Source organism: Mesorhizobium sp. USDA 4413 (assembly GCF_056280365.1).
Genome location: NZ_JBVPRP010000001.1, coordinates 228,436 through 451,954 on the forward strand (window position 1 = coordinate 228,436; position 223,519 = coordinate 451,954).

The 223,519-nt window shown below is 64.4% G+C and carries 215 protein-coding genes, 1 tRNA gene, 1 other RNA gene, 8 pseudogenes and 1 riboswitch (2 of these 226 running past the window's edge); of the genes and pseudogenes, 92 read left to right on the forward strand and 133 right to left on the reverse strand.

Annotated elements, in window-relative coordinates:
• Window positions 1–262 carry the 3' portion of a helix-turn-helix transcriptional regulator gene (locus tag ACVMIM_RS01150; protein WP_192257602.1) on the forward strand. The gene continues 458 nt to the left of window position 1, outside the view, so 262 of the gene's 720 nt are visible here — the last part of the coding sequence; its start codon lies off the left edge, out of view; the stop codon is at window positions 260–262.
• A gap of 72 nt (window positions 263–334) precedes the next feature.
• Here ACVMIM_RS01150 and ACVMIM_RS01155 read toward each other — a convergent pair whose 3' ends face one another.
• From ACVMIM_RS01155 to ACVMIM_RS01165, 3 genes are all read right to left on the reverse strand, one after another.
• Window positions 335–1,033 (reverse strand): DUF1013 domain-containing protein, encoded by a 699-nt coding sequence (locus tag ACVMIM_RS01155; protein WP_040998807.1) that lies wholly within the window; start codon window positions 1,031–1,033, stop codon window positions 335–337.
• A gap of 257 nt (window positions 1,034–1,290) precedes the next feature.
• Window positions 1,291–1,431, reverse strand: coding sequence for a DUF1127 domain-containing protein (locus ACVMIM_RS01160; protein ID WP_071074868.1), 141 nt, complete (start codon window positions 1,429–1,431; stop codon window positions 1,291–1,293).
• Window positions 1,432–1,630: 199 nt separating this feature from the next.
• The gene (locus tag ACVMIM_RS01165) at window positions 1,631–2,638 is read right to left on the reverse strand and encodes an NAD(P)H-quinone oxidoreductase (RefSeq protein ID WP_476109877.1); all 1,008 of its coding nucleotides are present in this window, start codon (window positions 2,636–2,638) and stop codon (window positions 1,631–1,633) included.
• A 112-nt stretch (window positions 2,639–2,750) separates the two neighbouring features.
• Here ACVMIM_RS01165 and ACVMIM_RS01170 point away from each other — a divergent pair, with 112 nt between their 5' ends.
• From ACVMIM_RS01170 to ACVMIM_RS01180, 3 genes are all read left to right on the forward strand, one after another.
• Window positions 2,751–2,945, forward strand: coding sequence for a DUF1192 domain-containing protein (locus ACVMIM_RS01170; protein ID WP_040998812.1), 195 nt, complete (start codon window positions 2,751–2,753; stop codon window positions 2,943–2,945).
• Between the two features lie 94 nt (window positions 2,946–3,039).
• Window positions 3,040–4,287: an MFS transporter gene (locus ACVMIM_RS01175; protein WP_476109879.1), complete on the forward strand. Its 1,248-nt coding sequence runs from the start codon at window positions 3,040–3,042 to the stop codon at window positions 4,285–4,287.
• A gap of 32 nt (window positions 4,288–4,319) precedes the next feature.
• Complete coding sequence (locus ACVMIM_RS01180) at window positions 4,320–4,595, forward strand: ArsR/SmtB family transcription factor (protein WP_040998815.1); 276 nt, start codon at window positions 4,320–4,322, stop codon at window positions 4,593–4,595.
• Between the two features lie 16 nt (window positions 4,596–4,611).
• Here the strand turns inward: ACVMIM_RS01180 and ACVMIM_RS01185 are convergent, their stop codons facing one another.
• From ACVMIM_RS01185 to ACVMIM_RS01200, 4 genes are all read right to left on the reverse strand, one after another.
• The gene (locus ACVMIM_RS01185; protein ID WP_476109881.1) at window positions 4,612–5,073 is read right to left on the reverse strand and encodes an SRPBCC family protein; all 462 of its coding nucleotides are present in this window, start codon (window positions 5,071–5,073) and stop codon (window positions 4,612–4,614) included.
• A gap of 11 nt (window positions 5,074–5,084) precedes the next feature.
• Window positions 5,085–5,420 carry an ArsR/SmtB family transcription factor gene (locus ACVMIM_RS01190; RefSeq protein WP_476109883.1) on the reverse strand — a complete coding sequence of 112 codons (336 nt, stop codon included), beginning with the start codon at window positions 5,418–5,420 and terminating at the stop codon, window positions 5,085–5,087.
• Window positions 5,421–5,426: 6 nt separating this feature from the next.
• Entirely contained in the window at window positions 5,427–6,083 is a 657-nt protein-coding gene (locus ACVMIM_RS01195; RefSeq protein ID WP_476109884.1) for a glutathione S-transferase family protein, read from the reverse strand.
• 77 nt (window positions 6,084–6,160) lie between these two features.
• Window positions 6,161–6,988, reverse strand: a complete 828-nt coding sequence (locus tag ACVMIM_RS01200) for an alpha/beta fold hydrolase (RefSeq protein WP_476109886.1) — start codon at window positions 6,986–6,988, stop codon at window positions 6,161–6,163.
• 88 nt (window positions 6,989–7,076) lie between these two features.
• Here ACVMIM_RS01200 and ACVMIM_RS01205 point away from each other — a divergent pair, with 88 nt between their 5' ends.
• Window positions 7,077–7,595, forward strand: a complete 519-nt coding sequence (locus tag ACVMIM_RS01205; protein ID WP_476109887.1) for a winged helix-turn-helix transcriptional regulator — start codon at window positions 7,077–7,079, stop codon at window positions 7,593–7,595.
• Here the strand turns inward: ACVMIM_RS01205 and ACVMIM_RS01210 are convergent.
• The 3 genes from ACVMIM_RS01210 to ACVMIM_RS01220 form a co-directional block, all read right to left on the reverse strand.
• Complete coding sequence (locus ACVMIM_RS01210; RefSeq protein ID WP_278052358.1) at window positions 7,587–7,988, reverse strand: hypothetical protein; 402 nt, start codon at window positions 7,986–7,988, stop codon at window positions 7,587–7,589. The genes ACVMIM_RS01205 and ACVMIM_RS01210 overlap by 9 nt on opposite strands.
• A 217-nt stretch (window positions 7,989–8,205) precedes the next feature.
• A complete protein-coding gene (gene rpmF, locus ACVMIM_RS01215) occupies window positions 8,206–8,388 on the reverse strand; it encodes a 50S ribosomal protein L32 (RefSeq protein WP_006203806.1) in 183 nt (60 codons plus the stop codon).
• Between the two features lie 154 nt (window positions 8,389–8,542).
• Entirely contained in the window at window positions 8,543–9,250 is a 708-nt protein-coding gene (locus ACVMIM_RS01220) for a biosynthetic peptidoglycan transglycosylase (protein WP_476117057.1), read from the reverse strand.
• Between the two features lie 128 nt (window positions 9,251–9,378).
• Here ACVMIM_RS01220 and ACVMIM_RS01225 point away from each other — a divergent pair, with 128 nt between their 5' ends.
• Both ACVMIM_RS01225 and ACVMIM_RS01230 read left to right on the forward strand, forming a co-directional pair.
• Window positions 9,379–10,296: a polyprenyl synthetase family protein gene (locus tag ACVMIM_RS01225; RefSeq protein WP_476109891.1), complete on the forward strand. Its 918-nt coding sequence runs from the start codon at window positions 9,379–9,381 to the stop codon at window positions 10,294–10,296.
• A gap of 303 nt (window positions 10,297–10,599) precedes the next feature.
• Window positions 10,600–10,818, forward strand: a complete 219-nt coding sequence (locus tag ACVMIM_RS01230; RefSeq protein ID WP_476109892.1) for a tautomerase family protein — start codon at window positions 10,600–10,602, stop codon at window positions 10,816–10,818.
• 76 nt (window positions 10,819–10,894) lie between these two features.
• Here ACVMIM_RS01230 and ACVMIM_RS01235 read toward each other — a convergent pair whose 3' ends face one another.
• Window positions 10,895–11,869, reverse strand: a complete 975-nt coding sequence (locus tag ACVMIM_RS01235) for an alpha/beta fold hydrolase (RefSeq protein ID WP_476109894.1) — start codon at window positions 11,867–11,869, stop codon at window positions 10,895–10,897.
• A 252-nt stretch (window positions 11,870–12,121) separates the two neighbouring features.
• Between ACVMIM_RS01235 and ACVMIM_RS01240 the strand changes: the two genes are divergently transcribed.
• Window positions 12,122–12,694 carry an HXXEE domain-containing protein gene (locus tag ACVMIM_RS01240; RefSeq protein ID WP_476109895.1) on the forward strand — a complete coding sequence of 191 codons (573 nt, stop codon included), beginning with the start codon at window positions 12,122–12,124 and terminating at the stop codon, window positions 12,692–12,694.
• 36 nt (window positions 12,695–12,730) lie between these two features.
• Here the strand turns inward: ACVMIM_RS01240 and ACVMIM_RS01245 are convergent, their stop codons facing one another.
• Window positions 12,731–14,728, reverse strand: a complete 1,998-nt coding sequence (locus ACVMIM_RS01245; protein WP_476109897.1) for a PAS domain S-box protein — start codon at window positions 14,726–14,728, stop codon at window positions 12,731–12,733.
• Between the two features lie 93 nt (window positions 14,729–14,821).
• Here ACVMIM_RS01245 and ACVMIM_RS01250 point away from each other — a divergent pair, with 93 nt between their 5' ends.
• The 3 genes from ACVMIM_RS01250 (at window position 14,822) to ACVMIM_RS01260 (ending at window position 17,914) form a co-directional block, all read left to right on the forward strand.
• Complete coding sequence (locus ACVMIM_RS01250) at window positions 14,822–15,145, forward strand: hypothetical protein (protein WP_476109899.1); 324 nt, start codon at window positions 14,822–14,824, stop codon at window positions 15,143–15,145.
• A gap of 14 nt (window positions 15,146–15,159) precedes the next feature.
• On the forward strand, window positions 15,160–15,378 hold the full coding sequence (locus tag ACVMIM_RS01255; protein WP_278052336.1) for a hypothetical protein: 219 nt from the start codon (window positions 15,160–15,162) through the stop codon (window positions 15,376–15,378).
• A 190-nt stretch (window positions 15,379–15,568) separates the two neighbouring features.
• Entirely contained in the window at window positions 15,569–17,914 is a 2,346-nt protein-coding gene (locus tag ACVMIM_RS01260) for a response regulator (protein ID WP_476109901.1), read from the forward strand.
• An 81-nt stretch (window positions 17,915–17,995) separates the two neighbouring features.
• Here ACVMIM_RS01260 and ACVMIM_RS01265 read toward each other — a convergent pair whose 3' ends face one another.
• The 3 genes from ACVMIM_RS01265 to ACVMIM_RS01275 all read right to left on the reverse strand — a co-directional run bounded on the left by ACVMIM_RS01265 (window position 17,996) and on the right by ACVMIM_RS01275 (window position 20,543).
• Window positions 17,996–18,856: a transglycosylase SLT domain-containing protein gene (locus ACVMIM_RS01265; RefSeq protein ID WP_476109902.1), complete on the reverse strand. Its 861-nt coding sequence runs from the start codon at window positions 18,854–18,856 to the stop codon at window positions 17,996–17,998.
• A gap of 4 nt (window positions 18,857–18,860) precedes the next feature.
• Window positions 18,861–20,111, reverse strand: a complete 1,251-nt coding sequence (gene ispG / locus ACVMIM_RS01270) for a flavodoxin-dependent (E)-4-hydroxy-3-methylbut-2-enyl-diphosphate synthase (RefSeq protein ID WP_476109904.1) — start codon at window positions 20,109–20,111, stop codon at window positions 18,861–18,863.
• A 252-nt stretch (window positions 20,112–20,363) separates the two neighbouring features.
• Window positions 20,364–20,543, reverse strand: coding sequence for a YdcH family protein (locus ACVMIM_RS01275; protein ID WP_040998838.1), 180 nt, complete (start codon window positions 20,541–20,543; stop codon window positions 20,364–20,366).
• A 237-nt stretch (window positions 20,544–20,780) separates the two neighbouring features.
• On the opposite strand from ACVMIM_RS01275, the gene ACVMIM_RS01280 reads away from it, so the two are divergent.
• Window positions 20,781–20,984, forward strand: a complete 204-nt coding sequence (locus ACVMIM_RS01280) for a YdcH family protein (RefSeq protein WP_126080812.1) — start codon at window positions 20,781–20,783, stop codon at window positions 20,982–20,984.
• Between the two features lie 122 nt (window positions 20,985–21,106).
• On the opposite strand, the gene ACVMIM_RS01285 is transcribed toward ACVMIM_RS01280, so the two are convergent.
• Window positions 21,107–21,907, reverse strand: a complete 801-nt coding sequence (locus tag ACVMIM_RS01285) for an IclR family transcriptional regulator (protein WP_476109907.1) — start codon at window positions 21,905–21,907, stop codon at window positions 21,107–21,109.
• Window positions 21,908–22,029: 122 nt separating this feature from the next.
• Here ACVMIM_RS01285 and ACVMIM_RS01290 point away from each other — a divergent pair, with 122 nt between their 5' ends.
• The 8 genes from ACVMIM_RS01290 (at window position 22,030) to ACVMIM_RS01325 (ending at window position 28,523) form a co-directional block, all read left to right on the forward strand.
• A complete protein-coding gene (locus tag ACVMIM_RS01290) occupies window positions 22,030–22,902 on the forward strand; it encodes a transporter substrate-binding domain-containing protein (RefSeq protein WP_040998842.1) in 873 nt (290 codons plus the stop codon).
• Between the two features lie 119 nt (window positions 22,903–23,021).
• Window positions 23,022–23,687 carry an amino acid ABC transporter permease gene (locus ACVMIM_RS01295; RefSeq protein WP_476109909.1) on the forward strand — a complete coding sequence of 222 codons (666 nt, stop codon included), beginning with the start codon at window positions 23,022–23,024 and terminating at the stop codon, window positions 23,685–23,687.
• A 1-nt stretch (window position 23,688) separates the two neighbouring features.
• Entirely contained in the window at window positions 23,689–24,339 is a 651-nt protein-coding gene (locus ACVMIM_RS01300) for an amino acid ABC transporter permease (protein WP_278052322.1), read from the forward strand.
• 4 nt (window positions 24,340–24,343) lie between these two features.
• Window positions 24,344–25,153 carry an amino acid ABC transporter ATP-binding protein gene (locus ACVMIM_RS01305; RefSeq protein WP_476109911.1) on the forward strand — a complete coding sequence of 270 codons (810 nt, stop codon included), beginning with the start codon at window positions 24,344–24,346 and terminating at the stop codon, window positions 25,151–25,153.
• Between the two features lie 36 nt (window positions 25,154–25,189).
• On the forward strand, window positions 25,190–25,651 hold the full coding sequence (locus ACVMIM_RS01310) for a RidA family protein (protein ID WP_476109913.1): 462 nt from the start codon (window positions 25,190–25,192) through the stop codon (window positions 25,649–25,651).
• 19 nt (window positions 25,652–25,670) lie between these two features.
• On the forward strand, window positions 25,671–26,876 hold the full coding sequence (locus ACVMIM_RS01315) for an aminotransferase class V-fold PLP-dependent enzyme (RefSeq protein ID WP_476109915.1): 1,206 nt from the start codon (window positions 25,671–25,673) through the stop codon (window positions 26,874–26,876).
• Window positions 26,877–26,952: 76 nt separating this feature from the next.
• Window positions 26,953–27,450: a 5-(carboxyamino)imidazole ribonucleotide mutase gene (purE, locus tag ACVMIM_RS01320; protein WP_476109917.1), complete on the forward strand. Its 498-nt coding sequence runs from the start codon at window positions 26,953–26,955 to the stop codon at window positions 27,448–27,450.
• Window positions 27,447–28,523 (forward strand): 5-(carboxyamino)imidazole ribonucleotide synthase, encoded by a 1,077-nt coding sequence (locus ACVMIM_RS01325; protein WP_476109918.1) that lies wholly within the window; start codon window positions 27,447–27,449, stop codon window positions 28,521–28,523. Before purE ends, ACVMIM_RS01325 begins: the two co-directional genes overlap by 4 nt.
• Window positions 28,524–28,530: 7 nt before the next feature.
• Here ACVMIM_RS01325 and ACVMIM_RS01330 read toward each other — a convergent pair whose 3' ends face one another.
• On the reverse strand, window positions 28,531–28,953 hold the full coding sequence (locus tag ACVMIM_RS01330) for a lysozyme inhibitor LprI family protein (RefSeq protein ID WP_476109920.1): 423 nt from the start codon (window positions 28,951–28,953) through the stop codon (window positions 28,531–28,533).
• A 244-nt stretch (window positions 28,954–29,197) separates the two neighbouring features.
• Between ACVMIM_RS01330 and ykgO the strand changes: the two genes are divergently transcribed.
• The 3 genes from ykgO (at window position 29,198) to ACVMIM_RS01345 (ending at window position 31,254) form a co-directional block, all read left to right on the forward strand.
• The gene (ykgO, locus tag ACVMIM_RS01335) at window positions 29,198–29,323 is read left to right on the forward strand and encodes a type B 50S ribosomal protein L36 (protein WP_040974291.1); all 126 of its coding nucleotides are present in this window, start codon (window positions 29,198–29,200) and stop codon (window positions 29,321–29,323) included.
• Window positions 29,324–29,468: 145 nt separating this feature from the next.
• Window positions 29,469–30,092: a tetratricopeptide repeat protein gene (locus ACVMIM_RS01340; protein WP_476109926.1), complete on the forward strand. Its 624-nt coding sequence runs from the start codon at window positions 29,469–29,471 to the stop codon at window positions 30,090–30,092.
• Window positions 30,093–30,192: 100 nt separating this feature from the next.
• A complete protein-coding gene (locus ACVMIM_RS01345) occupies window positions 30,193–31,254 on the forward strand; it encodes an alpha/beta fold hydrolase (RefSeq protein WP_476109928.1) in 1,062 nt (353 codons plus the stop codon).
• Window positions 31,255–31,436: 182 nt separating this feature from the next.
• On the opposite strand, the gene pyk is transcribed toward ACVMIM_RS01345, so the two are convergent.
• Both pyk and ACVMIM_RS01355 read right to left on the reverse strand, forming a co-directional pair.
• Entirely contained in the window at window positions 31,437–32,864 is a 1,428-nt protein-coding gene (gene pyk, locus ACVMIM_RS01350; protein ID WP_476109930.1) for a pyruvate kinase, read from the reverse strand.
• Window positions 32,861–33,352, reverse strand: a complete 492-nt coding sequence (locus ACVMIM_RS01355) for a DUF1036 domain-containing protein (RefSeq protein ID WP_476109932.1) — start codon at window positions 33,350–33,352, stop codon at window positions 32,861–32,863. The genes pyk and ACVMIM_RS01355 overlap by 4 nt, the downstream gene beginning before the upstream one ends.
• Before the next feature lie 236 nt (window positions 33,353–33,588).
• Between ACVMIM_RS01355 and ACVMIM_RS01360 the strand changes: the two are divergent.
• The 3 genes and pseudogenes from ACVMIM_RS01360 (at window position 33,589) to ACVMIM_RS01370 (ending at window position 36,305) form a co-directional block, all read left to right on the forward strand.
• A pseudogene (locus tag ACVMIM_RS01360) lies at window positions 33,589–34,387 on the forward strand (N-formylglutamate amidohydrolase).
• Between the two features lie 26 nt (window positions 34,388–34,413).
• Window positions 34,414–34,722, forward strand: a complete 309-nt coding sequence (locus ACVMIM_RS01365; RefSeq protein WP_476109933.1) for a DUF1244 domain-containing protein — start codon at window positions 34,414–34,416, stop codon at window positions 34,720–34,722.
• 401 nt (window positions 34,723–35,123) lie between these two features.
• The gene (locus ACVMIM_RS01370) at window positions 35,124–36,305 is read left to right on the forward strand and encodes an MFS transporter (RefSeq protein WP_476109935.1); all 1,182 of its coding nucleotides are present in this window, start codon (window positions 35,124–35,126) and stop codon (window positions 36,303–36,305) included.
• On the opposite strand, the gene ACVMIM_RS01375 is transcribed toward ACVMIM_RS01370, so the two are convergent.
• Window positions 36,263–37,177 (reverse strand): LysR family transcriptional regulator, encoded by a 915-nt coding sequence (locus tag ACVMIM_RS01375; protein ID WP_476109937.1) that lies wholly within the window; start codon window positions 37,175–37,177, stop codon window positions 36,263–36,265. The two genes, ACVMIM_RS01370 and ACVMIM_RS01375, sit on opposite strands and share 43 nt — an antisense overlap.
• 94 nt (window positions 37,178–37,271) lie before the next feature.
• On the opposite strand from ACVMIM_RS01375, the gene ACVMIM_RS01380 reads away from it, so the two are divergent.
• The gene (locus tag ACVMIM_RS01380; RefSeq protein ID WP_476109939.1) at window positions 37,272–38,228 is read left to right on the forward strand and encodes an SDR family oxidoreductase; all 957 of its coding nucleotides are present in this window, start codon (window positions 37,272–37,274) and stop codon (window positions 38,226–38,228) included.
• A gap of 56 nt (window positions 38,229–38,284) precedes the next feature.
• Here ACVMIM_RS01380 and ACVMIM_RS01385 read toward each other — a convergent pair whose 3' ends face one another.
• From ACVMIM_RS01385 to ACVMIM_RS01410, 6 genes are all read right to left on the reverse strand, one after another.
• A complete protein-coding gene (locus ACVMIM_RS01385; RefSeq protein ID WP_041000854.1) occupies window positions 38,285–38,443 on the reverse strand; it encodes a DUF3309 family protein in 159 nt (52 codons plus the stop codon).
• Between the two features lie 99 nt (window positions 38,444–38,542).
• Window positions 38,543–41,719, reverse strand: a complete 3,177-nt coding sequence (locus ACVMIM_RS01390) for an efflux RND transporter permease subunit (RefSeq protein ID WP_476109941.1) — start codon at window positions 41,717–41,719, stop codon at window positions 38,543–38,545.
• A 74-nt stretch (window positions 41,720–41,793) separates the two neighbouring features.
• Complete coding sequence (locus tag ACVMIM_RS01395; protein ID WP_476109942.1) at window positions 41,794–42,990, reverse strand: efflux RND transporter periplasmic adaptor subunit; 1,197 nt, start codon at window positions 42,988–42,990, stop codon at window positions 41,794–41,796.
• 355 nt (window positions 42,991–43,345) lie between these two features.
• Complete coding sequence (locus tag ACVMIM_RS01400) at window positions 43,346–44,767, reverse strand: coniferyl aldehyde dehydrogenase (protein ID WP_476109943.1); 1,422 nt, start codon at window positions 44,765–44,767, stop codon at window positions 43,346–43,348.
• Window positions 44,768–44,890: 123 nt separating this feature from the next.
• Complete coding sequence (locus ACVMIM_RS01405; RefSeq protein ID WP_476109945.1) at window positions 44,891–46,021, reverse strand: patatin-like phospholipase family protein; 1,131 nt, start codon at window positions 46,019–46,021, stop codon at window positions 44,891–44,893.
• Between the two features lie 505 nt (window positions 46,022–46,526).
• Window positions 46,527–47,627: a citrate synthase/methylcitrate synthase gene (locus tag ACVMIM_RS01410; protein ID WP_476109947.1), complete on the reverse strand. Its 1,101-nt coding sequence runs from the start codon at window positions 47,625–47,627 to the stop codon at window positions 46,527–46,529.
• A gap of 89 nt (window positions 47,628–47,716) precedes the next feature.
• Between ACVMIM_RS01410 and ACVMIM_RS01415 the strand changes: the two genes are divergently transcribed.
• Window positions 47,717–48,862 (forward strand): citrate/2-methylcitrate synthase, encoded by a 1,146-nt coding sequence (locus tag ACVMIM_RS01415; RefSeq protein ID WP_476109949.1) that lies wholly within the window; start codon window positions 47,717–47,719, stop codon window positions 48,860–48,862.
• A 264-nt stretch (window positions 48,863–49,126) separates the two neighbouring features.
• Here the strand turns inward: ACVMIM_RS01415 and phaR are convergent, their stop codons facing one another.
• On the reverse strand, window positions 49,127–49,720 hold the full coding sequence (phaR, locus tag ACVMIM_RS01420; protein WP_041004768.1) for a polyhydroxyalkanoate synthesis repressor PhaR: 594 nt from the start codon (window positions 49,718–49,720) through the stop codon (window positions 49,127–49,129).
• 304 nt (window positions 49,721–50,024) lie between these two features.
• On the opposite strand from phaR, the gene ACVMIM_RS01425 reads away from it, so the two are divergent.
• From ACVMIM_RS01425 to ACVMIM_RS01450, 6 genes are all read left to right on the forward strand, one after another.
• Entirely contained in the window at window positions 50,025–51,209 is a 1,185-nt protein-coding gene (locus ACVMIM_RS01425; RefSeq protein WP_476109950.1) for an acetyl-CoA C-acetyltransferase, read from the forward strand.
• Between the two features lie 119 nt (window positions 51,210–51,328).
• Window positions 51,329–52,054: an acetoacetyl-CoA reductase gene (phbB, locus tag ACVMIM_RS01430; protein WP_476109952.1), complete on the forward strand. Its 726-nt coding sequence runs from the start codon at window positions 51,329–51,331 to the stop codon at window positions 52,052–52,054.
• A gap of 716 nt (window positions 52,055–52,770) precedes the next feature.
• Window positions 52,771–56,175, forward strand: coding sequence for a helicase-related protein (locus ACVMIM_RS01435; protein ID WP_476109953.1), 3,405 nt, complete (start codon window positions 52,771–52,773; stop codon window positions 56,173–56,175).
• Window positions 56,176–56,353: 178 nt separating this feature from the next.
• Window positions 56,354–56,740 (forward strand): RNA-binding S4 domain-containing protein, encoded by a 387-nt coding sequence (locus ACVMIM_RS01440; protein WP_476109954.1) that lies wholly within the window; start codon window positions 56,354–56,356, stop codon window positions 56,738–56,740.
• 201 nt (window positions 56,741–56,941) lie between these two features.
• On the forward strand, window positions 56,942–57,280 hold the full coding sequence (gene fdxA, locus ACVMIM_RS01445; RefSeq protein WP_476109956.1) for a ferredoxin FdxA: 339 nt from the start codon (window positions 56,942–56,944) through the stop codon (window positions 57,278–57,280).
• A 381-nt stretch (window positions 57,281–57,661) separates the two neighbouring features.
• Window positions 57,662–58,234 carry a CarD family transcriptional regulator gene (locus tag ACVMIM_RS01450; protein WP_278051705.1) on the forward strand — a complete coding sequence of 191 codons (573 nt, stop codon included), beginning with the start codon at window positions 57,662–57,664 and terminating at the stop codon, window positions 58,232–58,234.
• A 281-nt stretch (window positions 58,235–58,515) separates the two neighbouring features.
• Here ACVMIM_RS01450 and ACVMIM_RS01455 read toward each other — a convergent pair whose 3' ends face one another.
• From ACVMIM_RS01455 to ACVMIM_RS01465, 3 genes are all read right to left on the reverse strand, one after another.
• Window positions 58,516–59,286: an amino acid ABC transporter ATP-binding protein gene (locus ACVMIM_RS01455; RefSeq protein ID WP_476109958.1), complete on the reverse strand. Its 771-nt coding sequence runs from the start codon at window positions 59,284–59,286 to the stop codon at window positions 58,516–58,518.
• Entirely contained in the window at window positions 59,283–59,963 is a 681-nt protein-coding gene (locus ACVMIM_RS01460) for an ABC transporter permease subunit (RefSeq protein ID WP_041004752.1), read from the reverse strand. Before ACVMIM_RS01460 ends, ACVMIM_RS01455 begins: the two co-directional genes overlap by 4 nt.
• A gap of 158 nt (window positions 59,964–60,121) precedes the next feature.
• Entirely contained in the window at window positions 60,122–60,895 is a 774-nt protein-coding gene (locus tag ACVMIM_RS01465; protein ID WP_224510780.1) for an amino acid ABC transporter substrate-binding protein, read from the reverse strand.
• 307 nt (window positions 60,896–61,202) lie between these two features.
• Between ACVMIM_RS01465 and ACVMIM_RS01470 the strand changes: the two genes are divergently transcribed.
• Both ACVMIM_RS01470 and ACVMIM_RS01475 read left to right on the forward strand, forming a co-directional pair.
• Window positions 61,203–62,066 carry an RNA polymerase factor sigma-32 gene (locus ACVMIM_RS01470; RefSeq protein ID WP_041004748.1) on the forward strand — a complete coding sequence of 288 codons (864 nt, stop codon included), beginning with the start codon at window positions 61,203–61,205 and terminating at the stop codon, window positions 62,064–62,066.
• Window positions 62,067–62,233: 167 nt separating this feature from the next.
• Window positions 62,234–64,252, forward strand: a complete 2,019-nt coding sequence (locus tag ACVMIM_RS01475) for a caspase family protein (RefSeq protein ID WP_476109960.1) — start codon at window positions 62,234–62,236, stop codon at window positions 64,250–64,252.
• Between the two features lie 68 nt (window positions 64,253–64,320).
• Here the strand turns inward: ACVMIM_RS01475 and ACVMIM_RS01480 are convergent, their stop codons facing one another.
• The 4 genes from ACVMIM_RS01480 to thiB form a co-directional block, all read right to left on the reverse strand.
• A complete protein-coding gene (locus tag ACVMIM_RS01480) occupies window positions 64,321–65,790 on the reverse strand; it encodes a M48 family metalloprotease (RefSeq protein ID WP_476109962.1) in 1,470 nt (489 codons plus the stop codon).
• Between the two features lie 149 nt (window positions 65,791–65,939).
• Window positions 65,940–66,728: a thiamine ABC transporter ATP-binding protein gene (gene thiQ, locus ACVMIM_RS01485; protein ID WP_476109964.1), complete on the reverse strand. Its 789-nt coding sequence runs from the start codon at window positions 66,726–66,728 to the stop codon at window positions 65,940–65,942.
• Window positions 66,728–68,341 carry a thiamine/thiamine pyrophosphate ABC transporter permease gene (gene thiP / locus ACVMIM_RS01490; protein ID WP_476109966.1) on the reverse strand — a complete coding sequence of 538 codons (1,614 nt, stop codon included), beginning with the start codon at window positions 68,339–68,341 and terminating at the stop codon, window positions 66,728–66,730. Before thiP ends, thiQ begins: the two co-directional genes overlap by 1 nt.
• A 243-nt stretch (window positions 68,342–68,584) precedes the next feature.
• A complete protein-coding gene (gene thiB, locus ACVMIM_RS01495; protein ID WP_476117059.1) occupies window positions 68,585–69,586 on the reverse strand; it encodes a thiamine ABC transporter substrate binding subunit in 1,002 nt (333 codons plus the stop codon).
• Between the two features lie 52 nt (window positions 69,587–69,638).
• Window positions 69,639–69,744: riboswitch (TPP riboswitch) on the reverse strand.
• Between the two features lie 135 nt (window positions 69,745–69,879).
• On the opposite strand from thiB, the gene ACVMIM_RS01500 reads away from it, so the two are divergent.
• The 5 genes from ACVMIM_RS01500 to ACVMIM_RS01520 all read left to right on the forward strand — a co-directional run bounded on the left by ACVMIM_RS01500 (window position 69,880) and on the right by ACVMIM_RS01520 (window position 73,048).
• A complete protein-coding gene (locus ACVMIM_RS01500; protein WP_476109967.1) occupies window positions 69,880–70,524 on the forward strand; it encodes a thiamine diphosphokinase in 645 nt (214 codons plus the stop codon).
• Between the two features lies 1 nt (window position 70,525).
• Window positions 70,526–72,340 carry an ABC-F family ATP-binding cassette domain-containing protein gene (locus ACVMIM_RS01505; protein WP_476109968.1) on the forward strand — a complete coding sequence of 605 codons (1,815 nt, stop codon included), beginning with the start codon at window positions 70,526–70,528 and terminating at the stop codon, window positions 72,338–72,340.
• A gap of 62 nt (window positions 72,341–72,402) precedes the next feature.
• Complete coding sequence (locus ACVMIM_RS01510) at window positions 72,403–72,645, forward strand: type II toxin-antitoxin system CcdA family antitoxin (RefSeq protein ID WP_476109970.1); 243 nt, start codon at window positions 72,403–72,405, stop codon at window positions 72,643–72,645.
• Entirely contained in the window at window positions 72,645–72,758 is a 114-nt protein-coding gene (locus tag ACVMIM_RS01515; RefSeq protein ID WP_476109972.1) for a CcdB family protein, read from the forward strand. Before ACVMIM_RS01510 ends, ACVMIM_RS01515 begins: the two co-directional genes overlap by 1 nt.
• A 65-nt stretch (window positions 72,759–72,823) precedes the next feature.
• On the forward strand, window positions 72,824–73,048 hold the full coding sequence (locus ACVMIM_RS01520; RefSeq protein ID WP_476117061.1) for a hypothetical protein: 225 nt from the start codon (window positions 72,824–72,826) through the stop codon (window positions 73,046–73,048).
• On the opposite strand, the gene ACVMIM_RS01525 is transcribed toward ACVMIM_RS01520, so the two are convergent.
• Window positions 72,969–74,750, reverse strand: coding sequence for a hypothetical protein (locus ACVMIM_RS01525; RefSeq protein ID WP_476109973.1), 1,782 nt, complete (start codon window positions 74,748–74,750; stop codon window positions 72,969–72,971). The two genes, ACVMIM_RS01520 and ACVMIM_RS01525, sit on opposite strands and share 80 nt — an antisense overlap.
• A 69-nt stretch (window positions 74,751–74,819) precedes the next feature.
• Window positions 74,820–76,118 carry an adenylosuccinate synthase gene (locus ACVMIM_RS01530; protein WP_140752732.1) on the reverse strand — a complete coding sequence of 433 codons (1,299 nt, stop codon included), beginning with the start codon at window positions 76,116–76,118 and terminating at the stop codon, window positions 74,820–74,822.
• A gap of 325 nt (window positions 76,119–76,443) precedes the next feature.
• Here ACVMIM_RS01530 and ACVMIM_RS01535 point away from each other — a divergent pair, with 325 nt between their 5' ends.
• Window positions 76,444–77,343, forward strand: a complete 900-nt coding sequence (locus ACVMIM_RS01535) for a DMT family transporter (RefSeq protein WP_476109975.1) — start codon at window positions 76,444–76,446, stop codon at window positions 77,341–77,343.
• Window positions 77,344–77,448: 105 nt separating this feature from the next.
• On the opposite strand, the gene serA is transcribed toward ACVMIM_RS01535, so the two are convergent.
• The 5 genes from serA to glmM form a co-directional block, all read right to left on the reverse strand.
• Window positions 77,449–79,050, reverse strand: a complete 1,602-nt coding sequence (gene serA / locus ACVMIM_RS01540) for a phosphoglycerate dehydrogenase (protein WP_476109977.1) — start codon at window positions 79,048–79,050, stop codon at window positions 77,449–77,451.
• A gap of 64 nt (window positions 79,051–79,114) precedes the next feature.
• A complete protein-coding gene (locus ACVMIM_RS01545; RefSeq protein WP_476109978.1) occupies window positions 79,115–80,290 on the reverse strand; it encodes a phosphoserine transaminase in 1,176 nt (391 codons plus the stop codon).
• Between the two features lie 194 nt (window positions 80,291–80,484).
• Window positions 80,485–81,258, reverse strand: coding sequence for an outer membrane protein (locus ACVMIM_RS01550; RefSeq protein ID WP_476109980.1), 774 nt, complete (start codon window positions 81,256–81,258; stop codon window positions 80,485–80,487).
• A gap of 202 nt (window positions 81,259–81,460) precedes the next feature.
• Window positions 81,461–82,300, reverse strand: coding sequence for an outer membrane protein (locus tag ACVMIM_RS01555; protein ID WP_476109981.1), 840 nt, complete (start codon window positions 82,298–82,300; stop codon window positions 81,461–81,463).
• Window positions 82,301–82,520: 220 nt separating this feature from the next.
• Window positions 82,521–83,873 carry a phosphoglucosamine mutase gene (gene glmM, locus ACVMIM_RS01560; RefSeq protein ID WP_278051593.1) on the reverse strand — a complete coding sequence of 451 codons (1,353 nt, stop codon included), beginning with the start codon at window positions 83,871–83,873 and terminating at the stop codon, window positions 82,521–82,523.
• Between the two features lie 366 nt (window positions 83,874–84,239).
• Here glmM and ACVMIM_RS01565 point away from each other — a divergent pair, with 366 nt between their 5' ends.
• A complete protein-coding gene (locus ACVMIM_RS01565) occupies window positions 84,240–85,088 on the forward strand; it encodes a hypothetical protein (RefSeq protein ID WP_476109983.1) in 849 nt (282 codons plus the stop codon).
• 238 nt (window positions 85,089–85,326) lie between these two features.
• On the forward strand, window positions 85,327–85,779 hold the full coding sequence (locus ACVMIM_RS01570; RefSeq protein ID WP_041004716.1) for a hypothetical protein: 453 nt from the start codon (window positions 85,327–85,329) through the stop codon (window positions 85,777–85,779).
• Window positions 85,780–86,039: 260 nt separating this feature from the next.
• Here the strand turns inward: ACVMIM_RS01570 and ftsH are convergent, their stop codons facing one another.
• The 9 genes from ftsH to ybgC all read right to left on the reverse strand — a co-directional run bounded on the left by ftsH (window position 86,040) and on the right by ybgC (window position 96,147).
• A complete protein-coding gene (ftsH, locus tag ACVMIM_RS01575; RefSeq protein WP_041004713.1) occupies window positions 86,040–87,974 on the reverse strand; it encodes an ATP-dependent zinc metalloprotease FtsH in 1,935 nt (644 codons plus the stop codon).
• Window positions 87,975–88,078: 104 nt separating this feature from the next.
• Complete coding sequence (gene tilS / locus ACVMIM_RS01580) at window positions 88,079–89,452, reverse strand: tRNA lysidine(34) synthetase TilS (RefSeq protein ID WP_476109984.1); 1,374 nt, start codon at window positions 89,450–89,452, stop codon at window positions 88,079–88,081.
• Complete coding sequence (ybgF, locus tag ACVMIM_RS01585) at window positions 89,446–90,603, reverse strand: tol-pal system protein YbgF (protein ID WP_476109985.1); 1,158 nt, start codon at window positions 90,601–90,603, stop codon at window positions 89,446–89,448. Before ybgF ends, tilS begins: the two co-directional genes overlap by 7 nt.
• 220 nt (window positions 90,604–90,823) lie before the next feature.
• Window positions 90,824–91,330 (reverse strand): peptidoglycan-associated lipoprotein Pal, encoded by a 507-nt coding sequence (gene pal, locus ACVMIM_RS01590; RefSeq protein WP_476109987.1) that lies wholly within the window; start codon window positions 91,328–91,330, stop codon window positions 90,824–90,826.
• Between the two features lie 254 nt (window positions 91,331–91,584).
• Complete coding sequence (tolB, locus tag ACVMIM_RS01595) at window positions 91,585–92,898, reverse strand: Tol-Pal system beta propeller repeat protein TolB (RefSeq protein WP_476109989.1); 1,314 nt, start codon at window positions 92,896–92,898, stop codon at window positions 91,585–91,587.
• A gap of 38 nt (window positions 92,899–92,936) precedes the next feature.
• Entirely contained in the window at window positions 92,937–94,091 is a 1,155-nt protein-coding gene (locus ACVMIM_RS01600; RefSeq protein WP_476109991.1) for an energy transducer TonB family protein, read from the reverse strand.
• Window positions 94,092–94,100: 9 nt separating this feature from the next.
• Window positions 94,101–94,562 (reverse strand): protein TolR, encoded by a 462-nt coding sequence (gene tolR, locus ACVMIM_RS01605; RefSeq protein ID WP_140752704.1) that lies wholly within the window; start codon window positions 94,560–94,562, stop codon window positions 94,101–94,103.
• A 10-nt stretch (window positions 94,563–94,572) separates the two neighbouring features.
• A complete protein-coding gene (gene tolQ, locus ACVMIM_RS01610) occupies window positions 94,573–95,283 on the reverse strand; it encodes a protein TolQ (RefSeq protein ID WP_278051604.1) in 711 nt (236 codons plus the stop codon).
• A 393-nt stretch (window positions 95,284–95,676) separates the two neighbouring features.
• Window positions 95,677–96,147: a tol-pal system-associated acyl-CoA thioesterase gene (gene ybgC, locus ACVMIM_RS01615; protein WP_476109992.1), complete on the reverse strand. Its 471-nt coding sequence runs from the start codon at window positions 96,145–96,147 to the stop codon at window positions 95,677–95,679.
• Window positions 96,148–96,279: 132 nt separating this feature from the next.
• Between ybgC and ACVMIM_RS01620 the strand changes: the two genes are divergently transcribed.
• Window positions 96,280–97,530 carry a glycoside hydrolase family 5 protein gene (locus ACVMIM_RS01620; protein ID WP_476117063.1) on the forward strand — a complete coding sequence of 417 codons (1,251 nt, stop codon included), beginning with the start codon at window positions 96,280–96,282 and terminating at the stop codon, window positions 97,528–97,530.
• Window positions 97,531–97,567: 37 nt separating this feature from the next.
• Here the strand turns inward: ACVMIM_RS01620 and ACVMIM_RS01625 are convergent, their stop codons facing one another.
• The 8 genes from ACVMIM_RS01625 to rcdA all read right to left on the reverse strand — a co-directional run bounded on the left by ACVMIM_RS01625 (window position 97,568) and on the right by rcdA (window position 103,586).
• Complete coding sequence (locus ACVMIM_RS01625) at window positions 97,568–98,470, reverse strand: metallophosphoesterase (protein WP_476109994.1); 903 nt, start codon at window positions 98,468–98,470, stop codon at window positions 97,568–97,570.
• Window positions 98,471–98,604: 134 nt separating this feature from the next.
• On the reverse strand, window positions 98,605–99,642 hold the full coding sequence (gene ruvB, locus ACVMIM_RS01630) for a Holliday junction branch migration DNA helicase RuvB (RefSeq protein ID WP_040991683.1): 1,038 nt from the start codon (window positions 99,640–99,642) through the stop codon (window positions 98,605–98,607).
• A gap of 43 nt (window positions 99,643–99,685) precedes the next feature.
• A complete protein-coding gene (gene ruvA / locus ACVMIM_RS01635) occupies window positions 99,686–100,306 on the reverse strand; it encodes a Holliday junction branch migration protein RuvA (protein WP_476109996.1) in 621 nt (206 codons plus the stop codon).
• A 10-nt stretch (window positions 100,307–100,316) separates the two neighbouring features.
• On the reverse strand, window positions 100,317–100,736 hold the full coding sequence (locus tag ACVMIM_RS01640; protein WP_476109998.1) for a type II toxin-antitoxin system VapC family toxin: 420 nt from the start codon (window positions 100,734–100,736) through the stop codon (window positions 100,317–100,319).
• Window positions 100,714–100,983 carry an AbrB/MazE/SpoVT family DNA-binding domain-containing protein gene (locus ACVMIM_RS01645; protein ID WP_476110000.1) on the reverse strand — a complete coding sequence of 90 codons (270 nt, stop codon included), beginning with the start codon at window positions 100,981–100,983 and terminating at the stop codon, window positions 100,714–100,716. Before ACVMIM_RS01645 ends, ACVMIM_RS01640 begins: the two co-directional genes overlap by 23 nt.
• Before the next feature lie 56 nt (window positions 100,984–101,039).
• Window positions 101,040–101,552 carry a crossover junction endodeoxyribonuclease RuvC gene (gene ruvC / locus ACVMIM_RS01650; protein WP_041004689.1) on the reverse strand — a complete coding sequence of 171 codons (513 nt, stop codon included), beginning with the start codon at window positions 101,550–101,552 and terminating at the stop codon, window positions 101,040–101,042.
• A 130-nt stretch (window positions 101,553–101,682) separates the two neighbouring features.
• The gene (locus tag ACVMIM_RS01655) at window positions 101,683–102,747 is read right to left on the reverse strand and encodes a glycosyltransferase family 2 protein (protein ID WP_476110002.1); all 1,065 of its coding nucleotides are present in this window, start codon (window positions 102,745–102,747) and stop codon (window positions 101,683–101,685) included.
• Between the two features lie 308 nt (window positions 102,748–103,055).
• Window positions 103,056–103,586 (reverse strand): protease adaptor protein RcdA, encoded by a 531-nt coding sequence (gene rcdA / locus ACVMIM_RS01660; protein WP_041004685.1) that lies wholly within the window; start codon window positions 103,584–103,586, stop codon window positions 103,056–103,058.
• 556 nt (window positions 103,587–104,142) lie between these two features.
• On the opposite strand from rcdA, the gene ACVMIM_RS01665 reads away from it, so the two are divergent.
• Window positions 104,143–104,694: a DUF2269 family protein gene (locus tag ACVMIM_RS01665; protein ID WP_476110004.1), complete on the forward strand. Its 552-nt coding sequence runs from the start codon at window positions 104,143–104,145 to the stop codon at window positions 104,692–104,694.
• 31 nt (window positions 104,695–104,725) lie between these two features.
• Here the strand turns inward: ACVMIM_RS01665 and ACVMIM_RS01670 are convergent, their stop codons facing one another.
• Together ACVMIM_RS01670 and ACVMIM_RS01675 are read right to left on the reverse strand one after the other, a co-directional pair.
• A complete protein-coding gene (locus tag ACVMIM_RS01670) occupies window positions 104,726–105,496 on the reverse strand; it encodes a sulfite exporter TauE/SafE family protein (RefSeq protein WP_041004681.1) in 771 nt (256 codons plus the stop codon).
• Window positions 105,497–105,653: 157 nt separating this feature from the next.
• The gene (locus tag ACVMIM_RS01675; protein WP_476110005.1) at window positions 105,654–106,052 is read right to left on the reverse strand and encodes a GFA family protein; all 399 of its coding nucleotides are present in this window, start codon (window positions 106,050–106,052) and stop codon (window positions 105,654–105,656) included.
• A 592-nt stretch (window positions 106,053–106,644) separates the two neighbouring features.
• On the opposite strand from ACVMIM_RS01675, the gene ACVMIM_RS01680 reads away from it, so the two are divergent.
• From ACVMIM_RS01680 to ACVMIM_RS01715, 8 genes are all read left to right on the forward strand, one after another.
• Entirely contained in the window at window positions 106,645–107,292 is a 648-nt protein-coding gene (locus ACVMIM_RS01680; RefSeq protein WP_476110007.1) for a thiamine phosphate synthase, read from the forward strand.
• Window position 107,293: 1 nt separating this feature from the next.
• Window positions 107,294–108,451 carry a tetratricopeptide repeat protein gene (locus ACVMIM_RS01685; protein ID WP_476110008.1) on the forward strand — a complete coding sequence of 386 codons (1,158 nt, stop codon included), beginning with the start codon at window positions 107,294–107,296 and terminating at the stop codon, window positions 108,449–108,451.
• A 129-nt stretch (window positions 108,452–108,580) separates the two neighbouring features.
• Entirely contained in the window at window positions 108,581–109,147 is a 567-nt protein-coding gene (efp, locus tag ACVMIM_RS01690; RefSeq protein WP_112129705.1) for an elongation factor P, read from the forward strand.
• Between the two features lie 111 nt (window positions 109,148–109,258).
• A complete protein-coding gene (locus tag ACVMIM_RS01695; RefSeq protein WP_041004670.1) occupies window positions 109,259–110,059 on the forward strand; it encodes an inositol monophosphatase family protein in 801 nt (266 codons plus the stop codon).
• Between the two features lie 215 nt (window positions 110,060–110,274).
• Window positions 110,275–110,967 carry a PAQR family membrane homeostasis protein TrhA gene (gene trhA, locus ACVMIM_RS01700; protein ID WP_041004667.1) on the forward strand — a complete coding sequence of 231 codons (693 nt, stop codon included), beginning with the start codon at window positions 110,275–110,277 and terminating at the stop codon, window positions 110,965–110,967.
• Window positions 110,968–111,214: 247 nt separating this feature from the next.
• Window positions 111,215–112,234: a MotA/TolQ/ExbB proton channel family protein gene (locus ACVMIM_RS01705; protein WP_476110011.1), complete on the forward strand. Its 1,020-nt coding sequence runs from the start codon at window positions 111,215–111,217 to the stop codon at window positions 112,232–112,234.
• A gap of 1 nt (window position 112,235) precedes the next feature.
• Window positions 112,236–113,264, forward strand: a complete 1,029-nt coding sequence (locus ACVMIM_RS01710) for a peptidoglycan -binding protein (protein ID WP_041004663.1) — start codon at window positions 112,236–112,238, stop codon at window positions 113,262–113,264.
• A gap of 352 nt (window positions 113,265–113,616) precedes the next feature.
• Complete coding sequence (locus tag ACVMIM_RS01715; protein WP_476110013.1) at window positions 113,617–114,045, forward strand: hypothetical protein; 429 nt, start codon at window positions 113,617–113,619, stop codon at window positions 114,043–114,045.
• A gap of 70 nt (window positions 114,046–114,115) precedes the next feature.
• Here the strand turns inward: ACVMIM_RS01715 and ACVMIM_RS01720 are convergent, their stop codons facing one another.
• Window positions 114,116–114,469: a DUF1304 domain-containing protein gene (locus tag ACVMIM_RS01720; RefSeq protein WP_476110014.1), complete on the reverse strand. Its 354-nt coding sequence runs from the start codon at window positions 114,467–114,469 to the stop codon at window positions 114,116–114,118.
• A 163-nt stretch (window positions 114,470–114,632) separates the two neighbouring features.
• Between ACVMIM_RS01720 and ACVMIM_RS01725 the strand changes: the two genes are divergently transcribed.
• Window positions 114,633–116,117 (forward strand): carboxypeptidase M32, encoded by a 1,485-nt coding sequence (locus tag ACVMIM_RS01725; protein WP_476110016.1) that lies wholly within the window; start codon window positions 114,633–114,635, stop codon window positions 116,115–116,117.
• A gap of 36 nt (window positions 116,118–116,153) precedes the next feature.
• Here ACVMIM_RS01725 and ACVMIM_RS01730 read toward each other — a convergent pair whose 3' ends face one another.
• Window positions 116,154–117,956, reverse strand: a complete 1,803-nt coding sequence (locus tag ACVMIM_RS01730) for an ABC transporter transmembrane domain-containing protein (protein WP_476110017.1) — start codon at window positions 117,954–117,956, stop codon at window positions 116,154–116,156.
• Window positions 117,957–118,162: 206 nt separating this feature from the next.
• On the opposite strand from ACVMIM_RS01730, the gene rpmE reads away from it, so the two are divergent.
• Window positions 118,163–118,384, forward strand: a complete 222-nt coding sequence (gene rpmE / locus ACVMIM_RS01735) for a 50S ribosomal protein L31 (RefSeq protein ID WP_040974396.1) — start codon at window positions 118,163–118,165, stop codon at window positions 118,382–118,384.
• 173 nt (window positions 118,385–118,557) lie between these two features.
• On the opposite strand, the gene ACVMIM_RS01740 is transcribed toward rpmE, so the two are convergent.
• Window positions 118,558–119,199 (reverse strand): TetR/AcrR family transcriptional regulator, encoded by a 642-nt coding sequence (locus ACVMIM_RS01740; protein WP_476110021.1) that lies wholly within the window; start codon window positions 119,197–119,199, stop codon window positions 118,558–118,560.
• A gap of 119 nt (window positions 119,200–119,318) precedes the next feature.
• Between ACVMIM_RS01740 and ACVMIM_RS01745 the strand changes: the two genes are divergently transcribed.
• Window positions 119,319–119,795, forward strand: coding sequence for an anthrone oxygenase family protein (locus ACVMIM_RS01745; RefSeq protein WP_476110022.1), 477 nt, complete (start codon window positions 119,319–119,321; stop codon window positions 119,793–119,795).
• A 33-nt stretch (window positions 119,796–119,828) separates the two neighbouring features.
• On the opposite strand, the gene ACVMIM_RS01750 is transcribed toward ACVMIM_RS01745, so the two are convergent.
• The 3 genes from ACVMIM_RS01750 to ACVMIM_RS01760 all read right to left on the reverse strand — a co-directional run bounded on the left by ACVMIM_RS01750 (window position 119,829) and on the right by ACVMIM_RS01760 (window position 121,437).
• Window positions 119,829–120,140 carry an Rdx family protein gene (locus ACVMIM_RS01750; RefSeq protein WP_476110024.1) on the reverse strand — a complete coding sequence of 104 codons (312 nt, stop codon included), beginning with the start codon at window positions 120,138–120,140 and terminating at the stop codon, window positions 119,829–119,831.
• Between the two features lie 18 nt (window positions 120,141–120,158).
• Entirely contained in the window at window positions 120,159–120,908 is a 750-nt protein-coding gene (locus ACVMIM_RS01755) for a YebC/PmpR family DNA-binding transcriptional regulator (RefSeq protein WP_041004649.1), read from the reverse strand.
• Window positions 120,909–121,113: 205 nt separating this feature from the next.
• The gene (locus ACVMIM_RS01760) at window positions 121,114–121,437 is read right to left on the reverse strand and encodes an ArsR/SmtB family transcription factor (RefSeq protein WP_476110026.1); all 324 of its coding nucleotides are present in this window, start codon (window positions 121,435–121,437) and stop codon (window positions 121,114–121,116) included.
• Between the two features lie 51 nt (window positions 121,438–121,488).
• Here ACVMIM_RS01760 and ACVMIM_RS01765 point away from each other — a divergent pair, with 51 nt between their 5' ends.
• The 4 genes from ACVMIM_RS01765 to ACVMIM_RS01780 are packed head-to-tail and all read left to right on the forward strand — an operon-like array spanning window position 121,489 to window position 123,288.
• Entirely contained in the window at window positions 121,489–121,971 is a 483-nt protein-coding gene (locus tag ACVMIM_RS01765; RefSeq protein WP_476110027.1) for an SRPBCC domain-containing protein, read from the forward strand.
• 44 nt (window positions 121,972–122,015) lie between these two features.
• On the forward strand, window positions 122,016–122,408 hold the full coding sequence (locus ACVMIM_RS01770) for a VOC family protein (RefSeq protein WP_476110029.1): 393 nt from the start codon (window positions 122,016–122,018) through the stop codon (window positions 122,406–122,408).
• A 30-nt stretch (window positions 122,409–122,438) separates the two neighbouring features.
• Window positions 122,439–122,801 carry a hypothetical protein gene (locus ACVMIM_RS01775; RefSeq protein WP_476110031.1) on the forward strand — a complete coding sequence of 121 codons (363 nt, stop codon included), beginning with the start codon at window positions 122,439–122,441 and terminating at the stop codon, window positions 122,799–122,801.
• A 25-nt stretch (window positions 122,802–122,826) separates the two neighbouring features.
• Window positions 122,827–123,288 (forward strand): SRPBCC family protein, encoded by a 462-nt coding sequence (locus ACVMIM_RS01780; protein ID WP_476110033.1) that lies wholly within the window; start codon window positions 122,827–122,829, stop codon window positions 123,286–123,288.
• A gap of 71 nt (window positions 123,289–123,359) precedes the next feature.
• On the opposite strand, the gene ACVMIM_RS01785 is transcribed toward ACVMIM_RS01780, so the two are convergent.
• From ACVMIM_RS01785 to ssrS, 4 genes are all read right to left on the reverse strand, one after another.
• Entirely contained in the window at window positions 123,360–124,127 is a 768-nt protein-coding gene (locus ACVMIM_RS01785) for a TerC family protein (RefSeq protein ID WP_041004638.1), read from the reverse strand.
• 70 nt (window positions 124,128–124,197) lie between these two features.
• Window positions 124,198–125,022, reverse strand: a complete 825-nt coding sequence (locus ACVMIM_RS01790; RefSeq protein WP_476110035.1) for a TIGR00282 family metallophosphoesterase — start codon at window positions 125,020–125,022, stop codon at window positions 124,198–124,200.
• Between the two features lie 68 nt (window positions 125,023–125,090).
• Window positions 125,091–125,678, reverse strand: a complete 588-nt coding sequence (locus ACVMIM_RS01795; RefSeq protein ID WP_476110036.1) for a 5-formyltetrahydrofolate cyclo-ligase — start codon at window positions 125,676–125,678, stop codon at window positions 125,091–125,093.
• A gap of 84 nt (window positions 125,679–125,762) precedes the next feature.
• Window positions 125,763–125,918: non-coding RNA, 6S RNA (gene ssrS, locus ACVMIM_RS01800), on the reverse strand.
• Between the two features lie 162 nt (window positions 125,919–126,080).
• Here ssrS and ACVMIM_RS01805 point away from each other — a divergent pair.
• The 6 genes from ACVMIM_RS01805 to msrB all read left to right on the forward strand — a co-directional run bounded on the left by ACVMIM_RS01805 (window position 126,081) and on the right by msrB (window position 129,811).
• Window positions 126,081–126,920 carry an AAA family ATPase gene (locus ACVMIM_RS01805; protein ID WP_041004799.1) on the forward strand — a complete coding sequence of 280 codons (840 nt, stop codon included), beginning with the start codon at window positions 126,081–126,083 and terminating at the stop codon, window positions 126,918–126,920.
• A 76-nt stretch (window positions 126,921–126,996) separates the two neighbouring features.
• A complete protein-coding gene (locus ACVMIM_RS01810; protein WP_127249628.1) occupies window positions 126,997–127,443 on the forward strand; it encodes a GNAT family N-acetyltransferase in 447 nt (148 codons plus the stop codon).
• 61 nt (window positions 127,444–127,504) lie between these two features.
• A complete protein-coding gene (locus ACVMIM_RS01815) occupies window positions 127,505–127,705 on the forward strand; it encodes a type II toxin-antitoxin system HicA family toxin (protein WP_476110037.1) in 201 nt (66 codons plus the stop codon).
• Window positions 127,706–127,709: 4 nt separating this feature from the next.
• Window positions 127,710–128,114, forward strand: coding sequence for a type II toxin-antitoxin system HicB family antitoxin (locus tag ACVMIM_RS01820; protein ID WP_476110038.1), 405 nt, complete (start codon window positions 127,710–127,712; stop codon window positions 128,112–128,114).
• A gap of 9 nt (window positions 128,115–128,123) precedes the next feature.
• A complete protein-coding gene (locus ACVMIM_RS01825; RefSeq protein WP_476110040.1) occupies window positions 128,124–129,314 on the forward strand; it encodes a vWA domain-containing protein in 1,191 nt (396 codons plus the stop codon).
• A 92-nt stretch (window positions 129,315–129,406) separates the two neighbouring features.
• Window positions 129,407–129,811, forward strand: coding sequence for a peptide-methionine (R)-S-oxide reductase MsrB (msrB, locus tag ACVMIM_RS01830; protein ID WP_041004627.1), 405 nt, complete (start codon window positions 129,407–129,409; stop codon window positions 129,809–129,811).
• A 114-nt stretch (window positions 129,812–129,925) separates the two neighbouring features.
• Here msrB and ACVMIM_RS01835 read toward each other — a convergent pair whose 3' ends face one another.
• From ACVMIM_RS01835 to ACVMIM_RS01885, 11 genes and pseudogenes are all read right to left on the reverse strand, one after another.
• Entirely contained in the window at window positions 129,926–130,222 is a 297-nt protein-coding gene (locus ACVMIM_RS01835; protein ID WP_041004625.1) for a hypothetical protein, read from the reverse strand.
• Between the two features lie 10 nt (window positions 130,223–130,232).
• Window positions 130,233–130,673: a hypothetical protein gene (locus tag ACVMIM_RS01840; protein WP_476110042.1), complete on the reverse strand. Its 441-nt coding sequence runs from the start codon at window positions 130,671–130,673 to the stop codon at window positions 130,233–130,235.
• A 22-nt stretch (window positions 130,674–130,695) separates the two neighbouring features.
• On the reverse strand, window positions 130,696–130,956 hold the full coding sequence (locus ACVMIM_RS01845) for a DUF2312 domain-containing protein (protein ID WP_040991643.1): 261 nt from the start codon (window positions 130,954–130,956) through the stop codon (window positions 130,696–130,698).
• Between the two features lie 153 nt (window positions 130,957–131,109).
• Window positions 131,110–134,584, reverse strand: a pseudogene (pyc, locus tag ACVMIM_RS01850) (pyruvate carboxylase).
• Between the two features lie 256 nt (window positions 134,585–134,840).
• Entirely contained in the window at window positions 134,841–135,956 is a 1,116-nt protein-coding gene (locus ACVMIM_RS01855; protein WP_041004619.1) for a branched-chain amino acid ABC transporter substrate-binding protein, read from the reverse strand.
• Window positions 135,957–136,093: 137 nt separating this feature from the next.
• Window positions 136,094–136,441 carry a DUF6867 family protein gene (locus tag ACVMIM_RS01860; RefSeq protein WP_476117065.1) on the reverse strand — a complete coding sequence of 116 codons (348 nt, stop codon included), beginning with the start codon at window positions 136,439–136,441 and terminating at the stop codon, window positions 136,094–136,096.
• Between the two features lie 15 nt (window positions 136,442–136,456).
• On the reverse strand, window positions 136,457–137,185 hold the full coding sequence (locus ACVMIM_RS01865) for an ABC transporter ATP-binding protein (RefSeq protein ID WP_476110045.1): 729 nt from the start codon (window positions 137,183–137,185) through the stop codon (window positions 136,457–136,459).
• 23 nt (window positions 137,186–137,208) lie between these two features.
• Window positions 137,209–138,369: pseudogene (locus tag ACVMIM_RS01870) on the reverse strand (ABC transporter ATP-binding protein); the annotation flags it as partial.
• Window positions 138,369–139,760, reverse strand: a complete 1,392-nt coding sequence (gene livM, locus ACVMIM_RS01875; protein ID WP_476110047.1) for a high-affinity branched-chain amino acid ABC transporter permease LivM — start codon at window positions 139,758–139,760, stop codon at window positions 138,369–138,371. The pseudogene ACVMIM_RS01870 and the gene livM, both read right to left, overlap by 1 nt.
• Before the next feature lie 5 nt (window positions 139,761–139,765).
• A complete protein-coding gene (locus ACVMIM_RS01880; protein WP_041004611.1) occupies window positions 139,766–140,668 on the reverse strand; it encodes a branched-chain amino acid ABC transporter permease in 903 nt (300 codons plus the stop codon).
• 414 nt (window positions 140,669–141,082) lie between these two features.
• A complete protein-coding gene (locus ACVMIM_RS01885; protein ID WP_476117067.1) occupies window positions 141,083–141,469 on the reverse strand; it encodes an ectoine synthase in 387 nt (128 codons plus the stop codon).
• A 178-nt stretch (window positions 141,470–141,647) separates the two neighbouring features.
• Between ACVMIM_RS01885 and ACVMIM_RS01890 the strand changes: the two genes are divergently transcribed.
• The gene (locus tag ACVMIM_RS01890; protein WP_476110048.1) at window positions 141,648–142,529 is read left to right on the forward strand and encodes a LysR substrate-binding domain-containing protein; all 882 of its coding nucleotides are present in this window, start codon (window positions 141,648–141,650) and stop codon (window positions 142,527–142,529) included.
• Window positions 142,530–142,559: 30 nt separating this feature from the next.
• Here ACVMIM_RS01890 and ACVMIM_RS01895 read toward each other — a convergent pair whose 3' ends face one another.
• Genes ACVMIM_RS01895 through ACVMIM_RS01905 form a run of 3 tightly spaced genes read right to left on the reverse strand, consistent with a single transcriptional unit; the run spans window position 142,560 to window position 145,834 of the window.
• Entirely contained in the window at window positions 142,560–143,561 is a 1,002-nt protein-coding gene (locus tag ACVMIM_RS01895; RefSeq protein ID WP_476110051.1) for a 4-hydroxyproline epimerase, read from the reverse strand.
• A gap of 15 nt (window positions 143,562–143,576) precedes the next feature.
• Window positions 143,577–144,884 (reverse strand): NAD(P)/FAD-dependent oxidoreductase, encoded by a 1,308-nt coding sequence (locus ACVMIM_RS01900; RefSeq protein ID WP_476110052.1) that lies wholly within the window; start codon window positions 144,882–144,884, stop codon window positions 143,577–143,579.
• A gap of 14 nt (window positions 144,885–144,898) precedes the next feature.
• Window positions 144,899–145,834 (reverse strand): dihydrodipicolinate synthase family protein, encoded by a 936-nt coding sequence (locus ACVMIM_RS01905; RefSeq protein WP_476110054.1) that lies wholly within the window; start codon window positions 145,832–145,834, stop codon window positions 144,899–144,901.
• A 69-nt stretch (window positions 145,835–145,903) separates the two neighbouring features.
• Here ACVMIM_RS01905 and ACVMIM_RS01910 point away from each other — a divergent pair, with 69 nt between their 5' ends.
• Entirely contained in the window at window positions 145,904–146,608 is a 705-nt protein-coding gene (locus ACVMIM_RS01910) for a GntR family transcriptional regulator (RefSeq protein WP_476110056.1), read from the forward strand.
• A 10-nt stretch (window positions 146,609–146,618) separates the two neighbouring features.
• On the opposite strand, the gene ACVMIM_RS01915 is transcribed toward ACVMIM_RS01910, so the two are convergent.
• The 3 genes from ACVMIM_RS01915 to ACVMIM_RS01925 all read right to left on the reverse strand — a co-directional run bounded on the left by ACVMIM_RS01915 (window position 146,619) and on the right by ACVMIM_RS01925 (window position 149,301).
• The gene (locus ACVMIM_RS01915) at window positions 146,619–146,936 is read right to left on the reverse strand and encodes a hypothetical protein (protein WP_476110058.1); all 318 of its coding nucleotides are present in this window, start codon (window positions 146,934–146,936) and stop codon (window positions 146,619–146,621) included.
• Between the two features lie 265 nt (window positions 146,937–147,201).
• On the reverse strand, window positions 147,202–147,504 hold the full coding sequence (locus tag ACVMIM_RS01920; RefSeq protein ID WP_476110060.1) for a hypothetical protein: 303 nt from the start codon (window positions 147,502–147,504) through the stop codon (window positions 147,202–147,204).
• Between the two features lie 300 nt (window positions 147,505–147,804).
• Window positions 147,805–149,301, reverse strand: coding sequence for a CoA-acylating methylmalonate-semialdehyde dehydrogenase (locus ACVMIM_RS01925; protein WP_041004793.1), 1,497 nt, complete (start codon window positions 149,299–149,301; stop codon window positions 147,805–147,807).
• A gap of 195 nt (window positions 149,302–149,496) precedes the next feature.
• Here ACVMIM_RS01925 and ACVMIM_RS01930 point away from each other — a divergent pair, with 195 nt between their 5' ends.
• Window positions 149,497–150,378, forward strand: coding sequence for a LysR family transcriptional regulator (locus ACVMIM_RS01930; protein WP_476110061.1), 882 nt, complete (start codon window positions 149,497–149,499; stop codon window positions 150,376–150,378).
• Here ACVMIM_RS01930 and ACVMIM_RS01935 read toward each other — a convergent pair.
• Window positions 150,375–150,950 (reverse strand): hypothetical protein, encoded by a 576-nt coding sequence (locus ACVMIM_RS01935; RefSeq protein WP_476110063.1) that lies wholly within the window; start codon window positions 150,948–150,950, stop codon window positions 150,375–150,377. The genes ACVMIM_RS01930 and ACVMIM_RS01935 overlap by 4 nt on opposite strands.
• Before the next feature lie 223 nt (window positions 150,951–151,173).
• Between ACVMIM_RS01935 and ACVMIM_RS01940 the strand changes: the two genes are divergently transcribed.
• Complete coding sequence (locus tag ACVMIM_RS01940; protein WP_476110064.1) at window positions 151,174–151,614, forward strand: hypothetical protein; 441 nt, start codon at window positions 151,174–151,176, stop codon at window positions 151,612–151,614.
• Window positions 151,611–153,773, forward strand: coding sequence for a phospholipase D-like domain-containing protein (locus tag ACVMIM_RS01945; protein WP_476110065.1), 2,163 nt, complete (start codon window positions 151,611–151,613; stop codon window positions 153,771–153,773). Before ACVMIM_RS01940 ends, ACVMIM_RS01945 begins: the two co-directional genes overlap by 4 nt.
• Window positions 153,774–153,814: 41 nt before the next feature.
• Here the strand turns inward: ACVMIM_RS01945 and ACVMIM_RS01950 are convergent, their stop codons facing one another.
• The 10 genes from ACVMIM_RS01950 to rsfS form a co-directional block, all read right to left on the reverse strand.
• Window positions 153,815–155,206: a D-amino acid dehydrogenase gene (locus ACVMIM_RS01950; protein WP_476110067.1), complete on the reverse strand. Its 1,392-nt coding sequence runs from the start codon at window positions 155,204–155,206 to the stop codon at window positions 153,815–153,817.
• Window positions 155,100–155,636: a GreA/GreB family elongation factor gene (locus ACVMIM_RS01955; protein ID WP_476110068.1), complete on the reverse strand. Its 537-nt coding sequence runs from the start codon at window positions 155,634–155,636 to the stop codon at window positions 155,100–155,102. The genes ACVMIM_RS01950 and ACVMIM_RS01955 overlap by 107 nt, the downstream gene beginning before the upstream one ends.
• Window positions 155,633–156,046: a nucleoside diphosphate kinase regulator gene (rnk, locus tag ACVMIM_RS01960; RefSeq protein WP_476110069.1), complete on the reverse strand. Its 414-nt coding sequence runs from the start codon at window positions 156,044–156,046 to the stop codon at window positions 155,633–155,635. Before rnk ends, ACVMIM_RS01955 begins: the two co-directional genes overlap by 4 nt.
• A gap of 273 nt (window positions 156,047–156,319) precedes the next feature.
• On the reverse strand, window positions 156,320–157,471 hold the full coding sequence (gene alr, locus ACVMIM_RS01965) for an alanine racemase (RefSeq protein WP_476110071.1): 1,152 nt from the start codon (window positions 157,469–157,471) through the stop codon (window positions 156,320–156,322).
• Window positions 157,472–157,546: 75 nt separating this feature from the next.
• Window positions 157,547–158,062, reverse strand: coding sequence for an RNA pyrophosphohydrolase (locus ACVMIM_RS01970; protein WP_041004581.1), 516 nt, complete (start codon window positions 158,060–158,062; stop codon window positions 157,547–157,549).
• A 152-nt stretch (window positions 158,063–158,214) separates the two neighbouring features.
• Window positions 158,215–159,402, reverse strand: a complete 1,188-nt coding sequence (locus tag ACVMIM_RS01975) for a divergent polysaccharide deacetylase family protein (RefSeq protein WP_476110073.1) — start codon at window positions 159,400–159,402, stop codon at window positions 158,215–158,217.
• 288 nt (window positions 159,403–159,690) lie between these two features.
• The gene (locus tag ACVMIM_RS01980) at window positions 159,691–161,022 is read right to left on the reverse strand and encodes a S41 family peptidase (protein WP_041004577.1); all 1,332 of its coding nucleotides are present in this window, start codon (window positions 161,020–161,022) and stop codon (window positions 159,691–159,693) included.
• A 1-nt stretch (window position 161,023) separates the two neighbouring features.
• A complete protein-coding gene (locus ACVMIM_RS01985) occupies window positions 161,024–162,358 on the reverse strand; it encodes a murein hydrolase activator EnvC family protein (RefSeq protein ID WP_476110075.1) in 1,335 nt (444 codons plus the stop codon).
• A gap of 143 nt (window positions 162,359–162,501) precedes the next feature.
• The gene (gene rlmH / locus ACVMIM_RS01990) at window positions 162,502–162,984 is read right to left on the reverse strand and encodes a 23S rRNA (pseudouridine(1915)-N(3))-methyltransferase RlmH (protein ID WP_476110076.1); all 483 of its coding nucleotides are present in this window, start codon (window positions 162,982–162,984) and stop codon (window positions 162,502–162,504) included.
• 62 nt (window positions 162,985–163,046) lie between these two features.
• Complete coding sequence (rsfS, locus tag ACVMIM_RS01995; protein ID WP_041004571.1) at window positions 163,047–163,424, reverse strand: ribosome silencing factor; 378 nt, start codon at window positions 163,422–163,424, stop codon at window positions 163,047–163,049.
• Between the two features lie 232 nt (window positions 163,425–163,656).
• On the opposite strand from rsfS, the gene ACVMIM_RS02000 reads away from it, so the two are divergent.
• Window positions 163,657–164,508 carry a mechanosensitive ion channel family protein gene (locus ACVMIM_RS02000; protein ID WP_476110078.1) on the forward strand — a complete coding sequence of 284 codons (852 nt, stop codon included), beginning with the start codon at window positions 163,657–163,659 and terminating at the stop codon, window positions 164,506–164,508.
• Window positions 164,509–164,513: 5 nt separating this feature from the next.
• Here ACVMIM_RS02000 and ACVMIM_RS02005 read toward each other — a convergent pair whose 3' ends face one another.
• The 5 genes from ACVMIM_RS02005 to obgE all read right to left on the reverse strand — a co-directional run bounded on the left by ACVMIM_RS02005 (window position 164,514) and on the right by obgE (window position 170,065).
• Entirely contained in the window at window positions 164,514–165,800 is a 1,287-nt protein-coding gene (locus tag ACVMIM_RS02005) for an MFS transporter (protein ID WP_476110080.1), read from the reverse strand.
• Between the two features lie 136 nt (window positions 165,801–165,936).
• A complete protein-coding gene (locus ACVMIM_RS02010) occupies window positions 165,937–166,524 on the reverse strand; it encodes a nicotinate-nucleotide adenylyltransferase (RefSeq protein ID WP_278051711.1) in 588 nt (195 codons plus the stop codon).
• A gap of 83 nt (window positions 166,525–166,607) precedes the next feature.
• Window positions 166,608–167,894, reverse strand: coding sequence for a glutamate-5-semialdehyde dehydrogenase (locus ACVMIM_RS02015; RefSeq protein ID WP_476110082.1), 1,287 nt, complete (start codon window positions 167,892–167,894; stop codon window positions 166,608–166,610).
• A 3-nt stretch (window positions 167,895–167,897) separates the two neighbouring features.
• Complete coding sequence (proB, locus tag ACVMIM_RS02020) at window positions 167,898–169,031, reverse strand: glutamate 5-kinase (protein WP_476110083.1); 1,134 nt, start codon at window positions 169,029–169,031, stop codon at window positions 167,898–167,900.
• Window positions 169,028–170,065, reverse strand: a complete 1,038-nt coding sequence (obgE, locus tag ACVMIM_RS02025; protein WP_476110084.1) for a GTPase ObgE — start codon at window positions 170,063–170,065, stop codon at window positions 169,028–169,030. Before obgE ends, proB begins: the two co-directional genes overlap by 4 nt.
• A 144-nt stretch (window positions 170,066–170,209) precedes the next feature.
• Between obgE and ACVMIM_RS02030 the strand changes: the two genes are divergently transcribed.
• A complete protein-coding gene (locus tag ACVMIM_RS02030; RefSeq protein WP_476110085.1) occupies window positions 170,210–171,073 on the forward strand; it encodes an endonuclease/exonuclease/phosphatase family protein in 864 nt (287 codons plus the stop codon).
• A 111-nt stretch (window positions 171,074–171,184) separates the two neighbouring features.
• On the opposite strand, the gene ACVMIM_RS02035 is transcribed toward ACVMIM_RS02030, so the two are convergent.
• The 3 genes from ACVMIM_RS02035 to ACVMIM_RS02045 form a co-directional block, all read right to left on the reverse strand.
• Window positions 171,185–171,772, reverse strand: coding sequence for a GNAT family N-acetyltransferase (locus ACVMIM_RS02035; protein WP_041004553.1), 588 nt, complete (start codon window positions 171,770–171,772; stop codon window positions 171,185–171,187).
• A 127-nt stretch (window positions 171,773–171,899) separates the two neighbouring features.
• A complete protein-coding gene (rpmA, locus tag ACVMIM_RS02040) occupies window positions 171,900–172,169 on the reverse strand; it encodes a 50S ribosomal protein L27 (protein ID WP_040991608.1) in 270 nt (89 codons plus the stop codon).
• A 98-nt stretch (window positions 172,170–172,267) separates the two neighbouring features.
• On the reverse strand, window positions 172,268–172,972 hold the full coding sequence (locus ACVMIM_RS02045) for a 50S ribosomal protein L21 (RefSeq protein ID WP_476110088.1): 705 nt from the start codon (window positions 172,970–172,972) through the stop codon (window positions 172,268–172,270).
• A gap of 326 nt (window positions 172,973–173,298) precedes the next feature.
• Here ACVMIM_RS02045 and ACVMIM_RS02050 point away from each other — a divergent pair.
• Both ACVMIM_RS02050 and ACVMIM_RS02055 read left to right on the forward strand, forming a co-directional pair.
• Window positions 173,299–173,388, forward strand: a tRNA-Ser gene (locus ACVMIM_RS02050).
• Window positions 173,389–173,682: 294 nt separating this feature from the next.
• Window positions 173,683–174,084, forward strand: coding sequence for a hypothetical protein (locus ACVMIM_RS02055; protein ID WP_476110089.1), 402 nt, complete (start codon window positions 173,683–173,685; stop codon window positions 174,082–174,084).
• A gap of 198 nt (window positions 174,085–174,282) precedes the next feature.
• Here ACVMIM_RS02055 and ACVMIM_RS02060 read toward each other — a convergent pair whose 3' ends face one another.
• Complete coding sequence (locus ACVMIM_RS02060) at window positions 174,283–175,038, reverse strand: oxygen-binding di-iron domain-containing protein (RefSeq protein ID WP_041004506.1); 756 nt, start codon at window positions 175,036–175,038, stop codon at window positions 174,283–174,285.
• A gap of 145 nt (window positions 175,039–175,183) precedes the next feature.
• On the opposite strand from ACVMIM_RS02060, the gene ACVMIM_RS02065 reads away from it, so the two are divergent.
• A complete protein-coding gene (locus ACVMIM_RS02065; protein ID WP_278052190.1) occupies window positions 175,184–175,756 on the forward strand; it encodes a TetR/AcrR family transcriptional regulator in 573 nt (190 codons plus the stop codon).
• A 40-nt stretch (window positions 175,757–175,796) separates the two neighbouring features.
• Here ACVMIM_RS02065 and recQ read toward each other — a convergent pair.
• Window positions 175,797–177,631, reverse strand: a pseudogene (gene recQ / locus ACVMIM_RS02070) (DNA helicase RecQ).
• Window positions 177,631–179,274, reverse strand: a complete 1,644-nt coding sequence (locus tag ACVMIM_RS02075; protein WP_476110091.1) for a sulfotransferase — start codon at window positions 179,272–179,274, stop codon at window positions 177,631–177,633. Before ACVMIM_RS02075 ends, recQ begins: the two are co-directional and overlap by 1 nt.
• 450 nt (window positions 179,275–179,724) lie before the next feature.
• Between ACVMIM_RS02075 and ACVMIM_RS02080 the strand changes: the two genes are divergently transcribed.
• Window positions 179,725–180,351, forward strand: a complete 627-nt coding sequence (locus ACVMIM_RS02080) for a LysE family translocator (protein ID WP_476110093.1) — start codon at window positions 179,725–179,727, stop codon at window positions 180,349–180,351.
• A gap of 145 nt (window positions 180,352–180,496) precedes the next feature.
• Here ACVMIM_RS02080 and ACVMIM_RS02085 read toward each other — a convergent pair.
• From ACVMIM_RS02085 to uxaC, 3 genes and pseudogenes are all read right to left on the reverse strand, one after another.
• Window positions 180,497–180,828, reverse strand: a pseudogene (locus ACVMIM_RS02085) (cupin domain-containing protein).
• 70 nt (window positions 180,829–180,898) lie between these two features.
• The gene (gene kduD, locus ACVMIM_RS02090) at window positions 180,899–181,666 is read right to left on the reverse strand and encodes a 2-dehydro-3-deoxy-D-gluconate 5-dehydrogenase KduD (protein ID WP_476117069.1); all 768 of its coding nucleotides are present in this window, start codon (window positions 181,664–181,666) and stop codon (window positions 180,899–180,901) included.
• Between the two features lie 61 nt (window positions 181,667–181,727).
• Complete coding sequence (uxaC, locus tag ACVMIM_RS02095) at window positions 181,728–183,134, reverse strand: glucuronate isomerase (protein WP_476110095.1); 1,407 nt, start codon at window positions 183,132–183,134, stop codon at window positions 181,728–181,730.
• Window positions 183,135–183,316: 182 nt separating this feature from the next.
• On the opposite strand from uxaC, the gene ACVMIM_RS02100 reads away from it, so the two are divergent.
• Window positions 183,317–184,801, forward strand: coding sequence for a mannitol dehydrogenase family protein (locus ACVMIM_RS02100; RefSeq protein ID WP_476110096.1), 1,485 nt, complete (start codon window positions 183,317–183,319; stop codon window positions 184,799–184,801).
• Window positions 184,802–184,803: 2 nt separating this feature from the next.
• Here the strand turns inward: ACVMIM_RS02100 and lepB are convergent, their stop codons facing one another.
• Both lepB and ACVMIM_RS02110 read right to left on the reverse strand, forming a co-directional pair.
• Window positions 184,804–185,178 carry a signal peptidase I gene (lepB, locus tag ACVMIM_RS02105; protein WP_476110097.1) on the reverse strand — a complete coding sequence of 125 codons (375 nt, stop codon included), beginning with the start codon at window positions 185,176–185,178 and terminating at the stop codon, window positions 184,804–184,806.
• 115 nt (window positions 185,179–185,293) lie between these two features.
• Window positions 185,294–185,455: pseudogene (locus ACVMIM_RS02110) on the reverse strand (S26 family signal peptidase); the annotation flags it as partial.
• Between ACVMIM_RS02110 and ACVMIM_RS02115 the strand changes: the two are divergent.
• On the forward strand, window positions 185,394–185,633 hold the full coding sequence (locus ACVMIM_RS02115) for a hypothetical protein (RefSeq protein ID WP_476110098.1): 240 nt from the start codon (window positions 185,394–185,396) through the stop codon (window positions 185,631–185,633). The pseudogene ACVMIM_RS02110 and the gene ACVMIM_RS02115 overlap by 62 nt on opposite strands.
• A 276-nt stretch (window positions 185,634–185,909) precedes the next feature.
• Here the strand turns inward: ACVMIM_RS02115 and ACVMIM_RS02120 are convergent, their stop codons facing one another.
• From ACVMIM_RS02120 to ACVMIM_RS02155, 8 genes and pseudogenes are all read right to left on the reverse strand, one after another.
• The gene (locus ACVMIM_RS02120) at window positions 185,910–186,317 is read right to left on the reverse strand and encodes a F0F1 ATP synthase subunit epsilon (RefSeq protein WP_476110100.1); all 408 of its coding nucleotides are present in this window, start codon (window positions 186,315–186,317) and stop codon (window positions 185,910–185,912) included.
• A gap of 90 nt (window positions 186,318–186,407) precedes the next feature.
• Window positions 186,408–187,985 (reverse strand): F0F1 ATP synthase subunit beta, encoded by a 1,578-nt coding sequence (gene atpD / locus ACVMIM_RS02125; protein WP_278052201.1) that lies wholly within the window; start codon window positions 187,983–187,985, stop codon window positions 186,408–186,410.
• A 69-nt stretch (window positions 187,986–188,054) separates the two neighbouring features.
• On the reverse strand, window positions 188,055–188,936 hold the full coding sequence (locus tag ACVMIM_RS02130) for a F0F1 ATP synthase subunit gamma (protein WP_278052202.1): 882 nt from the start codon (window positions 188,934–188,936) through the stop codon (window positions 188,055–188,057).
• A 29-nt stretch (window positions 188,937–188,965) separates the two neighbouring features.
• Entirely contained in the window at window positions 188,966–190,495 is a 1,530-nt protein-coding gene (gene atpA / locus ACVMIM_RS02135; protein WP_476110102.1) for a F0F1 ATP synthase subunit alpha, read from the reverse strand.
• A complete protein-coding gene (locus ACVMIM_RS02140; RefSeq protein ID WP_278052204.1) occupies window positions 190,495–191,055 on the reverse strand; it encodes a F0F1 ATP synthase subunit delta in 561 nt (186 codons plus the stop codon). Before ACVMIM_RS02140 ends, atpA begins: the two co-directional genes overlap by 1 nt.
• Window positions 191,056–191,291: 236 nt before the next feature.
• On the reverse strand, window positions 191,292–191,687 hold the full coding sequence (locus ACVMIM_RS02145; protein ID WP_041004478.1) for an AGROH133_08824 family phage infection protein: 396 nt from the start codon (window positions 191,685–191,687) through the stop codon (window positions 191,292–191,294).
• A 95-nt stretch (window positions 191,688–191,782) separates the two neighbouring features.
• A pseudogene (locus ACVMIM_RS02150) lies at window positions 191,783–191,974 on the reverse strand (aspartate/glutamate racemase family protein); the annotation flags it as partial.
• Window positions 191,975–192,043: 69 nt separating this feature from the next.
• Window positions 192,044–194,227 (reverse strand): primosomal protein N', encoded by a 2,184-nt coding sequence (locus ACVMIM_RS02155; protein ID WP_476110104.1) that lies wholly within the window; start codon window positions 194,225–194,227, stop codon window positions 192,044–192,046.
• A gap of 89 nt (window positions 194,228–194,316) precedes the next feature.
• Here ACVMIM_RS02155 and fsa point away from each other — a divergent pair, with 89 nt between their 5' ends.
• On the forward strand, window positions 194,317–194,973 hold the full coding sequence (gene fsa, locus ACVMIM_RS02160; RefSeq protein ID WP_041004472.1) for a fructose-6-phosphate aldolase: 657 nt from the start codon (window positions 194,317–194,319) through the stop codon (window positions 194,971–194,973).
• A gap of 210 nt (window positions 194,974–195,183) precedes the next feature.
• Here fsa and ACVMIM_RS02165 read toward each other — a convergent pair whose 3' ends face one another.
• Both ACVMIM_RS02165 and leuS read right to left on the reverse strand, forming a co-directional pair.
• Window positions 195,184–195,765, reverse strand: coding sequence for an LPS assembly lipoprotein LptE (locus ACVMIM_RS02165; protein WP_476110105.1), 582 nt, complete (start codon window positions 195,763–195,765; stop codon window positions 195,184–195,186).
• Window positions 195,752–198,379, reverse strand: coding sequence for a leucine--tRNA ligase (gene leuS, locus ACVMIM_RS02170; protein WP_476110107.1), 2,628 nt, complete (start codon window positions 198,377–198,379; stop codon window positions 195,752–195,754). The genes ACVMIM_RS02165 and leuS overlap by 14 nt, the downstream gene beginning before the upstream one ends.
• A gap of 145 nt (window positions 198,380–198,524) precedes the next feature.
• Here leuS and ACVMIM_RS02175 point away from each other — a divergent pair, with 145 nt between their 5' ends.
• Window positions 198,525–199,187, forward strand: coding sequence for a YggS family pyridoxal phosphate-dependent enzyme (locus ACVMIM_RS02175; protein ID WP_476110109.1), 663 nt, complete (start codon window positions 198,525–198,527; stop codon window positions 199,185–199,187).
• Between the two features lie 133 nt (window positions 199,188–199,320).
• The gene (locus tag ACVMIM_RS02180; RefSeq protein WP_476110110.1) at window positions 199,321–200,370 is read left to right on the forward strand and encodes an aldo/keto reductase; all 1,050 of its coding nucleotides are present in this window, start codon (window positions 199,321–199,323) and stop codon (window positions 200,368–200,370) included.
• Between the two features lie 63 nt (window positions 200,371–200,433).
• Here the strand turns inward: ACVMIM_RS02180 and ACVMIM_RS02185 are convergent, their stop codons facing one another.
• Window positions 200,434–201,339 carry a LysR family transcriptional regulator gene (locus tag ACVMIM_RS02185; protein WP_476110112.1) on the reverse strand — a complete coding sequence of 302 codons (906 nt, stop codon included), beginning with the start codon at window positions 201,337–201,339 and terminating at the stop codon, window positions 200,434–200,436.
• A 180-nt stretch (window positions 201,340–201,519) separates the two neighbouring features.
• On the opposite strand from ACVMIM_RS02185, the gene ACVMIM_RS02190 reads away from it, so the two are divergent.
• Both ACVMIM_RS02190 and ACVMIM_RS02195 read left to right on the forward strand, forming a co-directional pair.
• A complete protein-coding gene (locus ACVMIM_RS02190) occupies window positions 201,520–202,707 on the forward strand; it encodes an MFS transporter (RefSeq protein WP_476110114.1) in 1,188 nt (395 codons plus the stop codon).
• A gap of 37 nt (window positions 202,708–202,744) precedes the next feature.
• Window positions 202,745–203,779, forward strand: a complete 1,035-nt coding sequence (locus ACVMIM_RS02195) for an aldo/keto reductase (RefSeq protein ID WP_476110116.1) — start codon at window positions 202,745–202,747, stop codon at window positions 203,777–203,779.
• 25 nt (window positions 203,780–203,804) lie between these two features.
• Here ACVMIM_RS02195 and ACVMIM_RS02200 read toward each other — a convergent pair whose 3' ends face one another.
• Window positions 203,805–204,077 (reverse strand): usg protein, encoded by a 273-nt coding sequence (locus ACVMIM_RS02200; RefSeq protein ID WP_476110117.1) that lies wholly within the window; start codon window positions 204,075–204,077, stop codon window positions 203,805–203,807.
• Between the two features lie 302 nt (window positions 204,078–204,379).
• On the opposite strand from ACVMIM_RS02200, the gene acs reads away from it, so the two are divergent.
• Both acs and ACVMIM_RS02210 read left to right on the forward strand, forming a co-directional pair.
• Window positions 204,380–206,335 carry an acetate--CoA ligase gene (gene acs, locus ACVMIM_RS02205; RefSeq protein WP_476110118.1) on the forward strand — a complete coding sequence of 652 codons (1,956 nt, stop codon included), beginning with the start codon at window positions 204,380–204,382 and terminating at the stop codon, window positions 206,333–206,335.
• A complete protein-coding gene (locus ACVMIM_RS02210; RefSeq protein ID WP_476110120.1) occupies window positions 206,335–207,081 on the forward strand; it encodes an MOSC domain-containing protein in 747 nt (248 codons plus the stop codon). The genes acs and ACVMIM_RS02210 overlap by 1 nt, the downstream gene beginning before the upstream one ends.
• A gap of 12 nt (window positions 207,082–207,093) precedes the next feature.
• Here the strand turns inward: ACVMIM_RS02210 and ACVMIM_RS02215 are convergent, their stop codons facing one another.
• From ACVMIM_RS02215 to ACVMIM_RS02230, 4 genes are all read right to left on the reverse strand, one after another.
• Window positions 207,094–208,362, reverse strand: coding sequence for an SAM-dependent methyltransferase (locus ACVMIM_RS02215; protein WP_278052218.1), 1,269 nt, complete (start codon window positions 208,360–208,362; stop codon window positions 207,094–207,096).
• A 405-nt stretch (window positions 208,363–208,767) separates the two neighbouring features.
• On the reverse strand, window positions 208,768–209,499 hold the full coding sequence (locus ACVMIM_RS02220; protein WP_476110122.1) for a hypothetical protein: 732 nt from the start codon (window positions 209,497–209,499) through the stop codon (window positions 208,768–208,770).
• Window positions 209,500–209,533: 34 nt separating this feature from the next.
• Window positions 209,534–210,160, reverse strand: a complete 627-nt coding sequence (locus ACVMIM_RS02225; protein ID WP_476110124.1) for a hypothetical protein — start codon at window positions 210,158–210,160, stop codon at window positions 209,534–209,536.
• 360 nt (window positions 210,161–210,520) lie between these two features.
• Window positions 210,521–211,390 carry a transglutaminase-like domain-containing protein gene (locus tag ACVMIM_RS02230; protein ID WP_041004448.1) on the reverse strand — a complete coding sequence of 290 codons (870 nt, stop codon included), beginning with the start codon at window positions 211,388–211,390 and terminating at the stop codon, window positions 210,521–210,523.
• A 171-nt stretch (window positions 211,391–211,561) separates the two neighbouring features.
• On the opposite strand from ACVMIM_RS02230, the gene ACVMIM_RS02235 reads away from it, so the two are divergent.
• Window positions 211,562–212,227: an HAD-IA family hydrolase gene (locus tag ACVMIM_RS02235; protein WP_476110127.1), complete on the forward strand. Its 666-nt coding sequence runs from the start codon at window positions 211,562–211,564 to the stop codon at window positions 212,225–212,227.
• Here ACVMIM_RS02235 and ACVMIM_RS02240 read toward each other — a convergent pair.
• Window positions 212,224–212,445, reverse strand: a complete 222-nt coding sequence (locus ACVMIM_RS02240) for a DUF1674 domain-containing protein (protein WP_278052224.1) — start codon at window positions 212,443–212,445, stop codon at window positions 212,224–212,226. The two genes, ACVMIM_RS02235 and ACVMIM_RS02240, sit on opposite strands and share 4 nt — an antisense overlap.
• A gap of 90 nt (window positions 212,446–212,535) precedes the next feature.
• On the opposite strand from ACVMIM_RS02240, the gene htpX reads away from it, so the two are divergent.
• The 4 genes from htpX to purH all read left to right on the forward strand — a co-directional run bounded on the left by htpX (window position 212,536) and on the right by purH (window position 218,530).
• Window positions 212,536–213,561: a zinc metalloprotease HtpX gene (gene htpX / locus ACVMIM_RS02245; protein ID WP_476110128.1), complete on the forward strand. Its 1,026-nt coding sequence runs from the start codon at window positions 212,536–212,538 to the stop codon at window positions 213,559–213,561.
• A complete protein-coding gene (locus ACVMIM_RS02250) occupies window positions 213,558–214,931 on the forward strand; it encodes an RsmB/NOP family class I SAM-dependent RNA methyltransferase (RefSeq protein ID WP_476110130.1) in 1,374 nt (457 codons plus the stop codon). Before htpX ends, ACVMIM_RS02250 begins: the two co-directional genes overlap by 4 nt.
• A gap of 126 nt (window positions 214,932–215,057) precedes the next feature.
• Window positions 215,058–216,803, forward strand: coding sequence for a heparinase II/III family protein (locus ACVMIM_RS02255; protein ID WP_476110131.1), 1,746 nt, complete (start codon window positions 215,058–215,060; stop codon window positions 216,801–216,803).
• Between the two features lie 110 nt (window positions 216,804–216,913).
• The gene (gene purH, locus ACVMIM_RS02260) at window positions 216,914–218,530 is read left to right on the forward strand and encodes a bifunctional phosphoribosylaminoimidazolecarboxamide formyltransferase/IMP cyclohydrolase (protein ID WP_476110133.1); all 1,617 of its coding nucleotides are present in this window, start codon (window positions 216,914–216,916) and stop codon (window positions 218,528–218,530) included.
• 138 nt (window positions 218,531–218,668) lie between these two features.
• On the opposite strand, the gene ACVMIM_RS02265 is transcribed toward purH, so the two are convergent.
• Both ACVMIM_RS02265 and ACVMIM_RS02270 read right to left on the reverse strand, forming a co-directional pair.
• Window positions 218,669–220,093, reverse strand: coding sequence for an MFS transporter (locus tag ACVMIM_RS02265; protein WP_476110135.1), 1,425 nt, complete (start codon window positions 220,091–220,093; stop codon window positions 218,669–218,671).
• A gap of 393 nt (window positions 220,094–220,486) precedes the next feature.
• A pseudogene (locus ACVMIM_RS02270) lies at window positions 220,487–223,519 on the reverse strand (NAD-glutamate dehydrogenase); it runs 1,739 nt beyond the window's last position.

A 223,519-nucleotide genomic window follows, 5' to 3' on the forward strand; every position in this document is an offset into this window, starting at 1 on the left:
CTATTCGGACGAAGCCGGACGCGGCACCGCCCGCGACATCAGGCCGTTGGGGCTGTGGTTCTGGGGCAAGGTCTGGACCCTGGTCGCCTGGTGCGAGATGCGCGACGACTTCCGTGCCTTCCGCATCGACCGCATCGCCTCGGTCGTGATCGCCGGCCGCATCTTCAAGCCGGAGCGCGGCAAGCAGCTCGCCGATTTCTATCGCGCCGTCGAGCGCTCAGAGGACTACGGCATGGCGCCCGACCGCGCCGCGCGGACGTGACTTCCTCCCAAGCCATTGTCCAACAAAAAAGCCCGCTCGAAGCGGGCTTTTTTGTTGAGCGCGTCGGAAGGCCTACTCCTGGTCGTCGTCCTCGCCCTTGTCCTTCGACTTGAGCGCCGAAAGCTTGGCGAAGACGGCGTTGGCGTCGAGCTCCTGGTCCTCGTCCTTCGGCTTCTCGGGCGCCGGCACCAGCCGTTCGGTGAGCGCGGCAGGCAACAGCGTGTCGCCCACGGGCTGCGGCTGCTCGCGGCCGCGCGAGGCGCGGTTGACTTCGAGGTCGAGGTCGATCTGCGAGGTGAGGCCGAGCGTCACCGGATCCATCGGCTGCAGATTGGCCGAGTTCCAGTGCTTGCGTTCGCGGATCTGCTCGATGGTCGACTTGGTGGTGCCCACGAGACGGGCGATCTGCGCGTCCTTGAGTTCGGGATGGTTGCGCACCAGCCACAGGATGGCGTTCGGCCGGTCCTGGCGCTTCGACAGCGGCGTGTAGCGCGGACCCTTGCGCTTCGATTCCGGCACCCGCACCTTCGGCTCCGACAGCTTCAGCCGGTAATTGACGTCTTTCTCGCCGCGCGCGATCTCGTCGCGCGTCAGCTGCCCGGTGATGATCGGGTCCATGCCCTTGATGCCCTGCGCAGACTCGCCGTCGGCGATCGCCTTGACCTCGAGCGGATGCAGACCGCAGAACTGCGCGATCTGCTCGAAAGAGAGTGCGGTGTTGTCGACCAGCCAGACGGCGGTCGCCTTGGGCATCAGCAGCGTATTGGCCATATCAAAAATCCTTCTCGTTCGCCCGCGTTCCCGCGCGGGCGGTGGTTTTAGAGCCACCAAAATGGGAAATTCGCGGCCTGTATAAACGCTCCCTCCGATTTTCGCAATGTTTTTGGGAAGAGCTCGATTCACGACCCTGGAAAGACAAAACCCGCTGGACGGGGTCCAGCGGGTTCGGAACCGGAAACGAAGCAAGCGTCTCGACGGCTCTGGCTTGCAAGTCCCAACCCGGCCTTCGGCGGTCGGGCTTCGTCTGATTACACCGCCTGACGGGCGATGCGCTCGATGTCGGCGCGGTTGATGCCGAGGTCGCTCAGCTGGCGGGCGTTGAGCTTGTTCAGCTCGCGCACGGTCTCGTTGTACATGCGCCACTTACGGAAAGCACGGATCGGGTTCATGATGGTTGCTCCAGTCGTTGGTCAAATCGTTTGATGCCGCGTAAATAGGCACGCCTGCCCACAAATTGAACGGACGCTTTTGCATGGCCGCAATGCGTTTTGTGCATTGCACCAAAAGAAAGGGAGTAGGGGAGTAAGGGAATAGGGCAGTAGGGCGAACGAGGGGCAACCCCCTACCCCCCTTACTCCCCTACTCCCCTCAACCAACGTCGAGGACGATCTTGCCGATATGCTCGCCCTCTTCCATGCGCTCATGCGCCCGCCAGGCTTCGGTCAGCGGAAAGATCATGTCCATGACGGGTGCCACCTTGCGCGTGCCGAGCAGCGGCCACACCTGGGCCTCCAGCGCGGCGGCGATCGTCGCCTTGAACTCGACGGTACGCGGCCTGAGCGTCGAACCCGTGTGGGTCAGGCGCTTGACCATGAGCGTTGCGAAATTGGTGCTTGCGACAGCACCGGCCTGCACGGCGATCTGGACGATGCGCCCCTCGACGGCCGCGGCTTCGTAGTTGCGCGCGACATAGTCGCCGCCGACCATGTCGAGGATGACGTCGACGCCCTTGCCACCGGTCGCATCCTTCACCGCGGCGACGAAATCCTCCTCGCGATAGTTGATCGCCCGGTCGGCGCCGAGCTTGAGGCAGGCGTCGCATTTCTCCTTACTGCCGGCGGTGGTGATCACAGTGGCGCCGAAAGCAAAGGCCAGTTGGATGGCGGTGGTGCCGATGCCGGACGAGCCGCCATGGACAAGCAGGGTCTCGCCCTTCTTCAGGCCGCCGCGCTCGAACACATTGTGCCAGACGGTGAAATAGTTCTCCGGCACGGCGGCGGCCTCCGAATAGGTGAAGCCGGCCGGAATCGGCAGCACGCTGCCGGCATGGACCTTGACATATTCGGCGTAGCCGCCGCCCGGCGTCAGCGCGCAGACCCGGTCGCCGAGGCGCCAGCGCGATATCTCGTCGCCGAGCACCGCGACTTCGCCGGCCACCTCGAGGCCGGGCAAGTCCGAAGCGCCGGGCGGCGGCGGATAGGCGCCCTTGCGCTGCTGGACGTCCGGCCGGTTGACGCCGGCCGCATGCACGCGGATCACCACCTCGCCCGGACCAGGCGCGGGCACGTCGCGCGTCTCCGGCTTGAGCACTCTTGGCCCACCGGGCTGCGAGATCGCGATGGCTGTCATCGTTGCCGGAATCTTCTGACTTGCCATGGCTTGCCGTCTCCTTATGTCGATCTGTTGTCGGCCGTTTGCATCGGCGCCCCTGCCCTATGTATTCTGATTGCCAAATCAGGCAAATGGCCAAGCAAAGGGAGAAGCGACGATGGCGATCTTCGACGACGAACCCAGGAAGAAGCCGCGCCCCCACGAGATCGGCCAGGACCTCTCGCTGCTTTCCGTCGACGAATTGTCCGAGCGCATTGCGATGCTGCGCGACGAGATCGCCCGGCTGGAAGAGGCACGGGCCGCCAAGGGCGCCACCAAATCCGCGGCCGAGGCGCTGTTTCGCAGAGGATAGTTCCGCCGGCGCGCCAGTCCGCCCCGGAAAAGCCTGATTGCGACTGCCAGACGCTGAAATAGACCTGCGCCCGAAATTCCAGCCGGATCAGCCCATGTTTGCAACCTACAGACCGATCCTCTCGCTGCTGCGCGGCACGGCGTTCCTGCTCGCCGCATCCGGCCTGCATGGACTGCTCCTGCCGCTGCGCGGCCAGGTGGAAGGCTTTTCGACCGCTTCGCTCGGCCTGATGGGCACGGCCTGGGCCGGCGGCTTCGTCGCCGGCTGTTTTTTCGCGCCCCGCCTCGTGCGCCGTGCCGGCCATGTCAGGGCCTTCGGCGCCTTCGCCGCCTCCGGCGCGATTATCGCGCTGCTCACCGGCCTCATCATCGACGAATATTTCTGGATCCTTTTGCGCGCCTTCACCGGCTTCACCATGGCCGGCGCCTTCATGGTGATCGAGAGCTGGCTGAACGAGAAGGCCACCAACGAAAACCGCGGCACCGTCTTCGGCCTCTACATGATGGTCACCTATGCCTCGATCATGGGCGGTCAGATGATCGTCGCCGGCGGCGACGTGCGGTCGGCCTCGCTGTTCATGATCACCGGCATCCTGTTTTGCCTGTCGCTCATCCCGACGGCCGTCTCAACGCAGTCGCATCCGAAGCCCCTGCAGGACGTCAAGCTCGACATCAAAGGCCTCTATGCCAATTCGCCGGTGTCGGCGGTAGCCTGCCTCCTGATCGGCATCGCCAACGGCGCCTGGGGCACGCTCGGCGCCGTCTATGGCGCCCGCATCGGTATCTCCACCGCCGAGATCGCACTGATGATGAGCCTTGTGGTCATCGCCGGCGCCGCCATGCAGCTTCCGGCCGGGCGCCTGTCGGACACGACCGACCGCCGCTTCGTGCTGGCGGGCGCTGCCTTCGGCGCCGCGCTGGTCGCGGTGCTGATCTTCCTGTTCGCGCCGCGTTCGGGCGTCTTCGTCATCGTGATGACCGCCGCCTATGGCGCCTTCGCCTACACGCTCTATTCGATCGCCGTCGCGCATGCCAACGACCACGCCCGCGCAGAGGACTTCGTCAAGGTTTCCGGCGGACTGTTGCTGCTCTACGGCTTCGGCACGATGATCGGCCCGCTTTTGGCCGCGGCCTTGATGGGTTCGGTGCGCCCGGAAGGGCTTTTCCTGGCAACCGCGCTCGCCCATCTCGGCCTCGCCGGCTACACGCTGCTGCGTATCCGCGCACGCGCGCCGGTGCCCATCGAAAACCGCGATGCCTTCAAGACGCAGCCCGCGGACCGCGCGGTCACGCCCGAGGCGACGCGGCTCGATCCGCGAAGAAAGGTTGAAACCAATAGTTGAGATTCGCAAGACTTTGCCTCACAAATAGAGGCATGATGTTTTCTGACGCCTTCGTGGCGATAGCCGATCCCAATCGGCGCTATCTCTTGGAAGAACTCCGGCGCGGCCCGAAGACGGTGAACGAATTGGCGGCCGGGCTGCCCGTCTCACGCCCGGCGGTTTCCCAGCATCTGAAAGTTCTGCTCGATGCCGGCTTGGTCAACGCCAAGGCCGAAGGCACCAGGCGTGTCTATACTGTCAGTAGCGCCGGCTTCCTGAGACTTAACATCTGGCTCGACCAGTTCTGGGAAACAGCGCCGGGCGAATAGTCCGCCGGCTGGAGGCTCAACTCGCCGCCAGTGCCGTCCCGAGCGCGTCGAGCAACTCGCCGGTGCCGTGCTCGCGGGTGGCCGGTGAGTCGATGCCGTCGAAGAAGGCGCCCTGCTCCGTCAGGATCAGCCGCGTTCCCTTGCCTTCGGCGATGAGCTCGATCGTCGCGAGCGACACCGAAACCCGGGTCTCACCGAACAAGAGCTCGTAGCTGTAGACGATGCGCCGGTTGGGCACGATGTCCTGATAGACCGCGTTGTAGAAATGCATCTGCCCATCGCTGGGACAGCCGGCATTCACCTCCTTGCCGCCGACACGGAAGTCCATTTCATGCCGGCTGGGCATCGGGTTGTCGGGATCGAAGAACCAGCGTTTCTTCGCCGCCGGATCGCTCAGCGCGAAGTAGACCTTCTCGGGCGCTGCCGGATAGACGCGCTCGATGACGAAGGTGGAATGGACGACGGATCGTTCAGTCATGACGGCTTCCTTCAGCTTTCATCCTTGGCTTCAGCGAGAAAATCGCCGAGCCGGTCGAGCCGGCGCTCCCAGGCGAGCCGCCGCTCATTGATCCAGTGCTCGGCGGCCCGAAGCCCCTGCGGCTCGATTTGGCAGGTCCGCACCCGGCCAAGCTTTTCGGTCCTGACCAAGCCGCTTGCCTCGAGCACGTTGAGATGCTGGACGACGGCCGACAATGACATCGCCAGCGGTTCGGCCAGTTGGCTGACCGATGCCGGCCCGCGCGACAGGCGGTCTACCATCTGGCGCCGCGCCGGATCGGCAAGCGCCTGGAACATGAGGTCGAGCTGGGCCGGATCGTGCAGCATCGCCGGCTAGCCGTTATTATACGGAAAGAACTTGAAGTAAGGTCCCGCTTCCTCGATCACTCGGGCGAAGGACGGGCGCGCGAGCAGCCGGTCGTGATAGGCTTTGATCGCCGGAAACTTGTCCCCGAACGGCTCGACCTTGTTGGCATAGAACAGTGCCGGCGAGGCGGCGCAGTCGGCCATGGTGAAGCCTTCGCCCACGGCCCAGGTCCTGTCCTGCATCTCCTCTTCGACAATGGCGTAGGAATTGCGCAGTAGCGTACGAGCCTCCTCGACCCCGAACGGATCGGTCTGGTCCTTTGGCCGCAGGCGGTCGCCGACGATCTTCTGCATTGGATGCTGCACGTAGAAATCGTAGAAGCGGTCGGCCTGCCGGACTTGCAGGGCAAGATCGATATCGGCCGGAACGAGCGCCACCGGCCCGGGGTAATGCGCGGCGAGATATTCGACGACGATGGTCGATTCCAGCACCGTGCGATCCCGCGCGTCGTCACGCAGCGCCGGCATCTTGCCGGTCGGCGACACCTTCAGGAAAGCCGCGCGGGAAGCTTCGTCGCCGAGATCGACGATGACCGGCTCGAAAGGCGTGTCGTTCTCGTAGAACGCGATCAGCGGCTTCCAACAGAACGAGGCCAGCGGGTGGAAATGCAATGTCAGGGACATTCTCGCTCTCTTTCGATACTTAAGCACTCACTTCACTATTGCTGCGAACGGCTTGAGTCAAGGCAGCTTCCTATCGGTTAGCCGTGTTCGGCGATGGCTTCGATGGTCTGCGGCCAGTCATTGCGGTGCAGTTCGTGGCCACCGCCTTCGATCTTGACCAGCCTTGCGCCGGGAACAGCCTTGGCGAGCGCCTCACCGTGTTCGATCGGGAACAACGGATCGGCGCTGCCGTGGATGACGAGCAGCGGTGCGCGCAGATCCCGCGCCGTGCGCTGCGGGCCGCCGCCCTTGAGCAGGAAATGGTTGGTCGCGCTTGCGAGACCGCCGGACCGGTCGTAATCCTCCTCGATCATCTTGCGCGTCCGCTTCTCGTCGAACGGATGCAGCGTGCTCGCGATCGCGCGGGCGTCCTTGACCATGAAGTCGAGCACCTGCGACCGCTTCGACCAGTCGACATTGGCGCCTTCCGCCGAATGTTCCCTATAGGCCTCGGTCGTTCCCGGCAGGCCGGACGTATCGAAGCCGAGCGGCGAACAGGAGATCACGGTGAGCGCGCTGACGCGTTCGGGATATTTCAGCGCCATGCTCTGCGCGAGCATGCCGCCCATCGACATGCCGGCGACATGCGCCTTGCCGACGCCATGGTCGTCGAGCACGCGGAGGGCGTCGTCCACCATGTCCTCGAATGTGTAGGGCGGCGCGCCCGGCGGATATTTGGTCGACAGGCCGGTGTCGCGATTGTCGTAGCGGATGACGAAGCGGCCGCGCCCGGCAAGCTGCCGGCAGAAGGCTTCCGGCCACCACAGTATCGACGCCATGGCGCCCATGATCAGAAGGATCGGCGGATCTTTCGGACTGCCGAAGCTTTGCGAAACGATGGTGGGGCGCTGTGTTTCGGGGGTCATCCGCTCCTCCAATCCGATTGCATTTTGCAATCAGTTGCACGATAATAAAACCGATATCATAATGCAACTGGTTTTTCTGGAGAGTGCTATGAGCATCGACCGCCGGTCCGGCTGCCCGATCAATCTGTCGCTCGAGGTGTTCGGCGATCGCTGGAGCCTGATCATCCTGCGCGACATGATCTTCGGCGGCAGGCGCCATTTCCGCGAGTTGCTCAACGGCTCGCTGGAAGGCATCGCCTCCAACATCCTGGCCGACCGGTTGAAGCGGCTGATGGAGCTCGGCCTGCTGACCAAGGCCGACGATCCCAGCCACAAGCAGAAAGCGATCTACAGCCTGACCGAGATGGCGATCACGCTCGTCCCGATCATGGCGCAGCTCGGCGCCTGGGGGCGCGTCTGGCTGCCGGTCACGGAAGAATTGTCGATCCGCGCCGAGCTGCTCGAAAAGGGCGGTCCGCCGCTATGGGAGCAATTCATGGACGAGTTGCGCCATGAGCATCTCGGCGCGCCGTCGAAGACGCCGCCGGGTACGCCGACGGTGCGCCAGCAATTGCGCGCTGCCTACGACGAAGTGGTCGCGCGAAAGGCTGAGATGCCGTCAGTTTAAGTTGATGTCGCGACTGGCCGACCGCATCGACACCGAAAAGCCGGCCAGCACGTCGAACAGCGCGATGATCATCAGCGTGAAGAAGACGGAATGCGCAGCGCCCTTCACCAGCAGGAATTCGACCAGGAAGGCGATGAAGACCAGTGTCGAGAGCAGGTGGTCGAGGATCGAGGCATTGGTCGTGCGCACCGATTTCGAGATCTCGATGAACAGGAAGATCAGCCCGATCAGCACCATCAGGTCGCCGAGCGTCATCGAAAAGACGCCGCCCGACATCATGCGGAAGGAGAACATCTCGATCATCCACGGCTCGTCGCCGCCGCCGAACAATCCGAGCAGGCCGAGATTGTAGAGGACGAAGGGCACGATCAGCAGCGGGACGGCACCGAACATCTGGGTGACTCCAATGGGCACCCTTTTGTAAAATCCGCGGCAGGCGCGCCGTCAAGGCTTTTCGCCGGCAACCTCGAACACGCTCTAAGACCTAATGAAATAACGATGTCAGCCGGTTGCCCTGGCTTTTCTGCAGCTCGCGACGCCAACCGGGGCCATACGCAAAAAGACCGGCCCGAGGCCGGTCTTTCGAAAGTCGGAAACCCTTGGAAGCCTCTCAGCTTTCCTTCGGCTCCAGCACCTGGCGGCCGCGATACATGCCGGTCTTCAGGTCGATGTGGTGCGGGCGGCGCATTTCGCCGGAATTCTTGTCCTCGACATAGGTCGGGGCCTTGAGGGCGTCGGCCGAGCGGCGCATGCCGCGCTTCGACGGAGAGGTTTTTCTTTTTGGAACGGCCATGGATATGCTCCACTACATGGTCAAAATGCCCCGGCAACCCTCGCGAAAGGGCCGCATCGAGGCCATAATCTGAGAAAGTCGGGTGCCTATACACGCCTTGCGCCCTTTTGGCCAGCGCTGGCCGCGAATTTTTTTGGGCCGGCGCCGCTTCGTCCTAATCCAGGCAACCGACATACGCGCCTGAGCGACTGGCGCGCCGCTCGATCAGCGAGGCCAGCCGCCGCAATCCCGGCCCGGGCTTCGCCGGATTGCGCGCGATCGGATTGGGCAGGCTGACGGCGAGCAGCGCCGCCTGCCTTCGCGACAATTGCTTGGCCGAGACGCCGAAATGATGCCGGGCGGCGGCCTCGATGCCGTAGATGCCCGGCCCCCATTCGGCGATGTTGAGGTAGATCTCCATGATCCGCCGCTTCGACATCACCGCGTCGAAATAGACGGCTAAAGGCAGCTCGACCACCTTTCGCACGCTGCCCAATGGCCGCGACCACAGAAAAAGGTTCTTCACTGTCTGCATGGTGATGGTGGAGGCGCCACGCGTCGCCTCGCCGGCCAGCGCATCGTCGACCACGCCGCGCAATTCGCCGAGGTCGACGCCGCGATGGAAGCAGAACTGCCCGTCCTCCGACATGATCACCGAATGCGCCAGCACCGGCGCTACGTCGTCGATCGACACCCAGCGCCGGTCGTAGCCGGAAAAGGTCACGAGGTCCTTCAGCATCAGCGTCGAGACCGGATGCACGAAGGACGGCAGGTAAAGGAAGGTGAGCACGACCGGGATGGCCGCCAAAACGATGGCGACGATCAGGCAGCGCCGGCCGAGACGCCTCAGACCGGCGCGGTTCAGGCGCCGCGGCCGCGCCATGTCCAGCCCTTCGCTTCCATGTTCGACGATCGGTTCCGTCACGCCGTCCCACCCGTGCCTCGCCCCCATCGGCATAAAGGCGCGCGCCTGCTTGCGCAATGTCTGAGTGTCGGCTACCGGTCCCGGCCATGAGCAAAGACGACCAGATCGCCTTCGAAACCGCGCTTTTCATGCGCGCCGCCGCCGTCGAGACCGAGCTGCGCCGGATCCTCGACGCGCGTCCGCTCGCCGGCGAGATCGCGCGGCCGGAGCGCCTGATGGCGGCGATGCGCCACGGCGTGCTCAATGGCGGCAAGCGGCTGCGCCCTTTTCTGGTCCTGGAAAGCGCAGCTCTTTTCTCCGCCGATGGCGAGGCGGCGCTCCGTGTCGCCGCCGCGCTCGAATGCGTGCATTGCTACTCGCTGATCCATGATGACCTGCCTTCCATGGACGACGATGATCTGCGCCGCGGCCAGCCGACGGTGCACAAGGCCTTCGACGAGGCGACCGCGATCCTCGCCGGCGATGCGCTTTTGACTTTGGCCTTCGACATCATCGCCGACGAAGCGACCGCGCTGTCGGCCGAACGCCGCGCCACCCTCATTCTCGCACTTGCCCGCGCGGCCGGCGCCGGCGGCATGGTCGGCGGCCAGACGCTCGACCTCGAAGCCGCGCGCAAACGGCCGGACGAGGCCGGCATCATCACCCTGCAGGCGATGAAGACCGGCGCGCTGATCCGCTTCGCCTGCGAGGCCGGCGCGATCCTTGCCGGCGTGGCGCCCGCCGACCGCGAGAGGCTGGCGGAGTTCGGCTCGGCGATCGGCCTTGCCTTCCAGCTCGCCGACGACCTCCTCGACCTCACCGCCGATGCCAAGCAGATGGGCAAGGCGACCAACAAGGACGCCGCCGCCGGCAAGGCGACGCTTGCCGCGCTCAACGGCCCCGGCTGGGCGCGCGAGCAGCTCCACGGCCTGATCGAGCAGGCGCATGCCCTGCTCGATCCCTATGGCGAAGCGGCCGAACTGCTCAAGCAAGCGGCGACCTTCGTGGCGACGCGCAGCAGCTGAACTGCGGCACGGGCGGGCGGCCGATGCCGACCCGGCACTAATCCTCTGCCCTCGGCGAGAATGCGCGATGCCGGCTTCCGGAAAGCGTAGCCACGAAGGAGCTGCCGGCTCTGTGTAGAGGCCGACAAAGGCTCCGATTGTTCGCTCCATCCGAATACTGCTGTCGATAGCCGGGTGATTATCCGGGATCCGCAGCAGTCTATATCCGCTCCAGGACAACGAACGGAGATCGGTCCGGCCGATGACGCCTCGCCGGCCGCCTTCGTCCGGAGCTGTGATATCCAACCCGAAAGGAACCTGGAAATGCCCTTCGCTAACTTCAAGATGCCTGAGGCCGCCCTCACAAAGGCGCAGAAGGAGGACCTCGTCCACAAGACCACGCAGATGTTCGTCGACTATTTCGGCGAAGGCGTGCGTCCCTACACCATGGTGCTGATCGAGGAAGTTCCCGACGGAGGCTACGGCCGCGCCGACGAGGTCTTCATTCTTCCCGACGCCTACCGGGACAAGGATAATGCCTGACTTGAACCGGGCGAGTCGCTTGCCGAGCAGCACGCCCAACTTTCCGTGTCGGGGCCGATACTCGCTTTGCCTTGGATCAGCTCTGGTTCGGCAAGCTCCGGAGGAAATCGATCATCGCGGCGTTGACCTCGCCCGGCCGCTCCTGCTGGGTCCAATGCCCGCATCCCGGCAGCATGAGTGTATCGCGGATTTGCGGGACGAAATTCCTGAGATTGGCCAGCAGTTGATCCATGCCGGGGAAGGCGACCACCAGGTCGCGGTCGCCCGCAATGTAGAGTGCTGGAACCCTGATCCGCGCGCCTGCAAAGGGCGCCATCAATTCCCAGTTCCGGTCGATGTTGCGGTACCAGTTGAGACCCCCGGCAAAGCCGGTGCGCCGAAACTCGCCGGCGTAGAAATCGATGTCGCCTTCATTGAGCCAATGCGGCAGGCTCGCAGGCGCCGCGAGGGCTTGCAGAAGACCTCCGCCGTGCGGGACCATGGCCATTCCTGCGCCGCCGTCTGACGCATCTCCCGACACAGCGTAGAGCATGGTGCGCACCGTGGCCCGCGGGTCTCGTTCCAGCTCTGCCTCGGCAACGCCGGGCTGTTGGAAATAAAGCTGGTAGAATTGGGAATCCGCCGTTCGCGGCATGAGGCTTGTCGGGCGCGCCTTGGCGCGCGGCCGGAACGGCACGCTGAGGCCGATGACGGCGCGGAAGCGGTCCGGTCGCAGCAGCGCCGCATGCCAGGCCACGGCCGCGCCCCAGTCGTGGCCGACGATGACGGAGGTGGAGGCTCCGAGGTCGTCGAGAAGACCCACCATGTCGCCGACCAGATGAAAGAGCGTGTACTGGTCGATCGCTTCCGGCCGATCGCTCTTGCCGTAGCCCCGCATGTCGGGGGCGACGGCGCGAAAACCCGCTGCCGCAAGCGCGCTCAACTGATGGCGCCAGGAATACCAGGATTCGGGAAAGCCATGGCACAAAAGCACGAGAGGACCGTCTCCGAGCTCCGCGATGTTGAGGCGGATGCCGTTGGTCTCGACTATTCGCTGTGCAGGTTCGCTCACGGCCACCTCGCGTGCTGGTTTCCACCTCCGATACATGGCGGCTGGCCAGAGGCCGCAACGGCCGGCTGACCAATGGCGTGCCAAGTTTCGGAGGAGCGCATCTTGTTTGACTGTCTCAGGGACGGTCGCGGCAGTCAACGTCCGGCGTCGTCAGGGAGCGCCAGGGCGTCCATACGCTCGAATGGGTCTGGTGATGCGCATCCATTCGTGCAAGATCGCCGGCTGACAAATGCCGGAGGATGCCGGGAACCAATGCTTAAGCTGCAAGCCTGGCTGGCCGATTATTGGGTCATTGGTGCAGGGTTCATGGCAGCATCGCTTATGGCGGCCGCGCCGGTTGTATCGCTTCCTCTGCCGGTGTTCCTGATCTTCCTGCACAGCCCGGTCTACATGGCCCATCAGGTCGAAGAGCACACCGGCGACCGGTTCCGCAAATTCGCGAACGCGCATGTCTTCGGCGGCCGTGACGCTCTTACCGTCGCCTCGGTTCTCGTCATCAACCTGCCGTTTGTCTGGGGCATCAACCTCTTGGCTCTTTATGCGGCATTCCTATGGGGACCCGCTTGGGGCCTGGTTGCCCCCTATGTCGTGGTCGTGAACGCGCTCGCGCATCTCGTCACATCGGCGCGGCTCGGCAAATACAATCCCGGCCTCGTCACCAGCGTCGTTTTGTTTTTGCCGCTGGGCGTCGCAACGATCTGGATCATCGGCTGGACGGAAGGTCTTGCCCCGCAATTGGTCGGTGCAGCGCTCGCGATCCTGCTTCACCTGGCGATCATTGCGGTGGTGGCCGCCCAATACCGCTCTCTTGTCGCCGCCTCGTAGCATCTCCGGCGACGTCCAGCGCAGCAGCCCGGCCGATCAGCCTTGATCCCCGGCAAAACGTCCCTTTGTCCTCAATGGCACCACATTCGCGCTGGCCGGCTGTATTGGCTCCGCGCCCGGTGCGGCGGCCGCCATATCGACCCGCGGCAAATAGATCGTCACGATCGTGCCCTTGCCAACTTCGCTGTCGATCGTGACCGCGCCGCCGGACTGCTGCGCGAAACCGTAGACCTGTGCGAGGCCGAGGCCTGTGCCCTTCTCGGGCCCTTTGGTCGTGAAGAACGGTTCGAAAACCTGCGGAAGCAGGTCTGGCGCAATTCCGATGCCTGTGTCGGTCACCCGTAATGCGACGAATTCGCCTTGCAGGCCGGCTGCGTTGTCGCCGCCGGATAGCAGCATGTTCTCCGCCGTGATCGTTACCAGGCCACCGTCAGGCATGGCGTCCCGCGCATTGAAGGCAATGTTGACGAGACCAAGCTCCAGTTCGCCAGGGTCGACCTTCACTGGCCAGGTTTCGGGTCCGACAGCGGCAACCAGCTTCACCGACTTGCGCATGGAGCCCGCTATCATTCCACGAACGGCTTCCACCCGCTCTGCCAGTGATACGACCTCGGCGCGGGCAGCATGCTTGCGCGAGAAGGCCAGCAGCTGACGCGTCAATCCGGCGCCGCGCTGGAGCGCAAGCTCCACGGATTCGGTCGCCTGCTTCATTTCGGGATCGACGCCGGCGTTCTTCACCTTGCGGACGTAGCTGTCGACCACCGTGAGCAGGTTGTTGAAATCATGCACGATGCTGCCGGTCAATTGACCGAGCGCATCCATTTTCTGGGCATGAGCGCGTTGCGCTTGCGCCTGCCGGAGTGCGACTTCCGCATCGCGCCGACCAGTGATGTCGCGCGTGATCTTGGCGAAACCGATCAGCTCTCCTCGCTCGTCGCGGATCGGATCGATCACGACATTCGCCCAGAACAGCGTCCCGTCCTTGCGGACGCGATGGCCCTCGGTTTCGAAGCGTCCGTCGCGCGTTGCCGTATAGAGCGCGCGGCCAGGTAAACCGGCGGCGCGATCATGCTCCGTGTAAAAACGGGAGAAGTGCTGACCGATGATTTCTTCGGCCGTATAACCCTTGATGCGCTCCGCACCGGCGTTCCAGCTGGTCACCAGCCCGTTGGGATCCAGCATGAAAAGCGCGTAATCGGTCACGCCGCTCACCAGGAGGCGGAACTGGCGCTCGCTTTGACGCAAAGCTTCGTGCGCCGCACGGCGTTCGGTGATGTCGCGCGTAACCTTGGCGAATCCTTCGAGCTGGCCTGCGTCGTTATGAATCGGGGTAACGACAACCGACGCCCAGAAATGGCTGCCATCCTTGCGTACGCGCCAGCCCTCGCCTTCATACCGCCCGTTCTGCATGGCTGCTTCGAGGACGCGGAGCGGCGTGCCTTTTGCGCGTTCTTCACGGGTATAGAATTTGGAGAAATGCTGCCCCACGATTTCCTCGGCGGTGTAGCCTTTCAGCCGCTCGGCGCCAACGTTCCAATTGGTGATCGTGCCGCTTGGATCAAGCATGTAGATGGCATAGTCGGTCACGCCGTCGACTAGGATGCGGAAGCGCCGCTCGCTCTGCAGCAGCGACTGATGCGCGGCCACCCGCTCGGTGATGTCTCGCGTGATCTTCGCGTAGCCCAGGAGAACGGCGTTCCGGTCCACGACCCGTTGAACAACGCTACTCGACCAGAATCTGGTCCCGTCCTTGCGCACCCGCCAGCCCTCGGCCTCGTACCTTCCCTCCTCCTTTGCCGCGGCAAGCATCTTGTCAGGAACGGCGTTCGCCTGATCTTCGGCCGTGAAGAACCGGGAAAAATGCTGCCCGAGGATCTCCGGGGCCGCATAGCCCTTTATTTTCTCGGCGCCGGCATTCCAGCTGGTGATGAAGCCCTCCGCATCAAGCGTATAGATCGCATAATCGGCAACAGCGTCGATGAAGAATTCGAGGCGATGGCTGTCGGAAAGATGTTGCGCGTCGGTTGTGATCAATGGCATTGTCCAACCCGCGTTCTACGCTCGCATTAAGCAGGGTCGTCCAGCAGCATAGGCGCGCCTATCCGGCATAGCAACAAGCTTGGACCAATGGCGACATATTCATCTGCATTCGCATCCAATCTGAGAAACTCGGGCTATTTGTACAGCTTTGCTCCGGAAAACGAGCCTGGAGACGAAGACGAGAATCCCGTCCCCCATGAACTCGGATCTGCCGAGCATGACGAACTCCCGTATAGGGTCGAGTTGTGGAACGCCGCCAAGAGCGGGGTCGAACAAGTTCTTGCTGTCACGGCCAATGCCAGCATCGGCTACGCCGCTTACTACGCAGCGACGCGTGAGCATCCGGACCGCTACGTCACTTTGCGACACAAGAACAATTTCGTTTCGAGATGGAACGGTCCGACGAATTAGGCAGAGGCCTGTCTATGACACGGAGCGCCAACTCTTCCCGTTCGGCAGAAGCGCTGCCCTATCGTGTCGAACTCTGGCACGCCGAAAGCCATGAGATCATCGAACGGGTTCTTGCACGCGCCGTTACAGCCCAGCTTGCCCGCGCCATTTTTCAAGCTGCGAGAGACGAGCATCCTCAACGGCGGATCACACTGCGCAAAGGAAACCGGATCCTCTCCGATACGCTGGATTGACGATCCGCCGTTCGGCTGCAAAGCACTGCCCGGATTAGCAATGCGCCTGACCTAGCCTGTCGCGAAAGCGATCGTCGCCTTTGTTTCGAGAAGCTGCAAGGGTCCGCCACCCTGCCACACCAACGAAATCTTAATGTAAATCAAGCGTAATCCCGGCCATTAAAATTGTGCGTATGTGTTGGGGTTGCGCATGCCGGAATATTCTTCCTTTCTCCGGTCGATCCGGATCCGCTACATTTCGGGACTGCTTGTCTTCGCGCTGGCCTCGGCCGCCATCATGTTCGCGCTCAACCGTGTGAATTCGTACCGTCACGAGGTCGATGCCCTCAGCGGCAATTTCGTCATCTTCGCCCGCGACCTGCGCAACGCCACCAATTTCGCCGAGACGACCGGCACCGCCTGGCGCAGCGAGACGCGCGATGCGTTGACCGCCGCCGCGCGCGGCCATTCCGAACGCCTGATGACCGAGATCGGCATCCTGAACGCCCAGCTTGCCGCGATCAGGCCGCGCCTGTCGAAGGGCACCCTGAACGCGCTCGATACGTCTTCGGTCAACGGCGACCTGTTCTGGTCGGCGCGCGACATGGTGCGCAACTTCAACCTGATGGCGGTCGCCCAGAAAGTTGACGAGTGGAGCTACCGCGAAATCCGCAACCAGAACGACCTTTTCGCCCAGCCTATGCTGGTGAAGGTACGCACCGCGCTGGACGAGGAGCGTCGCCTCGCCGATGCCTCCAGCGACCGGCTGCTCCTGTGGGCGAGCGGACTTTTGTTCGCCGTGCTCGCCATCGCGGCGGTTCTGATTTTCCGGCCGATGGAGAACGCTATCCGCCGCGCCTTCGCCGAGACCGCCGCGTCCTTGTTCAAGGCCGAGGCCGCCGACCGCGCCAAGTCGGAATTCCTCGCCAATATGAGCCATGAGATCCGCACGCCGATGAACGGCGTGCTCGGCATGGCCGAGCTGCTTGCCAAGACGGATCTGACGCCGCGCCAGAAGACCTTTACCGACGTCATCGTCAAATCCGGCAACGCGCTACTCACCATCATCAACGACATCCTCGATTTCTCGAAGATCAATGCCGGCCAGCTGACGCTCGATCTCGCTCCCTTCCGCCTCGCCGAAGCGGTCGAGGACGTGGCGACGCTGGTATCGGCGCGCGTCGCCGAAAAGAACCTCGAGCTCATCGTGCGCGTCGACCCGCGCCTGCCGGCCTTCGTCGTCGGCGATGCCGGGCGCTTCCGCCAGATCGTCACCAACCTGCTCGGCAATGCCGTGAAATTCACCGAAAAGGGTCATGTCCTGGTCGATGTCGGCGGCGATGTCGTCGATGGCGTGGTCCAGCTCAAGGTCCGCGTCGAGGACACCGGCATCGGCATCCCGGCCGAAAAACTGCAAAGCGTGTTCGAGAAATTCGCCCAGGTCGACGGCTCCTCGACCCGCCGCCACGAAGGCACCGGGCTTGGCCTCGCCATATCCGCCCGTCTCGTCGACCTGATGGGCGGCAAGATCGGCGTCGAAAGCGAGATCGGCCGCGGCTCCGTGTTCTGGTTCGCCGTGCCGCTGCCGGCGCACAGCCAGCAGTCGCGCGACGAACTGGTGCCGGTCGACGTCACCGGCGCCCGGGTGCTGGTCATCGACGACAACCCGGTCAACCGCGAGATCCTGCTGGAGCAGCTCAGAAGCTGGAGCTTCGACTGCGCGGCGGCCGAAAGCGGTGCCGTCGGCCTCGCCTTCCTCGACCGCGCCTGCCAGCTCGGCGCCTCAGTCGACTGCATCATCCTCGACTATCAGATGCCCGGGATGAACGGCGCGGATGTCGCGAAAGCCATCGCCGCCGACAGCCGGCTTTCCTCAATCCCCGTCGTGCTGCTCACCTCGGTCGACCAGGTCGATTTCGGCAGGATGGTCATCGATTTCGGCATCGCCGCGCATCTCACCAAGCCGGCGCGTTCGGCGGTCCTGCTGGGCACCGTGATCTCCGCCATCCAGAAGGCGCGCACCCAGGGCGCCAAAGCGCATTTCGTGCGCGAGCCGGCCGCGGCGCAGGCGCCGCCGGCCTTCACCGTCATCCGCGGCCCGGCGGTGCCCGTGCCGGCGGCGCCGGAATCGACCGCCGCGCCGAGCGGTCCGATCGACATCCTGATCGCCGAGGACAATGAGGTGAACCAGCTGGTCTTCGGCCAGATCCTCAACGGCTTCGGCCTCAGCTACCGCATCGCCGGCAATGGCCGAACGGCGGTCGAGATGTATCGCTCGCTGCGCCCCCGCCTGGTGCTGATGGACGTCTCCATGCCGGAGATGAACGGCTATGAGGCGACCCGCGCCATCCGCGCCATCGAAGAACGGAGCGGCGATCACACGCCGATCATCGGCGTCACCGCGCATGCGCTGAAGGGCGACCGCGAAAAATGCATCGAAGCCGGCATGGACGACTATCTGCCCAAGCCGGTCTCGCCCGACCGCCTCGGCGCCAAGATCGGCACCTGGCTCAGCGAGACGGTGGCGGCGAAGACGGTAATTGCCTCCATCGCATAAGACTTACTGGCAACGATCAAACGCAGAGTTCCTTCGCGCCCCGTTGCACTGCCAGTGCCTCCAATATCCTTGCGACGCGAGTTATCGGTTGCGCATCACCACGCATGCGCCGCCGACACTTTGCAGCCTGTTGCAGATGCCGTTGGCCTCGGCCCGCGAGTCGGCGCCGATCCTGACCGCATAGATGCCACGCCGGCCGATCGGCGTGCGCACCCGGCTCACCACCGGGTCATGGCTGGCGAGCAGCGCCGGGAACCGGCTTTTGACCCTTAGCCATTGGCCGATCGCCGCCGAGCGGCGGAAATTGCCGGCCACCTGCACGCCCCACGGCTTGACGTTGATCGAGGCCATGGCGACGGTCCGCGACATGATCACCGGCAGCCGGCGGCAGGCGACCGCGAAGCTCATTTTGGGGTCGAGCGGCTGGACGGTGCCGGCATAGGATTTATCGGAAAACTTGTCGACGGGCTCGCCCATGATGTCGAAGACATAGCTTTCCGTCTCCATCGGCAGGAAGCCGCCGGAGGCGAGCCAGCGCGATACGCGGTTCTCGCCGGCATTATAGGCCGCCGCCGCGAGGCCGAGATTGCCGTAGCCTGCCTTCATCTCGGCGAGATATTTCGCCGAGGCGGGGATCGCCTGCTCGATATCGAAGGAATTGGCCAGGCCTCGCATCTTGGCGGTGCCGGGCATGAATTGTGCGATGCCTTCGGCGCCGACCGGGCTCACCGCGTTCGGATCGAAGCGGCTTTCCTTCCAGATCAGCCTGGCGAAGAAATCCTTGGGCAGGCCATTCTGTTGGGCCTGGGTTTCGATCAGATCGCAGACGCGGTTGATCAGCCGTTTGGCAGCCGATTTCGACTGCGGCGGGTCGGCGGATGCGGCCGCCACCCAGCCCAAGCTGCAAAGCAAGGCCAGGATCACCGTGAGGAAGCGCTGCATCGGCCTACTCGGCCGCTGCTTTGCCGTGTCCGTAGCGCTGCTCGATATAGTCGGCGACCATCTTCTCGAAATCCTGCGCGATCGAGGGGCCGCGCAGCGTCGCCGCCTTCTTGCCGTCGATGAAGACCGGCGCCGTCGGCGTCTCGCCGGTGCCGGGCAGCGATATGCCGATATCGGCATGCTTGGATTCGCCGGGGCCGTTGACGATGCAGCCCATCACCGCGACTTTGAGGTTCTCGACGCCGGGATATTTCTCGCGCCACACCGGCATGTTCTTGCGGATGTCGGCCTGGATGCTCTGGGCAAGCTCCTGGAAGACGGTGGACGTGGTGCGGCCGCAGCCGGGGCAGGCCGCGACGATCGGCACGAACTGCCGGAAGCCCATGGTCTGCAGCAGTTCCTGCGATACCTGCACCTCGCGCGTGCGGTCGCCATTCGGCTCCGGCGTCAGCGAGATGCGGATCGTGTCGCCGATGCCCTGCTGCAGCAGGATGCCCATCGCCGCCGAAGAGGCGACGATGCCCTTGGTGCCCATGCCGGCTTCGGTGAGACCGAGATGCAGCGCGTGGTCGGAGCGGGTGGCGAGCTCGGTGTAGACGGCGATCAGGTCCTGCACGCCGCTGACCTTGGCCGACAGGATGATCTTGTCGCGGCCAAGCCCGATCTCTTCCGCCATCTCGGCAGACAGGATCGCCGACTGCACGATCGCCTCGCGCGTGACCTCCTGCGCGGTGAGCGGCGAGCCCTTCGCCTGGTTGTCGTCCATCAGCCGGGTCAAAAGCTCCTGGTCGAGCGAGCCCCAATTGACGCCGATGCGGACCGGTTTGTCGTGTTTGATCGCCATTTCGACGATCGCCGCGAACTGGCGGTCCTTCTTTTCCTTGAAGCCGACATTGCCGGGATTGATGCGGTATTTGGCCAGCACCTCGGCGCAGGCCGGATGGTCGGCGAGGAGCTTGTGGCCGATATAGTGGAAGTCGCCGACCAGCGGCACGTCGATGCCGAGCCGCACCAGCCGCTCATGGATGCGCGGAACCGCGGCCGCGCTCTCGTCGCGGTCGACGGTGATGCGCACGATTTCCGAGCCGGCGCGGTGCAGCGCCGCGACCTGGGCGACGGTCTGGTCGACATCGGCCGTGTCGGTGTTGGTCATCGACTGCACGACGACCGGGGCGCCGCCGCCGACGATCACGCCGCCGACCGACACGCCGACCGACATTCGCCGCGGGAAGGGAGAGGAAAAATATCCGGTCATGCCGGCCGCCTTCATCTGAAAGTTCCGGGCATGAGGTGGCGGAGCAAAGATGGCTTGTCAATGGCAAGCGCCGGGCAAGGCCAGCAAATCCGCTGCTCCCGATCGGCCGCCATGCGGCTCGAAGGAGCATCGGGTCACGAGATACGCGCCCAAAACGGTGAGGAGATTCAGTACAAATCACCAAGCCGGTGGCAGTTCTTGCCACCGGCAGGCTGCACCGCGGCGGGAGCGGTTATGGTGCTTAGAGGAGTTTCAGTGTGCGGTCGGTTTCGCCTTCAGCTTTTCAATCTCGTCCTTGATTGCCAACTTGCGCCGCTTGAGAGTGGCGATCTCGAGGTCGTCTACCGAAGGATGGTTCATCGCGTCGATAAGTTCGCGCTCGATATCGCCGTGCTTTCGCTGCAGCTCATCAAGATGGGATGCAAGAGACATGATTGGTTCTCCCTTTCATGGTTTCCTCGATTGCAGCCGTCACAGGCACGTCCACCGCAGGTTGCGACTGTGACGGCACCATGACAGTTTGCCACCAACCGATCTCGATGTCGAATGCCACGTGGTAGCATTCCACGACAAAGTGAAATGTGATAAGGGCTGCGCGCCGGCTACAAACAGACACACCGGCCCCGCCCAGACAGCCCGCTTGGGCGATGCATACGCAGACGGTAGATAATGTCCGAACAGGAACAGGCTGAAATACGCCTCGAATATTCCCGGCTCAAACAGGAACACGCCGATTTCGACGCCGCCATCAACGCGATGATCGCCACAGGCTGTGACCCGCTTCAGATCCAGCGCATGAAGAAAAAGAAGCTGATACTGAAAGACCGGCTGTCGGCGCTGGAAGACCGCATCATTCCCGACATCATCGCCTGAGCGGGCAGCTTCCCCGCGCTCCGCCTAGAGCAATTCCAGGAATAGTGCGAGCGGTTTTCCGTTCGGAATTGCGTAAAACAAGGAGAGAGCGGTTAGCCGTTTCCGTGAAACGGTGAAACGCTCTAAGAGATAGAAAGCCGGGCGGCGCGTTCACGCAGCAGCGCGACCAATTCGCCGGTCCGCGCCTCCGATGTGTCGATCGGCACCACCAGGCACATCGTCGCCTCGACCTTGCCAGGCGCCGAGAACACGGGCGCCGCCAGGCATTTGGTATAGGCGTCGACCAGGCCTGACGTGACGCAATAGCCGGTGACGCGCGCCCGCGCGATGTCATCGATGAAGTCATCGAGCTCGACCTTGCGGCCGTCCGGCAGCACGAGATCGTCTTCCGTGACCATTGCTTCGATCCGGCTGCGATCAAGACCGGCCAGCAGCAACCGGCCGGACGCCGTCCATGGCAGCGGAATCTGCAGGCCGGTGGCCGAGCTGATGCGAAACGGCCTGGTGCCCGGGCTTGAGTGGATGATGGTGTACCGGCCGCTCTGCAGCATGCAGAGCTCGGACGTCTCGCCGGTCTCGCGCGACAGCGCGTCGACCTCCTGACGGCCGCGCCTGAGCAGATCGTTGCCCCGCATATAGGCCATCCCATAGAGATAGAGTTTCTTGCCGAAATAGACGCGATTGCCGTCTCCGGCCATTTCCAAGAGCCCGGCTTCGACGAGCTCGCGCACCAGCGTGTAGGTGGTCGAGCGCGGCGCGTTCAGCCCCTTTGCCAGTTCGCCGATACTGATCGCGCGCTGGTTGGCATGCAGGAACTCCAGCATGTTCAGGACCCTGTTGAGGCCCTTCTCGCGCGAGCCTGCCGGCCGCTCTTCGCCAGCGCCTTCGCTCGGCCACCCGGTCAGCGTCTCACTCTCTTGCATTGTCGGTTCCTCGTGCTAGTATCTGTCTTGTACAGGATACACACGTCTCTTGTAAGAGACAATCGCTGATTGCGATGCGTATTTCTGCTGCATTGGGGAACACACCATCAAAGGAGGTCGCCGTGAACGACACATCCGGCAGACGTGATTTTCTGAAACTGGGAATGGCGGGGCTGGCCACCGCCGGCGCGCTCACCGCCGTCAGCGCCGAGAAAGCCGCCGCGCAAGCCGCGTCCGACAGCGTGCTGCGCACTGCGCTCGATCGCGGCAAGCTGATCGTCGGCACCGGCAGCACCAACGCGCCGTGGCATTTCGAGAACGACGCCGGGGAATTGGTCGGCATGGACATCACCATGGGCCGCATCCTCGCCAAGGGCCTTTTCGACGACCCGACCAAGGTCGAATTCGTCACCCAGGACCCGGCGCAGCGGATCCCGAACGTGACGACCAACAAGGTCGACATCACCATCCAGTTCATGACCATGACCGCGCAGCGCTCGCAGCTGATCCATTTTTCGCGGCCCTACTATGTCGAAGGTGTCGCGTTGCTGACGCTGCCCGGCTCCGAAAACAAGACCTTCGACAAGCTCCTGGCGAATGGCGCCAACACGCGCATCTCGATCCTGCAGAATGTCGACGCCGAAAGCTCGGTGCATTTCGCCCTGCCGCAGGCGCAGGTGATGCAGATCGACACCCAGGCCAACGTCCTGCAGGCGCTGGAATCGAAGCGCGTCGACGCCGCCGCTGTCGATCTGTCGACGGTACGCTGGCTCGCCTCGCGCAATCCGGACAAATATTTCGACGCCGGCAAGAGCTGGTATTCGATGCTTTACGGCGCCGCCGTCAGGCAAGGCGACCTCGACTGGCTGACCTATGTCAACCAGACCTTCACCATCGCCATGTTCGGCCACGAGACGGCGCTCTATGACGCCGCTTTCAAGGAATATTTCGGCCAGGAACCGCCGCCGCGCCATCCGGGCTTCCCGGTCATCTAACCGGGCGGAACGACCAAGCCGGCGGAAGGGCGTTTACCGCGCTTCCGCCTGTTTCTCCTCGACTCGGCCGTGGGGTGACGAAACCTGTGTTCGTCGCCGCGAGCCATTGAGACGGATGCATGGGCTACACGCTCAATTTCAACCTGATCTGGCGGCATTTCGACAAGCTGTGGGGCGGGCTCTTGCTCAGCCTCGAGCTTGCCGTCATCTCGATCGCCATCGGCATCGTCATCGGCCTGGTGCTGGCCATCTGGTATGTCTCGGCCGGGCGCGTTGTGCGCGCCATCATCGCGGCTTACGTCGAATTCATCCGAAACGTACCGCTGATCCTGCTGGTCTACCTCGTTTTCTACGGCGTGCCCACGGTCATAGACTTGGCCTACAGTGCGCCCACCTCTTTTGTCCTGACGCTATCGGTCTATAGCGGCGCCTATCTGGTTGAGGTGTTCCGCTCGGGCCTGGAAGCCGTGCCGCGCGGCCAGCTCGACGCCGGCAAGGCGATCGGCCTTACTCCATGGCAGCGCCTGATCCATGTACGCCTGCCGACGATGCTGCGCATCACCCTGCCGGCACTGTCCAACACCTTCATCTCGCTGTTCAAGGACACCTCGATCGCCTCGGTGATTTCGGTACCCGAGCTCACTTACGGGGCCCAGTGGATCAACTTCAACACCTTCCGCATCGTCGAGGTCTATCTGGTGACGACAGCGATGTATCTGGTGACCGGCTATACCTTGCTGTTTGCGCTCAGGTTGGTCGAGCGCCGGTTCAGGACGGCGCGCTGAGATGCTGAGCCAGATCCTTTATGCCCTGCCGTTCCTTGCCGAAGGCTTCGCCGTGACCCTATGGGTCTCGCTGCTGGTCGTGGTCCTGTCTTTGATCGCCGGGGTCCTGCTGGGCGTCGGCCTGGTCTACGGGCCGGCGCCGCTGCGCTGGGTGGTGCGCATCTTCTCGGACACCATCCGCGGCATCCCGATCCTGGTGCTGATGTTCTTCGTCTATTACGGCCTGCCCGCGGTCGGCGTGCATCTTCAGTCCTTCTGGGCAGCGGTGCTGGCGCTGACCTTGTTCAAGACGGCACAAGTCGTCGAATATGTCCGCGGTGCCGTCGCGTCGATTCCAAAAGGCCAGTCGGAAGCGGCGATGGCGATCGGCCTCACCTTCCGCCAGCGCCTCACCTCGGTGATCTTCCCGCAGGCCTTCCGCCGCTTCCTGCCGCCCTGGATCAATGGCGTTACCGATGCCGTGAAGGGCAGTGCGCTGGTTTCGCTGCTCGGCATTACCGATTTGATGCAGGCGATCAATCAAGTGATCGGACGCACCTATGAGGCAATGCCGCTCTATATCCTCGGCGCCCTGATCTATTTCGCCGTCAATTATGCGCTCTCCTATGCCAGCCGCAGGCTGGAGCGGCGCTTCGCCTTCATCCGGGACTAACGCCATGGCCACCAGCTCCAACAACAGCCCAGCGCTTCTGGACATCGCCGAGGTCTCGAAATCCTTCGGATCTGTCGCCGTGCTGCGTTCGGTCAGCTTGCAAGTGGACAAGGGCGAGGTGGTCACCATCATCGGCCCTTCCGGCAGCGGCAAGACCACGCTGCTGCGCTGCGTCAACTTCTTGGAAAGCTATGACAGCGGCTCCATCCGCATCGACGGCAAGGAGGTCGGCTTCCGCCCCGGTCCTGCTCGCAACTCCGGCACGCGCCAGCGGCGCAGCGAACGCGATTTGGCAGCCATGCGCGCGGAGACGGGCATGGTGTTCCAGAGCTTCAACCTGTTTCCGCATCTTACGGCGGCCGGCAACATCATGCTCGGGCTGACCAAAGTGCGTGGCAAGAGCAGTTCGGAAGCGCGCTCGATCGCCGAGCATTGGCTGGGTCGCGTCGGCCTCGCCCACAAGGCCGACAGCCTGCCTGCCGAATTGTCCGGCGGCCAGCAGCAGCGCGTCGGCATTGCCCGCGCCGTCGCCATGGAACCGAAGATCCTGCTGCTCGACGAGATCACTTCGGCGCTCGATCCGGAGCTCGTCGGCGAGGTGCTGGCCGTGGTGAAGAGCCTCGCCGAGGACGGCATGACCATGGTGATGGTAACGCACGAGATGGCCTTCGCCCGCGATGCCTCCAGCCGCATCGTCTTCATGGCCGATGGCGGCGTCTCGGCGGTTGGGCCGCCGAAGGAGATCCTTGCCGCGGAGATAACCAACGAGCGCCTCCGCACATTTCTGGCGCGTTTCCGCGCCTCGCATTTCTGAAAGCGGATGGCTGGCCATCCAAGGAGTACCCTTTCCATGTCGCCTTACATACGGCTCGCCGAACTCGGCCTGACGCTGCCCGAGCCGCCCACGCCTATCGCCAATTTCGTCACCCATGCCGAGAGCGGCCGACTGATCTTTCTTTCGGGCCAGGGGCCGTTGCGCGCCGACGGCACGCTTTGCACCGGCAAGGTGGGCGATGACGTCACCGTCGAGCAGGCTTATGAGCATGCCCGCCTCACCGGCCTCAACCTGCTTGCGGTCATGCATGCGGCGGCGGGCGATCTCGGCCGCATCGTGCGCGTGGTGAAGCTCCTCGGCTTCGTCAACGCGACGCCGACCTTCAGCGATCACCCCAAAGTGGTCAATGGCTGCTCCGATCTTTTTGCCGACGTCTTCGACAAGATCGGCGGCCATGCCCGCTCGGCGATCGGCGTCGGCTCGCTGCCGCGAAACATCACCGTCGAAATCGAAGCGGTCGTCGAGATCGCCGCCTGACTTAACGGAGTCCACTCACATGAAAACCTATTCCGACGCAGGCTCCAACACCACCATCCGCGAGCGGCTGGGCTTGAGGCCTATCATCAATGTCTCGGGCACGATGACGGCGCTGGGCGCCTCGATCATCGTTCCCGAAGCGATCAGCGCCATGGCCGAGATGGCCTCGCAATGGGTTGAGATGGACGATCTGCAGCGAGCCGCGAACGCGGTGGTCGCGCGCCTCACCGGCGGCGAGGCCGGCTTCATCACCGCCTGCTGCGCCTCAGGCATCACCATGGCGATCGCCGGCGCGATGACCGGTACCAACCTTCTGGCGATCGAGCGGCTGCCCGACGACACGGAAGGGCTGAAGTCGGAAGTCGTCATCCAACTTGGCCACATCGTCAACTATGGAGCGCCGATCGACCAGTCGATTCGCGTCGCCGGTGCCAAGGTCATTCCGGCGGGCACCGTCAGCGTCACCCAGGATTATCATGTGCGCGAGGCGATCAATGAGCGCACGGCGGCCGCCCTCTATGTCGTCGCCCACCACACCGTGCAATACGGCATGCTCTCGCTTGAGGAGTTCTGCGAAATTTGTCACGCCAAAAATATTCCGGTGATCGTCGACGCGGCCTCGGAGTATGACCTGCGCGGGTTCCTCGCGCGCGGCGCCGACATTGTCGTCTATAGCGGCCACAAATTTCTGAGCGGCCCGACCAGCGGCATCGTCACCGGCCGCAAGGACCTGGTCCGCGCCGCCTATCTGCAGAACCGCGGCGTGGCGCGCGCCATGAAGGTCGGCAAGGAAAGCATCGCCGGCACAATGGCGGCGCTCGACGCCTGGGAGAAACGCGACCATGCCGGCATCCGCCGCCGCGAGGAGGCAGCGCTCAATCTGTGGAAGGACGCGCTCGAAGGCATTCCGGGCATCGGTGCTGAGATCATCCCCGACCCGACGAACAATCCTCTCGACCGCCTGCAGGTCTTCGTACGCCCGGAAAGCCGCTTCACGGCCGCCGGGCTTGCTTCCGCCCTCGCCGCCGGTGCGCCGCCTGTCATCGTGCGCAATCACGAGGTCGAGCGCGGCCACTTCTTCCTCGACCCCTGCAACCTCCATCCGGGCGAGGCCGAGATCGTCGCCGAGCGGTTGCGCGCCGTGCTCACTGCGAAGGACCGGCCGGCCGACGCGATGAAAGCGGCCCGCAAGGATTCCTCAGGCGCGCTGCGCTGGCCGGACTAGCACGGACGCATCGACAATCCTTGCGGCTACCGCCGAATTCCGCTAAGGCGCGCCTTTGCCGCCGGGGAGTGGAACCTTGACCGATCAGCGTGCCGACGTCGCCATCATCATGGGCAGCCAGTCCGATTGGGCGACGATGCGCCAGGCCGCGGAAACGCTGGAGGCGCTGGGCGTCCCGCACAAGAGGCTGATCATCTCGGCGCACCGCACGCCCGACCGTCTCTATGAGTTCGCCAAGGGCGCTAAGGCCGCCGGCTACAAGGTGATCATCGCCGGCGCCGGCGGAGCGGCGCATCTGCCCGGCATGACGGCGGCGATGACGCCGCTGCCCGTTTTCGGCGTCCCGGTCGAATCCAAGGCGCTGTCGGGCCAGGATTCGCTGCTCTCCATCGTGCAGATGCCGGCCGGCATTCCGGTCGGCACGCTGGCCATCGGCAAGGCGGGTGCTGCCAATGCAGCGCTTCTCGCTGCCGCGGTGCTGGCGCTCAACGATGACAAGCTCGCTGCCCGGCTCGACGCCTGGCGCGCGGCGCAGACCGCCAAGGTTGCGTCCGAGCCGACGGACGCGCCGTGAGCTTGGCGCCCGGATCGACCATCGGCATCATCGGCGGCGGCCAGCTTGGCCGCATGCTGGCGATGGCCGCCGCCCGCCTCGGTTACCGCATCGTCGTGTTGGAGCCCCAGCCCGACTGCCCGGCCGCGCAGGTCGCGAACCGCCAGATCGTCGCCGCCTATGATGATCCGGCGGCGCTCGCCGACCTGGCCGCCGCCAGCGCCGTCGTCACCTATGAATTCGAGAATGTCCCGGTCGCGGCGGCCGAAACGCTGACGGCAACGGTGCCGGTCTATCCGCCGGCCCGCGCGCTCGAAGTCGCGCAGGATCGCCTCACCGAGAAAAGCTTTCTCAACGGCATCGGCATCCCGACGGCGGAATTCCAGCCGGTCGACAATGACGACCAGCTGACAGAGGCGCTGAAGAAATTCGACGGCAGCGGCGTGCTGAAAACCCGCCGCATGGGCTATGACGGTAAGGGCCAGCGCGTCTTCCGGAATATGCCGACCGGCGGTTTTGCCGGCGCCTGCGAGGCGATGGGCAATGTGCCGCTGATTCTGGAATCGCTCGTCGCTTTCGAGCGCGAGATTTCGGTGATTGCCGCGCGTGGGCTGGACGGCTCGGTCGCGGCTTACGATCCGGCCGAAAACGTTCACCGCGAAGGGATACTGCGGACATCGACCTTGCCGGCCGGCATCGGGCCGCAAACCGCTTCGGCGGCAAAGGATGCGGCCGCGAAAATCCTCTCCGCGCTCGATTATGTCGGCGTCATCGGCGTCGAGTTTTTCGTGCTTGCCGACGGCTCGCTTCTGGTCAACGAGCTGGCGCCGCGCGTGCACAATTCCGGCCACTGGACGGAAGCAGCCTGCGTCGTCTCGCAATTCGAGCAGCATATCCGCGCCGTCGCCGGCCTGCCGCTGGGCTCGCCGGCCCGCCATGCCGATTGTGTGATGGAAAACCTGATCGGCGACGACATGCTGAAGGTACCGGCGCTACTCAACGAGCCCGAGCTGATGCTGCACCTTTACGGCAAGGCCGAGTCGCGCCCCAGCCGCAAGATGGGCCATTTCACGCGCCTCATCAGACCCCGATAAGCGTCGCTTACTGCATATCCTGGTCGTCGGCCGCGTCCGAGCCGGCGCAGCTCGGATCGCTGAGCTTGCAGTTGGCGTCGGAGGTGAGTTGCTTGATGCGCTCGTTGGTGAGCTTCGTCAGGCACTGCGAAACCTCCATCGGATGGATGGAGCCGCCCTCGCTGTCGGCGGTCGAATAGGCGCATTCGGCATCGCGAAAAGCGATCCAGGCGCGCTGCGCCGTCTGCAACAGCTTGTTCGAGGCCTGATCGTTGCTGCCGACGATGTTCTTGTAGGCGGCATTGAGCTTGGCATCGGCCGCCTGATAGTCGGCATCGGCGCAGATGTTCAGCATCGACTGGCTGTCGTCGTTGCGGTCGCAATCCTGCGCCCCAGCGGCCGGGACTGCCGCAAGCAAGACCAGACAGACAGGCAAAAGCAGGCGGCGCATTGCAATCCCCGGTCGTTTCGCACGGATCGCACCATTCCAGCGACCCTTGAGTCGCGCAATGCCGCGCCGCGCGGATGGCAGATATTTTGATATGCTGCGCCACTTGTGGCATTCGGGCATCGTCACGTGGTTGACACGGACAACGCTCCTCGTTTATGAGCCACGCCAAGTTCAAGGGCGCGCTTTTTCCGGGCGCGCCTTTAAAATTCGGCCCGGGACGGGCCCTGACCGAACAGGCAAGACCATGAAGATCAAGAATTCGCTCAAGGCGCTCAAGGCGCGTCACCGCGACAACCGGCTGGTTCGCCGCAAGGGACGCATCTACATCATCAACAAGACCGCTCCGCGCTACAAGGCGCGCCAGGGCTGAGCCTTGCGCGCGGCTTGATGCATGTCGCCTGAAAGGGAAGCGGCATGCGAAGAGACCAGGCCGCGCTGATGTCGAATGCCGGTTCGCCGGCGCTCTCACGCTAAAATCACTTTGACGATCCGCCGTCGGGGACTAGATTCCGGCGATGCGGATTCTTTTTGCATTTTTCACGGCCTTTTTGCTTTGCGGCACGGCTTTGCCCGCAGGGGCTGAAGAGGTGCCGGGCGCGCTCCCTCCGGATGCCGCTCCGCCGCCCGCCGCCACGCCGCCACCGGCCGCCCAGACCAAACAGGGCCGCCTCGACCAGCTCTTCAGCGAGTTGAAGCGCGAGCGCAACGAAAAGGCCGCCGAGCGCATCGCCGGACGCATCTGGAACGAGTGGAACCAGTCGGGCAGCGCCTCGATCGACCTGATGATGCAATGGGCGCAAAAGGCGACGGAAGACCAGAAATTCGACGTCGCCCTCGACTTCCTCGACCAGGTCGTGACCCTGCAGCCCGACTATGCCGAAGGCTGGAACCGCCGTGCCACCGTGCATTTCCTGATGAAGAATTACGGGAAGTCGATGGCTGATATCGACCGCACCTTGCAGCTCGAGCCGCGCCATTTCGGCGCCCTTTCGGGCCTCGCCCAGATCATGGCCGAGACCGGCCACAAGCAGTCGGCGCTGGAAGCCTGGCAAAAAGTGCTGGCCATCTACCCGATGATGCGCAGCGCCCAGAACCAGGTCTCGACGCTTTCCGAAGAGCTGGCGGGTGAAGGGATTTGAAGTAGGGCAATAAGGGAGTAGGGCAGTAAGGCAATAGGGAAATGGCACCCCTATTGCCCTACTGCCCTACTGCCCTACTGCCCTACTGCCCTACTCCCGCATGAACCTCACCTGCGCTGCCCTCCTCGTCCTCGTCGCGTTCCTCTTCGCCCTCGCCGGCGTCACCCGCGCCGGTGTCCGGTCGATCGAGCGCCGCAACCCGCCTGTCGGCGCATTCGCCGAGATCGAGGGCGCGCGCATTCACTACGTCCATGTCCCGGCGCCGGTCGGCGCGGACCTGCCGCCGGTCGTGTTCATCCATGGCGCCAGCGCCAATCTCAAGGACCAGATGCTGCCGCTGAAGCCGCTGCTCGAGGGCCGCGCCGAGATGCTGTTCTTCGACCGCCCGGGCTTCGGCTGGTCGGAGCGCGGCGACAATGAGACACTTGCCGCGCAGGCGGACACGATCGCCGCGCTGATGGACCGCTTGGGCATCGCAAAAGCGGTCGTCGTCGCCCATTCCTTCGGCGGCGCGATCGCGACCGCCTTCGCCCGCCGGCACCCCGAGAAGACGCGCGGCCTCGTCTTTCTTGCGCCCGCAACACATCCCTGGCCGGGCGGCGCAACCGCCTGGTATTACAAGCTGACGGCCATTCCGGTGATCGGCTGGCTGTTCTCCGAAACGCTCGCCTATACGGCCGGCATGCTGCGGATCGGCGATGCCACCGCTTGCGTCTTTTCGCCCAACAAAGTGCCGGAGTTCTATATCGACGACGCCTCGATCCCGCTGGTGCTCAGGCCATCCGCTTTCCGCGCCAACGCCCGCGATGTCGCCCAGCTCTATGACTATGTCCGCGCCGCCGCGCCTGCTTATCGCGAGGTCAAAGCGCCGACCATCGTGATCTCGGGCGATCGCGACAAGGTGGTCTATGCCACGATCCATTCCGTCGGCCTCGAGCGCGACATTCCCGGTGCCGAGCTGGTCTGGGTTGCAAATCTCGGCCACAAGCCCGACTGGATCGCGCCCGACCTCGTCATCGGCGCGATCCAGAAAGTCGCGGGCAAAGATGTCGATCTACAGGCGATGGCCAGGACCGTGGAGGGCCCGATCGCCGACGATGCCTATAACGACGGCAAATGCCCGGACATCAAAGTGCCTGACGCCGAGCTCGCGCCGACCTGAAACTTCGGGAGTCAGCTCCTGAATGCCACAGCAGGTAGGGTTAGGTGTGCCGAGATTCAGGTCAGGCCGAGCCGAAAGTGGTGGCTTCCGAGAACCGGAGCGGAGCGTACTTAAAGTACGTGAGCACCGGAAGCGCCGGAAGCCGCTACTTGCAGGCCGGCCTCACCTGAATATCGGCACACCTAATGCGTGTCCGACCCGACATAGGCAATCCGCAGCATATTGGTCGACCCTGGCGTCCTCAGCGGCACGCCGGCCGTGATAATGACGCGATCGCCCGGCTTGCCGAAACCTTCCTCCAGCGCGATCCGGCAGGCGCGATCGACCATGTCGTCGAGGTCGGTCGCGTCCTCCGAGACGACGCAGTGCGTGCCCCATAAGAGCGACAGCCGGCGCGCAGTGTTGAGGATCGGCGACAGCGCCACGATCGGCACCTGCGGTCGCTCGCGCGCGGCGCGCAAGCCGGTGGTGCCGGACGCGGTGTAGGAGATGATGGCCGACAGTTTCAGCGTCTCGGCGATCTCGCGCGCGGCGAGGGAAATGGCATCGGCCCCGGTGGCTTCGGGCTCCGAGCGCTGAGCGTTGATGATGCCGGCATAGGTTGGGTCGGTTTCGACCTTGGTGGCGATGCGGTTCATCATGCTGACCGCCTCGACCGGATAGGCGCCGGCCGCGGATTCGGCAGAGAGCATGATTGCGTCCGCGCCTTCGAAGACGGCGATCGACACGTCGGAGACCTCGGCGCGGGTCGGCACGGGCGCGGTGATCATCGATTCCAGCATCTGCGTGGCGATCACCACCGGCTTGCCGGCGCGGCGCGCCGCGCGGGTGATCTGCTTCTGGATGCCAGGCACGGCCTCGACCGGCATCTCGACGCCGAGATCGCCGCGAGCGACCATCAGCGCGTCGGAGAGCTCGATGATTTCGGCGAGCCGCGCCACCGCCTGCGGCTTCTCGATCTTGGCCATGATCAGCGCGCGGCCGCGCGCGATCTTGCGCGCCTCGGCCAGATCCTCCGGCCGCTGCACGAAGGACAGCGCCACCCAGTCGACGCCGGCGGCGAGCACCGCGTCGAGATCGGCGCGGTCCTTCTCGGTCAAGGCGCCGACCGGCAGGTCGGTGTCGGGCAAGCTGACGCCCTTCTTGTCGGAAATTCCCGAGCCGGCGACGACCGTGCAGGTGATCGACTTGCCGTCGGCCTTCACCGCCTTCAGCTCCAGCTTGCCGTCGTCGATCAAAAGTCGGTGACCGGCTTCGACCGAGCTCAGGATTTCCGGATGCGGCAGGTACACACGTTTGGACGTGCCGGGTTCGGGATTGTCGTCGAGCGTGAAGCTCTGCCCCGGTGTCAGCGCTTCCTTGACGTTGGCGAATTTGCCGACCCTGAGCTTCGGACCCTGCAGGTCGGCGAGGATGCCGATCGGCCGGCCGACGGCGGCTTCGACCGTGCGGATGCGCCCGACCAGCGTGCGCATAAGCTCGTGGTCGGTATGGCTCATATTGATGCGGAAGACATCGGCGCCGGCTTCGAAAAGCTTCCTCAGCATTTCCTCGGAAGAGGAAGCCGGACCGATGGTGGCGAGGATCTTGACCTTGCGGTTACGTCTCATTGACTGTTTGTTCCCGGAGCGGGGGCCGCTGCTGGCGCGCCTCCCGTTGCGGGCTCGTCGGTCAACTGGACCATCCAGCTGGCCTGCTCGCCCGTGTCATATTCCTGAAATCCGGCGCGCTGGAAGCCCCGGGCGACGCAATCATTCACGCCGGCGATCTTGAACTCTTTTTCGGCGACGCACATGTTGATCGGGCCGTCCCAGCGCCCGCCGCGTTCGGCGTCTTCTGCATAAAGATAATAAAACCTTGATGACAGCGGACCCTCTATCAGCGTCTTGCAGGTCGATCCTTCGATGTGCCACCAGCCCTCGGTGATCCAGCCGGCCTTGGCACGATAGCCGATGCCGACGCCCACCAGATTTTGCGTTGCGTTGCAAACGCGGAAGTCGGCCCGGGCCGGTGAGGTCGCGGCGATCGCGAAAAATCCTGCGCCGACGATCAGCAACGGCACGGCCAGGCGCTTGCGCAACCAGCCGGCAAAACCCATCGCAGATCCCCTTGCGAACCACATTTGCATCTCTCGAAGCCCCTTTTCAGCAAACTCCGGTCGCATGTCAACGCGCCGTTTTGTTCAATTCCAATCGATTTAGAAGGGCCCGTCGCGCAACTTCACGTCCCATCGGGGATTCTTTGCAGAAACCTTGGCCAAACAACGGCATTGCGCCAGCGTCCTCTTCGTGGAATGACGATACCACATCGCAGCCGCCGTCCCCTTTTCAGCCGATGACCCGATCCACAGTTTTCACGCCGTTCGACATCGTCGAGGGCGACCGCAAGAAAGGCGTCGTGCTTCTGGCCGACCATGCCCGCCGCGATCTGCCGGAGGAGTATGGCAGTCTCGGTTTGCCGGCGTCCGAATTCGATCGCCACATTGCTTATGACATCGGCGTCGAGACGGTGACCCGCGAGCTCGCGGCAGCGCTCGACGCGCCCGCCGTGCTGGCCGGTTTCTCGCGGCTGTTGATCGACCCCAATCGGGGCGAGGACGACCCGACCATGATCCGCCAGCTCTATGACGGGACCGTGGTACCGGGAAACTATCCGATGGCGGCCGAGGAGCGGGAGAAGCGGCTCGACCGCTTCTATCGGCCCTATCACGACGCCGTCGGCGCCATGATCGCCTCCGTCGCTCACGCCTCGGGCAAGGCGCCGTTCATCTTTTCGGTGCATTCCTTCACACCGGTCATGCAGGGTTTTAGTCCGACCCTGGCATGTCGGCGTGCTGTGGGACCGCGACGACCGCGTCGCGCGGCCGCTGATCGACATGTTGGCGCAGGACCAATCCCTCGTCGTCGGCGACAATGAGCCCTATGACGGCGCACTGCGCGGCGACACCATGTTCCGCCACGCCATCGTCAACGGCTACGCGCATGCGCTGATCGAGATCCGCCAGGACCTGATCGCCGACCGTGCCGGCGCCCTCGCCTGGGCCGAGCGGCTGGCGCCGATCGTTGACGCCATCGACCGGCGCCCCGATATACATCAGGTGAAGATGTTCGGCTCGCGCACCGGACCGGTATGACGAGACCGACAGCCGGGAGTTCCCCAATGACCGAACTCGACGACGACCAGAAACGCGATTTCGAGGCAGCCGCCTTCCGCCGCCTGGTGGCGCATTTGCGCGAACGCGGCGACGTCCAGAACATCGACCTGATGAACCTCGCCGGCTTCTGCCGCAACTGCCTGTCCAACTGGTACCGCGAAGCCGCCGAGGCCGAAGGTGTCGCCCTGTCGAAGGACGAGTCGCGCGAGATCATCTACGGTATGCCCTATGCCGAATGGCAGGCGCTGAACCAGACCGAGGCTTCCGCAGCCAAGAAGGCCGAGTTCGAGGCGAAGCGGCCGAAGGATCATTAGCGCTGTCGAAAGCCTTCGCGACTTCGTCATTCCAGGGCGGAGCAAGGAGCGAAGCGACGCGCGCAGACCCTGGAATCCATGCCGTTACGGCTGTCGAAGAGCGCAGCGGTCCAGAAAGAGGATCATACCGATGGCGCTGCGGCGCGCCAATGCCTGCACCGCAGCAGCGCTCGGAAGTCACGGAATGAATCCTCGGGTCTGCGCGCGTCGCTTCGCTCCTTGCTCCGCCCGTGGATGACGAAAGGAGGGGCGTCTCGACTAATCTCCAAAAGTGGGGCCGGCCCATTCCTCACAAGTTTGCCCGCGCCTTGGTCCAAGCACTTCTCCAATGCGGTCCTTGACTGGCAATTGAATCGATCTAATTTGCCGCACGAAATCCACCGGCGCACCGGGTTCGAAGAATGACCTTGCAAACCACGATGCAGGCCGCGACGCGCGGCCGCTGGGCCGTCGCCGGCATTTTCCTCGCCAATGGTTTTTTGACCGGGAGCTGGGCGCCGCAGATCCCGGTGTTCCTCACCCGGCTCGACATCACCCGATTCACGCTCGGCCTGCTGATCCTCCTGTTCGGCGTCGGTGCCGTGATCTCCATGACCTGGTGCGGCCATCTCATTTCCAGGCATGGCTCGCGCACCGTGACGCGTTGGTTCGGCGTCTGCGGCAGCTTCGGCCTGCTGATCGTGGCGCTCGCACCCAACGTTCCTCTGGCGGCCATCGCCATGCTCATCTTCGGCGGCTCGATAGGCGGCATGGATGTCGCGATGAACTCGAATGCTGTGGTGGTGGAAAGAAGACTTTCGCGGGCGATCATGTCGTCCTCGCACGGCTTCTGGAGCCTTGGCGGCTTCGCCGGCGGCGCGCTCGGCGGCTACTCGATCCAGAACTACGGCTATCTTCCCCATGCCGTCGCGGTGACGGTGATCGCCTTTGCCGTGATCGCCTTTGCCATTCGCCATCTCGTCGCCGAGGACCGGCCGCAGGCCGTCGAGCACCAGAAATTCACGCTGCCGCGGCACGCGGCCGTCTATCTGGTCGGGCTGATGGCGCTGCTCACCATGATCTCGGAAGGCGCGGTGCTCGACTGGGCGGCGCTCTTCCTGCATCAGGAGCTGGGCGCCGATCTCGCGGTCGCCGGCCTCGCCTATGCCGCCTTCTCCGGCGTCATGGCGCTGATGCGTTTCCTGGGAGACGGCGTGCGCAACCGCTTCGGCGCCGTGGCGACCTTGCGCGGCTCGGCGCTGGTGGCCGCGGCCGGCATGCTGGTCGCCGGCCTTTCGCCGTCGCCCTATCTTGCGATCGCCGCCTTCGCTTTCTGCGGCTTCGGCATCGCCAACATGGTGCCGATCATCTTTTCGGCCGGCGGCAACCAGGAAGGCATGTCGTCGGGCGCCGGCATGAGCGTCGTCACTACCATGGGCTATTCCGGCATATTGGTGGCGCCGTCCGCGATCGGCTTCGTCGCCGAGCATTCGAGCTTCGGGCCGATCTTCGTCGCGCTGTCCGGGCTGCTGGTCATCGTGTTCCTGATGGCCGGGCTTGCTCACCGGGCCGAATTCGCTCCCGAACCTGTGCCGGCCGAATAGCGCTTCAGCTCCTCATGCAGGAAATCCGCCACGCGGCGGATGCGCATGCTGGTGCGCACGTCGCGATGCATGGCGAGCCAGACCGGCAGGTTCGGCAAAGGCACGCCGGGCAACAGCTTTTCCAGGTCCGGATCGCGGTCGGCCAGCGGCTCCTGGCCGATGCCGATGCCGTTGCCGGTCCGCACCGCCTCCCACAGCACGATCTGGTTGTCGGTCCTGAAGCGGAAATGGCTGCGGCCGACCGGAATGCCGAACGATGTGAAGCCGCGAATGATCTCGTCGCTGCGGTCGAAGCCGACCAGAGCGTGGTCGGCAAGATCGGCGGGAGTTTCCGGCCGGCCGCACCGGTCGAGATAGGAGCGGGCGGCGCATAGGCAGAGCGGAATGTCAATGACCTTGCGCGCCACCAGTTCGTTTTGCGCCGGCCTCACCATGCGGATGGCGATGTCGGCGTCGCGGCGCAAAAGGTTCTCGACCTGGTTGGAAGCGACGATCTCGACCTCGACGCCCGGCTCTTCCTCGCCGAGACGAGCCATCATGGCCGGCAGCACAAAGGCGGCGACAACCTCCGAGGCGGCGATGCGCACCGTACCCTCGATCGCCTCGACCGAACCCAGCGCCAGCAGCGAGAACGCATTGGCCTGCTCGCTGACCGCCCGCCCGCGCTCATAGAGCGTGCTGCCGGTTTCCGTCAGCTCATAGCCGCGCCGCCCGCGCCGGAACAGCGTGACGCCGAGCGCTGCCTCCAGCTCGGCGATGTGGCGGCCGAGCGTCGGCTGGCTCGCCGCCAGCCTGCGCGCGGCCCCCGACAGGCTGCCGGTCTCGGCGACAGCGACGAAGCTTTTGATCAGATTCCAGTCGAATTCCGTCATTCATTTTTGAATAACAGATCGCCGATTTCAGTCAATTTCAATTCGTTTGTGGGTGCATCAGATTGGCGGGCAGACGCAAACAACGGAGAGACAGATGACCAAAATCGCAATCCTCGGCGCCAATGGCCGGCTCGGCCGCGTGGTCGGCAAAGCCTTCATCGACGCCGGCTTCGACGTCCGCGCCGTCACCCGGACCGGCAAGGTGCCGGCGGAACTGAAAGGTGCAACTGCGATTACCGGCGACGCGCTCGACCGCGACTCCCTGATCCGCGCCACCCAAGGCGTCGACATCATCTTCAACGGCCTGAACCCTATCTACACCGACTGGGGCAAGTGCATGCCAATGGCCGAAAGCGTCATGGCCGCCTGCCGCGAAAACGGCGCGCTGCACCTCTTCCCGGGCACGGTCTACAATTACGGCTCGCCGATGCCGCAGGTGATCACGGAAGCGACGCCGTTCCACCCGACCACCGAGAAGGGCCGCATCCGCTGCGCCATGGAGGAGCTCTTCCGCGGCGAGGCCGAGGCCGGCCGGGTGCGCACCATCGTGCTCAGGGCGGGCGACTTCTTCGGCGGCACCGGTTCGGGCTCCTGGTTCGATCTCATCGTCGCCGCCAAGATGGAGAAAGGCGTCTACACCGCGCCCGGCCCGGCCGACCTGACGCATGAGTGGGCCTACCTGCCGGACTTCGCCGTCGCCTTCGTCGGCCTGGCGAAGAACCTCGACAAAACGGGCTTCTTCGAAGCCATCAACTTCCCCGGCCACGCCATCACCGACCTCGACATGAAGGCCGCCGCCGAGAAGGCGCTCGGCCGCAAGCTGAAGCTCTCCTTCATGCCCTGGTGGGTGCTGCGCGCCGGCAGCCCGTTCGTGGCCATGTGGCGCGAGATCGTCTCGATGTCCTATTTGCGTTTCGAGGCGCATCGGCTGGTTTCGACGCGGCTGGAAGAGGTCATCGGCGAAATCCCGCACACGCCGCTCGACCAGGCGGTGAAGGAGGCCTTGCAAGATATCGGCGTCGCCGCGGGGCCATCGCGCCTCGCCGCCTGACAAGACCGAGCAGAAATGAACCGGCCGGGCTCAAGCCCGGCCGCAATCGTTTGAGGTCAGATCCGGCCCATCAACAAAAGGATCAGCAGCACGATCAGGATGACGCCGACGATGCCGGACGGCCCGTAGCCCCAGGAGCGCGAATGCGGCCAAGCCGGCACGGCGCCGATCAGGATCAGAATCAGGATAATTACGAGAATTGTGCCGATCGTCATGAAAAACCCTCGCCGTCTGGTTGAACTTCGAGGGAACAATGCAAAAAGCCGCCCGGTTGTTCCCGGGCGGCTTCTGGTCTTTGGGGTTGCGGAACCGCTCTATTCCGCGGCTTTCGGGAAGGTGACCGCTGGTTCGGCGGCGGCTTCCTGGGCCGCCTCGCCCGTCGAGACCTCGCCCTGGCCGCGCCGGAACAGGCGGCTGAGCCAGTTGCGCCGCTGACCGGGCTTCACCTTGGCGCGGGTGAACACCATCAGCATCGATGGCGTCACCACCAGCGTCAGCAGCGTGGCGAAGGACAGGCCGAAGACGATCGCCGAGGACAGCGATATCCACCATTGCGTCGACGGCGCGTTGATCGTCGTCTCGTGATGGAAGATTTCGAGGCCAAGGCCGAAGGCGATCGGCAGCACGCCGAGGATGGCCGACACCGCCGTCAGCACCACCGGGCGGGCGCGCTCGCGGCAGGTCTGCAGCACCGCGTCCATCTTGTCCCAGCCTTCCTCGCGCAGCCGGTCATATGTGTCGATGAGCACGATGTTGTTGTTCACCACCACGCCTGCCAGCGCAATGACGCCGATACCCGACATGACGATGCCGAAAGCCTCGCCTGTCAGAAGCAATCCGAGGAACACGCCGATCGTCGCCATGACCACGCAGGACAAGACAAGCCACACGCTGGTGAATTTGTTGAATTGCGCGAGCAGCACCAGGAAGATCAGGAAGATCGCCGCGCCGAAGGCCTTGCCGAGGAAGGCGCTGGCTTCCGCGCTGTCCTCGTTGGAGCCGGCGAGCTTCCAGCGGATGCCGCTGCCGAGATCCATGTCGGCGACGGCCTTGGTGACCTGTTCCTGCACCGCCGCGACCTGTGCTCCGGCGCTGACATTGGCCTGCACGACCACGGTGCGCGCGCCGTCGATGCGGTTCAGGATGCCGACGGTCGGCTCGGGCTTCCTGACGACGAAGTTGGAGATCGGCACCGACCCTTGCGAGGTCTGCACGCGCAGCTCGTCGAGCGTCGAGAGCGTGCGGCGGTCTTCCGGCAGGCGCAGCCGGATGTCGACCGCGTCGTCGGCGCCGGCCGGCCGGTACTCCGACAGCTTGAGGCCGTTGGTCACCAGCTGCACCACCGTGCCGACCGAAGTCGGGCTGATGCCGTATTGCGCCGCCTTGGCACGGTCGACCTCGATCGCCCAGTCGACGCCGGGCGGCGGCAGGCCGTCCGAAATGTCGATGACGTTGGGAATCTTGGCGATGCGTGCCGCGACCGCGCGCGCCTTGTCGTCGAGCCCGGCCGGATCGGCGGCCGACAGCCGGATCTGGATTGGCTTGCCGGTCGGCGGGCCGGCTTCCGGCACACGCACTTCGACATCGACGCCGGGAATGCCGGCCATAACGCCGCGCAGATCGTCGAGGATCCGATTGGCGGATTTGCGTTCGCGCCAGTCGACGAACTCGTACTGGATCACGCCGACCACGTCTTCGGGAATGTCCTGGCCGCCGCCTTGCGTCTTGCCGACGCGCGTGTAGACCGACTTCACGCCCGGCCAGCCGAGCAGCCGGTTCTCCGCCGTCTTGGTCGCGGCATCCATTTCCGCCAGCGAGAGATTGCCGCGGGCATGCACATAGAGCAGGCCGTAATCCGGCTCGACGCTGGGGAAGAACTCGACGCCGGCGCCATATTTCGAATAGGCGAAGCCGACGCCGACCAGAAGGCCGACGGTGAGCAGGATGACGGTGATCGGGAAGCGCACCGCTTGCTTGACGACCGCCATGTACCAGCCGTCGCGATTGCCCTCGTCATGATGCTCCGGCGCCTTGGCGAAGATCGCGCCCAACGTCGGCGCAAAGACCAGCGCGTAGAGCATCGAGGCCGACAGAGTCACGATCAGCGTGATCGGCATATACTTCATGAAGTCGCCGATGATGCCTGGCCAGAAGAGCAGCGGCGAGAACGCGGCGATGCGCGTCATCGTCGCCGCGATCACCGGGCCGGCCATGCGCTTGGCAGCCAAGGCGAAGGCGTCCGCCTTCGGCATGCCCTCGCTCATGCGCCGTTCCGCGAATTCGGTGACGATGATGGCGTCGTCCACCAGCATGCCGACCGCCAGGATGAGGCTGAACAGCACGATCATGTTGATCGTGTAGCCCATCATGGCGAGCAGCAGGATGCCGATCAGGAAGGACGACGGGATGGCCAAGCCGATAAGCAGCGAGGCGCGGCCCGACAGCGCATAGAGGATGACGATGAACACCAGGATGACGGCGATCATCACATGGTTCTGCAGGTCGCCGAGCAGCTGGTTGACGAAGACCGACTTGTCCTGCGTGTAGGTGACGTGCATGCCTTCGGGCATTGTCTTGATGAAATTGTCCGACACTTCCCTGACATGGGTCAGCGTGTCGATCAGATTGGCGCCGATGCGCTTCTTCACTTCGATGGCGATGGCCGGCTTGCCGTCGAGGCGGGTCACCGTCTCGGCGTCCTTGAAAGTCGAGCGGATCGTGGCGATGTCCTTGGCCTGGACCACGGCGTTCGGCGTGGCGACCACCGGCAGGTTGGCGACATCCTCGGGAGTCTCGATCAGCGACGGCACCTTGACCGCGTATTTGCCTTCCGAGCCTTCGAGATTGCCGGCCGCGACCAGGCTGTTGGAGGAAGCGACGCCCTGGATCACCTGGTCGAGCTGCAGTCCATAGGAAGACAGCTTCACCGGGTCGACGACCACCTCGACCAAATCGTCACGCGCGCCCTGCAGCGAGCCTTCGAGCACGCCGGGCACTTCCTCGATGCGGTCGCGCAGCTCACGCGCGGCCGATGTCAGCACGCGCTCCGGCACATCGCCCGAAAGTGTCACGACCAGAACCGGGAATTCCGAAACGTTGACTTCGTTGACCGTCGGCTCCTCGGCCGCCTGCGGCAGGTCGGCCTTGGCATCCTGCACCTTGCTGCGCGTATCCTGCAGCGCCGTCGCGAGATCGGTCTGCGGCTGGAACTCGACCAGCACATAGCCGCCGCCCTGGAAGGCGGCTGAACGCATCTCCTTGAGCCCCTTGAGACTCTTGAGCTTGCTTTCCATTGGCCTGAGCAGCAGCCGCTCGGAATCCTCCGGCGAGATTCCCTGATAGATCAGGCTGACATACATCATCGGAATCGGAACGTCGGGCTCCGCTTCCTTCGGCGTCGACTGATAGGCGACCCAGCCCGCGACGAGCAGGAACAGCAGCGCCGATATGGTGAGGCGCGCATTGTTGATGGCGAGTCTGACGATATCCATGACTTCGGCCTGTTATGCTTCAAAGGCTGCGGACTGCCATCGCCGGGTTGGTCCGGCGACGGACGCGTCTTGCTTTACTGCGTGCCGGCGGTGGCTTCGCCGATCAGCTTGTTGATGGTCGCCTGGTCGGCCTCGACGGGCTTAACCCGGTCGCCTTCCTTCACCAGTTCCTGGCCGGCGACGATGATGCGCGCATCTTCCGGAATCCCGCCCAGCACAAGGCCGTGCGGCGTGTCGTCGACCAGGTCGATCGGGAAGAACGCCACCTTGTCGTCCTTGCCGACGGCGCGGATGCCGAGGTCGCCCTTGTCGCCCAGCGTCACCACCGAGCGCGGCAGCATGACCGCATTGGTCGGCTCGGCGCTGAGCGTGATCTCGGCCGTCATGCCGGCGGGGATGGAGCCGTCGGCATTGGGGATCGCTACTTCGACGCGGAAGGTACGGGTCTGCGCGGAGGCATCGCGGCTGATGTAGCGGACCGTGCCGGTGACCTTCTGGTCGTTGACCAGGCGCACATCGGCCTCGTCGCCGATCTTGACGTAGCGCAGGTCGCGCTCGCTGATCTCGCCGCGCGCGATCACTGGGTCAAGCTTCAGGATCGTCGCCACCTCGCCGCCCTGCATCACCGAGCTGCCAAGCTCCACCGGGATGCGGTCGATGACGCCGTCGAACGGCGCCTTAACCTCGTTGCGGTCGAGTTCGGCCTGCGCGGTGTCGAGCTGCGACTGCGCGAGCGTCAGGTTGGAACGGGCGGTGTCGAGCTGCAGCTTCGGCAGGTTGCCCGCCTTGGCCAGGCGCTCGGCAGCATCGAGCTCGGCCTTGCGCTGCGTCAGGAGCTGCCTGGCATTGTCGACGTTGGATATCTTCTCTTCGGCCGCGAGCATCAGCACCAGATCGCCGGTCTTGACGCGGTCGCCCTGCTTGACCGGCAGCTTTTCGATGACGCCGGCGACGCGTGTCGCCAGCACGGCGCGCTTGTCGGCCTCGGTCAGGCCGGAGATGCGGATGGCGCGCGCGAAGGTCTTGCGCGGCGGGGTGACCACCGCGACGGTACGCAGTGCTGCTTTCGGCTCGGCCTCGGCCTTGGTCGGCTTGGCGGCGTCAGCCTGTTTGTCAGTGGTAACTGACTTGTCGGTGGTGACCGAGTTGTCGGTGGTAACCGACTTGTCCGCCGCGCTGCCGACGGACGAGAACTCGCCCGTCCCCATCCAGGCCGCGAAACCGATGAGCACGGCAATGGCTGCAAGCTTGTGAAACCTGATTTTCGGCATCGTCATTTTTCCGTTGCAGGACCTGGCGAGGTCGGCGCTTCCGACTCGGGCGCGCGGCCGATATGGGTGTGCGCGGGGCCTAGTTCAATTTGCCGTGATCGGCGGACGCGCGCTTCTACCTGAAAGTTGCGGCGCAATATAGTCGGAAAAGTTGCGGGAACATTGCATCTTGGAAAGCAGTTCCTCGACAAATGCGCGCTTTTCTGCCAGCCGACTGGCGCCTTTCCGGCGCGCCGACGGGTTTCCCCAAGGTCACTGGCAGCAGCCGTCAGCATGATGCGAAAAGCCTTCCATAATCGACGGCAACCGCCCGGTTGGAGCGCGCTCGCGCCCCGCTATGTTCGGGTTGAATCTGTCAAGTGAGGAGCTTGAGCAGCCGGATGATGCGTTCGAATGTCCTGCCATAAGGCGGGCGCAGCAGGCCGCCGGCGCTGAGCTTCGACTGGATGAAGATCGGCTTTTCCTTGCTGAAGGTGCGGAACCCCCATTCGCCGTGATAGGCGCCGGTGCCGCTCTCGCCCACGCCGCCGAAAGGCTGCCGTTCCTGCACCAGATGCAGCATGCAGTCATTGATCGTGACGCCGCCGGCCACCGTCTCGCGCAGCACCCTTTGGCGGTTGGCACTGTCGCTGCCGAACCAGTAGAGCGCCAGCGGCCGCTCGCCCCGGTTCACATGCTCGATGACCTCGTCGACCGTGCCATATTCGACGATCGGCAGCACCGGCCCGAAAATCTCCTCGCGCATCAGCCGCAGATTGTCGCCCGCATTGCGCACCAGCACCGGCGCCATCTTGCGGTCGCTGATGCCGAGGGTCTCGTTCGCCGGATTGACCTCGGTGATGTCGGCGCCGCTGTCGCGCGCCTCGGCGACCATGTCGCCCAGCCGCCGGCGGTGCCGCTCGCTGACGATCGCCGTATAGTCGGGATTACCGCCAAGGCGCGGATAGAGCTTGGCGATTGCCGCGGCGAGCTTTGCCGCGACCGCCGCGCCTTGGCCCTGCGGGACCATGAGATAGTCGGGCGCGATGCAGGTCTGGCCAGCGTTGAGCAGCTTGGCATAGGCGACACTGGCGACGGCCGCGTCGAGATCGCAGGAAGGATCGAAGATCGCCGGCGACTTGCCGCCGAGCTCGAGCGTCACCGGCGTGAGATTGGCGGCGGCGGCCAGCGCCACCTGACGGCCGACGGCGGTCGAGCCTGTGAACAGGAGATGATCGAAAGGCAGCGACACGAACGCCTTGCCGACATCCGCGTCGCCGACGATCACGCTGACCTCGTCGGCGGCGAAATACTTTTCGACCAGGCTGGCGAGCAGGTCCGAAAACTTCGGCGTCAGCTCCGACGGCTTGATCATGACGCGGTTGCCGGCCGCGAGTGCCGCGGTCGCCGGCGCGACGGCGAGCTGGAACGGGTAGTTCCAGGGCGAGACGATGCCGACGACGCCGAGCGGCTGCGGCAAGAGGCGGTTGCGTCCCGGCAGGAACGGCAGGCTGGTGGCGACGCGGCGTTCGCGCATCCAGGCGCCGAGATGCGACAGCGCATGCCTGATGCCGGCGCGCACCACGAACAATTCGGCAAGCCGCGTTTCCTGCGCCGACCGCGCGGAAAAATCGCTGTCGATCGCCGCGCATATCTCTGCCTCGTGCTTTTCGGTGAGCGCCAGCAGGCGCTTCAGCCGGTCCTTGCGCACTGCAAGCGTCGGGAACGGCTCCTTCTCGAAGGCCCTGCATTGCGCTTCAAACCTGACTCCGAGAGCGTTCTGTCTGGTCTGCAGCATCGCGACCTCCCGTTTACGTTCAGGTAAGCTACATCGCCCGGTCCGTCGAATCCAGCATTGCCCGGGTTCCGCCGGGGAAGATGCTGACAGCCGGAACGGACTTGCTGACAGGTATGGAAGACCTCAAGCCTGACGTCGCGCGGATTCCGGTTTGATGCGCGCGGCGAGGAACTCCTTGACGCGACGCCCGGGCGCCGGGCCGCGCAGCGGCTTGAAGCCGTCGTCGAGCTCGCCCGAGAGATCGAGCGTAGCGCGCTGGCCGACGGCGTCGTAATTCTCTTCCAGCCAGTCGCTGGCGGCACTGCGGCCGAGGTCGCGCAGGTAGGCGATGAAAGCCCATTCGGCATTGACCTTCGACGACGCCGAGAGGTCCTTGAAGGCCTCGTCGGCATCGATCCGGTGCATGCGGATGTCGCGATATTCGCCATGCGGCAGGCGTCCGGCCGCGATCAATTCCTTGACGAAGGCGATCGAGCGGAATTCGCGCAGCAGCCCGGCGTTGAAGGTGATCTCGTCGATGCGGTTCTGGATCTCGTTGGCGCTTTTCGGCGTGCCTTCGCGCACGACCGGATTGATCTGCACCAGAAGCACGTCCTCGGTCGCCGCCGTCTTGAAGAACGGATAGAGCGCGGGGTTGCCGCCATAGCCGCCATCCCAATAGGGCACGCCCTTGATCTCGACGGCGCGGAACAATTGCGGCAGGCAGGCCGAGGCCATCACCGTGTCGAGATCGATCTCGCCGTCGGAGAAGACGCGCAGCTGTCCGGTCTCGACATTGGTCGCCGAGATGAACAGCTCCATCGACTTGCAGGCGCGCACATTGTCGAAGTCGATCTCCTTCGCCACCACGTCGCGCAGCGGATTGAGGCCGAGCGGGTTGGCGATATAGGGCGAGAACACCCGCGACATGGTGTCGAAGAAGACGTAGCCGGGCGTGTTCTCGATCGACCAGTTGCCCCAGACCACGTCCCACGGCATGCGCTGCACCGGGCTGAAGCGGCCCTTCGAGGCCACCGCCCGCCAGAAATTGTCGAGCTTCTTGCGCGCGCCTTCCACGCCGCCCCGGACAAAGCCGTCGGCCAGCGCCACCGCGTTCATGGCGCCCGCGCTGGTGCCGGACACCGCCGCGATCTCCAGCCGGCCATCCTCCAGCAAACGGTCGAGCACGCCCCAGGAAAAGGCGCCATGCGAGCCGCCGCCCTGGAGCGCGATGTTGATCTTCTTCTTTTCCTCCCCCTTGCCGTTCTTCGCCATGGCGTTCCTTGTCTCGATGCGCCGCCCTGCCGCCGCGTCATTTGGACGGAGCCGGCGCAGTCAGCCTATGTTGCAGTGCAGCATATAAGGGCGGACCAAGGCAAGAACACGAACACACAAGCGTGATCATGGAATTTTCCTCGCCCCACGAAGTGGGTTAGGTCATGCACACATTTACTGTGACTGGCGTGACTGATCAGGCCGAGGCTTGATTGCCACGTGGTTCCCCCAATCCGTCGCTGCTTCGCAGCGCCACCTTTCCCCCCTCCGGAGGGAAAGGAAGGGAGCGTTGCTGGCCGAGCGTTGATGGCAAAAAAGCTTGGCGCCTTTCCTCTACCCCGTCGATCGGGGGAGAGGTGGCTCGGCGAAGCCGAGACGGAGTGGGGGTCGACCAGCGCTACATAAGAAAATGCATGCGCCAGGCTGTCAGCAACGCTATCGCCAAAGACCAGCCGCTTGGAATGTGTGCATTGCCCCAGCCGAAGGTGGGGCGAGGAATTGCTTCTCAAGCCACCAGATCCGGCACCGGTCCGACATAACGCGACTGCGGCCGAATGAGCCGTCCGGTCGCCTGCTGCTCGCGGGCGTGCGCAATCCAGCCGGCAACGCGGCCGGCGGCAAAGACAGCGGAGAACGCCTCCTTCGGAAAGCCGACCGCTTCCAGAAGAAGCGCGGTGTAGAATTCGACATTGGTCTGGATCGAGCGCTGCGGCTTGGCGATGCGAAGAACCTCGAGCGCCGCCTGCTCCACCGTCTCGGCGAAGGCCAGCCGGCTGCCCATCTCCTTGCTGCTTGCTTCGTTGCGGGAGCCGAGCTGCCGCACAACCGCCTTGAGCGCGTCGGCGCGCGGATCGCGCACGCGGTAAATGCGATGGCCGAAGCCCATGATGCGCTCGCCATGCGCGATCTCGTTGCGGAGCCAGGCGGTGGCGTCGCCGCTGGATTCGATGGCGTCCAGCATCTCGATCACCGGCCCCGGCGCGCCGCCATGCAGCGGGCCCTTCAGCGCGCCAAGCCCAGCCAGGATTGCCGAGGTCAGCCCCGCCTGCGTCGAAGCCACCACGCGTGTTGCGAAGGTCGAGGCGTTGAGCCCATGATCGCACACCGTCACCAGATAGCTGTCGAGCGCCTTGGCAAGCGCCGGCGAGGCGGTACCGGCAAGCATCCTGAGCATATCAGCGGCGTGATCGGCTTCTTCGCCGGGGACGACCGGCGTCTCGCCCCGGCCAAGGCGCAGCAAGGCCGGCGTCAGCACCGAGGGCGCCGCGATCAGCCTGAGCGCGTCGGCGAGCCCGTCGCCGTCCGGCAGGACGGCCATGCCGGCCCGCATGCCGCTGTAGATGTCGAGTGGCGCAAGGTGGGGAAGCAGCGGTTTCACGCGATCAAATACCTCCACCCGCGCCTTGCCGATCGCCTTTTCCAGCTCGGCATCGCCGGGAAGGTCGTCGAAGAAACCGTCGAACAGCAAACGCACCACTTGCGCGTAGCGCCAGCGGCCGGCGAGCTCCGCCAACGAATGTCCCCGGATGGTAAGGTGCCCGCCCGCACCGTCGACATCGGAAAGCACCGTGTCGGCCGCTACAACATCATCGAGCCCATTCGCCATGACCGTCTCCTTGACCTTTTGTGCTTTGCAATTAATGCTCGCCAATCAATGCATCAATCTTGATCAAGATAATCAATGTAAGGCGGCAAATGACGGAATGGCTGACGCGGGAGCAAGCGCTGGAGCGGCTGAAGGTGCGGCCGCAGACGCTTTATGCCTATGTCAGCCGCGGCCGCATCGGCATGAAGCCGGACGACGCCGATCCGCGCCGCAGCCGGTACCGCGCCGACGACATCGCAGCACTCGCCACGCGCCGCGACCGTGGACGGAGCCCGCAGGCGATCGCCGAAAGCGCCATCGCCTGGGGCGAACCGGCGATCGCCACCTCTATCTCGACTGTGCTGCATGGCCGCCTCATCTATCGCGGCGAGGACGCGGTGGAATTTTCGGCGACGGCGACGCTCGAGGAGACCGCCGCACTGCTGTGGGCTTCCGGCCGTCCGGTGTCCTTCGCCTCGCTGACGGCATCGGCCGCCCGGCAAAGCGGCACGCCGACCGCCTTCGCCAGGCTCTCCGCGCTTGCGGCCGAAGGCTGGTCTTCGCTTGGCCGCAGGGCGGCCATGCTGCAGCAGGACGGTGCCGCCGCGACCAGCGCGCTGGCAACCGCGCTCGGCGCGGCGCAAGGCTCCGAACCCGTGCACATCAGGCTGGCGCAGGGCTGGTCGGTGAAAGCCGCCGGCGCCGATCTCATCCGCAAGGCGCTGGTGCTTTTGGCCGATCACGAACTCAACGCCTCGACCTTCGCCGCTCGCGTCGCGGCCTCCACCGGCGCGCCGGTCGCCGCCTGCCTGCTCGCCGGCCTCGCGACGCTCACCGGCCCGCGTCACGGCGGCGCGGGTGCCGCGGCGATCGCGCTGGTCGAGGACGCGGAGCGGCTGGGTCCAGACGAGGCGATCGCCCGCTGGCTCGCCCATGACCGCCCGCTGCCGGGCTTCGGCCATCCGCTCTATCCGGAAGGCGATCCGCGCGCCGAGGGTCTGTTCGCCGATTTCAGAATCGACGACGGGCTGCTGCGGCTGCGCAAGGCGGTCCTTGCCGCGACCGGCCTGCGTCCCAACATCGATTTCGCGCTGGCCGCCATGACGCGCAGCCTGCGCCTGCCGGCCGACGCCCCGTTCCGCCTGTTCGCGCTCGGCCGCAGCGTCGGCTGGACCGCGCACGCCATCGAGCAGGTGACCAGCAACAGGCTGATCAGACCCCGCGCCCGCTATGATGGGCCCGCCGGGGACGGGTAATGGCTGCGGTTAGGGTACCCAACTGCGATTAGCGGAAACGCCTCTGAGGTCGTCATTCTAGGGCGGAGCAAGGAGCGAAGCGACGCGCGCAGACCCTGGAATCCATGCCGTGACGCTAAGGCGTTGCAACGTTTACAGAATTCTATACTGCTGCACTCTACGGCAACGGAATGGATCCTCGGGTCAAGCCCGAGGATGACGAAGGGATAGGCCTCTGCGCCAATCTCCAGCGTTCGCGACCGCCGCCAAACGGCGGCGCACCCGTCAGGACATTGTGTCGAGCTTGCGCTGCATAGCCGCGATCTGCGCCTTCAGTTCCTGCAGGTCGTCGGATTTCTCTTCCTTCTTCGGCGGCTCGGCCGGCGCGGCGGCATTGCCGCCGGCGGACGGGAACGGCGTGAACATGCGCATGGCGTTCTGAAACATCTCGACATTGCGGCGCGTCTGTTCCTCGAGCGCCTTCATCGGCGTCTTCATCATGTCCATCGGCGTCTTGCCGAAGGCGCCTTTGAGCTGCTCGCGGAACCGCTCCTGTTCCTTGGAGAAGGCGATCATCGACTGTTCGAGGAAGCTCGGCACGATCATCTGCATCTGATCGCCGTAAAAGGAGATGAGCTGGCGCAGGAACGGGATCGGCAGCATGTTCTGCCCGTCCTTGTTTTCCAGCTCGAAGATGATCTGCGTCAGCACCGGATGGGTGATGTCGTCGCCCGTCTTTGCGTCCTGGACCGTGAACTCCTCGCCCTTCTTGACCATCTCGGCCAGGTCCTCGAGCGTCACATAGGTGCTCGTGCCGGTGTTGTAGAGCCGGCGATTGGCATACTTCTTGATGACGATCGGGTCGTCTTTTGCGGCCATCCGAATCCTCCCCAGGACACCGGCACCTTTAGGAGTAAGCGGCCGGTAACGATTGCGCCCTTAACGAGGATAAGCGCAAAAGCGTCACAATTCCAAGCGGTTTGTGCACTGCGGCATCATTTAATGCTGCGCAGCCATTGCAAAATCCGCCGCATGGCCGACGTCACGTTACCGCGACCGGCGCGCGCTCGGCTTGCCGCGCGTGACGGCCATGCCCATTTCCGGTTTGACTCAAGGGTTCGAACGGGCAAGAAAGTCCTGAAGCGAGCTCGAAAATACGACACCTCGAAGCCTGGAGAAGAAAATGTCCGCTTCCAATTCAATCGTCGTCGCCAGCGCCGCCCGCACCGCGGTCGGCTCCTTCAACGGCAGTTTCGCCGCCACGCCGGCGCATGAGCTCGGCGCCGTCGTCATAAGGGAACTGCTTGCGCGGGCGAATGTCGAGGCGGCGGAAGTAGACGAGGTCATCCTCGGCCAGGTGTTGACCGCCGCTCAAGGGCAGAACCCCGCCCGCCAGGCCTCGATCAATGCCGGCCTCCCGAGGGAGACCACCGCATGGGGCCTCAACCAGGTCTGCGGCTCGGGCCTGCGCGCGATCGCGCTCGGCATGCAGCAGATCGCCACCGGCGACGCCAGGGTGATCGTCGCCGGCGGCCAGGAATCGATGTCGCTGTCGCCGCACGCCGAGCATCTTCGCGCCGGCGTCAAGATGGGCGACTACAAGATGGTCGACACCATGATCAAGGACGGCCTGTGGGACGCCTTCAACGGCTACCATATGGGCAACACCGCCGAGAACGTCGCCCGCCAGTTCCAGATCACCCGTGAAACCCAGGACGAGTTCGCGCTGGCATCGCAGAACAAGGCGGAGGCGGCGCAGAAGGCCGGCAGGTTCAAGGACGAGATCGTCGCCGTCACCGTTAAAGGCAAGAAGGGCGACACCATCGTCGACCAGGACGAGTATATCCGTCACGGCGCGACGCTTGACGCCATGACCAAGCTGAAGCCCGCCTTCGACAAGGACGGCACGGTCACCGCTGCCAATGCGTCCGGCATCAATGACGGCGCCGCCGGCGCGCTGCTGATGACCGAGGCCGAGGCTGCAAGGCGCGGCATCACCCCGCTGGTGCGCATCGCCTCCTGGGCGACCGCCGGCGTCGACCCGGCGATCATGGGCACAGGCCCTATTCCCGCCTCGAAGCGCGCGCTGGAAAAGGCCGGCTGGTCGGTCAAGGATCTCGATCTCGTCGAGGCCAACGAGGCCTTCGCCGCGCAGGCCTGCGCTGTCAATCAGGGCATGGGCTGGGACCCTTCGATCGTCAACGTCAATGGCGGCGCTATCGCCATCGGCCACCCGATCGGCGCTTCGGGCGCCCGCATCTTCAACACGCTGGTCTACGAGATGCGCCGCCGCGGCGCCAAGAAGGGCCTTGCCACGCTGTGCATCGGCGGCGGCATGGGTGTCGCGATGTGCGTCGAAGCGCTGTGAGTTCAGCGAATAGGGGAATAGCGAATAGAGGAAGAAAAGCGTCGCGCCGCGGGACATCAGATCCCTACTCGCTATTCGCTACTCCCTATTCGCTCAGCCGATTTTAAAGGGAGGACCACATGAGCAAGGTAGCAATCGTCACGGGCGGATCGCGCGGCGTTGGTGCTGCAATATCGGTCGCCTTGAAGAACGCCGGCTATTCGGTCGCGGCCAACTATGCCGGCAATGACGAGGCGGCCCAGAAATTCAAGGCCGAGACCGGCATCCCGGTTTATAAATGGTCCGTCGCCGACTACGAGGCCTGCGCCGCCGGCATCAAGCAGGTCGAAGCCGATCTCGGTCCGGTCGGGGTGCTGGTCAACAATGCCGGTATCACCCGCGACGCCATGTTCCACAAGATGACGCCCGCGCAGTGGAAGGACGTGATCGACACCAATCTCTCCGGCGTCTTCAACATGACGCATCCTTTGTGGAGCGGCATGCGCGACCGCAAGTTCGGCCGCGTCATCACCATCTCCTCGATCAACGGCCAGAAGGGCCAGGCCGGCCAGGCCAACTACTCCGCCGCCAAGGCCGGCGACATCGGCTTCTCCAAGGCCCTCGCCCAGGAAGGCGCCCGCGCCGGCATCACCGTCAACGTCATCTGTCCGGGCTATATCGCCACCGACATGGTCAAGGCGATCGACGAGAAAGTGCTCAGCGAGCGCATCATCCCGCAGATCCCGGTCGGCCGCCTCGGCGAACCGGAAGAGATCGCGCGCTGCGTCGTCTTCTTGGCTTCCGACGAGGCCGGCTTCATCACCGGCTCGACCATCACCGCCAATGGCGGCCAGTATTTCGCCTGACCCCGGTACTTCGCTCGGCATCATTCGTCGCCGGGGCGCCCCCGGCACCGGAGCCGCCTTTTTTGTCCGCCGGCCGGGCCGGCGTGACACCTTGCCTCAATTCGGGACGCAAAAGTTAACGGCCGCTGCACTTCTTGTGCGCAAGTGTCCACACAAGCTGTGAATTATCGGTGGGCGAGCTGTGGATAACACCATATCTAGGGGTGAACAAACCGGGAAACCGTCGGATCGCTGATTCGTCGCCGATTCGTTCCGGCTTTGGCCGAAAAGTTAACGGCGAGCGGCCCGAGCATCGCTGAAATCGTAAAAAGCGATTAAGAAAGTTCAACAATTACATAAGCTTGACCAAGCACCCCAAGCCGGCCGCGACCGGTCACCGGCAAAGGTTAACGACGGCCTGGCTCCAGCGGAGGCGAAGCATGAAATGGGCCAATCTCTCCGATTCAGCATGTGGTGAGACTCATCGTCAAAAAATCCACATATAGCCGTGAACAAAACCTGAATCAGAACGAGTCAGCGATTCGTCGCCGATTCGTTCCAGACTCGTTCCAGCCGTTAACGGCAGCCGATTTTGACCGGGCTGCCGCTTCCAGCCTGCCCCCAGACGAACATTCCGCTTTCGCTCGGCGCGCTAAATCCCTATGTGTCGGCTGTCACACGCGGCGGCGCCGCCGCGCCTCCGACCAGAAGCGGCAGAAAGTCTTATTTCCGAGCCGATGAACATCCAGCCGAAACACTCCCAGCCGCTGATCCTTTCGGGCCGCGACGTGACGGCCGTGCTAGGCCCCACCAACACCGGCAAGACCCATCTCGCCATCGAGCGCATGGTCGCGCACGAAACCGGTATCATCGGCCTGCCGCTGAGGCTGCTTGCCCGCGAGGTCTATGCGCGCGTCTGCGAGAAGGTCGGCGCCCACAAGGTGGCGCTGATCACCGGCGAGGAGAAGATCGTGCCTGCCGGCGCGAAATATTCGGTCTGCACGGTCGAGGCGATGCCGCGCGAAACCGACGCCGCCTTCGTCGCCATCGACGAGGTGCAGCTCGCCGGCGATCTCGAGCGCGGCCATATCTTCACCGACCGCATTCTGCATCTGCGCGGCCGCCAGGAGACGCTGCTTCTGGGCGCGGCCACCATGCACGGCATCCTGCAAAAACTGCTGAAGGGCGTATCCGTGGTCACGCGGCCGCGCCTGTCGCACCTTGCCTATGCCGGCTCGAAGAAGCTCACCCGGCTGCCGCGGCGCACGGCGATCGTCGCCTTCTCGGCCGACGAGGTCTACGCCATCGCCGAACTGATCCGCCGGCAGCAGGGGGGTGCCGCCGTCGTGCTCGGCGCGCTCTCGCCGCGCACCCGCAATGCGCAGGTGGAGATATTCCAGTCCGGTGATGTCGACTATCTCATTGCTACCGACGCCATCGGCATGGGCCTGAACCTCGACCTCGATCACGTCGCTTTTGCCCAGAACCGCAAGTTCGACGGTTATCAATACCGCAACCTGACCGCCGCCGAGCTCGGCCAGATCGCCGGCCGCGCCGGCCGGCACCTGCGCGACGGAACCTTCGGCGTCACCGGCCAGGTCGACCCGTTCGACGAGGATCTGGTGCAGAAGATCGAGGCGCATGATTTCGATCCGGTGAAGGTGCTGCAATGGCGCACCGCCGATTTCGATTTCACCAGCCTCGACGCGCTGAAGCGCTCGATCGAGGCCAGCGCGCCGGTCGAAGGCCTGACCCGCGCGCTGCCGGCGGTGGACGCGCAGGCTCTGGAGCATCTGTCGCGCGATAGCGCCATCCACGCTTTGGCCACCGGCAAGGAGCGGGTGGCGCTGCTTTGGGAAGCCTGCGCGCTGCCCGACTACCGCAAGATCGCGCCCGCGCAGCATGCCGACCTCATCGCCTCCATCTATATGGACCTTGCTCGCCATGGCCATGTCGATGAGAATTACATGGCCGAGCAGGTGCGGCGCGCCGACACGACGGACGGCGACATCGACACGCTGTCGCACCGGATCGCGCAGATCCGCACCTGGACTTTCGTCTCCAACCGGCCGGGCTGGCTGGCCGATCAGCTACACTGGCAGGAAAAGACGCGCGAAATCGAAGACAGATTGTCGGATGCGCTGCATGAGCGGTTGACGAAACGCTTCGTAGACCGCAGGACTTCCGTCCTCATGCGGCGCCTTAGAGAAAATACCATGCCTGAAGCCGAAATCAGCCCTACCGGAACCGTCCTCGTCGAAGGCCATCATGTCGGCGAGTTGCAAGGGTTCCGCTTCACCGCCGACCAGAGCGCCGGCGGCGAGGACGCCAAGGCAGTGCGCACCGCCGCCCAGAAGGCGCTCGCGGCCGAGTTCGACGCGCGCGCCGAACGCTTTGCCGCTTGCGCGAATGGCGACCTGGCGCTGGGCTCGGACGGCGTGCTGCGCTGGATCGGCGCGCCGATCGGCACGCTGGTCGCCGGCGACGAAGCGCTGAAACCGCGCCTGGTCCTGCTTGCCGACGAGCAGCTGACCGGCCCTGCCCGCGACAAGGTCGCCGCGCGCGCCGAGCGTTTCGTCAACTTCCAGATCGAGTCGCTTTTGAAGCCGCTGGTCGACTTGAAGAATGCCGACCAGATCACCGGCATAGCGCGCGGCATCGCCTTCCAGCTGGTCGAGCATTTCGGCCTGATCAACCGCCGCGACATCGCGGAAGAGATGAAGTCGCTCGACCAGGAAGGCCGCGCGGCGCTCCGCCGCCTGGGCGTGCGCTTCGGTGCCTACCACGTCTTCGTGCCGGCGCTGATCAAGCCGGCTCCGGCGGGACTGGTGACGCTGCTTTGGGCGTTGAAGAACGACGGCAAGGACAAGCCGGGCTTCGGCGACGTTGTGCATGCGCTGGCCTCGGGCCGCACCTCGGTGGTCATCGACCCGGCGTTTGACAAGACCTTCTACAAGCTCGCCGGCTACCGCAATCTCGGCCGTCGCGCCGTGCGCGTCGACATCCTCGAGCGGCTTGCCGACCTCATCCGCCCGGCGACCAACTGGAAGCCCGGCCTCGGCCAGCGTCCGGACGGCGCCTATGATGGCCACGCCTTCATGGTGACACCGCCGATGATGTCGATCCTCGGCGCCACGGCCGACGACATGGAGGAAATCCTGAAAGGTCTCGGCTATCGCTCGGAGGCCAAGCCGGCCGCCGAGGTGAAGGCGAAGCTCGACGCGCTCGACGCCGCCGCACGCGAAGCGGCCGCGGCCAAGCTCGCTGCCGAAGACGCGGCGCGCACCGCGCAGTCGACGGAGGCGCAGGCTGCGGCAACGGACGCGGTCGCGGTCGCGGTCGCGGAGGCAGCGGCGGAAAGCTCGGAGCCGGCAACCACCGAAGCTGCGCCTGAGGCCGTCGCGGAAGTTCCGGCCGAAGCCAGCTCGGAAGCGCCGGCGGAACCTGCCGTTGAAGAGCCGGCAGAAGTTGCGGCCGAGGTCGCGGAAGAGGTTCCCACTGTGGAGGCCCCCGCTGCGGCGGCTGCAGTGCTTGAGTCGGCCGAAGGCGCCGACGCCCTTACCTCCTCCTCGATGGGGGAGGTCGCGGCGCGGAGCGACGCGGGTGGGGATGATGGCGCCGGCGACGCAGACGGCACCAATACCGCCGAAGCTCCCCACGAGGGGGAGGGTAAGGCCGGCGAAGCCCCGGCCGAGGCTGAAGAACCGAAGCCTGTCCTTCTGTGGCGCCAGGCGCGTTTCGATCACCAGCGCCCGCGCCATCGCCAGGACAACCGCCGCGACAATCGCCAGCGCGGTGGCCAGCCCGCACGCGAGGCAGGCGCCGGCGGCCAGCCCGGCGACAAGCCGGCGCATGAAGGCCGCCGCGATGGCGCCGGCAAGCCGCGCTTCGACCGCTCGAAGTTCAAGCCGAGGCCGGATGCAGGCGACCGGCGCGAAGGCAGGCCGCAGGGCGAGCGCCCCGAAGGGGGCCGCCGCGAGGGCCGGCCCGACTGGAAGGGCAACAGGCAGGAGGGCAAGGGCAACGCTCCTGGCGGCAAGCCGGCTTTCCAGGGCAAGCCCCGCGAGGAACGCCCGCAGCGCTTCGACCCGGACTCGCCTTTCGCCAAGCTCGCCGCCTTGCGCGACCAGCTGAAGAAATAGGCTAGAGCATGAGCATGATCCCGAACCGAAGGACCGCGTCAGCGAAAAGTGGGAACCGGTTTTCGGGCGAGATCATGCTCCATCAAAGAGCCAGCATGATCCCGAACCGAAGGACCGCGTCAGCGAAAAGTGGGACCCGGTTTTCGGATAAGATCATGCTCCAACAAAGCTAGCCGCGATGGTTGGAGAAGGCCGCCAGCGCATCGACAAATGGCTGTTCTTCTCGCGCGCGGTGAAATCGCGCTCGCTGGCGGCGAAGGTGGTCGTCGCCGGGCGCGTGCGCATCAATCGCGACAAAGCAGCGCAGGCCTCGGATCTGGTCAAGCCCGGCGACGTGCTCACCATCACGCTCGAGGGCCGTATTCTGGTCTGGAAGGTGGTGAATTGCGGCACGCGACGCGGCCCGGCCGACGAAGCGCGGCTGCTCTACGAGGACATGTCGCCGGCGCCGACGCCCAAAGGCGGGGCGGTTCCGGACGCCATTCCGGCGCTGCGCGAGGCCGGCAGCGGCCGCCCGACCAAACGCGAGCGGCGGCAGACGGACAGTCTGCTCGGCGACGATTAAGACAGAACCGGCCCAGGGCGCGCGGCCGGAGAAATTCCAGAAACGCGCAGCGGCCAGACTCAGTGACCTCGATCTGCCCTTCCAGCCGGAATTCCATTCCAGCCCTCCGACTCCGCCGGCAATCCCTGCCCTTGCATGCGGCGGGCAAAGGAGTTACCTCAGCCAAAAAGCCCAACAAAATGGGACGTTCCGGAGCCTGCAATGACCTATGTCGTGACCGATAATTGCATCAAATGCAAATATATGGACTGCATCGAGGTCTGTCCGGTCGACTGTTTCTACGAGGGCGAGAACATGCTCGTCATCCATCCCGACGAGTGCATCGACTGCGGCGTGTGCGAGCCCGAATGCCCCGCCGACGCGATCAAGCCGGACACCGAGGGCGGTCTCGACAAATGGTTGCAGGTCAATGCCGAATATGCCGAGAAATGGCCCAACATCACCGCCAAGAAAGAGCCGCCGGCGGACGCCAAGGCCTTTGACGGCGAGACCGGAAAGTTCGAGAAATATTTTTCGGCGGAGCCCGGCGAAGGCGATTGACATAAGGCTGGCAATGTCGGCATGACGCGGCGTAACGTAGCCGATGCAGTTACTGCCTTGACAGGCAGCGCTGCCGCTTGGCGTTAGCGAATGCAGCAAAACCTTGATTCTTCCGACTTTTTGTGTTACATGAGCGAAACATGCCGGTGACACAACGTCGATTTATGGCGCTAACGCCCCAAATCACTGAAAGGTGAGCTTTTAGATCCGGACCAGAGCGATCTGGGGCAGGCAGTCGCATTCGTGCGGTTTGCCGGTCTCTGCTTTTCCGGTGGGTTCATTCTGTTGCGCGGCTAAACGGTCGGCTATTGCCGATCGTATCGGTTTGGGCCGGCATGATGCCGGCGGCACAACTAAGGAGTTCAGGGCGTAATGGCAACAATCACCCCGCAGAAGAAGTCCACCGCGGCCCGCCAGGGGTTCAAGACCGGCGAGTTCATTGTCTACCCGGCGCATGGCGTCGGCCAGATCGTGGCGATCGAAGAGCAAGAAGTTGCGGGTCACAAGCTGGAACTGTTCGTCATCGACTTCCAGAAGGACAAGATGCGGCTCAAGGTTCCGGTCGCCAAGGCGACCTCGATCGGCATGCGCAAGCTGTCGGAAGAGGATTATGTCGACCGCGCGCTCAAGGTCGTGCAGGGTCGCGCCCGCATCAAGCGCACCATGTGGTCGCGCCGCGCCCAGGAATATGACGCCAAGATCAATTCCGGCGACCTGATCTCGATCTCGGAAGTCGTGCGCGACCTCTACCGCGCCGATAACCAGCCGGAGCAGTCCTATTCCGAGCGTCAGCTTTATGAAGCCGCGCTCGACCGCATGGCCCGCGAGATCGCCGCGGTGAACCGCATGTCGGAGACCGAGGCGGTGCGCCTCATCGAGGTCAACCTCAACAAGGGTCCGAAGCGCGGTGCCAAGGCCGACAACGAGGAAGCCGAACAGGAAGAAGCCGCCTGAGCTTTTCCGGTTTTGGAGTTACGAAGAACCCGGCCTCGCGCCGGGTTTTTTGTGTTCGGAGCACTATTGAAAGTCGCGCCGCCCTCATCCGCCTGCCGGCACCTTCTCCCCGTACAGTGACGGGAAGAAGGGAGATGCTGCAGCCTCGGCGCTCAATTCTGCACGTCGATAGTTGGCGAAATCGTTCGTGGCGGCATCTTTCTCCCGTCACTATACGGGGAGAAGGTGCCGGCAGGGCAATGAGGGGCAGCGCAAACCTACGAGGAAATCGTACCTACCCCCTAGCCCCCGGCTTCCTTCTGCGCCTCTTCCTGCCTGAGCGAGGCGATGAAGCGCTTGGTCCGCTCGCGCTCCGGATTGTCGAAGACGACCGAAGCCGGTCCCTTCTCGACAATCGAGCCGGCATCGAGGAAGACGACCTCCTGCGCGATCTTGGAGGCGAGCCTCAGATCATGCGTGGCCATCACCATCGTCGTGCCTTCGCGGGCCAACTGCCCGAGCACGTCGACCACTTCCTGCGCCAGTTCCGGATCGAGCGCCGAGGTCGGCTCGTCGCAGAGCAGCACGCGCGGCGACGGCGCCAGCGCCCGGGCAATCGCCACGCGCTGCTGTTGGCCGCCAGACAGCGTCGCCGGCCAGGCGTCGGCCTTATGCGCCATGCCGACCTTTTCGAGCAGCGCCATCGCCCGCTCGCGCGCCCGCGGCTCGGGCCATTTCAGCACCGTCACCAGCCCTTCCATGACATTCTCGATCGCCGTGCGATGCGGGAAGAGCTGGAAATTCTGGAACACCATGCCGGTCTGCAGGCGGATGCGCTGGATGTCCTTGGCCGGCACCTTGACGCCGGGATGGAAGGCAAGCGTCTCGTCGCCGATGCGCAAGGAACCGGAGGTCGGAATCTCCAGCAGGTTGATGCAGCGCAAGAGCGTGCTTTTGCCGCCGCCCGAAGGGCCGACCAGCGCCGTCACGCTGCCCTCGTCCAGGCTGACGGTGACGCCCTTCAGCACCAGATTGTCGCCGAAGCGCTTTTCGATGTCGGTGAGGCCGATCATGCGTTGGCCTCCAGAAAGCCGCCATAGCGGTTGAGCCGCACCTCGAGCCGCGCCTGCAGCGCCGACAGCACCGAGCTCATCACGAGATAGAGCGCCGCCGCCTCGACATAGAGGATCAGCGGCTCATAGGTGGTGGCGACGATGCGCTGCGCGGCCTGGAACATCTCGGGCACCGTTATCGCTGCCGCGAGCGAGGTGTCCTTGACCAGCGAGATGAAGGTGTTCGAAAGCGGCGGCACCGCGACGCGGCCCGCCTGCGGAAGGATGGTGCGCCGCATCGCCTGGCTCCAGGTCATCCCGATCGAATAGGACGCCTCCCACTGGCCTTTCGGCACCGAGCCGATGACGGCGCGGATGATCTCCGACGTGTAGGCGCCGATGTTGAGCGTGAAGCCGATCAGCGCCGCGGGGAAGGCATCGAGCAGGATGCCGACCGAGGGCAGGCCGTAGAAGATCAGGAAGAGCTGCACCAGAAGCGGCGTGCCGCGAAAGATCCAGACATAGAAGCGCACCAGCGCGACGAGCGGCTTCGGGCCGAACAGCCGGATCAGCGCCGTCACCAGCCCGGCGATGAGCCCGAGCGCGAAGGACAAAAGCGTCAGCGGCACGGTGAAGATCAGCGCCGCCCATAAAAGCGTCGGCAACGATTCCAGCATCAATTGCAGCCAGTGTGGCACCGAGCGCTTCTCCCTTCCGATACGGCGGCGCGTTCCCCCGTATGGGCCGACTAACATGCAAGAGCCGTGGGGCCGTCAAAGACGCCCCCGACGAATGTCGTGCAAAAGGCGGGCCGTCTTGGACGGCCCGCCGGTTTTCAAGCAAAAGGACGATTGCCTTACTTCGAAACGTCCTGGCCGAAATACTTGTCGGCGATCTTCTGATAGGTGCCGTCGGCCTTGATATCGGCCAGCGCCTTGTTGATGGCAGCGACAAGCTCCGGATCGCCCTTGCGCACGATGACGCCGGAATAATCGGCATTCTCTTCCTGCGCGGCGATCTTCACATTGGCGTCCGGCTTGTGCTTCTTGAAGTCGAGGAAGGACAGGCTGTCGTTGATGGTGGCGTCGGCGCGGCCGGTGAGCAGAAGCTGGATCGACTGGTCGAAGCCGTCGGTGCCGACGAGCTCGGCGCCGTTCTTCTCGGCGAGCTTGCCGAAATTCGAGGTCAGCGACTGCGCGGCCTTCTTGCCCTTGAGGTCAGCGAAGGTCTTGATGTCGGTGTTGTCGCCGCGCACGATCAGCACCGCCTTCGAGGCGATGTAGGGATCGGAGAAATCATATTTGGCCTTGCGGGCATCGGTGATGCCGACCTCGTTGATGACGGCGTCGTAGCGGTTGGCGTCGAGGCCGGCGATCAGCCCGTCCCACTTGCCTTCGAGGAATTGGACCTTGACGCCGAGCTTGTCGCCGATGGCCTTGGCGATCTCGACGTCGAAGCCGACCAGCGCGTTGGACTCGTCGTGATAGGTGAAGGGCGCATAGGTGCCCTCAGTGCCGACCTTGAGCACGCCGGCCTGCTTGATCTGGTCGAGATTGGCGCCGGCATGGCCGGCGGTGATCGCCAGAACCTGCAGCGTTCCGGCGATAAGAAGCGGTTTGAGCCATTTCATTTTTCTGTGATCCCGTTTTGACCGGTGCCCCGGCGCGATTGTGAGAGCCGGAAACTGACAGATAGAAGGCTGCAAAATAAGGAACCAGATTTCAAATATCCGCTCTGCCAGAAATCTGGTTCTCAAAACCCGCCAAAAATCCACCAAGCGGCTTTTCCCGGCAGTTAACAAAATGCTTCCGCTGGCAACATCTGGGCCCTCAGGCGGCGGAACCATCCATGCGCCTGACACGTTGCATGGCTGTTGTAGGGCGCGGCGGCGTCTTTTCAACCGCCATACGCGCGCAATCGTCGCAAAAGGAGCCGGCATGATCGAGGACGCGGCAGGACGGACGCTGGTCCGGGCGGCAATGAAGGCTCCCTATCTCGAGCGCGACGAAGAGCATGTGCTGGCGCTCCGCTGGAAGGAAGAAAACGACCAGCACGCGCTGAATCGGATCACCGTCGCCCATATGCGCCTGGTCATCTCCATGGCCTCGAAATTCCGCCATTACGGCCTGCCGCTCGGTGATTTGATCCAGGAAGGCCATGTCGGCTTGCTCGAGGCGGCGGCCCGCTTCGAGCCCGCGCGCGAAGTACGCTTCTCGACCTATGCCACCTGGTGGATCCGCGCCTCGATGCAGGATTATATCCTGCGCAACTGGTCGATCGTGCGCGGCGGCACCAGCTCGGCGCAGAAGGCGCTGTTCTTCAACCTCCGGCGCTTGCGCGCACGGCTGGCCAACGGCGCCGAGCCGCTCTCCAACACCTCGCTCTACCGCGAGGTCTCGGCCGCGCTCGGCGTGCCGGAAGCCGACGTGGCGATGATGGATTCACGCCTCTCCTCGCCCGACAGCTCGCTCAACGCGCCTTTGGCCGACGAGAACGGCGCCGCCGAGCGGATGGATTTCCTGGTCTCCGAGGATCCGCTTCCCGACGAAATCGTCGGCGAAAGGATCGATGTCCAGCGCCGGGCCGTCTGGCTGAAGAGCGCGCTCGGCGCGCTCAACGCCCGCGAGCTTCGCATCATCGAGGAGCGCAGGCTGAGCGATGACGGCGCCACGCTGGAATCGCTTGGCGAACAGCTCGGCATCTCCAAGGAGCGCGTCCGCCAGATCGAGGCCCGCGCCATGGAAAAACTGAAGCTGGCCCTGGTGAAACAGAACCCGGGATTTTTGGCGGAAGCAGCCTGACGCCAATCAGCGTTCGAATTCGACGATAAGATATTGACTAAATAAGAAAAATATCGCCACCGGGGCAATTTTCCCTCATCCGGACTTCTGGATTGTGAGGTCCTTAACAGACCATTGCGTCGCAACTGGCATCTTTGAAGCCTCCAGACAGATATGGAGGATTTGCCATGCTGCGATGCTGCGCGCTCCTTGCTGCCTTGATCCTCGTGGGTCTCACGACGTTCGAGGCGCATGCCGATCAAAGGGTGGCCCTCGTGATCGGCAATTCGCAATACCGCGAAATCCCGGCCCTCAAGAACCCGGACAAGGATGCCGAGGACGTGTCGAAGACATTCCGGCTGGCCGGCTTCGAGGTCTTCGCCGCCAAGGACCTCACCAGGCTTCAGTTCGAAGAGAAGTTCCGCAACTATCTCGCGGCGGCCGACGGCGCCGATCTTGCGGTCGTCTACTATTCCGGCCACGGCTTTCAGATCGGCGGCGAGAATTTCCTGATCCCGGTCGACGCGTCGCTGAAAGACGCGGCCGACATGGAAGTCCAGGCCATCAAGGTCGATGACATATTGCGGCAGCTGCGCTCGAGATCGAAGATCCAGATGATCATCCTCGACGCCTGCCGCAACAATCCTTTCCCGCGCAAGGACTATTGGCTGCGCGACCAGTTGATCGGCGCCGGCGACAGCGGACTTGCGCAGGTGACAGGCTCGCAGAACACGCTGATTGCCTTTGCCACCGAGCCAGGGGCGGTCGCCTATGACGGCTCCGGCGATCTCAGTCCGTTTTCATCATCCTTCTCCCGCCGCGCGCTGGCGCCGAACCAGGAGATACGCTCGGTCATGGCGGCGGTACGCCGCGATGTGGTCAAGGCGACCAACGGCAAGCAGGTTCCGTGGGAGAGTTCCTCGTTGACCGATGACGTCGTGGTGATGCGCGGGACGGAGCAACCCGCGCCGCCGCCTGACCTCGGGCAAGACCAGCAGGCGGCGGAGCGCGGGATCGAAATCGCCGCCGCCGAAGCGATAGACAATCGTGACATCCGCGTCCCGCTCGGCGTCGGCCCGGTTCCGTTGAAGCTGGATTTCCCGGCCAATGATGCCGGGGTCAGCCTCAAGCTTGCGAGTTATCCGGCGACCGGAACACTGTCCCTGCCGGATCGCGTGCTGTCGCCGCAATCGAGGCTGAGGGCAGGCGAGGTTGGCAATCTGCGCTACGAGCCGCAGATCGGCTCGACCGCTCCCGTCGACATCGGCTTCCAGATCCGCGTGGGCAACGCCGCGAAACAGGCGACGGTGAAACTGTCGCCGAATGTCGATCCTTGCGACCAGGCCGCCGGCGAGCCGCTCGACCTGCAGGGCGTCGTCCCGGGCAGACTGCCGAACGAGATCGGCGGCGGAGCGGTGGACGCCTGCGAGGCGGCGGCGAAATCCTATCCCGACATTGCGCGCTTCCGTTACGAGTTGGGGCGGGCGCTGCTGGCGGCGGGCAGGATCGACGAAGCCAGGCAGGCGATCCAGGAGGCCGCGGACAAGGGTCATATCCGCGCCCTGTTCGCGCTCGGCTCCATCGCCTCGTCCGGAATGGGGACGGCCGCCGACACACCGAAGGCAGGCGACCTCTATTCGAAGGCGGCCGACAAGGGAGACCCCTACGCCATGGCTGCCTGGGGCCGCGCTTTGTTCAACGGCCTCGGCGTCGAGCGCGACACCGGCAAGGGACTGGACCTGCTGCTCCAGGCAGCGGCGATGGGACACATCGATGCGATGAAGGAGCTTGCGGTGATCTTCAACGAAGGCCGCAACGGCGTGCCCGCCGACCCGGCCCGTGCCCTGGCTTTCCTGAAGGCGGGCATGGAGCGGCAAAACGTGTATTCGATGGGCATCCTGGGCCTTCCCGCGCGAAGCACCCCCGTGGTCATAGCGTGCAAACCCCCGAAGGTCATCACGAAGATAAAGGTGATCCGCGTGCCCGTGTCGAAACCGAAGCCCGTCACACCGACAGTTCCGGAAAAACCTGGGATCAAGCCGGTGCCAACGGAAACCGGGAGGCCACCCTGGAGTGGCAGTGGCGCCGGCGGCAGTACGGGCGGCGGCACTACCGGAGGTGGCCAAAGTGAGGGTGGCGGCACCGGTGGTGGCACTACCGGTGGTAGCCAAAGTGAGGGTGGCAGCACCGGTAGCGACGGCTTGTGACGACAACGGCCCCCGACCGGGCGATTGGTCAAGCCGGCGGCGCCCGGTCGGGCTGAACTCGCGAGTCCCTACTTGTCGGTGACGATCTTGACCTTGTCGCCGGCCGATACGCTGGCGCCCGGCGACATGGCGTTGAGCACGCGGAACAGGTCGAGCTTGCGGTCGACGCCGACCATCTGGGCCGCGAGCGAGCCCATGGTCTGGCCGGGCTGCACGGTGACGACCCGGATATGCAGCGGCTTCAGCGCCGCCTTCTCGGCCGGGCTCAGCACGCGGAAGGAGCCGCTGACCGAGCGCGCGACCGGATCCAGCGACGCGCTGGCAGAGGGCGCCGCTGTCAGCAGCCTGTAGACCTGCCCGCCGGCGCGGATCACCGCGATGTCGAACTGCCAGCCTTGGGCACTGGCATGCGCTATCGCCGCGTCGTTGCCGTTAATCGTCTCCTGGCGCACGCTGGCGTCTTCGAGCCCCGCCACCCAGCCGCTGCGGATGTAATCGGTGAGCGAGACCGACTTGTCGATCGCCACCCCGTCGAAGCGGATGGCGATGTCGCCAGGCCCGGTCGCGGTGACCGCGGCCGCCGAATTGTCGATGACGAAACCGTCCGGCACGGTGAAGGATACGCCGAGATTGGGGTGCATGAAGGTCTGGCCGCGCACATAGCCTTCTTCCGGCGTGTCGCCGTAAAGCAGGCCGTCTATGCCGGCCAGGAATGCGTCGCGATCACGCGTGCCGACGCCGGGCGGGCCGAAATTGCGCGCAAGGCGCTGCGCCAGCTCGATACGCTGCGGCGTGTTGGGGTGCGTCGCCAGGAAGTCGAGGCTGGCGTCGGTGGCGCCGCTGACGGAGCGGAAATCCGTATAGGCCGACATCGACTGCAGGAAGCGGCCGGCGGCGTAAGGATCGTAGCCCGCCTCGCCGATCGACTTGATGCCGATGGCGTCGGCCTGCAGTTCCTGATTGCGCGAGAATTGCGCAAGCCTGAGCTTGCCGCGGATCAGCGCCGCCTTGGCGGTCGGGCTGTCGCCCAGAACGTCGGAAACCACCTTGGTGGCCAGGCCTTCCTCGGCCTCGAGCTGCTGCCGCTGCAGTCCATGATTGGCGGTGACGTGGCCCATCTCATGCGCGATGACGGCGGCAAGCTCGGAGGAGTCGTTGGCCAGCGCCAGCAACCCGCGCGTCACATAGAGATAGCCGCCCGGCAGCGCGAAGGCGTTGACGTTGGGCGAATTGAGGATGGTGATGCGATAGGTCTGGGTCGGGTTGGCCGACACCACCGTCAGGTTACCGACGACCTTGGCCACCATGCGTTCCAGCTTCGGATCGGAATATTCGCCGCCATAGGTGGCGAGAATCCGGGGATGCTGCGCCTTCGCCATTTCGGCGAGCTTGGCGTTGGCGACGACATTGTCGACGGTGATCGGCTTGTCGGAGGGCTGGAAGCCGCTCTCCTGCACGTCCGGCGGCGTGAACATCTGGCAGCTGGCCAGCGCCACGGCAACGCTTGCCAGCGCGAAAAACCGTGCCAGTGGCCTCATCCACACTTTCTCAGTGCCGGTCGACAGATCGGCTTCCTTTCGAAATCTTTCGGCAAATCACCACCCGGACCAGCATGGCCGGACCTAGCCACACTCCCCCGGACAAGGCAAGCAAACGCCAAATCACCCATTGCCGGTTTGGCCGCAAATTATGTCCGCTTCCGGGCAATATGTTGTGTTCCGGCAACGGTGCCGCCTCGATCGCCGATATAGCGCCTGAAGGCATCCGGTCCAGACCGATCGAAGAAATCGTCGGCCGGCCCGGCCGCCGCGATCGTGCCTTCATCGAGAAATGCCACGTCCTCGCCGATGCGGCGCGCATCTTCCGGCTGATGCGTGACGAACAGCACCGTCATTTCGCGCTCGGCATGGATGCCGGCGACAAGGTCGAGCATGTCCTCGCGCAGCGCCGGGCCGAGCGATGCGAAAGGCTCGTCGAGCAGCAGTACCGGCCGGTCGCGCAGCAGCACCCTCGCCAGCGCCACGCGCTGCCGCTCGCCGCCGGAGAGCTCGCGCGGCAGCCGCTTTTCCTTACCCGTCAGGCCGACACGCGCCAGCGCCTCGGCGACGGCAATGCGGTCGGCGTCGCCGAGCCTCAGCGACGGCGAGCGGCCGAGCCCGACATTGGCTTCGACGGAAAGATGCGCGAACAAATTGTTTTCCTGGAACACCATCGACACCGGTCGCGCCGAAGGGCTCAGGTTGCCGACATCGATGCCGCCGATCAGCACCTTGCCTGTATCGGGCGTTTCGAAGCCGGCTATCAGATTGAGCAGCGTCGACTTGCCGGAACCGCTCGGCCCCATGATGGCGGTGATCCTGCCGGCCGCGAATTCGGCATCGAAGCGGAAGGAAGACTCGCCATAGCTGAACGAGACGCCATCCAGCGCGACCGTTAGGCCCTTTTTCGCCGCTGTGCCGTCGATGGTCGTCGTCATCACTTTCCTTCCCGCCCCAGCCGGTCGGCGGCGACCACCAGCATCAGGCAGACCAGGCCGAGCAGCAAGGCAAGTCCCGCGGCGTCGGCGGTCCGATAGCTGCCCATGCGCGCCAAAAGCAGATAGGGCAAGGTCTGCACGGAATCGCTGCCGAACAGCGCGATCACGCCGAGATCGCCGAGCGACAGCGCCATGGCGAATGCAAAGCCGATCGCCAAGGGCCGCCTCAATGACGGCCAGTCGATCAGGCTGAGCCGGGTCCATCCGGATATGCCGAGCGCCAGGCAAAGCCGCTCATGGCGCTCGCTCGCCGCGTCATAGGCCGGGCGGATGGCACGGATGGCGAAGGGCATCGCCATCACCGCGTTGACGGCGACGACCATGACCGGCGCGACGGCGAAGACATCGGTGAGGTTGCGGAGCGTCAGGAACCAGCCGGCGCCAAGCACGATCGGCGGCACGACAAGCACGAAGCCGGCGCCCGTGTCGGCGGCATGTTCGAGCAGCGACATGGTGCTCCCCGAGCGGCGCCGCAGGGCCAGCGCGCGCCGCGCCGCAATCAACGCCAGCGACAGCGTCACGCTGAGCAGCGCCGCAAGCAAGGCAAGGCCCGCGCTGGTGAGCGTCGCGCGACGCACCGCCTCTTCACCCGCCAGCCGGCCGAGGTTGGCCTCCAGGCCTGAAAACACCGTCGCCAGCATCGGTCCGGCGACAAACAGCAGGCCAAGCGTGATGAGGCCGGCATTCAGCACGATCTCCATGCGGCTTGCCGAGATGTAGCGGCGCGGCGCCACCGGCAGATTGGCGTCGCCGACCGTGTTGGCGCCGAGCCGTGTGAGTGCGACGACCACGATGAAGGTGAGCGCGATCTGCAGCAGCGTCAGCACCACGGCGCGCGCGGGATCGAAATCGAAGCGCAGCGCCTGGTAGATGGCGACCTCCAGCGTCGTCGCGGCCGGACCGCCACCCAGCGTCAGCACGATGGTGAAGGAGGTGATGCAGAGCATGAAGACCAGCCCCGCAATTCCCGGCAAGGCGGCGCGCAGCACCGGCCATTCGATCAGCCGGAAGGCTGGCCGGGCGCCCATGCCGAGCTGGCTCGCCAGTCGCCACTGGTCGGCGGGAACGGTGCCCAGCGCCTCGAGGAAGAGGCGCGTCGCCAGTGGCAGGTTGAAGAAGACATGCGCGACCAGGATGCCGGAGAGGCCGTAGATCCCCGGCCATTCGCCGCCGCCAAGCCCGGCGAAGACGCCGGCAAAATATCCGGCCCGACCGTAGAGCGCCAAGATGCCGAGCGCGGCGACAATCGCCGGCAACGCCAGCGGCAAGGTGAACAATTGCAGGATCAGGGCGCGGCCGGGGAAGCTTGGATGCCTCGATAAAGCGCGCGCCACCAACAGCGCCGGCGCGACCGACAGCAGCGTCGAGAGAGCCGCCTGCCACAGCGTGAAGCGGGCGACGCGCAGGAGGTAGCCGTCGAAAGCGGCGGCAGCACCGGAAAGATCATGCGCGCCTTCGACGGCAAGGCCGGCGAAGGCACCGCCGATGAGCAGCGCGATGGCCGCAAGGGCGAAGACGCCGGCGGTGACGCGGGAGTCAGCGCGCGGCCGCACGCAGCACCATTTGGGTTCGACCTAGCGAACGCCGCGTTCCTTCGCGCCCCCCTCTGTTCTGCCGGATATCTCCCCCTCTAGGGGAGAGATTGGCAGCTTTGGCACCCCGCTCAGTCCTGCGGCGTTGGAGAATGGCGAAAGTCGAGATGACAGCTGATCTCCCCCCTTGAGGGGGAGATGTCCGGCAGGACAGAGGGGGGCGCCGTAGAGCAATCATCTTGGAAGGATAATAACCAAGACCAGCTACTTGCTCATCACCGCCAGCCACTCATCCACCCAGGCCTTGCGGTTGGCCGCGACTTCCTGTGGGCTGAACAACAGGGTCTTGGTCGGCTTCACCAGTTTGTCGAAGGCCGGGTTGAGCGGCTTGTCGGTCTTTCCGGCCGGGAACATCCAGTTGGTCTCCGGAATGACGTCCTGGAACTTCGGCCCGGTCATGAAGGCGATAAACTTCTGTGCCAGCGGGTTCTTCGCGCCGGTCGTCGTGATGCCGGCAACCTCGATCTGCAGGTATTCGCCCTCCTCGAAAGAGGCCGCCTGATAGCGCTCGGTGTTCTCAGCCACCATGTGGTAGGCCGGCGAGGTGGTGTAGGAGAGTACCATCGGCGCCTCGCCCTTGGTGAACAGGCCATAGGCCTCGCTCCAGCCGGGTGTCACCGTCAGGACTTTCGACTTGAGCTTGGCCCAGGCTTCCGGCGCCTTGTCGCCATAGACAGACTTCACCCACAGGAGCAGGCCGAGGCCGGGCGTCGAGGTGCGCGGATCCTGGATGACGATCTTGTCGGTTCCGGCACCCTCGACCAGATCCTTCAGGCTCTTCGGCGGCGTCTTCAGCTTCTGCGTGTCATAGACCACGGCGAAATAGCCATAGTCGAAAGGCACGAAAGTGTCGTCGCTCCAGCCGCCCGGCACATTGATGCCCGAGACTTCGCCATGCGGCGCGAACAGGCCGCTCGCCTTGGCATCGGCGGTGAGATTGGTGTCGAGGCCAAGCACGATATCGGCCTTGGTGCCGGCGCCCTCCAGCTTGACGCGGTTGAGGAGCGCCACTCCGTCGGCCACCGAGACGAATTGGAGATCGCAGCCGCATTCGGCCTCGAATTCCTTCTTCACCGCCGGTCCCGGACCCCAATCGGCGGTGAAGCTCTCATAGGTGTAAACGGTGAGCTTGTCCTTTGCCTGGGCAGGCGCGACGCCGGCCAGGAGCGATAAAAGACCGGTTGCAACAATGAGATTGGACAGCATTGCGCGCATCGGCGCCTCCTTCGTTAGAGTGACAAGGAATTGAGGCGCCGGATGGTCCGAAACGTCTAATCCCTCCGCCGGTACAAACCGGATCAGGTTCAGCGGGTTGGCTCGATTGCCTCTCAGCCGGATCACGTCCGGCACCCCGTTAGAGCGCTTCGAGAGATAAGCGCGGCCGAAGCGCCGCGCAAGCGGAAGTTTGCCGGGCAGCTAATGTTCTGAGGCAGGACGCGGGCCGAAGCGCACTGCATCCGACTTCCGTTTCGCCCGGTGGGCTGGTAAGGGCGACGCCCATGGGCACATTCACCATTCTGCTTGGCGGCGAGCTCATTCGCACGCCCCGGCTCGAACGCCAGATCGAGGATTCGCGCGTCATCGCCGCCGATGCCGGCATCGGCCATGCCCGCATGCTTGGCCTAGTGCCGGAACTCTGGGTCGGCGATTTCGACTCGGTGCCGGCGAACCTGCCCGTAGATCTGGCCGCCGTTCCGCGAAAGATCTTCCCGACCGAAAAGGACATGACCGACGGAGAGCTCGCCATAGCGGAAGCGCTTCAGCGCGGCGCGACCAGCCTCCTGTTGGCCGGAGCCTTCGGCGGCAAGCGCGCCGACCACGCCTTCCTGCATCTGGCGCTCGCCATGCGGCTGGCCGAGGCGGGCACCACCGTGCTGCTGACGAGCGGCGCGCAGGAAGGCGTTCCGGTTTTGCCCGGCAGTGCCGGTTTCGACTATGCTGACGGCACCTTGTTTTCGGTGCTCGGCTTCTCCGAGCTCGCCGGGCTGACGGTCACCGGCGCCAAATGGCCGCTCGACCGCGTCGAGGTGGCGTTCGGCTCCTCGCTCACTATATCAAACGAGGTCAAAGGGCAGCTTGGAATCGCGCTGGAGCGCGGCCGGGCGCTGCTGCTGGCCCGCCCCTATCCTCTTCCAGAAAGCTGATATGGCGCCGCCACTCCTCAATCTCGATGGCATTAAATTGACCTTCGGCGGCACGCCGCTGCTCGACGGCGCGGCGCTCAGCGCATCCGCCGGCGAGAAGATCGCGCTGGTCGGCCGCAACGGCTCGGGCAAGTCGACGCTGCTCAAGATCGCCGCCGGGATGATCGAGCCGCAGGACGGCGAGGTCTTCCGTCAGCCCTCGGCCACGGTCCGCTATCTGCCGCAGATGCCGGACATGGACGGCTTCGCCAGCGTGCGCGCCTATGTCGAGGCAGGTCTCGGCCCGGCCGACGATCCGCATCGCGCCAGCTATCTGATGGAACATCTCGGCCTCACCGGTGAGGAACGACCGAACGACCTTTCCGGCGGCGAGGCGCGGCGCGCCGCTCTTGCCCGCGTCATGGCGCCCGAGCCCGACATCCTTTTGCTCGACGAGCCGACCAATCATCTCGATCTTTCGGTGATTGAGTGGCTGGAAGAAGAGCTTGCCCGCACCTCGTCGGCGGTGATCCTGATCTCGCACGACCGCCGCTTTCTCGAGCGCGTCTCGCGCGCCACGGTCTGGCTCGATCGCGGCCAGACGCGGCGGCTGGACAAGGGCTTCGCCCATTTCGAGGAATGGCGCGACCAGGTGCTGGAAGAAGAAGAGCGCGAACAGCACAAGCTCGGCCGCCAGATCGTGCGCGAGGAGCATTGGCTGCGCTATGGCGTGACCGCCAGGCGCAAGCGCAACATGCGCCGCCTCGGCGAATTGCAGGCCATGCGCCAGCGTTTCCGCAGCCATCGCGGTGCCGAGGGCACCGCCACCATGGTGGCAAGCGACGCCGTCGAATCCGGCAAGCTGGTGATCGAGGCCAAGGGTATCGACAAGAGTTTTGGCGATCTCACCGTGGTCAAGGGCTTCTCGACCCGCATCCAGCGCGGCGACCGCGTCGGCCTGGTCGGCCCCAACGGCGCCGGCAAGACGACATTGTTGAAAATGCTGACCGGCGAGTTGGCGCCGGATGCAGGCACCGTGCGGCTCGGTGTCAATCTGGAGATCGCGACGCTCGACCAGAAACGCGAGGCCGTCGACCCGCAGGAGACGCTGGCGCATTACCTGACCGACGGCCGCGGCGAGAACCTGCTCGTCAATGGCGAACAGCGCCACGTCGTCTCCTATATGAAGGACTTCCTGTTCAAGCCGGAGCAGGCGCGCACGCCGGTGCGCGAGCTTTCCGGCGGCGAACGCGCGCGGCTGCTGCTGGCGCGCGTGCTGGCGCGGCCGGCGAATTTGCTGGTGCTCGACGAGCCGACCAACGATCTCGACATGGAGACGCTGGAGCTGCTGCAGGAGCTGGTCGCGGGCTTTGCCGGAACCGTGATCCTGGTCAGCCACGACCGCGACTTTCTCGACCGTACCGTCACCAGCGTGATCGCGCCGGAGGGCAACGGCCGCTGGATCGAATATGCCGGCGGCTATTCCGACATGCTGGCGCAGCGCGGCGGTTCCAGACTGGAAGATCGCAAGGCGAGGCCGAAGGCCGAGGCCGCCGAGGCCGCGCCGAAGGCCGAACAGGCAGCGCCGAAGGCTCCCGCGAAAAAGCTCTCGTTCAAGCAGAAATTCGCGCTGGATTCCCTGCCCAAGAAGATCGAGGCGGTGACAGCCTCGATTTCGCGGCTGGAGAACAACATCGCCGACCCGTCCTTCTACGAGCGAGACCCGGTCTCCTTCCAGAAGACCATCGCCGCGCTCGACAAGGAGCGCACGACGCTCGCCGCGCTCGAGGAAGAGTGGCTGGAACTGGAGATGCTGCGGGAGGAGATGGAGGGGTAGTAACGTCTTCGTTGCAAAGGCGGCACGTGCGCATAAGATATGTGCATAATGAGGACGCCGTCATGCGCAAGATAGCAGCGAACGCGGTCCGCCAACCGGCTAATCTGTCGATCGATTCTCAGCTCATGGCGGAAGCCAAGCGACTCAACGTGAACGTATCGCGCGCGGCGGAGGCGGGGATAGCGGAAGCGGCCGCTGCCGAGAAGACGCGGCTATGGAAGCTTGAAAACCGCGCGACGATGGACGCTTGGAACGACTATATCGACAAGCATGGCATCCCGCTCGCCGAGCATCGGCAATTCTGATGGCGCGCTATGATGTCTTCGCCAGCGGCATCGAAGGCGGCTATTTGCTCGACGTTCAATCCGACCTGCTCGACCAATTCAAGACTAGGGTCGTCGTTCCGCTCTGCCGCTGACCTAGACGCCTTCGCCGATGGGCAAGCTGCATCCGGTCTTCGAGATCAACGGGCGGAAGATAGTGATGGCGACTCACCTGATCGCGACAGTGGCTGCGACCGAACTCGGTGAAAATCGAACCAATCTCATAAGCCACCACGACGAGATCGCGCTGCGCTCGACATGCTGTTTCAGGGCTTCTGAGCGGCGGCGGCTTAAACTGCCTCACCTCACCCCGACGTTTTCGCCGCCCAGGCCTTCAGCGCCTCGTCAAACACCTTCTCGCCCGGGATGCCCTTTTCCATGGTGAGCAGCGCGCGGCGTCCGGTCTTGTAGACCACCGGCACGTCGATCCAGTCCTGGCCCCTGAGCAGGGTCAGATTGGCGTCCTCGTCGGCCTTGGTATCGTTGAGCGCGACGAGGAAGAAGCCGTCGGCGATCTTGGCCGGGATGCCGATCAGCGGGCTGCCGGCGTCCTGCTCCGAACTCTTCATGGCGATGCGCAGGATGTTGTCGACGCCGCCGCCGTCAAACCCTTCCGGCGTCAGGAAGATCATCTCGATGATGTGGCTGGCCGGCAGCGTCTGGTCGGTGTTGCGCCGGATCGTCATGCGCAGCTGGATATTCTTGCCCGGGATCGTCGCTTCGGCGCGGATCGCCGGTTCCGGAGGCAGGTCGCCGCCTGGCGATTCCTGCACCAGCGACCAGACGATGCTGCCGGGCTCGGCAGTGCCCTGCTGGGTGCTGGTGCGCTCCTCATAGAAGATCGCCTTCTGCCCGACCGGCACGGTCGCTTCGGCCGTCGCAGGCGCGGGCGGCGTCGTGCCTGCGGCCGGCGGCGTTGCTCCAGCCGCGGGCGGCGTGGCTCCTGCCGCGGGCGGCGTCTGATTGGCTGCGCCGGCCGCCGGCGCAGCCGGCGTGGTTCCCCCGGCGGGCGCCCCAGGCGTTTGCGTTGCCGCAGCAGGCGGGGTCGTCGCCGGCGCCGTTGCCGGCGCGGCCGGCGGCCGCGACGTCAGCGCCGCGACGGATTCGCCTTCTCCGATCGTGGCCTGTCCGCCGGCGGGACCGGGGTCGGTTTCCTTGCCATCGGGCGTCAGGCGCTGCGTGAACTTGGTCGTCCCGGCAGGCTCGCTGGCGCCGGAGGGGGCCGGCGCCGCGGCCGTCTCGGCGGCCGGCTTGGCCGGAGCCGGCTTCGCAAGCGGCTCGGTCGAGACCGTCTTGCTGCCGCCGCCAAGGCCGAAGAGCGAGCCGAACGCATTCTTGTTCAGCCATATGCCGTAACCGGCGCCCGCCAGCACCAGCAGCGCGATGACGGCGGCGATCAAGCCGCCATAGCCGCGCTTGCGCTCCTGCGGCTGTGGCCGCAGGCGCTGGAAGGTGTCGGCCGCCGGCTGCTCGTCATTGGCAAAGACGTCGCCATCGTCGGCATCGTCCGCCAGGCCCACATCGTCTTCGCGCGGCGACGGCATCGGTGGCGCCGCATTCTGCCAGGCAGGCTCCGCCTTCGGCGCGGCCTGCCAGCTTGGCTCGGTCTTTGCCGTGTTCTGCCAGGCAGGTTCGGCCTTCGCAGAGCCTTGCGGCGCGGGCTCCGCCTTCGGCGCGCTTTGCCAGCTCGGTTCCGTCCTGGCGGGCGGAGCCGCCGGCTTCAATGGTTCGGATTTGAACGGATCCGGCTTGGCAGGCGCAGGCCCGGATGCAGGCGCCGGCGCCGGCTGGCGGGCATGGTTCGGCTGGTTCCTGTTGCGGTCGATGGAGGAGAAGATATGCTCCAGCTCCGCCAGCGGATCCTCGGCCGGAACGCGTTTGACATAGTCGCGCTCGACGCTGGAGATGGCATCTTCCAGGGAACGTTTTTGCTTGCCGACGACATCGGGCGCAAGCGGCGGAGAATACTCCGCCAGCTTCTTCGCCAGCACCGTGCGGGCACCGTCGTATATCTGCTTGCGCACCTCGAACGAAGGATCCACCTTCTTATCGAGCTGCTTTTTCAGAATACTAACGAAATCTGCCATGCGTCAGGTGACCTGCATTCTTTTCCCGCCGGCCGCAAATCAGCCATAGCGCCGGGAAGGGCTGTGAAACTAGTCTTGAAACGGGTCTGTCACAAGTATTGTGTCGTCCCGCTCGGGGCTGGTGGAGAGCAGCGCCACCGGCGCGCCGATCAGTTCCTCGATATGGCGGACATATTTGACGGCTTGCGCCGGCAGATCGTTCCAGCTTCTGGCGCCGGCCGTGGTTCCCTTCCAGCCTTCGAGCGTCTCGTAGATGGGCTCGACCCGCGCTTGCGCGCCCTGGCTGGCCGGCAGGTAGTCGATCGTCTCGCCGTCGAGCCTGTAGCCGGTGCAGACCTTGATCTCGTCCAGCCCGTCGAGCACGTCGAGCTTGGTGAGCGCGATGCCCTTGATGCCGTTGACGGCGACGGCCTGGCGTACCAGCACGGCATCGAACCAGCCGCAGCGGCGCTTGCGTCCAGTGACGACGCCGAACTCGTGGCCGCGTGTGCCGAGGAACTCGCCGATCTCGTTCTTCTGCTCGGTCGGGAACGGTCCCTCGCCGACGCGCGTCGTATAGGCCTTGGTGATGCCGAGCACGTAGCCGATGACGCCGGGGCCGACGCCGGAACCGGCGGCAGCTTGCCCCGCGACCGTATTGGACGAGGTGACGAAGGGATAGGTGCCGTGGTCGATGTCGAGCAGCGTGCCCTGCGCGCCTTCGAACAGGATGCGCTCGCCGGCGCGGCGCTTGTCGTCGAGCACTTTCCAGACGCGGTCCATGTAAGGCAGGATCTCGGCGGCCACGGAAGTCAGCTCCTGCATGATCGCCTCATGCGTCGCCTCCGGATGGCCGAGCCCGCGGCGAAGCGCGTTGTGGTGCGTCAACAGCCTGTCGACCTTCAAGGGAAGCGTTTCCAAATCCGCCAAATCCATCACCCGCACCGCACGCCGGCCCACCTTGTCCTCGTAGGCGGGGCCGATGCCGCGGCGGGTCGTGCCAATCTTGGTTCCGGAATTCGAGGCGGCATCTTCGCGGAATCCGTCCAGCTCACGGTGCAGCGACAGGATAAGCGCGGTGTTTTCGGCTATTTTCAGGCGCTCCGGCGTGACCTCCACGCCCTGCTCCTTGAGCTTCTTGGCTTCGGCGACGAAGGCATGCGGATCGAACACCACGCCATTGCCGATGATCGAAAGCTTGCCCTGCCTGACCACGCCTGAGGGCAGCAGCGACAGCTTGTAGACCTTGCCGTCGACGACCAGCGTATGGCCGGCGTTGTGGCCTCCCTGGAAGCGCACGACCACATCGGCCCGTTCCGACAGCCAGTCGACGATCTTGCCCTTGCCTTCGTCGCCCCACTGCGAGCCGACGACCACCACATTGGCCATGTTCTTTTCCCTTGAAATGCCGCGCGAGCGGCCTGAAACGACAGGCCTCTATAGCGTCAAGCGCCGGCCGGCGCGACCCTTTCTTTGCCGCCGAAACCATCCTTGGAGCATGATCCCCGAACCGAAGGTCGGCGAACGCAAAAGCGGGTGCCGGCTTTCGGAAGCGACCATGCTCCAGCCAGGAGTTGGACCAAAATGACGCCACCGGCGTGACGTCTACCTGGGCCCAGGCACAACAAATTCCGCCTTTCGCATCATTTACTTGCCGCCGCCGGCACTCTAGGTCGGTCTGAACGCCCGAATATCCTGCTGGGCCGGATTCTCCATGCACCGAGCCGCCTATCTGTTCCTTCTGTCGACCATGCTCTTGTGGGGCGGCAATTCAGTGGCGGGCAAGCTTGCCGTCGGCCATGTCTCGCCGATGACGCTGGTGTTCCTGCGCTGGGTCATGGCCGTGCTGATCCTGCTTCCCGTCGGATGGCGCACACTGCGCGAGGATTGGCCCGAAGCGCGCAGACACTGGAAGCTGCTTGCCGGCCTCGGCGCTTGCGGCTTCACCATCTTCAACGTCATCTTCTACACCGCGCTCAACTACACGACCGCCATCAACGTCTCGATCGAGCAGGCAGCCATCCCGATCGTCATCATCCTTGCCAATTTCCTGCTGTTCAGGCTGCGGGTGCGGCCCCTGCAGATCGTCGGCGTCGTGCTCACCATCGTCGGCGTCGCACTGACCGCCAGCCATGGCGACCTCGGCCAGTTGCTGAAGCTCGATCTCAACTTCGGCGACGCCATCATGCTTGTCGCCGTGCTTTGCTATAGCCTCTATTCGGTGGGGCTGCGCCTCAAGCCGGCAATCCGCTGGCAAAGTTTCATGCTGGCGCTGTCGATCGCCGCGCTGCTGACATCCGTGCCCTTCTTCGTCTGGGAGATCATGGCCGGCCGCGCCGTCATGCCGGACGCGTATGGATGGGCGCTGACGCTCTACACGGCGCTCGGCGCTTCGGTGGTCTCCCAGGTTCTCTACATCAAGGGTAACGAATTGATCGGCGCCAACCGCGCCGGCCTGTTCATCAACCTTGTGCCGATCTTCGGCACGCTGCTTTCGGTGCTGATCGTCGGCGAGCGGTTTCAGCCCTATCAGGCCCTCGCGTTGGCGCTTGTCCTCGGCGGCATCGCGCTGGCCGAATACAGCGGCAGCAGAGCAGCGCTGCAGACAGGATGACGTCTCGATCATGCGCCAAGCAGCCATCGGATGGCGGCTATGACAGCACCGCCCCGCCTGCTGCTGCAAGCGGGGCGTTTTCATGTTGGGCGATGGAGGATGGGTTTATTCGCCGCCGACGTCGAAGCGAAGCCGCTTCGCCGAATCGATCGACTTGTGCGCCCGCACCTGCTCCAACACTTTTTCCGGGAACGGCGCATCGAGATAAAGCAGCGCGATCGCATCGCCGCCGGGCCGGTTGCGGCCGAGCTGGAAGTTGGCGATGTTGACGCCGTTCTCGCCGCACACCGTGCCGAGCAGCCCGATGATGCCGGGCGCGTCGGCATTGGTCGTGTAGAGCATGTGCTGGCCGACCTCTGCGTCGAGATTGATGCCCTTGATCTGGATGAAGCGCGGCTTGCCGTCGGAGAAGCAGGTGCCGGCAATCGAGCGCGTCATGTGCTCGGTCTTGACGGTGAGCTTGATATAGCCGTCGAACACGCCTGACTTGTCACGCTTGACCTCTGCGACGATGATGCCGCGCTCCTTCACCATGATGGGCGCCGACACCATGTTGACGTCGGAGACCTGCGGCCGGATGAGGCCGGCAAGGGCAGCGCTCACCAGCGCGCGCGTGTTCATCGTCGCGGTCGAGCCGTCGAACAGGATCTCGACCTCCTTGATCGGATCCTCGGTGACTTGGCCGACAAAGGCGCCGAGCACTTCGGCAAGCTTGACGAAGGGTTTCAGCCGTGGCGCCTCCTCGGCGGTGATCGAGGGCATGTTGATGGCATTGGAGACCGCGCCCTTGATCAGGTAATCGCTCATCTGCTCGGCGACTTGCAGCGCGACATTCTCCTGCGCTTCCGTTGTCGAGGCGCCGAGATGCGGGGTTGCCACGACATTCTCCATTCCGAACAGCGGGTTGTTCTCCGCCGGTTCTACCTCGAAGACGTCGATGCCCGCGCCGGCCACCTTGCCGCTCTTCAGCGCGGCAACCAGGTCGGCCTCGACGACCAATCCGCCGCGGGCGCAATTGATGATGCGCACGCCGTTCTTCATCTTGGCGATCGCAGCCGCGTCGATGATGTTGCGCGTCTTGTCGGTCAGCGGCGTGTGCAAGGTGATGAAGTCGGCGCGGGCGAACAGCTCGTCGAGCTCGACTTTCTCGACGCCGAGTTCCTCGGCGCGGCTGTCCGACAGGAACGGGTCGAAGGCGATCACATGCATCTTCAGGCCAATGCCGCGCGCGGCGACGATCGAGCCGATATTGCCGCAGCCGATCACGCCCAGCGTCTTGCCGGTGATCTCGATGCCCATGAAGCGGTTCTTTTCCCATTTTCCCGCGTGCGTCGAGGCATTGGCCTCTGGGATCTGGCGCGCTAGGGCGAAGATCATGGCGACGGCATGCTCCGCCGTGGTGATCGAATTGCCGAAGGGCGTGTTCATCACGATGATACCCCTGCGGCTGGCGGCGGGGATATCGACATTGTCGACACCGATGCCGGCGCGGCCGACGACCTTCAGCCTGCCGGCGGCATTGATCAGCTTCTCGGTAACCTTGGTCGCCGAGCGGATGGCGAGGCCGTCATACTGGCCGATCACTTCGAGCAGCTTTTCCTTGTCCTTGCCGAGATCGGGCAGATAGTCGACCTCGATGCCGCGATCCTTGAAGATCTGCACGGCGGTGGTTGAAAGTTTATCCGAAACGAGAACGCGGGGCGCCATTGCGGCCTCCTTGACTGGAAATGGACTGTGTCGGGAAATGGCGGCCTGCGGGCCGCCACGGAACTCAGGCCGCTGCTTTGAGCGACGCCTTCTGCATGGCGAAGGCCCAGTCGAGCCAGGGCAGCAGCGCTTCGAGATCGGAGGTCTCGACGGTTGCGCCGCACCAGATGCGCAGGCCGGGCGGGGCATCGCGATAAGAGCCGATGTCGTAAGCGACGCCTTCCTTGTCGAGCAAAGACACGATCCCTTTGGCGAAGGCCGCCTGGCCGGCGGCGTCGAGCGCCGCCACTTGCGTGTCGGTGAAGGAAAGGCACACGGACGTGTTGGACCGCGTCACCGGATCGACGGCGAGATGGCCGAGCCAGGGTGACCTTTCCACGAACCGGTCGAGCACCGCGGCATTGGCGTCGGCCCGGGCTATCAGCGCTTCCAGACCGCCGATCGACTTCGCCCAGTGGAGCGCGTCGAGATAATCCTCCACGCACAGCATAGACGGCGTGTTGATGGTCTCGCCCTTGAAGATGCCCTCGATCAGCTTGCCGCCCGAGGTGAGGCGAAAGATCTTCGGCAGCGGCCAGGCCGGCTTGTAGGTCTCCAGCCGCTCGACGGCGCGGGGCGACAGGATAAGCATGCCATGCGCGCCCTCGCCGCCCAGCACCTTCTGCCAGGAGAAGGTGACGACATCGAGCTTGTCGAAGTCGAGCCTTTGCGCGAATGCCGCCGAGGTGGCGTCGCAGATGGTCAAACCTTTACGGTGCGTGGGAATGAAATCGCCGTTCGGCACGCGCACGCCCGAGGTCGTGCCGTTCCAGGTGAAGACCACGTCACGGTCGAAATCGATCTGCGTCAGGTCGGGCAGCTGGCCATAGCCGGCCTCGAACTGGCGCACATCGGCAAGCTTGAGTTGCTTGACCACATCGGTCACCCAGCCGGAACCGAAGCTTTCCCAGGCGACCATGTCGACGCCGCGCTCGCCGAGCAGCGACCACAGCGCCATCTCGACCGCGCCCGTGTCCGACGCCGGCACGATGCCGATGCGATAATTCGCGGGAACCTTGAGGATTTCGCGCGTCAGCTCGATTGCCTGTTCGAGCTTGGCCTTGCCGATCTTGGCGCGGTGCGAGCGCCCGAGGGCGGCGGCTTTCAGCGCCTCGGCCGACCAGCCGGGACGCTTAGCGCAGGGACCCGAAGAGAAATTGGGATTTGCCGGACGGAGTCCGGGCTTGGTAGGTGTCGTCATCGTGGTCTATCCTTCCAGATAGTAGCCCCTCGTTGGGGAGGGGTGGCCCACGGACGGCGATATGCGCTCGAGGCTTCGGCGTCAAGAGCAAAGTTTTTGTCGCTGACGGGATATTCGGCTCGACTGGTGCTCGATCCGAAAGGAAAACGGCGGGCGGTTCAGGACCCGCCGTCGGAACCTCTTCACGGGCGTGGCTACCAGAGATCGTAGCGCAGCCCGAGCTTGACCTGATGATTGCTGATGCCTTTGTGGACAGGGAAGGAGGTTAGACTTTCGGCGGTAACATATTCCGCATTGGGGGCGGAGAAATATTGGTATCCGAGGTCAATCAGCACGTTCTTGGATACCTGGTAGGCAAGGCCAGCATTCAACGTATAGGCGAGAGAGTACCGAGATTTATTATCCTCGACGGCGAAGCTATTGGCGGAGTCATTGATATCGGTGTAACTGGCCGAAAGCTTGCGCGTGCTGTGAACAACACCGATGCCGGCGCCAACATAAGGCGTGATGCCTACATACGTGCCAAGATCGACATATCCGTTGAGTATGCCCGAGATCGCATAGTTCTTCAGGTTTCCGAACCCCACGGCCGACGGCGTCGCGGTCGCTGTGTCATCATAGCTGAAGCTGGCTTTGTTGCCGGGCAGGTAGCCGAGGTTGAGATCGGCGCGGAGGTAATCGTTGAAATGATATCCGAAGCCGATGCTCGCGAAATACGCGTCCTCGCTCTCGCCAAAGCTTTCGCTGGCAATCGTCGACGGGAAGGTGAAATCCCCATTTTTGAAGCTCTTCTGCGCCAGATAGGAGACATCGCCGCGCAGGTACCAGCCCGAACCGACCTCGACCGGCTGGTAGTCCGGCGCCTGGTCGACATAGATCGGCGGATCGTAGTCCGCCGCCAGCGCCGGCGTCATCGGCAGCAGGATGATTGCGGCAAGCGCTGACGCGATACGCGATCTGGATATCATGGTCCCCGGCTCCTGAAATTGGCGCCAATCACGAACACGGGCGCCGTTTCAAGATCCTATTGTTAACCATAGTGGTTAAGTGCCGGTTAAGGATAACAGCCAGTTACCGAATTGATTTCGATCGATATTTACCGGCGTCGCACAAACGAAAAGCCGCCCGGCTGGCGCCGGGCGGCTTTGAATTCGAGGATCTGGGAAGCGACTACTTGGTGTAGATCGGTTCCGGTCCCGGCACATAAGGCTCCGGCGGCGGAGCGCAGTCCGACTGACCGCCGAACTGGTAGCGGAGACCGCCGCGCACTTCATGCACGTTGATGCCACGGTCGTAGCCGGGGCCGACATTGCTGTCCGAGGCGTATTCGAACATCTTGCCGCCATTGATGTGACTGTAGCGGTAGCCGACGTCCAGCTTGACGCGGTCGGTCAGGCAGTAGGAGGCACCGGCCATGAGAGCATAGGCAAAGCGCCAGCCCTTGCCGCCGCGATGGAAGAAGTCGCCGTCGAGATCGCTGTTATGAAGCGTATCCCACTTGACCCAGGCACCGCCGATGCCGGCGCCAACATAGGGCGTGATACCATGCCAGGTGCCGATATCGACATAGGCGTTGGCCAGAAGCAGCAGCGCCGAATAGGAGGAGGTGTCGACGGAAGTACAGGGCACGCCGCCGCCGCAGAAGCCGACGGTCGAGCCGCGGAAGTTCGACTTGCTCATCCAGTCCGCGGTGAGATCGGTGCGGAAATACTGGTTCACTTGGTAGCCGATGCCAGCGCCCGCTGACAAGGCCCCCTTCAGGGAGCCGGTGGCGAAGCTGCCTTGGGTCTGAGGCGCAGCACCATAGGTAATGTAATCCGCGCCACCGAAGCGCGACCAGTGATAATCGATGTCGCCGCGGATGTACCATCCGCCGACATCGACAGGCTGCGCTTCGACGACCGGCGGCGGAGCCTCTTCGATCGGCTGCGGAAGATCGGCCGCCAGCGCCGGGCCGGCTAGCCCCGCGAACAGCGCGGCAAGCACTGCCATTCTCTTTATATTGAACATGCTGTCACCCCTAGGAAGCCTCGGGACGACGACGCCCGAAGATGGTTGCCTCGGGTGTGGATAATGAATTGCAAAGGTTAAAAGCCGTTTAACCGTACCGATTAACCACGAATCGATACAATTTTAGGGAGAACACCGTTGTCCGAACGGCCCACTCGGCACGAAAAAGCCCGCCTGGCGGCGGGCTTGCGGATTTAGAGGAGCCTGCGCGCGACCGGGTTCAGGCGGCGCTGCGGGTCTCCTGGAGGATGCCGACGATGTCGTTGACAACCGCTTCGACCAGTTGCGGATCGTCGCCCTCGGCCATGACGCGGATGAGCGGCTCGGTGCCGGAAGGCCGGATGACGAGACGCCCGGACGTGCCGAGCCGGTTGCGTCCTTCCTCGATCGCCGCCTTGACCGATGCTTCCTCCAGCGGCTTGCCGCCCGAGATGCGGACATTCTTCAAAAGCTGCGGCACCGGCTCGAACTTCTTCGACAGCTCGCTGACCGGGCGGTTCTGCCGCTTGATGCAGGCCAGCACCTGCAGGGCGGAGACCAGGCCATCGCCGGTCGTCGAGAAATCGGAAAGCACGATGTGGCCGGACTGCTCGCCGCCGACGTTCAGGCCATGCGCACGCATATGTTCGACCACATAGCGGTCGCCGACCTTGGTGCGATGGAGCTGCAGCTTCATGCCGCCGAGGAAACGTTCCAGGCCAAGATTGGACATCACGGTGGAAACGACGCCGCCGCCGGCCAGGCGGCCGCTCTGGTGCCAGGATTCGGCGATCAGCGCCATGATCTGGTCGCCGTCGACGATCGCTCCGTTCTCGTCGACGATGACGACGCGGTCGGCGTCGCCGTCGAGCGCGATGCCGATGTCGGCGCGCACCTCGTGCACCTTCTTCTGCAGGCCGGCCGGATGGGTCGAGCCGCACTCCTTGTTGATGTTGAAGCCGTTCGGCTCGACATTGATCGCCACCACCTCGGCGCCGAGTTCCCACAGCGCCTCGGGCGCCACCTTGTAGGACGCGCCGTTCGCGCAGTCGACGACGATCCTCAGGCCCGAAAGCGACATTGAACGCGGCAGCGTGCGCTTGGCGAATTCGATATAGCGGTCATGCACGCCGTCGACGCGTTTTGCCCGGCCGAGCCCGTCGGAATCGGCGAGCGCCAGCTCGATGTCCTTCTCGAGCATGCCTTCGATGCGCTCCTCGATCTCGTCGGAGAGCTTGTAGCCGTCGGGACCGAACAGCTTGATGCCGTTGTCGTAATAGGGATTGTGCGAGGCTGAGATCATCACCCCGATGTCGGCGCGCAGCGAGCGCACCAGCATGGCGACGGCGGGCGTCGGGATCGGGCCGAGCAGGAACACGTCCATGCCGGCGGCGCACAGGCCCGCGACCATAGCGTTCTCGATCATGTAGCCGGAAAGCCGCGTGTCCTTGCCAAGCACGACCCGGTGACGATGATTGCCGCGCTGGAACGAGAGCCCGGCGGCCATGCCGACGCGCATGGCGACCTCGGCCGTCATCGGAAATTTGTTGGCGCGTCCGCGGATACCGTCCGTGCCGAAATACTGACCTGCCATGTGCCTACAGTCCCCGTCGGTTTTTCAGCCGCCCGTATTGCCACAATTGAGCTGCGTCCGATCATCAAATTTCGTGATTATATATTACCAATCCTTAGAAAAACATTGTCGCTGGCGGTGCAAGTGATTCGGCAGCCTATCACCACCTTCGGCCTGCCGGCTCTAGACCTGCGCGCGCAAGGCTTTTCGGCGCCCTATCCACCGGCAGGCCTGGCTCGCGGCGATCCGGTAAGCAATTCATCATCCCATCGGGAGCAACATACTTTGTGACGGGTCCCGCGCTCGAAGCATCTGGCGCAACCGGACATTGAGAGCTATTGATTTGGCATAGGGACACTTAATGGCGGCAGCAAGGGAGAAAACGCCATGCTTATTCATAGACTTGCAGCTTTGACGGGTCTCGCCGTCGCAACCTTGTTCATGGCGGCGCCGGCCAACGCGCTGACCATGGCCGAGTGCAGCACCAAGTATAACGCGGCCAAGGACGCGGGAACGCTCGGTGGCCAGACCTGGAACCAGTTCCGCAAGGCGCAGTGCGGCAGCGATGCTTCCGCCGCGACCGACACTAAAGCGGCCACCGACACCAAGGCGGCGACCGATACGAAGGCCGCCGACACCAAGAAGGCAAAGACGGCCGCCGCTGCCGACGATGCAGCCAAGGGCCTGAGCTCCAAGGAATGCAGCGCCAAATATCAGGCTGCAAAATCCGCCGGCACGCTCAACGGCATGAAGTGGAACGACTTCCGCAAGGCCGAGTGCGGTCCTGGCGCAACCGCCGCGGCTGCCGCCGCCCCGGCCACCACGACCCAGACCTCGACCGCCGCTGCCGACGGCGGCAAGGGCCTGACCATGGCCGAGTGCAGCACCAAGTATCAGGCCGCGAAGACCGCCAACAAGCTAAACGGCATGAAGTGGAACGACTTCCGCAAGGCCGAGTGCGGCGCCAGCGCCGCCGATGACGAAACCGTGCCTGCTCCGACCGAGGCGACTTTCACGAAGGAACCGGCCAAGCCGACTGTGGCCGCTCCGAAGGGCGTCACCTTCCCGACCGCCATCTCGCCTAAATTCGCCAACGAGACGCCGGCCAAGGGTCGCATGCACACCTGCCTCGAGCAGTACTATGCCAACAAGGACGCCAACACGCTGAACGGCCTGAAGTGGATCCAGAAGGGTGGCGGCTTCTACAGCCTCTGCAATGCCAAGCTGAAGAGCTGATCGCCTAATTATTCGAAGAAAAAAGCCCGCGCATCGCAAGATGTGCGGGCTTTTTGTTGCAGGCGAAGAGCCCGCGGCCTGGCTAGGATCTGCATATCGGGGGAACTGTCGGCGTCATCGATTCGCCCACACCGCCATCGCCAGCCTTATCGGTAGTCCGCAAAGATTCCATTTGAACATACAGGGAACAAACAGTATACAAAAAGCCGTTGAACTTACCATCAATCAGGAGGGTCTTATGTTCAGTTTGAAATTGGCGGCATTGGCTGCGACAGTATTGGTCGCTTGGAACGCCGCGCCTGCGAGCGCACTGACGATGAAGGAATGCGGCGAGACCTATCGGGCAGCCAAGGAAGGCGGCACTCTGGACGGCATGGACTGGGCCGCTTTCCGCAAGGAGAAATGCGCGACGTCCGCCGCAGAGAGTGACAGCGCGGATACTGTCAAAACCGCGGAGCAGCAGAAAAAGGAAACCAGCGCGGCGGTCGTTCCCACTGTAGCGCCGGCGGGCGTGACATTCCCGACTACCCTCGCCGCAGAGTTCAAGACCGAAACGCCCGCGAAGGCCCGGATGAAGACCTGCCTGCAGGGTTACCACGAAAACAAGGAGGCGGGTACGTTGAACGGCCTTCGCTGGATCCAGAAGGGCGGCGGTTACTACAGCCTCTGCAATGCCAAGCTGAAGAGCTGACCTTTTAATCACATCTTCCCGAAAAGGCCCCGCGCATCGCAAGGTGCGCGGGTTTTTGTTTGGGGGTGGCTTCAGGGGACATCCGCGCTGCAAGGAAGCGCGGTCGGCGAAGCTGCCAATCTCCGCCCTCGTGGGGGACATCGGCCCTCACGCCGACTTTCGCCGATCGACACGTTGGTAAGGCGGCAGCCGGCCTGGATACTCCAAACGAAAACGCCGCGGTTTGATCCGCGACGTTTGTTTGCAGCGATTGCCAACCCTCAGCTTTGCGGCTGCGGCTCCATGCCGCCTTCTGGCTCGGGGCCTTTCTTGCGGCGGCCGCCCGTGCCGGCCTTCGGCACGGCCGAGCCGCGGCTGGGCGGGGTGTCGTCGCCGAGATCGCGGGCGGGCTTATGTCCGGCGATCAGCTGCTTGATCTCGTCGCCAGACAGCGTCTCGTATTCGAGCAGCCCTTCGGCCAACGCGATCCAGTCCTTCTTCTTCTTGGTCAGCACCGACTTCGCGGTCGAATAGGCGTCGTCGATAAGCCGCCGCACCTCGGCGTCGATGATCTGCGCCGTCTCTTCCGAAATGTTCTGCTGGCGCGCCACCGAATGGCCGAGGAAGACTTCTTCCTGGTTGTCGCCATAGGCGACATGGCCGAGCTTGTCGGAGAAACCCCAGCGCGTAACCATCGCGCGCGCAAGCTTCGTCGCCTGCTCGATGTCGGAGGAGGCGCCCGAGGTGATGTTTTCCTTGCCGAACTTGAACTCCTCGGCGACGCGGCCACCCATCATGATCGCGAGCCTCGAGATCATGTATTTGTAGCTCATCGAATAGCGGTCGCCTTCGGGCAGCTGCATGACCATGCCGAGCGCGCGGCCGCGCGGGATGATGGTCGCCTTGTGCAGCGGATCGGCTGTCGGCACGTTGAGCGCCAGGATGGCGTGGCCGGCCTCGTGATAGGCGGTCAGCTCCTTCTCGGCCTGCGTCATCGCCGACGAGCGGCGCTCCGCGCCCATCATGATCTTGTCCTTGGCGTCCTCGAACTCGGCCATGGTGACGAGCCGCTTGTTGCGACGCGCCGCCATCAGCGCGGATTCGTTGACGAGGTTCATCAGGTCGGCGCCGGAGAAGCCGGGCGTGCCGCGCGCGATGACCTTGAGGTCGACATTGGGCGCCAGCGGCACGTTGCGCACATGCACCTTGAGGATCTTCTCGCGGCCGACGATGTCGGGGTTTGGCACCACGACCTGGCGGTCGAAACGGCCGGGTCTCAGCAGCGCCGGGTCGAGCACGTCGGGCCGGTTGGTGGCGGCGATCAGGATGATCGACTCGTTGGATTCGAAGCCGTCCATCTCGACCAGCAGCTGGTTCAGCGTCTGCTCGCGCTCGTCATTGCCGCCGCCGAGGCCGGCGCCGCGATGGCGGCCGACCGCGTCGATTTCGTCGATGAAGATGATGCAGGGCGCGTTCTTCTTCGCCTGGTCGAACATGTCGCGCACGCGGGATGCGCCGACGCCGACGAACATCTCGACGAAGTCCGAGCCGGAAATGGTGAAGAACGGCACGTTGGCCTCGCCGGCCACCGAGCGGGCGAGCAGCGTCTTGCCGGTGCCGGGCGGACCGACCAAGAGCACGCCGCGCGGGATCTTGCCGCCGAGGCGCTGGAACTTCTGCGGATCGCGCAGGAACTCGACGATCTCCTCCAGATCCTCCTTGGCCTCGTCGACGCCGGCGACATCCTGGAAGGTGACGCGGCCATGCGCTTCCGTGAGTAGCTTGGCCTTCGACTTGCCGAAACCCATGGCGCGGCCGGAACCGGATTGCATCTGGCGCATGAAGAATATCCACACGCCGAGGATCAGGATCATCGGCAGCCACGAGATCAGGTAGCCGAACAGCGAATTGGAACCGTCGGTTTCGGGCTTGGCAGTGATGGTGACGTTCTTGTCCTGCAGCCTCGAGACCAGCGACGGGTCGCCCGGCGAATAGGTCTGGAAGCCGTTGGCGTTGTCCGTGTAGTTGCCGTAGATGCGGGCGCCGGCGATGGTCACGCTCTTGACCCGTCCGGAGGCGACATCCTGCAGGAACTGCGAATAGGCGATATCCGTCGTGGCACCGCGCGTCTGGGGCGTCTGAAACAGATTGAACAGGGCGATGAGCAGGACGGCTATGATCGCCCAGAGCGCGAGGTTACGATAATTCGGATTCATCTATTGTCCCGTTGGGGTCCGCGCGCGGACCCGCGATGATGGAGGAGCTTGGGCCTAACATAGGGAGAGCGCCTCCCCTTGCCAAGCAGAACAGCATGTATCGGTTAAGCTTTCGCCCACCCTCGGCCGCCATCATGGCCGAGGAATGGCCACGCCGGCGGCGGCGGTGCGCCGACAAGCGCCGCCATGGCGATGGCGGGCGCGAGATCGAAGGACGGCAGGAAGCGCGCGAAAGGAGCCACCACCGGAAGCATCGAGATCGCCGGCGAGCTGGCATCATCGCCTGTAAAATCAAGGTGTTCGGCGCCGCGCCATAATGCGGGCTCCGCGGCCAGCGCCGCGCGCGAGAGGCTTTGCGGCACATCCTCGCTCAAGGATGCTTGCCTGGCGGCGGAGGACCCCAGCGGCGCGATCACCAAATCGCCCGGTCCGTCTTTCAAAGTGATGCGGCGGCGGTTGTCCCAAAGCTGGTTGTCCGGCGGCGCGGCGGCGGGCAGGTTGCGGTTTTCGCGGTGCAGGAAAATGCCGGTGCGGCGCACATCGACCACGGTCCGCGACAATGTAGCGCAAAGCGATCCCAGTTGCAGACGGGAAAACAGCGCGGCACAGCGCGCCTCGTCGGCGAGAAAGGACAGGCCGCCGACAGCAGCCAAAAGGATGCGCAACGCATAGACAGCCGCCTCGCTGTCCTCATGCCCGGCGAAATCGCGCTCGAGACGGATGAGACCCGGACCTGGTCGGTCGGCAAAGGCGCCGATGAGCATGGCGGCGCGGCGACCGATGTCCTGGCGTTCGCGAGCCGCCTGGCGCGACCGCGCCAACGCTTCCGCGATGCGCCGTTCGCCTTCGCCCTGCGCAAGCTTCGCCCGCACGCGCGGCCGCTCGAACCGGGCATCGACATTGGTCGGGTCCTCGATCCAGCCAATATCGCGATGGCGCAGCATGTCGCGCAGCGCCGCCCGCTTTGTGCCGAGCAGCGGCCGGACGATCCATGTCCGCCAGTCGTGCAGCGTGGCGGGCGCCATGCCGGCGAGGCCGCGGCCGTCATCGTCGCGCGCCTGCCGCATCAGCACCGTCTCGGCCTGGTCGTCGGCGGTGTGGCCGGTCAGGATCAGCTTGATATGTTCGGCATCGGCTGCCTGCGCAAGCAGCCTGTAGCGCGCTTCGCGCGCGGCGGCCGGCAGGCCGGTGGCAGGCTTGTCGCCGCGCCAGGCGAGAATGCGATGCGCGATGCCGCGCTCGGCGCAGAATTTGGCGACCTGCCGCGCCTCGACGCCCGAGTCCGGCCTCAAGCCGTGATCGACCGTCACCGCGAGCAGCCTGGCGCCCGATGCGGTCCGGTCGAGGTGATCCTTGAGGAGGAGAAGAAGGGCGGTCGAGTCGCTGCCGCCGGACACGGCTGCAACGGCGCCGCTCGAAAAGTCCAGGTCTGAGAAAAGGCGGTCTGAGAGGTAAGCTTCGGTATCGGGCGTCAGCACGACGCCAGCGCCTTTTCCTGCTTGATGCGCTCCTTGAGCGCGCCGGAAACGTCGGGATAGCGCTTGCCGATCTCGTTGAAGGTGGCGCAGGCGACGTCGTTCTGCTTCAGGCCGACCAGCGAAACGCCGAGCTTGAGCAGCATGTCGGGCGCCTTCTTGGCCTTCGGATAGTCCTTGCTGGCGGCGAGGAAGACTTCGGCCGCATCGCGGTATTTCTGCTGACCGAGCAGAGACTCGCCCAGCCAATAATGCGCGTCCGCCGCCTTGGCGTCCTTGGGGAAGCGCGAAATGTGGTCGCGAAAGCCCTGCTCGGCGGTCGGGTAATCGCCCGAGAGGATGAACTGGTAGGAATTGCGGTAGAGCTCGTCGGGATTGTTGGTCGACGGCAGGGCCGCGACTTCGGTGCCGCCAGCCTTGTTCTTCCTTGCCGGCGTCTCGGCGGAAGGTGCGTTTGCCATCGGAGCCTGCGCTGGCGCGCTGGCCTGCGGGTTGGACTCGGCATTGACCACATTGCCGTTCTTGTCGACGGTGATGGTGCCGAAATTCTTGGGCGGCGCGCCGGTGATCAGCTTGCCGGGGTCGCCGGTCTGCGATTCCACGATGACGTCGCCGACTGTCTTGCCGCCGCTATTTTGCCCGCCTGCGTCGGCCGGCGCCTGCGTCGCCGGGGCCTGGGCGACGCTGTTGTCGGTTGCAGCGTCCCCGGCGCCGGGGTCTCCGGTGCCGGCGTCGCCGATATTGGTGTTGCCACCGTTGCTGTTTCCGTCCTGGGGCGCGGCCTCCGATTTCTTCTGTCCGGCCGGCTTGGCGCCGCCTTGCGCGCCGCCCTCGAGCTGCTGAAAGCGGAATTCGTTGTCTTCCTGCTGCTTGCGGATCTGTTCCTGCATCTGCAGGATCTGGAAATTGAGCTCTTCGACCTTGCCGTTCAACTGGCGCAGCTGGTCTTCCAGGCCGGTCATGCCACCGCTGTTATCTTGCGCGATCTGCGCCTGCTCCGGCTTCTTCTTGTCGCCGAAGATGCCGAGTGTCGGCAGATGGAAGGTGAAGCCGCTGTCGGAAGCCCGCCCGGCGCTGTCCGACGCGGCAAGGCTTGGAAGGCTTGATACGAGCAGCAGCGCAAGCGTGCCGCTCAGGACCGTTCTGAAATGCATTCTGTCTCTCGCGGTGGGTGTGTTGGCCTGATGCGCCTTTCCAAATCAAACAGGGGGAGCAAGCGCCCTCGCGCTCATAGCAGGACGCGAGACTTCGGCCAAATTTTGTTTCCGGATGTTGCAAATGAAAAAGGCGGCCCTGAGGCCGCCTTTGATTTTTGCGATGTTGTATTTTTGTCGCCTGGCGTCGTGCCAAGGCGGCGGCCGCGGGACCCGGCCCTTAGGAGCCGGCGCCGGACAGCGTGGTGACGGCGCGACGGTTCTGCGACCAGCAGGAGATGTCGTCGCAGACCGCGACCGGACGTTCCTTGCCGTAAGAGATGGTCTTCAGGCGGCTGGCAGAGACGCCCTTGGAGATCAGGAAGTCGCGCGTGGCGGCGGCGCGGCGTGCGCCCAGCGCCAGATTGTACTCGCGCGTGCCGCGCTCGTCGGCGTGGCCTTCGATGACGATCGCGTACTGACGATACTGGTTGAGCCACTGCGCCTGACGCGACAGCGTGGTCTGGGCATCGGCGCGGATCGACGAGGAATCGGTGTCGAAGAAGATGCGGTCGCCGATATTGACGGTGAAGTCCTGCGCCGAACCGGGGGTGGCTGCGCCTGCACCGTTGAGGCCGAGCTCGGCCGCGCTGTTCGGGGTCTTCTTCGAGGCGCAACCGGTGATGGCGAGAATCGCCACCAGCGCGATCATCGCCGGATTTCTGGTAAGTGCTGCGATACGGCCCATGCCGCCTCTCTCCTTCGCATATGAGTGATTTCGTTGATCACCCAGTAACCACGTTTGGGTTAACCACCGTTCAAGAAACAGGGTTAATTTTTGGTTTCGAGCCGCCGTCCGCGGCCGTTTTGCCCACGCATTTACCAAGGGCGGGATTGCGTGCGGACCGTAGGCAGAAATGCGGCCAAAACGCGACCAAGGTGGGGAAAGCGGGATTTTGGGCCCCGCCTTCATCAGTTCTTCAATTCCCCTTTTTCGATCCCCTACTCGAGAAGCGGCGACCAAGCCGGGTCGGAAGCGTAATTTGCCGTCGGGATCTGCTGCTCGTTGCGGCCGGTGAGATCGACCGAGACCAGCTTCGGGCCGCCGGCGGAGTCGCGGAAGAACATCAAGACGCGACCGTTCGGCGCCCAGGTCGGGCCTTCCTGCTGGAAGCCGGAGGACAGGATGCGCTCGCCCGAGCCGTCGGTCTTCATGACGCCGATCTGGAATTCGCCGCCGCTCTGCTTGGTGAAGGCGATGAGGTCGCCGCGCGGCGACCAAACCGGCGTCGAATAGACGCCGTCGCCGAAGGAGATGCGGTGCGGGCTGGAGCCGTCCGCGCCCATGACATAGATCTGCGAGCGGCCGCTGCCACCGCCACGGTCGGAGGTGAAGACGATCTGCGAGCCGTCCGGCGAATAGGAGGGCGAGGTGTCGATCGCGGTCGAGTCGGTCAGCCGCGTCGTCGAGCGGCTCCTCAGGTCCATGGCGAAGATGTTGGAATTGCCGTCGTCGCGCAGCAGGCTCATAATCACCTTCTGGCCGTCGGGCGAAAAGCGCGGCGCGAACGTCATGCCCGGGAAATTGCCGACCAGCTCGCGCTGGCCGGTCTCGATCTGCAGCAGGTAGACCTTCGGCTGTCCGCTTTCATAGGACATGTAGGTGATTTCCTGCCGGTTCGGCGAGAAGCGCGGCGTCAGCACGATCGAGCGGCCGTCCGACAGGTAGCGCACATTGGCGCCGTCCTGGTCCATGATGGCGAGGCGCTTCTTGCGCGCGTTCTTGGCGCCGGATTCGTCGACGAAGACGACGCGCGTATCGAAATAGCCTTTTTCGCCGGTGATCTTCTCATAGATCGCATCGGCGATGATGTGCGCGACACGGCGCTGATTGGCGTCGTTGGCGAAAAACTGCTCGCCGGCCAGCTGCTGGTTGCCGAAAATATCCCACAGGCGGTACTGGGCGCGGATGCGGCCGTCCGCCTCCTTGCTCACGCTGCCGGTGACCAGCGCCTGCGCGTTGATCACCTTCCAGTCGTCAAAACGGGGCGTGGCATCCGGATTGGTGATCTTTTCGACAAAGGCGGCCTTGTCGATCGGCGCGAACAGTCCCGACCGTTTCAGATCGGCTGTGACGATCTCCGATATCTGCGGCCCAAGTCCCCCCTGGAAGTCAGGGATGGCGATCGGCATCGGCTCGACATTGCCTTTGTTGACGTTCAGCTCGAGAGTTGCCTGGGCAGGCAAGATCGCGACGGAACTTATGCCCATCGCCATCGCGGCGACCATCAGGAGCGGCTTGAGGATGGATTTCATGTCTTCTCGCTTCTCTTGCTGATTTTTGGACGCTCAGGCTACAGGCCAAGCATCGCTCTCGGATCGAAGTTGACGCGAATGTCAGACCAGATGTCTTGCTTTCCGGCGGGAACCTGCAGCCCGGCGACATCGCATTTCTGCACGGCGCGAACCGCGCTGGCGTCGAACTGGGGGTTGCCGCTGGACTTCTCGACGATCGGGCGGCCCTCCAGCTTGCCGGAGGCATTCAGGTTGAAGCGGACGACCACGGTGAAGTTCTCGGAGCCTTCGAGGCCGACGGGTAGGGTCCAGCACCCACCGAGCTGGTCCTCCAGCGCCCCTTGCTCCGACCTGGAGAGCTTCTGGCCCTGATCCTTTTCGCCGCCGAGCGAAGCCTGCTGGGTCGAGCGCTTGGCGCCGCCGCCGGAGGGCTTCTGCTTGTCGAGCAGAGCCGTTATCTCGTCGGCGTTGAACTGCTTCTCGTCCGATTTCTTCTTGGAAGAGGCTTCCTTCACCGGCTTTTCCGCATCCTTACGATCCGGCGCCTTGGCGCTCTCGGCCTGCGCCGGCTGCGGCTTCGGCCGCGCTTCCGGCGCCGGCGCGGAATCCGGAAGCTTTGCTTCCTCCGTCGGCTGATCCTGCGAGATCGCCTCGGCCACCGCGTCGGGCTTGATTTCTTCTTTCTGGATGGCCGCGGTCTTGTCCGGCTGCGGCGCGGGCTTCGGTTCCTTGGCCGGCGTCGGCTTCGGCTCCGTCTGCTTGACCGGCTCGGGCTTGACCTCTTCCTTCGGCGTCGGTGCCGGCGCGACTTCCGTCGCAGGCGTCGGCTTCGGCTTCTCATGCGGCTTCGGCACGTCCTCGACCGCGGGCTTCTCGGTCGGCGTCGGCGCCGGCGGCGGCGCCGCCGTCTTCTCGACCGGCTTCGGCTTGGCTTCGTCCGTCACCGGCTTGTCGGTATCGACGGTGTTCTCGCCGACTTTCTGAGCGTTGGGAACGACATCCGGGCGCTTCGTCGGAACAGGCGCCGGCTTGTCATGCATGACCGCCTTCTTGTCGCCCTGCAGCGTCTGCGCGATGGCTTCCATCGGCACGATGTCGACTGCCACCGACTCCACGTCGGAGGCCGGCATGGCCGGCGGCGACGACAGCGTGAACAGCCCGAAGGCCAGCGCCACCGCATGCAAGATCACCGAAGAGGTGAGACCGGTCCGCATCTGGCGCGCCTACTGATCCTGTTCCTGCAGCGAGACCAGGCCGATATTCTTGTAGCCCGCCGCCGAAATGCGGGCCATGACCTTCATAGCGGTGCCGTAATCCGTCGACTTGTCGCCGCGGATGAAGATGCGCTCGTCATAGCCGGTCTTGGAAATCGCCTGCAGTTTCGCCACCAGCTCCTCGATCGGGATCTCGGTTTCCTGCAGATAGATCTGGCCGGCGGCGTTGATCGACACGGTGATCGGCTGCGTGTCGACATTCATCGCCTTGGCCTGCGTGTCCGGCAGGTCGATCGGAACCCCGACGGTGAGCAGAGGCGCCGCGACCATGAAGATGATCAAAAGCACCAGCATCACGTCGACCATCGGCGTGACGTTGATTTCGGACATCAAGGCATGGTGACGGCCGCGGCGCCTATGGCCACGCCCGCCTCGCCCCGTGCCACCTGCGCCAGCAGCAGACATCCCCATTGATCGTTCCTCAGGCCTTCTGGGCTACTTTTTCATCGATTTGGCGCGAGAGTATGGCGGAGAACTCGTCCGAGAACCCTTCCATGCGCACCGCGAGCTTGTTCGCATCCGATGACAGCTTGTTATAGGCGATGACCGCCGGAATGGCCGCGAGAAGGCCGATCGCGGTCGCGAGCAGCGCTTCCGCGATACCGGGCGCCACCACCGAGAGACTGGTGTTTTTCGAGGCGGCGATCGCCTGGAACGACGTCATGATGCCGATGACGGTGCCGAACAGGCCGATGAAGGGCGCGGCCGAGCCGGTGGTGGCAAGAAATCCGAGCCGTCCCTCCAGCCGTTCCATCTCGCGCGTCAATGCCAGGTCCATGGCCTTGTCGATGCGCGTCTGCAGCGCCAGCGGCGATTTCGCGCCCTTTTCAAAGCTCTTCTTCCATTCGCGCATGGCGGCGACGAAGATCGCGCCCATGCCGGTCGTCTTGCGGTCGGCCAGCGTGCGGTAGAGTTCCTCAAGCGATTGCCCGGACCAGAAGACCTGTTCGAAGCGGTTCAGTGCCAACTTCATCCGGCTATAGGCGACGAGCTTGTCGATGATGATCGCCCAGGTCCAGATGGAGGCGCAAAGCAGGCCGATCATCACCAGCTTGACCACCCAGCCGGCCTGCATGAACAAGGCCCAGATCGACAGATGCGCTGCCGGATCGGCGAGTGCGATGTTTTCCATGACTTAAGTCCTTAAGATTTTCCGGGCATCGCTGGCGGCTGGCCCATGGCATCCCTTTGGTCCGATCGCGCGAAGCTTGAAGCTTGCGGGATAAGCCCCGAATGCACCGTTTCGCGGCCTTTTCGAGGCAAATATTGGTGAAAGGAAGGCGCAGGAATTGCGCCAATCTTCACCAAATCCTTCATGAACCGTTATGGTTAAGGATGGGTTAGGACGTAAGGCGCGGCGCATTGCCGCGCATCGTGCCGAGGCGCTGGCGTCGAGGGGCGTTGAGATTCAGGTCAGGCCGAGTCGAAAATGGTGGTTTCCGAGAACCGGAGCGGAGCGTACTTGAAGTACGTGAGCACCGGAAGCGCAGGAAGCCGCCATTTGCAGGCCGGCCTCACCTGAATATCAATGCCCCTTGGGCATAAAAGCGGCAATCCACTCTTTCGGGAAACGCTTTGGGCGGCCGCTTTCGCCGACGATCGCCGCTTCGACTTTCGCCTCGACCAGCACATCGCCGCCGCGTTTCAATTGCTGGCCCATGAAGATGCGGGCGCCGGAAATATCGTCGGTGCGCGTATCGATGGTGAGGATGTCGTCCATGCGCGCCGGCGAGCGGAAGTCGATCTCCATGCGCCGGACCACCCACACGATGCGCTCGCCATGCTTGCCGTCCAGCAGCTCGGTATGATGGACGCCGGTCAGCCTCAGATAGTCGGAGCGGCCGCGTTCGAGGAATTCGAGATAGCGCGCATGATAGACGACGCCGGAGAAATCGGTGTCGGCATAGTACACCCTGGCCATCAGCCGGTGCCCGAAATCCGTCAGCGCTCCGGAAAGCCCGGCGCTGAGCGCCGCCGATTCACCACGATCATCCATCGCGCTTTCCTTTTCTGGCCTGAACAGGCACCTAAAGCCTGCGGGCTTTAGGCATTTTTCTGTGCGTGTCGTTGTCCCAAAAACCGCTGCACACTTTTCGGCGACACGCACTGTTTCTCGCGCGGGAACGGGATCGCACTGTTGGGCACTATGATCAAGACCTTGATGGCGGCGCTGCTTGCGCTCGGCGCGTTGGCATTGCCGGCTGGGGCAGCGACGTTCTCGATGAAACGCGGCCTCAATCTCGACCAGTGGGTGACCTGGCCGGCCGAGGACAAATGGGGCGAGCGTCAGGCGATCCTGCCCTATCCCGAGTGGCGCAAATTCCTCAAGGAGAACGATCTCAAGGCGCTCAAGGATGCCGGTCTCGATTTCCTGCGCATGCCGGTCGATCCCTCGCCCTTTCTTTCGGACCGGACCACGGCCCTTCGCGACGACCTCTATGCCAGCGTCCTCGACTCGGCGCGCATGATCAACCGCGCCGGCCTGAAGGTGATCGTCGACCTGCATCTGATCCCGGCCGGCGGCAACCGCAAGATCGGCATGGGGCAGGTGATGGACGACCCGGCCGCCTTCGATGCCTACGCCGAGGTCGTGCGCAGCATGGCGCGGATGCTGGCCAAGGAAGACCCCAATCAGGTCGCGCTGGAACTGATGAACGAGCCGCTGGTCGATTGCGAGGCGAACGGCACCAGCCTTTGGCCCGAGCGCCAGAAAAAGCTGTTCGCGGCCGCGCGGTCTTCCGCCACCAGGCTGACGCTCGTGCTCACCGGCGGCTGCTATTCGAACGCCGCCTCCCTGGCGAAGGTCGACCCGAAAGCGATCCCGGACGACAACATCATCTGGGCCTTCCACTCCTACGATCCGTTCCTTCTGACGCATCAGGGCGCAAGCTGGGCCGGCGACTTCATCCCCTATGTCACCGGCCTGCCCTATCCGCTGACGGCCGTTCCGAAGGCACAGCTGGACATGGCGCTGGACACGATCCGCGACCGGATCAGGGCCGAGGCGCCCTGGGCGCGACGGAGCGGTCTGCTCGCCTATCTCGACGAGCAGGTGGCGACGATGGACAGCCCCGAAAAGCTGCTTGGCGTGATGGATGCGCCGTTCGCGACGGTCGACGCCTGGGCGAAGGCCAACGGCGTCAAGCCGCAGGATATCACGCTCGGCGAATTCGGCATGATCCGCAAGGAATACGGCAACGGCTTCGTCATGCCGGCAGCATACCGCGCCGCCTATGTGCGCGACATGATCGCCCGCGCCGAGGCGCATGGCTTTTCATGGTCGGTGTGGAGCTATGGCGGCGCCTTCGGCATCGTCGATGCGTTCGACGGCGAGAAGGCGGAACCCGACGTGATGGATATGATCAGGTCGCTTCGGTAAGCAGCGAACCAAGGCCTCACCTGAATGTCGGTACGCCTTAGCCGAGATCGATTTGGAGTATCTCCGGCCGCACGCCGAAGCGCACCGGCAGGATGCTGAAACCGAGCCCGCCGGAAACGATCAGGTTGCGGTCGTTCTCCACGACATGGCCATAGGCGAAGCGGTTGCCATAGTCCGAGGGCACCACCGGTGAATAGCCGAACAGCCGTACCTGCCCGCCATGCGTGTGCCCGGACAAGGTCAACGAAACTCGCCACGGCACTTTCGGAAAAATGTCCGGCTCATGCGCGAGCAGGATGATCGGCTCGCTCCCTTGAATCTTGGCCAAGGTGCCTGGGAGATCGTCGAAGCCCTGGAAGCTGTGGCGTCCCTTGGCCTTGTTCGGCAGCAGCGCGAGCTGATCGGCAAGCCCGGCGATCCAGAAACCATGGCCGTCCTTTGCCAGCCGCACGACATCGTTTTCGAGCACCGGGATTCCGACATGCTCGAGCGCCTTGCGCGACTGGGTCGGGCCGGCTTCCGCGCGCTGCGCAAAGAAATCGGTCCACCAGTCGTGATTGCCAAGGATCGACAGCACGCCGAGCGGCGCCTTCAGCCCGGACAAAGCCTCGGCCCATTCCGCCACGCGCACCGAACCTGTCACGATCTTGGTGCCTGCGGTGTAATCGCCAAGCAGAACGATAAGGTCCGGCTGCAGCGCATTGGCCTCTTCGGCAAGTGCTGCGATCCGTTCCGGCGTCATCCAGGGCCGGCAGGCGTGGATGTCGGCAAGCGCCACGACACGCAGCTTGAGTCCTTCCGGCCAATGCGGCGGCGTCAGCGCATAGCGCTTCACATGGGTCAGCAGCATCGGCTCGATGCCGACCGCATAGGCGCCGAGCGACACCAGGGAAAAGGCCGAGCCGCCGACAAGGCGCAGGAAAGCGCGTCTGGTGATCATGGATCGCCCCAAGCCCTCGGGATTGCATCAGGTAAGCTGGCTTAAAGGCTGCAATTGCGCCCTGAGCTAGGCCAAGGCGCGCAGATTCTGCGCAGATGGGCCATTGCGCCGCCGAAACGGCGAACAAATCTGCGTTACTCTTCCTGGAACAGGCTGATCTGCTGCTGGGCGATATCCTTCGGCGGGTCGAGGCCGAGATGGCGCCAGGCATTGGCGGTCAGGACGCGGCCGCGCGGCGTGCGCTGGATGAAGCCCTGCTGGATGAGATAGGGCTCGATGATGTCCTCGATCGCGTCGCGCGGCTCGGAGAGCCCGGCCGCGATCGTCTCGATGCCGACCGGGCCGCCGCCGAAATTGCGCGCGATCATCGACAGATACCGGCGGTCGAGCGCGTCGAGGCCGAGCGCGTCGACCTCCAGCCTGGTCAGCGCCTCGTCGGCGATCTTCCTGTCGACATGCGCGGCACCGGCGACGCTGGCGAAGTCGCGCACCCGGCGCAGCAGCCGGCCGGCGATGCGCGGCGTGCCGCGCGCGCGCCGCGCGATCTCCACCGCGCCGTCGTCGCCGAGCGGCATCGAGAGAATCCGGGCGCCGCGGCGCACGATCTGCTCCAGCTCCTCGACCGTGTAGAAATTGAGCCGCACCGGAATGCCGAAACGGTCGCGCAACGGATTGGTCAGGAGTCCGAGCCTCGTCGTCGCCGCGACCAGCGTGAATCGGGCAAGGTCGATCTTGACCGAGCGCGCCGCCGGCCCTTCGCCGATGATGAGGTCGAGCTGGAAATCCTCCATCGCCGGATAGAGGATTTCCTCGACCGCAGGGTTGAGGCGATGGATCTCGTCGATGAAGAGGACGTCGCGCTCCTCGAGATTGGTGAGCAGCGCGGCGAGATCGCCGGCCTTGGCGATGACCGGGCCGGAGGTGGAGCGGAAGTTGACGCCGAGCTCGCGCGCCATGATCTGCGCCAGCGTCGTCTTGCCGAGCCCGGGCGGGCCGACGAACAGCACATGGTCGAGCGCCTCGCCGCGGCTCTTGGCCGCGTCGACGAAGACCTTGAGATTGGCGCGCACCGCCGCCTGGCCGACGAACTCGTCGAGCGACTGCGGTCGCAGCGTCTGGTCGGCGTCCTCGCCGCGCTTGTCGGGGGCAATGAGGCGGGGCGAAAGGCTCATGCCGCCTTCCTTGCATAGGACCGGTGGCGGGACAAGCGTTGCCTCACCGCGCCAATTCCTTCAGGCCGAAGCGGATCAGCTTGGACGCATCCGCGCCCTCGCCGGCCGATTTCAGCGCCGCCGCAACCGCGTTCGCGGCGATATCGCGTGAATAGCCGAGATTGACGAGCGCCGATACCGCATCGGTGATCGGCGCGGCCGCGACCCCTTCGCCGAGCTCCTGCTTGAGGCCGATCGTGCCGGTGGCCGCGCCCGCATAGGCGGGCGCCTTGCTGCGCAATTCGGTGACGATGCGCTCAGCCACTTTCTTGCCGACGCCGGGCGCGCGGGAAACCATGGCGATGTCGCGCAGCGCGATCGCGTTGGCAAGATCGGCCGGCGCCAGCGTCGACAGCACCGCCAGCGCCACCTTCGCGCCGACGCCCTGCACATTGTTCATCAGAAGGCGGAACCACTCGCGTTCCAGTCCGGTCTGGAAACCATAAAGCCGGATCATGTCCTCGCGGACATAGGTCTCGATGAACAGCACCACCGCCTCGCCCGTCGATGGCAGCGCGGCAAGCGTGCGCGCCGAGCAATGCGCGACATAGCCGACGCCGTGCACATCGATGACGCAGCTATCCTCGTCGATCTCGTCCAGCGTGCCTTTCAGCTTGCCGATCATGGCTTGGCCTTCATGGATGCGTTTCCGGAGAGATGAGTTCGAGATCGGGGAAATAGCCGCGGTAGCGAGATGGGTCGCGCGTCAACAGACGATGCCCGGCAACGGCTGCATGCGCGCCGATGAAGAAGTCGGGCAAAGTCCGCTCTCTAACACCGCCGGCCCGCCTATAGCGGGAATGTGCCACCCCAGCCAGGAATGCAGCTTCCCAAGGCAAAAACTCGCGATCCATTTCGAGTCTTTCGGCTGCTTTCCTCAGAATCGCTTCGGAAGCGACCAGAGGAGCAAGCTCGGACCAGACGATGCTGTTGATGACCAACGCGCCATCGCGTCGGCAGGAGATAATCGCGGACGAAGACCATCCCGTCAGTGGCCCAGCCGGACCCCAGACGTCAATGAGCACATTTGTGTCAATCAAGGTCGAGATTTTCACGCGGTCCCCTCAACCACTCCATATACTCGTCTGTCGTCATGCCGCCCAAATCCAGCGTTCCCTCCATCTTGTCGAGGACCTTCCTGAATTTGCGGGCAGCTTCCTCCTCCGAAATGTTTTCGTTGACGGCGACAAGCCGGGCACCCTCGTCCGTAGCCACGAACTGGACCTCAGAACCCGGCCCTATACCGAGATGGTCCCTTATTTGTTTGGGGATCGTGACTTGCCCTTTGGTGGTTACACGCATGGTAATACCTCGAAAGTATTACTTACGGTGCAAACGAGAACAAGTCAAGAACAACACTACCCGGCCAGTGCCGCCATGCGGTAGGCGGCGCTCGGACGGTGATGCGCATGGCAGATAGCGATGGCCAGAGCGTCGGCGGCGTCGTCGGTATCGAAGATGGCCTTCGGCATCAGCACCTTGACCATCATGTGGATCTGCTTCTTCTCGCCGTGGCCGACACCGATCACGGCCTTCTTGACGGCATTGGGGGCATATTCGGCAACCACCAGGCCGGCGCGCGCCGGCACCAGCATGGCAATGCCGCGCGCCTGGCCGAGCTTCAGCGTCGCGGTCGCATCCTTGTTGACGAAAGTCTGCTCGACCGCTGCTTCATGCGGCATGGCCTGGTGCAGCACCTCGGCCAAGCCGTCATGCAACTGGCAGAGCCTTATCGCCAGCGACTCCTTTTCGTCGGACCGTACCGTGCCGGACGCGACGAAGCGCAGCGAATTGCCGACGCTGTCGATAATGCCCCAGCCGGTGCGCCTCAGGCCCGGATCGATGCCGATGATGCGAATCGCTTCCCCCATGCGCCAAGTTTAGCCTCAGCGGCAAGCGATGCCAGGGAAATGTGAACAAACCGGAAACGGTTGCGATCCTAAGAGCACCCCGAAAATCAATCGAGCCGACGTTGCGCGTCGGCATGCCCGAATCTCGGACCTAATTCGTCACGCGACGGAGGGTTTTCGACAGCCGCGTGAGAAATGCTGGCCTGGACGATGCGACCAGCTTCCACGCCAGGACCGCATTGCCCATGCGCCGCGGCAGGATTCCGATGCTGAGGAACCAGGCCGCCAGGGCAGCCCGCCGCCGCCAGGATGCGTTCATTTCCAGGCTGGCGGTGGCGCCCGCTCTTGCCAGTTCCAGCCGGGAGTCGGTTTCAACCGGATGCCGGGGCTCGTCGACGCAGAGCGAAGCCAGTCGCTCTTCCAGATGCACTGGATCGTGAAGGCCGGCATCCGGCGGCACGGTCAAGCCGATCTCGGCCGCCCGGTCGGACAAGGCTTCGAGGCGCCGGAAGTCATGCTCTACGCGCCAGCGCGCCCGCTCGGCAAGCTTTTCGGCAAAGACCGAATGGTTGGAGCCATGGATGCGGTAGGCACCAAGGCAGGTGTCGATGGATTTCACCTCGCCGTGCAGCGGCGCGAGTGTCGCCAGATAGCCATCGGCGCCTTGCCGGAAATCGCCTTCAGGCATGGGCATTATCGGTTCCAGCGCCTCGCGGTCGAATGCAAGCCCGCTAGTCACCGTCGTCCGGTACCGCCCCTTGCGCAGCAATTCCGGAATGACGTCGCCCGAATCGAACGGCTGTTCTGGTGGCGGAAAGACATCCTTGATATGCTGGTCCTCATCGACGAGATGCAGCCTGAATTGCGCCTGGGCGACATCCGCGTCCCACTCGTCCAGGACCTCGGAGACGGCGTTCGGATAGAGATAATCGTCGGCGTCGAGGAAAAGGATGATCTCCCCCGTGCTCGCCTCGAACCCGGTATTGAAGGCCGCACCATGCCCGCCATTCCTGCGCCTGAGGCATGGACGGATCTTGTCGCCATAGGATTCGATGACGGCCACCGACGCATCCGTCGAGGCGTCGTCGACGACCACGACCTCGACATTTCGGTGGTCCTGCTCCAACGCGCTGTCGATGGCGCGTCCCAGGAACTGTTCGTAATTGTAGTTGGAGATGATGATCGATACCGGAATGCGGTCCAATGGCGAATGCACGGGATCAAGCCTCGCAATCTGCTTTGTTCACAGTGACGGTGATTTCTTGCAGGACCGGCTCGGGTCGACCCGGCTGCGGCGAACGGCCCCAACTAGGGTCCCGTCGCTTCAAGGCAAGGGTGATCTTCCTCGCGAAGGCCCGCTAGGCGTTCAACTACGATGACGGCTGCCGCAATATCGGCGAGCGGCCAAAGTCGCAGGCGTTCGACTTGCGGCAAAACCACGGCTCGTCAAATCGTGGCTCGATCGAGAATATGCCGGTCCCGGTCCTGCGCGCCGCCGTCGCGGCCTTTGTTGCGAACGCGATGTCAGCCGCGCGCGAACGCCGTGTTCAAAAGGCTGATCTGGTCGGAAACCGGGTTGGCCCGCCGGCTGGGGGCATGCGTGTCGCTGACGACGCCGCCGTAGATTTCCTCGTCCATGCGCCGCACCAGCGACTGCAGGCGCAGCGAACGCGTGACGAGGTCCAGAAAATCCTTGGGCAACTCGTTCCAGCCAAGCGCTTCGTCATGCGCGGACGCGGTGTCGAGCCGCACCTTGGATTTCTCCGAGGCCACCTGGTCGCGCGTCATCTCGCCGGAATTCGCCGCCCGCTGCAAAAGCAGCCAGGAGGCAACCTGCATCAGCCTCGTGGTCAGCCGCATCGATTCGGCCGCATAGAGCGTCGCCGCCGTACGCGACAATTTCTTGGCTTCGAGCCTGCCCTTGCCATCGAGATATTCGGCGGCCTGCTCGACCAGCCCCATGCCTTCCTGGTAGAGCGGCTTGAAGGATTGGGAAAAAACCCGGCGCTCCGCCAATTTGATGGTTTTCGCGCTGCCCTTCGAAGGCTCGTTCATCGATACGCCCCTGCACTGCCGCAAGCCGATTCGGCATCCTTGCCGACGTGGCCGCACCCTTAAATGACTGAGGCTTGAAAATGCGCTTCGATGCCCATGAAGGCAAGCGCATGTTTAACAAACGGTTAACGCCGGCTTCGTTCAAGCCATCCGCAAGCGGATGGCGCCAGCCGGCCGCGAGCGGACAAAAAAAGAGCCGCGGATAAGGCGGCTCTCAGGAGTTTAACAGGGAGGCGTCAAACAAAGTGGCTCCAACCACTCGGTAAGAATCCAGCAAAACTGGATGCGCATAGTAAACGCCCGTAAAGCTTAATGAACCCTTAACGCGGCGGCGATTTTTTAAGCGAATGCGCTTTCCTGTGCCGGAACAGGACAGCGGCCTCACCGCCGGGGATCGTCTGAAACCCGGATTTTCGACGCCGATCGTGGCGGCCGTAACATATTGGCTGCTGCCGCGACATCGGCCCGAAACACGCGCCGCGCAAAAGCCCGCTCCTCTGAAGCGGCGCGCAAATCCGCGCCGCTCGAAATCAGGCAGGATATCCGGGAGCAAACCATGGATTGGTATTCGATCGTCAAATTCCTTCACGTCCTTTCGGCTATTTTGTGGGTCGGCGGCGGCTTCGTGCTGTTCCTGCTCGGCGTGCTGGCCGAGCGCGCCGGCAGCATCGACGACAAGCTGCAGGCAATGCGCGCCAGCGGAGAGCTCGGCGGCAGGTTCTTCGCGCCGATGTCGATGCTGACGCTGGTCTTCGGCCTCGTCATGTGCGGCTTCTGGGTGGGCTTCACCGAGCTGTGGATCGTCATCGGCCTCGTCGGCTATGCCACGACCTTCTCGATCGGCATGCTGGTCTTCAAGCCGACCGGCGAGCGCATAGGCGCGATGATCGCCAAGGACGGCGTAACGCCCGCCGTTCTCTCCATCGGCCAGCGCATGATGAGATGGGCGCGCCTCGACTATGCGGTGATGCTGGTGATCATCGCCGACATGGTGCTGAAGCCCACTCTGCACGACATCGGCATTCTTGCCGGCATGGCGATGGTGGTAGCCCTGGGCGCCGCGCTTGCCTTCGGCGGCAGCCGCCAGATGGTGCCGAGCGCCGCCTGAACCTTCGTGGTGAGGTCGGCCCGAGGCCGCCTCACCACAGGCCAGCCACGCCGTCCCACAGCAGCTTGACGGCGACCACCGCGACGGTGGCGTAGGTGAACGGATAGAAGATCTCCGGCCGCATGCGGCGCACCAGCCAGGCGCCGGCGATGGTCGACAGCGGCGCCAGCGGCATCAGCACCGCCGAGGCCGTAAGGTTTGTGGTGTCGAACTGGCCGAGCGCGAAATACGGGACGAGTTTCAGCGCATTGGTGGCGGCAAAGAAGATCGCCGCGGTTCCCGACAGCACCTTCGGGTCGAGCCGGATCGGCAGCGCATAGACCTGGAAGGGCGGGCCGCCGACATGGGCGACGAAGCTGGTGAAGCCGGCGACCATGCCCCAGAAAGCGGCGGCAACGCGGTTTGGCTCCGCCGCATGATCGGCGCCGTGGCGGAACTGCAGGTAGATCCAGCGCAGCACGAAGACGAGCGCGACGGCGCCGACGATCAGCCGCACCATCTCCTCGGTGACCAGAGCCGCGGTCAGCCAGCCGAGCCCGATGCCGATGACGGCGCCCGGCATCATGTCGACCAGCATCTTGCGGTCGTAGACGCCCCACCAGGTCCACACGGAAACGATGTCCATCAGGCACAGGATCGGCAGCAGGATGGCGGCCGCCTGAACCGGCGGGATGGCCAGCGCCATCAACGGCACACCGACGAAGCCGACGGCGCCGCCGAAGCCGCCTTTCGACAGGCCGACAAGGATCACCGCCGGAATGGCGGCGGCATAGAACCACGGATCGCTGAGCAGGCCTGACATCGGCAAAGGAAGGTTGAGAAGGCGGGGAACCCAGCCATAGCGCAGAACAGCGCCGCCGGGATAGTCATTAATGCGCGCATCCGCTATGCCGGCCCGACCTTGGGCATCCTGACGATTTCAGCTCTGATGATGCCCCATCACACTTAGGGACTGCACACTAGCCTTTCGTATAGTCAGGCCCGATACGTGTCGGCAGGCCGTCGGCGAGTTTCAACCAAGGGAGCTTCTCCTCGAAAGCGACATGCAGCGTCGGCGCAAATTTTTCCGGCTCCGCCATCGCCGCTGCATAAAAGTGCATGACACCGGACATGTTCTTGGAGCGGAAGGAAAGCGGCGAGCCGCAGTGATCGCAAAATGTTCTTTCTACACCGGGAGAAGAGTTGAACACCTTCGGTCGCTTGCCCAGCCATCGCCATTGACCGTCCAGGACGCCAATGTAGGCAGTCATCGGCGCAGAACATTGCCGCCGGCAGCTCTCACAATGACAGACCACGCAGGCCTGTGCCGGACCGTCGACTTCAAAGGCAATAGCGCCGCATAGGCAATGACCACGCATGCGAAACCTCCTTGAGGCAGCAAGGACAGCTTAGTTCAGGGGGCCTGCGGGAGTCGCCAGGAAGCGCCGAACTGGCGCCTGATCCCGACATTCGGCGAAGAATTCGGGACGGTCGTAGATGTTTTGCGCCATGTGCCTGGTCCTGCCCTGTGCGTGCACCCGCTGCAGGTCGACGGCAAGGCCGAGGCCTGGTTGAGGCAGCGGATATTATGCGGTCACGAACAGGCGCATCCTGATCCTGCGCCGCGCCCCATCGGCCAATTTCACCTCGATCGATCTCGAACGCGTTCCCGATGTTCAGTTGACCGGCGAGACCGCGACGAGGGGGACTTTGCGCTTCGGAGCCTCCGCGTCGCCATATCCGTTCTCGCGGATGAACGGATGGTTTCCGGCTTTCGATCCGGTGCCGCAATTTCTCGGTATAGAGCAGCCGCGGCGCGTGTTCGACCTCATCATGAAGACCCGGCGTGACGATGATCGAGCGGACCGGTCCCCGTCCGCTGCATAGCCGACTGTTCAAGCCGCTCCCTTTGCTCTATGCCGCAATGCAACCATCTTCGCCCGGCATAGGCGAAACCGGGATCGAAGGCCAATGAACGATTTAAACCCGCCCAATCGCTGCCGCATCGTGCTGATCGCGCCGCCGCTCGTGCCGGCGGAGCAGATCTGCGCGGCATTCGAGGGTGGCGACATCGCCTCGTTGATCCTCCCCGACAATGGCATGGATGACGCGTCCTTCCAGGCCTTTGCCGAGAGAATCGTGCCGATCGCTCAAGGTGCCGGCGTCGCCGTCATCATCGCCGGTGACAGCCGCATCGCCGGGCGCGTACAGGCCGACGGCATCCATGTCGAAGCAAAGCCCAAGGAGCTCGCCGAGACGATCGAGCGCCTGGCCGGCAAGATGATGGTCGGCGCCGGCGGCGCCAAGACCCGCGACGAGGCACTTGAGCTCGGCGAGGAGCGGCCCGACTACATGTTCTTCGGCCGCTTCGGCTATGACAACAAGCCGGAGCCGCACCATCGCAACCTCGCCCTCGGCGAATGGTGGGCGGAGATGATCTCGATCCCCTGCATCGTCATGGGTGGCTCCGAGCTTGCTTCCGTCGAGACGGTCGCCGCGACCGGCGCCGAGTTCGTGGCGCTGTCCAGCGCCGTCTTTGCCGACGGTCGCGACCCGCGCGCGGCGATCGCCGCCGCCAACGCGCTGCTCGATGAAACCGCGCCGCGTTTCGAGGACTGACATGCGCCTGCGTGGCCTTTGCCTGGTGGTCCTGGCCGGCTTGTTTGCGCAGGCCGCGATGGCGGCCGAGACCGCCCCGCTGCCGCGGCCGGAGACGAGTGCGCCGGACAAGAGCGCGCCCGACGCAGCCAAGCCGGATACAGGCACGCCGGGTCCTGGCACGCCGGATGGGGGCAAACCGAACACAGCCGCGCCGGCCACCGGCGCCCCGGATCCGAGCAGGTTCGGCGGCGGCCCGCATATCGACAAGCCGATCCAGAACACCTTGCCGCAGCCGGCCACCTTGACGCCGCCATCGGCCGACACCATCAATCCCGACCGCTTCGGCGCCAAGCAGCCGGATGCCGCCTACGGCGCCTTCCAGCGCGGCCTTTACAAGACCGCCTACAACCTTGCCATTGAGCGCGCCAAGAACGGCGATCCGGCAGCCGAGACGCTGGTGGCCGAAATCCTGTCGCGCGGACTGGGTGTGCCGCTCAATCCGGCCGAGGCCGCGAAATGGTATGCGCTGGCGGCCGAACAGGGCGTGCCGGAAGCGCAGTTCCAATATGCGCTGATGCTACTGGACGGCCGTTATGTGAAGAAGGATGAAAAGGGCGCCTTTGCACTGATGCAGGCTTCGGCCGAGGCCGGCAACCGGCTTGCGCAGTTCAACTTCGCCCAGTTGCTCGTCCGGCAGGATCCCGGCGATGCCGGCCTTGCCAAGGCCGCCGTCTACTATGAGCGCGCGGCGGCCACCGGCCTTGCCGACGCCCAATATGCGATGGCGCAGCTCTACGCCAACGGCGCCGGCGGCAAGCCGCATGACGACGCCCAGGCACGCGCCCTGCTGGCGCAGGCAGCGAGACAGAACTACGACACCGCGCAGATCGACCTCGCCACCTGGATGATCGAGGGACGTGGCGGCGGGCGCGACCTGAAATCGGGCTTCGCCTGGATGAAGCGGGCGGCGCAAGGCGGCAATGTCGCCGCCCAGAACCGCCTCGCCAAGCTCTATATGGGCGGCATCGGCACCGACCCGGACCTGGTCCTCGCCGGCGCCTGGTACATCGTCGCCCGCCGCGCCGGACTGATCGACCCTCAGATGGACGATTTCCTGCAGGGCCTCGACGACGATCAGACCAAGCAGGCGCTGCAGAAGGCAAATCGCCTGCCTTGACGCGTGGCGCCGCGGACGGCATGTCCGGGCCGCCTTGGGTTCCCTCCCTTGCCACTATGCGCGATTTGTGGTCTTGGAGGCGCCAAAGCGCGACCCGCGCGCGAAAAATCTCACTCGGATCAGTTCATCATGGCCAAGATCAGTGGCAGCGAAATCCGTCCCGGCTATGTCATCGAGCACGATGGCGGCCTGTGGGTGGCGGTCAAGACCAACACCGTCAAACCCGGCAAGGGCGGCGCCTACAACCAGGTCGAGCTGAAGAACCTGATCAACGGCACCAAGCTCAACGAGCGCTTCCGCTCGGCCGAGACCGTCGAGCAGATCCGGCTCGACCTGAAGGATTTCTCGTTCCTCTACGAACAGGGCGACGCGCTGGTCTTCATGGACACCGAAAGCTACGAGCAGCTCGAATTGGCAAAGGACTTCGTCGGCGAGCGCGCCGCCTTCCTGCAGGACGGCATGATGGTGACGGTGCAGCTCTATGAAGAGCGGCCGATCGGCATTTCCCTCCCCGACCAGGTGACGCTGACCGTCACCGAGGCCGACCCGGTGGTGCGGGGCCAGACGGCAGCCTCGTCCTACAAGCCGGCGGTGCTGGAGAACGGCATCCGCGTGCTGGTGCCGCCCTTCATCTCGGCCGGCGAGCGCATCGTCGTCGACACCAACGAAATCACCTATATGCGCCGCGCGGACTGAGCATGATCCCGAACCGAAGGTCAGCGCAGCAAAAAGTTGCCGACTTTTCGGAAAAGATCATGCTTCAAGAAAGATAGCCGGCCGGTAGGAAGACAAAGCCAGGAAGAAAAAATGGCGCGTTCCGCTCTCCTCAACGTCATGGTCCAGGCCGCGATGAAGGCCGGCCGCTCGCTGTCGCGCGACTTCGGCGAGGTGCAGAACCTGCAGGTCTCGATGAAGGGACCTGGCGACTATGTCAGCCAGGCCGACCGCAAGGCCGAAGAGATCGTCTTCGCCGAGCTTTCGAAGGCGCGGCCGGGCTACGCCTTCCTGATGGAAGAGCGCGGCGCCGTCGAAGGCGAGGACGCCCAGCACCGCTGGATCGTCGATCCGCTCGACGGCACCACCAACTTCCTGCACGGCATCCCGCTCTTTTCCGTGTCGATCGCGCTCGAGCGCCAGGGCCAGATCGTCGCCGGCGTCGTCTACAATCCGGCGATGGACGAGCTCTACACGGCCGAGCGCGGCGGCGGCGCCTTCATGAACGACCGTCGCCTGCGCGTTGCCGGGCGCTCCAAGCTGACCGACGCGGTGATCGGCTGCGGCGTGCCGCATCTCGGCCGCAGCCTGCATGGCAATTTCCTGATCGAGCTGCGCAACGTCATGGCTGAAGTCTCCGGCGTTCGCCGCCTGGGCTCCGCCGCGCTCGATCTCGCCTATGTCGCGGCCGGGCGCATGGATGGTTTCTGGGAAACCGGCCTGTCGTCCTGGGACATCGCCGCCGGCATCCTTCTGGTGCGCGAGGCCGGCGGATTCGTTTCGGACATGGACGGCGCACAAGGCATGCTGGACAGCGGCGAGGTCGTCGCCGGCAACGAGATCATCCAACGCGCGCTGCTTAAGACCGTGAAGAAGCCGTTGGCCGCTCGCTGACCAATCCATGTCGCCCGGAAGTGTGCAGCGGTTCTGGGACAACGACACACATCAAAACAAAGACTTGAAGCGCGCCGCCTGAATCCGGCTCAGCGCGACGCGCTTTCAGGCGCCCTTTGCGCGTCGAAAGGACGCGCGGCTTTGGTCGCAAAACCGCAACCGAAGCTTGAAATAATGGTCAGCGAGCGCCCAGATTAGGCGTTGCAGGATCATTCATGAACGACGCGCGGCCGGATACCCAGCTTGAGATCCCCTTTGTGGGGCGCTGGCACTATTCGCGCGCCGAAATGATCGCCGACGGCATCGTTCACGCGGTGGGCATCGTGCTGGCGATCGCGGCCGGCTCGGCTTTCCTGGCCTTGGCCGCCTTCCATTCCGGCCCCGGCGAATATGTCGCCGCGGTGTTCTACGTGGTGTCGCTGCTCACCGTGCTCTCGGTGTCGCTGGCCTATAATCTGTGGCCGGTATCCTGGCCGGCGAAATGGATCCTGCGCCGTTTCGACCATGCCGCGATCTATCTGCTGATCGCCGCCACCTACACACCCTTTCTTGCTCAGCTCGACAACTCGCCCCTGGCGTTGTCCATGATCGTCACCGTGTGGAGCGCGGCGGCGGCGGGCATCGCCATCAAGATGTTCCTGCCCGGCCGCTACGACCGGCTGGCCATCGTCTTTTATCTCGCCATCGGCTGGAGCGGCGTGGTGCTCGCCGGACCGCTGGTCCGGACGCTGCCGACGACCTCGGTGGCGCTGCTCGTCGCCGGCGGCATCGTCTATTCCTTGGGCGTCATCTTCTTCGCCTGGAAGGGACTTCGCTTCCACAACGCCGTCTGGCACGGCTTCGTCGTCACCGGCGCCGGCCTGCATCTGGCCGCCATGGTCGATTGCCTGGTCGTCAACCGCTTCTAGAGCGGCTAATGCATGTCTCCCGAAAGTGGGAACCGGTTTCGGGATAAAGACATGCGTAAAATCAAAGACCTAAAGGGCATGGAGCGAATCTGAAAGATCGCGACGCGCTTTAGGTCCGGCGGCCTTCCGTCCGGAAGTGCACCAAAGCAGGGGCGCGGGCAATATTGCCAAGCGCCATTCAATTTGGTCACAATTCCGTTTAGAGTCGCGGCAATTCTGCGGCGGTGGCATCGGAAACGGGGCACGGATGGCTTTTCTCAGATCCTTCGGCAGGCGATCGGACGTCCTGGTCTACGATCCGCACAAGCTGTCCAGTCCACAGGTCTTCCTGCTCACCATGGTGATCTTCCTGATCATCGTCGCCTTCATCGCCGCCATCCTCACCCGCCAGATCTCGACCGCCTTCTCCAGCAATCCGGGCCTCAACGGCCTGATCATCGGCGTGCTCGCGGTGGGCATCCTGCTCGCCTTTGCCCAGGTCGGCCGGCTTTTCCGGGAAGTGCGCTGGGTCAACTCCTTCCGCGCCGGCTCCGAAACCACCGAGCCGGTGCTCTTGGCGCCGATGAAGGCGATGATCGGCCGCTCGTCGACGATAGCCTTCTCGACCTCGTCGATGCGCACGATGCTCGATTCCATCGCCACCCGCCTCGACGAGAGCCGCGACACCTCGCGCTATCTGGTCGGCCTGCTTGTGTTCCTCGGCCTGCTCGGCACCTTTTGGGGACTGCTCAACACCATAGCCTCGATCCGCGAGACGATCGAGGCGCTGGACCCGGGCACCGGCGACGCTGCCGCCGTGCTCGATGCGCTGAAGCAGGGCCTGTCGGCGCCGCTCGCCGGCATGGGCACCGCGTTTTCGTCCTCGCTGTTCGGCCTTTCCGGCTCGCTCGTGCTCGGCTTCCTCGACCTGCAGGCCGGCCGCGCCCAGACCCGCTTCTACACCGAGCTAGAGAACTGGCTGTCCTCGGTCACCGACCTGTCGTCGGACATCGTCGTGTCCGAGACCTCAAAAGCCGCCGAATCCTCCGAGGACATCCGTCTCCTATCGGAGCGGCTGCGCAGCCTGCAGGAGAATGGCGGCTCCAATCCGCGCGTCGCCACCGCCATGGCCAATCTCGCCGACGGCATCTCCGGGCTGGTGAAGAACATGCGCTCCGAGCAGCAGATCATGCGCGACTGGGTGGAGGCCCAGTCCGACGAGCAGAAGGCCATGCGCAACACGCTGGAAAAGATCGCCGACGCGCTGAAGAAGCAAGGAGTCCACTGACGTGGCGCTGGCAAGACGACGCGCCGACCGCCGCATCGACTACTGGCCGGGCTTTGTCGACGCCTTATCGACACTGCTGCTTGCCATCATGTTCCTGCTCACCGTCTTCGTGCTGGCGCAGTTCCTGCTCAGCCGCGAGATCTCCGGCAAGGACGCGGTGCTGAACCGCCTCAACTCGCAGATCAACGAACTGACCCAGCTGCTCGCGCTGGAACGCACGAACAGCCAGGACAAGGAGGATTCGCTCGCCAACCTGCAGGCGTCGCTGTCGGCCGCGCAAGCCGAGAAGAGCCGCCTCGAACAATTGCTGGCGCAGGGCGCCGGCGCGGGCGACGCGGCCAACAAGCGGGCGGACCAGCTTTCCGGCGAGCTCAGCAACCAGCGCCAGATCAGCCAGCAGGCGCTGAGCCAGGTCGAGATCCTCAACCAGCAGATCGCGGCGCTGCGCAAGCAGATCGCGGCGCTCGAGGACGCGCTCAACGTCTCCGAGCAACGTGACCAGGAGTCCAACACCAAGATCGCCGACCTCGGCCGCCGCCTGAATGTCGCGCTGGCGCAGCGCGTCCAGGAGCTCAACCGCTACCGCTCCGACTTCTTCGGCCGGCTGCGCGAGATCCTCGCCGACCGCGAGAACATCCGTATCGTCGGCGACCGTTTCGTCTTCCAGTCGGAAGTGCTGTTCCCGACCGGCTCCGACGTGATCAACGACGCCGGCAAGGTCGAGATGAAGAAGCTCGCCGACGCCATCATCGAATTGCAGAAGGAAATCCCGCCCGAGATCAACTGGGTGCTGCGCGTCGACGGCCACACCGACAACAAACCGCTGTCCGGCACCGGCCGCTATCGCGACAACTGGGAACTGTCGACCGCGCGCGCCACCTCGGTGGTGAAATTCCTGATCGAGAACGGCGTGCCGGCCAACCGGCTGGTGGCCGCCGGCTTCGGCGAGTTCCAGCCGCTCGATCCGGCCGACACCGACGAGGCGCGCAGCAAGAACCGCCGCATTGAACTGAAGCTCACCGAACGGTGATTAAAGCATGTCTCCCGAAAGTGAACCGGTTTCGGGACAAAGACGTGCGTAGAATCAAAGTCCTAAAGCGCAGGGAGCGAATCTGAAAGAGCGCGACGCGCTTTAGGATCACGGCAGGTCACGGGAAGTTGTTCGTCGGCTGAATACTTAGAATGCCAAGTCCCGGCAGCAAGGCCTGAAAACATTATCTTTTTTTAATTACCCATCGCAAATCGAAGCACCTAATTTGCTGCGCAGGGCCGGGAACCGCCGGCGATGCCTCCCATCGCGACGCGACGGAACTGGACGGCCCCTGAACGTCGGAAGGTTAGCGGCGCGACCGCTTCCTTCCTTGGCAGGAGGATGCGCCGCCATGCGCGCTTCAACATCTCTCAAGACTGTAACCCTGGCTGCCGCACTGATTGCGGCCCCCCTCGCCGGCGCCTATGCGGCCGGACATCACAGGGGCGGTGCTCTCGACACGCCCGATCCGACCGACATGACCGGACCGCGTGTGACCGGCCTGATCGATCAGGTGCAGGGCGTGGATCAGGGCATCACCGACGCCCGGCAGGCAAACAACATTTCGGCTGCCGAAGCGCAGCAGCTGCATATGCGCGCCGCGCGCATCAGCCAGGCCGCGGAGCGTGTCGCCGCTTCCGATCACGGCAGGATCCCGTCCGCGCAATACCATGAGCTGCTGCGGCGCCTCGACAATGTCGACCAGAGGCTGATGAACGACACCGGCAGCGGCTTCATGATGGGGGACGGCTCCGACGGCGGCAATTATCCGAACGGCTGACGTCTTCGAAGGAAACGGAAGGGACCAACTGGCGCCCGCGGGACCTGGCCCCGAGGGCGTCCTTTTTGTCTCAAGGGCCAAGCCAAAGCGCGACGATGGCGAGCGCTGCCGGCACCGTCTGGATGAAGAGGATCTTGCGGGCCACGGTCGCGGCGCCGTAGAGGCCGGCTATCGCGACGCAGAGCAGGAAGAACATTTCGATCTGGAATCCGCCGGCGCCGAGATAGAGACCCCAGAGCAGCCCGGCGGCGAGGAAGCCGTTATAGAGCCCCTGATTGGCGGCAAGCACTTTCGAGGCGCTGGCGAATTCCGGCGTCAGGCCGAACGCCTTGCGGCCGCGCGGCGTGTCCCAAAGCACCATCTCCAGATAGACGATATAGCAATGGATCAGCGCCACCAGCCCGACCAGGATATTGCCGATCATCGTCCCCTCCGGCAGTTCGTTTCAGGCATTGATCACGCAGTCGCCTCACAAGGCAAGACGGCCCGATCACTCGACGGCTGATCCATTGTCGGCTGGTCAGGGTTGCCAAGCTCGACGCCTTGGTATCTTTTCGCGCCAGCCAAATTGAAGCTCGGAATCCATCATGTCCTTCCAGAAACTCGACGACCTCGGCCACAAGCTCGAAGCGCTCGAGCACGCTTTGGCCATCCTCGGCGCCGACGAGGCGACGCATATGGCGGTCGGCGGCGGCGAAAAGCGCGCCGAGGCGATGTCCTCGCTTGCCGGCATGCTGCATCGCCAGGCAACCGCGCCGGAGATCGGCGACTGGATCGCCGCCGCCGAAGCCGAGCCGCTCGGCGAGGAGCAGCAGGCCGCGGTCAGGGAATTGCGTCGCCAGTATACCAACCTCACCTGCCTGCCGGCCGAGTTCGTCGAGCGCCAGACGGTGGCCCGCATGCGCTCCGAGCAGCTCTGGCGCGACCTGCGCGCCAAGAACGACTGGGCGGGCTTCCTGCCGGCGCTGGAAGGTGTCGTGGCGCTGGTGCGCGAGGAAGCCGCCATGCGTGCCGATGCGCTCGGCCTCGCTCCCTATGACGCGCTGATGGAGCAGTATGATCCCGGTAACCGCGCCGCCGATATCACGCCGGTGTTTACCGAGCTGAAGGCTTTCCTCAGGGACTTCCTGCCGAATGCGCTGGCCGTGCAGGATGCGCGGCTGGCAAAACACCCGTTGAAGCCGCTGTCGGGCAGCTATGCCGTCGAGAAGCAGCGCGAGCTCGGCCTTGCCATGATGGCGGCCGTCGGCTTCGACCTCACCCATGGCTCGCTGTCGGTGTCGCACCATCCCTTCTGCGGCGGCGTGCCGACCGACGTGCGCATCACCACCCGCTACAAGACCTCCGACTTTTTGTCGGCGCTAATGGGCGTGCTGCACGAGACCGGCCACGCGCTCTACGAGCAGAACCTGCCGAAAGCCTGGTCGCATTGGCCGCTCGGCAAGGCGCGCGGCATGGCCGTGCATGAGAGCCAGAGCCTGTTCGTCGAAAAGCAGATCGGCCGCAACCCCGCCTTCTGGCACTGGGCCCTGCCGGTAATCGAAAAACATCTCGGCGAAGCCTGGTCGCTCGCCGACATCCTGCCGCATGTCCATCATGTGGAGCGCGGCCTGATCCGCGTCGACGCCGACGAGGTCACCTATCCGCTGCATATCATCCTGCGTTACGAGCTCGAGCAGGAGCTCGTCGCCGGCCGGCTGGAGGTCGCCGACCTGCCCGAGGCATGGGACGCCAAGATGCGCGACTATCTCGGGCTCACCACCATCGACAACCCGGCCGACGGGCCGATGCAGGACGTGCACTGGCCGGGCGCCGCCTTCGGCTATTTCCCTTCCTACACGCTGGGCGCAATGATGGCGGCGCAGCAATGGGCGGCACTGACCAGGGAACATCCGTCCGCCGACGACGATCTTGCCAAAGGCGATTTCAGCGCCGTCAACGAGTGGCGCCGCGCAAAGATCTGGTCGCAGGGCTCGCGCTGGTCGACGCCGGACCTGCTTGAGCGCGCCACCGGCGAGAAGCTCAACGCTGTTTACTTCACGGAGCACCTGCGCAAGCGCTACGGCAACTGATGCAAGGCGGTTCGAAACCAGCCGGGTGCGGCGTGGCTACTCTGCGGCGCCCTTGAAGGCGTCGGCACCCGTCTCGAACTGCAGCTTGGCGAGCCGCGCATAGGTGCCGCCTTTCGCGACAAGGCTCTGATGCGTGCCTTCCTCGACGATGCGCCCGCCTTCCATGACGAGGATCCGGTCGGCCTTGAGCACCGTCGCCAGCCGGTGGGCAATCACGATGGTGGTGCGGCCGCGCATCAGCCGCTCGAGCGCCCTTTGCACCAGCGTTTCGCTCTCGGCGTCGAGCGCCGAGGTCGCTTCGTCGAGAAGAAGGATCGGCGCGTCGCGCAGGACGGCGCGGGCGATCGCGATGCGCTGGCGCTGTCCGCCCGACAGCGTCACGCCGCGCTCGCCCACCTGGCTGTCATAGCCCTTGTCGAGCCTTGCGATGAATTCGTCGGCAAGGGCCGCCTTGGCCGCGGCCTCGATCTCGGCGTTGCTGGCGCCCTGCCGGCCGAAGCCGATATTGTCGGCAGCGCTCGCCGCGAAGATGGTGACGTCCTGCGGCACGATCGCGATGCGCTGGCGGATGGCGGCCGGATCGGCCTCGCGCAGATCGACGCCGTCGATGACGACGCGGCCGCTCTCGGGATCGTAGAAGCGCAGGATCAGCGAGAAGACGGTGCTTTTGCCGGCGCCCGAAGGCCCGACGATCGCCACCGTCTCGCCGGGCTTCACCTGAAAGCTCAGGCCATGCACGGCGGCGCGGTCCGGCCGCGCCGGATAGGAAAAGGAGACGTCGTCGAAGCTGATCGTGCCCTTGGCCATGGCCGGCAACGGAACGGGGTTGGCCGGCCGCCGGATCGTCGGTGTCTCGGCCAGGATCTCGGTCAGCCGCTCGGCGGCGCCGGCCGCCTGCGACAGCTCGCTCCAGACCTCCGACAGCGCGCCGAGCGCGCCGGCGGCGAAGACCGAATAGAGCAGGAACTGGCTGAGCGTACCCGGCGACAGCGTGCCGGCAAGCACGTCGCGCGAGCCGAACCACAGCACCGCCACCACCGAGGAGAAGATCATGAAGATGGCGAAGAAGGTGAGGAACGATCGCGCGAACACCGAGGCCCGCGCCGCCTCGAAGGCAGCGTCGACGGCGTCCGCAAAACGTCCGGTGACCAGTTTCTCGTTGGTGAAGGCCTGCAGCGTGCGCACCGCGCCGATCTGCTCGCTGGCATAGGCGGTGGCGTCGGCAAGCGTATCCTGTGCTTGCCGGGACTTCCGCCGTACGGAACGGCCGAAAGCGACCAACGGCAGCACGATTACCGGGATCGCCACGAGCACGAGGCCGGAGAGTTTCGGACTGGTGACGACCATCATCGCCACCGCGCCGAGGCCGAGGATGAGGTTGCGCAGCGCGACCGAGGCGGTTGCGCCGACCGCCGACTTCACCTGCGTGGTGTCGGCGGCAAGCCGCGACACGATCTCACCCGAATGCGCGCGATCGAAAAAGGCGGGCGACAGTGTCGTGACATGCGAAAAGACGTCGCGGCGGATGTCGGCGACGACCCGCTCGCCGAGCGTGATGACGAAATAATAGCGGCTGGCCGAGGCGGCCGCGAGCAGTGCCGCCATTGCCACGAGCGCCGCGAAATATTCGGCGATGAAGGTGGAGCCCGAGGCCTGGAAACCGTGGTCGATCATGCGCCGCACGGCCATCGGCAAGGCAAGCGTCGTCACCGCCGCTACGATCAGCGAAATGATGGCGCCAACCGCCAGTTTCCGGTAGCGGGTGATGTAGGGAAAAAGGCTGCGGAGCGGCCGGACCGAGCGTCTGCGCTCGCCTGCACTGGCACCAATTTCCGCCATGAGCGTTTCCTCTGGCCGTTTGGCTGGACCGCGCTTCAATATGCGCCCGCCGCGGCCTTGTGATTCAATCCCGGCTGATGTATAGGCTCGCCGACCGTTTTAGAAGCCGTGGCCTTTCATTAGCTGCGGCTTCGAGTTTTAAAAAGGGGCGCATCGACGCAGGCCATAGGCCCGTCACCAGCGCCGGCAAGCCAGGAAATAAGACAATGAAGGCCGATATCCATCCCGACTACCACACCATCAAGGTCGTCATGACCGACGGCACCGAGTATCTGACCCGTTCGACCTGGGGCAAGGAAGGCGACACGATGAACCTCGACATCGACCCGACCACGCACCCGGCCTGGACCGGCGGCCAGCAGACCCTGCTCGACCGCGGCGGCCGCCTGTCGAAGTTCAAGAAGCGTTTCGAAGGTTTCGGCCTCTAAGCCGGATACATCGGCAGATTTGAAAAACCCGCCTCGAGGCGGGTTTTTTCTTGGCTGCGCCTGCCCCTACTCCCCCTTGTGGGGAGGTCGGACCGAAGGTCTGGGTGGGGACTGGCGCTGCCCTCCCCGCTGCTGCGCAGCGACCCTCCCCTCGAGGGGAGGGTCCGGCGCCTCTATGCGCCCACCAGCTCCCTCAGCGCCATGCGCTTGTAAGCCGTGACCAGCCTGTCGCCCTCGTCGCGATCGACCGAGATCGCCAGCCGCACGGCCGCCTCGCCCATCTGCCAGACCAGGAATGCCGTCGTCTCCAGCTCGACCGGATCGGCATCCGGCCTGAGCCGCTTCAGCACCGCGACCAAAAATTCGGCATTGGCGCGGCTGTCAGCCAATTCCAGTTCGCGCAGCGCTTTATCCGCCTGCGTGCCCGACCAGATGTCGCGCATCACCGGCTCGGCCAGGAACAGCCGGTAATAGATATCGACCAGCTCCGAAAATGCCCGCTTCAGGCCTTCGGCATCGCTGACATCCTTCAGCGCCGCCGAAATGCAGGCCTGGCTTTCGGCCGTGTAACGCTCGGCCAGCGCCCAGACGATTGCCCGCTTGTCCGGAAAGAACTGGTAGAGCGAGCCGATCGAAACACCTGCCCTTTCCGCCACCTCGCCCATTCGCATCGCATCGCTGCCCTGCTCGGCAATCAAGGCCGAGGCGGCGGCAAGCATGCGCTCGACCCGCTCGCGGCTGCGCTGCTGGCTCGGCGACCGGCGCGGCGAAGCGATGGCCGCCTGATCCGGCTTGGCGGTGGCTTTCCCATCCATGGCGCTCTCCAGGCGATTTCCGAAACCGGGCTTGACTTGCAAAATACGAGGGTTTATCACGTTTTGCAAACGCGAGGATTTATCACATTTAGCGGCAAACCGGCACCTGGAGCACCAAGATGATGAAACTTCTTCCCACTCTCACCTTCCTCGCCGCGATCGGCTCCGGCGTCGTCGGCGGCGTGTTTTTCGCCTTTTCCAACTTCGTCATGGCAGCGCTTGCCCGGCTACCCGTCCCGAGCGGCATCGCGGCGATGAATTCGATCAACATCACGGTGATCACGCCGACCTTCATGACGGCGCTGTTCGGCACCGGCCTCATCTGCCTGGTGTTGATTGCCGCCGTCTTCTTCGGCTGGAGCCAGTCCGGCTCGTACTGGCTGCTCGCCGGCGCCGTGATCTATTTCGTCGGCAATCCGGTCGTGACCACGGTCTTCAACGTGCCGCTCAACGACGCGCTGGCCGCCGTCGATCCGCAGAGCGCCAACGGCGCCGCCGTGTGGGCGAACCATCTCAGCCAATGGGTGATGTGGAACCACGTCCGCACCATCACTGCCATCGTGGCGATGGCCTGCTTCATCATGGCGCTGATTTGAAAAGCCTTTGGCTCAACGCGAAAAGACCCGGCTTCAAGCCGGGTCTTTCGTCGTGTGTCCTTTGCGGTCGGCGTGCCCCAGATCCCGCTCCGGATCGATGACGTCGCGGACCAGCTGCTTCAGCTTTGCCGCGTCCGGAAAGCCGCCGTCGCGCTTGCGCTCCCAGATGAGCTGATCGTTGCAGGTAATGGTGAAGATGCCGCCGGTCCCCGGCACCAGCGTCACCTCGCCGAGATCGGTGCCGAAGGTCGAGAGCAGTTCCTGCGCCATCCAGCCGGCTCTGAGCAGCCACTGGCATTGCGTGCAATAGGTGATGCGGATGACGGGCAGCGGCTTCTCGCTCATAGCGAATCGCGTGACCGGTCAGGCCGCGCTGAGCTTGGCCATGGTCTCGTCGTCGACCTCGAAATTGGCGTAGACGCTCTGCACGTCGTCATCGTCCTCGAGCGTGGCGACCAGCTTCATCAGCGACTGCGCCCGCTCTTCGTCGACCGGGACATTGTTCTGCGGCTGCCAGATCGGCTTGACCGATTCCGCCTCGCCGAGCGCCGCTTCCAGCGACTTCGATACCTCGCCGAGATTTTCGAAGGCGCAATAGATGGTATGGCCTTCCTCGTCCGACTCCACATCGTCGGCGCCGGCTTCGATCGCGGCTTCCATCACCTTGTCGGCGCTGCCCACCGAGGCCGGGTAATAGATTTCGCCGACACGGTTCCACATGAACGACACCGAGCCGGTTTCGCCGAGCGCTCCGCCGGCCTTGGTGAAGGCGGCGCGCACATTGGAGGCCGAGCGGTTGCGGTTGTCGGTCAGCACTTCCACGATCAGCGCCACGCCGCCAGGACCATAGCCTTCGTAGCGCACGGCCTCGTAGTTTTCGGCATCGCCCGCGGACGCCTTGTTGATGGCGCGCTGGATGTTGTCCTTCGGCATCGACACCGCCTTGGCATTCTGGACCGCAAGGCGCAGGCGCGGGTTCATCGCCGGGTCCGGCGTCCCGGTCTTGGCCGCGACAGTGATTTCGCGCGCCAGCTTGGAAAACATTTTCGACCGCACCGCGTCCTGACGGCCCTTGCGGTGCATGATGTTCTTGAACTGCGAATGGCCAGCCATGGCACCCCTGTCGTGTTCGGCTAGAGCATCTCGAAGCGAGGTGTCGTCACCGCGTCTTCGGCAAAATGCTCGAATTCAGTCTTTTTAGAACGCCCCAAGCATGCCTGGGAAGGCACGCGGCGCTCTTTGTCGGAATGGCTGGCTTATAGATAAATCGGCTCAATTCGTCCAGACGCGCCGTCACTCCGGCGTCAAGCTGGGCCTCTCACTCCTCGAGATCGGACTTCAGCCGGTCGAGAATGCTGATCGCATGGCCGGCATACTGGCTGATCCAGCGGTCGTGGATCTGCTTGATTGGCAAGGCATTGAGATGGTTCCAGCGCTCGCGCCCCTCGCGCTTCGCCACCACCAGATCGGCCTCCTCCAGCACTTTCAGGTGCATCATCACCGTGCAGCGATCCATGTCCGGGAAAGCCTCGCAAAGCGCGCCGGTGGTCTGCGGCTGATCCTTCAAGCGGTCCAGCAATTCGCGCCGGCGCGGATGCGCCAAGGCCTTGAAAACATGGTCGTCTGCGGTTTGGCTTGACATGTTATGTTTCTATAACATATCGTTTCGCGCAGCAAGGAAGGAGCTGTGGATATGTCCCTTGGATTCAGGATTTCCGGGCGCATCGGCAAGCCGGTCGGCGAGGTCTTTGACGCCGTCGTCAACCCGACGAAGCTCAGCGGTTATTTCACCACCATCGGCGGCGCCTCGGCTCCGCTTGTCGCGGGTACCACCGTGACCTGGTGGAAGTCCGTACCGGTCGAGGTCGACGAAGTGACGAAGGACAAGCGCATCGTGCTGCGCTGGGACGCGACAGACGCCGACGGCAAGCCCGCCTACAAGACCCGCATCGAGATGAATTTCGAGCCGCTGCAGGATGGCGGCACGTTCGTCACCATCGCCGAGCAAGGCTGGCGCGAAGGCGAGGTCGGCCTGAAGAAATCATACCTCAACTGCGAGGGCTGGTCGCAGATGCTCGCCTGCATGAAGGCCTATCTCGAATACGGCATCAACCTGCGCGACGGCTACTACCGCAGCGAGCTGCGAGGCGAGCCCGCCAACGAGACCAACATCTGAGCCCGACATTCAAGTCTCGATAACCGGCAGGAGGAGGTCGCCCGATGACGAAAGCAACGCCATTCCTGATGTTCGAGGGAAAGGCCGAGGAGGCCATGACCCTCTATTGCGACACCATCCCGGGTAGCCAGGTTCTCGACATCACGCGCTACAGCGCGGGCGAGGATGGGACGGAAGGAACGCTCAAGCTGGCGCGCGCTTTGATCGGCGGCGTCGAGGTCAGGATCTACAACAGCCCCGTGCACCACGCCTTCACCTTCACGCCATCCTTCTCCTTCTTCGTCGACTGTTCTTCGCAAGAGGAGCTTGAGCATATCGAAGGCGTTCTCTCCAAGGATGGTGGCTTCCTGATGCCGACCGGCGACTACGGCTTCAGCCGTCGCTTCGCCTGGCTCAACGACCGCTTCGGCGTCTCCTGGCAGATCAACCTGCCGTAACGACAGCAAACGCAATCCAGGGGATCAGCAATGGACACTGAGATCACCGGCGGCATCAACATCGCCATGAAGGTGCCCTCGCACCAATACGAGGCAACGATCGCCTTCTATCGCGATGTTGTGGGGTTGAAGCCGTTTACAGCCAAGGCGCCGGCGATCGGTTTCGAACTCGGCCCCAATCGCCTCTGGATCGACGAGGCGCCGATGATGAGTCAGGCTGAAATTTGGCTGGAGCTTTTCACGCCGGACTTCAAGACCGCGGCCTCCCATCTTGCCAGGGCCGGTGTCGTGCGCTGCGACACGATAGAGCCTTTGGGTGAAGGTTTTCGTGGCGGCTGGATCACTAACCCGGCCAACATCATTCACCTCGTGCGGGAACCAGATGCTTGGTGAAACCTGCCAGGGAAAGGAGAACCGCATGGAACTCAAGCAATCTCCCACCGCTGAAGCCGCGATGCTGATCCGCCGGCCCGTCGCCGAGGTCTTCGAGGCGATCGTCGATCCGGCGGTCACCACGAAATTCTGGTTCACCCATTCGAGCGGCCGGCTGGACGAAGGCAAGTTGGTTCAGTGGGAGTGGCGCATGTACGGCGTCTCGACCAGGGTCGAGGTGAGCGAGATCGTCCCCAACGAGAAGATCGCCATGCGCTGGAGCGATCCGCCGACCACCGTCGTCTGGACCTTCACCAACATGCCGGATGAGGCGACCTTCCTCGAAGTCCGCAATTTCGGCTTGGCCGGTTCCGGCGACGAGCAGGTCAAACAGGCGGTGGATTCGACCGGCGGCTTCTCGCTGGTGCTCGCCGGCGCCAAGGCCTGGCTGGAACAGGGCCTGACGCTCGGCCTGATCAGCGACCGTCACCCGAAGGGCGTAAAATGAATCCGTCATGCTAGCGCGGAGCAAGGAGCGAAGCGACGCGCAGACCCTAGAATGACGAAGCTATGCCAGCCTCAGTGCCCGCCGCCCGACCGCTGCTTCTTGCGATGCCTTGCCAGCATGTTGAGGCCTTCGACCAGCGCCGAAAAGCCCATGGCGGCGTAGATGTAGCCCTTGGGCACATGGTAGCCCATGCCGTCGGCGATCAGCGTCATGCCGATCATCAAGAGGAAGCCCAGCGCCAGCATGACGATAGAAGGGTTCCTGGCGATGAAGTTGGCGAGCGGCGTCGCCGCCAGCATCATCACGCTTACCGCCACGATCACCGCGATATACATGATGGCGATCTCATCGGTCATACCGACGGCGGTGATGATGGAATCGATCGAGAAGACGAGGTCGAGCAACAAGATCTGAAAGATCGCCCCGGCGAGGCTCATCTGCAGCGTGCCGCCGACGATCGTGTCCTGATGGTCCTGCGGGTCGACCGTGTGGTGGATTTCCTTCGTCGCTTTCCAGACCAGGAACAGGCCGCCGGCGATCAGGATCAGGTCGCGCCAGGAAAAGCCGTGGCCGAAGGCGGTGAACACCGGCGTCGTCAATTGCACGATGATCGAGATGGTGGCGAGCAGGATGAGCCGCATGATCAGCGCCGCCGAGATGCCCAGCCGGCGGGCCCGGGCGCGCTGCGCCTCCGGCAGCTTGTTGGTCAGGATCGAGATGAAGATCAGATTGTCGATGCCGAGCACGACCTCGAGCACCACCAGGGTCAAAAGCGCGACCCACGCGGTCGGATCGGAAACAAAGTGAAAGTGCGGCGCCAGGAATTCGACAAGCTGCATGGAGGTCGTCCCCTCTACGATCTAGAGCAGTGTTGCCGGCAATTAGGTACTTTGCACGCTTATATCAATGTCACGACCAGAAGGACGGCGCCGTTTCTTCCAGTCGCGGCCCGCGACGAAACGGCGCGATTTTTTCGGCGAGGCCGGTGCGGTCTGAAATATCGACGCCGACGCCGCAGAGCGTCGCGGGTCCGGACGCCGCCTCGAAACGGCCCTTCGGCACCTTGGAAAGGAACCGGTTGAGCGGCTCTTCCTTGTCCATGCCGAGCGAGGAATCATAATCGCCGCACATGCCGGCATCGGAAATATAGGCGGTGCCGCCATTGAGTATCTGATGGTCGGCGGTCGGCTGATGCGTGTGCGTGCCGACCACCAGGCTGGCGCGGCCGTCGACGAAATGCGCGAAACACATTTTCTCAGAGGTCGCCTCGGCGTGGAAATCGATCACCGCCGCATCGGCCTGCTCGCCGAGCGGACAGGCGGCAAGCTCCCGCTCGCCGGCCTGGAAGGGATCGTCGAGCTCCGGGTGCATGAAGACTCGCCCCATGATGTTGGCGACCAGCACGCGCGCGCCATTGCGGGCGACGTAGACGCCCGAGCCGCGCCCCGGCGTGCCCTTGGGAAAATTCGAAGGGCGCAGGAAGCGCTCCTCGCGCGGCGCGAAGATCAACGCGTCGCGCTGGTCCCAGACATGGTTGCCGGTGGTGACGACATCCGCGCCCGCCGCGAGCGTCTCGCGGAAGATCTCCTCGGTGATGCCGAAACCGCCGGCCGCGTTCTCGCCGTTGACGATGACGAAATCGAGCTTGAAGTCGGAAATCAGCCCCGGCAGCTGTTCCCAGACTGCCGTGCGTCCTGTTTTGCCAACCATGTCGCCGAGGAAGAGAAGTCTCATGCGATCCCGAGCTGAAGCCTGCCAAAGCTGCATGACTTCCGCAAAAGACCATGAGCCCAAAGGACTATCTACAATTGGGGCGTGAACCGGCGCAACCCGCTCTCGGTCAGTATTTCCGGAATGACGACGTCATGGTTCTCTTCCGGCACCCGCTCGACTTCCTGGCAGTCGAAGGCGATGCCGATCAGCCTGGGGGTGATGCCCTTGTCGGCGAGCCTGGCTATGGCGCGATCATAATAACCGGCGCCGTAGCCTATGCGGTGGCCACGAGCGTCGAAGGCGGCGAGCGGCACCAGCATCAGCGTCGGGTCGAGCTCCTCCGCCTCCTCATGCGGCCCGACCGTGCCGAAGCCCATCTCGACCATCGGCGCGCCGCGCACCAGCTCGCGGAACACAATCGTGGTTTTGTCGAGGATCGCCGGCAGGCAGAGCCTGGCACCCTTTTCGCGCAGCGCGAACATCAGCGGCCGCACATCCACTTCCGAGCGCATCGGCCAGAAGCCGGAGACGACGCGGCCCGGCTCGAAGTCGATCTTTTCCTTCGCGGTCTCAGCCATTTCGAGCGCGATTTCCACGCGCCAGAACTCGTCGAGCGCATCGCGTCGCGCCAGCGCTTCCTTGCGAAGCTGTTTTTTCAGGTCTTTGGAAGGTGACATGCGCGAGACGTTAGAAAAGGTCAGATTTGGATGGAGGTTTAGGAGCGACGTTTTTCTAGCGCATGTCTCCCAGGAACGGGAGAGTGGCGATCCACACAACCGGTGGAGAGGTCGATCCCGGGTGCCTACAAAGTAGGTGGGCGCCGTGTGAGAAAACCCACGGGTCTTCCCAGGGACAGCTCCCTAAGGATCGATAAGGCCCCGGGGATAAGTTTCTCCTGCCGGGAAGCGCAGACCGCCGAGAGCAATATAGGCGGATGGTTAGCCGTGTGCCAGAGAAACGAGCGACCATTTGCGCGTAATTCGTCTTGCAGGCCATCCCGATCAGACGCTCTTCGGCAACCGCCCTTGCGCGGCCCGTCCGGCGTCCTTACGGTCGCCGCAAAACGGCCAGGAGAAAAGATGCGTTTCGAAGGCACAGCGGCCTATGTCGCCGACAAGGATCTGATGGTCGCGGTCAACGCGGCGATCGCGCTGGAGCGGCCCTTGCTGGTCAAGGGCGAGCCCGGCACCGGCAAGACCGAGCTTGCCCGCCAGGTGGCGGCCGCACTTGGGCTCGATTTCATCGAGTGGAACGTCAAGTCGACCACCAAGGCGCAGCAGGGCCTTTACGAATATGATGCCGTCTCGCGGCTCCGGGACAGCCAGCTCGGCGACGAGCGCTTCAACGACATCGCCAACTACATCAAGCGCGGCAAGCTGTGGGACGCCTTCGCGGCACAAAAGAAGGTCGTGCTGTTGATCGACGAGATCGACAAGGCCGACATCGAGTTCCCCAACGACCTCCTGCAGGAGCTCGACCGGATGGAGTTCTTCGTCTACGAGACCGGCGAGACGATCCGCGCCGCGTTCCGGCCGATCGTCATCATCACCTCAAACAATGAGAAGGAGCTGCCGGACGCCTTCCTGCGCCGCTGCTTCTTCCATTATATCCGCTTCCCCGACATCGAGACGCTGCACCGCATCGTCGAGGTGCATTATCCGGGCATCAAGCAGAACCTGGTGCGGGCGGCCCTCACCCAGTTTTATGAAATCCGTGAGGTGCCGGGCCTGAAGAAGAAGCCTTCGACCTCCGAAGCGCTCGACTGGATCCGCCTTTTGGTAGCCGACGACATAGCGCCCGAGGATTTGCGCGCCGACCCGAAGAACATGCTGCCCAAACTGCATGGCGCGCTGCTGAAGAACGAGCAGGACGTGCACCTGTTCGAGCGCCTGGCCTTTATGGCGAGACGGCAGCAATAGCGCTTTCCCCTTCCGTGGACCGTTGCCGGCAAGCTGCCGCTGCCGCAGCTTCAGGCCAAAATATTGGAGGAAAAAAATGTCCGAGATCACCATCCGCCCGCTCGCTCAGTCCGACCACGCCGACTGGCGCCGGCTGTGGACCGCCTATCTGACCTTCTACGAGACGAAGCTGCCGGAAGAGGTCTATGCAATCACCTGGAAGCGGCTCTTCACGGATGGCGAGTTCGAGCCGAAGGGTTTCATCGCCACGCTCGACGGCAAGGCCGTCGGGCTGACCCATTACCTCTACCACCGCTCCGGCTGGTCCGAGAAAAACAACTGCTATCTGCAGGACCTGTTCGCCGACCCCGAGGTGCGCGGCAAAGGCGTGGGCGCCGCGCTGATCAAGGCGGTGCAGGACGAGGCCGGCAAGATCGGCGTGAAGAACGTCTACTGGATGACGCATGAAACCAACGCCACCGCGCGCCGGCTCTACGATCACGTAGCAAGGCGAACAGGCTTTATCGAGTACGACCTGCTATAAGGCGGCATCGGTTGAAACCGCTCCCGTTGCGCAATATATTGCGCATTAAACGACAGTGACCATGCCGCTGATCGAAACCAATACGCGCAAGATCATAGCGAGGCTGTTACGCGACGGCTGGACGAACACCGGTGGCGGCAAGCACGATAAATACGAGCATACTGAAAAGCCGGATGTCACGATTGTCGTGCCGCGGCACCGCGAGCAGTCTCCAGGCGTTGCACGCTCGTCGCCAAGCTCGCCGGATGGATTTGAGGTCTGATCACATGACGCACTATGTCGGAATTCTGGATGGCGTTGACGATGTCTGGGGGGTTCGGATCCCTGACCTCCCGGGCTGCCATGGCGGCGGCGCCAGCCCCGAGGAGGCGATCGCCGATGCAACATCGGCGGTTCGCGAGTGGGCTGAAACCCGGTTGGCAAAGCACCTCTCGCTGCCCGAAGCACGAACGGTGGCGAACCTGCTAAGATCGGGTGAGATCGATAGCGCCGCAGGCGAGTCTGCCGTCATGATCCCGCTGCTGATCGACTCCGGTCGGCCAGTCCGAGCCAATCTGTCGTTGGACTCAGGTCTGCTTGCGGCGATCGATGCCGAAGCCAGCCGCCGAGGCCTGACGCGCTCGGCCTTCATTGCAAGTGCCGCTCGCGAGAAGATCGAGGGGCACCGATAGCGTCCGGCGATGTTCATCCCCTTCTTCCTCGAACTGAAGGCCGCGCGGGTCCCTGTTTCGCTCAGGGAATATCTGTCGCTGCTGGAAGGACTGGAGGCCGGGCTGGTCGACTATGACGTCGAGGCCTTCTATTACCTCGCGCGCTCGTCCCTGGTGAAGGACGAGCGCCATGTCGACCGTTTCGACCAGGTTTTCGCGCATGTCTTCAAGGGCGTCGAGACGCTTGGCGGCCCGGATGCCGTGGAGGTCGCCAACATCCCGGAGGAGTGGCTGCGCAGGCTCGCCGAAAAGCACCTGACCGAGGAGGAAAGGAAGCTGGTCGAGGCTTTGGGCGGCTTCGACAAGCTGATGGAGACCTTGAAGAAGCGGCTGGAGGAACAGAAGGGCCGGCATCAGGGCGGCTCGAAATGGATCGGCACCGGAGGCACCTCGCCCTTCGGCGCCTATGGCTACAACCCCGAAGGGGTTCGCATCGGCCAGCATGAAAGCCGGCATCGCCGCGCGGTGAAGGTCTGGGACAAGCGCGAATTCAGGAATTTCGACGACACGGTCGAGCTCGGCACCCGTAACATCAAGGTCGCCCTTAAGCGGCTGCGCCGCTGGGTGCGCGAGGGTGCCGAGGAGGAGTTCGACCTGCCTGGCACCATCCACGCCACCGCCGAGCACGGCTATCTCGACGTCAAGACCAGGCCAGAGCGGCGCAATGCCGTGAAGCTCCTGATGTTCTTCGATGTCGGCGGCTCGATGGATGACCATATACGCGGGGTCGAGGAGCTGTTTTCCGCCGCGCGCGCCGAGTTCCGCCAGCTCGAATATTTCTACTTTCACAATTGCCTTTACGAGCGCGTCTGGAAGGACAATCGCCGCCGCCTTGCCGAGACCATCCCGACCTTCGACCTGATCCACAAATACGGGCCGGACTACAAGGTGATCGTCGTCGGCGACGCCTCCATGAGCCCTTACGAGATCATGCATCCCGGTGGCTCGGTCGAGCACTGGAATCCGGAGGCTGGCAATGTGTGGCTGGCGCGCCTGTTGCAGCAATGGCCGAACGCGATATGGCTCAATCCCGAAGCCGAGAAGAACTGGCGCTACACGCATTCGATCGCCATGATCGGCGAGATCTTCGGCGGCCGCATGTTCCCGCTGACATTGGCCGGTCTCGAAGCTGCGACAAGGCAGTTGTCACGCAAGCACTGAACGCTTTCGCTGGCAGCACCTGTAACAACCGCCTATGTTTCGGCGAATACCCGTTGCAAGCAACAACGAGCCGCCAAGGCCGAGGAGATTCCATGGACACCCACGCCTATCCCGTCACCCGCACTGATGCCGAGTGGCGCGCCCGGCTGACGCCGGAGCAGTATGCCGTCATGCGCAATCACGGCACCGAGCGCCCCGGCAGCTGTGCCCTGCTCTACGAGAAGCGCGCCGGCACCTTCTATTGCGTCGGCTGCGACCAGCCGCTGTTCGAATCCAAGCTGAAATTCGAGAGCGGCACCGGCTGGCCGAGCTTCAACGATCCGGTCCCGGGCTCGATCGAAACCACCGTCGACCGCAGCTACGGCATGGTCCGCACCGAATGCCATTGCTCGCGCTGCGGCAGCCATCTCGGCCATGTCTTCGAGGACGGCCCGCCGCCGACCGGCTTGCGCTACTGCATCAACGGCGTGGCGCTGCGCTTCGAGCCGGCCGCTTGATGCCTCGGAAATGACTTCGCAAAGGGCGGCTTCGGCCGCCCTTTTTTGCATGGAGCAATTCCAGGAAAAGTGTGACGCGGTTTTCCGTTCGGAATTGCTCAATAGAGAAGATTCTCAAACGACGACCGTCGCGATCAGCCAGAGCGCCGAGCCCAGCATCGTCAGCTGTCCCTTGAGCCCACCGGTTTTCTCAGCCGTTCGCCAGACGGCGATCGTCAGGAATATGTTGTAGGGAACGGGGAGGAAATGCACCGCCAGCACCAGCCAGAGCGGCAGCTTCAACCCGAGCAGGATCAGCGCCAGCGCCGAAGAGGCGACGTTCAAGATCGTGCCCACCAGCAACATGTCGCGCCAGAACAGCCGGTCGAGCGGCGCTTCGCCCCTCCAGCGCTTGGAGAAAAAGCCCGTCATCGCCGGCGACCTATCTTTGCCCCAGAATGTCGGTCACAGCTTCTTCGAAGCGTGAGCATTCCGTCACCAGCCAGTCGGTCATGGCCGGCCAATTGTCTTCGGCGTAGCAGTTCACGTGCCATAGTGAATTGATGCCGAGGTCTTGCACGCTCTGCTCGGGCCTGAGCTTCAGCCTGGATTCGATCGCCGGCTGGAACGGCTTCAGCCTCGACCAGGATTGCGTGGCCCCAAACTTCTCGTTGCGCCCGAAGAAGACGCCGACATGGTTGTGCGCCGGCGCGACATACATCGAAAGCACCAGGGCGAAATCCGGCAATCCGCGCTGCCAGAACCACGGTCCGCGTCGCGCCATCCTTGCCCTTTCCTCCGGGTGCCGCTCGGCGAACAGCGCCCAGAAGCCGCGATGGCGGAACTCCGAGGCCCGGCGGCCGCCGAAGTCGAATTCGTTCATGGCCGTCCTCCGGCCATGAGGCTTACACCATGCCGAGAGCGGCCTTGTAGAGATCCAGAATGGACTCCTCCTCCTGGCGCTCGGCCTGGTCCTTCTTGCGCAGCCGCACGATGGTGCGGATCGCCTTGGTGTCGAAGCCGGTGCCCTTGGCCTCGGCATAGACGTCCTTGATATCGTCGGAGATGGTCTTCTTCTCTTCCTCGAGCCGCTCGATACGCTCGATGATGGTGCGCAGCTGGCCGGCGGCTACAGTCTGGCTGGTCTCGGTGATTTCGTCGGCCATTTTTTTCTCCGCGTCTTCTTGAAGCCGTGGCGATTCCCGCCACGGCGAATTGGAGCGGGTTCCCTGCCCGAGCGGGCGCGGCGGGTCAAGACACTTGTCGAGCGGCTGTGGACGGCTGCTGTCAGCCGCCCGTGAGGCATCGCGCTCCGACCGTCATTTGAAAGCGATCAGCAGATCCTTCGCATCGATCTGGTCGCCGGACTTGACCAGCACCTCGGCGATCTCGCCGTCGCGCTCGGCATGCAGCGCGGTCTCCATCTTCATCGCCTCGATCGACAAGAGCACGTCGCCCGCCTTGACCGCCTGTCCGGCGGCCACGGCAAGCGCCGACACGACGCCGGGCATCGGCGCGCCGACATGCCCCTCATTGCCGGGCTCGGCCTTGCGGCGCGCCTTGGCGGCGGAAGCGCCATGCGCCCTGTCCGGCACCTTGACGCGGCGCGGCTGGCCGTTGAGCTCGAAGAAGACGGTGACCATGCCCTTGTCGTCGACTTCGCCGAACGCCTGGCAGCGAACCACCAGGGTCTTGCCCTTCTCGATGTCGACGAAGATCTCGTCTTCCGGCTTCATGCCGTAGAAATAGGCCGGCGTCGGCAGCACGCTCACCGGCCCGTAGGTCTCCTGCGCCGCGGCGAAGTCGGTGAACACTTTCGGATACATCAGCCAGGAGGCGAACTCGTATTCCGAGAGCTTGCGGTCGAGCTTGCCCTCGATATCCTTGCGGCTGGCCTTGAGATCGGCCGGCTTCAGCAGCGAGCCCGGCCGCACGGTGATCGGCTTCTCGCCCTTCAGCGCTTTCTTCTGCAGCGCCGCCGGCCAGCCGCCGGGCGACTGGCCGAGATCGCCGCGCAGCATCGACACGACGGAGTCCGGGAAGGCGATGTCCTTGGCCGGATTCTCGACGTCGGCGACGGTGAGGTCCTGGCTGATCATCATCAGCGCCATGTCGCCCACTACCTTGGACGACGGCGTCACCTTGACGATGTCGCCGAACATCAGATTGACGTTGTGATAGGCTTGCGCGACCTCATGCCAGCGCGTCTCCAGCCCGAGCGAGCGCGCCTGTTCCTTGAGGTTGGTGAACTGGCCGCCCGGCATTTCGTGCAGATAGACTTCCGAGGCGGGTCCCTTCAGGTCGCTCTCGAAGGCCGCGTACTGGTTGCGCACCGCTTCCCAATAGAAGGAGATGCGGCGGATCCATTGAGGGTCGAGGCCGGGATCGCGTTCGGTGCCCTTCAGCGCCTCGACGATCGAGCCGAGGCATGGCTGCGAGGTGTTGCCCGAAAAGGAATCCATCGCCGCGTCGATGGCATCCACGCCGCTCTCCACCGCCGCCAGCACCGTCGCCGCCGACAGGCCCGACGTGTCATGCGTGTGGAAATGGATCGGCAAGTCGGTCGCCTCGCGCAGCGCCTTGAACAGCGCGCGCGCCGCGGCCGGCTTCAACAGGCCCGCCATGTCCTTGACGGCGATGATGTGCGCGCCGGCGGCCTCCAGCTCCTTGGCCAGCCCGACATAATATTTGAGGTCGTATTTGGCGCGCGCCGGATCGAGGATGTCGCCGGTGTAGCACATCGCCGCTTCGACCAGCTTGCCCTCGGCGCCGACGGCATCCATGGCGACCCGCATGTTCTCGACCCAGTTCAGGCAGTCGAAGACGCGGAACAGGTCGACGCCGCCGCTCGCCGCCTGCTTGACGAAATGCTGGACGACATTGTCGGGATAATTGGTGTAGCCGACGCCGTTGGCGCCGCGCAAAAGCATTTGCAGCAGAAGATTGGGCGCCGCCTCGCGCACCTTGCTCAGCCGCTCCCAAGGGTCCTCGGTGAGAAAGCGCATGGCGACGTCGAAGGTGGCGCCGCCCCAGCATTCCAGTGACAACAGTTGCGGCAGCGCGCGTGCATAGGTGCCGGCGATGCCGACGATGTCATAGGTGCGCATGCGCGTGGCGAGGAGCGACTGGTGGCCGTCGCGCATCGTCGTGTCGGTAACCAGCACCTGGCGTTCTCCACGCATCCAGGCCGCGAATTTCTCGGGACCGAGCGCATCGAGCCTCTGCTTGCTGCCGTCCGGGATATGGCCGTTGAGATAGGGCACCACGGGGGCGGGCCGCCTGCGCCTTCGGCATCGGCCGGCCACGCGTTTCGGGGTGGCCGTTGACGCTGACATCAGCCAGATAGGTGAGCAGCTTGGTGGCGCGGTCCTGCCGCTTCACCTGCTCGAACAGTTCCGGCGTCGTGTCGATGAACTTGGTCGTGTAGGAATTGTCGGCGAAGCGCGGGTGATTGATGATCGCTTCGAGGAAGGTGAGGTTGGTGGCGACGCCACGGATGCGGAACTCGCGCAGCGCCCGGTTCATGCGCGAGATCGCCTCGCCGGGCGTCGGCGCCCAGGCCGTCACCTTTTCCAAGAGCGGATCGTAGAAGCGGGTGATGACCGCGCCTGAATAGGCGGTGCCGCCATCGAGCCGGATGCCGAAGCCGGCCGCCTCGCGATAGGCGGTGATGCGGCCGTAGTCCGGGATGAAATTGTGCTCCGGATCCTCCGTGGTGATGCGGCACTGCAGCGCGTGGCCGTTGAGCCTGATGTCCTTCTGCGCCGGCACGCCCGATTGCTTGGTGCCGATGGCGAAGCCGTCCAGGATATGGATCTGCGCCTTGACGATGTCGATGCCGGTCACCTGCTCGGTGACCGTGTGCTCGACCTGAATGCGCGGATTGACCTCGATGAAGTAGAACTTGCCGGTGTCGGCATCCTGCAGGAACTCGACCGTGCCGGCACCGATATAGCTGGTCTCACGCGCGATCTTGAGCGCATAGCCGCAGAGCTCCTGGCGCAGCTCCTCGCTGAGATAGGGCGCCGGCGCGCGCTCCACGACCTTCTGATTGCGGCGCTGGATCGAGCAGTCGCGTTCGAACAGATGCACCGCATTGCCGTGGGTGTCGCCCAGCACTTGCACCTCGACATGGCGGGCGCGCTCGATCAGCTTTTCGAGATAGACCTCGTCCTTGCCGAAGGCGGCCTTGGCTTCGCGCTTGCCTTCCATCACCTCGCGCGCGAGGTCGGCTTCGGAACGGATGGCCCGCATGCCGCGGCCGCCGCCGCCCCAGGACGCCTTCAGCATCACCGGATAGCCGATTTGCGCGGCGAGCTTCTTCACCTCGTCCATGTCGTCGGGCAGTGGATCGGTCGCAGGCACCACCGGCACGCCGACCTCGATCGCCAAATTGCGCGCGGCGACCTTGTTGCCCAGCCTGCGCATCGTTTCCGGCTTCGGGCCGATGAAGGTGATGCCGGCCGCGGCACACGCCTCGGCGAATTCGGGGCTTTCCGAGAGCAAGCCGTAACCGGGATGGATGGCGTCGGCGCCCGACAGCCTGGCGACCCGGATCACCTCCTCGATCGACAGATAGCTCTCGATCGGGCCCATATCCTTGGTGAGATGCGGTCCGCGGCCGACCTGATAGCTCTCGTCGGCCTTGAAGCGGTGCAGCGAATATTTGTCCTCCTCCGCCCAGATCGCCACGGTTTTGAGACCGAGCTCGTTGGCCGCGCGGAACACGCGGATGGCGATTTCGGACCGGTTGGCGACGAGGATCTTCGTGATGGGCCAAGGACTGGGCTCCAGCAGCGTAAGGGAGATGAACCGGCGCAATGATTAGCGTGAAAATGCTGCAGCGCAAACAAATTTGCGCGACAGCTAAAACGATTTAACTCGCTTGTTTGCGCCAAACCGTCATTGCCGTTCTCTGAACATCGGCGACCGGAGGTGGACGGGTATTCCGCGCGCGGCGCGGAGCTTTCGGCAGTGTCGCAAACCCGCAAACGAAAATGCCCGGCGCGTGCGCCGGGCATCCCCGAAAAGTCGGCTTGAACCTGCCGGCTTATTTCTCGAAGTAGCTGTACTTGCCGTCGTCGCCCTTCTTCCACTCGTAGACGACATAGTCTGGACGGGTGATGTCGCCCTTGGCGTCGTAGCCGATGTCGCCGATGGCCGTCTTCCAGGTGTTGGCCCGGATCGTCTCGGCAACCTTCTGCGCATCGTCGGCCGAGCCGGTCTTGGCGATGGCTTGGGCGATGATCTGCACGGCGGCATAGGAGTAGAGCGTGTAGGCTTCCGGCTCGAAGCCGGCGGCGCGGAACTTCTCGACCACTTCCTTGGCGGCCGGATTCTTGCGCGGATCCGGAGCGAAGGTGTTGAGCGTGCCGGCAACGGCATCACCCGCGATCGAGGCCAGTTCGTTGGAGACGATGCCGTCGCCCGAGAACAGCGGCGCCTTCAGGCCCTGGTCGGCCGACTGACGGATGATCAGGCCGGCTTCGGTGTGCAGGCCGCCCCAGTAGATGAGCGTGACGCCGTTTTCTTTCATCTTGGCGATGAGGGCCGAGAAGTCCTTATCGCCGACATTCACGCCTTCATACAACACTTCCTTGATGCCGTTGGCGTTCAGGTTCTTCTTGGTCTCGTCGGCAAGACCCTGGCCATAAGGCGTCTTGTCGTGGATGATGGCGATCTTGGCGTCCTTGAAGTTCTTGGCGATATAGTCGCCGGCCACCTTGCCCTGCTGGTCGTCACGGCCGCAGGTGCGGAAGGTGTTCCACATGCCGCGCTCGGTGAACTTCGGATTGGTCGCCGCGGGCGTGATCTCGAGGATGCCATTCTCCTGATAGACTTCCGAAGCCGGGATCGAGACGCCCGAATTGAAGTGGCCGTCGACGAACTTGACGCCGTCAGCGACGAATTTGTTGGCGACCGAGATGCCCTGCTTGGGGTCGGAGACGTCGTCGCCGATCTCGAGCTTGAGCTGCTGGCCGAGGATGCCGCCCGCCGCGTTGATGTCGGCGACCGCCTGTTCCGCGCCCTTCTGCAACTGCGCGCCGAAGGCGGCGTTCGGACCGGTGATCGGACCGGCGACGCCGATCAGGATGTCGGCCCACGCGCTGCCGCTGAACGCGACGAACGCGGTCAGCGCCACGGCGGACAAAAGTGATTTTTTCATTGAAACGCTCCCATTTACGGAGTGGGCGTGGATGATACTTTCATGCGATGCCCACCCTTATCGCAGAAAGCATAGAATGCCGATTTTCAGGCACTTGTCACGCCGATTCATGTCCCGAAACGGCGTAATGGTGAACGTCAACCCTTCGGTTTCCAGCTTAATAAGGAAGCTCTTTCATAGAGCCAGTTATACTGCGTGACCATTTGGTTGGTGCGCGTGTATTGATAGCCGAGGAAGCCCAATATCATCAGCACGATGGTGTCGACGATATAGTAATGCAGCGAGAACATCGTGCCGTCGAACAACGCGTGATGGATGAACCTGACGCCGATGCCGAGGCCGAGCATGTAGAAGAAGAGCTGCAAGTGGCTGCTCCAGGTCTGCGCCGCCGCCTTGCCGGTCATCCACGCCGCCCAGCCGCCGAGCAGGCAGGTGACGAACAGGAACTGCCAGATCGAGGCTTCTTCGTAGAGAATACCCATGATTGATCTCCCCCGATCTCAGTGATGTCCGCCTTCAAGATAGGCGGCGCGCACTTCCGGATTGGCGAGCAGCTCCTTGCCGGTGCCGCTCATCGTCACATTGCCGTTGACCATGACATAGCCGCGAGTGGCGAGCTTGAGCGCGCCAAAGGCGTTCTGCTCGACCAGGAACACGGTCAGCCCCTGCGTCTTGTTCAGCTCGCGGATGGCATCGAAGATCTGCTTGACGATCAAGGGCGCCAAGCCCAGCGACGGCTCGTCGAGCAGTAAAAGCTTCGGCCGCGCCATCAGCGCGCGCCCGATAGACAGCATCTGCTGCTCGCCGCCCGACAGCGTGCCGCCGCGCTGGGCGATGCGCTCTTTCAGCCGCGGGAACAGCGTGAACACCTTCTCGACGTCCTCGTCATAATGTTTGAGGTTGTCGAGGCTGGCGCCCATCTGCAGGTTTTCCATCACCGTCATGCGCGGGAAGATGCGGCGTCCTTCCGGCGACTGGGCGATGCGCAGCCGGGCGATCTCATGCGTCGGCAACTGGGTGATGTCGGTGCCGGCGAAGGTGATGGTGCCGGCGCGTGCCCGCGGAGAGCCGAAGATAGTCATCATCAATGTCGACTTGCCGGCGCCGTTGGCACCGATAAGCGCCACGATCTCACCTTGGTTGACCTGCACGTTGACGCCGTTCAGCGCGCGGATGTTGCCGTAGTAGGTCTCGACGCCCTTGATGTCGAGCAGCGTTGTGCCGGCCATTATTTGCGCCCTCCACGCTTGCCCGCTGCGGGTTTGGGCGCAGCTTCCTTGCCCTTCGAAGGGCCGCTCGCTTTCGAGGCTGGAGTCTTGGCGGCAGCCTTTTTCGGCTCCGCCTTCGCTGCGCCGGACTTTGCGGCCGGAGTGGGTTTGCTGGCAACTGACGTGGCGCGCGCGTCGATCTGGGCCGCCTTCGAGGCGCCCTTCGACACGGTGACCCGCTCGCCCTCGTCGGCATGCTCGACGCTGTCGGAAACCGGCCCGGCCATCATCGAAGAGGAATTTCCCGGCCCGTGCGCCGCATCGGGGCCGGTATCGAGCTGCTCGATGACATCCTCGTCGCCGACTTCGGTGAGCACTTCCTGCACTTCCTCGTCGTCGACGCCGAGATAGGCGGCGATGACGCGCGGATCGGTGCGCACCGATTCCGGATTGCCGTCGGAAATCTTGCGGCCGTATTCGAGCACCACGACATGGTCGGAGATCTGCATCACCACCGACATGTCGTGCTCGATGAGCAGGATCGACGTGCCGGTGTTGTTCTTGATGTCCATCAGGAGTTCGTTGAGCGCGGCCGATTCCTTCGGATTGAGGCCGGCGGCCGGCTCGTCCAGGCACAGAAGCTCCGGTCCCGTGCACATGGCGCGCGCGATCTCCAGGCGCCGCTGCGCGCCATAGGGCAGGTCGCCGGCCGGATCGTCGGCGCGATCGACGAGGTTGGCCTTCTCCAGCCAGTGCCTGGCGAGCTCGATCGATTCGGCCGAAGCCTGGCGATAGCTCGGGAAGCCGAACAGGCCGAGAAAGGTGTAGCCCGAAGCCTTCATCAGCTTATTGTGCTGGGCGACCAGAAGGTTCTCGAGCAGCGTCATGCCGGAGAACAGGCGAATGTTCTGGAACGTGCGCGCCACCTTGGCGCGCGCGGGGATCTCGTGATTGGGCAGGCGTTCGAGCAGATAGGTCGAGCCGTCACGCTTGTTGAGCGTGATCATGCCCTCGGTGGGCTTGTAGAAGCCGGTGATGCAGTTGAACACCGTGGTCTTGCCTGCGCCGTTCGGGCCGATCAGCGCGGTGATCTCGCCGCGCCTGGCCTGGAACGTCAGGTCGCCGATGGCGACCAGGCCGCCGAACTTCATCGACAGATGCTCGACCTGCAGGATGAAGTCGTTCGAGGAAGGAGTCGCGTTCATCAGCCGTGGCCCTCCTTGGTGAAGGAGGCTGAGACCGCTCTTCGCTCCTTGAGGAAGGCCGTGGGCTCGCGGCTGCCGACGAAGCCGCGCGGCTTCCACAGCATGACGATGACCATGGCCATGCCGAACAGAAGCATGCGGTAAAGTTCGGGCGTGAAATCCGGCCCGAACACCGCCTTGAGGAAGTCGAGTTCGCGCAGGATTTCCGTGCCGCCGATCATCACCAGCGCCGCCACCGCGATGCCGCCCAGCGATCCCATGCCGCCGAGCACGACGATGGCGAGGATGATGGCCGATTCCAGGAAGACGAAGGATTCGGGGCTGACGAAACCTTGCCGGGCGGCGAAGAACGAGCCGGCGAAGCCGCCGAACATGGCGCCGGTGGCAAAGGCCGTCAGCTTGGTGGTGGTGGTGTTGATGCCGAGCGAGCGGCAGGCGATCTCGTCCTCGCGCAGGGCTTCCCAGGCGCGGCCCACGGGCAGCCGGCGAAGCCTGATGGTGACGAAGGCGGTCAGGAAGCAGAGCGCCAGGATGAGGTAATAGAGGAAGATCTTGTAGTAGGCGCCCGACTGGGTGATGTGCAGCACCTTGGCGATGTAGTTCGGGTCGGAGACATTGAACGACATCAGGCCGAAGAAAGACACTTTCGGGATGCCGGAGATGCCGGCCGAACCGTTGGTCACTTCGCGCCAGTTGATCAGCACAAGGCGGATGATCTCACCGAAGGCGAGCGTAACGATCGCCAGATAGTCGCCGCGCAGCCTCAGCACCGGGAAGCCGAGCATGATGCCCCAAAAAGCGGCCATGGCGCCGGCCGCCGGCAGCAGAATCCAGAAAGACAGCCCGTAATGCGTGCCGAGCAGCGCGTAGGCGTAGGCGCCGACGGCATAAAAGGCGACATAGCCGAGATCGAGCAGGCCGGCCAGCCCGATGACGATGTTCAGGCCCCAGGCCAGCATCACATAGATGAGGATCTGGATGCCAAAATTGTCGACCCATTTCAGCGAGCCCTGGAAGCCGAAGAGCAGTACCATGGCAATCGGGTAGAGGATCAGCAAGGTGGCGCCGATCTTATTGAAGTTCTGCCTGACGAAGCCGGGCTCGGCGACGACGGCGGGCGCCGCGGCCTTCTCGGCCCTCGACCGCTCCATGGCCGGGACGGCGTAAGCCACATAGAGGAAACGGCCGACGGTCACGGCAGCGACCACGATGGCCAGCAGGCCCCAGCGCTGCACCAGGATCAGTTCGTTGCTGATGTTCTGGTCGGTCCTCAGACCGATGAACAGCACGAACAGGCCAAGCGAAATGGCGCCCGCGTAAAGGGCCTCGCGGAAAGCACGTTGGACAGGAGTGGCGACGGCGTCGCGCTCCGAAGACACGGTAGCGGCCATGAGGATCAGACCTTTTCGACTTCAGGCCGGCCGAGAATGCCGGAGGGCAGGAAGATCAGCACGATCGCTAGGATCGAGAAGGCGGCGACGTCCTTGTAGTCGATCGAGAAATAGGCCGACCACATGCTCTCGATGAAGCCGATCAGCAGTCCTCCGAGCACGGCGCCAGGCAGCGAGCCGATGCCGCCGAGCACGGCCGCCGTGAAGGCCTTCACGCCCGGCACGAAGCCGTCTGAGAACACCACGACGCCATAATACATCAGAAACAGCGTGCCTGCGACGGCGGCAAGGGCCGCGCCCATGATGAAGGTGATGGAGATGGTGCGGTCGACGTCGATGCCGAGCAGCGCGGCCATCTTGCGGTCCTGCTCGCAGGCGCGTTGCGCCCGCCCCAGCGCGGTCCGGTTGACGAGGTACCAGAAGATCGCCAGCAGCACGATGGTGACGATCACGATGAGGATCTGCTTCAGCGAGACGCTGATGCCATCGATCGTATAGACCTGGCTGACCAGCGGCGGGATCGGCTTGTTGCGCGGACCTTGCGTGACTTGCACGAAGTTGGACAGCGCGATCGACATGCCGATGGCGGTGATCAGCGGCGCCAGGCGGAACGAGCCGCGCAGCGGACGGTAGGCAACCTTCTCGATCGTCCAGTTGTAGAGGCTGGTGAGAAGCATCGCCACGATCATCATGATCAGAAGCGCCACCACGACCGGCACCGAGTAGAACATCGCGCCAAGGATCAGGAAGACGATGAGCGCCGTGAAGGCGCCGACCATGAAGATGTCGCCATGGGCGAAATTGATCATGCCGATGATGCCGTAGACCATCGTATAGCCGATCGCGATCAGCCCATAGATCGATCCCAGCGTCAGCCCGTTGATAAGCTGCTGGACGAAATATTGCATATTTATGCGGCTCCCCTGGAATGTCGCCCTTCAGGACGCATTCCTTTTCGTATTTCCCCTAGTCGTAAAGTTTCGAGCCCGGATTGCAACGTGATTTTTCAATCGCTCCGCGCGGTTTGGAAGCACGCCGCCCGATTGCCCGTTTTATCGCGCCCGACCCCTGGACTATCGCGGACCCTATCATTGGCACAACGCAATGTCTTTGACGATTCAACCTTATGATGGGCCTCCTGTCGAAGAAACCAGCGTCAAAATAAGTTGATGAGGTGAATCCTTGCATGAACCGAAGCGCTCGGTTTCGCGCCACCGCGCCTTCCGCAAGGTCAGGATTCCCTCGTCTGTGACGGGCATGTGACGGCGCCGCGCCTTCGGTCGAGGGCGCCGCGCCACAATAGAAAACCTTGAAGCGAAGCCTCAGTAAGCAGAGCCTCCCTCTCCATTGAGAGTGTGCCTCTCAGTGCCTTTGAGCGGCGGATTGAAGACACTCACCAGCACCATGTCGCCGGCGCTGTCGGCCCGCAGGAAATGATCGTCATGGGCATCGAGAACGTAGACCGTGCCCGGCTCGACGCGATGGACGGTGCCTGTCATGTCCTCGACTTCGCCGCTGCCGGCGATACAGTAGCAGGCCTCCAGGTGCCGCCGGTACTGCAGCCGCGATTCGCTGCCGGCTCGCACCACCGTGTGACATATGGTGAAGCCCATGCCGTCCTGCTGTGTCAGCAGCCGATGGCTGGTGCCATTGCCCCAATCGACGAAGAAGTCAGTTTTTTCTATATCAGCCAATTGTCTGGTGAACATTGTGGTCTTCCATGAAATCAGGTTTGAGAAGCAGCGGCGCGCCTCGAATTCGCCGACAGGCATCGACTTCTTGGTCCAGCCCGCCTAGATTTTATGCTGCCGCCCCCTAATCAGTGACTCAGGTCAGGTCGTGCTTCAAATGACGGATTTTGGCTTTTCCTGTTAGAGAATTTTACAGATGGATTATCTGCCGCTGAACGCGATCCGAGCCTTTGAGGCGACCGCTCGCCATCTTAGTTTCTCGGCTGCCGGCGAAGAGCTCCACGTCACCCACCCTGCTATTAGCCACCAGATAAGGCGGCTGGAGGAATGGCTCGGCGTCGCATTGTTTCAACGCGACGCCCGCAAGGTGCGCCTGACGGAGGCCGGGCTGATCCTGCAGGCGTCCGCGAGCGCGGCGCTGACGGAATTGGGCGCGACCTGCCGCCGCATTCGCAGAAACGCCGCCCAGGCATCGCTGTCGGTGGGCTGCATTCCCTCGATCGCCAGCCGCTGGCTGGTGCCGCGCCTGTCGGACTTCACGGCGCGCCATCCCGAGATCGCGATCCGGGTGGCTTACGCCAAGGCCGAAGATCGGCTCGATGACGACAACGACGTCCTGATCACCCTCGGCGCAGATCCCTCGCCGCATGTCATGAGCCTCAAGCTGTTTTCCCGCATAAGCCGGCCTGCCTGCAGCCCGCACTATCTTGCGCGGAAGGGGCGGCTGGAAACGGCGGCGGCGATCGCGGCGGCCGACCTGTTGCATGACGAGACGCGCCAGGGCTGGCAGGAATGGTTTTCCAAGGCCGGGGTCAAAGGGCGCGATGTTGGGAGCGGCCCGGTTTTTGCCGATTTCAACATATTGGCGACGGCGGTCATTGCCGGGCACGGTATAGCGTTGTGCCCGGTCGAGGTTTTTCGCGAAGAGCTCAGGCGCGGCGACCTCGTTGTCCTCTCCGATATTTCGACCGACGACGACAAGGGTTATTTCCTGACGATGTCGGCGCAACCCTCGTCTGCCGAGGCCAGGTTCGCCGAATGGTTCCGCGATCAGGTCTCGGTCAAAACCGAGGCCTGACCGCAGCCGGTTGGATATTCCGGCTGACGATCACGTCACGATGAACCCATGCGCGAACGGATCTCGGTCGTCGATGAAGATGGTGTTGAGCCCCGTCATCCGTGCCCAGCCGCCGATCGAGGGAATGATCGCCGGCTTGCCCGCCACGCTGACCTCTTTTTCGACCCTGCCCTTGAACAGCGAGCCGATGATCGATTCATGCACGAAATTGTCGCCGGGCTTGAGGTTGCCCTTGGCATGAAGTTGCGCCATGCGCGCCGAGGTGCCGGTGCCGCAAGGCGAGCGGTCGATCGCCTTGTCGCCATAGAACACGGCATTGCGGGCGTCGGCTTCGGCATGTTTCGGCTTGCCGGTCCACAGCATGTGCGACAGCCGGTTGATGCCGGGGTTCTCCGGATGCACGAAGGAGTATTTCTCATTGAGGCGCTGCCGTACCACCGGGCTCCAGGCGATGAGGTCGCCGGCTGAATGGTCTGCCATGTCCCGGTAATTCTTCTGCGGCTCGACGATGGCGTAGAAATTGCCGCCATAGGCGACGTCGACGCTGATCTCGCCAAGCACCGGGCATTCTACGGTCAGGCCTTCGGCATAGAGGAAGGACGGCACGTTGGTGATGCGCACCTCCTCGACATATTCGCCGACCTGGCTGTATTCGGCGACGACCAGGCCGGCCGGCGTGTCCAGCCTCAGCACGCCCGGCGTCTTCGGCTTCACCAGCCCGTGCTCGATGGCCATCGTGACGGTGCCGATCGTGCCGTGGCCGCACATCGGCAGGCAACCCGACGTCTCGATGAACAGGATGGCGATATCGCAGTCGTCGCGCGTCGGCGGATAGAGGATCGAGCCCGACATCACGTCATGGCCGCGCGGCTCGAACATCAGCCCGGTGCGGATCCAGTCATATTCGGCGAGGAAATGCGCTCGCCGCTCCATCATCGTCGCGCCCTCGAGCGGCGGCCCGCCGCCGGCGACCAGACGCACCGGATTGCCGCAGGTGTGGCCGTCGATGCAGAAGAAGGATTTTTTGGCCATGATGCTTCCTGACTATCAGAACCGTTGCGGACGGAAAGGGGTGAGATCGAGCGGCGGAGTCTGCCCGAGAACGAGATCGCGGATCAAGCGGCCGGTTGCCGCCGACTGGGTCAAGCCGAGATGGCCGTGGCCGAAAGCATAGTAGACGTTCGGCGCCCGCGCCGCGCCGATCACCGGCAGGGAATCCGGCAGCGACGGACGAAAACCCATCCACTCGCGGCCGCCCGACGGGTCGAGCCCCGGCAGGAAACGCTTCGCCTTCTCAAGCATCGCCTTCGAACGGGCGAAATTCGGCGGCCGCTCGATGCCGCCGAGCTCGACGGCGCCACCGACGCGCAGGCCCGTTTGGAGCGGCGTGATGACGAAGCCATGTCCGGAAAAGATCAGCTGCCGCTTCACGTCGAAGGCCGATACCGGCAGCGTGGTGTTGTAGCCGCGCTCGGTTTCGAGCGGGATGCGGTCGCCGAGATGTTTTGCCAGAAGATGCGACCAGGCTCCCGCGGCGATCACGAGTTTCCTTGCCTTGCGCCTGGTGCCGTCGGCGAGCACGATCGTGGCGCCGTCTGCGCCAGCCTCGACGCACTCGACCCGCGCATGCTCGAACCGGGCGCCGAGTTTTTCCGCATAGGCCCAGACCGCCTTGCCGAGCAGCTTCGGATCGGCGACCGTTTTCCAGCCCGGCACGAACGTGCCCTTGACGAAGAGCGGCGAAAGACCCGGCTGGAGCGCGGCCATCTCATCGCCCTCGACATGGCGGAAGCCGATGCCGAAACGCTGGCGCTCGGCCCAACCGGGCAACGAGGCGCGAAACTCGGCCTCGCTCTCATAGAATTCCAGCGAACCATCCTCGCGCAGCATCGGCCGCGTGCCGGAGCGGTCGAGCAGCTGCATCCATTCGGCCTCGGCGAGCTTCATCATGCCGGCCTGCGTGGCAAGGCTGGTCTCATAGTGCTTCGCCGCGCCCGCCCGCCAGAAGCGGATCAGCCAGGGCAGGAGTTTGGGCAGATAGGCCGGCGGAATGGCCAACGGCCCGAGCGGGTCGGCGAGCCATTTCGGCAATTGCCTGATCATCCCCTTATGCGCCAGCGGCAGCACGTCGGAGAAGGCGAAGGCGGCGGCATTGCCGGAACTCGTCTCCTCGCAAATGCCGGTGCGGTCGAAGACGGTGACGCTGCGCCCCGCTTCCGAGAGCAGGGTCGCGGCGCAGATACCGATGATGCCGCCGCCGATGATGGCGATGTCTTCCGCTTCTCCCTGCGAACGGGGAGAAGGTGCTCGAAGGGCGGATGACGGGCCGCCCCTCTCCTCGGAATTTCCCTGCACGAGAATGCTACCTCTTATTCGGCCGCCACCAACTTGTCCGTCGATCGGGGAGACGTCTGCAGCGACGGCAGCTTCGGCCGCACCGCCAGCGCATCCCGGACGATCTTTTCGACCGCCTTGCGGTGTTCGCCCGACAGCGGCCGGCGCGGCATGCGCACGCGGTCATTCGTACCGATCGCCAGCACTTCGGCAAGCTTGATATTTTGGACCAGATAGGTCGAGACATCGAGGTCGAGCAAGGGCCGGAACCAGCGATAGATCGCCAGCGCTTCCTCTCGACGACCTTGCCGCATCAGTTGGTAGATTGCGACCGTCTCGCTCGGGAAGGCGGTGACCAGGCCGGCGACCCAGCCGATGGCGCCGACCGACAGCGCCTCGAAGGCGAGATTGTCGACGCCGGTGAAGAGGTCGTAGCGGTCGCCCAATCGGTTGATGATCTCGGTCGAACGGCGGATGTCGTCGGAGGATTCCTTGATGGCGACGAAGCGCTTGTCGGACGCCAGCTCCTCCATCAGCTCGACGGTCACGTCGACGCGATAGGCGAGCCGGTTGGAATAGATCATCACCGGCAGGTCGCCGGCTTCCGCCACGGCGCGGAGCGCCGCAACCGTCTCTTGGCGGTCGGTGTGGTAGATCGGGCTCGGCACCACCATCAGCCCGTCGGCGCCTTCCTTGGCGGCGCGCCTGGCGATAGCAGCCGCCTCACGCGTGCCGGGTTCGTTGATGGTCAAAAGCACCGGCTTCTTGCCGGCGACTTTCTGCGCCGTCTTCAGCACCTCGATCTTCTCGTCTGGCGACAGCATCGGCCCCTCGCCGAGCGAGCCGCAGACAATGATGCCGTCGCAGCCGGCCTCCATCTGCAGGGAATAGCAGCGCTCCATTTCGGCATGGTCGAGGCAATCGTCGGCGGTGAATTTGGTCGTGACGGCAGGGAAAACTCCGGTCCACATGGCTGTCTCTCCAATTGATATATCAGCAGTATATCTATTAAGAGCTGGCTCGTCAACGCTGAATCCATTATGATATATGAAAAATATATCAGGAGCCTGCCATTGATCTCCCCGCTGATATCCGCTGACGCGAACGCGACCTTCGAGCCGGCGGCGACCAGGGCCTATCGCGCGCTGGAGCACATGATCGTCACGCTCGAGCTTGCGCCGTCGAGCTTCGTCACCGAAGGCGCGCTGATCGACCGGCTGGGTCTCGGACGCACGCCGGTGCGCGAGGCGATCCAGCGGCTGGCCTGGGAAGGGCTTCTCGACATCAGGCCCCGCGCGGGCATCGCGGTCGCGCCGCTGCACGCCGGCGACTGGCTCCGGGTCCTGGATGCGCGGCGCGGCATTGAAGTCGTGCTCGCCCGCTCGGCCGCCCGCTTCGTCACCCGCGAGGCCGCCGACCTGTTCCATGAGGCGGCTCTGGCGATGCAGAAGGCGGTGATCTCGGGCAACGTGCTTGCCTTCATCCAGGCCGACAAGGCGCTCGACGAGGCGCTGGCCATCGCCGCCGACAACCCCTTCGCGGCGCGTGTCGCCGCCCCCTTGCAGACCCACAGCCGTCGCTTCTGGTATCGCTACAAGGCCGACACCGGCCTCGCTGAATCGGCCGAGCACCACGTCGCGCTGATCCGTTCCATCCTCGACGGCGACGAGGAGGCAGCCGCCAAGGACGCCAAGAAACTGATGGCGCTGCTGCGCGGCCACGCCGAGATCGCCGCGACGCGCTGAGCAAGCGTCCTCAGCCGCCCGGCTGCCAGACCGGAGTGGCCAGCGTATCTTCCCACCCCTCGCCTGCGGCCAGGATGCAGCTCTGGTTTTTGACGTCGGTCATCAGGATGGTCCAGCTTCCGCTTGCCGAGACGAACACCTCGAAGATGGCGGCTTCTCCGGCCACGCCATAGCCCAGCCGCTTCTCCTCGAATGCCTCCGCCAGCCTCGCAACCAGATAGTCATGGCCGCCGCAGATGACTTGCGCCCGGGCCGGAACGGCCGGCAGCGCCATCATGGCGCCAACGGCTGCAAGCTTGATCCATCGAAACGAAAATTCGCGTGCCATGGGGCACCTCCTTCGCCTTCGCATTCCGGCAAGGGAGGCTCATTCGGCCGCCTCAGTGTGCCGGAAGGCTCCAGGCCGGATTGGACGTCTTCATCGCGTCACTCCTTCTGGGTTCCGGTCTGTCGTCGGGAGATCATGACTCCTTGGATTCGATATGGTGAAGCTCGGCTTCGTAAACAAGCGGCGCCACGGAAAGCGCTTTCCTGGTGCTGCTTGACACTAGACGCAGGAGCCGATGTGGCGCTCAGCCCAGTTCCCTGGCAGTTCAGGCGCCCGGCATCGCCGCCGTGATCGTCGGGCTGTCCCAGCCCTCGCCGACGGAGAGCACGCAGCTCTGGCCCTTGGTGTCGGAAGCGAGCACCGTCCAGCTGCCCTGTTCCGAGACGAATATCTCGAGCACGACGTTCGGATTGATCAGGCCGCGCCCGGCCTCGGTTTCGTGGAACTTGTCGCCAAGGGCCTTGATGATGTCGGCGCGCGCCGCACATTGCGCCGCCGCGCTCGCCGGCGCGGCTCCAGCGGTCATCGCAGCCGCCGCCAATATCGTCGCCATAAGAAATCGTGTCATCTGACACCTCCTCGCGCCAGACGAGAACCCCGGCTTGAACCGGCGCTGCTTGGTTGCCTGCACGTATGGCAGGAATACAGCCTAAGGCGGATGGTGGTCTGTTGGTTCCATCACACGGCGATGGAAATTATTAGAAGGTGCGGATGTTCTGTGGACGTGCCCGTGACGTAGGTCATTTATTTGGCCGGGCTGCGAAACCAGCAAAGCGGCAGTCGGAGCCCACGTCCGAACGCGGATGACTCCAAAAAAGAAGCGCGGTTTGCACCGCGCTTCTTTAGAGTCGACTCGAAAATCGTCCGGCTAGTTCATCGTCGGGATGACGAATTCCGCGCCGTCCTTGATGCCGGACGGCCAGCGCGAGGTGACCGTCTTGGTCTTGGTGTAGAAGCGGAACGCGTCCGGGCCATGCTGGTTGAGATCGCCGAAGGACGACGCCTTCCAGCCGCCGAACGTGTAATAGGCGATCGGAACCGGGATCGGCACATTGATGCCCACCATGCCGACCTGAACTCTGGAGGCGAAGTCACGCGCCGCGTCGCCGTCGCGGGTGAAGATGGCGACGCCATTGCCCATTTCGTGGTCGTTGGCGAGCTTGATGGCGTCCTCGTAGCGAGGCGCGCGCACCACCGAGAGCACCGGCCCGAAGATCTCTTCCTTGTAGATGCGCATGTCGGCGGTCACGTTGTCGAACAGGCAGCCGCCCATATAGTAGCCGTTCTCGTAGCCCTGCATCTTGAAGCCGCGGCCGTCGACGACGAGCTTGGCGCCTTCCTTGACGCCGATATCGACATAGCCCTTCACGCGCTCCAGCGCCTGTGCCGTCACCAGCGGGCCGAAATCGGCGGAAGAATCCGTCGAGGGGCCGACCTTCAGGCTTTCGACGCGCGGCACCAGCTTTTCCATCAGCCGGTTGGCGGTGTCGTTGCCGACCGGGACTGCCACCGAGATCGCCATGCAGCGCTCGCCGGCCGACCCATAGCCGGCGCCGACCAGGGCGTCGACGGTCTGATCCATATCGGCGTCGGGCATGATGATCATGTGGTTCTTGGCACCGCCGAAGCACTGCACGCGCTTGCCGGCCGCGCAGCCGCGCGCATAAATGTACTGGGCGATCGGCGTCGAGCCGACAAAGCCGACGGCCTTGATGTCGGGATCGTCGAGGATGGCGTCGACAACTTCCTTGTCGCCGTTGACGACGTTGAGCACGCCTTCCGGCAGGCCGGCCTCGATGAACAGCTCGGCGATGCGGAGCGGCACGCCCGGATCGCGCTCCGAAGGCTTCAGGATGAAGGCGTTGCCGCAGGCGATCGCCGGGGCGATCTTCCACAGCGGGATCATGGCCGGGAAATTGAACGGCGTAATGCCGGCGACGACGCCGAGCGGCTGGCGCATCGAATAGGTGTCGATGCCGGGGCCTGCCCCGTCGGTGAACTCGCCCTTCATCATATGCGGCGCGCCGATGCAGACCTCGACCACTTCGAGGCCGCGCTGGATGTCGCCGCGCGCATCGGCGATCGTCTTGCCGTGCTCGCGCGCCAGGATGTCGGCCAGCTCGTCATAGTCGCGCTGGACCAGCTCGAGGAACTTCATCAGCACGCGCACGCGGCGCTGCGGGTTGGTGGCGGCCCATTTCGGCTGCGCCGCCTTGGCATTCTCGACCGCGGCGCGCAGCTCCGCCTGCGAGGCGAGCGCCACTGTGCCGCGCACGGAGCCGTCCATCGGCTGCATCACATCCTGCTTGCGGCCGCTGGTGCCGGCGACGCGCTTGCCGCCGATGAAATGACCGTATTCGATCATGCCTTCTCTCCCTTGTTTGGTGATGATGCCATTGTCCGCCTTTGCGGCGGCGATGGCAACGCGAGCCAAAACGCAACCGTTGTGCGGAAAATAGACATCGACCGAGGCGCGTGCATTAATTGTCGCAAATGGCGACATGTCGAAAGGATCGAAGGTTGAGTTCCTTCACACCCGCTCCTGATCAGGACCGCCCCCATGAACTGGGATGACGTCCGCATCTTTCTCGCCGTGGCGCGCGCCGGGCAGATCCTCGGCGCGGCCAAGCGTCTGGAGCTCAACCACGCCACCGTCTCGCGCCGCATCGCCGCGCTCGAGGAGGCGCTGCGCACAAAGCTCTTCCGCCGCTTGACCACCGGCAGCGAGCTGACGCCGGCCGGCGAGTGCTTCCTCGACATTGCCGAGCGCATGGAAGGCGACATGATCGCCGCACGCTCGACCATTGCCGGCGAGGGCGACGACGTTTCGGGCACGGTTCGCATCGGCGCGCCGGACGGCTTTGGCGTCGCTTTCCTGGCAAAGCGGCTGGGCGAACTGACCGCTTTGCACCGCGAGCTCACCATCCAGCTGGTGCCGGTGCCGCGCTCCTTCTCGCTGTCCAGGCGCGAAGCCGATATCGCGATCACCGTCGAGCGGCCGACTGAAGGCCGGCTCGTGGCGGGCAAGCTTGTCGACTACACGCTCGGCCTCTTCGCCTCCCGCAGCTATGCCGAAGCCAACGGCCTGCCGAAAGCGCCGGCCGAGCTCGGCCGGCACACGCTGATCGGCTATGTGCCGGACCTCATCGTCAGCCCCTCGCTCGACTATGCCGCCGAGTTCAGCCCCGAATGGCGCACCAGCTTCGCCATCTCCTCGGCGCTCGGCCAAGCCGAAGCGGTGCGCTCCGGTGCCGGCATCGGCATCCTGCACACTTTCGTCGCCCGTTCGATGCCGGAGCTGGTGCCGGTCGACATCGTCGCGCCCATCCGTCGCGCCTACTGGCTGGTCTATCATGAATCGGTCAGGCCGCTGCGCCGCGTCCAGCTGGTCGCCAACTTCATAACCAAGGCGGTGGAGCGGGAACGCAGCCTGTTTGTTTAATCCGCGTCGAGCACGAACGAGCTCACGATCTTCTCGGCCTCATCCGCAAGCGGCGCCCATTTCCGCTCTACCTCTTCGGAATTGTCGCCCGCGACCCCGCAATCGACGAAGCCGTAATGCGAGTTGCGCAGCGTCAGCGCGATGCGGGAATGGCCGTAGAAGCTGACATTTTCGTCGGCATAGTGGAAATCCATGTCGGCGATCCGCACCGGATAGCCGTCCGGGAAATGCGCCAACCTGTCCTGGCGGAAGGCTGCAGACTGATAGGCGACACCGACCATGGTCTGCCAGTTGCTCACCTGCCAATCTTCCTCCATGAACGCCCTGACGTCGGGTGGATTGTCGGGAGCGGTCGGATCGTAGGCATTTTCCGACACGCGGCAGGTGAGTCCTCCTTCGCCGGATTTGATCTTGAGCCGAATGGTATTGTCAAAGGCGGTTTCGCTCGCCCATTCCTCGGGATAGGTCAGCGAAAAGCCGTGCTCCCTATCGTGAACGGTCTTGTCCGCGGCAAACGCCGCCGAGGCGCAGGTCAGATATGCGGCCGCCGTCGCCAAAAGAAAAAGACGCATCCAAAATCCCCTCGCTGCGGCCGATCCTATCACAGGCAGTTGGTCGTCGCCGCCTTGCCTGCGCCACAAATTCGGCGACTGTGGCACCGGCGCGCTTCGCCATGCCACGATGGAGCGCTGGAGCAATTCCAAGAATTGCGCCAAAACAAAGGGATAGAGCGGTTCGCCGTTTCTGTGAAACGGTGAAACGCTCTGGGGACATCTTCGGAACGCCGGCGGAGAAATGCGAGCCGTTCTTGCCATTCTGCCGCTGCTTTTCCTGTCCGGCTGCGCCAACCCCTGGGCGAAGGTTCCGCAAGCCGAGCTGCCGAAGCCGATCCGCTATGCCATGTCGCGCCCCTCGCCTTTCGTCATCGGCAATTATTGCGGCCCTGGCACGCGCACCGGCGATCTGTCGGCAAAGCCGGTCGACCGTCTCGATGCCGCCTGCCGGGCCCACGACGCCTGCTACATCGCCCGGCATAATCATTGCGACTGCGACGGCGCGCTCGTCGCCTCCGCCAGGAAGATCCGCGACGACAGGACGGCGCCGCGCAAAATGCGCAGCGAGGCCGAGCTGCTGATCGCCACCTTCACCTTTCCCGTCTGCAGGATCTTTCCGCAAGGGTTCCTGCCGCCGCGCGATCCCGCCGAGCTCAAGGCCATGAACGGAGCGGCTGGATGAGCCTCAAATCGGCTCTCACCAAGCCATTGCTTGGACTGGCGCTGGCGGCAGTTGCCGGTTGCGCCGGCATGCCTGGACATTCGGCCTGCGCCTTCTTTCCGGGCGACGACGCCTGCGGCCGCCTGCCCGTCTCGGCGGACGGCAGCGGCGCCCAGATCGCCGCGCCGCACTATTTCGCGAGCGACGGCAACAGTGCCTACGAGAAGCAATTCCAGGCGCTGCTCGCCCAGAGCCGCCTCGACGCGCTCGACCGCGCCAACGGCACAGGCCGCTTCGGCCGGGACTGGCGCGATGTCCAGAACAGCGGCTTCCATGCTACCTATGCGGCGCTGCAACGGTTGGCCCAACCGCTCGGCGACCCCGAGCTCACGCCGACACAAGGCAAGCCGGGCGAAGGCCGGTTCACCGGCCGCTGGCGCATGTCGCGGCAGACGCTCTATCTTGATGCCGCCGCGCGGCCTTTGTCGCCCAAGACCTTCAGTTTCTCCGGCCTGCAGGCGCGTTCGGTCGAGATCGTGCTGCGCCAGGCAGGCCAACAGCCTGTCGACATCGGCGGCACCTGCAACGGCCCGCTCGCGATCCGGGCATCGGGCCGGTCCACCACGGTCGCCAGGGCCTCGCCGTTTCATCTGAGGCTGCCGGCCGCGGAAACCTCGGTCAGCCTGTTTCCCGCCGAAGCGCTGACCCGCTGCGATCTTCGCGTCACCTCGGCGCTGGCACCGGCCGGCGCGCCGCTGATCCTGTTACGGGAGGAAAGCGCCGACCCTTGGATCGCGAGACTCGACAGCCGCTACGACCGCTGTCCGGTGCCCGATCCGGCGGGCATGGAGGAGCTCGACCGCGCCTTTTATGCCGGCCGCTGGCTGTCGCAGACCTGCGCGCTGCCATTGGGGTCGCCGACCTTGCTTCGCAAATCGCGCGACGGCTTCAACGCCAAGGTCGAAGCCTTGCTCGGCAGGACGCTGCCGGACAGCGCCTTCGACAAGGCCGATCCCGAGCTCCCGCTCGATTTCTCCAACGCGCCGAAGCTCAGGCTGATCTATCTGTCGTCGCTTGAGTTCAAGGCGGATTTCTCCGGCCGCCTCATGGAGCGGCTGATCCGCCATCACGCGGCGCGGGGCACCAAGGTGCGCATCCTGGTCACCGACGTGCTGGAGCGGCAGAAGGACGACGCCATGCTGCACCGGCTGGCAGCCGAATTCCCCAATGTCGAGCTGCAGGAATATCGCTGGCAGGCCGATCACGGCGCGCCCTTTGACGAGCAGATCGCACAACTGCACAGGGTCCATCACGTCAAGATGCTGGCGACTTTGGCCGAAGACCCCAGACGGTCCCGCGTCATCATCGGCGGCCGCAACATCCATGACGGTTTTCTGTTCCACAAACCGGTCGACCTGACCCGCTACCCGGAGCTGGAACAATACGGCAAGACCGACGGCCTCTCGCTGAATTACTATTCCAACTGGAGCGACTTCGACATAGAGATCGCCGACCCGGCGACCGTCGAGACGCTGGCCGCGCATTTGTCGACCGTCTGGCTGCGCGATGCCGACACCAACCTGTCGCGTCCGTTCTCCGTCCCGGTTCGTTCCGGCGCGGCCCGGCGCGGCGTGGCGCGGCATTTCATTTCCGTGCCCTATGAGGACGGGCACGCGCTGGAGGCCTATTTCGTCGAATTGATCGACAACGCCGAGCGTCGCATCGAGATCGTCAATCCCTACCTCAACCTGACGCCCGATATCGCCCGGGCCTTCGACCGGGCGCTGGCCAGGGGCGTGAAGATCGACGTCGTCGGCCGCATCGATCTCAAGGGCGATATCGGCGGCCGGTTCCTCACCGCGCTCAACAAGCTGTTCGTCGAGAAATATGGCGACCGCATCAACATCCGCGAGTTCAAGGCGCCGGATGTCGTGCTGCATTCCAAGATCATGATGATCGATGGGAGGCTGGTCGCCATCTCCTCGGTCAACCTCAACAACCGCAGCTTCTTCCATGACTCGGAGAACGGCATGGTCGTGCTCGATCCGGCATTCTATCGCCGCATGAAGCCGGTCTATGACGATTACCTCGCCCATTCGCGCCCGGTCGCCACCGATGTCACGATCGGCTGGGCCTACCGGCTGCTGTTCAGCAACAAATGGGTCCAGGAGGCGTTCTGAGGGATTGAAGCGCGCCTTCAGTCCGCACCGACGCGACGCGGTTAGATAGGCTTCAGATACCGCTCCGGGCTCAGATCGCGCGCGTTGATCTCCGGCACCCGGTTCGACATGATGTCGGCCAGCACCTTGGCCGAGCCGCAGGCCATGGTCCAGCCGAGCGTGCCGTGGCCGGTGTTGAGGTAGAGGTTGGCAACCTCGCTCAGTCCGACCAAGGGCGGTCCGTCGGGCGTCATCGGCCGCAAGCCGCACCAGAAGCTCGCCGCCTTGAGGTCGCCGCCGCCGGGGAAGAGATCGCCGACCGAGTGTTCGAGCGTGCGGCGGCGCGATTCATGCAGGCGAAGATCATAGCCCGAAATCTCCGCCGTGCCGCCGACGCGGATGCGGTCGCCGAGCCTGGTGATCGCCACCTTGTAGGTCTCGTCCATGACGGTCGACACCGGCGCGGCCTCGGCATTGCTGATCGGCACGGTGATCGAATAGCCCTTCACCGGATAGACCGGAATCGGCCGCCCCAGCGAGCGCATGAATTGCGCCGAATAGCTGCCCATCGCCATCACGAACGCGTCCGCGGTTCTCCATCCGTTGTCGGTAAGCACATTGGTGAGGCGATTGCGGTTCCTGACGATGCGCCGGATGGTCGAGCCGTATTCGAAGGTCACGCCGCGCGCCACGCAGAGTTCGGCAAGCTTGTCGGTGAACATCTTGCAGTCGCCGGTCTCGTCGCCCGGAAGCCTGAGTCCGCCGACGAATTTGTCGCGCACCGCCGCAAGCGCCGGCTCGGCGGCGACACAGCCATCGCGGTCGAGGATCTCGTAGGGCACGCCGTATTTCTTCAGCACCTCGACGTCGCCGCCGGTGCCGTCGAGCTGCTTCTGCTTGCGGAAGAGCTGCAGCGTGCCTTTGGCCCGTTCGTCGTAGGTGATGCCGGTCGCCTCGCGCAGCGCTTTCAGCGTGTCGCGGCTATATTCGGCAAGCGGCACCATGCGCGACTTGTTGAGCGCGTAGCGCTCGGCCGTGCAGTTGCGCAGCATCTTGAGCAGCCACGTCCACATATTCGGGTCGAAAGCCGGCCGCACCACCAGCGGCCCGTATTTCATCAACAGCCATTTGACGGCTTTCACCGGGATGCCCGGCCCGGCCCAGGGCGAGGCGTAGCCGGGCGACACTTCGCCGGCATTGGCGAAGCTGGTTTCGAGCGCCGGTCCCGGCTGTCGATCGTAGACGGTCACTTCATGACCGGCCTCGGTGAGGAAATAGGCGGTGGTGACCCCGATCACGCCGCCGCCCAGCACGATGACTTTCATTCTATGTTCCCTCAAAGGCCGATCAGGCCGCGGAAGGGCCCGGATCGTCCCCATCTGTCTGCCGGATTTTGCCGCGCCCGCCAAGTGGCCAGTCATTGGCGGGTACGCTGTGGACCAGCTTGAGGACATGATGAGGGCGTTCGGCGGCGCGCTCCTGTGCTTCCCGCCGCGCCGCTTCCGGCTGATAGGCTACGTCCTCGAGAAGCACCTCCTCGGCAGAGCCGTCGGGCCGCTCGCACAATGTCGATTGGCCCGCCTTCATGCCAAGCAGGCAGAGGCCGTGCCATGTGGCGACCGGCAGGCCGGAGCCGACGGGAGCGGATGCTTCGGCCTGCACCAGCGTGCGCGTTTGCGATGAACCGCCGTCGACACGGAAGATCACCCGGCTGTTCAGCGTCGCAAGGTCGGGCTCGAGGGCCCCCGTCGCAATGACCCGGCTTTCGGCGAGCTTGCGTTCGAGCATCGGTGCGATCGGATCGGCAAACGCGCGGCGGCGCATCAGCATCGCCTCGATCACGGCGAAGTCCTTGGCCGTCAGGCGGTAGACGATCCTGGTCATGGCACCCTCCCCGATGGCTCGACGGCGTCGATCGTTGCCGAGAGAACCCGGCTGTTGCGGCTGCGCCAGGAAACCGTGCCGCCGGCCCGCGCGCCGATTAGCGCCGTTCCAAGCGGCGTCAGCACCGATATGCGTCTTTCGGCGATGTCGGCCTCCGCCGGATAGACCAGCGTCACCGTCTGAATGCTTCCCTCCGGATCCTGAAGCGTCACCGTCGAGCCCATCCGCACCACGTCGGCAGGCATTGCCTGCTCAGTGGCGACCCTGGCGCGATCCATCTCGGCAAGCAGGTCCTCAGCCATATCGGGCACGCGGTCGAGAAAGGCCCTGGCGAGGCTGCTCAGCCGGTCGTGGTCCGCCGCGCTGACAAGGATGGTGTTTCGCGAACGCGATTGCGTTGCTGCATGCATGGCATACCTCATATGCTGGCGCATCGGTTGCCCGAATGCGCGCAAGCCGCCACGTTGAAGGCGGCAAACAAAGCCCGGCCGCAAGGGCCGCAGGCTCGATGAAAATGTCTGGAATTAAACGCCCCGGTTCACGCGGCTGCCGGCATTGGCGGCCACGCCGGGGCTACGCTCCCGCGATGGGGCAAACCCTGAAGCAGGTTTTGATGTAAGCGAGGTTGCTCATGCCCCGAACCTTGCTGAGAAGCCTCGGCTTGTCAAGCAAGGCGCCTTGTCTCAATCGCCGATGTAACGGCGGTGAAAGCGCGCACCCAGGCTGGTCAGCACCTCGTAGCCGATCGTGCCGGCGTGGCCGGCCGCGTCGTCGACGCTTTGCGACGGGCCGATGAGCTCGACGAGATCGCCCTCGCCGAGCCGGCCGGCCGGAAGCGCCGAAATATCGAGGATGATCGAGTCCATCGACACGCGGCCGACGAAGGGCAACCGCACGCCCTCGAACCAGGCGGCCGAAGCGGCGCGCCGGTGCCAGCCGTCGCCATAGCCCAGCGAGATGGTCGCCAGCCTGAGCGGTCCGTCCGCCTGATGGGTGTGGCCGTAGCCGATGCCGGTCCCGGCACCGATCTCGCGCGTTTGCGCCACCTTGGCCTGCAGGCGTATCACCGGGAGCATCGGGTTGGGCGCGTGAGGCGTCGGGTTGACGCCGTAGAGCGCGGCCCCCGGGCGGGCGAGGTCGTAATGATATTCCGGCCCGAGAAAGATGCCGGACGAATTGGCCAGGGAGGCGGGCGCCACGGGCAGCAGCTTGCGCAGCTGCTCGAATTCCAGCCGCTGCTTCTCGTTCGCCGCCTGCTGCGGCTCATCGGCGCGGGCGAGATGGCTCATCACGAAACGGATGTCGATGCCGTCGAAGGCGCCGGCCCCGCCCGCGACCGTCTCGACCTCCGCCGGCGCCATGCCGAGCCGGGCCATGCCGCTATCCACCTGGATGGCTGCCGGCAGGCGCCGACCTGCGCCCCGCGCCGTCTCGCGCCAGGCCTTCAGTTGAACGGCGCTGTTGATGACCGGGCAAAGCCCGGCCGCCAAGGCTTCCGCTTCCGAACCCGGAGGCAGTCCGTTCAGCACGAACATGTCCGGCCCGTGGCCGATCGCCTTGCGCAGCGCGGTGCCCTCGCCGAGCAGCGCGACGAAGAAGATGTCGCAGCCCTCTTTCGCCAGCGCCGAAGCCACTTGGGCGGCGCCGAGCCCATAGCCGTCGGCCTTGAGCACGCCGGCGCAGCGGGCGCCGCTCAGCCGCGCCTTCAGCCGGCGGTAGTTTTCCCGGATGGCGCCAAGGTCGATCGTTAGGATCGCGCCGGCGGCCGCCTCGCTGACCGTCGAACCGCTGTTTGCGTCATGTGCCGGAAAACCGCGTCCGGTGTCGTCGTTCATGGCGACCCCCGCTCATTGCATGGGCAATCAATACGGCCATGGAGCCGCCGCGACAACCGGGGTGGATGAGGCCAGTCAGGAAGCCAGGTGCTCGAACGCCGCCACCACCTGCTCATAGACCTTGCGCTTGAACGGCACGATCAGTTCGGGCAGCTCCCGCATCGGCCGCCACGCCCATTCGTCGAATTCGGCCGTGTGGCCGCCGGGCGGGGGGTTGATCGCGATCTCGCTCTCGTCGCCCTCGAAGCGATAGGCGAACCATTTCTGCGTCTGGCCGCGATAGCGGCCCTTGAAGGCGACGCCGACCAGATGCGGCGGCAGGTCGTAATTGATCCAATGCGGCGCTTCGGCAAGCAGCGACACGCTGCGCATGCCGGTTTCCTCGTAGAGCTCGCGCCCGGCGGCCTCGATCGGCTCTTCGCCCTTGTCGATGCCGCCTTGCGGCATCTGCCAAAGCTGCGTCGTGCCGGCGAACTCGCTGTCCGCCTCGGCGATGCGGTGCCCGACCCAGACCAGGCCGGCCTTGTTGAGGATCATCAGCCCGACGCAGGGACGGTAAGGCAGCGTTTCGGGATCGATCTTCTTAGTCATTGGATTATACAGCCGTTTTGAGAATTCGCTCCGGCGAGGCAGGTGGCGAGTGGTTTCGAGAACCGGAGCGGAGCGTACTTAAAGTACGCGAGCACCGGAAGCGCAGAAAACGCCGCCAGATGCCCGCCGGAGTAGAATTATCAAGACGGCTGTTACCCCTTTTGCGGATCGACGGCCACCGCCGAGATCGGCACGATCTCGATGCCGCGCTTCTTCGCTTCGGCAATCCAGGACGTCACCGTGTCGACGGTGATGTCGAACGCCGAACCGATGCCGACCGCGCTGCCCTTGGCCCGAGCCGTCGCCTCAAGACTGTCCAGCTTCTTCAGGATTTCGCCGCGATCCTGCACGGCATCGATCGCCATGTCGCCTGCGACGAACGGCACGCCGTCCTTCAAGGCAAGCTCAGGCGCGACGCTGCGCGCGGAAGACCCGTCGTCGATATAGGCAAGTCCCCGCTTGCCGAGCTCGGCCATGAACGGTTCCATCGCCTTCGTGTCGGCCGAAAAGCGCGCGCCCATATAATTCATGACCCCGGTATAGTTCGTGGTCCTGGACAACGCCCAGCGCAGGCTCTTCAGGTTCTCGTCCGGGCTGGCCGACACCGTCAGCGTGTTGCGGCCGGGGTTGACGTTGGGATAGTCGAACGGCTCGAGCGGCACCTGCATGACGATCTCGTGCCCGCTCTGCCTTGCCGCCTGCATCCAGCGGCCAATGCTATTGCCTTGCGGCGCGAAGGCCAGCGTCACTTCGGCCGGCAGCTTGGCGATCGCCGCTTGCGTGCCGGTCTGCGACACGGCGAGCCCGCCGATGACGATCGCAACACGCGCCCCGCGCGCCCCCGACCACCGCCGCGCATAGACGTCGAAGGGCCGCCTGCCGTCAGCGGAGCGCATCGGCAGCGGACCGGTGTCGCTGGCCTCGATCAGCGCCCTGTCCGGAATGTGGGCGATTTTGAGATTCTGCCCGAGTGTCGAGGGATCGCGGATGACGATCGCCGCCTTCGGTGGCCCGTCGCCCTCCTCGGTCTGGACGTGGATGATCTGCGGCCCGCCGCTCTTCATCGGCGTGCTGGCCTGTGGCGTCGCCGCCGCGACCGGAGCCGGTGCGGGAGGCGGCGCGGGTGCGGCGGGAGCGGCGACCTTCGGCGTCGAGACCGCGATTTCTTCCGGCTTGCGGAACGGCTTTTCACGCAGCGCGATCGCGCCGGAGACGCCGATCACGGCAAGCACGGCGACCGCGGCGGCAAGGGTGCCGCCGCCGATGCCGCGGCGCGCGGAGCGCTTGGCCGGCAGCGACTGTCCGAGCGGGCGTTCGATATCTTTGCCGATGTCTGCCAAGTTAAGTTCCCAGCACCCTCCGTGAATGTCACGTTAAACGTGAAATCCTGCGCATTCTTCGGCGCTATACCTCAGACGCGTGGCGCCCAGATCAGGATGACGTTTCGTTGAATCGCCATCCTGATCTAACTTTTTGTTGGAGCATGATCTTTTCCGAAAACCGGTTCCCACTTTTCGGGATCATGCTCTTAGCCTCGGTCCCCGAATCAAACTGCCGGAACCTCGCGGTCCCGGCAGCATTGCATTGCTTGGCTTGATCGGCCAGAGCCCCGCTCCGGCCGAACCGCGTTACTGGTTCAACACAGCCTTGTCCGGGTTCGGCGGGAAGGACGGGTCGGTCTTTTCGCCGCGCAGCAGCTGCTCGGCATAGATCAGCTGCAGGTCGTCCTTGGGTTCCGGCGGCACATAGGCGGCCGAGCCGGAGCCGCTGGCGTTCTCGTCGGCGCCCTTGATGTGGCCCTTGAGGTCGGATTCGCCGCGGGTCAGGTCGCGACCCTGCAGATCTGGCGGCAGCGGCTGGTCGACCTTGATGTCGGGCGTGATGCCCTTGCCCTGGATCGACTTGCCCGACGGCGTGTAATAGAGCGCCGTGGTGAGCCTGAGCGCGCCGTTCTCGCCGAGCGGGATGATGGTCTGCACCGAGCCCTTGCCGAAGGACTGCGTGCCGACCACGGTGGCGCGGCGCAGATCCTGCAGTGCGCCGGCGACGATCTCCGAGGCACTAGCCGAACCGCCATTGACCAGCACGATCAGCGGCTTGCCGTTGATGTCGTCGTTCTGCTTCGGCTTGGCGTCGAAGCGGGTGACATCCTTCGGGTCGCGGCCGCGCGTCGAGACGATCTCGCCACGCTTGAGGAACGCGTCCGACACGCTCACCGCCTGGTCGAGCAGGCCGCCCGGATTGAGGCGCAGGTCGAGCACATAGCCCTTCAGCTTGTCGTTCGGCACCTGCTTCTTGATGTTCTCGATGGCGTTCTCGAGATCGTCATAGGTCTTTTCGGTGAAGGAGGTGATCTTCATGTAGCCGATGTCGTTCTCGACCCGGTACTTCACCGCCTTGACCTTGATGATGTCGCGCACCACCGTCAGCTCGATCGGCTTGTCGGCGCCCTGGCGCAGGATGGTGAGCTTGATCGGCGTGTTGACCGGCCCGCGCATCTTCTCGACCGCGTCGTTGAGGGTGAGGCCGCGAACCTCCTCGCCGTCGATTTTGGCGATGTAGTCGCCGGCCAGCACGCCTGCCTTGGCGGCCGGCGTGTCGTCGATCGGCGTGATCACCTTGACGAGATCGTTTTCCATGGTGACCTCGATGCCGAGGCCGCCGAACTCGCCTTTGGTCTGCACGCGCATATCCTGCGCCTGCTCGGCATTCATGTAGGAAGAGTGCGGGTCGAGCGAGGACAACATGCCGTTGATCGCGTTCTCGACCAGCGACTTGTCGTCAGGCGGCGTCACGTAATTCGCGCGCACGCGCTCGAAGATATCGCCGAAGATCGCCAGCTGCTTGTAGGTTTCCGAGCCCGCAGCGTTCGCCGCCGAACCCGGTGCGCCGTAGACCAGGCTCATTGCCGATGCGCCCATCAGCGCGCCGGCAAAAAGAAGCGACAGTTTCCGCATCATTTCACGTCCTTCCAGAGAATCGGTCCGCCCACCATGGGGCCGGATCGACGGGTTTTCCATCCTTGCGGAACTCGACATAGAGTTCCGGCGTCGCATTTCCATTCCGCGAGGCCGAGGTGCTTGCCACCCGAGCCTCTCCCATCGCGCCGATCGGCTCTCCCGCGAGCACCGACTGTCCCGTCGCGACGCTGATTCTGCTCATCCCCGCCAGGACGACATGATACCCGTCGCCCGCATTGAGGATCAAGAGTTGACCATAGGAGCGAAACGGCCCCGCATAAAGCACGTTTCCATCCGCCGGCGCGGTGACGATGGCCCCCGATTGTGTCGCAACCATGTCACCCTGCATCGCCGCGCCATTGCCGTCATCGGCGCCGAAACGCAACTTTATCTTGCCGATGACCGGTAGCGCGATCTGGCCTTGCAAGGCCGAAAACGGCGCCGACCCGGTGAGGCGGTTGGCCTCCGGCACCGGCAGCGCGGCGAGCTCGGCGGTCGAGGCCGTCGTGTCGGCGTCGGTCGATTTGCGCTCGCCCGCCTTGACCTGATCCTGCGCCTTGCGCGCCTTGTCGGCTTCGAGCGAGGCGATCAGGTCCTTGAGGCTGCTCGCCTTCGCCGCCAGCTGCTGCGAATGCTGCTGCTCGGCCGCGATCGCCGCCTGGGTATCGGCCTGCAGCTTCTTCTTGGCCTCGAGCAGCATGGTGAGCCGCTTCTTCTCCGCCGTCTGGTCGGTGACGGCGGTGGTGAGTCTCGCCCGCTCGGCCTCGATCGAGGCCGTCACGCGCGTCTGCTCCTTGAGGTCGGCCATCAGCCGGTCGGTCTGCTGGCGCAGTTCCGGCACCACCGCGCCGAGCAGGATGGCGCTGCGCACCGACGACAGCGCATCCTCGGGCTTGACCAGGATCGCCGGCGGCGGGTTGAGCCCCATGCGCTGCAGCGCCCCCAATACTTCGGCCAGCACGTCGCGCCGCGCCATGAGCGAGGCGCGCAGCTTCTTTTCCTCGGCCTTCAGCCCCTCGAGCTTGGCGCCGATATCCTCGATGTCCTGGCCAAGCTTCTGCTCGGTCATCGCCGACTGGATGAGCGCCGCGGTGATCGAGGCGTAGTCCTTCCGCACCGACGCAATGTCGGCGGCGAGCTTGGCCAGCCGCTCCGACGAAAGCGTGATCTCCTTGGAAACCTGCTCATATTCGGCCCGGCTCTGATCCGGATCGGGCGCCATGTCGAGCGAGTTCTCGGCCGCCCGGACCGGGCCGAGCGCCGCCAGGGCGGCGACAAGGGTCAAGCCGCAGCGGCTGCGCCAGGCGCGCGTAATCGGGTACCAGCCTTCAGACATCAGGCCTCTAACCTATCCGCCGCTTCGTTAACGAACCATCAACCATGTTGGAAGCGCCGCTCGGAGCTTTGATGGTCAGCGTTTGAGGCGAAAATCCGGGCATCGACAAGCAATCCCCAGCTTTTGGAGATCGCAAACGCCGTTCACGATCGATGGTAGGGATGCCCCGCCAGGATGGTCGCGATCCGGTAAAGCTGCTCGCCCACCATCACCCGCACCAGCTGGTGCGGCCAGGTCAGCGCGCCGAAGGACAGCACCAGATCGGCCTGCTCGCGTAAGGATCTGTCATGGCCGTCGGCGCCGCCGATGGCGACGACCAGCGCCTTGCGGCCACCGTCACGCAATTGGCCGATGCGGGCGGCAAGATCCTCTGAGGAAAGCGACTTGCCGCGCTCGTCGAGCAGGATGAGAACGCTACCGGCCTGCAAGTGGGCCTGCAGTTTCTCGGCTTCCTCGCGGCGGCGCTCGTCGGCGCCCTGTCCGCGGCTCTCGGGGACCTCGACGATGCCGGCAAATTCCAGCCCGACCGCGGGCCCGCTTTTGGCGAAGCGCTCGAAATAGCGGTCGGCGAGCTCTCTCTCGGGGCCGGTCTTCATCCGGCCCACGGCATGAACGGTGATCTTCATCCTCGCCCCGGCGAGCTTGTCCTAATGCATACCGTGACGGCTCACGGCAGGCGGATCAAGCCTCAGTGCAAGGTCTCTTCCTCGAGGTCCGGCGCCTGCCACATCTTTTCGAGATTGTAGAATTCGCGGACTTCGGGGCGGAAGACATGGACGATGATGTCGCCCGAATCGATCAGGACCCAGTCGGCGCTGGCCAGCCCCTCGACGCGCGCCGTGCCGAGGCCGGCATCCTTCAGCGCCTTGAGAAGATGGTCGGCGACAGCCGAGACATGACGGTGCGATCGGCCCGAGGCGATGACCATATAGTCGCCGAGGCTCGATTTCCCCTGGATGTCGATTGAGACGATGTTTTCGGCCTTGGAGTCTTCCAGACTGGCAAGGACTGTGTCGATGGCGAGGGAGGCAGCATCGTTTCCGCTGATCCCGGCCGGCGAAGGCATGATGTCAGCCTTCTTCCGCAGTGCTGTTCTCAGTGTGTTTCCTTTCCCAACAAGAACAACCAAATCACCCGGCAAATCGGGCGACACCACTTAGATAGGCAGAGTTCCATTGCAGTTTCAAGACGACGGGCTCTCCACGCCGCGATTTGCCTGAGCTTCGGGAGCCGAAATATCGGAACTATCGCTGCATCGCGGGGGTTATCGGCTCAACGACCAAAAGGGGACGCCCGCCATGCCGCTTGATCCGCAAAACGCCTTGCTCACCATCCAGGCCGGGCTCGCGCAGTTGAGCACGCTGATCGTTTCGTACTCTTTCTCGGCAGTCGGCGCCGTCATCCTCCTCGTCGTCGGCTATCTCGTTGCCGGTCTTGCCGAACGGTCGATTTATGCCGGCCTTGGCCACATCCACGGCTTCGACGAGACCTTGCGGCACTTTTTCTCGCAGGTCGTGCGCTACGCCATCCTGATCCTCGTCGTCATCATGGTGCTCGGCCAGTTCGGCGTGCAGACCGCCTCCATCATTGCCGCGATCGGCGCTGCCGGCCTGGCTATCGGGCTGGCATTGCAGGGCACGCTGCAGAACATTGCCGCCGGCATCATGCTGCTTGCGCTGAGACCCTTCCGCATCGGCGAAAATGTCGAGGTCGGCTCGATAGCCGGGAAGGTCGAGGAGATCGGCCTGTTCGCCACCAAGCTGCGCACCGTGGAAGGCGTCTATATACTGGCGCCCAATTCGACGCTGTGGAACCAGCCGGTGCGCAATTTCACCCGCAATGGCGTGCGCCGCACCGACGTGAGCTTGAGCATCGGCTCCTGGAACGATATCGACCGCGCGCAAAAGACGCTGCTTGCCATCGCCGGGGCCGAAAAGCGCATCCGCCGCGAACCGGCGCCGATCGCCTTCGTGGCCAGTCTCGGCGACGCGACCGTCTCGCTCACCTTGCGCTACTGGACATCCGCCGCCGACTATTTCTCGACCCAGATCGACATGATCAAGCGCGCCAAGCAGGCTTTCGACCGCGAAGGCATCTCGATCCCGCTGCCGCCGCCGGAAGTGCCGGCGCCGGAGGCACGCAAGCAGTAGCCCGATCAGTGCTTGGGTGCCGTCTCGTCCGGCGCGAAGGCAAGCTCCACCGGCAGGGGCGCCTGCGCCGACATCGGCGCGAAACTGCTGCTTGTGGGCGCTGGCGTCGGCCGGCCCGCCATCACGCGCCACAGCACGAACAGGCAGAAGGCCGATGCGATGACGATGCCGACATAGATGAAGGTCGCCGTGCCGAAAACGGCGGAAAGCGCGGTGACGAGGCCCGGCACGATGAAGCCGGCCAGCGACCAGGCGAACAGCATCGAACTCGACAGCGCCAGAAGCTCGTCCTTGGCGGCGCGGTCGGCGGCATGCGCGCTGGAGAGCGCATAGATCGATTCCGATGCTCCGTCCCAGATGAGATAGATCACCACGAGCGCCATCAGCGCGCCGCCGTCGAAGGCGATGGCAAGCACGCTGGCGACGACCGCCAGCGCCGCCGCGCCCGCCAGCACATAGCGCCGGTCGGTGCGGTCCGAAATCCAGCCGAGCGGGATCTGCAGGATCAGCGTGCCGACCGGCATCGCCGACAAAAGCAGCGCCACATCGGCCTGGCTGTAGCCCTTGGCGGTGGCATGGATCGGCGCAAACCCGGAAACGATCATTGACAGGCCGCCGACGGCGAGCATGCCGGCGACGCCGACCGGCGAAATGCGCCAGGCGCGGCGCAGCGCCACCGATGCGGCCTGCGGCGCCGGCGGCTGGGCAAGCCGCGTCATGCCGACAGGCAGGATGGAAAGCGCCGTGAAGGTGATGCCGATCAGCGCTGCCGCGGCCGTGTGGATGTCGACTGCGGCGAGCGTCGCATATCCGACGCCCAGCCCGGCGATATAGGCGACATAGAACACCGCCATCACCCGGCCGCGGATCGAATTCGGCAAGGCGTCGTTCAGCCAGCTCTGCGCGACGATGAACAGCCCGCAGATGGCGAAGCCGTAGAGCGCCCGCGCGGCGATCCACAGCAACGGGATCGGCCCGGCGCCGATCGCGGCGTTGGAAAGCGCGATCAGCGCCGACAGCACCATGAAGGCGCGGGCGTGCCCGACGCGCCTCACCAGCGGCCCCGTCAGGATGCAGCCGGCCAGCCCGCCGGCCGAAAGGCCGGTGACGATCAGCCCGGCCCAGGTGGGATCGAAGCCGTCGGCGCCGAGACGCACCGGTATATAGGCGAACATCAGCCCATTGCCGATCGCGATCAGCGCCATCGACACGATGACGCTGGCAATGGCGATCAGCGGCGCCGATTGCGCGTCCTGTATCCGATCGGTTGTGGCTTGGTCCTGCTGCAGCATGCTCTAGCATCTCCTGCCGTCAGGCGAAAAGCAGCCGTAAAAGCGACATGGCCCGCCTTGTCCTTCTTCCCTTGTGGGCCCTGTTGCGCAGTCAGCAAGAACAGGCCTACGAGGGGAGAAGGAACTCCGCGCAACTCTACCCCTTCGCCGCCTTGCGGATCGCGGTGGACGACAGCGACGAGCGCGGCCCGTGGATGAAGGTCCAGGCCGGCGCCTGCATGCGTGCAAGCAGCGGCGCGTCGCCCTCGTCGATGCGGGCATAGTCAAAGGTCTTGGCAACCACCGACGACAGGAAGGAGAGCGTGGCGCCCGGACGGTCGATGACGGCGATCGGGAACGTCAGCACGATCTCGCGCCAGCGCTGCCAGCGGTGGAAGTCGCGCAGGCTGTCGGCGCCCATGATCCAGACGAAATCGACACCCGGATTGCGCGCCTTGACCAGCGCCAGCGTGTCTGCGGTGTAGCGAACATGATGTGCCGCCTCGAAGGCAGTGACCTTGATCTTCGGATTCCTGGCGATCTTTTCCGAAAGCTCGATGCGCTCGGCGAGCGTCGCCAGTTCGCCCGCGTTTTTCAGCGGATTGCCGGGCGTCACCACCCACCACAGCTGGTCGAGCGCAAGCCGTCTCAGCGCGATCTCGGCGACCAGCGCATGGCCGGCATGCGGCGGGTTGAACGAACCGCCGAACAGGCCGACGGTCAGGCCCTTGGCGGCGTGCGGCATGCGAAAGTAGCGGGCCGGGACAGGCTGTTCGGGTTGGGAAAGCATTCGCCTTGGCCTCCCTCAGGCCTTCCGGGCGAAAAAGGTCAAGGCCTCACCTGCCCCGATCCGCGCACGCGGTATTTGAACGAGGTGAGCTGCTCGACGCCAACCGGCCCTCGCGCATGCATCTTGCCGGTGGCGATGCCGATCTCGGCGCCCATGCCGAACTCGCCGCCATCAGCGAACTGCGTCGAGGCGTTGTGCAAGAGGATCGCCGAGTCGATCTCGTTGAAGAATTTTTCGACCGCCTGCGCGTCCTCCGCGATGATCGCTTCGGTGTGGTGTGAGGAGAAGGTCTCGATATGCTCGATCGCGCCGGCGACGCCGTCGACCAGCTTCACCGCGATGATGGCGTCGAGATATTCCGTCGCCCAGTCGGCGTCGGTTGCCGGGTTGGCATCGGTGAAGGCTTTCATCACCTCGGCATCGGCATGGATCTCGCAGCCGGCGGCGCGCAACGCTTCCAGGACCGGCACAAGATGCGTGGCGGCCACCGCGCGGTCGACCAGCAAGGTCTCGGTAGCGCCGCAAACGCCGGTGCGCCGCATCTTGGCGTTGACCGCGATCTTGACCGCCATGTCGAGATCGGCCGAGCGGTCGATATAGAGATGGCAGATGCCTTCCAGATGCGCGAAGACCGGCACCCGCGCCTCGGTCTGCACGCGCCCGACCAGGCTCCTGCCGCCGCGCGGGATGATGACGTCGAGATTGCCGCTCAGGCCCTTGAGCATCTCGCCGACAGCGGCGCGGTCGGTGGTCGGCACCAACTGGATGGCGTCTCGCGGCAGGCCGGCCGCCTTCAGCCTTTCGACCATGCAGGCATGGATGGCGGCCGCCGAATTGAGCGAGTCGGACCCGCCGCGCAGGATCACCGGATTGCCGGCCTTCAGGCAAAGCGCGCCGGCATCCGCCGTCACATTCGGCCTGCTCTCATAGATGACGCCGATGACACCGAGCGGCGTGCGCACGCGCTCGATGTGGAGGCCGTTCGGCCGGTCCCACTCGGCGATGACGTCGCCGACCGGATCCTTGAGAGCGGCGATCTCGCGAATGCCGTCGGCCATCGCCTTGACGCGCGATGGGGTGAGTTTGAGGCGATCCATGAAGGAGCCGGACAAACCGGCCTCCTCGCCGTTCGACATGTCGATGGCGTTGGCCTCGAGGATCGCCTGTTCGTTGCGCAGGATGGCGTCCGCCATTGCGATAAGCGCATCGTTCTTGGCTTTGGTTGAAGCGACCGCCAACGGTCGGGCTGCCGCACGGGCGCGGCGGCCAATATCGGCCATCAGCGCCACGGTGTCTTCGCCGGATTTTTCATGCAGCTTCAGCATGGATCATCCCTCCGCTTGGTCGCCGGCAAGGCTTACCACAAGGTCGTCGCGATGGATCATCGCCGAACGCGCCTCGTAGCCGAGCACGTTTTCTATCTCGGCCGTCTTCAGACCCGCGATCCTTACGGCATCGGCGGCATCATAGGCAACCAGCCCGCGCGCAATCTCGCGCCCCTCCGGCGACAGGATCGCCACCGTGTCACCGCGCGCGAAATTGCCGCTGACCAGCTTTACCCCGGCCGGCAGCAAAGACTTGCCGGATTTCAGCGCCCCGACGGCGCCGGCATCGACGGTGAGCCGGCCGGCCGGCTCGAGCTGTCCGGCGATCCAGGTCTTGTAGCCCTTCACCGGGCTGGCGCTCGGTTTGAAGAAGGTCGCGCGCTCGCCGCGCTCGATCGCCATCAGCGGCGAAAGCCTGGTGCCCGAGGTGATGATCATGGCGGTGCCGGCGGCATTGGCGATCTTGCCGGCGTCGAGCTTCGTGCGCATTCCGCCGCGCGACAATTCGGACGCGGCCGCGCCCGCCATCGCCTCGACGTCCGGCGTGATGCGATCGACGACGGGAATGAATTTTGCTCCCGGGTCCTTGGCCGGCGGGGCCGTATAGAGACCGTCGATGTCGGAAAGCAGCACCAGAAGATCGGCGCCCATCATCGTTGCCACCCGAGCCGCCAGCCGGTCATTGTCGCCGTAGCGGATTTCGGACGTCGCCACCGTGTCGTTCTCGTTGATCACCGGCACCGCCTTCATTTTGAGCAGCGTCGAGATCGTCGCGCGCGCGTTGAGGTAGCGGCGGCGTTCCTCGGTGTCGCCGAGCGTCAAAAGGATCTGACCCGATTTCAGCCCGTCCTTGCCGAGCGCGTCCGACCAGGCGCCGGCAAGCGCGATCTGGCCGACGGCAGCCGCCGCCTGGCTTTCCTCGAGCTTCAGCGCGCGCTTGCCAAGGCCGAGAATGGTGCGGCCGAGAGCGATTGCGCCGGACGAGACGACGAGCACTTCCGCGCCGGCCGCGGCAAGCACCGCGATGTCGCCGGCAAGCGAGGTCAGCCAGTCGCGCTTCAAGCCTGTCGCGCGGTCGACGAGCAGCGCCGAACCGATCTTCACGGTGATGCGCCGGTATGATTTCAGCGATTTCATGGGTTTTGCTGCCAGCGCGTCTCGACGGGGGCCGGAACGGCATCGCGCGATTCGGCGACGACCGCCATCAGCGCGCGCAGAACAGCCTCGACGCCTTCTCCGGTGACGGCCGACAGAAGCATCGGCGCGCGGCCGGCCGCGCGCTTCAGCGAGGCCGCCTTCTTCTTGCGGGCTTCGGCGTCGAGGATGTCCACCTGGCTGAGCACGACAATCTCGACCTTGTTGGTCAGCCCATGGCCATAAGCTTCGAGCTCGGCGCGCACGGTCTTGTAGGCCTTGCCGGGATTTTCCTCCTGCGCCGAGACCAGGTGAAGCAGCACGCGCGTGCGCTCGACATGGCCGAGGAAACGGTCGCCGATGCCCACCCCCTCATGCGCGCCCTCGATCAGGCCGGGAATATCGGCCAGCACGAATTCGCGGCCGTCGATGCGGGCGACACCGAGGCCTGGATGGAGCGTGGTGAAAGGATAGTCGGCGATCTTCGGCTTGGCGGCGGTGACGGCCGCAAGGAAGGTCGATTTGCCGGCGTTGGGCATGCCGACCAGGCCGGCATCGGCGATCAGCTTGAGCCGGAGCCAGATGCTCAGTTCCTCGCCGGGCTGGCCGGGATTGGCGCGCCGCGGCGCCTGGTTGGTCGAGGTCTTGAAATGCTGGTTGCCGAAGCCGCCATTGCCGCCCTTGGCCAGCAGGAAGCGCTGGCCGACCACGGTGAGATCGCAGATCAGCGTCTCATTGTCCTCGGCAAAGACCTGCGTGCCGGCCGGGACTTTCAGTGTTACGTCGGCGCCCTTGGCGCCCGTCATGTTGCGGCCCATGCCATGCATGCCGGTCTTGGCCTTGAAATGCTGCTGGTAGCGGTAGTCGATCAGCGTGTTCAGCCCGTCGACCGCTTCCACCCAGACATCGCCGCCGCGTCCGCCGTCGCCGCCGTCCGGGCCGCCGAACTCGATGAATTTCTCGCGTCGGAACGACATCGATCCGGCGCCGCCGTCGCCGGATCGTATGTATACCTTGGCCTGATCGAGGAATTTCATCGGATTTTCGAATTTCTGCTATTGCACTTGCGGAATTGCTCTAAACCAAGGCAGGGCCGAGGGCGAGGCCGATTTGCGACTAAAGCGTCGGGTGCCCTTTCGCCAGGGACGCGGTAGGCAGGGGCGTGACTGGGGGGCGCGGAAATGAAGATCGTCACCTACAACATCCAATACGGCATCGGCCTCGACGGCAAATATGATGTCGGCCGTATCGCCGACGCGGTGCGCGGCGCCGATGTCATCGCGCTGCAGGAAGTGACCCGCAACAACCCGCGCAACGGCGACCGCGATATGGTGGCCGAGATCGGTGAGGCGCTGCCCGACTATTTTGCCGCCTATGGCAGCAATTTCGAGGTCAATATCGGCTCACGCCTGGAGAACGGCCGCGCCATCTCGACCTCCTTCCAACTCGGCAACATGGTGCTGTCGAAGACGCCCATTCATCTGTCGCGCAATCTCCTTCTGCCGCGCAGCCGCAGCCTCGAGACCATGAATTTCCAGCGCGGCGCGCTCGAGGCGCTGATCGAAACGCCGCTCGGCTTCATCCGCTTCTACTCCACCCATCTCGACCATCGCAGCCCGGTCGAGCGCCAGGGCCAGATCCGCTTCCTCCGCCAGCGTCTTCTGAACTACGCGCTGGAAGGCGGCGGCCTGTCGGGCATTCCCGAGATCGGCCTGCCGGACCTGCCCTATCCGGAAGCCTTCATCGTCATGGGCGACTTCAACATGCTGCCGGGCTCCCCCGAATATGTCGAGCTCGCCGGCCGCCCGGACCATGAGTTCGGCATGCCGCTGACCGCCGATCTCGCCGTCGACGTCGCCCAGCGTCTTGCCGTCGCCGACCTCGTCACCTGGGTCGATCCCGACCGGCCCGGCGATAAAAGCCGGCACAAATGCATCGACTACATCTTCACCAGCGCCTCGCTCGCCAAATCGCTGCAGCGCCTGTGGTCCGACCGGGACGCCGTCGGCTCCGACCACCTGCCGCTCTGGGCCGAGCTCGGCTGAGCTCCACCTGCTCCTCTCGCCAGGGGAGAGGTCGGATCGCCCCGAATTGCCCTTCGCAATTCGGCTGGCAATCCGGGTGAGGGGCACCTGATCAGATCCTGAAGGCAATCATCAAAAGTGCACCCAGTTTCTGAGGCTGGTCCACGTTTTCCTGTCGAGCCGGTAGCGCTCGACCGGCACCTGGCCGGCGACGATCGAGTTCAGCATGCCTTGGCCGGCATACTGGAAGCCGCATTTGTGGATGACCCGCCGCGAGGCCGGATTGATCACCCTGGTCGAGGCATGCAGCACCTGGATCGAGGTGCGCTGGAAGGCGAGGTCGACGAGCGCGTGCGCCGCCTCGGTGGCATAGCCGCGCTTCCAATAGGGCTCGCCGATCCAGTAACCCAGTTCCAGGCCGCGATCGGTGGTGTTCAGGCCGGCGCAGCCGACGAAGGTCCCGGTGTCCTTGAGCGTCAGCGCATAGACGATGCCGGCGCGCCGCGACGCCGCCATGGCAAGGAACGCGCGGCCTTCGGCTTCGCCATAGGGATGCGGCATGCGGGCGAGCATTTCGGCGACATGTCGGTTGTCGGCAAGCGTGACGAGCTGCTCGAGATCGCTTTCGCGCGGGGCGCGCATGACCAGCCGCTCGGTGGCCAGCACCGGGCAATCGATCGCGTAACTTTCGTCTTCGGTGTCTTCCGCTTCGGCAACCATTTTAGTCCTCCAGGGCAAGAAAAATGAAAAAAAGGAGAGAGGGCAAACCCATCTCTCCTGATCCTTTTCCTGGCCTGGCCAGACACCGGTTCCCGAGATGGGCGCCGGTGTTATGGTGCGGAACCGGCTACTCCGCTGCTTTGGTAATCGGGTTCACCGATACGTAGGTTCGGCCGTTGGCTTTCTTGTTGAAGGTGACTGCGCCGGCTTCGAGCGCAAAAAGGGTGTGGTCCGTGCCCATGCCAACATTGGTGCCCGGATGCCATTGCGTGCCGCGCTGACGAATGATGATGTTGCCGGCCACGACGGCTTCGCCACCGAACTTCTTCACGCCCAGACGCTTGGAGTGCGAATCGCGACCGTTGCGCGACGAACCGCCAGCTTTCTTGTGTGCCATTTGACTAACTCCGATGCGCCCTGAGGCGCTTGAATGGTCTTATGAACGCGTTCGCGTTCCGTTTCAAGTCCGTACCGGCGGCGATCGTCGCCGGAAAATTACTTCTTCGCCAGTTCCTTGGCCTGCTCGCGCCAGTCCTTGATCTGGTCGACGCTGAACGGCATGTGCTCGTCGATCTTGGCGACGTCCTTGTCGGTGAGCTTGGCGAGCTGCGCGAAGGTGACGATGCCCTGCTCTGCAAGGTCCTTCGCCGCGACCGGGCCGATGCCCTTGATCACGGTCAGGTCGTCCGGCTCGCCCTTCGGCGCCTTGAACAGCGGCGCGGCCTTGGCCTCTCCGCCGGAAGCGGCTTCCGCCTTAGGAGCAGCTTCCTTCTTGGCCTTCGGCTCCTTCGGAGCGGCTTCCGCCTTTGCCTCGGCGGCGACTTCAGCCTTGGCCTCGGGCCCCTTGGCCTCGGCCTTGGCGGCGGCCTTCTTCGACGGCTTGGCGCCGCCCAGCAGGATCTCGGCAATCCGGACGGTGGTCAGAAGCTGGCGATGGCCGATCTTGCGGCGCGAATTCTGGCGGCGGCGCTTCTTGAAAGCGATGACGGTGCGATTCTTGCCCTGCTCGACGACTTCCGCCGTGACCATGGCGCCATCGACGAACGGCGCGCCGAAGGTGACATTCTCGCCCTCGCCATGCGCGAGCACATTGCCGATCTCGACGATATCGCCGACCTTGGCTTCGAGTTTCTCGATCTTCAGGAGATCGTTGGCGGCGACGCGATATTGCTTGCCGCCCGTTTTGATGACTGCGAACATTTTTTGCCTTTCGCTGTTCGGTCGGCCTCGATGAACCGCCTCGGGCGGTTCGGCCGTCTTTTTGTCAGTCTGCGGGTTCAAAAAACAAGCGGCGCGGAAGAGCCTCCACGCCGAATGCGGGCTGTCCCTAACCGAAGGTTGCGCCGGAGTCAAGGCAAGCGGTCTTGTCCTTGGAGGGGCCGCGAGCGACGTTGCCGGCAAATATCGGTCCGTCGCGTCGCGATCGCTTTCGCGGAAGCTGGAAATCGCTCGAATAGGGCCTTGTAACCGGAGCGGTCAGCCGTTATCTAGTGCGCCGCGCCGGCAACGGCCGACCATGACCTCGCGGAGAGGTGGCAGAGTGGTCGAATGCACCGCACTCGAAATGCGGCATACTCGCAAGGGTATCGGGGGTTCGAATCCCTCCCTCTCCGCCATCCTGCTTCGCGCTGCGCGCTTCGCAGGACAAGTCCGACGAATTCCTTTCAGCGCGAACGAACCAGGATGCCCTCCGAAGCTTTAGCGAAGGAGGGCGGCTCGGAGCTTCTCTACATCCCTCAGCGCACCGCATCGGCCTCGCGAATAAAATTTCCGAGCCTTCCCGTGACAAACATCCGGTCAATAATAAAATGATCTCGGGATCATCCTGCGGAGGATCGTTCGACATGCGCTCTGGGCGAAATCCAACGGCGTCCGGCCGCTCTTTGAACTGGCTGTTGACCGGGCGAGCCATGGCGGTTGCCCTTGCACTTGCGTTCTCCTTTTCGCCTTCGCACGCGCAGCCGCAGCACCGTTTGCCGAGCGGCTATAAATGGGGCCGCTGCCTGCTGGTCGTTCACGGCGAGACCCGCATCTCCGGAAAATGCTCCTATCAAATCGAGAAGGGCGGCGATTTCAACATCCAGGGGCCCAAACAGGTCTTTGCCGGCATCGACTATCCCGACACGCATAGCGGGGCCGGTGAAATGTCGAAGGATTACTGGGCCGTTGTCTACAAGGACGGAGATTCTTGGGCAGGCTATGCGAACCGGGATATTCGCGACACGCACGGCGAGGCAGGCGACTGGGGAGAGCTTCGCCGTGAAGGTGCCTGCTATGTCGGGAAGAACGTCAAGGTCTGCCTTTGGCGTTAGCCGGCTCAAGCCGATTGCGGGGTTGAGTTCAAGATGGTCGCCGCCCGATCCATCGGGCGGCTCCATCCCGCTTCGGACTGACATTCTCAGCCCGAAGCAGGATGCGACATGCGAAGCCGGCATTAGGGCAGGCGCGCCCCTGCCGGCCGCTGACGCCGGTGACCCGGCAGTCCGTCTTCGTGCCCTCCACGGGCGCGCTCATGCTGCCAGCCTCTGCATGGCTTCGGCCATCTGAGCCGAGACACGGCGGTCGTAGTCCTCGGCAAGCGCCCGCAGGGCCGCTGCCCCGTCGCCGGAAAATGATGGACCATGCATGAGCGCCAGAGTGCGTGGCGCGAGCTTGGCAAGCTCGCGGATCGTCGTGCCCATGCCGGGATTGAGTGCCGCGTATTTGAACAGATCCTCGGCGGCGATCGCCGGGCCGACAACATCGCCGTCGGTCAGCGCGCGGTCATTGCCGAGTTGGGTGAACAGATCGCCGCAGAGCAGCGTGCCGGTCGATTCCTCGTACATGACGCCGGCATCCCAGCCATGCGGCGTGTGCGGTGTATCGATGAAGCGCACGCGCTTGCCGCCGCCGATGTCTATCACCTCGCCATCCTTCAGCACCCGCGGCGCACGATCCGCGAAATCGTTGAGCGACACGTAGACGCCTGTCTGTCCGTGCGCGGCCGTCGCCTGCGGCGCAACGGCGAGCCACTCGTTCATGGCGCCGCATTCGTCGGCCTCGAAATGGCCAAATCCAATCCAGCGCAGGCGTTCCGGCTCGATGATGCGGGCAAGCGCGTCGCGGTTGAGCGCGAACATCTTCCGCAGACCGGTGTGGAACATCAGCGGCTCATCGCCGAGGACGAGGAACTGGTTGAAAGTGAAGCCGGTGGGCGGCGCAATATCAGGCACATAGGTCGAGAGGCGGTAGATGCCGTCGGCGATTTCGTCGATCTTCGTTTCCATGGGTTCTCCTGCAGAAATAGAGGTTGCATTCCTTCCTCCGGTCGATCCCGGGCTGGACTTCGACCTAAATCGAAGTACATATGTGTGTAGTGAAATATGAGATCCCTGTCAACAATGGGTGCACAGATATGTGCACTGAAATGAAATGACCCGCAAATATACCCTCAAGCGCCGCGCCGAGCAGCAGACGGAAACCCGGCGCCGCATCGTCCAGGCTGCCATCGACCTGCACGGCAGCATCGGCCCGGCGGCGACGTCCTTCAGTATGGTTGCCGAACGCGCGGGCGTTCAGCGTCACACGCTCTACGCTCACTTTCCCGATGAGCGGAGCCTGCTGCAGGCCTGCTCGAGCACGCACATGGAGAGCGATCCGCTGCCGGGCGTGGACCCGTGGCGTGCGGTGGCCGACTCAGGCGAACGGATACGGATCGCGCTGCTGGCGATCTACGAATGGTACGGGCGCAATGAAGGCGTGGTGGCCAGCGTGTTGCGCGACGCCGAGCATCACCCGCCAACCCGGGAGACTGTCGAGACGAGCATCGGCCCGTATTTCGCGACCTGCCAGGAGGTGCTCGGCGAAGGCCTTGGCGGCAGCCAGCAAGCGATGCTGCGGGTGGCGCTGAGCTTCTTCACCTGGCGCACGCTGGTGCGCGAGACCGGCCTGCAGCCCATTGAAGCCGTAAATGCCATGGTTCGGGCCATCCAGGGCGCGGGTTGAGCGGCAGACTCCGGCGGCAGTAGCTGAGATATGCGTGTTGTCAGCTTTCTGACGGGTGCGCCGCGATCGCGTTCAGGAAGATCTCCCCGAACTCCTTGAGCTTGGCTGCGCCCACGCCGTTCACTTCGGCGAAATCATCGAGGTCGCGCGGGCGGCGCTCGGCCATGTCGATCAGGGTACGGTCGGAAAACACCACATAGGCCGGCACCTGGCGTTCCTTGGCGAGCCGCAGCCTCAGCGTTTTAAGCGTCGCCAGAAGCGACGCATCGACGCCTTCACCATCCGCAGCGAAGCCTTGCGCGGCCCGCTTCCTGCCGCGCGCGAGACGATCCCGGCCCTCGACACGGTACTCGAACGCAACCTCGCCACGCCCGAGCGCGCGGCCGCTTTCCGAAATGGCGAGACCGCCATGGCCGTCGGGATCCGGCACCAGGAAACCGCTCGCGACCATCTGCCGGATCAGCGACAGCCACACCGGCTTCCTGTGCATGATGCCGGTCCTGAAGCTTTCGAGCTTCTGATGGCCTCTCGCCAGCACCTTTTCAGTCTCGTGGCCGAGCAGGATGTCGATGACATGAGCGGCGCCGAAGCGCTCGCCGCTCTGCGCGACGGTCGCGAGGATGATGCGCGCCTCGGCGCTGCCGTCGGCGCGCGGCGCCTGGTTGAGGCAATTGTCGCAGTTGCCGCAGGCTTGCGCCTCCTCGCCGAAATAGCCGAGCAGCACCTGGCGCCGGCACTGCGCCGTCTCGCAATAGCCGATCAGTGTGTCCAGCCGGCGATGCGCCCGCCTTTTGTGCTCGGGCGAGGTATCCTCCTCGTCGATGAACATCCGGCGCGTGCGGATGTCGCCGGAGCCGTAGAGCATATGTGCTTCCGCCGCCCGTCCGTCGCGCCCGGCGCGGCCGATCTCCTGGTAATAGGCCTCCAGGCTGCCCGGCAGGTCGGTGTGGAAGACATAGGCGACGTCGGGCTTGTCGATCCCCATGCCGAAGGCGATGGTTGCCACCATGACGACGCCGGACAGGCTCATGAACGTATTCTGGTTGGCCTCCCGCGCCTCTTTGCTCATGCCGGCATGATAGGCGAGCGCCCGCACGCCGCTCTTCTCCAGGAAGGCCGCCATCTCCTCCGTCTTGCGCCGCGACAGGCAATAGATGATGCCGCTCTTGCCTTGGTGGCGCTCGATGAAGCGCAGCAGCTGGCGCTTGCTGTCCTGTTTGGCTTCTATCGCCAGCCTGATGTTGGGCCGGTCGAAGCCCAGCACCAGGGTTTCGGCCCGCCCGGCAAACAGCCGCGCTTCGATGTCGGCGCGGGTGGCCTCGTCCGCCGTCGCCGTCAGCGCGATGATCGGCACTTGCGGAAACAGCCGCGCAGCCGCGACAGGTCCTCATATTCGCGCCGGAAGGCCGGGCCCCATTGCGAGATGCAATGCGCCTCGTCGATGGCGATCAGGCCGACATCGAGCCGCGACAGCGCCTCGAGCATCCGCTCCGTCATCAGCCGTTCCGGCGCAAGATAGAGCAGCCGCGTCTGCCCGGACGCCACGCGGCGCCAGGCCGCCACATTGGCCTCACGGTCGAGCGAGGAATTGATGGTGTCGGCGGGCACACCGGCAAGGCGCAAGGCGGCGACCTGATCCTGCATCAGCGCCACCAGCGGCGACACCACGATGGTGAGCCCGCCTTTGACCAGCGCCGGAACCTGATAGCAGAGCGATTTGCCGGCGCCTGTCGGCATGACCGCCAGCACATGCCGCCCGGCGAGCAATGCCTCGATCACGGTCGCTTGTCCGGGGCGGAAGTCCTCGAAGCCGAACACATCCTTCAGGACGCGCCGCTTGTGATCCTCGGCCTGGATGCTCGCCGCCTGTGGCATCACCGCGCTTCCGTGGTCAACATGTGGCCCGGCATATCGTAGCCGAATTCGCGGCAGAAGCTTTCCACGCGGGCGAGGAACGCCGCAGGTAGGCCATGCAGATAGGTCCGGAATTCTTCATCGCGCTCCCATTTTCTCAGCGACGTCGCCCGTATCGGATTATCCGCATCCCGGCTGTACAGGGTGACCGGTGAAAGATCGAACGATCGAGCGATCCTGCCCTGGACGATATCCGGTTCGGCGATCAGCTCTTCATAGCGCAAATAGAAAACCGCTCTTTCGGGCTGAGCCTGTCTAAGGCGCATCAATCCGTCGTACTCCGCCTCCCAGCGTTCGGTCGTTACATGAAAACGCCGCTCGTTCACCGTCTCCGGATGAGAGCTGGTGAGCACATCGAAAGGATGCCTCACGCAATAGATCAACCCGACCGAGGCAGGCAGATGCTCGATGTCCTTGTGGCTTTCATGAGTGCGTTTGACGACCAGATTGAATTGGGGGCGATCCAGTTCGAGCAGCGCCTGATAGGGCGCTTCGTCCGCATGGACATAGGTATCGTCGAAACACGCCATCAAACGACGGCTGAGCGTGGTTCCGCTGCGAGCACAGCCTGCGATGAAGATTCGTTTGCGAAAGGTCATCGCCGAGGGCAGCCGGCGTGCGGCCTTGCGCAGGCGCCAAAAAAATCGCCTTGCGCCGCGGCGCAGAATGGTGACCGGCCTTAGGGCTGCTCTGGCAGGGACGTCCTTCGACGTAATCTCGGCCAAGGCGATGCCGCTCTCTCCGGCGACGGAGTAGAGAAGCCAGGTGCGGCCGTTCTCCTCGAAAATCGCAGGATCGCGCAACGCGTTTTCCTTGCCTTCGGCCGCCCCGCCCCGGCTGGGACGGACCGGCAAACCCGCTCCTTCGAAGTCCGTCTGCGGCCGCAGCAGTTCCGTTTCGCCCCGCACCGTCCAGTTTCGCCAGTCCTCGGCGAGATCGATCGCGCCGTGAAGGATCCGTTCCGGCGCGTCGCCCCTGCGCGTGTAATAGACCCGCAGCCAGCGGCCGGATTTCTGCAGTGCAAGATGCCGTAGGGTCGGGCGGCGCTTTATGGGAGGCAGGATAACCGGGCCTTGTTCGAAATCGGAGATGCCGGTCCCGGAACGGAAGACGGTGACGGTTCCCGTCCCCAGAAAACCGTACCACCATTGGTCGTGGTGGAAGAAGCGCGCATAAGAAGGCCCAAGCGGCTCGGGAAGTGGATTGAAATGAAGGCCGTCAGCGGATGTCGCGGCAAAGGTCATCTGGCCTTCCCCGCTTTCCGCCGGTCCATGAAAATACATGACGAGGCGATGGTTCCGCTGATCGACATGAACGTCGGGAGACGCGATGTGCTCCTTGATGAACGGACATTGATCGAGGGACAGCGCGCCGCCGGGATGGATGTGCCACGGACCTTCGATCGAATCCGCGTAGGCGAGGCGAATATAGGAGCCGCCATGGTCGGCGAAGTAGAGATGGTAAGCGCCCAGCCGTCCCGGCGCCCAGTCGGGCATGCGGATCAGCGACGGCCCGTTGATGTTGATTTCGTCGCTGCCCGGCAACATGTCGGGCGTCACGATAAGTCCATGCCGCGTTGCGGTGAGGATGGGCTGCGAGATCATGCGTCGGGCTGCCTCCGGCCGGCAGCTCCCATCCGACGACAACTCCGCCTGTTATGGGGCCTGCACGTTCCAGCCCGGTTTTGCCGGGTCTCCCGCGTCGCTTGCTCTTCCAAGCCAGCCCCCTTCAAGGATTGATCCGGCCTGCGCCGCGCGCGGCAGGCGCCTCGGCCCGATTGCCGGTTCTGGCATCGTTCGGTCTTGTCGTTTCGATACAACGACATGCGTCGAAACGGAAGGTCTAAGCCAATGCCGATCGATCCCAAACAGACACCGCGCAGGCGAAGTGATGACGCTTGTGAAATCGTCGCAGCCTGGCAGGCCGTCGCGTCATTCCGCTTCGAGTCGCGACGATGCCGACACCGCCGCCGGTGAGAGTTCCACCGGCGCATTGTGCGGTGCTATAAGGCCAAGCCGTCCGCTGCCGGCAGCGAGTGCAAAAGGAACCTTCGCATGATCGATCCCGCCACGCTCATCACTTACGTCGCGGTGGTGTTCGGCTTCGTCTTCATTCCGGGACCGGCGACGCTGCTCACGGTCGCGCGGGCGACGAGCTCAGGCACGAAGGTCGGCATCGCCACCGGCGCCGGTGTCGCCGCGGGCGATGTGATCCACACCATCATGGCCATCGTCGGCATCTCGGCCATCATCGCCGCCTCGGCGATGCTGTTCAGCATCGTCAAATATATCGGCGCGGCCTATCTCGTCTATCTCGGCATCCGCGCCATTCTCGAAAAGGCGCCGGCCGGCCTGGCGGGCAGGACGCTGCCCATTTCCGCGGGCAAAGCCTTCCGGCAGGCTATCTTGACCGAAGTGCTCAACCCGAAGACCGCTTTGTTCTTCCTGGCCTTTCTGCCGCAATTCGTGCATCCGCAAGGCGGTTTCGTGGTGCTGCAGCTGATGCTGCTCGGCATCATCTTCGTCCTGCTCGGGCTCTTCAGCACCGTCGTCTTCGCCGTCAGCGCGGGCGGCCTGGGTTCCTTCCTGCGCCACAATCCGGCGGTGCTGAAATGGCAGGGCAAGGTGGTCGGCGGCATCTATTGCGCGCTCGGCATACGCCTGGCGCTGCAGCAGCGCTGAAACGCGCGCTTCGAGGCCGTTAAACCTATCTTCACCATGCTCCGGCACCTTTGCCCTCCTGCGGCATTGTTTGAGTACCGCGGCGGCGCCGTGAGCGCCCAGGCAACAAGCCCGCGCCTGACGGCGCGGGCTTTCCTTTCGATACTCAGCCCAGGAAATCGGCCCGATAAGGCGCGAAGCTGTCGACCAGCCGCCCGGCCTCCAGCGCCTTGACGCCATGCACGAGATTGGACGGCACGATGAAGCTGCCGCCTGTTTCGAGGATCTCCGACCGGCCGTCGATGGTGACCTCGAAGCGCCCTTCGGCGACGTAGCTTGCCTGGACATGCGGATGCGAATGCAGCGCGCCGACCCCGCCCTTTCGAAGGCGAACTCGACCATCATCAGTTCATCGGTGTGCACCAGAACGCGCCGCCTGTTGCCGTCCGGCGTCGGCTCCCAGGCTTTTTCGCCCGCACGGGAAAAGATATCGGTCATCGCTCAGCTTCCGTTCGGCTTGTAAAACAATTCCAGAAAGGGTGCGGCGCGGTTTTCCGGCGGGAAACCGTCACCGCGCCAGCCAGCCGCCATCGATCGGCACCATCGCGCCGTGCATATAGTCCGACGCCCGCGCCAGCAGGAACACGGCCGCGTCGCCTATATCGTCGGGTCGGCCCCAGCGCGCCGCGGGAATGCGCCCGAGGATGGCGGCGCTGCGATCCGGATCGGCGCGCAGTGCCTCGGTGTTGTTGGTCTCGATATAGCCCGGCGCGATGCCGTTGACGTTGATGCCTTTCGCCGCCCATTCGCAGGCGAGCAGCCTTGTGAGGCCGAGCACGCCGTGTTTCGAGGCCGTATAGGACGCGACGCGAATGCCGCCCTGGAAACTCAGCACCGAGGCGATGTTGACGATCTTGCCGCGCCGTCCGGGCTCCGCCAGCACGCGCCGGGCGAAACCCTGGCAAAGGCGAAACACCGTCTTCAAATTGACGTCCATCACCTCGTCCCAATCGGCTTCGCTCAGCTCGACCGCGTCGGCGCGCCGGATGATGCCGGCATTGTTGACGAGGCCGTCGAGCGGGCCGCTCTCGCCCCAGACCCGGTCGAGCATGGCGGCTGCCTTGGCAGGGTCGCCGAGGTCGGCCTTCACCGCCTCGAAGCTGCCGCCCGCGGCCGCGACTTTCCCGGCGGTGTCATCCATCGCCGAACGGCCGACGCCGACGACCAAGCCGCCGGCGCGTGCGATCGAGACGGCTATGCCTTGCCCGATGCCCGTGTTGGCGCCGGTGACCAGGATGCGCTTGCCCGTGAGGCTGAAAGGGGAAAGATCGCTCAAGCTGGTCATGCCTTTCGCTTGCCGCCGATCGAAGGATCGGTCGATCCGTGGCGGCGCGTCTTCACAGGTGGTAGGCCTTCATGGCAAGTGTATAGGCCAACTCCCCGGCCAGCTCATGCGCCTCGTCCTCGCGCAGTCGATGCTCGGCGACCAACCGCGCCAGGAAGGCGCAGTCGACGCGGCGCGCGACGTCGTGGCGCGCCGGGATCGACGGGAAGGCGCGCGTGTCGTCGTTGAAGCCGACGGTGTTGTAGAAGCCCGCCGTCTCGGTGGTCATCTCACGGAAGCGGCGCATGCCCTCCGGGCTGTCGTGGAACCACCAAGCCGGTCCGAGCTTCAGCGCCGGATAGACGCCGGCGAGCGGCGCCAGCTCGCGCGCGTAGCTGGTCTCGTCCAGCGTGAACAGGATGATCGTGAGGTCGCGCTCCAGCCCGACGCAGTCGAGCAGCGGCTTCAGCGCCGTCACATAATCGGTGCGGGTCGGGATATCGAAGCCCTTGTCGCGGCCGAACTTCTGGAAAACGGAAGGCGAATGATTGCGCCATGATCCAGGATGGATCTGCATCACAAGGCCATCGTCACGGCTCATCTTGGCCATTTCGGTCAGCATCTGGGCGCGGAACAGTTTTCGCTCGCGGCCGTCTTCCGAGCCGCGGCGGATACGGTTGAACAGCTCCTCAGCCGCCGCATCGGAGAGATTGGCGGTCTCGGCGGTTGGATGGCCGTGATCGGACGAAGTGGCGCCGAATTCCTTGAAATAGGCGCGCCGCTTTCGGTGCGCCTCGAGATAACCGGCCCAGCTGGCGGTGTCGCATCCGGTGATTTCGCCGAGCCGATCGAGATTGGAAGCAAACCCCTCGAAATCGGGATCGACGACGGCGTCCGGCCGGTAGGCGGTGACGACGCGGCCGCTCCAGCCGCTGTCGCGGATCGTCCGGTGCCATTTGAGGTCGTCGAGCGCGCCTTCGGTCGTCGCGATCACCTCGATGTTGAAGCGCTCGAACAGCGCGCGCGGACGATAGTCGTCGCGTTGCAGCAGCGTCGCGATCGCATCGTAGGTGGGCTCGGCGCTGGCAACGGTGAGCGGCTCCTCGATGCCGAACAGATGTTCGAAAACATGGTCGAGCCAGAGCCGCGTCGGCGTGCCGCGGAAGAGATGATAATGCTCGGCGAAGCGCCGCCAGATCGCGCGGCCGTCGGCCTCGACCGGCGAACCGTCGAGCGTCGGCACGCCGAGTTCCTCCAGCCGCACGCCCTGGCTGAACAGCATCCGGAAAATGTAATGGTCCGGCACGATGAGCAGTTGCGCAGGGTCCGGAAACGGCTCGTTGAGCGCATACCAGCGCGGGTCGGTATGGCCGTGCGGGCTGACGATGGGCAGGTCCTTCACGCCGGCGTAAAGGGCGCGGGCGAGCGAAAGCAGGCGCCCCTCGGCGAACAGCAGATTCGGATCGGTCAATGCGGCCACGTCGATCCCTCCTCCAGCGATCCACCGGTAGGGTCCGGGGGAAATGCTGTCAACACACGAAAAGCTGCGCCCTTACGCTTGCGGCGGCCATTGTCGGCGGACGCGGCGGGTGCTACGCCGCCACCCATCTTTGCCGTCATCCCCGAGCGGCCTGGCCGCAGCGATTGGAGACTTCACATCCGATGAAGACGCGCCTGTCCAACATGACGATCGCGAATGTGCCGGCCGCCATCCCGCGCTATGACCGCCGCGCCGTCACGCCCGGCATCGTCCATCTTGGCGTCGGCGCTTTTCACCGCGCCCACCAGGCCGCCTATGTCGATGCCTGCCTGGCGGACGGCGAAAGCGATTGGGGCATCGTCGGGGTCTCGCTGCGCAGCCCCGACACGCGAGATGCGCTCAAGCCGCAGGACGGGCTCTACACGCTGGCAATCCGGGACAGCGCCGGCGAACAGCTGCAGGTGATCGGTTCGATCCAGTCCTTGCTCGTCGCTCCGGAGGACCCCGGCGCGGTGCTCGCCGCGCTGACCGACCCGCGCATCCGCATCGTCACGCTCACCATCACCGAAAAGGCCTATCTCAGGGCAGCCGACGGCACGCTCGACGGCGCGCACCCCGATATTGTCCACGACCTTGCCAACCCCGGATCGCCGAAGACGGCGCATGGCTTTCTCGCCGAAGCGCTGGCGCGCCGCGCCATTGCCGGCACGCCCCCTTTCACCGTGCTCTGCTGCGACAACCTGCCGGCCAACGGCGCCACGCTGCACCGGCTGCTCATCGAATTCGCGAAGCTGCGCGATGCCGATCTCGCGCGCCATGTCGCCGACGAAGTCGCTTTCCCGTCTTCCATGGTCGACCGCATCGTGCCGGCGACCACGGACGCCGACCGAGCGCGCATCGCCGACGAGCTCGGCACCGAGGACGCCTGGCCGGTGATGACCGAGCCGTTCCGCCAATGGGTGATCGAGAATCGCTTTCCGGCGGGCCGGCCGGCCTGGGAGAAATTCGGCGTCGCCATGGTCGAGGATGTCGGCCCCTTCGAGGACATGAAGCTCAGGCTGCTCAACGGCGCGCATTCCGGCATCGCCTATCTCGGCCTGCTCAGCGGCCACGCCACCGTCGACCGCGCCTTTGCCGATCCGTCGATCCGGCAATTCGTGGACCGGCTTTGGGCCGAAGCCATTCCAACCCTGCCGCAGGATGCCGGGCTCGACCCGATTCCCTACACGGCGGAGCTCGCCCAACGCTTTTCCAACACCGCGCTCGCCCACCGCACCGCGCAGATCGCCAATGACGGCAGCCAGAAGCTGCCGCAGCGCATCGTCGCTTCCGCGCTTGCCCGGCTGGAGGCGGGCCTGCTGCCGGAACATCTGTCGCTGGTTGTCGCCGCCTGGATCGCCGCCTGCGCCGCGCGCGGTGGCAGCTTGCCCGAGGGCCACTTCACCGATCCGCTCGATGCGGCGCTCGGCGACCTGTTCGGCCGCAATCTGCCGACGGCGGAGATGACGACGGCCGCGTTCGATCTGGCGGGCTTTGCCACAGGCCACGCGGAGTGCCAGCGGCTGATCGAGCTTGTCGCCACCCACCTCATCCATTTCAAGCAGGGCGGTCCCGCGCTTGCGTTTGCTGCTCTCGGCATTGGCGGCAAGCGTGGAAAGGCCGAATAGCCCTACGGCGGCGACTTTATTGCGGCCGATCCGTTTACGATCTGCCGCGAAGCGTAGTCGAGACCGCGCGAGTTCCAGAACAGCCGCGCGGCCTTGCCGACGAGATTTTCGTAAGGCACGAAGCCCACTCTGAACCTGCTGTCGGAAGCATTGTCGCGATTGTCGCCTAGCACGAAATAATTGCCGGGCGGCACGACCCAGGCACGTGTGTTGTCGCCAACGGAATTGTCCGTCAGGTCGAGCACGAAATGGACGACGCCGCCGGGCAAGGTCTCGCGCTGAAGCTTTGCCGGCTTCGACGATTCTTCGTAATCGAACGTACCGGCGTCCTCGAGCCCGACGGCCACATCGTTGATGTGCAGCACCCCGTCCATCATCTGGATCTTTTCGCCGGGAAGGCCAACGATCCGTTGGATATAGTCGATGCTGGGATAGGGCGGGGAACTTGAACACCACCACATCTCCCCGTTTGGGCTCGGCGCCAAACACGCGTCCTTCGATCGGCAACAGCTCGAACGGTATGCTGTACCGGCTGTAGCCATATGCAAACTTCGACACGAACAGATAGTCGCCCTTCTGCAATGTGGGGGTCATGCTGCTGGACGAAATCGAGAATGGCTGGAACAGAAACGTGCGGATCACCAGCGCCGTCATCAGCGATGTGAGAATGGCCAGGGTGAGAACCGCGCCTCCATGCGCATACCACCTGCTGGGCTTGAAGCGCTTCGCGAAGGGCACCACGAGGGCGGCCCACAAGACCATCGACGCCACGTTCGAAAAACTTGCCGCCTGGCTGAGATCGACCCTCGGCAGCGCCGGAAAGCCGACGTAGACAATCACAAGGGCGAGCGCGCTGAAAAAGACAAGGCTGGCGACGGCCAGCCTGCCCGCTCCGATCCAAAGGAATCCGGCGAACGGACCGCCAAAGGCGGATACCAGAGCCGTCGACCACCTCGATCGCGAGGTCACCTGTCGTTGATCCGTCTGCTGTGTCGCCGGCCACCCCCCGCCAAGGCAGCCGGACTGTCCGATAAACAAAAAAGCGGAGCAAGGCCCCGCTTTCAAAATTGTCGCCCGAAGCGGATCGACCTGTCGTCCTAGGCGGACGTCAGGCCGGCAGCAGCGCGCCTTCCAGCGTGGTGAGCTGGGCGAGGAACTGCTCGGCGCGGCTGCGCGCCACGTCGTCCTTGGCGTCCGCCGCGTCTTCCTTGGCGTCCTGGATACGACGCGCGAGGTCCGCGCGGTCGATGTCGTTCACATGCACGGCCGATTCGGCAAGTAGCGTGCAGCCGGACGGCAGGATATCGGCGAAGCCGCCGAACACGACATAGCGGTCTTCCTTGCCGGACGCGGCCTTCACCGTGACGACGCCGGGCTTGATGGTGGTCATGACCGGCGCGTGCTCGGCCATCACCGTCATCTCGCCTTCGGCGCCCGGGATGACGACGGACTCGACCTGCTCGGAAACGAGCAGCCGCTCCGGCGAGACCAGTTCGAACTTGAAAGCTTCAGCCATGCCAATTTAGCGAATAGCGAGTAGCGAGTAGAGGAAACTCGGCCGGCCCACTGATCCCTATTCGCTACTCCCTATTCGCTATTCGCTTCTTTACGCTGCTTCAGCCGCGAGGCGCTGCGCCTTCTCGACTGCTTCCTCGATGCCGCCGACCATATAGAAGGCGGCTTCCGGCAGGTGGTCATAGTCGCCGGCGCAGAGGCCCTTGAAGCCCTTGATGGTGTCGGCGAGGTCGACCAGCTTGCCCGGCGAGCCGGTGAACACTTCGGCGACGAAGAACGGCTGCGACAGAAAGCGCTCGATCTTGCGGGCGCGGGCCACCGTCTGCTTGTCCTCTTCCGACAGCTCGTCCATGCCAAGGATGGCGATGATGTCCTGCAGCGACTTGTAGCGCTGCAGGATCGACTGCACCTGGCGGGCGACCTGGTAGTGCTCCTCGCCGACGACCATCGGGTCGAGCATGCGCGAGGTGGAATCCAGCGGATCGACGGCCGGATAGATGCCCTTTTCCGAGATCGCGCGGTTGAGCACGGTCGTGGCGTCGAGGTGGGCGAAGGAGGTCGCCGGCGCCGGGTCGGTCAAGTCGTCGGCCGGCACGTAGATCGCCTGCACCGAGGTGATCGAGCCCTTGGTCGTCGTCGTGATGCGCTCCTGCAGCGCGCCCATGTCGGTAGCGAGAGTCGGCTGGTAACCCACGGCCGACGGGATGCGGCCGAGCAGCGCCGACACTTCCGAGCCCGCCTGCGTGAAGCGGAAGATGTTGTCGACGAAGAACAGCACGTCCTGGCCCTGGTCGCGGAAATATTCGGCAACGGTGAGGCCGGTCAGACCGACGCGGGCGCGCGCGCCCGGCGGCTCGTTCATCTGGCCGTACACGAGTGCTGCCTTCGAGCCCTGGCCGCCGCCCTTCTTGTTGACGCCCGATTCGATGAACTCGTGATAGAGGTCATTGCCTTCGCGGGTGCGCTCGCCGACGCCGGCGAACACCGAGAAGCCGCCATGGGCCTTGGCGACGTTGTTGATCAGCTCCTGGATCAGCACGGTCTTGCCGACGCCGGCGCCGCCGAACAGGCCGATCTTGCCGCCGCGGGCATAAGGCGCGAGGAGGTCGAGAACCTTGATGCCGGTAACCAGGATCTGCGCTTCCGTCGACTGGTCGACATAGGCCGGAGCCGGCTGGTGGATGGCACGCAGCTCGACGGCGTCGACCGGGCCGGCCTCGTCGACCGGCTCGCCGATGACGTTGATGATACGGCCGAGCATGCCCGGGCCAACCGGAACCGAGATCGGCCCGCCGGTGTCATAAACGTCCTGGCCGCGGACCAGGCCTTCGGTCGAGTCCATGGCGATGCAGCGCACGGTGTTCTCGCCGAGATGCTGGGCGACCTCGAGCACCAGGCGGTTGCCGACATTGTTGGTTTCCAGCGCGTTCAGAATGGCCGGCAGGTGATCTTCGAACTGCACGTCGACGACGGCGCCGATGACCTGGCGGACCTTGCCGGCGGCGCCGACACGCTTGGCCGCAACGCTGGCCGCGGAAGCCGCGGTCTGGGCCGGAGCGGCCGCCTTCTTCGCCGGAGCGGCGGCCTTCGCGGCTGCTGCCGGGGCCTTTGCCGCCTTCGGGGCCGATGCCTCCTTGGCCGCGGTCTTCGGGGTAGCTGCTTTCGCCATCGTCTTTGCCCTTTTCGTCTATCCGTTGTTCACGCTGCCGGCGAGGTCCCGGACCCCGCCCGCGCGTGTCTAGAGCGCCTCGGCGCCCGAAATGATTTCGATCAGTTCCTTGGTGATCTGCGCCTGCCGCTGGCGGTTGTAGGTGATCGACAGCCTGTTGATCATGTCGCCGGCGTTGCGCGTGGCATTGTCCATCGCGCTCATCTTGGCGCCCATCTCGCCCGCCGCGTTTTCCAACAGCGCGCGGAAGATCTGCACGGCGATGTTGCGCGGGATGAGGTCGGAGAGGATCTCGCCCGGCTCGGGCTCGTATTCGTAGACGGCCCCGCCGCTGCCGGCATCGGCCGTGGCCGAAGCCTGCGCCGCCGGGATGATCTGCTGCGCCGTCGGGATCTGGCTGATCACCGACTTGAACTGCGAATAGAACAGCGTGCAGATATCGAAGCCGCCCTCGTTGAAGAGGTGGATGACCTTGCGCGCGATCGCGTCGGCATTGACGAAGCCGAGCGTCTTGACTTCGCGCAGGTCGACGCGCTCGAGGATCAGCGAGCCGTACTCGCGGCGCAGGATATCGTAACCCTTCTTGCCGACGCAGATGATCTTCACCTGCTTGCCATCGGCGAGCAGCCTGCGGATGTGGTCGCGGGCGAGGCGCGCGATCTGCGAGTTGAAGCCGCCGCACAGGCCGCGCTCGGCGGTGCAGACGATAAGCAGATGCACGTCGTCGCGGCCGGTGCCCGTCATCAGCGCCGGGGCATCGCCGCCGCCGCCGATCGCCTGGGTGATGTTGGCCAGAACCGCGCCCATGCGCTCGGAATAGGGTCTGGCTGCTTCCGCCGCTTCCTGCGCGCGACGCAGCTTCGCCGCGGCGACCATCTGCATCGCCTTGGTGATCTTCTGCGTCGCCTTGACCGAGGCGATACGGTTACGAAGGTCTTTTAACGAAGCCATGCTTCAAACCTGATCCCGTCCAGCTTCGTTCAGGCGAAGGTCTTGGCGAAGGCGTCGATCTCGGCCTTGAGCTTGGCGCGCAAATCGTCCGACAGCGCCTTCTCCTCGCGGATGCCGTCGAGCACGTCTTTGCCGGCCGAGCGCATGTGGCTGAGCAGGCCCTGCTCGAACTTACCGACCTGGTTGAGGGCCAGCTTGTCGAGGTAGCCGTTGACGCCGGCGAAGATCACCGCGACCTGCTCTTCGGTCTTGAGCGGCGAGAACTGCGGCTGCTTGAGGAGCTCCGTCAGGCGCGAACCGCGGTTCAGCAGGCGCTGCGTGGCGGCGTCGAGATCCGAGCCGAACTGTGCGAAGGCCGCCATTTCGCGATACTGCGCGAGCTCGCCCTTGATCGAGCCCGCAACCTGCTTCATCGCCTTGATCTGCGCCGACGAGCCGACGCGCGACACCGACAGGCCGACATTCACCGCCGGGCGGATACCCTGGAAGAACAGGTTGGTCTCGAGGAAGATCTGGCCGTCGGTGATCGAGATCACATTGGTCGGGATGTAGGCCGACACGTCGTTGGCCTGCGTCTCGATGACCGGCAGCGCGGTCAGCGAGCCGGCGCCGTTGTCGTCATTGAGCTTGGCGGCGCGCTCGAGCAGGCGCGAATGCAGGTAGAAGACGTCGCCCGGATAGGCTTCGCGACCCGGCGGGCGGCGCAGCAGGAGCGACATCTGGCGATAGGCGACGGCCTGCTTTGACAGGTCGTCATAGCTGATGAGGGCATGCATGCCGTTGTCGCGGAAATACTCGCCCATGGTGCAGCCGGCGAACGGCGCCAGGAACTGCATCGGCGCCGGATCGGACGCGGTGGCGGCGATGATGATGGAGTAGTCGAGCGCGCCGCGCTCTTCCAGCACCTTCACGAACTGCGCGACGGTCGAGCGCTTCTGGCCGACGGCGACGTAGACGCAGTAGAGCTTCTCCTTCTCCGGACCGTTGTCGTGCACCGACTTCTGGTTCAGCATCGTGTCGAGGATGATGGCGGTCTTGCCGGTCTGGCGGTCGCCGATGACCAGCTCGCGCTGACCGCGGCCGACCGGGATCAGCGCGTCGATGGCCTTGAGGCCCGTCGACATCGGCTCATGCACCGACTTGCGCGGAATGATGCCGGGCGCCTTGACGTCGACGCGGCGGCGTTCGGTGGCCTTGATCGGGCCCTTGCCGTCGATCGGGTTGCCGAGCGCGTCGACGACGCGGCCGAGCAGGCCCGGGCCGACCGGAACGTCGACGATGGCGCCGGTGCGCTTGACGGTGTCGCCTTCCTTGATGTCGCGGTCGTTGCCGAAGATGACGACGCCGACATTGTCGGCTTCGAGATTCAGCGCCATGCCGCGGATGCCGCCCGGGAACTCGACCATCTCGCCGGCCTGGACATTGTCCAAGCCGTAGACGCGGGCGATGCCGTCACCGACGGACAGAACCTGGCCGACTTCGGAGACCTCGGCCTCCTTGCCGAAATTCTTGATCTGGTCTTTCAGAATTGCGGAAATTTCCGCGGCGCGGATGTCCATCAGCCGACCTCTTTCAGTGCAAGCTTGAGCGAATTGAGTTTGGTTTTGAGCGACGTATCGATCTGGCGCGAGCCCATCTTGACGATCAGGCCGCCGAGCAGCGACGGATCGACAGTCATGGCGATGGCCACATCCTTGCCGGCGATGCTCTTCAGCGTCGCCTTGAGTTCAGTCTGCTGCGCATCCGTCAGCGCATGCGCCGAAGTGACCTCGGCGGATGCCTCGCCGCGATGGTCGGCGGCGATCTGACGGAACGCCTTGATCATGCCGGGCACCGCGAACAGGCGGCGGTTCTTGGCGACGACGCGCAGGAAATTGCCGACCAGGCCGGTGATCTTGGCCTTGTCGACGATGGCGGCGATGGCCTTGGCCTGGTCCTCGCTGGAAAACACCGGGCTGTTGATCAGCCGCGTAAGATCCTCGCTGCTATTGAGCAACGCCTCGAAGCCGGCGAGGTCGGCCTCGACCTTGGCGACCGAATTGTCCTGCAGCGCGAGCTCGAACAGCGAGCCGGCATAACGTTCTGCGACAGCTGAGATTGGCGATGACGATTGGGCCACGGACCGTCTTTTCTCTTGTCTGACAGGCCGCAGATTGTTGGCGCGAGCGAAAACTCTGGCTAAATCTTTGACCTTACTGCGATTTTTCCAAGCTCGGAGGTGCGGCTTCCGCTATCCCCGGTCGAAAGTCGATTGCCGTCTAGCACAGGCTTTTTAAGACCGCAATGCATCGTCCGGCATGGTTTTCAGGCACTTTTGTCGCATCAGGCGGCGAAGGCCAAGCTCAAGCGCCGAATTCACGGCACAAAGCCGAAGGCAAAGGCCAGCGGCAGTGCCGCCAATGCCAATTCAACCACGATCGAAACCCAGTTGAAAGGGGTGTTGGCACGGTCCGACATCATCGACAAAAGCCGGCCGAAGGCGGTGAACAGCCAGGAAAAGCCCAGCGCCATGTAGAGCAGCGGCTGCGCCAGAAGGATGCAGCACAGGCTGACGCCGAGATAGAAGCCCGACATGCGGCCGCGTCCCTCGGCGATCGCCGCCGCCTTCTCCGGCTTTGGCTGCAGGCGCAGCACGCGAAACGCAAGTCCCGGCGCCAGGAACAGGAACAGGCCGAGGGCCAGAGTCACGACGGCGCTCGACCAGGCCAGCCATTCGCCCTGGCTCGCCGGCCACGGAAACGCGAAGTCCATAAATCCCCCTCATATTTCTTGCTCTGAAACACGGGCATTCTAGCGAGGGAATGAAACCGCGCCAGAGGATGGCGGCCACATTAGAAGTGGCGCAATCAGGCGAGCGCGAAATCGACCGCGGCCTCGGCGTGAATGCGCGTCGTGTCGAACACCGGAATGTCGAAATCGCCCTGGCCGATCAGCATGGTGATCTCGGTGCAGCCCATGATGACGCCATCTACCCGGTCGGTGCGACACATCCGCCCGATCTCGTCGAGATAGGCGTGTTGACGGCTAATGTCCGTCATTTTGCGATTCTCGATGTACCTCACCTGAACCCCTTCACCAAAAATGGCTGAGGGAGTAATTCCGCGAACTCACAAAAAACTCTGCGGGTCGATGTCGACCTGCACCCTGACCGAGCCGCGCAGCTTCGGCCCGTTCGCCAGCATGGCCCGAATAAAGCCCTGCATGTCGGCGCGCCGCTCGCCCTGGATCAGCAGGCGGAAGCGGTGACGCCCGCCGATCAGCGACAGCGGCGCCTCGGCCGGCCCGAGCACGAAGAGGTCGGAAGCCTGCGGCGCCGCTCGCCTTAGCCCTCGCGCATGGCTCTCGGCCTCGCCTCGCGTCGCGGCACTCACGATGATGCCGGCGAGCCGGCCGAACGGTGGCAGCGCCGCCCGCTCGCGCTCGGCGATCTCGCGTTCATAAAAGGCTTCCGAATCACCCGAGACGATCGCCCGCATTACCGGATGGTCCGGCTGGTAGGTCTGCAAAAGGCCGAGGCTCTTCTTGCCGGTGCGGCCGGCGCGGCCCGTCACCTGGCTAAGCAGCTGGAACGTGCGCTCGGCGGCGCGCGGATCGCCATTGGCCAGCCCAAGGTCCGCATCGACCACGCCGACCAGCGTCATGCCGGGGAAATTGTGGCCCTTGGCGACGAGCTGGGTGCCGATGACGATATCGGCCTCGCCATTGGCGACGGCCTCCAGCTCGAGCCTGAGCCGGCGCACGCCGCCCAGAAGGTCGGACGACAGCACGATGGTGCGCGCATCGGGGAAATGCGCCACCACTTCCTCGGCGATGCGCTCGACGCCTGGGCCGCAGGCCACCAGATGGTCGAGCGTGCCGCATTCTGGGCAGGCCTCGGGCCGCTGCTCATTATGGCCACAATGATGGCAGACGAGCTGGCCGCGAAAGCGATGCTCGACCAGCCAGGCCGAACAGACCGGACAGCCGAAGCGGTGGCCGCAGACGCGGCAGAGCGTCAGCGGCGCATAGCCGCGCCGGTTGAGGAAGAGCAGCGACTGCTCTTTTTTCTCCAGCGTGCGCTGCATCTGTTCCAGAAGCACCGGCGACAGGAAGCCGCCGCGCGCCGGCGGCGAACGCCGCATGTCGATCGACTTCAGGTCAGGCAGAGCGGCTTCCGCGAAACGCGAGGACAGCACGGCCCTGTGGTAGCGGCCCTGGCCGGCATTGACCCGGCTTTCCACCGAGGGCGTCGCCGAGGCGAGCACGACCGGGAAGCCGCCGATATGGCCCCGCACCACCGCCATGTCGCGCGCATTGTAGAAGACGCGGTCTTCCTGCTTGTAGGCCGGGTCGTGTTCCTCGTCGACGACGATCAGGCCGAGTTCCTTGAACGGCAGGAACAACGCCGAGCGCGCGCCGGCGACGACGCGCACGCCGCCCTCGGCCACCTGCCGCCAGACGCGCTCGCGCATCCGGGGCGGCAGGTCGGAATGCCACTCCGCCGGCTTTGCGCCGAAGCGGTCCTGGAAGCGTTCGAGGAAGGCATGGGTCAGCGCGATTTCCGGCAACAGGATCAGCACCTGCCTGCCCTTGTCGAGCGCCGCCGCCACCGCCTCGAAATAAACTTCCGTCTTGCCGGAGCCGGTGACGCCGTCGAGCAGCGTGACGTTGAAGGCATCGGCGGCGACGGCGGCGCGCAGCTTCTGCGCCGCCGCTTTCTGGTCCGGCATCAATTCCGGCACGGCGCGAGAGGGGTCTGGCGCCGCCACCACCGGCCGCGGCGGGATCATCACCGTCTCGAACACGCCCTGTGCCCGCAATCCGTCGATCACGGTCGAGGAGACGCCCGCCGCATGCGCCAGGCCCGAGCGCGTCCAGGCCAGGCCGCCCTCCGCGGTTTCGAGCACCCGCCGCCGCGCATCGGTCAGCCGGTCGGGTTCGGCAAGTGTACGCTGAAGCCCTTCGATCCACGGCTCGGGGTCGAACGCCTCGGGGGCTCGGAGCAGCATCCGCGCGACCATGCCGGGCGCCGACAGCGTGTATTGCGCGATCCAGTCGACGAAGCGGCGCATCGCCTTGTCGATCGGCGGACAGTCGAACACCTCCTCGATCGGCCGCAATTTCTTCGCATCGACCGCCTCGACCGCGCCGTCCCAGACGATGCCGGCCACCTGGCGCGGCCCGAGCGGCACGCGCACGATCGAACCCGGCACCACGCGCATGCCGGGCGGCACGGCATAGGTGTAGGGCCGTTCGGCGGGCATCGGCACCAGGACGGGCGCGGCCGCGACAAAGGGCGAATCTTCGATCATCGGGCGTGACCTTGCCCCGACTTTGCTCTAGATCAAAGGGGACCCTCGCATGTGCCTGGCCGACGCCGGGCGACCCCAAGGAGACAGCCATGAAGTTTTTTGTCGATACCGCTGACATCAAGGAAATTAAGGAGCTGCACGAGCTGGGGCTGCTCGATGGTGTCACCACCAACCCGTCGCTGATCCTGAAATCTGGCGGCAAGATCTCCGAAGTCACCAAGCAGATCTGCGACATAGTCGAAGGCCCGGTCTCGGCCGAGGTCGTGGCGACCGAATACAAGGACATGATGGCCGAGGCCGAGGTGCTGGCCAAGATCGCGCCGAATGTGGCCATCAAGGTGCCGCTGACGCTGGACGGCCTCAAGGCCTGCAAGACGATCCGCACCGAGATGAACCGCATGGTCAACGTCACGCTCTGCTTCTCGGCCAACCAGGCGCTGCTTGCCGCCAAGGCCGGTGCCTCCTTCATCTCGCCCTTCGTCGGCCGCATCGACGACACCGGCTCGGACGGCATGGAGCTGATCTCGGAAATCCGCACCATCTACGACAATTACGATTTCAAGACCGAGATCCTGACCGCTTCGGTGCGCACGGTGAACCACGTCAAGCAGGCCGCGCTGATTGGCGCCGATATCGTCACCGCGCCGCCGGCGACGTTGAAAGCGCTGGTCAACCACCCGCTGACCGACAAGGGCCTCGCCGCCTTCCTCGCCGACTGGGCCAAGACCGGCCAGAAGATCGGCTGAGGCTGCCTCTCGTCAGAGAACAAAAAGGCCGGGTGACCGGCCTTTTTCTGTGGATGGAAGCTCTGCGCGAGGCGTGCCGAGATTCAGGTCAGGCCGAGCCGAGAGCGGTGGTTTCCGAGAATCGGAGCGGAGCGTACTTGAAGTACGTGAGCACCGGAAGCGGAGGAAACCATCGTTCGCAGGCCGGCCTCACCTGAATATCGGCACGCCTCAGGCCTTCTTGCCATGCTTGGCGAGATCCTGCGCGATGGAAAGCCGCAAAAGGTCGGCCAGTTCGCGCGCGGCGCGGTTCTCGGCGTCGATCTGTGCCCGATAGGCAGCGAACTCCTGGCGCGGCCGGTCGAAGGACGAGGGGACCGAGCGCTTGCCGACGGCAATCACCGCGTTGGTCGCGGTGTCCCGGAGCACATAGTTGGCGGTCAGCGTGACCGTGCCGGCCGTCGGCTCGTCTTCCTGGGTCTGCACCTGCACGATGGCCGCCGATTCGACGAGCTCGGTGACGCCGAGATCGAGCGTGTAGGCCGGCGAGGCCGGCTCGCCCGAGCCTTGCCCGAAGGCGAAGATCAGATTGTTGCGCACCTGCTGCGCGTAGCGGGTGTTGACCGGCTTGATCGCGATCGAGGCGAGCTCGGCGGATGCGCTGAGCTGCGATCCGGGCGACAGCGGCTGGCTGGAATAGAGCGGCCTGACCGTGCAGGCCGAAACCAGCGCCAGCGCGGCGGCCATGCCGCAGACCGCCAGTCGGCCGCGCAGGCGGGACGCTTCTGACTTCACCGGATCAGGCAACGACATTGACGATCCTCTGCGGGACGATGATCACCTTGCGCGGAGCCTTACCTTCCAGTGCTTTTTGCACGAAGTCGAGAGCCAGCACCGCTTTTTCGACGGCACCTTGATCCGCGTCGCGGGCAATTGTCAAATCCCCGCGCTTCTTGCCGTTGACCTGCACCGGCAGCACGATCTCGTTGTCGACGACCAGCACCGGATCGTAGACCGGCCACGGCCGTTCGGCGATCATCTCCGTGCCGCCCAGCGCCTCCCAGCATTCCTCCGCCAGATGCGGCATGACCGGCGCGATGATGTGCACCAGGATCTCCACCGCCTCGCGGCAGGCGCCCTTCAGCGCGGCGTCGGCCTTGCCTTCGGAGACATCGTTGAGCGGCGTCGCCAGCACATTTGCGAGCTCGTAAATGCGGGCGATCGCGCGGTTGAAGCCGAGCTTCTCGATGTCCTCGCCGACCGCCTTCAGGATCTTGTGCGCGGCCTTGGAAACAGCGCCCGCCTCGCCATCCTTCGTCGCCGCGGGTTTCACGCCGGGCAGCTCATCGACCGCGATCTGCACCAGGCGCCAGATGCGCTGCACGAAACGATGCGCGCCGGCCGCACCCTCGTCGGTCCATTCGACGTCGCGCTCCGGCGGGGAATCCGACAGCATGAACCAGCGTGCCGTGTCGGCGCCGTAGCCGTCGGTGATCTCTTCCGGGCTCACCGTGTTCTTCTTCGACTTCGACATCTTCTCAAGCGCGCCGATCGTCGCCTCCTCGCCGGTCGCGATCTCGACGGCGCGTCGCTTGCCGCCGATGTCCTCGATCCTGACCTCGCTCGGCGACAGCCAACGCCCGTTGTTGGACGGGCCGCCGACACGATAGGTCTCGTGCACCACCATGCCTTGCGTGAACAGGCCCTTGAACGGCTCGGCCAGATTGAGGTGACCGGTCTCGCGCATGGCGCGGGTGAAGAAGCGCGAATAGAGCAGATGCAGGATCGCGTGCTCGATGCCGCCGATATACTGGTCGACCGCCAGCCATTCGTCGGCCGCTTTCGGCTCGGTCGGCTCGTTGGCCCAGGGCGCGGTGAAGCGCGCGAAATACCAGGACGAATCGACGAAGGTGTCCATCGTGTCGGTCTCGCGCCGCGCATCGCGGCCGCATTGCGGGCATTTCACATGCCGCCAGGTCGGATGACGGTCGAGCGGGTTGCCCGGGCGGTCGAACTCGATGTCGTCGGGCAGCCTCACCGGCAGGTCGGCCTTCGGCACCGGCACGACGCCGCAGGCCTCGCAATGGATCATCGGGATCGGGCAGCCCCAGTAGCGCTGGCGCGAGATGCCCCAGTCGCGCAGGCGGAAATTCACCTTGCGCTCCGCCATCGGCCGGCCGCCGATCGTCTTTGCTTCGAGCAGCTTCGCCACTTCATCGAAAGCCTTTTCGGGCTTCATGCCGTCGAGGAAGCGCGAATTGATCATCACGCCGTCGTCGACATAGGCCTCCTCGATGATCTGGAAGGTCTTCGCGTCGGCGTCCTCCGGCATCACCACCGGGATCACCGGCAGGCCGTATTTATTAACGAAATCGAGGTCGCGCTGGTCGCCCGACGGGCAGCCGAAAATGGCGCCGGTGCCGTATTCCATCAGCACGAAATTGGCGACATAGACCGGCAGCGTCCAGTTCTCGTCGAAGGGATGAACGACGCGGATGCCGGTGTCGAAGCCCTTCTTCTCGGCCGTCTCCAGCGCCGCCACCGAGGTGCCCATATGGCGGACCTCCTCGATGAACTTCGCCAGCTCGACATTCTCCTCGGCGGCTTTTCGCGCCAGCGGATGGTCGGCGGCGACCGCCATGAAGGAGGCGCCGAAGATGGTATCGGGCCTTGTTGTGTAGACTTCCAGCTCATGGGCATCGCCAACCGGCTTTGCGAGCGGCCAGCGGATCAGCAGGCCTTCCGAGCGGCCGATCCAGTTGTGCTGCATCAGCTTGACCTTTTCCGGCCACTCCTCGAGCAGGTTGAGCGAGTCCAGGAGGTCCTGTGCGAAGTCGGTGATCTTGAAGAACCACTGCGTCAGCTCGCGCTGCTCGACCAGCGCGCCCGAACGCCAGCCGCGGCCGTCGATGACCTGCTCGTTAGCAAGCACCGTCATGTCCTCCGGGTCCCAGTTGACCTTGGAGGATTTGCGCGTCACCAGCCCCTTCTCGACGAAGTCGAGGAACAGCATCTGCTGGCGGTGATAGTAGTCGACGTCGCAGGTCGCGAACTCGCGCGCCCAGTCGAGCGACAGGCCCATCATCTTGAGCTGCTCGCGCATGACCGCGATGTTTTCGTAGGTCCAGTCCTTGGGATGGACCTTGTTTTGCATGGCGGCGTTTTCGGCCGGCATGCCGAACGCGTCCCAGCCCATCGGATGCAGCACGTTGAAGCCCTTGGCGCGCTTGTAGCGCGCCACCACGTCGCCCATCGTGTAGTTGCGGGTGTGGCCGATATGGATCTTGCCCGATGGATAGGGGAACATCTCGAGCACGTAGTATTTCGGCTTCGGGTCGTCGTTGCGGGCCTCGAACAGCTTCTTTTCGGCCCAGGCCTTCTGCCATTTGGGTTCTGAGGTGCGCGGATTGTAACGTTCGGTTGCCATCGGATGTTTTTCACTTAAAAGCAGGCACAGGGCGCCAGACACGGCGAGCGGCCGGGGAATGTCGTCGCGGTGTTCACCATGGATTGCCGGACCCGTCAACTGTGGCGAGCCGCGCCCGGCATGAAAACTAGGGCAGGATAGTGGCATGACGAACGCCGTAGAGCAGCTTCACGCGGTCAAGGCGAAGATCGCAAGCGCCGAGCGCGAAGCTAAGCGCGTGCCCGGCGCCGTCACGCTGGTGGCGGTCTCGAAGACCTTCGCGGCCGAGGATATCCGCCCTGTGATCGAGGCCGGCCAGCGCATTTTCGGCGAGAACCGCGTGCAGGAAGCCCAGGGCAAATGGCCGGCGCTGAGGCAGGCGTTTCCTGATATCGAGCTGCATCTGATCGGCCCGCTGCAGTCCAACAAAGCGAAGGAAGCCGTCGCGCTCTTCGATGTCATCGAGACCGTCGACCGCGAGAAGATCGCCGCTGAGCTTTCAAAAGAAATGGCCCGGCAGGGCCGGGCGCCAAAACTCTATGTCCAGGTCAACACCGGCTCCGAACCGCAGAAGGCCGGCATCGAGCCGCGCGAGGCGGCCGCCTTCGTCAACCGTTGCCGCGACGTGCACGGCCTCGCCATCGAAGGCCTGATGTGCATCCCGCCGGCCGATGAGAATCCCGGCCCGCATTTCGCGCTGCTGGACAAGCTCGCCCGCGAGGCCGGCGTCGCAAAGCTCTCGATGGGCATGTCCGGCGACTACGAGACGGCCATCGCCTTCGGGGCGACCAGCGTGAGGGTGGGATCGGCGATCTTCGGAAGCCGCTAAGCGCCTCGACCGCTCGTAACGATCTCGTTACCGACCGGCCAATCGAACGATAACACCGGCGCCAGCACTTGAAACGAAACGGGCCGTTCCTATTTGCCTGTCGTCATCAATCACTTTCTCGGGGAATCCCACCATGCGCTACAACCAGCTTGGCAACACCGGCCTGTTCGTCTCCGAACTCTGTCTCGGCACCATGACTTTCGGCGCCGCGGGCGAGAATGCCCAATGGGGCCTGATCGCCAGCCTCGACCAGAAGGGCGTCAACGAGATCGTCGCCCGCTCGATCGCGGCCGGGGTCAATTTCTTCGACACGGCCGACGTCTATTCCTTCGGCCAGTCCGAGCAATTGCTGGGACAGTCGCTCAAGGATCTCGGCGTGAAACGTTCCGACGTCATCATCGCCACCAAGGTGCATGGCGCCATGGGCAACGGACCTAACGAACGCGGCTCCTCGCGCGGTCACATCATGGATTCGGTCGATGGCAGCCTGGAGCGGCTTCAGCTCGATCATATCGATCTCTATCAGCTGCACGGCACCGACACGGTGACGCCGATCGACGAGACGCTGCGCGCGCTCGACGATCTCGTCGCCAGCGGCAAGGTGCGATACGTCGGCGTCTCCAACTGGCAGGCCTGGCGCATCGCCAAGGCGCTGGGCATCGCCGAGCGCAAGGGCTTTGCCCGCTTCGAGACGATCCAATCCTACTACTCTATCGCCGGCCGCGACCTCGAGCGCGAGATCGTGCCGCTGATCAATGAAGAGAAGCTCGGCCTGATGGTCTGGTCGCCAATGGCCGGCGGGCTGCTCTCTGGCAAATACGGCCCCGGCGCGCCGGGCAATGGCGAGGGCCGCCGCGCTTCCTTCAACTTCCCGCCGGTCAATGAGGACCGCGCCTGGGCGGCGGTTGCCGTCATGCGCGAGGTCGCGAAGAAGCACGACGTCAGCGTCGCCACGGTGGCGCTGGGCTATGTTCTGGCAAAACCTTTCGTGATGAGCGTCATCATCGGCGCTAGCCGCATGGACCAGCTCGAGCAGAACCTCGCAGCGACGGGCTTGAAGCTCGACACCGACGACCTCGCCAGGCTGGATGAGGTGAGCGCGCTGCCTGCCGAATATCCCGGCTGGATGCTGGAGCGGCAAGGCGCCGGCCGGCGTCCGGCGCCATTCGTGCCGAAGGCATAGTCCATCTTCCGGGTAAGTCGATTTCGGGAGCCGCGTGTCCGATGGACGCGCGGCTTTTCCATTTCAGATGCGCACTGTCTCGGCGAGAAAATCGAGAAAGGCGCGCACCCGGGCCGGCAGATGCTTGCCCTGGCCGACATAGACGGCATGCGTCAGCTCCACGTCGCCGGGGTTGAACTCCTCCAACAGCGGCACGAGCCGCCCAGCGGCGATATCGGGCTCGACATGCCAGCGCGCCAGCCGCGCAATACCCGCGCCGGCCAGCGTCGTCAGCCGCATCGCCTCGCCGTCGCTGACCGTCGAATTGCCGGCGATCGGAACCATGAGGGGCACGCCTTTCGCGTCCACGAACGGCAGACCGTCGATATGCCGCACGAAGCCGAAGGCGAGCAGGTTGTGGCGGGCCAGATCGGCCGGCGTCCGCGGCTTGCCGCGCGATTCGAGGTAAGCGGGCGCCGCGACGACAACCATCCGGCTCTGGCCGAGCTTGCGCGCCACCAAACGCGACTCGCTGAGCGGGCCGGCGCGGATGGCGACGTCGGCGCGCTCCTCCATCAGGTCGATGACGCTGTCGGTCAGCACTGCCTCGACCGAGATTTCCGGGTAGCGTTCGAGGAAGCGCGGCAACAGCGGCATCAGCCGGTGCTGGCCGAACGGCACATAGGAGTTGACCCTCAGTCTGCCGCGCGGCGCCGCGCCCGCCGCCGCTTCCCGTTCGGCCGCGTCGAGATCGGCAAGGATGCGTAGGCCACTATCGTAAAAGGCGCTTCCCTCGGGCGTCAGCTGCAGCCGGCGTGTCGAGCGGCTTATCAGCCGCGCGCCAAGTCGCGCCTCGAGCCGCGCGATCAGCTTGCTCACCGCCGATGGCGTCATCCGCAATGCCCGCGCAGCGGCCGAGAAGCTGCCCGCCTCGACGACGCGAACAAACACTTCGATTTCGCCGGAACGGTTGATGTCGGCTCTTGCCATTCGTGAATCTATTTCACAGAAAATGTGCCTGATGCAAGGCTGGTTCACAGCTTGGCGGATCACGATCTTCTCCGTGCATGATCCCGGAAAGTGGAAACCGGTTTTCGGGAAAGATCATGCGCCAGCAAAGATCCGGGGCGCGGGATTGGCGTCCCGTTCCTGATCAACCGGACCGCAGCCATGCCTCTCGCTCTTTATGCCCTCACCGCCGGCGCCTTCGGCATCGGCGTCACCGAATTCGTCATCATGGGGCTGCTGCTCGACGTCAGCGCCGATCTCGGCGTCTCGATCTCGGCGGCGGGCCTGCTAATTTCCGGCTACGCGCTGGGCGTCGTCGTCGGCGCGCCGCTGCTTGGCGCGCTGACCGGGCGTCTGCCGCGCAAGACCCTGCTGCTTGCCCTGATGGTGGTCTTCACCGTCGGCAACCTCGCCTGCGCGCTGGCGCCCGACTACTGGACGCTGATGGCGGCACGCGTGCTCACCGCCTTCGCCCATGCTTCCTTCTTCGGCGTCGGCTCCGTCGTCGCCACCAGCCTTGTCGCGCCCAACCGGAAGGCCTCGGCCATCGCGCTGATGTTCACCGGCCTCACCGTCGCCAACATCCTCGGCGTGCCCTTCGGCACCTGGCTCGGCCAGGCCTATGGCTGGCGCTCCACCTTCCTCGCCGTCACGCTGGTCGGCGTCGTCGCCATTGCCGTGATCGCGCTGCTGGTGCCGCGCGACGAGCCCACCGCGACGGACGTTGAGGAGAGCTCCGAAGGCACGCTTGCCGTGCTCGGCCGCCGGCCGGTGCTGCTTGGCCTTCTGACCACTGTGCTGAGCTGGGTCGGCGTCTTCGCCGCCTTCACCTATCTGGCGCCGATCCTCACCCGCGTCACCGGTTTTTCGGAGGGAGCCGTGTCGCCGATCCTGCTTGTCTTCGGCGGCGGGCTGGTGGCGGGCAATCTGCTCGGCGGACGCCTCGCCGACCGGCATCTGGTGCCGACGGTCGTCGGCACGCTGGTCGCGCTGTCGGCGGTGCTGTTCGTCATGACCGCCGCGATCCACCAGCCGATCGCGGCGGTCGTCGCCGTCGGCTTGCTGGGTGCTGCCGCCTTCGCCACCGTCGCGCCGCTGCAGATGTGGGTGCTGGAGAAGGCCAAGGGCGCCGGCCAGGGCCTGGCATCCTCCTTCAACATCGCCGCCTTCAATCTCGGCAACGCCATCGGCGCCTGGCTTGGCGGCTTCGTCATCGACCACGGTCCCGGTCTCGGCGCCGTCCCCCTCGTCGCCGGCCTCGTGCCGCTCGCCGCGCTCGGCGTCGTGCTCATGGCGCTGCGCCTCGAACGCGGCCGCGCGATCGGCAAACCGGTCACCGCGCAGTGCTGAGCGCTGATCCTTTCGACATCCAATCAGGAGAAAAAAGATGGATTATCGACCTCTCGGCGCCTCCGGCCTGAAAGTGCCGGCCCTTTCCTTCGGCGCCGGAACTTTTGGTGGCTCCGGCCCTCTCTTCGGCCATTGGGGCAACAGCGACGCGAAGGAGGCGCGCCGGCTGGTCGACATCTGCTTGGAGGCAGGCGTCAACCTCTTCGACACGGCCGATGTCTATTCCAATGGCGCGTCGGAGGAGGTGCTTGGCGAGGCGATCAAGGGCCGCCGCGACGCAGTGCTGATCTCGACCAAGACATCCCTGCCGATGGGCGACGGCCCAGACGACTGGGGCTCGTCGCGGTCGCGCCTGATCCGCTCCGTCGATGCGGCGCTGAAGCGCCTCGGTACGGACTATATCGACCTGCTGCAGCTTCATGCCTTCGATGCATCGACGCCGGTCCAGGAGGTTCTGTCAGCGCTGGATGACCTCGTGCGCTCCAGCAAGCTGCGCTATGTCGGCGTCTCCAATTTCTCCGGCTGGCAGGTGATGAAGTCGCTCGGCCTAGCCGACAGGCACGGCTACCCGCGCTATGTCGCGCATCAGGTCTATTACTCGCTGGTCGGGCGCGACTATGAATGGGAGCTGATGCCGCTCGGTCTCGACCAGGGCGTCGGTGCGCTGGTGTGGAGCCCGCTCGGCTGGGGCCGGCTCACCGGCAAGATTCGCCGCGGCCAGTCCTTGCCGGAAAAGAGCCGGCTGCACGACACCGCCGCTTTCGGCCCGCCGGTCGAGGACGAGCATCTCTTCAAGGTGGTCGATGCGCTGGAAGCGGTCGCCGCCGAGACCGGCAAGACCGTGCCGCAGATCGCCATCAACTGGCTCTTGCGGCGCCCGACCGTGTCGTCGGTCATCATCGGCGCGCGCAACGAGGAGCAGTTGCGGCAGAACCTCGGCGCCGTTGGCTGGACGCTGACGCCGGAGCAGATGAAGAGGCTGGATGAGGCAAGCGTGGTGACCGCGCCGTATCCCTATTTCCCCTATCGGCGCCAAGAGGGCTTTGCCCGGCTCAACCCGCCGGCCGTCTGATTGCACTGGATGGCGGCGAGGCCGTTCAGTGCAATCGAAACTCCCCGTCCACCTTCCGCCACTCGTTCGGCGCGATCAGCTTCTGGTGCGTGTAGGTCACCGAATGCAGCGGGCCGTCAAGCTTGGTCTTCCAGAATTCGATGAAGCGGATCAGCACAGGGAATTCCGGCGCTATGTCATAGTCCTGCCAGACATAGCTTTGCAGCAAATGCGGGTGATCGGGGTAGTGATAAAGGATCTTAGCCGTGGTCAGCCCATATCCCCTGAGCATCAGATCCATTTCGGAATTGTCGTGCATTGCGTTCCCTTGGTTGATTCTCCTTCCTCCCAACGCTGAATTGTGCGCACGGTTGCTTAACTGTCTATGGATTTTTGAGAGATTCTCCAAAATTTTTGTCGTTAAAACAGGAGGTTAGCAGCCGATTCGCGAGAGTGCTAATAGCTGGTCGAAATGCCCTGCGTCATCCCGCCGCGCGAATCCAACGTCTAATATTGCCGTCACGGCGGAACTGTTAATAATGGCCGCGAATTCGCGGCCGCTTCGCCGCGATGCCGCCGGCACTTCAAGCCGGCGGAGCGATCCCGGAGGAAAGCTGAAAAATGTCCGATGTGCATGTCCACCGCGTCCAGCCGGCGTGGAAAAAGAACGCGCTGATCGACAACGACACCTATCTCAAATGGTACGCCGACAGCGTGAAGAACCCGGACAAGTTCTGGGGCAAGCATGGCAAGCGCATCGACTGGTTCAAGCCCTTCACCAAGGTCAAGAACACCTCCTTCGACGGCAAGGTCTCGATCAAGTGGTTCGAGGACGGCCAGACCAATGTTTCCTACAATTGCATCGATCGGCACCTGAAGAAGCGCGGCGACCAGACCGCGATCATCTGGGAGGGCGACAACCCTTACGACGATCGCAAGATCACCTATAATGAGCTCTATGCGCATGTGTGCCGCTTCGCGAATGTGCTGAAGAAGCATGGCGTCAAGAAGGGCGACCGCGTCACCATCTACATGCCGATGATCCCGGAAGCGGCCTATGCGATGCTTGCCTGCACTCGGCTAGGCGCGATCCATTCGGTGGTCTTCGGCGGCTTCTCGCCGGACGCGCTCGCCGGCCGCATCGACGACTGCAAATCGACCATCGTGATCACCGCCGACGAGGGCCTGCGCGGCGGCAAGCCGATCCCGCTCAAGGACAACACCGACAAGGCGATCGAGATCGCCGCCAGGGCCGGCACCAAGGTCGAGAAAGTGGTGGTGGTGCGCCGCACCGGCGGCAAGACCGGTTGGGCGCCGGGGCGCGACGTCTGGTATCACGAGGAGGCCGCGACTGTTAAAGCGGACTGCAAGCCCGAGAAAATGAAGGCGGAAGACCCGCTGTTCATCCTTTACACCTCCGGCTCGACCGGCAAGCCGAAGGGCGTGCTGCACACCACCGGCGGCTATCTCGTCTATGTCTCGATGACGCACCAATATGTCTTCGACTACCATGACGGCGACATCTACTGGTGCACCGCCGATGTCGGCTGGGTGACGGGCCACAGCTACATCGTCTACGGGCCTCTGGCCAACGGCGCCACGACGCTGATGTTCGAAGGCGTGCCGAACTATCCGTCGCAGTCGCGTTTCTGGGAAGTGATCGACAAGCACAAGGTCAACATCTTCTACACCGCGCCGACGGCGCTGCGCGCGCTGATGGGCGCCGGTGACGCCCATGTGAAGAAAACCTCGCGCAAGTCGCTGCGCGTGCTGGGCACGGTCGGCGAGCCGATCAACCCGGAGGCCTGGGAGTGGTATTTCAACGTCGTCGGCAACGCCAAGGTGCCGATCGTCGATACCTGGTGGCAGACCGAGACCGGCGGCATCATGATCACGCCGCTGCCGGGCGCCACCGACCTCAAGGCGGGTTCGGCCACGCGGCCCTTCTTCGGCGTCAAGCCGCAACTGGTCGACGGCGAAGGCAAGGTGCTGGAAGGTGCCACCGGCGGCAATCTCTGCATCAGCGATTCCTGGCCCGGCCAGATGCGCACCGTCTATGGCGACCACGACCGTTTCGTGCAGACCTATTTCTCGACCTACAAGGGCAAGTACTTCACCGGCGACGGCTGCCGCCGCGACGCCGACGGCTATTACTGGATCACCGGCCGCGTCGACGACGTCATCAACGTTTCCGGCCACCGCATGGGAACGGCCGAGGTGGAATCGGCGCTGGTCAGCCACGACCAGGTGTCGGAGGCCGCCGTTGTCGGCTACCCGCATGACATCAAGGGCCAGGGCATCTACTGCTATGTCACCCTGATGGCCGGCACCCAATCGAGCGAGGATTTGCGCAAGGAGCTGATCGCGCATGTGCGCAAGGAGATCGGCGCCATCGCCACGCCCGACAAGATCCAGTTCGCGCCGGGCCTGCCGAAAACCCGGTCGGGCAAGATCATGCGGCGCATCCTGCGCAAGATCGCCGAGGACGATTTCGGCGCGCTCGGCGACACCTCGACGCTGGCCGATCCGGCCGTGGTCGACGACCTCGTCGCCAACCGGCAGAACAAGAAGAGCTGATGGCCGGCGAGCTCGGTACCGTCAGCCAGCTCTGGCGCTATCCGGCGAGCTCGCTCGCCGGCGAGCGGCTTGATGCCATCTCCGTCGGGCTGAAGACCGTCGACGGCGACCGGCTGTTCGGACTGGTCGATGCGTCCGACGGCGAGATCGCCAGGCCCGACCGCGAAACCAAATGGCACAAGGTGCCGCTGATCCGCACCCGGTTGACCGAAGACCGGCGGCTGGAAGTGGCCCTGCCCGGCGGCGGCTGGCTGCCGGCGCCCGATCCGGAAAGCGACCGCGCGGTATCGGCCTTCCTCGGCTTCGACGCCTCGATCCGGCCGTTCGGCGCGGAGAACGCCGCCTCTGACTATGCCGGCCCGCGGACCGAGGCCCGCTATGCCAAGGCGCCGATCCATCTGCTCACCACCGCCTCGCTGGCCAGGCTGAAGGCGCTGCACCCGGAGGGCACGCCCGATCCGCGCCGCTTCCGGCCCAACATCGTCGTCGACATGGAACCGGTCGAAGGCGCCTTTCCGGAGACGGAATGGATCGGCAGGAAGCTCGCGGTCGGCGACCTGCTGCTCACCGTCTCCGAACCCTGCCGCCGCTGCGGCTTCACCATCATCGCCCAGGAGGGCTTCGACACCGACCCCGGCATCCTGCGCAACCTAGTGCGCCACAACGCCCACAATCTCGGCGTCTATTGCACCATCGATCGGCCCGCGCAGATCGAGATCGGCGCGCCGGTGCGCTTTATGGACTGAAGCGGGCAGGGTCTACCGGTACAAATCCGCCCGTGTCGGCGGCAGACCGCTCGGGCCGCGGGCGCGCTTGGTGGCCACGGTCTGAAAGATCTGCGCCGAGCCACGCTCGAAGGTGATCGAGCAACCCGTGAGATAGAGCAGCCACAGCCGCGCCTTGGGCTCGCCCACCTCGGCGACCGCCTCGTCGAAGCGCGCATGCAGGCGCTCGGCCCACAGCCGGCAGGTTCGCGCATAATGCTCGCGCAGGTTCTCCACGTCATAGACGAGGAAGCCGTGCGCCTCGAGATTGCCGAGCGTCATGCCGATCGTGTCGAGCTCGCCGCCGGGGAAGATGTATTTGATCAGCGCCTTGTATTCCGGCCCCTTGCGCAGCGTCTTCCTGATGTCGCCCTTGCTGCGCCTGGTGATGGCGTGGTGCAGATAGATCCCGCCGGGCTTCAGCAAACGGTGCACGGCCGAGAAGTAGGCCGCGTGGTTGGCAAGGCCCAGATGCTCGAACATGCCGATCGACGAGATCTTGTCGAAAGCGCCGGAGAGTTCGGCATAGGATTTCAGCTCGATGGTGATGCGGCCCTCCAGCCCCTCGGCGCGGATGCGCTCGCGGGCAAGGTCGGTTTGGGCTTGCGACAGCGAGACGCCGTGACCGACGACGCCGTAATGTTTCGCCGCATGGATGAGCATCGCGCCCCAGCCGCAGCCGATGTCGAGCAGCCTTTCGCCGGGCTTCAGCCTGAGCTTGCGGCAGATATGGTCGAGCTTGTCGACCTGCGCCTGGTCGATCCCATTGGCGAAATCCTGGAAATAGCCGCAGCTATAGACCATGCGCTCGTCGAGGAAGAGCCGGTAGAAATCATTCGAAATGTCGTAATGGTGCTGGATCGCCTCCCTGTTCGATCCGCTGACGAAAGGCTTGCGGCCGGAAAGATCGCTGCGCGCCGTCATCTGCTTGCGCGAAAACAGCACCATTGGCAGGTCGCGCAGGATTGCCAGCTTGGGGAGGGATTTGAGCCTCGTCTTGAGCTTGCCTTGTGAAGGCAGGGCATAGAAATCGAACAGCGTGCCGTCTTCGATATCGACCGTCTTGGAAATCCACATCTCCACCAGCGTCGAGAAGGTCGGCCGGCGGAGCAGTTGCCAGACGATATCCTGGTCGTTGATGGCAAGCACCGGACCGCTGGCGGGTCCGATCCGCTCGCCGGTCCACAGCCTGACCGCGAAACCCGGCTTCAGCGTTTCGACGACCTTGCGTACGATCCGCGCGGCTCTGTCGGCGGCATCCATTCCCACCTCCCGCTATGTCGCATCCCCCCGAAGCCGCACTGTCGTCCACCGGCCTGTGGACCGCAATCCCGATCTGTTGCGCAAAAGCACCGTAAGCGCAGGTTTCCTGGCGCGAGGCATGAGCATTCCGTTGCGTCATCTTGTCTTTTGCGGCGATGCACCCCATCATCTGGGTGTGTTCAACGAACTGAAAGGAGGTGATCCGATGTCGAGTGATTTCGTTTTCCATAACGTGAGCTCTGCGGATTGCACTTCCGGGAAGCAGTCTTCCCGTTAAGGCGCGAGACGCGCGGCAGGTAGCCCGGAGGGGCTGCCGCCAGGAGCCGCGTCATGGACGGAAACACGGAAGGCCGCCGGCTTCGTCAAGAAGCGGCGGCCTTTTCCGTTTTGGGTCGGCACTGCAGATCAGCGGCTGATTGTGAGCTTCTCGATGTTGCGGCTGATTTCACCGAAGGCATGTGACAATTCGGCGCCGTTGGCGGCCTCGTAATAATGCTTGAGCGGCGAGGTGTCGTCAGTCGCGCAGTCCTTCAACACGGACTTGGCCTGATCGCGTTCGGTCGCGGTCATCGCCGGATCGTTGAGATCGAAGCCGATGGTGAAGATCTCGATGCCGTCGCGCTTCATGTTATCGCAGATGTTTTGGGCATTGGCGCGCGACTTCTGACCTTGATCCTGTGACCGTGACGCGCCGCGTCCGCCGGCAAAGGCTGTGTTGAACTGGCCATCCGTCATCAGAATGGCGATCTTGGCCACCCTGTTCCGATCGAAGTTGGCGGGGCCGGCGCCCAAACGGGCGCTCGAGATTGCCGAGCGCCAGGCTGACGAGAGCATGTAGTAGCCCCATTGCACGGCAATACCGCCTGCGGTCACGCCTGCGGCCTGAAAATGATCGATCGCCGTGAGCAGCTTGTCCTCGTCGGCAGTCAGCGGAACCAGAGCAGCCGTAGGGCATACCCTCATGCGGTAGTCGCGGTTGACCTTGGCCAGATATATTTTGCCCCGATTATCCCGGCGTTGCGTGTAAGGCCCGTCCGACGAATAGTCGGCGTAGCCATCCTTATCCTTGCGCTCGGTTGCGCAATTGTCGGACACCGTTGCGGAAATCGACATGGCGGCATCGATCGGCGGCGGCACTTTCGGCCCCGTCTCGGTCTCGACAAAAACGGTGTCAGCGAGGCCGCCGGTGTTGACGGCTTCGGGCGTAGGGGATGATCGACACGCGAATGCGCGGATTGCTTGGATCCCGATTCTGATCCAGGAGATCCTTTACCGTCTGTGACGCTGCGATCTTCAGGTCGCCGATCTTGTTGGTCTTGGCGCGCCTGTCGGGCGCCATCGAACCGGTGACGTCGAGCATCATCGCCACCTCGACCGTCTTGTCCGAATAAAGCGCGGTGGTCGAGGCGGTCACGCGGCGCATGTCGTCGGTGCTGAACAGCGGGAAGAAGAGACCGACATCGGCATGCGCGTCCGCCTGTACGGTGTTGGCTGTCCTGTTGACCGTAAGCTTGTCCAGCACGACCTGATTGGTCCGCAGGATGCCGGCCGCGCTGTTGGCGTCGAGGAATGCCTGCACCGTCTTGTTGGCGTCGGCTTCGGTGATGACGCCGAGGGTGAGATCGCGGGCCGTCGAGGTCACAGCGGCGTCGACGACGCCCTGCAAGCTCGACCTCGCATTGTAGAGTTGCGAGATGTTGACCCGCGAATCCCACCCCCAGCGCGAGGACCGATGCGGCAGCTCCGAACAGAACCGCGAAATTGCCTCCGCGATCGCGGGTAAAGCCGTCCACCCCACGAACGACACCCCTGAACTGCCGCATCCCTTCCGCCTCCACTGTCTGCGGCGCTGCGCCGCTCGGCCAGGGCGTTGCAGGATTTCGGCCAGACCCGGGCGGGCGGCCGCCGAAAGAGGCTTAACAGGCAGTTAATCCATTGTTTTTGCTGACTTTCAGCGGATTTATGGGTGAACGGGAAGTAAATGAAAATGCCCTGGCGAGGCGACCTTCACGAAGCGCTTACCATGATCTCAAGGGCTGTCGCGGCCGTTCTCGCTTCGGCACAATCAGGCTGTGCCGAAGCGGATCAGCGGCAGCCACGAGCCGTGATGAAACAGGGTGCGTCTGGGCAGGCCGGCCTCACCTGAATATCGACCGCCCTAAGCCAGCATCTGCGCGCTGGCCGTCCGATTGACGCCATGGTGCGGAGGATTGAAGCGGTTGCCCTCCTGCTCATAGGTCCAGACCTTGAACAGCGTAAGCCGGTGCGGGCCGAAACTGTGCAGCAGCGGCACGTCGGTGGCGTCGCGGCCGCGAGCGATGACGACGCGGCCGATGCGGGGCCGGTTGTGGCGCGGATCGAACGTGTACCATTTGCCGTCGAGGAAGACTTCCATCCAGGCCGAGAAGTCCATCGGCGCCGGGTCGGCGGGCACGCCGATATCGCCGAGATAGCCGTTCACGTAGCGCGCCGGGATGTTCATGCATCGGCAAAGCGCGATGGCCAGATGCGCGAAATCGCGGCACACCCCGACACGCTCCTCATGCGCCTGCGCCGCCGTGCGCGTGGCGCGCGCATAGCCGTAGCCGAAGGAGAGCCGGCTGTTGACGTAATCGACGATCGCCTGGACGCGCGCCCAGCCGGGCGGCAGCTGGCCGAAAAGCTGCCAGGCGGTGTTGCTGAGATGGTCGGTCTCGCAATAGCGGCTGCCGAGCAGATAGACCAGCACATCGTCCGGCAATTCCGCGACCGGCGTTTCGCGCGCCAGCGTGTTGACTTCGTCGGTCTCGCCGCTGTCCTCGACTGCCGCGTCGTAGAGGATGCGGAAGTTGCCTGCCGGCGCCGTGAACCGACGGCAGACATTGCCGTGGCCGTCGCGATAGGTCCGGGTCGGCACCGAGGGCGAGGTCAGAACCCGCGTCTGCCGCTTGATATCGGCATGGCGATCGGGATGGATGTCGAGAAGCGAGATGATCGGCGTCACCGCCGCGCATTCAATGGCGATTTCATAGCCGAGCCGGATCAGCATCGCGTTCCCCCTTGGTGATTTTGGAAGACTGCCTGTTCAACGCCGCGAACCGGAGCTTGTTCCGGCGCCCTAAGTCGAAATGGCAGTGTCTCGCCTTCTCAGGCGGTGCTGCCCGGTCTAAACTGGGATTTGCGTTTCGCTCTCCCCGAAAACGATTCTCCAGGACATCCGATGTTTGCAGGCTCAAAGTTCGCCGCCTTCCTGTTCGACATGGACGGCACGGTGCTCAACTCGATCGCCGCGGCGGAACGGGTGTGGAAGGCGTGGGCAAACCGGCATGGCCTCGATGTCGCGGCCTTCCTGCCGACGATCCATGGCAGGCGCGCGCGCGAGACGATCGCCGCGCTGAAACTCCCCGGCGTCGATCCGGTGGCGGAGGCGGATCTGCTGCTCAAGGCCGAAGCCGACGATCTCGAAGGCATCGTACCGATTCCCGGCGCCGTCGCCTTCCTGGAATCGCTGCCGCCGGAGCGCTGGGCGATCGTCACCTCGGCGCCGCGCGAACTGGCGCTGCTGCGCATCAAGGCGGCCGGCATTCCGGTTCCCGCCATGCTGGTCACGGCCGAAGATGTCACCCATGGCAAGCCGGCGCCGGACTGCTTCCTGCTGGCGGCAAAGCGTCTTGGCGTCGAGGCGCGCGACTGCCTGGTCTTCGAGGACGCGCCGGCGGGCATCGCGGCGGGCGAGGCTTCCGGCGCGTCGGTGATCGTGATCAGCGCCACGCATGTCCATCCGCTCGTCACGCCGCATCCGATGATCCGTTCCTATGACGAAATCGGCATCGCACTGGACGACAGTGGCTGGATTGCGCTCGCGCCCGAGCGTGCCGTTGCTTAAAAGTCGCTGGTCAGGCCCTTGACCTCCCAGTCGCCGTAGCGGCCGGGTTCCTTGCCGCCGCGGCCGCCGATCTCCTTCGGCAGACGGGCTTCGGCCTCGCGGTACGACCGGCGCCGCGCTTCGGCTTCGGCCAGCGCGCGCTGCGCTTCCGGCCTCAGTGACTTCTGCTGCTTCTCGGCCTCGCTGCTCGCTTCGGTTTTGCTTGGTTCTTCGGTCATGCGATAAGTCCTTGCCGATTGAAACACGGGCCGGTGTTTCCCATCATATAGCCATGACGCAATCAGGATCGACCCCCAACGGATGAAACGATGAACACGCTTCGCACCGCAATGCTTCTTGCCGCGATGACGGCGCTGTTCATGGGCGTCGGCTATCTGATCGGCGGCTCGGGCGGCATGGTCATCGCGCTTTTGATCGCCGCCGGCACCAATCTGTTCAGCTATTGGAACGCCGACAAGATGGTGCTGTCGATGAACCGCGCCATCGAGGTCGACGAGAAGAACGCGCCCGAATATTACGCGATCGTCCAGGCACTGGCCAAGCAGGCTGGCCTGCCGATGCCGAAGACCTATCTGATCGACAACCCGCAGCCCAACGCCTTCGCCACCGGCCGCAATCCGGAGAACGCCGCGGTGGCCGCGTCCACCGGCCTGCTCGAGCGTCTCTCCCATGAAGAGGTCGCGGCGGTGATGGCGCATGAGCTTGCCCATGTGCAGCATCGCGACACGCTGACCATGACGATCGTGGCGACGCTTGCCGGCGCCATCTCGATGCTCGGCAATTTCGCCTTCTTCCTCGGCGGCAGCCGGGAGAACAACAATCCGTTCGGTTTTGTCGGCGTGCTGGTGGCTATGCTGGTCGCGCCCTTCGCCGCCATGATCGTGCAGATGGCGGTGAGCCGCACGCGCGAATATGAGGCCGACCGGCGCGGCGCCGAGATCTGCGGCCACCCGCTATGGCTGGCCTCGGCGCTCAACAAGATCGCGCGCGGCGCCGAACAGATTCCCAACGAGGATGCCGAGCGCAATCCGGCGATGGCGCATCTTTTCATCATCAACCCCCTGCATGGCGAGCGCATGGACAATCTGTTCTCGACGCATCCGAGCACCGAGAACCGCATCGCGGCACTGCAGGAGATGGCGCGCGCGATGGGGAGCACCGCGCCGGCCAATCGGCATGAGGCTTCTCCACCACCCGTCGAGCCAGAGGAGCTTCCGGCCGGTCCATGGGGCAAGCGGCCACAGCCCGCGCCGCCCCCGCAGCCTAAACCCAACCCCTGGGGCCGTAACCCGACCGGACCGCGCAATGCCGGGCGCAGGGGCCCCTGGTCGTGACGCCGCCGAGGCGCGGGCATTCAGCCAATCCGCGACACAAGGCCGGTGACGAGATAGCCGGCCTTGCCGCGCGCAAAGCGGCGGCGCGGCTGCTTGCCGCCGTCATCGATGCCCGCACGCCGCTCGATGGGTTGACCGACAACGAGCACGGCCACCCGCAATACAGGGCGCTGGACGGCCGCGACCGCGCGCTGGTGCGCGCCATCCTGGTGACCGCGCTGCGCCACCGCATGACCATTGCCGGACTGCTGGCGAAGCGGCTGGAAAAGCCGCTGCCGGCCAACGCTACGGCGCTCTCGCATATCCTCAACGTCGCCGCCGCGCAGATCCTGTTTCTCGATGTTCCGGACAGCGCCGCCGTCGACCTTGCCGTCACCCACGCCAAATCCGATCCGCGCACCACGCGCTTCTCCGGCCTCGTGAACGGCGTGCTGCGTTCGCTGGCCCGCGCCAAGGACGTCGAGCTTGCCCCGGCGCTTGCCGCGACCAGCGAGGCGCCACAATGGTTCGCCGAACGGCTGACCGCCGCTTACGGAGCCGACAAGGCGCGCGCTATCCTTGCGGCGCATCGGCACGAAGCGCCGGTCGATTTCACGGTCAAGGCCGATCCGGCGCTCTGGGCCGAGCGCCTGGGCGGCATCGTGCTGCCGACCGGCACGGTGCGTGTCGAGAAGCTTTCGGCAAACGTCACCGATCTGCCCGGTTTCGCCGACGGCGCCTGGTGGGTGCAGGACGCAGCCGCAAGCTTGCCGGCGCGCCTGTTCGGCGACATCCGTGGCCAGCGCGTCGCGGACCTCTGCGCCGCGCCCGGCGGCAAGACGGCGCAGCTTATCCTGGCCGGCGCCAGCGTGACGGCCGTCGACAGCTCGAAGAACCGGCTGGCGCGGCTCAAGCAGAATCTCGACCGCCTCGGCCTGGCGGCCGATCTCGTCCAAACAGACCTGCTCGATTACCGGCCGGAGCAATTGTTCGACGCCGTGCTCCTCGACGCGCCGTGCTCCTCGACCGGCACGGTGCGCCGCCACCCCGACGTGCCCTGGACCAAGACCATGGCGGATGTCGAAAAGCTCGCCGATCTCCAGCGCAAACTCCTCGCTCATGCCGTTGCGCTCGTCAAACCCGGCGGCCGGATCGTCTTTTCCAACTGCTCGCTCGATCCGCTGGAAGGCGAAGAACTCTACCGGTCCTTCCTCGCCGAAACATCGGGGGCGATCGACGATCCCGTTCGACCCGGCGAGTTTGCCGGCATCGATCCGTTCCTGACGCCGAAGGGGACGCTGCGCACCACGCCGGCCGACCTGGCACTGGGACCGCCTGGAATTTCAGGCCTGGACGGCTTCTTCGCCGCGCGGATGAAGCGGACGGCTTGACGCGTTATCTCATAAAATTTGCTGACTTTTTTAGGGATGGCACCGGCAAGACGGCGTGAAGTGGTTCACTTCGGCGAAATCCGCCTTCGCATAAGTTCTTGAATCACATAAGCTTGTGCTTGGGATATGGGGACACCAGGAGGGCTATTGGCACTTGTTGCCGGCAGCACGACGCGTCTTTGGACGCTTGTCGCGAGGGAGTTCTGGCGCAAAACGCGCCGGCGCCTCCGCGCCGGGCCGGTTTATCGCTGGCGCTATTCCGGCCGCACGCCCGAACGTGTCCTGATCGCCCCGCCTGACCTCCGGCTCGCCGATCCGCAGATCGCGCTGGAGATCTATTACGGCCGCTACCCGCTGTCCGGCCACCTGGTCGAGACCGGCGGCAAGTCGCCTTTCCAGCTCGATGTGCCCAATCGCGGCTGGCGGAAATCGCTGCACGGTTTTCGCTGGCTGCGCCATATGCGCGCCACCGGCACCGAGCTTGCCGCCGCCAATGCCAGGGCGCTCGTGACCGACTGGATCGCCATGCACGGCAACCAGATTTCGGGCATCGCCTGGGAGCCGGGAACGACGGCCAAGCGCGTCATCGCCTGGCTGCAGCATTCCTCGGTGGTGCTGCAAGGCGCCGAATTCCCGTTCTATCGCGCCTTCCTCAAATCGCTCGCAGTGCAGATCCGCTACCTGCGCTCGATGGCGCGGGAGATGCCGGATGGCGAGGACAGGCTGCGCGCCCGCATAGCGCTCGCCTTCGCAGCGCTGTCGCTGCCGGCGCCGGCCTCGGCGCTGCGCACTGCCACGCGCAATCTGGCCGAGGAACTCGACCGCCAGATCCTGCCCGACGGCGGCCACATCTCGCGCAACCCGATGGCGGTGCTGGAGCTGCTGGCAGATCTCCTGCCGCTGCGCCAGACCTACGCCAACCAGGCCGAGGCGCCGCCCGCGGCGCTGATCGGCGCCATCGACCGCATGCTGCCGGCGCTGCGTTTCTTCCGCCACCAGGACGGCAGCCTCGCCCGCTTCAACGGCATGGGCGCCACCATCCACGACCGCATCGCCACCATCATGCGCCATGACGACACGGTCGGCGCGCCGCTGCTGCACGCGCCGCATTCCGGCTATGAGCGCCTGTCGCTGGGCGGCGTAACGGTGATCGCCGACACCGGCCTGCCGCCGCCCATCGATGTCTCGAACACGGCACACGCCGGTTGCCTCGCTTTCGAGCTTTCGTCCGGACGCCAGCACTTCATCGTCAATGCCGGCATCGATACTTTCGGCGCGCCGGAATTCCGACCGCTGGCCCGGGCCACCGCCGCGCATTCCACCGCCACCGTCAACGACACCTCGTCGGCGCGTTTCAGCCACTCGCTGCGCGTCAGCGACCTTTTGGGTTCGCCGCTGATCGGCGGCCCGCAGCATGTGCCCTGCAAGCGCCTCGACCAGAAGGGCATGCATGGCTTCGTCGCCCGCCACGACGGCTATGTCCAGCAATTCGGCCTCCTGCATGAGCGCGAGCTGAAGCTCGGCACGAACGGCAACGTGCTTGCCGGCCGCGACCGTTTCCTGCGCCCCGGCGGCGGAGCAATCCGCAACAATGGCCGCGACTTCGTCACGGTGCGCTTCCACATCCACCCCGATATCAGCCTGCTGCAGGACGACCACGACCGCCTGACGCTTGCCGCCGCGCAAGGCGACTGCTGGGTTTTCACTTGCGCCGAAGTGGTGCCGGAGGTCGAGGAATCGATCTATTTCGCCGGTCTGGGCGGTCCGCGCCGCAGCCGGCAGATCGTGCTGGCCTTCAAGGCCTCCGAAATTGCCGAGGTCCACTGGCAGCTGACCCGCACCGTTATCGCCGGCCATCCCGAAAACAACTGAGTTCCGGACAAATCCGGCCGCGCGCCTGATCCAAGACTCATTTGATTTTCGGGGCTCATATGCTAGGGCCGGCCAACGTCCCTTCCAACAGCTCTGAAAGGCCGCCCGCCATGGCCGTGCCCACAAAAAACGTTCCGGCGCCGGATCTCGTTCCGGTGCGCCGCGCGCTGCTCTCCGTCTTCGACAAGACCGGCCTGATCGATTTCGCCAAAGCGCTCGCCGCTGCCGGCGTCGAGCTGGTGTCGACAGGCGGCACGGCAAAGGCCATCGCCGAGGCGGGCCTTGCGGTGCGCGACGTTTCCGACCTCACCGGCTTTCCCGAGATCATGGACGGGCGGGTGAAGACCTTGCATCCGTCGGTGCATGGCGCGCTGCTCGGCATCCGCGACGATGCCGATCATGCCAAGGCCATGCACGACCATCACATCGAGCCGATCGATCTCGTCGTCTGCAATCTCTACCCGTTCGAGGAGGTCCGCCGCTCCGGCGCGGGCTATGCCTCGATCGTCGAGAACATCGATATCGGCGGTCCGGCCATGATCCGCGCCTCGGCCAAGAACCACGCCTATGTCGCCATCGCCACCGACCCGGCCGACTATGCCTCCCTCGTCAACGCGCTGGAGATGAATCTCGGCTCGCTGTCGCTCGACTTCCGCAAGATGCTGGCCGCCAAGGCCTTTGCCCGCACCGCAACTTACGACGCGGCGATCTCCGGCTGGTTTGCCGAGGCGCTGGAGGTCGAGCACCCGACATGGCGCGCTTTCGGCGGCCGTCTCGACCAGGTGATGCGCTATGGCGAGAACCCGCATCAGAATGCAGCGTTCTACCTCTCGGGCGACAGGCGGCCGGGCGTAGCGACGGCAAAGCAATTGCAAGGCAAGCAGCTCTCCTACAACAACATCAACGACACCGACGCCGCTTTCGAGTTGGTCGGCGAGTTCGACCCCGCCCGATCGGCGGCGATCGCCATCATCAAGCACGCCAACCCTTGCGGCGTCGCCGAAGGCTCGTCGCTGAAGGCGGCCTACGCCAAGGCGCTGGCCTGCGATCCGGTCTCGGCCTTTGGCGGCATCGTCGCCATGAACCGCATCCTCGACGCAGACGCGGCGGAAGAGATCGTCAAGACCTTCACCGAGGTCATCATCGCGCCCGACGCGACCGACGAAGCAGCCGCGATCGTCGCGGCGAAGAAGAATTTGCGCCTGCTGGTGACCGGCGGCCTGCCCGATCCGCGCGCCGCCGGCACAATGGTGAAATCCGTCGCCGGCGGGCTGCTTGTGCAAAGCCGCGACAACGCCGTGGTCGACGATCTCGAGCTGAAGGTGGTGACGAAGCGCGCGCCGACGCCGGCCGAACTGGCCGACCTCAAATTCGCCTTCCGCGTCGCCAAGCACGTGAAGTCCAATGCCATCGTCTATGCCAGGGACGGGGCGACGGTCGGCATCGGCGCCGGCCAGATGAGCCGCGTCGATTCTTCGCGCATCGCCGCCCGCAAGGCGCTCGACGCAGCCGAAGCCGGCGGCCTCGCCGAACCGCTGACCAAGGGTTCGGTCGTCGCCTCGGACGCCTTCTTCCCCTTCGCCGACGGGTTATTGTCGGCGATCGAGGCCGGCGCCACGGCCGTCATCCAGCCCGGCGGCTCGATGCGCGACGAGGATGTCATCGCCGCCGCCGACGAGCACGGCATCGCCATGGTGTTCACCGGCGTAAGGCATTTCAGGCATTGATGCTCGGCGGGGAGATGCTTCAAGAATTCGCTCCGCTGAGTCGATGGTGCGGTTTTCGAGAACCGGAGCGGAGCGGACATTCAGGTCCGTGAGCACCGGAAGCGCAGAAAACCGCAGCAAGCGACCAGCGGAGTAGAATTATCGAAGCATCTCCTTCGGCTTGTCCGCCGGATAGGGCGTCCCCGCCAGGATCGCCATGCCGAGGCCGAGGAACAGGATGATCGCCGCCATGCCGAGCCGCGGCGAATCGCTCATCGTGGTGATGGTCGCCACCAGAAACGGCGCCAGGAAGCTGGTCGCCCGGCCGGCCAGCGCGTAGATGCCGAAATAGCGGCCCGACTCGGCGGCGGTGACGCTTCGCGCCATATAGGAGCGCGACGAGGCCTGCACCGGGCCGAAGGCAAGGCCGATCAGCAGCCCATAGAGGATATAGGCTTTTTCGGCCGCGGTGCCGAACAGGCCGCCGGAATCGGCGGTCGACAGCGGAATCAGGCCGAGCAGCGTGAAACCCGGGCCGGTCGAAACGACGCCGATAGTGGCGACCGACAGCATCACCAACGCGATCATCACCACCGCCTTGGAGCCAAGCGCCGTGTCGAGCCGCGCCGCGATCCAGCAGCCGAAGATGGCGACGATATTGAGGATGATGCCGAACAGGCCGATTTCGGTGATCGACCAATGGAACATGCCGGCCGCGAACGTGCCGCCGAGCGCGAGCAGCGCATTGACGCCGTCCTGATAGATCATGCGGGCCAGGAGGAAGCGCAGGATGCCGCTGCGCTGGCGCACTTCGGCAAGCGTCGATTTCAGCTCGGACAGGCCCTCGCGCACCGCCGGCCCGATCGGGATCCCCTTGGTGGCGTCGGGCGTGAAGAAGAACATCGGCAGGATGAACAGGAAATACCAGCCGGCCGACATCGGCCCGGTGAAACGCGCATCCTCGCCGAGTTTCGGATCGAGCCCGAACAACGGATCGAGGCCGATGATCGTCTTGCCGGTTTCGAGATTGCCGGCCAGGAACAGCACCACGAAGATAAGCGCCACCATGCCGCCGAGATAGCCGAGCCCCCAGGCGACGTTGGAGATCCGGCCGATCTCTTCCTTCGGCACCAGGCGCGGCATCATGGAATCGTTGAACACCGTTGAGAATTCGGCCGCAACCGAAGCCAGCGAGAACAGCAGCACGACCAGGAAGAGGTTCGAGCCCGGCGCCGCGAACCACAAAAGCGCAAGGCTGATGATCTTGATCGCGGCGAAGAAGGCGATCCACGGCTTGCGCGGCCCGGTCTGGTCGGCGATCGAGCCAAGCACCGGGGAGAGCACCGCGATGACCAGGCCGGCCGCGGCGATGCCGTAACCCCAGGCCGCCTGTCCGGCGGTCGGGTCGCTCGCCATGCGCGACACGAAATACGGTCCGAAGATGAAGGTGGTGACGACGGTGAAGAAAGGCTGCGCCGCCCAGTCGAAGAACATCCAGCCCCAGATGCCGCGCCCCGATGCCCGCTGCACTGTCTCTACTGCCGCCATGCTTTCTCCCCTGGCATCGCTCGCGTCGGGGGCCATGTCTGCATGTTTTCAGGCAGCGATGCAAATGAACAAGCTTGGCGCCAATTCCTCGCCCACGACGTGGGCTACGCCATGCACACATCTTCTGTGACTGGCGTGACTGATCAGGCCACGGCTTGATTGCCACGTGGTTCCCCCAATCCGTCGCTGCTTCGCAGCGCCGCCTTTCCCCCTCCGGAGGGAAAGGAAGGGAGCGCTGCTGGACGAGCGTTGACGGCAAAAAAGCTTGGCGCCTTTCCTCTACCCCGTCGATCGGGGGAGAGGTGGCTCGGCGAAGCCGAGACGGAGTGGGGGTCGACCAGCGCTACATTGGACAATGCATGCGCCAGGCTGCCATGCGCTATCGCCAAAGACCAGCCGCCTTTGGCGGGGCGAGGAACCCAAGCCTATTCACATCCCCGTCAGGTCGCTCATCAGGCCGGACGCCACCGACAGCCGCGACACGGTGATGTCGCCGCCTTCGGTCAGCGCCTGCAGCCTTTCGCGGATGCGCGCGACGCGTTCGCCGCCGGCCTCCAGCCAGGCCGCGACCGGATCCGCTGCCGTGCCGTAACCGGTCAGCGCCGCCACCGCGATGCCGCGGCGCGCCACGCCGATCATGTCGGTCGCGCGCGACAGCGCCAGCTGGTCGTAATAGTCGGGCGGCACGATCGAGCGCGCGGCTTCCTCGACGCGCGGGATGCGGAAGGCGTCGCTGACGGCGAAGAAGGCCTTGGCCGCGCTGACGATGTCGGCATTGGCGGTGCGCGCGGTGAGCGCGATATCCGGGATCAGTTCCGCCACCTCGGTCAAAGCGAGCTGCCCGGCGAGCTTTTCCGGCGCGCCGCCCTTGGACAGGCCATGCTGTCGATCCTCGATGCGCTCGCGCGAGAAGGCCGGCAGCAACGAGAGAAGCTTCGGCTCGAGCGCCTTGCGGGCTTCCTGCAATTCGGCGATGCGCTGTCCGAGCGGCGCCGAGCCCGCTTCGTTCTTCAGGTACCAGCCGCTGGTCACGAAAATGAGCCGGCTAACCGCCTGATAGAGATCGAGCTGGACCTGGCCGTCGATCTGGTTGTCGAGCGCGTCGATCTCCTTGTAGAGCGCAGGCAGCGCAAAGCCGTCGCGCACCACGGTGAAGATGCGTACGACATCGGCCGCCGTGCGTCCCGTCGATTCCTGCAGGCGGTTGACGAAGGACGGACCGCCGCGATTGACGAGGTCGTTAGCGACGACCCGCGCAATGATCTCGCGCCGCAGCCTGTGGTCGCGGATCTCGCCGGCGAATTTCTTGGCCATGCGCTCCGGGAAATAGCCCATCAGGTCGCGGTCGAAGTGCTGCTCGTCCGGCACGTCGCTGGCGACGATGTCGGAGAACAGCACGATCTTGGCATAGGCCAGCAGCACGCCGAGCTCGGCCCTGGTCAGCGGCTCGCCGCGCGCCTCGCGTTCGGCGAGCGCCGCCGGCGAAGGCAGCGTCTCGACCGCGCGGTCGAGCAGGCCGCGCGCTTCGAGCGCCGTCATGAAGCGCGCCTGATGCGCGATGTCGGCGAGCCCCCGCTTGCGCGCCAGCGACAGCGCCAGCGTCTGCTGGTAATTGTTGGAAAGCACCAGCGCGCTCACCTCGTCGGTCATTTCGGCGAGCAGCTTGTTGCGCGCCGGCCGCGCCAGCGAGCCTTTGCGCATGGCGGAAGCCAGCGCGATCTTGATGTTGACTTCCACGTCGGAGCAGTTGACGCCGCCCGAATTGTCGATGGCGTCGGAGTTGCAGCGCCCGCCATTCATGCCGAATTCGATGCGCGCCCGCTGGGTGACGCCGAGATTGGCGCCTTCGCCGATGACTTTCGCCCGGACATCGAGCGCGGTGACGCGGATGGCGTCGTTGGCGCGGTCGCCGACATCCTGATTGCTTTCCCCGGAAGCCCGCACATAGGTGCCGATGCCGCCGAACCACAGAAGGTCCACCGGCGCCTTGAGGATGGCGTTCATGATCTCTACCGGCGTCGCCGTGGTCTTGGACAGGCCGATCGCGGCCGCCGCCGCCTGCGGCAGGGTGATCGATTTCTGGCTGCGCGAGACGATAACGCCGCCTTCCGACAGCTTCGACTTGTCATAGTCCTGCCAGGACGAGCGCGGCAGCGCGAACATGCGCTGGCGCTCGGCCATCGAGGCCGCCATATCCGGATCGGGATCGATGAAGATGTCGCGATGGTCGAAGGCGGCGATCAGCCTGGTGGCCGGCGACAAGAGCATTCCATTGCCGAACACGTCGCCCGACATGTCGCCGACGCCGACCACGGTGAAGGGCGAGGTCTGGATGTCGCGGTTCATCTCGCGGAAATGGCGCTTCACCGCTTCCCAGGCGCCCTTGGCGGTGATGCCCATCTTCTTGTGGTCGTAGCCGGCCGAACCGCCGCTGGCGAAGGCGTCGTCCAACCAGAAGTGATGCTTCTCGGAAATCGCGTTGGCCGTGTCGGAGAAGGTTGCCGTGCCCTTGTCGGCGGCGACGACGAAATAGGGATCGTCCCTGTCGCGCCGCACCACGCCTGCGGGCGGGATGACGCCATCGACGCCGATATTGTCGGTGATCGACAACAGGCTGGAGACGAAATTCTTGTAGGCCGAGGTGCCGGCTTCGAAGATGGCGTCGCGGCCGGCGCTCATCGGCAGCTTCTTGGGATAGAAGCCGCCCTTGGCGCCGACCGGCACGATGACCGCGTTCTTGACCTGCTGCGCCTTGACCAGCCCCAGCACCTCGGTCCGGTAGTCCTGGGCGCGGTCCGACCAGCGCAGGCCGCCGCGCGCCACCGGACCGAAGCGCAGATGCACACCCTCAACCTCGGAGCCGTAGACGAAGATCTCCCGCCATGGCCTGGGCGCCGGCAGGCCTTCGACCGCCTGCGAGTCGAGCTTGATCGCCAGCGACTGCCCCTTTTCCTTCGTATCGGCTACGAAATGATTGGTGCGCAGCGAGGCTTCGATGAGGTTGAGGTAGCGGCGGATGATGGTGTCGTCATCGATATTGGGCACCTCTTCCAACGCATCCTTGATCTTGGCCTTCAGGTGCTTGGCCGTAACCACGCCGTCGCCTTCCGCCGTCGGCCCGAGCCGGGCGACGAACAGTTCGTGCAGGCCGCGCGCGATCTCGGGGTAACGATTGAGCGCCGCCGCGATGAAATCCTGGCTCTGCGGAATGCCGGCCTGCTGCAGATAGCGGCCATAGGCGCGCAGGATCGTGATCTCGCCCGACCATAGGCCGGCGGTTTGCGCCAGGCCGTTATAGCCGTCATTGTCGACATCGCCGCGCCAGACCGACAGGAATGCATCCTCGAACAGCGCGCCGCCGTCGGAGAGGTCTATTCGCCCGCCGTAGCTGTTCTCCAATTCCATGTCGTGGATGAACACCCGATCGGCCGAGTCGTCGCCGACCTCGAAGGTGCGCTCGCT

Coding starts and splice junctions, on each gene's coding strand:
- ACVMIM_RS02195 (WP_476110116.1), top strand. CDS start 202,745: ATGGATTATCGACCTCTCGGCGCCTCCGGCCTGAAAGTGCCGGCCCTT.
- ACVMIM_RS01930 (WP_476110061.1), top strand. CDS start 149,497: ATGAACTGGGATGACGTCCGCATCTTTCTCGCCGTGGCGCGCGCCGGG.
- alr (WP_476110071.1), bottom strand. CDS start 157,471: ATGAACGACGACACCGGACGCGGTTTTCCGGCACATGACGCAAACAGC.
- ACVMIM_RS01880 (WP_041004611.1), bottom strand. CDS start 140,668: ATGCAATATTTCGTCCAGCAGCTTATCAACGGGCTGACGCTGGGATCG.
- ACVMIM_RS02215 (WP_278052218.1), bottom strand. CDS start 208,362: ATGGATGCCGCCGACAGAGCCGCGCGGATCGTACGCAAGGTCGTCGAA.
- ACVMIM_RS01815 (WP_476110037.1), top strand. CDS start 127,505: ATGCCGCTGATCGAAACCAATACGCGCAAGATCATAGCGAGGCTGTTA.
- trhA (WP_041004667.1), top strand. CDS start 110,275: ATGAACGACGCGCGGCCGGATACCCAGCTTGAGATCCCCTTTGTGGGG.
- ACVMIM_RS01845 (WP_040991643.1), bottom strand. CDS start 130,956: ATGGCCGACGAAATCACCGAGACCAGCCAGACTGTAGCCGCCGGCCAG.
- ACVMIM_RS01955 (WP_476110068.1), bottom strand. CDS start 155,636: ATGACCAGGATCGTCTACCGCCTGACGGCCAAGGACTTCGCCGTGATC.
- ACVMIM_RS01795 (WP_476110036.1), bottom strand. CDS start 125,678: ATGTCACCTTCCAAAGACCTGAAAAAACAGCTTCGCAAGGAAGCGCTG.
- ACVMIM_RS01835 (WP_041004625.1), bottom strand. CDS start 130,222: ATGACGGGCTTTTTCTCCAAGCGCTGGAGGGGCGAAGCGCCGCTCGAC.
- rnk (WP_476110069.1), bottom strand. CDS start 156,046: ATGCATGCAGCAACGCAATCGCGTTCGCGAAACACCATCCTTGTCAGC.
- rsfS (WP_041004571.1), bottom strand. CDS start 163,424: ATGCCTTCGCCGGCCGGGATCAGCGGAAACGATGCTGCCTCCCTCGCC.
- rcdA (WP_041004685.1), bottom strand. CDS start 103,586: ATGAACGAGCCTTCGAAGGGCAGCGCGAAAACCATCAAATTGGCGGAG.
- ruvA (WP_476109996.1), bottom strand. CDS start 100,306: ATGATCGGCAAGCTGAAAGGCACGCTGGACGAGATCGACGAGGATAGC.
- ACVMIM_RS01400 (WP_476109943.1), bottom strand. CDS start 44,767: ATGCTGCAGACCAGACAGAACGCTCTCGGAGTCAGGTTTGAAGCGCAA.
- ACVMIM_RS01330 (WP_476109920.1), bottom strand. CDS start 28,953: ATGCGCCGCCTGCTTTTGCCTGTCTGTCTGGTCTTGCTTGCGGCAGTC.
- ACVMIM_RS01165 (WP_476109877.1), bottom strand. CDS start 2,638: ATGGCAAGTCAGAAGATTCCGGCAACGATGACAGCCATCGCGATCTCG.
- thiB (WP_476117059.1), bottom strand. CDS start 69,586: ATGCTGTCCAATCTCATTGTTGCAACCGGTCTTTTATCGCTCCTGGCC.
- ACVMIM_RS01275 (WP_040998838.1), bottom strand. CDS start 20,543: ATGTCTCTTGCATCCCATCTTGATGAGCTGCAGCGAAAGCACGGCGAT.
- ACVMIM_RS01390 (WP_476109941.1), bottom strand. CDS start 41,719: ATGGATATCGTCAGACTCGCCATCAACAATGCGCGCCTCACCATATCG.
- ACVMIM_RS02165 (WP_476110105.1), bottom strand. CDS start 195,765: ATGTCGTTGCCTGATCCGGTGAAGTCAGAAGCGTCCCGCCTGCGCGGC.
- ACVMIM_RS01205 (WP_476109887.1), top strand. CDS start 7,077: ATGAGCATCGACCGCCGGTCCGGCTGCCCGATCAATCTGTCGCTCGAG.
- ACVMIM_RS01385 (WP_041000854.1), bottom strand. CDS start 38,443: ATGACGATCGGCACAATTCTCGTAATTATCCTGATTCTGATCCTGATC.
- ACVMIM_RS01625 (WP_476109994.1), bottom strand. CDS start 98,470: ATGATCACCAGACGCGCTTTCCTGCGCCTTGTCGGCGGCTCGGCCTTT.
- ACVMIM_RS01395 (WP_476109942.1), bottom strand. CDS start 42,990: ATGCCGAAAATCAGGTTTCACAAGCTTGCAGCCATTGCCGTGCTCATC.
- ACVMIM_RS01565 (WP_476109983.1), top strand. CDS start 84,240: ATGCTTATTCATAGACTTGCAGCTTTGACGGGTCTCGCCGTCGCAACC.
- ACVMIM_RS02255 (WP_476110131.1), top strand. CDS start 215,058: ATGGGGACACCAGGAGGGCTATTGGCACTTGTTGCCGGCAGCACGACG.
- ACVMIM_RS01765 (WP_476110027.1), top strand. CDS start 121,489: ATGTCCCTTGGATTCAGGATTTCCGGGCGCATCGGCAAGCCGGTCGGC.
- ACVMIM_RS01310 (WP_476109913.1), top strand. CDS start 25,190: ATGTCGCCTTACATACGGCTCGCCGAACTCGGCCTGACGCTGCCCGAG.
- ACVMIM_RS01825 (WP_476110040.1), top strand. CDS start 128,124: ATGTTCATCCCCTTCTTCCTCGAACTGAAGGCCGCGCGGGTCCCTGTT.
- purH (WP_476110133.1), top strand. CDS start 216,914: ATGGCCGTGCCCACAAAAAACGTTCCGGCGCCGGATCTCGTTCCGGTG.
- ACVMIM_RS01180 (WP_040998815.1), top strand. CDS start 4,320: ATGATGTTTTCTGACGCCTTCGTGGCGATAGCCGATCCCAATCGGCGC.
- glmM (WP_278051593.1), bottom strand. CDS start 83,873: ATGGCAGGTCAGTATTTCGGCACGGACGGTATCCGCGGACGCGCCAAC.
- ACVMIM_RS01570 (WP_041004716.1), top strand. CDS start 85,327: ATGTTCAGTTTGAAATTGGCGGCATTGGCTGCGACAGTATTGGTCGCT.
- ACVMIM_RS01755 (WP_041004649.1), bottom strand. CDS start 120,908: ATGGCTGGCCATTCGCAGTTCAAGAACATCATGCACCGCAAGGGCCGT.
- efp (WP_112129705.1), top strand. CDS start 108,581: ATGGCCAAGATCAGTGGCAGCGAAATCCGTCCCGGCTATGTCATCGAG.
- obgE (WP_476110084.1), bottom strand. CDS start 170,065: ATGAAATTCCTCGATCAGGCCAAGGTATACATACGATCCGGCGACGGC.
- ACVMIM_RS02075 (WP_476110091.1), bottom strand. CDS start 179,274: ATGATCTCGCAGCCCATCCTCACCGCAACGCGGCATGGACTTATCGTG.
- ACVMIM_RS01210 (WP_278052358.1), bottom strand. CDS start 7,988: ATGTTCGGTGCCGTCCCGCTGCTGATCGTGCCCTTCGTCCTCTACAAT.
- ACVMIM_RS01415 (WP_476109949.1), top strand. CDS start 47,717: ATGACGGAATGGCTGACGCGGGAGCAAGCGCTGGAGCGGCTGAAGGTG.
- ACVMIM_RS01790 (WP_476110035.1), bottom strand. CDS start 125,022: ATGAGACTTCTCTTCCTCGGCGACATGGTTGGCAAAACAGGACGCACG.
- ACVMIM_RS01345 (WP_476109928.1), top strand. CDS start 30,193: ATGAACCTCACCTGCGCTGCCCTCCTCGTCCTCGTCGCGTTCCTCTTC.
- ACVMIM_RS01410 (WP_476109947.1), bottom strand. CDS start 47,627: ATGGCGAATGGGCTCGATGATGTTGTAGCGGCCGACACGGTGCTTTCC.
- ACVMIM_RS01670 (WP_041004681.1), bottom strand. CDS start 105,496: ATGTCAGGCCTGCTCAGCGATCCGTGGTTCTATGCCGCCGCCATTCCG.
- ACVMIM_RS01910 (WP_476110056.1), top strand. CDS start 145,904: ATGATATATGAAAAATATATCAGGAGCCTGCCATTGATCTCCCCGCTG.
- tolB (WP_476109989.1), bottom strand. CDS start 92,898: ATGAAATCCATCCTCAAGCCGCTCCTGATGGTCGCCGCGATGGCGATG.
- ACVMIM_RS02185 (WP_476110112.1), bottom strand. CDS start 201,339: ATGGCAAGAGCCGACATCAACCGTTCCGGCGAAATCGAAGTGTTTGTT.
- ACVMIM_RS01295 (WP_476109909.1), top strand. CDS start 23,022: ATGGGCTACACGCTCAATTTCAACCTGATCTGGCGGCATTTCGACAAG.
- ybgC (WP_476109992.1), bottom strand. CDS start 96,147: ATGGATGATCGTGGTGAATCGGCGGCGCTCAGCGCCGGGCTTTCCGGA.
- ACVMIM_RS01680 (WP_476110007.1), top strand. CDS start 106,645: ATGAACGATTTAAACCCGCCCAATCGCTGCCGCATCGTGCTGATCGCG.
- ACVMIM_RS01950 (WP_476110067.1), bottom strand. CDS start 155,206: ATGTCCTCAAGCTGGTCCACAGCGTACCCGCCAATGACTGGCCACTTG.
- ACVMIM_RS01225 (WP_476109891.1), top strand. CDS start 9,379: ATGAGCAAAGACGACCAGATCGCCTTCGAAACCGCGCTTTTCATGCGC.
- ACVMIM_RS01300 (WP_278052322.1), top strand. CDS start 23,689: ATGCTGAGCCAGATCCTTTATGCCCTGCCGTTCCTTGCCGAAGGCTTC.
- ACVMIM_RS01230 (WP_476109892.1), top strand. CDS start 10,600: ATGCCCTTCGCTAACTTCAAGATGCCTGAGGCCGCCCTCACAAAGGCG.
- ACVMIM_RS01705 (WP_476110011.1), top strand. CDS start 111,215: ATGGCTTTTCTCAGATCCTTCGGCAGGCGATCGGACGTCCTGGTCTAC.
- atpA (WP_476110102.1), bottom strand. CDS start 190,495: ATGGACATCCGCGCCGCGGAAATTTCCGCAATTCTGAAAGACCAGATC.
- lepB (WP_476110097.1), bottom strand. CDS start 185,178: ATGATGGACGGGGTGCTGCACATCAACGATGTGGCCGTCGGGCTCGAG.
- ACVMIM_RS01890 (WP_476110048.1), top strand. CDS start 141,648: ATGGATTATCTGCCGCTGAACGCGATCCGAGCCTTTGAGGCGACCGCT.
- ACVMIM_RS01940 (WP_476110064.1), top strand. CDS start 151,174: ATGCGAGCCGTTCTTGCCATTCTGCCGCTGCTTTTCCTGTCCGGCTGC.
- ACVMIM_RS01535 (WP_476109975.1), top strand. CDS start 76,444: ATGCACCGAGCCGCCTATCTGTTCCTTCTGTCGACCATGCTCTTGTGG.
- phaR (WP_041004768.1), bottom strand. CDS start 49,720: ATGGCCGCAAAAGACGACCCGATCGTCATCAAGAAGTATGCCAATCGC.
- ACVMIM_RS01805 (WP_041004799.1), top strand. CDS start 126,081: ATGCGTTTCGAAGGCACAGCGGCCTATGTCGCCGACAAGGATCTGATG.
- rpmE (WP_040974396.1), top strand. CDS start 118,163: ATGAAGGCCGATATCCATCCCGACTACCACACCATCAAGGTCGTCATG.
- ACVMIM_RS01220 (WP_476117057.1), bottom strand. CDS start 9,250: ATGGCGCGGCCGCGGCGCCTGAACCGCGCCGGTCTGAGGCGTCTCGGC.
- ACVMIM_RS02235 (WP_476110127.1), top strand. CDS start 211,562: ATGTTTGCAGGCTCAAAGTTCGCCGCCTTCCTGTTCGACATGGACGGC.
- ACVMIM_RS01160 (WP_071074868.1), bottom strand. CDS start 1,431: ATGAACCCGATCCGTGCTTTCCGTAAGTGGCGCATGTACAACGAGACC.
- ACVMIM_RS02030 (WP_476110085.1), top strand. CDS start 170,210: ATGAAGATCGTCACCTACAACATCCAATACGGCATCGGCCTCGACGGC.
- ACVMIM_RS01865 (WP_476110045.1), bottom strand. CDS start 137,185: ATGGCCGGCACAACGCTGCTCGACATCAAGGGCGTCGAGACCTACTAC.
- ACVMIM_RS02120 (WP_476110100.1), bottom strand. CDS start 186,317: ATGGCTGAAGCTTTCAAGTTCGAACTGGTCTCGCCGGAGCGGCTGCTC.
- leuS (WP_476110107.1), bottom strand. CDS start 198,379: ATGGCAACCGAACGTTACAATCCGCGCACCTCAGAACCCAAATGGCAG.
- ACVMIM_RS01780 (WP_476110033.1), top strand. CDS start 122,827: ATGGAACTCAAGCAATCTCCCACCGCTGAAGCCGCGATGCTGATCCGC.
- ACVMIM_RS01380 (WP_476109939.1), top strand. CDS start 37,272: ATGACCAAAATCGCAATCCTCGGCGCCAATGGCCGGCTCGGCCGCGTG.
- ACVMIM_RS01915 (WP_476110058.1), bottom strand. CDS start 146,936: ATGGCACGCGAATTTTCGTTTCGATGGATCAAGCTTGCAGCCGTTGGC.
- ACVMIM_RS01885 (WP_476117067.1), bottom strand. CDS start 141,469: ATGTTCACCAGACAATTGGCTGATATAGAAAAAACTGACTTCTTCGTC.
- ACVMIM_RS02265 (WP_476110135.1), bottom strand. CDS start 220,093: ATGGCCCCCGACGCGAGCGATGCCAGGGGAGAAAGCATGGCGGCAGTA.
- rpmA (WP_040991608.1), bottom strand. CDS start 172,169: ATGGCACACAAGAAAGCTGGCGGTTCGTCGCGCAACGGTCGCGATTCG.
- ACVMIM_RS01920 (WP_476110060.1), bottom strand. CDS start 147,504: ATGACACGATTTCTTATGGCGACGATATTGGCGGCGGCTGCGATGACC.
- ACVMIM_RS01405 (WP_476109945.1), bottom strand. CDS start 46,021: ATGGCGAAGAACGGCAAGGGGGAGGAAAAGAAGAAGATCAACATCGCG.
- ACVMIM_RS02010 (WP_278051711.1), bottom strand. CDS start 166,524: ATGCCGCACGCCGCCAAGGGCCTGACCGTCGGCCTGTTCGGCGGTTCG.
- ACVMIM_RS01250 (WP_476109899.1), top strand. CDS start 14,822: ATGGCGACATATTCATCTGCATTCGCATCCAATCTGAGAAACTCGGGC.
- ACVMIM_RS02035 (WP_041004553.1), bottom strand. CDS start 171,772: ATGGTTGCCGAAGCGGAAGACACCGAAGACGAAAGTTACGCGATCGAT.
- ispG (WP_476109904.1), bottom strand. CDS start 20,111: ATGACCGGATATTTTTCCTCTCCCTTCCCGCGGCGAATGTCGGTCGGC.
- ACVMIM_RS01240 (WP_476109895.1), top strand. CDS start 12,122: ATGCTTAAGCTGCAAGCCTGGCTGGCCGATTATTGGGTCATTGGTGCA.
- ACVMIM_RS02065 (WP_278052190.1), top strand. CDS start 175,184: ATGACCCGCAAATATACCCTCAAGCGCCGCGCCGAGCAGCAGACGGAA.
- livM (WP_476110047.1), bottom strand. CDS start 139,760: ATGGCCGCTACCGTGTCTTCGGAGCGCGACGCCGTCGCCACTCCTGTC.
- thiQ (WP_476109964.1), bottom strand. CDS start 66,728: ATGACGACGACCATCGACGGCACAGCGGCGAAAAAGGGCCTAACGGTC.
- ACVMIM_RS01170 (WP_040998812.1), top strand. CDS start 2,751: ATGGCGATCTTCGACGACGAACCCAGGAAGAAGCCGCGCCCCCACGAG.
- ACVMIM_RS01255 (WP_278052336.1), top strand. CDS start 15,160: ATGACACGGAGCGCCAACTCTTCCCGTTCGGCAGAAGCGCTGCCCTAT.
- ACVMIM_RS02200 (WP_476110117.1), bottom strand. CDS start 204,077: ATGCACGACAATTCCGAAATGGATCTGATGCTCAGGGGATATGGGCTG.
- ACVMIM_RS01730 (WP_476110017.1), bottom strand. CDS start 117,956: ATGGCGGAAATTGGTGCCAGTGCAGGCGAGCGCAGACGCTCGGTCCGG.
- ACVMIM_RS01725 (WP_476110016.1), top strand. CDS start 114,633: ATGTCCTTCCAGAAACTCGACGACCTCGGCCACAAGCTCGAAGCGCTC.
- ACVMIM_RS02060 (WP_041004506.1), bottom strand. CDS start 175,038: ATGGAAACGAAGATCGACGAAATCGCCGACGGCATCTACCGCCTCTCG.
- ACVMIM_RS01475 (WP_476109960.1), top strand. CDS start 62,234: ATGCTGCGATGCTGCGCGCTCCTTGCTGCCTTGATCCTCGTGGGTCTC.
- ACVMIM_RS01425 (WP_476109950.1), top strand. CDS start 50,025: ATGTCCGCTTCCAATTCAATCGTCGTCGCCAGCGCCGCCCGCACCGCG.
- msrB (WP_041004627.1), top strand. CDS start 129,407: ATGGACACCCACGCCTATCCCGTCACCCGCACTGATGCCGAGTGGCGC.
- ACVMIM_RS01935 (WP_476110063.1), bottom strand. CDS start 150,950: ATGCGTCTTTTTCTTTTGGCGACGGCGGCCGCATATCTGACCTGCGCC.
- ACVMIM_RS01715 (WP_476110013.1), top strand. CDS start 113,617: ATGCGCGCTTCAACATCTCTCAAGACTGTAACCCTGGCTGCCGCACTG.
- ACVMIM_RS01745 (WP_476110022.1), top strand. CDS start 119,319: ATGATGAAACTTCTTCCCACTCTCACCTTCCTCGCCGCGATCGGCTCC.
- ACVMIM_RS02145 (WP_041004478.1), bottom strand. CDS start 191,687: ATGGACTTCGCGTTTCCGTGGCCGGCGAGCCAGGGCGAATGGCTGGCC.
- ACVMIM_RS01675 (WP_476110005.1), bottom strand. CDS start 106,052: ATGCGTGGTCATTGCCTATGCGGCGCTATTGCCTTTGAAGTCGACGGT.
- ACVMIM_RS02180 (WP_476110110.1), top strand. CDS start 199,321: ATGCGCTACAACCAGCTTGGCAACACCGGCCTGTTCGTCTCCGAACTC.
- ykgO (WP_040974291.1), top strand. CDS start 29,198: ATGAAGATCAAGAATTCGCTCAAGGCGCTCAAGGCGCGTCACCGCGAC.
- ACVMIM_RS01600 (WP_476109991.1), bottom strand. CDS start 94,091: ATGCGGACCGGTCTCACCTCTTCGGTGATCTTGCATGCGGTGGCGCTG.
- pyk (WP_476109930.1), bottom strand. CDS start 32,864: ATGAGACGTAACCGCAAGGTCAAGATCCTCGCCACCATCGGTCCGGCT.
- ACVMIM_RS01785 (WP_041004638.1), bottom strand. CDS start 124,127: ATGCAGCTTGTCGAATTCCTGGCGCCGCACTTTCACTTTGTTTCCGAT.
- ACVMIM_RS01855 (WP_041004619.1), bottom strand. CDS start 135,956: ATGAAAAAATCACTTTTGTCCGCCGTGGCGCTGACCGCGTTCGTCGCG.
- ACVMIM_RS01285 (WP_476109907.1), bottom strand. CDS start 21,907: ATGCAAGAGAGTGAGACGCTGACCGGGTGGCCGAGCGAAGGCGCTGGC.
- ACVMIM_RS01340 (WP_476109926.1), top strand. CDS start 29,469: ATGCGGATTCTTTTTGCATTTTTCACGGCCTTTTTGCTTTGCGGCACG.
- ACVMIM_RS01840 (WP_476110042.1), bottom strand. CDS start 130,673: ATGAACGAATTCGACTTCGGCGGCCGCCGGGCCTCGGAGTTCCGCCAT.
- ACVMIM_RS01480 (WP_476109962.1), bottom strand. CDS start 65,790: ATGAGGCCACTGGCACGGTTTTTCGCGCTGGCAAGCGTTGCCGTGGCG.
- pal (WP_476109987.1), bottom strand. CDS start 91,330: ATGGGCCGTATCGCAGCACTTACCAGAAATCCGGCGATGATCGCGCTG.
- ACVMIM_RS02230 (WP_041004448.1), bottom strand. CDS start 211,390: ATGCTGATCCGGCTCGGCTATGAAATCGCCATTGAATGCGCGGCGGTG.
- ACVMIM_RS01200 (WP_476109886.1), bottom strand. CDS start 6,988: ATGACCCCCGAAACACAGCGCCCCACCATCGTTTCGCAAAGCTTCGGC.
- ACVMIM_RS01195 (WP_476109884.1), bottom strand. CDS start 6,083: ATGTCCCTGACATTGCATTTCCACCCGCTGGCCTCGTTCTGTTGGAAG.
- ACVMIM_RS02100 (WP_476110096.1), top strand. CDS start 183,317: ATGAAGACGCGCCTGTCCAACATGACGATCGCGAATGTGCCGGCCGCC.
- ACVMIM_RS02210 (WP_476110120.1), top strand. CDS start 206,335: ATGGCCGGCGAGCTCGGTACCGTCAGCCAGCTCTGGCGCTATCCGGCG.
- ACVMIM_RS01470 (WP_041004748.1), top strand. CDS start 61,203: ATGATCGAGGACGCGGCAGGACGGACGCTGGTCCGGGCGGCAATGAAG.
- ACVMIM_RS02055 (WP_476110089.1), top strand. CDS start 173,683: ATGGCGGTTGCCCTTGCACTTGCGTTCTCCTTTTCGCCTTCGCACGCG.
- ACVMIM_RS01945 (WP_476110065.1), top strand. CDS start 151,611: ATGAGCCTCAAATCGGCTCTCACCAAGCCATTGCTTGGACTGGCGCTG.
- ruvB (WP_040991683.1), bottom strand. CDS start 99,642: ATGAGCCTTTCGCCCCGCCTCATTGCCCCCGACAAGCGCGGCGAGGAC.
- ACVMIM_RS02015 (WP_476110082.1), bottom strand. CDS start 167,894: ATGCTGAAGCTGCATGAAAAATCCGGCGAAGACACCGTGGCGCTGATG.
- ACVMIM_RS02005 (WP_476110080.1), bottom strand. CDS start 165,800: ATGCTGCAGCAGGACCAAGCCACAACCGATCGGATACAGGACGCGCAA.
- ACVMIM_RS02175 (WP_476110109.1), top strand. CDS start 198,525: ATGACGAACGCCGTAGAGCAGCTTCACGCGGTCAAGGCGAAGATCGCA.
- ACVMIM_RS01970 (WP_041004581.1), bottom strand. CDS start 158,062: ATGACTAAGAAGATCGATCCCGAAACGCTGCCTTACCGTCCCTGCGTC.
- ACVMIM_RS01465 (WP_224510780.1), bottom strand. CDS start 60,895: ATGAAATGGCTCAAACCGCTTCTTATCGCCGGAACGCTGCAGGTTCTG.
- ACVMIM_RS01760 (WP_476110026.1), bottom strand. CDS start 121,437: ATGTCAAGCCAAACCGCAGACGACCATGTTTTCAAGGCCTTGGCGCAT.
- ACVMIM_RS01695 (WP_041004670.1), top strand. CDS start 109,259: ATGGCGCGTTCCGCTCTCCTCAACGTCATGGTCCAGGCCGCGATGAAG.
- ACVMIM_RS01820 (WP_476110038.1), top strand. CDS start 127,710: ATGACGCACTATGTCGGAATTCTGGATGGCGTTGACGATGTCTGGGGG.
- ACVMIM_RS01510 (WP_476109970.1), top strand. CDS start 72,403: ATGCGCAAGATAGCAGCGAACGCGGTCCGCCAACCGGCTAATCTGTCG.
- ACVMIM_RS01315 (WP_476109915.1), top strand. CDS start 25,671: ATGAAAACCTATTCCGACGCAGGCTCCAACACCACCATCCGCGAGCGG.
- ACVMIM_RS01280 (WP_126080812.1), top strand. CDS start 20,781: ATGTCCGAACAGGAACAGGCTGAAATACGCCTCGAATATTCCCGGCTC.
- ACVMIM_RS01365 (WP_476109933.1), top strand. CDS start 34,414: ATGACCGAACTCGACGACGACCAGAAACGCGATTTCGAGGCAGCCGCC.
- ACVMIM_RS01895 (WP_476110051.1), bottom strand. CDS start 143,561: ATGGCCAAAAAATCCTTCTTCTGCATCGACGGCCACACCTGCGGCAAT.
- ACVMIM_RS01500 (WP_476109967.1), top strand. CDS start 69,880: ATGGGCACATTCACCATTCTGCTTGGCGGCGAGCTCATTCGCACGCCC.
- ACVMIM_RS01440 (WP_476109954.1), top strand. CDS start 56,354: ATGGTTGGAGAAGGCCGCCAGCGCATCGACAAATGGCTGTTCTTCTCG.
- rpmF (WP_006203806.1), bottom strand. CDS start 8,388: ATGGCCGTTCCAAAAAGAAAAACCTCTCCGTCGAAGCGCGGCATGCGC.
- ACVMIM_RS01190 (WP_476109883.1), bottom strand. CDS start 5,420: ATGCTGCACGATCCGGCCCAGCTCGACCTCATGTTCCAGGCGCTTGCC.
- ftsH (WP_041004713.1), bottom strand. CDS start 87,974: ATGAATCCGAATTATCGTAACCTCGCGCTCTGGGCGATCATAGCCGTC.
- fdxA (WP_476109956.1), top strand. CDS start 56,942: ATGACCTATGTCGTGACCGATAATTGCATCAAATGCAAATATATGGAC.
- ACVMIM_RS01455 (WP_476109958.1), bottom strand. CDS start 59,286: ATGATCGGCCTCACCGACATCGAAAAGCGCTTCGGCGACAATCTGGTG.
- ACVMIM_RS01520 (WP_476117061.1), top strand. CDS start 72,824: ATGGCGACTCACCTGATCGCGACAGTGGCTGCGACCGAACTCGGTGAA.
- ACVMIM_RS01515 (WP_476109972.1), top strand. CDS start 72,645: ATGGCGCGCTATGATGTCTTCGCCAGCGGCATCGAAGGCGGCTATTTG.
- ybgF (WP_476109985.1), bottom strand. CDS start 90,603: ATGCATTTCAGAACGGTCCTGAGCGGCACGCTTGCGCTGCTGCTCGTA.
- ACVMIM_RS01925 (WP_041004793.1), bottom strand. CDS start 149,301: ATGATCGAATACGGTCATTTCATCGGCGGCAAGCGCGTCGCCGGCACC.
- acs (WP_476110118.1), top strand. CDS start 204,380: ATGTCCGATGTGCATGTCCACCGCGTCCAGCCGGCGTGGAAAAAGAAC.
- ACVMIM_RS02240 (WP_278052224.1), bottom strand. CDS start 212,445: ATGACCGAAGAACCAAGCAAAACCGAAGCGAGCAGCGAGGCCGAGAAG.
- ACVMIM_RS01505 (WP_476109968.1), top strand. CDS start 70,526: ATGGCGCCGCCACTCCTCAATCTCGATGGCATTAAATTGACCTTCGGC.
- ACVMIM_RS01775 (WP_476110031.1), top strand. CDS start 122,439: ATGGACACTGAGATCACCGGCGGCATCAACATCGCCATGAAGGTGCCC.
- ACVMIM_RS02155 (WP_476110104.1), bottom strand. CDS start 194,227: ATGATCGAAGATTCGCCCTTTGTCGCGGCCGCGCCCGTCCTGGTGCCG.
- ACVMIM_RS01155 (WP_040998807.1), bottom strand. CDS start 1,033: ATGGCCAATACGCTGCTGATGCCCAAGGCGACCGCCGTCTGGCTGGTC.
- ACVMIM_RS01685 (WP_476110008.1), top strand. CDS start 107,294: ATGCGCCTGCGTGGCCTTTGCCTGGTGGTCCTGGCCGGCTTGTTTGCG.
- ACVMIM_RS02080 (WP_476110093.1), top strand. CDS start 179,725: ATGATCGATCCCGCCACGCTCATCACTTACGTCGCGGTGGTGTTCGGC.
- ACVMIM_RS01665 (WP_476110004.1), top strand. CDS start 104,143: ATGGATTGGTATTCGATCGTCAAATTCCTTCACGTCCTTTCGGCTATT.
- ACVMIM_RS02000 (WP_476110078.1), top strand. CDS start 163,657: ATGCCGCTTGATCCGCAAAACGCCTTGCTCACCATCCAGGCCGGGCTC.
- ACVMIM_RS01555 (WP_476109981.1), bottom strand. CDS start 82,300: ATGTTCAATATAAAGAGAATGGCAGTGCTTGCCGCGCTGTTCGCGGGG.
- ACVMIM_RS01435 (WP_476109953.1), top strand. CDS start 52,771: ATGAACATCCAGCCGAAACACTCCCAGCCGCTGATCCTTTCGGGCCGC.
- tolR (WP_140752704.1), bottom strand. CDS start 94,562: ATGGGGATGTCTGCTGCTGGCGCAGGTGGCACGGGGCGAGGCGGGCGT.
- fsa (WP_041004472.1), top strand. CDS start 194,317: ATGAAGTTTTTTGTCGATACCGCTGACATCAAGGAAATTAAGGAGCTG.
- ACVMIM_RS01265 (WP_476109902.1), bottom strand. CDS start 18,856: ATGCAGCGCTTCCTCACGGTGATCCTGGCCTTGCTTTGCAGCTTGGGC.
- ruvC (WP_041004689.1), bottom strand. CDS start 101,552: ATGGGGGAAGCGATTCGCATCATCGGCATCGATCCGGGCCTGAGGCGC.
- ACVMIM_RS01530 (WP_140752732.1), bottom strand. CDS start 76,118: ATGGCCAATGTGGTGGTCGTCGGCTCGCAGTGGGGCGACGAAGGCAAG.
- htpX (WP_476110128.1), top strand. CDS start 212,536: ATGAACACGCTTCGCACCGCAATGCTTCTTGCCGCGATGACGGCGCTG.
- ACVMIM_RS01740 (WP_476110021.1), bottom strand. CDS start 119,199: ATGGATGGGAAAGCCACCGCCAAGCCGGATCAGGCGGCCATCGCTTCG.
- ACVMIM_RS01370 (WP_476109935.1), top strand. CDS start 35,124: ATGACCTTGCAAACCACGATGCAGGCCGCGACGCGCGGCCGCTGGGCC.
- ACVMIM_RS01720 (WP_476110014.1), bottom strand. CDS start 114,469: ATGATCGGCAATATCCTGGTCGGGCTGGTGGCGCTGATCCATTGCTAT.
- ACVMIM_RS01375 (WP_476109937.1), bottom strand. CDS start 37,177: ATGACGGAATTCGACTGGAATCTGATCAAAAGCTTCGTCGCTGTCGCC.
- phbB (WP_476109952.1), top strand. CDS start 51,329: ATGAGCAAGGTAGCAATCGTCACGGGCGGATCGCGCGGCGTTGGTGCT.
- ACVMIM_RS01770 (WP_476110029.1), top strand. CDS start 122,016: ATGACGAAAGCAACGCCATTCCTGATGTTCGAGGGAAAGGCCGAGGAG.
- proB (WP_476110083.1), bottom strand. CDS start 169,031: ATGAAATCGCTGAAATCATACCGGCGCATCACCGTGAAGATCGGTTCG.
- ACVMIM_RS01810 (WP_127249628.1), top strand. CDS start 126,997: ATGTCCGAGATCACCATCCGCCCGCTCGCTCAGTCCGACCACGCCGAC.
- ACVMIM_RS01550 (WP_476109980.1), bottom strand. CDS start 81,258: ATGATATCCAGATCGCGTATCGCGTCAGCGCTTGCCGCAATCATCCTG.
- ACVMIM_RS02130 (WP_278052202.1), bottom strand. CDS start 188,936: ATGGCTTCGTTAAAAGACCTTCGTAACCGTATCGCCTCGGTCAAGGCG.
- ACVMIM_RS02115 (WP_476110098.1), top strand. CDS start 185,394: ATGCTGCTGGACGAAATCGAGAATGGCTGGAACAGAAACGTGCGGATC.
- tolQ (WP_278051604.1), bottom strand. CDS start 95,283: ATGGAAAACATCGCACTCGCCGATCCGGCAGCGCATCTGTCGATCTGG.
- ACVMIM_RS01905 (WP_476110054.1), bottom strand. CDS start 145,834: ATGTGGACCGGAGTTTTCCCTGCCGTCACGACCAAATTCACCGCCGAC.
- atpD (WP_278052201.1), bottom strand. CDS start 187,985: ATGGCGAAAGCAGCTACCCCGAAGACCGCGGCCAAGGAGGCATCGGCC.
- ACVMIM_RS01985 (WP_476110075.1), bottom strand. CDS start 162,358: ATGTCTGAAGGCTGGTACCCGATTACGCGCGCCTGGCGCAGCCGCTGC.
- ACVMIM_RS01185 (WP_476109881.1), bottom strand. CDS start 5,073: ATGACTGAACGATCCGTCGTCCATTCCACCTTCGTCATCGAGCGCGTC.
- ACVMIM_RS01750 (WP_476110024.1), bottom strand. CDS start 120,140: ATGAGCGAGAAGCCGCTGCCCGTCATCCGCATCACCTATTGCACGCAA.
- ACVMIM_RS01355 (WP_476109932.1), bottom strand. CDS start 33,352: ATGGGTTTTGCCGGCTGGTTGCGCAAGCGCCTGGCCGTGCCGTTGCTG.
- serA (WP_476109977.1), bottom strand. CDS start 79,050: ATGGCGCCCCGCGTTCTCGTTTCGGATAAACTTTCAACCACCGCCGTG.
- ACVMIM_RS01525 (WP_476109973.1), bottom strand. CDS start 74,750: ATGGCAGATTTCGTTAGTATTCTGAAAAAGCAGCTCGATAAGAAGGTG.
- ACVMIM_RS02045 (WP_476110088.1), bottom strand. CDS start 172,972: ATGTTCGCAGTCATCAAAACGGGCGGCAAGCAATATCGCGTCGCCGCC.
- ACVMIM_RS01645 (WP_476110000.1), bottom strand. CDS start 100,983: ATGCGTGTAACCACCAAAGGGCAAGTCACGATCCCCAAACAAATAAGG.
- ACVMIM_RS01260 (WP_476109901.1), top strand. CDS start 15,569: ATGCCGGAATATTCTTCCTTTCTCCGGTCGATCCGGATCCGCTACATT.
- rlmH (WP_476110076.1), bottom strand. CDS start 162,984: ATGAAGATCACCGTTCATGCCGTGGGCCGGATGAAGACCGGCCCCGAG.
- ACVMIM_RS02190 (WP_476110114.1), top strand. CDS start 201,520: ATGCCTCTCGCTCTTTATGCCCTCACCGCCGGCGCCTTCGGCATCGGC.
- ACVMIM_RS01980 (WP_041004577.1), bottom strand. CDS start 161,022: ATGATGCGGAAACTGTCGCTTCTTTTTGCCGGCGCGCTGATGGGCGCA.
- ACVMIM_RS01175 (WP_476109879.1), top strand. CDS start 3,040: ATGTTTGCAACCTACAGACCGATCCTCTCGCTGCTGCGCGGCACGGCG.
- ACVMIM_RS01305 (WP_476109911.1), top strand. CDS start 24,344: ATGGCCACCAGCTCCAACAACAGCCCAGCGCTTCTGGACATCGCCGAG.
- ACVMIM_RS01545 (WP_476109978.1), bottom strand. CDS start 80,290: ATGACGACACCTACCAAGCCCGGACTCCGTCCGGCAAATCCCAATTTC.